Raw genomic sequence first — 230,686 nt, 5'->3', positions numbered from 1 at the left:
TTTGTGGCAGCAGGCTGCCTGACCGTGGGCAACTATATCCTGGGTGTCCAGTACACCCTGGTATTGGGCTTTCTGGCCATGATTACAGAAATGATTCCCTTGGTAGGGTCCGTGGTGGGAACAGTTTCGGCGGTGTTTATCGCCCTGCTGCAGAATCCCCAGCTGGCCCTTAAAGTATTGATCTTATATTTGGTTTATTATCAGGTAGATGCCCAGATTATCATGCCCAACATGATGGGGCACAGTATTACCCTGCACCCTGTACTGATTATCCTGGCTGTCATGGTAGGCGGCCAGCTGGGCGGCGTGGCCGGCTTGATTTTTGCCGTGCCGGTGCTGACCATCATCAAGGTACTGTACCAGTATTTCTGGCATGCAGGGGAAAAAAAGGCCGGGACAGCACTTCCCTCAGAAACAAAACAGGGATAAAAGTACAGAATTAGCCCCATGCCGTTGAAAAATTGGTCGAAATTGTGTTACACTTATAAAGTTCAAACAATGTGTGGACGGAGGGATTTTTATGTTAACAGGTGCACCGCGTGGTACCAAGGATATTTTGCCAGGCACAATCAATGGCTGGCGGTATGCAGAACAGATTATCCGGGAAGTTTGCCGGGAATTCAACTACCAAGAAATCAGAACCCCGATTTTTGAACATACGGAACTCTTCCAAAGAGGCATTGGCGACGGCACGGACGTAGTGGATAAGGAAATGTACACGTTCAGCGACCGGAGCGGCCGCAGCCTGACGCTGCGCCCGGAAAACACGGCCTCCGTGGTCCGTTCTTTTGTAGAAAACAAATTGTATGCGGAACCCATGCCGTTAAAGGTCTATTACATTGGACCCATGTTCCGGTATGACCGTCCTCAGGCTGGCCGGATGAGACAATTCCACCAGTTTGGGGTAGAAGCCCTGGGCTCCCAGTCCCCGGTGGTGGACGCAGAAGTGATTCTGCTGGCCCTGACCGTGCTGCAGCGCTTCGGCCTGAAGGATCTGAAACTGAAAATCAACTCCGTGGGCTGCCCCAAGTGCCGCCCTCAGCACAGACAATTGCTGCAGGACTACTTCCGTCCGCATCTGGACGAATTGTGCGAGGACTGCCAGCACCGCTTTGACAGAAGCCCCCTGCGGATTTTGGACTGCAAGGAAGATGCAGCCAAACCGTTTATGGCAGGCGCTCCCAAAATTACCGACCACCTGTGCGACGAATGCAAAGAGCATTTCGAAATGGTCAAGAAGCTCCTGACCGAAGCCGGTGTGGACTACGAAGTGGACAGCAACCTGGTGCGCGGCCTGGACTACTACACCAAGACTGCTTTCGAAATCCAATATTCCCCGCTGGGTGCCCAAAGTGCTGTGGGCGGCGGCGGCCGGTATGACGGCCTGGTAGAAGAACTGGGCGGTCCGTCCACTCCGGGCGTAGGCTTTGCCATGGGTCTGGAGAGAATCCTCCTGGCCCTGGAAAAACAGAACCTGCTGCCGGTGGGCAAAGAATCCATCGACGTATTTGCCGTTATTCCTGATGAAGGCGGCGTAGCCGATGCCTTCCGGGTAATGCAACAGCTGCGGGCTCAAGGCCTGTCCTGTGACATGAACCTGGTAGAACGCAGCCTGAAAGCCCAGATGAAGCAGGCCAACCGGGATCAGGCCAAATTTGCCCTGATCTTTGGGGAAGACGAACGGAGCCGGGGTGCTGTGACTGTCCGCAACATGGCAGACAGCAGCCAGACCGAAGTCAAAATGTCTGAGCTTGAAACATTTTTTAAATAAACCAGAGGTGTAAACGAATGAGTACAAAACGCAGCCATCATTGTGGTGACTTGAGAAAAACAGATGCCGGCAAACAGGTAACGTTGTGCGGCTGGGTAAGCAAACGCCGTGACCACGGCGGCATTATCTTCATTGATTTGCGGGATCGGTACGGTCTGGTCCAGGTCATCATTGACCCGGCCCATGACGAAAAGGACTTCCATGCTGCTGAAGCCGTCCGCAGCGAATACGTGCTGCAGGTTACCGGCGTAGTACGGGAACGTTCCGCCGAAACCGTCAATGCCAACCTGCCCACCGGCGAAGTAGAAGTAGTGGTCAAAGATCTGGAAGTATTGAACCCTTCCAAGACTCCTCCTTTCTACATCCAGGATGGGGTGGACGTGGACGAAAACGTACGGCTGCGCTACCGCTATCTGGACCTGCGCAGACCGGAAATGCAGAAGAACCTGATCCTGCGCCACAAAGTGACCAAGGCTGTCCGGGATTTCCTGGATAACCGTGATTTCCTGGAAATCGAAACTCCTATGCTGACCAAGAGCACGCCGGAAGGCGCCCGGGATTACCTGGTGCCCAGCCGTGTTAACCCTGGCAAATTCTACGCTCTGCCCCAGTCCCCTCAGCTGTTCAAACAGATTCTGATGATTGCCGGCATGGAACGGTATTTCCAGATTGCCCGCTGCTTCCGGGATGAAGACCTGCGTGCTGACCGCCAGCCGGAATTTACCCAGCTGGATATGGAAATGTCCTTCATTGATGAAGACGACATTATGACCCTGACGGAAAACCTGATTGCCTATGTCTTCAAGGAAACCCTGAACGTAGACCTGAAGGTTCCCTTTGGCCGGATGACCTGGGACGATGCCATGGACAAGTACGGCAGCGATAAGCCGGACCTGCGTTTTGATATGCCTCTGGTAAACATGAACCCTGCCCTGGAAGGCACCAGCTTTAAGGTCTTCAAGGATATCCTGGAAAAGGGCGGCCTGGTAAAAGCCATCAACGTCAAAGGCTACAGCGCCATTCCCAGACGTGAACTGGATGGTCTGGTAGACTTCGTAGGCATTTACGGTGCCAAGGGCCTGGCTTGGATTATCGTCAACGAAGATGGTTCCATCAAGTCTCCTATTGCCAAATTCTTCTCCGACGAAGAAATGAAGAAAATCCTGGAAGCCGGCAAAGCAGAAAACGGCGACGTGCTGCTGTTTGTGGCTGACCGGAAACCGCTGGTGGTTGCTGCTGCCCTGGGTGCCCTGCGTATCGAAATGGCCAAGAGACGCGGCCTGATTGATCCCAACAAGCTGGCCTTTACCTGGGTTGTGAAGTTCCCCATGTTCGAATACAGCGAAGAAGAACATCGCTATGTGGCTATGCACCATCCGTTCACCGCTCCCTGCGATGAAGACCTGGATAAGTTGCTTACCGATCCTGCCCACGTGTATGCCAAGGCCTACGATATGGTCCTGAACGGCGTGGAAATCGGCGGCGGTTCCATCCGTATCCACAGAGAAGATGTACAGAAGAAGGTCTTTGAAGCCATCGGCCTGACGGACGAACAAGCCCGTGAAAAATTTGGCTTCCTGATGACGGCCTTTGAATATGGTGCACCTCCCCATGGTGGTCTGGCCTTCGGTCTGGACCGGCTGGTGATGCTGATGGCCAAACGCCCGTCCATTCGTGACGTTATCGCCTTCCCCAAGACCCAGAGCGCTATGGACCTGATGTGTCAGGCACCTAACGTAGTTGAAGATAAGCAGATGCGTGAACTGCATATCCGCAGCACTGTGGTGAAAAAAGAAGAAGACAAGAAATAAAATTTTGAGACTGTGTACGCTTGTGTACAGTCTCATTTTGCATTCTCTGGGAAATCACAGCCCTTATAAAATTGGCTCTTCACGTTTTATTGTGGGATGGCAGATTTCTGCCATCCTTCTTTTATGTCTAGCAACATCCCACTGTCGCAATCTCTAGACAGTGCCGTTTCGTATAGATGGTAATGCTGAATATCGAATCAGAGTGAAAAAATATTCATCATTTTTGTATCCATACCCTATTCGTTTTGCAACCTTAATCTTGTTATTGAAGCCTTCAAGCTTTCCTGTGGTAATCGGATGGGCTGAGTGAGCAATCAAACCCTCTTTGCGTTTTCGCTTTAAGCGGGCAAACTTTTGCAGCTGCGGTATGTTGCTCTCCTCGGCTCCTTTAAACCATTTTTCCCATTCTACGGCAGCTAAATCGGGGTTTCTAAGCTCGAATAGATCACTTAGTTCCTCTTTCATTGTATGGCAAACTGTCAAATTTTCATGTTTTTTAAGGATTTCCTTGAGATTTTCTGCCTTTTTATCGCTTAGTGTTTCTTCCTTGCAAAGCAGCGTCCAGCGAGCTTGTTTTACTTCCTTGTAAAGCCGATTCTCCTCTTTAATTGAATCCTCTGCTTTTGTTGCCTGCTCTTCAGCAATATTCTCTGTAATCCCAAGCTTTAGGTTATCGGCTTTCTCTTTGTGCTGTCTTGCTTCCTCCAGCCTTACGGCTCCCAGCACATCTCGTCCATACTGGGCTTGCATATGGTAGCGGTCGTATACTATTGCCGCATGAGGCAGATACTTTTCTACCAGGGTGTTGAACGATGCGTTCATGTCCATTGCGACAGCTTCTACTTCAGACAAATACTCCAGGTCTGTCTCTTCAAAAAACTTTGTAAAGGCAGCTATAGAGCGTCCCGCACCAACCCAGAGGATGTCCCCCATATCAAGGTCCATAACACAGGTTGCGTAAGTATGGCCTTTGTGCATTGCAAACTCATCAACGGCAAGATGCTTAGGACGGTAGCCACTTTTGCGAAGTTCCTCGCTTCGCGTTTTGAGAGCCTCGTCCATAATTTCCTTATGGATTTTAGAAACTGTTCCCCAATGGATACCGGTCAAATCGCTGACTGCTTTAATCGTCATTTGATGCATAAGCAAAATCTTGATCCATAAAGCGGCACGAGAAGTGACTCTGGTTCCAGGATACTTAAAGGTTATGTTTTCATTGAAGGTATGCCCGCATTTTTGGCACCGGTAGCGGTGGAATCTCACACGAAGAATCCGTGGCTTTCCGGGTATCCAGGGCATGTCTTTAAGTGTAGTTACAGGGTTGTCATGGACATGGACCTTACCGCCGCAGCAAGGGCATACAACGTCGGCTGTAGGCCGGGTACTATTTACATCTATGATCTCTTCAAAAAGAGAAGCAATACTCGTAGGAATATTAAAATTGTCCTGTATGTTTTTGCATAAATTTGCTATACTTGAGGTTGAGAGCACGTGGATCATTCCTTTCGTAGTTTTGTCGCTATTACTTAGAATGGAGCATCCCGTGCTCTTTTTCAATACCTTTTTTCAGTTTTTAAATTCTGTCTTAGATTTCGTATCCCCCAATTTTCCGTGATGAGCCATAAAATTTCTTTGGGAAAAGAATACTTTACGGAAATTTTACATACAGGAAAAACAAGTAGTACAAAATAAAGAAATTTTGCTATAATCCCGGCGAATATGGTACACTATAGATTGAAAAAGTACAGGCAGAAGTACATAGGAATTCTTGTTCCGAGCACTTACCTGAAAACCTTTATAAGCAAGCTATAGCTTAGGGAGGGGAACCTTTCCCTTCCTAAAATCCTGGAAAAAAGCTGGTGAGACAGATGGCAGACACTCCTCTTGCAGTATTGACATTTTCCGTCCGTGCCTCCCATGTGCTGAAAGGCATGGGGATTGGCACCGTGGAGCAATTATTGGCCACACCCTCTAAAAGGATTGCGGTTCAAAAGAATGCCGGCCGTAAAACCCTGGAAGAAATTGAACGCATCCGGCAGGATATTCTGTCGGGTAAAATTGATTTGGCAGCCCTGGAACAAAAAGGCAGGGCTCCCGGGGCTGTTCCCAGGCAATTTTCCCAGGATCAGTTGTCCGAACTTTCCCGGCACTCCATTGGGGAGCTGGGGCTCTCGGCCCGGCCCTACCACGCCCTGATTCATCGGGAACTGGTGACCCTGGACCAGGTGGCGGTGCTGACTGTCGAAGAAATGGAAAAATGGACCGGCTTTGGTCATAAATCCCTGGTGGAGCTCCAGACCGTGCTGGGCCAGTGGCTTGCCAAGAACCTGGTACCCGCGGCTGCTGCCGAGGAGGAGCTGCCAGGGGAGGGGGAGATTTCTGAAGCCTGCCGGAGCTATTTTCAGAACCTGGCCCAGAACCTGAGACCCCTCCAGTGGGTGTCCTGGCACCAGTTAAAGGAGGCGGCGGACAAGGCCGGCCTAACCGAAGCTTTGGTGTATTATGGGGACCAGCTGCCCCGGCAGCTCCAAATGGATCTGCTGTCCATGCCCGTTTTGGCACCGGCGCTCAGAAAACTGTTTTTCCAGCTGGCACCGGAAGGGATTCTCAAAACGGAAGAACTGAAAAAAGAACTGGATCAGCTGGACCTGCCCATTGCCGGGGACGTGCTGTTTCAGGTATTTCTGCGCCGCCACGTGGGAGCCCTTTTGGGGAACGCCTGCTATTTTCCCCGGCCCAATCTCAGCCGGTACCTGCGGCGGCATGCCAAGGAGTGGGATGCCCGGGTGCTGTCCATGCTGCGGCTGCGGCTCCAGGGAGAAACCCTCCAGGCCATCGGCAACCGGTTTTCCGTAAGCCGGGAGCGGGTGCGGCAGATTACTTCCAAAATGGCTCGCAAATTCCCGCCCCTGTACGAAGACTACTATGAACGGCCCTTTACCTATTTCAAATTTACCAAGGAAGAATTCTGTCAGGCCTTTCCCCAGTGCGGCGGCCAGGGCTACGAGTTCCTGGCCCTTCGGTGGGAGCGGGGGACCCACAAGGTAAACCGGGAAAATATCGAGGCCTACCAGGATGTTTTCAGAGGCCAGCTGGTGCGCTGCCTGGTGGCCAAGGACAAGCAGAGCATTACCCGGACGGCCCTGGCTTACCGGGTGCTGCTCAGCAACAGTGAAAATGCCCTGACCATGGAAGAACTGGCCCAGGCCTACAACCGGTACCTGAAGGACAACGGCTACCCCAAGGAGCGGCTCCACCTGAACATCCATACCCTGACCAATACCCTGCGCAATTCTTCCCATGTGGTGTGGGACCAGAACAGCCGGGTGCGGTACTGCGAAGCGGACGGGGAGCGGCTGTGGGAGGAAATCGACTTCCAGCGGTACAAGGACAAGGTGATTTCCACAGAGCTCATCTACCGGGATTATCCGGACCTGATGGAAGCCCTGGACCTGCGGGATGGCTACGAGCTGTTCTATGCCCTAAAGACGTCCCAGCCCCAAGCTGCCCCAGGCGGCCTTTCCGTGGTATTTCGCCGGGTGCCGGTGGTGGTCATTGGGGACGGCCGGGAGGACCAGCAGGCCCTGGACCTGCTAAAGGAACTTTCCCCGGTAAGCTACCACGACTTTTACCAGGCCTACGAGGAGCGCTATGGGGTCAAGAAGGAAACGGCCCAGGGGAACGGGGAACTGAACCGGCCTCTGCTGCCCTATTATGCCCACGGGGAATATACCCTGGAAGTGCCCACCCTGGACCCCCGGGACCGGGAGCCCTTTCTCCATGCCCTGGGCCAGAAAAAGTTCTGGTTCTGGGATGATTTGAAGCGGGTGTTTGCCGCGGTCTGCATCCATTCGTCCCCGGATGCCTTAAACCGGGCAGCCTTTCAGCGGATTGGCTACGCTTTCCAGACCGGCTACGCCTACAAAAGCGAATACGGTACAGCCCTGCGGTTTTTCGACCAGGAAATCTTTAACGGCAAGGTGGTACAGCTCAGTCAGCTGGATCCCCGGCTTACTTCCCTGCCCACCTTCCAGTCCGCCCTGAACCATAAGCGGAACAAACTGGAATACATCGAAACCCGGCCCAAGGTCCTGGAACCGGCTGCCCAGGTGGAACGCAAGTACGGCATTAGCCGCCAGGAAATCAAGGCCTTCCAGAAATGGGTAAACAGCCAGTGCCGGGAACCCTATTTCAATGGCTACAGCCTGTGGTCCCAAATCCGGGACTACCCTTTGGTCCGGAAAATCCAGGGGAAAAAATGGCTGTACACGGCCCTGCTGCGGCAGCAGGCTGGGGTTTCCTCCCTGGTGGTTACCGGCGGCCTGGTGCTCAGCCGGGAAAACCAGACTCTCAATCTGAGAAAAATCTGCCTGTGGCTGGCGGACCGGTACGGCAAAAAGAGCCTGGAAGAAATGACCCGGTTGTTCAACAAACAATTCGGCACCCAGGTGCCTTCATACAAACTGGCGGAAAAACTGCGGGGCAAAGGGGTCTGGGAACAGGTGATTACCGATTCCCTGGAATCCTACCTGGATCAGCTGCTGCCGGAGTAAATTGTATAATTACGTAAAAATATACCGATATAGTGAATTAATATTCACAATAAGCGGGTTTTATGGTATAATGCGTGCATGCGCAGAAAGGTGGTTTTGTTGTGCATTGGAAGAAAATTCTCGGAATCTGTACGGCCGGCCTGCTGTCCCTGCCCGGGGCAGTGAGCGCTGGGGAAAAGCTGGTGTTTGTCCCCTTGGACAACCGGCCCGTTTCCCTGGCCTATACAGCGGACAGTTTCCGCAAAGCAGGGTATCAGGTGGTAACGCCTCCTGCAGAGCTTTTGGCCTCGGACCGGCAGCAGGGGAAACCGGAACAGCTGGAAAAATGGCTGGAGCAGGAAATTCCCGGGTCCATAGGGACCGTGGTTTCGGCAGATACCCTGATTTATGGGGGCCTTACCGGGTCCAGGACCCATGAGCTGCCGGCGGGGGTTCTGGCCAAACGGACCCAAAGCCTTTTGAACCTGAAAAAGAAATTTCCCTTGGTTCCGGTCTATGCTTTTGCAACCATTATGCGGTCTCCCCGCTACAGTGCAGCGCCGGCCGAACCGGCCTACTACGCCCAGTATGGGCCCCAGATTTTTCGCTGGGGGGAACTCCGGGACCGGCAGGAATTGCAGCTGCTGAACAAAAAGGAAACCCAGGAGCTGGAACAGTTGGAAAAGAGCCTGCCCCAGGAGGTTCAGACGGACGTTCTTTCCCGCAGAAGCAAGAACCTGCGGGTGCTGGAGCAGCTGGCCCAGGGGATTCCGGAAGGCCGGCTGGATTACCTGGTCATTGGCCGGGACGATTCGGCGCCTTTTTCGGAAGCCCACCGGGACGCCAGGGCCTTTTTCCTGACCACGGGAGATGTACCTTCCTATAAGCTGCGCTCCTTCTCCGGAACCGATGAACTTGGGATGCTGATGCTGAACCGGGCAGTGAACCGGAGCAAGGGGGTTACCCCCCTGGTGTACGCCTACTATACCGGCGGCACCGGCGGCAGGACCGTGCCCAGCTACGAGGACGGCACCATCCGCCAGAGCTATCGCCAGCACGTGCTGGCTGCCGGTGGGTACCCGGCCCTGCTGGATAAGAATGCGGACCTGGTGCTGGGGATTTACACCCCGGTCAACGGCATTACCGCCGGGGCCGATACGGACGCCAACACCAGTCGTTTGGATGACCGGCAGGAAAGTTTTTTGGCGAAAACCAGACGGTACGTGGACGCAGGCCGGAACGTGGGCCTGGCGGACATTAACGTCAGCAACGGGGGCAGCAATGGCCTGGTAAAGCATCTGCTTACCGCCCGCCAGGGCAAAACACCCCTGGGCTGGGAGCTGGGCTCCTACGCCGGCTGGAATACGGCCGGCAACTCCCTGGGCTATGCCCTGGGGCAGGGGCTGCTCCGCAAGCGCCTGTCCGACCAGAACCGGAAGGACCTGCTCACGGTCCGCTACCTGGACGACTGGCTGTACCAAAGCAAGGTGCGCCAGGAAGTGCGCCAGCAGCTGATCTACCCCAAAGGGTACCCGGATGGGGCCCTGACGGACCAGGAAACCCTGGAAGCACAGCAGTTTATTGCCAAAGCCATGCCAGAAGCTGGGAAAAAGTACTTTGTGCCCCAGGTCTGGCAGGCATATACCTTTACTTTGCCCTGGCACAGGACCTTTGAAGTCTATGTCAAGCCAGCGACAAAACCGGAAGCACGTAAGTAAAAGGAGGGAAAATCATGACATTATTGGAAGAAGCTATGGGACTGCGGGAGGAAATGGTAAAAAGACGACGGGACCTGCACGCCCACCCGGAAACAGCCTGGACGGAATTTCGCACCACCAGCATCATTGCCACGGAACTGAAGAAACTGGGGTATGAAGTGCTTATGGGAGCAGATATTATGAAAGCTTCCGAGAGAATGCTGGTACCTTCTGAAGCGGAGCTGGAAAAATGCGCCAAACGGGCCATTGCCGAAGGGGCGGACCCGGAGCTGGTGGCCAAAATGCAAGGCGGCATGACCGGCTGCGTGGGGGTCATGCATTTTGCCAAACCGGGTAATACCGTTGCCCTGCGCTTTGATATCGACTCGCTCTTTGTGGCAGAGGACCCGGACAAAAAGCACCGGCCCACTGCAGAGTGCTTTGCTTCCCAGCACCCCGGCCTGATGCACGCCTGCGGCCATGACGGTCACGCCACCATCGGCCTTGCGGTAGCCAAACTGGTGGCAGCCCACAAGGACGAAATGGCCGGCACCTTGAAAATCTGCTTCCAGCCCGGTGAAGAAGGGGTGGTAGGAGCCAAGGGCATGGTGGCCAGCGGTATCGTGGATGATGTGGACTACTTCCTCAGCGGCCATATCGGCCTGGGAGCTGAAAAGAACAACGCCCTGGTCTGCATGACTACGGGCTTTTTGGCCACGGATAAAATGGACGCGGTCTTTACCGGGGTTCCCGCCCATGCCGGCGCCGACCCGGAAAAAGGCCGCAATGCCTTGCTGGCAGCGGCCCAGGCGGCCATTTCCCTCCATACCATTGCCCGGCACAGCGAAGGGGTCTCCCGCATCAATGTGGGGGTCCTGGAAGCCGGTACCGGCCGGAACGTAATCCCGGCCAATGCCCGAATCAAATTTGAAACCCGGGGCTCCACGGCCAAAATCAACGATTATATGGCCAGCGAAGCCAAGCGCATGGTGAAGGCCGCTGCAGACCTGTACGGGGTCCAGGTGGAAATTCTCCCCATGGGCAGCGCCACTGCCTCCGGCTCCGACGCCGATATGGGCCAGGAAATCTATGACCTCATCAAACCTCTGAACGTTTACAAGGAACTCAAATTGGAAGACCAGGTAGGCGGCAGTGAAGATTGCTGCTACTTCATGAGCCGGGTACAAAGCCACGGCGGAAAAGCTGTCTACATGCTCTACGGAACGGAACTGGAAGCCGGACACCACCAAAGTGATTTTGACTTCAACGAAGATGTTTTGCCCCGCACAGCCTTTACCATTACCTATCTGGTCAAACACTTTGGCAATAAGGCGAAGTGAGCCGCGGTTTGACTTTTTAGGCCTCCCGTGGTAAACTTGTAGCAACTTCAAATGATTACCTTTAAATCTAGTCCTGTGAGACTAAGAAAGGGACTTTTATTTCAGGAGCTATTTAGAAGCCTTCTTGTCTTAGGACGAGAAGGCTTTATTTTGTTGATAAAAGCCTTTTTGGAAAGTTGAACAGTTGTGAAGCAGGATTGTGTAAAGCGTTTGCAGTCAATCAGTGAGGAGGCTATTCCATGACCAAAGCAGCAGTCAGCCTTTCCGGGCGGGATATTCTAGATCTGGCGTCCCTGTCCGTGGAGGAATATGAACTCATTATGCGCACCGCCGCAGAAATGAAAAAAATTATGAAGCGGGACATTAAAAAGGTTCCCTCCCTGCGAGGCAAGTCCATCATTAACCTGTTTTACGAAAACAGCACCCGTACCCGTTCGTCCTTTGAACTGGCCGGCAAGTACCTGGGAGCTGATGTCATCAACATTTCTACCGCAGGTTCCAGCGTGGCCAAGGGCGAATGCCTGAAGGACACCATCCTGACCGTACAGGCCATGGCCTGCGATGCCATCGTCATGCGGCACCCCATTGAAGGGGCTGCCAAATACGCAGCGGATATCGCAAGTCCCGTGGTCATCAACGCCGGGGACGGTGCCCATGCCCATCCCACCCAGGGCCTTTTGGATATGTTCACCATCCTGGAACACGGCAAAAAGTTTAAGGGCCTGAAGATGGCCATCATCGGCGATATCCTCTACAGCCGGGTAGCCCGCAGCAACATTGCGGCCTGGACCAAACTGGGCGCCGACGTCCATGTGGCCGGTCCCATGACCCTGATTCCCCATGACGCTGAGGCGCTGGGGGTCACCGTCCACAAACGGGTAGAAGACGCCATTGAGGGCGCCGACGTGGTGGACGTCCTGCGGATTCAGCTGGAACGCCAGGAAAAAGGCATGTTCCCCACACCCCGGGAATACGCCCGGATTTTTGGGGTAAACGAAGAAAAAATGAAACTGGCCAAACCCGACTGCCTGGTGATGCACCCGGGTCCCATGAACCGGGGACTGGAAATTTCCTGGGAAACCGGCTACTCTGACCAGGCCGTAATCCGGGAACAGGTAACCAACGGGGTTGCCGTACGGATGGCACTGTTATTCTTGACGCTGACGGGAGGTAAACAAGTTGAAAACGCTAATTAAGAATGGTCGCCTTGTAGATCCCAGCCAGAATCTGGATGCAGTGCTGGATCTGTTGATTGAAGACGGAAAAATCAAGGAAACGGCTCCCCACATTGATGTGGACGCCGACGAAGTCTACGATGCCACGGGCCTTGTGGTAGCCCCTGGCTTTATTGACCTGCACACCCATTTGCGGGAACCTGGCCTGGAAGCCAAGGAAGACCTGGTCACCGGGACCATGGCAGCCGCTGCCGGGGGCATTACCCGGGTAGCCTGTATGCCCAATACCAAACCGGTGATTGATTCCTCCATTATTGTCAGCGGCGTCAAAAAACGCGCGGAAGAAGAAGGTTATGTCCATGTGGAAGTCATTGGTGCCATCACCAAAGGCGAAAAGGGACAGGAAATCACCGAAATGGGGGATATGGCCATGCGGGGCGCTATGGCCTTCTCCGACGATGGTCACTATGTGGACAGTGCCCACATTATGCTGCTGGCTGCCAAATACGCCGGCATCTTTGATAAAGCACTCATCTGTCATGATATTGAAACGGAACTGAACCACGAAGGCTATATGCACGAAGGGGCTGTTTCCGCCCGCCTGGGGGTTCCTGGGGTACCGGCCATTGCAGAAGACATTGCCGTCGCCCGGGATGCCATCATCGCGGAATATACCGGCACCCACGTACACATTGCCCACATCGCCAGCAAGGGCGCCGTGGACATTGTACGCCAGGCCAAAAAGAAAGGCATTCCCATTACCTGCGAAGTGGCCGTCCATCACCTGACTTTGACGGACGAAATGTGCTCCTCCTACAGCACCGCCACCAGGGTATCTCCGCCTCTGCGGTCTTGGGACCATGTGGAAGCCCTGCGGGAAGCCCTGAAGGATGGCACCATCGATGCCATCGTTACCGACCATGCACCCCATGCGCCGGAAGAAAAGGATGTGGAATTCCGCTACGCCCCCAACGGCTTCTGCGGACTGGAAACGTCTGTTGGGGTGATTCTTACCGAGCTGTACCAAACCCATGAGTTCACCATCAACGAAATCGTGGACAAAATGAGCACCAGCCCGGCCAAGCTGTTCAACCTGGATGCAGGCACCTTGCAGGTGGGCAAAAATGCCGATATCACCCTGCTGGACCTGGACAAGGAATGGACTGTGGACAGCAATAAATTCTATACCCGGGGCAAAGTAACGCCCTTTAACGGGAAACATTGTAAAGGTAAAGCTGCGGCCACCATCGTAAATGGCCAATTCGTTATGAAAGACGGTGTAGTATGCAAAAAATGAAGGGTAAGTTAGTGTTGAAGGACGGCGGCGTCTACGAAGGCATCCTGTACGCCAATCGGAATGCTGTAGGCGAAGTAGTTTTCACTACCGGTATGAGCGGGTATCAAGAAACCCTCACCGATCCTTCTTTCTATGGACAAATTGTAGTCTTCACCTATCCGCTGATCGGAAACTATGGCTGCAATGACCTGTTTAAGCAATCCGAAGGCTGCTGCTATCAGGGCCTGATTGTGGATGAACTGTGCGACGAACCCAGCTCCTGGCGGGATGAAGGCACGGTACTGGATTTCCTGGACAAAAACGACATTCCGGTGCTTACCGGTGTGGATACCCGGGCCATTACCCGGAGAATCCGTTCCTACGGTACCCTCCAGGGAGTGCTGGTGCCCGCCGATATGCCGGACGCAGAAGTCCAGGCCCTGCTCGCCACCCCGGACCGGCACGACCAGGTAGCCCAGGTGACCACCAAAGAAGTGTACACCATGGGTGACGGTCCTTACCACGTAGCCGTTATGGACTACGGTATCAAGAGAAACATTCTGCTGTCCCTGGTACATTACGGCTGCCGTTTGACGGTATTCCCGGCAGAAACCCCTGCCGAAGACGTCCTGGCCATCAATCCCGACGGTATTTTCCTGTCCAACGGTCCTGGCGACCCGGCAGACCTGACGGTGGAAATCGAAAACCTGAAGAAAATGCTGGGCAAGAAACCCATTTTCGGCATCTGCATGGGACATCAGGTCATGGCCCTGGCCAACGGCGCCAAGACCAAAAAAATGCTCTTTGGCCACCGGGGCATCAACCAGCCCGTACGGGACCTGGTGGACCACAAAATTACCATTACCTCCCAAAACCATGGCTTCATGGTGGACGAGGATTCCTTAAAGGGCCTGCCTGTGGAAGTGACCAACCGCTCCCTGAATGACGGCACCATTGAAGGTCTCCGGTATCTGAATCATCCGACCTTCACCGTTCAGTATCACCCGGAAGCCTGCCCTGGACCCAGCGGCAACGCCTACTTGTTTGAACGGTTTATCAAAATGATGGGAGGGCATTGATATGCCAAAAAAAGAAAATATCAAGAAAGTCATGGTAATCGGTTCCGGTCCTATCATTATCGGCCAGGCTGCAGAGTTTGACTATGCAGGGACCCAGGCTTGCCGGGCCCTGAAAGAAGAAGGGCTGGAAGTGGTGCTGGTCAACAGCAACCCGGCCACCATTATGACCGACGTACACATTGCCGACCGGGTTTATGTAGAACCCCTGGATGTGGAATTTTTGGAAAGCGTTATTGCCAAGGAACGCCCGGATTCCCTGCTGGCCACCCTGGGCGGCCAAATGGGCCTGAACCTGGCCATTGAGCTGGATAAAAAAGGCATCCTGAAAAAATACAACGTGCAGCTGCTGGGCACCCAGATTGCCAGCATCATGAAAGCCGAGGACAGAGAACTGTTCAAGGAAACCATGGAAAAACTGCACCAGCCCATTCCTCCCAGCACCATTGTGGAAAGCGTGGCTGAGGCCAAGGAATTTGCCAAGACCGCAGGCTACCCCCTGATTGTGCGCCCGGCCTACACCCTGGGCGGCACCGGCGGCGGTATTGCCCACAACGACGAAGAACTGGACGATATCACCACCAAGGGTCTGATGTACTCCCTGATTGGCCAGGCCCTGATTGAACGCAGCGTGGCAGGCTGGAAAGAAATCGAATTCGAGGTTATCCGGGACAGCGCCGACAACTGCATCACCGTCTGCAACATGGAAAATATCGACCCGGTGGGCGTGCATACCGGCGACAGCATCGTGGTAGCGCCCTGCCAGACCCTGACGGATCGGGAAGTCCAGATGCTTCGTACCGCCGCCATCGACATCGTGCGGGAACTGGGCGTAGAAGGGGGCTGCAATGTGCAGTATGCCCTGAACCCGGAATCCGAAGAATACATTGTTATTGAAGTAAATCCCCGGGTCAGCCGTTCTTCTGCCCTGGCTTCCAAGGCAACGGGCTATCCCATTGCCAAAGTGGCCTCCAAGATTGCAGCCGGCTACACCCTGGACGAAATCGAAAATGCCGTTACCAAGAAGACCTCTGCCTGCTTCGAACCCACCCTGGACTATGTGGTCCTGAAGATTCCCCGCTGGCCCTTTGACAAGTTCGTTCATGCTGACCATACCCTGGGCACCCAGATGAAGGCCACCGGCGAAGTCATGGCCATTGAACGGAACATGGAAGCCGGCCTGCTGAAGTCAGTGCGGTCCCTGGAAATCGGCCTGATCCATATGGATATGCCCGAACTCCACAAGCTTACCGACGCCGAAGTGTTTGCAAAGGTAAAGAAAGTGGACGATGAGCGGCTGTTCACCATTGCTGAAGCGTTCCGCAGAGGCATGACCGTGGACCAAGCCCACGACATCACCAAGATTGACAAGTTCTTCCTGCGGAAGATTCGCCATATTACCGAAATCGAAAAGCAGCTGGCTGCCGGCCCCCTGACCCCGGAACTGCTCCGGGAAGCCAAGGTAAGAGGCTTTGCCGATGAGGCCATTGGCCACTTTACCGGCAAGAAGGGCCTGGAAATCCGCAGCCTGCGGAAAGAATGGAAGATCATTCCTACCTTCAAGATGGTAGATACCTGCGCCGCCGAGTTCGATGCGGAAACGCCCTACTACTATTCCACCTATGGGGTAGAGGACGAAGTGGAAGACACCGACAAGAAAAAGGTGGTTGTGCTGGGTTCCGGTCCTATCCGGATTGGCCAGGGCGTAGAATTCGACTACTGCTCCGTACACTCCGTGTGGGCCCTGAAGGACCTGGGCTACGAAACCATCATCATCAACAACAACCCAGAAACCGTCAGCACGGACTTTGATACCGCTGACCGGCTGTACTTTGAACCGCTGACCCTGGAAGACGTACTGAACGTGATCGACCGGGAGCAGCCGGAAGGGGTTATCGTCCAATTCGGCGGCCAGACCGCCATTAACCTGGCCGGCCCCCTGCACGAATGCGGCGTGAAGATTCTGGGTACCTCTGTAGACGATATTGACCGGGCAGAAGACCGGGAACGGTTTGAACAGCTGCTCACCGCCGTGAACATCGACCGTCCCAAAGGCTGCACCGTATTTGATATTGACGGCGCCCTGAAGGCTGCCGAAAAAGTCGGTTATCCTGTGATGGTGCGTCCTTCCTACGTACTGGGCGGCCGGGCCATGGAAATCGTCTACAACCCGGAAGAACTGCGCTACTATATGAACAACGCCGTTAAGGCTTCCCATGAACACCCTGTACTGGTGGACCATTACCTGATGGGCACCGAAGTGGAAGTGGACGCCATCTGCGACGGCAAGAACGTTCTGATTCCTGGGATTATGGAACACGTGGAAAGAGCCGGGGTCCACTCCGGGGACAGCATCGCGGTATATCCGCCCCGGACTCTCAGCCAGCACATCATTGACACCATCATTGACCATACCAACAAACTGGCCCTGGGCCTTTCTGTACACGGCCTGATCAATATCCAGTACATCGTCCGGGACGACCAGCTGTACGTCATTGAAGTGAACCCCAGATCCAGCCGTACCGTACCCTTCCTGAGCAAGGTTACCGGCATCTCCATGGTGGACGTGGCCACCAAATGCGCCATGGGCGTCAGCCTGCCGGAACAGGGCCTGAAGGCCGGCCTGAAACCTTTCCCGGATTACGTGGCGGTGAAGGCTCCGGTGTTCTCCTTCAACAAGATGACCGATGTGGACATCACCTTGGGACCTGAAATGAAATCCACCGGTGAAGTCATGTGCATCGATGACAAGTTCCCCAAAGCCCTGTACAAGGCCTGCATTGCTGCCGGCATCGAAGTACCGGAAAAAGGAACCATCCTCATTACCGTAGCCAACCAGGATAAGGAAGAAGTAGTACCCATTGCCAAGGGCTTTACAGACCTGGGCTATGACCTGGCTGCTACCAAGGGCACCGCAGAATACCTGAAGAGTCACGGGATTCCTGTAAGCCATGTGGAAAAAGCCAGCGCCGGCAAGCCCAACCTGCTGGACGATATCAAGGAAGGCCGCATCTGCATGGTAGTGAACACCTTCACCCATGGCCAGGATGCCACCCGGGATGGCTTCAAGATTCGTCGGTCCACGGTAGAACACGCCATTCCCTGCCTGACTTCCCTGGATACGGCCCGGGCTCTCCAGCACGCTATGGCGGCTATGGCCCACCAGCGGATCAACAGCGTCATTGCGCTGCAAGATCTGAAAACGGAGTAAGGTATGACTGCATATAAGGTTGAAGGGACCCTGCTGTTCAAGAAACAGCTGTCCCAGGATATACGCCTGATGGAAATCAAGGCACCGGAAATTGCCAAAACGGCACAGCCGGGACAATTTGTAACCCTCAAACTGAACCACCTTTCCGTTCCCCTGCTGCGCCGCCCCTTTGGGGTGGCCGGGGTGGACCGGGACCGGGGAACCCTGCAATTGATGTACCGGATTGTAGGGGAGACCACGGAACTGATGGACAAACTGGCCGTGGGCAGCCCCGTGGATCTTTTGGGGCCCCTGGGCCACGGCTTTGCTATGGAGGCCAAGCGGCCGCTATTAGTCGGCGGCGGCATGGGTCTTGCTCCCCTGCATTTTCTGGCAGCCGAGTACAAGGGCGCCAAGCCCGACGTGCTCATTGGCGGCCGGACCAAGGCGGAACTGTTCTGGGTGGACCTGTTCAAGGACAAGACGGGCCTCCAGTACGAAACCACCGATGACGGCTCCTGCGGCGTCATGGGTACGGTAAACGCTGTGCTGCCCCAGCTGCTGGCCAAGGGTCTGTATGACTGTGTGTACGTCTGCGGCCCCTCCAAAATGATGCGGGCAGTGGTGGCCGAAGTGGACAAGGCCGGCGTACCCTGCCAGATTTCCCTGGAAAAATACATGGGCTGCGGCTTGGGCGCCTGCCTGTCCTGCACCTGCAGCGGCATCGGCAAACGGGTAAAGGTCTGCAAGGACGGCCCGGTATTTTGGAGCGGGGAGGTGACAGAATGGTAAAACCCTGTGAGGATCCCAGAATGACGGTGAAAATCGCCGGCATGACTATGAAAACCCCGGTGACCACGGCTTCCGGCACCTTTGGCTTTGGCCTGGAATTTACGGATTTCCTGGACCTTGACCAGGTGGGGGCCATTACCGTAAAAGGCACCACCCTGGAACCCCGGGCGGGGAACAAGGGCCAGCGTATTGTGGAAACCCCTTCGGGTATCCTGAACTGCGTAGGCCTGGAAAACCCCGGCGTGGAAGTGTTCCTGAAGGAAACCCTGCCCCACCTGCGGCAGGTGACGAAAAGCCCCATCATCGTCAACATTGACGGCAATACCCCAGAAGAATACGGGGAGCTGGCGGCCATGCTGGACGTGGAAGGGGTAGATGCCATCGAACTGAACGTGTCCTGCCCCAACGTGGCCCAAGGCGGTCTGGCCTTTGGTACGGACTGCGGGGCTGCGGCCCAGGTGGTGAAAGCCGCCAAGGCCCGGACCAGCAAGGTGGTAATCACCAAACTGTCCCCCAATGTAACAGATATTACGGAAATTGCCCGGGCGGTGGAAGCTGCCGGTACCGATGCCATTTCTCTCATTAATACTTTGGTGGGAATGAAAATCGACATTACCACCCAAAAACCCGTTTTGGGCAATATTATGGGCGGGCTCTCGGGCCCGGCGGTGCGGCCGGTGGCCGTGCGGATGGTGTACCAGGTGGCCCAGGCTGTTAAGGTGCCTCTTATCGGCATGGGCGGCATTACCTGCTGGCAGGATGCAATAGAATTTATCCTGGCCGGCGCCACTGCGGTAGCTGTTGGTACGTCCAACTTTACGGATCCGGGCCTGGCCCAGCACATCAGTGAGGGGATTCAGGGCTATTTGGAAGCCCAGCAGCTTTCTTCCCTGGAAGAACTGAGGGGACGTGCCCTGCCCGGCAGAGGAGAAGCCTAATGGACCCTAAAGATCGCTTGATTACAGCTTTGGATTTCCCGTCCTTTGCTGAGGCCAAGGCCTTTGTGGAGGAACTGGGGGATTCCCTGAGCTTTTATAAAGTGGGTATGGAGCTGTTTTATGCAGCCGGCCCGGAAATCATTACCTATCTCAAAGAAAAGAACAAAAAGGTGTTCCTGGACCTGAAGCTCCAGGATATTCCCAATACGGTGGCCCATTCCTTGGCGGTACTTACCCGGCTGGGAGTGGACATCTTGAACGTCCACGCAGTGGGCGGCGCCAAAATGATGGCAGAGGGTGCCAAGGCGGTGCGGATTGCTGCGGCGGCCCTGCATAGACCCGCTCCCAAACTCATTGCCGTTACCGTGCTTACCAGCATGGATGACGCCCAGTGGGAGCAGCTCCATTATGCCCAGCCCATTGCCCAGCAGGTGCTGAGCCTGGCCCAGCTGGCCAAGGAAAGCGGCCTGGATGGGGTAGTGGCTTCTCCCCGGGAAGCTGGGGAAATCCGCAAGGCCTGCGGCAAGGATTTTCTCATTGTAACCCCGGGCGTTCGGCCGGCCTGGTCCGCAAAGAACGACCAAAGCCGGATTGCCACTCCTAAGGCAGCCCTGGAAAACGGTTCCACCCATTTGGTGGTGGGCCGGCCCATTACCCAGGCTGCGGATAAAAAGGCAGCGGCAGCAAAAATCTTGGAAGAAATGAAAGAGGCGGCAATATGAACGATAAGAATGTACTGCGTATGCTCGAAGAAACCCAGGCTGTCATGCACGGCCATTTCCTTTTGACCAGCGGCCTGCACAGCCCCATGTACGTGGAAAAATTTAACGTACTGCGGCAGCCCCGGTATACCGAAGCCCTGTGCAAGGAACTGGCCAGCCGCTTTATCAACGATAATGTGGAACTGGTGGTAGGCCCCATGACCGGCGGTATTCTCCTGGCCTATGAAGTGGCCAAGAACCTGGGCACCCAGTTCTTCTTTACGGAACGGGTCAACGGGAAAATGACCTTCAAACGGGGCTTCCACATTGAACCGGGCACCCGGGTGCTGATTGTGGAAGATATCGTAACCACCGGCGGCAGCGTCAAGGAAGTACTGGACGTGGTCAAGGGCGAAGGCGGCGTGCCGGTAGGCGTGGGCCTGTTGGTAGACCGGAGCGGCGGCAAGGTGGACTTTGGCGTGCGCACGGAACCCCTGCTGCAATTGGAAGTGGAAGCTTTCAAACCTGAGGACTGCCCCCTGTGCAAGGCCGGCGTACCGTTGACCCAACGGGGCCGTACCGGCAAATAAGCCGGCCCCTTCCTGGGAACGCTTCCCACGGGCGGCCTTATTGACAAATTATGGTATAATAGGGTTAGATAAATAGATTCTTGAGGAGGATTCCCATGGAAAAAGTTACTGCAGATTCCAGCATTATAGAAACGGTGCAGTTGCACCCCGAAATTATTGACATTTTCATGCAATATGGTTTGGGCTGCATCGGCTGCATGGCTGCCAACTTCGAAACCATCGGCCAAGGCGCCTCCGCCCATGGCATTGATGTAGAAGCCCTGATTGCAGACATCAACGACTGCATTGCCGCTGTGGAAGGCGGAGAAAACTAAGAGCTGGCTAGACTGGCTGCGTAAATCCCTTTACCGAGAGAAGTTCTTTCGGTAAAGGGATTTTTTTGCGTTTTGGGGGGAATAGAGCTGTACTGAAACTGATAACAGTTCGAAAACGGTACAGCCCAAATACCCTTGTAATGTACTAGCTATTGTTTATAGAACGTTTAAAACAAAGAAAATAAGTGAGTAAAAATAATTTTATGCATATTTTCGGCCATAAATGGCGAGAACACCGAAACTTCAGTTAAATTGTCACGATTCGGCGTGAATTCGTTGATTTTTTGCCGAAAAGGTTTTATAATGGTGAAAAATGGTGAAAAGTGGAGCGAAGGGGGTGAACAGATATGCTGATGGGAGAGTTCGAACATACCATTGATGCCAAAGGCCGTCTGTTCATGCCTGCAAAGCTTCGTGAAACCTTGGGCACACCGTTTGTAGTTACCAAAGGCGTGGATGGGTGTTTGGATGTGTATCCCATGGCAGCCTGGGAAAAACTGCAAGTTAGCTTTTCCCAAAAAATGATGCCCAAACATAAGGAAAGAGACGTTTCCCGTTTTATTTTCGGCGGCGCCGCAGAAGTGGAGCCGGACAAGCAGGGGAGAATCCTCCTGCCGTCCAACCTGCGTACCTATGCCAAAATCCAGGACCGGGTCCTGATTGTAGGGGTGGGGAGCAAGGCCGAAATATGGGATGCTGAGCGGTACGCCGCTTACACCAGTGCTGTAGAAGATGATGTAGCGCAATTGGTAGAAGAACTGGATTTTGAATCATTGTAAACGGGGACTGAATATGGAATTTGTACATAAAAGTGTGTTGTTAGAAGAAAGTGTCTCCTGGCTGGTTACCGACCCCCAGGGGATTTATGTGGACTGCACCCTGGGCGGGGCTGGCCATTCCAGCCGGATTGCCCAAAAGCTGGCTCCGGAAGGGCTGCTGATTGGCATCGACCAGGACGAGGACGCCATTGCCGCCGCCACTGAAAAGCTCAAGGGAACACCCTGCCAGGTCCGGATTGTGCACAACAATTTTCGGAATCTGGGAGACATTCTGGACCAACTGGGACTTGCCGCCGTGGACGGTATTTTTTTTGACCTGGGGGTATCCTCCTATCAGCTGGATACGCCGGAGCGGGGCTTTTCCTATATGCATGACGGGCCCTTGGATATGCGCATGGACCAGGAACGGTCCCTGACCGCTGCCAAGGTGGTCAATACCTATTCAGAAGAAGCCCTGGCAGAGCTGATCTACAAGTACGGGGAAGAACGCTGGAGCCGCCGGATTGCCCAGTTTATTGTGGCTGCCCGGAAAGAAAAGCCGCTTGCGACCACCTTTGACCTGGTGCATGTGATCAAGGCAGCCATTCCCAAGGGCGCCCGGCAGGATGGACCCCACCCTGCCAAACGGACCTTCCAGGCCATTCGGATTGAGGTCAACGATGAACTGAAAATCCTGGACAAAACCATGGAAACAGCCGTGGCCCATCTGAAAAGCGGGGGACGGATTGGGGTTATTACCTTCCATTCCCTGGAAGACCGGATCATCAAGCAGGCTTTCAAGCGCATGGCCAAGGGCTGCATCTGCCCGCCGGAACTGCCGGTGTGCGTCTGCGGCCATAAGCCGGAACTCAAGAAACTGAAAGACTTTACCCCCTCGGAAGCAGAACTGGCCGATAACCCCCGGGCCAGAAGCGCCCGGCTAAGAGGCGCCATTAAGATTTGACTTGAGGAGAGAAGCGATGTATACTCGGAAGAATTCGCGCCATGAACTATGGTCTAAAGATATCAGCTATAATTACGGATCTTCCGCTGTACAGGAAGAGCCGGAAACTACCGAAGAAGAACCTTCGGAAAAAAATAAACAAAGGGAGACGAAGATTTTGCGTCGCCAGGTTGTGTTTTTGTTCTTGTTGGGTGTATTATGTTACTTCGGGAACGTGGTGCTGAGCCAGCAGTACATTGTGAAAAGCAATGAGCTGGTCCAGCTGAAAAAAGTTGAGGCGGAATGCCTGGACGAGAACGAAACCCTGAAAATTGATGTGGAGCGGCTGAAAAGTCCGGAACGGATTACCAGCATCGCCAGCAAAGAGCTGGGGATGAGCACAGCCCGAAGCAATATTTACGTGCGGGTGGATGGAACTGATAACGCGCCCGGGAAAAAATAACACGGCAGGCGGAGTACCGGACTCCCCCTTGCCGCGGTACATTACACAGAAGCAGCCGGAAAGGCTGCTTTTCTTATAATTGGAGGAATTGAACATGGAAAAAAAGCTGGCAGCCGTGCTGCAGCAGCTGCCCCAGGCAGTGGTGACAGGAACAGTAGAAAATCAGGTAATCACGGATTTGACCATTGATTCCCGTACGGCAGGTCCTGGCGGCCTGTTCATCTGTTTAAAAGGCGTGCATACCAATGGCCACGCCTACATTGGCAAGGCTGCGGCCCAAGGGGCTGCTGCCATTTTGGTGGAGGAGGACGTGCCCACTGTGCCCGGCGTGGTGCTGATCCGGGTAAAGGATACCACGGCCGCCATGACGGCCCTGGCCCCCTGGTTCTACGATTATCCCGCAGAGAAAATGCGGGTCATCGGGGTAACCGGCACCAACGGCAAGACCACCACCACGACGATTCTGCGCAATCTGCTGACCCGCTGCGGTCATAAGGTGGGCCTGATTGGCACCATCTCCATTATGATCGGCGAGGAAAGTGAAGTCAGCCATAATACCACCCCCGATGTGGTGGATTTGCAGCGGACCCTGTACCGCATGGAGCAGGCCGGCTGCGACTACGTGGTGATGGAAGTGTCTTCCCACGCTCTGGCCCTTAATCGGGTGGCCGGCATCGAATACGATACGGCGGTGCTCACCAATATTACCCAGGACCACCTGGATTTCCATAAGACCATGGAAAACTACCGGGAGGCCAAGGCCCTCTTGTTTACCCGGCTGCACCTGGGGAAGAAACCTGGCAAAACGGCCATCTTCAATAGCGATGACCCCAGCTCCCCGCTGATTATGAACCGGGTGAAAACCAAAATCCTGACCTACGGCAAGGGCCCGGAGAACGCTGTATATCCCCTGTCCTTCCACGTAGGTGCCCGTCATATGGAACTGAACCTCCAGACCCCTGCTGGGGAAATGGACCTGCAGCTCCATATTACCGGGGAATTTAACGTATATAATGTAATGGCGGCGGTTTGCGCCGCCCTGGCCGAAGGTCTCAGCCGGGAAGAAGTCATTCAGGGCCTGGACCAGTTCGGCGGGGTGCCTGGCCGCTTCCAGCTCATTGACGCCGGCCAGGACGCTACCGTGGTGGTGGACTATGCCCATACCCCGGACGGCCTGGAAAACGTGCTCCATACCGCCCGCCAGATTACCCAGGGCAAGCTGTGGGTGGTCTTTGGCTGCGGTGGGGACCGGGATGCCAAAAAGCGCCCTATTATGGGCAAATTGGCCTTGGATTTGGCCGACCAGATTGTGGTTACCACCGACAATCCCCGGAGCGAGGATCCGGAAGCTATTATCCGGGATATTGAAGCCGGTATGCAGGGCGCTGCCCCCGGCAAGGAAATCCACAAGATTACCGACCGGAAGGACGCCATTGAATTTGCCGTAGGCCACGCCCAAAAAGGCGACGTGGTGCTCATTGCCGGCAAAGGCCATGAGAATTACCAGATTTTGAAGGACCGCACCATCCATTTCGATGATGGGGAAGTAGTAAGAGACTTTGTACAAAAGGGGAAACTCCATGATTGATATAGCTTTAGTGACCCGCGCCCTGCCGGTGGAAACCAGTCTGCCGGCGGACACCGTATTTACCGATGTAACCACCGATTCCCGACAGCTTGCGCCGGGAACTCTTTTTGTCGCCCTCCGGGGAGAAAAGTTTGACGGCCACGCCTTTGTCAGCAAGGCCCTTGCCGCCGGTGCAGCTGCCGCCGTGGTGGACCATGTGCCGGAAGGGGTGGACCCGGGCAAATGCCTGGTGGTCAAAGACACCCTGGACGCCTACCAGAAGCTGGCCTCTGCCTACCGGCTCAGCAAGCCAAAGGTAACGGTGATTGCCATTACGGGTTCCAACGGAAAAACCTCCACCAAGGACCTGATTAGCGCCTGCCTGTCCGCCAAGTACCGGGTCATCAAGACCCAGGCCAACTTCAACAACGAAATCGGCCTGCCCAAGACCCTGTTCACCATCCAGGACGACACGGAATTTGCCGTAGTGGAAATGGGAATGCGGGGCCTGGGCCAGATTCGGGCCATGAAAAAACTGGCCCTGCCCGACGCAGCAGTGATTACCAATGTGGGGGACACCCATTTGGAGCTGCTGGGCAGCCTGGAAAATATTGCCAAGGCCAAAAGTGAAATCCTGGAAGACTTTACCCCAGCCAATCACGCCTTCCTGAACGGAGATGACCCCCGGGTGTCCGTGATGCCCACCGGCGCTAAGGTAACCACCTACGGCATCGACGCAGACTGCGACGTGAAAGCCCTCTCCCTTACGCCTACCGGCCTGGGCACGGACTTTACCTACCGCAGCCGGGTTACCGGCCAGACCCAGGCGGTGCACCTGCCCCTGGCCGGCCGGCACAACGTAATGAATGCCCTGGCGGCCATTGCCGTGGCTGAAGTCTACGGGGTGGCCGATGGAGCCATTGCTGGGGCTCTGGAGCACCCTGCCATGACGGGGATGCGCCAGGAAGTCCTGCACTTTGGGGACATTACGGTTATCAACGACGCCTATAACGCCAGCCCTGCCTCTATGAAGGCGGGCCTGGAAACCCTACGAGACCTGGTCAAAAACCAGGGCCGGGGCCGGGCGGTTGCCGTTCTGGCCGATATGCTGGAACTGGGAGCCCACTCCCAAAGCGGCCATACCCAGGTAGGGGAATGGGCTGCGGACTGCGGCGTGAAAGAGTTGATTGTCTACGGCACCGAAGCTAAATATATAGGTGAGGCTGCCGCCAAACGGGGCGTCATCGTTACCTATGCGGCAAACAAGGAAGAAGCCGCCCGGCTGCTCCAAAAAATTCTTCAGCCGGGGGATGTGGTCCTGTGCAAGGGCTCCCATTCCATGGCAGTGGACCAGGTGATTCCCCTGGTCTTTGGGAAAGAAGGCGCTGACGCATGAGTGCTCTTGGCATGCTGGTAACCTCCTTTGTCCTTACCGTACTTTTTGGCCGGCTGCTGCTGCCGCTGCTGCACAAATGGCATTTTGGCCAAAGCATCCGGGAATGCGGCCCCAAGGAACATTTGAAGAAAAGCGGGACCCCCACCATGGGCGGTCTCATGATGATTGCAGCCCTTTTGGTTTCCACCCTGGTGTGGATTCCCCTGAGCGGCCGGGTCTTTTTGGCCCTGTGGCTGTTCTTGGGCTATGCGGTCATTGGTTTTATTGACGATGGTCTGAAGATTTTCTTCCATCGGAATTTGGGCCTGACCTCCAAGCAGAAAATGCTGCTCCAGATTCTGGTAGCCGCCGTGTATCTGCTGTATCCGGGAGCCGTCAGCGTCTACAGCACCAGCGTGTGGATTCCCCTGGTCAACACCACGGTTTCCCTGGGTGCCGGTTACTATGTTTTCCTGCTCCTGCTGCTGGTGGGAACCACCAACGCAGTGAATTTGACCGATGGTCTGGATGGCCTGGCAGCCAGTGTTACGGTGCCGGTCATGCTGGCCTTTGCTTACATTGGGTATCTCAGCCACCTGCCGGCGGAAATGCTGTTTGCGCTGGGCGTTTGCGGCTGCTGCCTGGGTTTTTTGGTGTACAACCACCATCCTGCCCGGGTGTTCATGGGTGATACCGGTTCCTTGGCCCTGGGCGGCGCTGTAGCGGCCTGTGCCATTGCAACCCATACGGAACTGCTCCTGGTCCTGATTGGCGGCATTTACGTGCTGGAAGCCCTGTCAGTGATTATGCAGGTCACGTATTTCAAGCTGACCCATGGCAAGAGAATCTTCCGGATGAGCCCCCTGCATCACCATTTTGAGCTGGGCGGCTGGCCTGAAGTGCAGGTGGTCAAGAGATTTTTCCTGATCAGTTGCGTTTTCTCCCTTTTGGGAGTACTATTATTTATCTGTCGATAAATGAGGGGGTAATGTAAAATGGCAGACAATCGGGCAATTTTTGTATACGGAGCAGGTATTAGCGGGCAAGGTGTGGCCGAAGTCCTGGCAGACCAGGGCGAGGAGGTCGTTTTATATAATGATACGGACGTGGATCTGGAACCGGAATGGTGCACTGCCTTTGGGGCAGTGGGCGGCCTGTTTATGACCGAAGTGGATCCCACCGATGAACTGAAAAGAAGTAAGCTGATGATCATCTCCCCGGGGATTCCCTTTACCACCGATACGGTGAAAAAAGCCAGGGAACTGGGCGTAGAAATCATCGGGGAAGCAGAAGAAGCCAGCCGGCTGTACAAAGGCAAATGGATTGGCATTACCGGTACCAACGGCAAGACCACAACCACCACGCTGGTGGGGGAAATGCTGGATACCCTGCCGGTAAAGACGGCGGTGGCCGGCAACATTGGCCGCTCTCTGTCCAAAGAGGTCATCAATCTGGACGCAGATTCCTACGTGGCTGCCGAACTGTCCAGCTTCCAGCTGGAAGGCGTCACCACCATGCGGGTGAACATTGCCCTGATTGTGAACATTACGCCGGACCATTTTGAACGCCATGGCAACATGGAAAACTACATTAACGCCAAGGCCAATATTTTTGCTCACCAACAGCCGGAGGACGTACTGATTTTGAACGCTGACGATGCCAACTGCGTGGCTCTGGCTCCCCGTGCCAAGGGCCGGGTGGTGTTCTTCAGCACCCAAAAACAGCTGGATGAAGGCGCCTATATTGAAGACGGCTGGTTCGTCCTGAACCTGGACGGCAAGAAGCAGCGGATTCTCCAGGTTTCCGACATGAAGATTTTCGGTTCCCACAACGAACAAAACGTGCTGGGAGCCCTGTGCTGCGCCTACTTTGCCGGCGTTACCCCGGAAAACATGGCCAAGGTCCTGAAGAACTTCCAAGGCGTGGAACACCGGCTGGAATACGTAACCACCATCAAGGGCGTACCCTACTACAACGATTCCAAGGCCACCAATACGGACTCCGCCGTGAAGGCCATGGAAGCCTTTAAGGACGGCCACGTAATCCTTTTGGCCGGCGGCCATGATAAGCTGACGGACCTGACCGAATTTATGCAGGTGGCAGCCCGCCAGACCGATGCCCTGATTCTTTTGGGCGAAGCCCGGCAGCGTTTCTACGAAGCCGCGGTGAAAAACGGCGTAAAGAACATCTATATGATTGACGGCAGTTTTGACGATGCCGTGAATAAAGCAGCCAGCCTGGCCCAGCCGCCGGAAGTGGTCCTCCTTTCTCCTGCCTGCTCGTCCTATGATATGTTTGACAACTATCCGCAGCGGGGGAGATATTTCAAGGAACTGGTCCGGAAACTGGAAAAACAGCAGGAAAACGCGTAGGAGGCTAGATTGTGAAAGTAATCCTTTCAGGCGGCGGCACGGGCGGTCATATCTACCCGGCGCTGACCATTGCTGATGCCATACGAGATTTGGAGCCCTCTGCGGAAATCACCTTCGTGGGAACCCGGAAGGGCCTGGAAAAAGATATCATTCCCCGGTACGGCTATCCCCTGGAATTTATTGAAGTGGCCGGGTTTGAGCGCCATTTGGGGCTAGGTACCCTGAAAAGCGCCGGAAAGTTGGTGGTGGGTCTCAGCGAGGCCTACCAGCTGCTGAACCGGATTAACCCCGACCTGGTCATCGGTACCGGCGGCTACGTGTGCGGCCCCATTTTGTTTTGGGCCGCCCTGAAGCGGGTACCCACGGCCATTCAGGAGCAGAATGCCATGCCCGGGGTAACCAACAAGATTCTCTCCCGGTTTGTGGATGAAGTCTTTTTGGGTTACAAGGAAGGGGCCCGGTACTTTGCGTCCCACGCCAAGAAAATCTTTACCGGCAACCCGGTGCGCAAGGAAATCCTTGTGGCCGAACGGTCTGCGGGAATTGCCAAATTTCAGCTGGACCCCAGCCGGAAAACCCTGCTGGTGTTTGGCGGCAGCCGGGGCGCCCGTTCCATCAACCAAAGCATGATTGCGGTGGAAAAGGCCCTAGCCGGCGACCGGCATATCCAGATTCTCCATGCCACCGGCCAGCAGGGGTACCAGAGCCATATTGAAGCCCTGGGAGAAAACCTGCTCAAGGCGGACAACCTGCACATTGTGCCCTACCTGCACGATATGCCCCTGGCCCTGGCGGCTGCGGACGTAGCCGTTTCCCGGGCCGGGGCCATTGGCCTGGCGGAACTGATGGTCAAGGGAATCCCGTCCATCTTGATTCCCTATCCCTACGCCACGGCCAACCATCAGGAATTTAACGCCCGTGCCCTGGCAGCCCTGGGGGCAGCCAAGGTGGTCCTGGACAAGGACCTTAGCGGAGAAATTTTGCTGCGGGAAGTAGAAAGTCTGCTGAAAGATGAAGAAGTCTTAGCCATGATGCATCGCAGCGCCTGCAAAGCAGGTATGCCTCAGGCAGCTGAAACCATTGCCCAGGAGGCGCTGGCTTTGGCAGAACGTGATAGGAGGAACGCATAGTGCTGGATTTGGATAAAATCAAAAATATACATTTTATCGGTATCGGCGGCGCCGGTATGAGTGCCCTGTCGTATGTTATGATCAAACGGGGCTACCAGGTTTCCGGCTCAGATGCCAAACCGGGCTACATGGCCACCAACCTGGCCAAAGAAGGGGCCCTGGTTTTCATCGGCCATTCTGCCTGCCAGATTGAACGGGCGGAAGTGGTGGTGGTTTCTACCGCCATCCATCCGGACAACCCTGAACTGGTGGAAGCCAAAAAAAGACAGGTACCGGTAATCCACAGAAGTGATGTGCTGGCCTATCTCATGAACAAACACAAGGGCGTGGCCGTAGCCGGCGCCCATGGCAAGACCACCACCAGCTCCATGCTCTCCTGCATTACCTGTGAAGGGGGCCTGGATCCCACCATCGTGGTAGGGGGCATCGTTAACAACCTGGGCAGCAATGCCGTCAACGGCAAAAGCGATTATGTGGTGGCAGAAGCCGACGAAAGCGACGGCTCCTTCCTGAAATTCCATCCCTACCTGGCGGTGATTACCAATATCGAAAATGACCACCTGGACCATTACGGCAGCGAAGAAAACATCCAGGCAGCCTTTGCCAAATTTGTGGAGCAGATTAAGGAAGACGGCAAGGCCATCTTGTGCTACGATAACGCCAAGGTCCGGGCCCTGGGAGAAAAGACCGGCAAGACCGTAATCTCCTACGGCATCGACAGCAAGGACGCCGATTACCGGGCAGAAAATATCGAATACGGCAAAAACGGCACCACCTATGATATCCTGTATAAGAACGAAGTCATCGGCAAGGGGCAGCTCATTGTCCCCGGCCGTCATAACGTATTAAACTCCCTGGGGGCCATTGCCGCCGCCCGGGAACTGGGTATCCCCCTGGAAAGCATTCTGGCCTCCCTGGCCCATTTCAGCGGTGCCAAGCGCCGTTTTGAAACCAAGGGCAAGGTTGGCGGCGTTTGGGTAGTGGACGACTACGCCCACCATCCCACGGAAATTGCCGTGACCTTAAAGGCTGCCCGGCAGACCCAGCCGGAACGACTGGTCTGCGTGTTCCAGCCCCACCGCTATACCCGGACCCAGCTTCTCCTGGACCAGTTTGCGGTGGCCTTCAAGGACTGTGATGAGCTGATCATCACCGACATCTACGCTGCCAGCGAAGACCCCATTCCCGGCGTCAGCGGGGAAATGCTGGCCCACAAGATTGCCGAAACCACCGGACAAAAGGTCCGTTATATTTCTGGGCAGGATAAAATCGAAGAAACCCTGGAACGGGAAGTTCGGCCAGGCGACCTGGTGATTACCATGGGCGCCGGGGACATCTACCGGCTGGGGGAGCAGTTAGTGCAAGCATTAGAACGGAGTGAAGCAAATGCGTAAAGAAGACAAAGTCGCAGTGGTTATGGGCGGTCCGTCCAAAGAAAGAGAAATTTCCTTTTTGACTGGCAACGCCATTTTGGCCGCTTTGCAGGAAAAGGGCTACAACGCCGTAGCCATCGACCTGGATCCGGCTCATTTTGTAGAGCAGCTGAAGGAAAGCGGCGCCAAGGTGGTCTTTAACGCCGTTCATGGACTGTACGGGGAAGACGGCCGGCTCCAGGGCGTCCTGGAAATGCTGGGCATTCCCTATACCGGTTCCGGGGTGCTGGCCAGCGCCCTGGCCATGGACAAGGCTTATACCAAGCACCTGTTTGAAAACAACCATGTGCCCACGGCCCGCTGCCTGTACCTGAACAAGCACGATGCCGTCAGCCCCAAGGAACAGATTCTCAAGGAACTGGGCCTGCCGGTAGTGGTAAAGCCGGTGGCCCAGGGCTCCAGCATTGGTGTAGTTATCGTTAAAAGCGAGGCTGAACTGGACAGCGCCCTGGAAGAAGCCTTCTCCTACGGTGACCGGGTACTGGCCGAAGCCTTCTTTAAAGGCAAGGAAGTGGCTGCCGGCGTCATGATGGGCGAGGATGGCAAGGCCATTCCCATGCCCCTGGTGCTCATTGAGCCCCACTCCGGCTCCTACGATTTCCATTCCAAGTACACCAAGGGCGCAACCACCTATACCTGCCCGGCACCTTTTTCCGAAGAAACCACGCAGAAGCTCCAGCAGGTGGCAGTGGCTGCCTATAACGCCCTGGGTTGCCACGGGGTTGCCCGGGTGGACCTGATGCTGGCTGACGATGGCAGCTGCATTGCCCTGGAAGTCAACTCCATTCCGGGGATGACCGCTACCAGCCTGATTCCCAAGGCTGCGGCTGCCATGGGGATTTCCTTCCCCGACCTGTGTGAAAAAATTCTGCTGACGGCTCATTAAAATGAACAAGCCAAAGGTTTTTCGCCCCCGGCTTCACACCAGAAAAAGCGGTCAGGAGGAAGCCCGGGAGAAACAACGAGAGCAGGCTCCCGTCCAGGAAGAACGGGCTTTCCAGCGGCAGCTGCGGGAAGCCCGGGAGGCACGGGAAGCCCGGGAACGCTGGCAGGAAGTAGAGCAGCGGGAGCGGGAAAAGAAGGCGGAGGAGGCAAACGCGCCTCGTAGCCGGACCACCTACCATGAACGGCGCCGCAATAAGCGCAGTACTCCTCCGGAGGAAAACCTGGAGCATTTGACCACCCGGCAGAGAATCCGGAAAAGACGCCGGCTGAACAAGGTGAAGCTCTTTCTCATGCTGGGCTCCATTCTGCTGCTAGTGGCCTCCTACGTGCTGCTGCACCAGCCCTGGCTGGCCTTTGGACGGCTGGACGTCCAGGGCAACAGCCGGGTGACCCGGGAAGAAATCAACCAGTGGGGGAATGTGCCCACGCCCCTGAACATCTTTAACGTGGACAAAAAAAGCCTGGCCAAAGCGCTGCAAAACGATTACCGGGTGGAATCCTCCTCCGTGTCCTACGGCTGGCCCAACGTGCTCCGGGTAGTAATCAAGGAGCGGCAGCCGGCCCTGTACGTAGCCTGCGAAGGAGGAGAATACGCCAAGCTAGACCGTACCGGCCACGTCATCGATTTGCAGCCCGGCATTCCTGACGACAGTGCGCCCTATGTATCCGGGTGCTATGTGGGCCAGGTGCAAAAGGGCGACGTAATCAAGAACCAGGACGTGCTGGGGCTTCTGGATTTTCTCAGCAAGCTGAAGCCCGACCTGAAGAAACGGATTACGGAAATTGCCATGGACGACCAGAAAAGCATCAAGATTTTCCTAGAAGGCGGTGTTCCCATTATTATCGGAACCTACCAGAACGGGGAAGAAAAAATGGATACGTTCATTGCCATCTGCCAGGAACTGGAGTCCAAAAAAATCAAAGCAAAATATATTGATCTGACCTACGACAAACCCTACGTGAAACTGCAATAAAGAATGGGGGACTTATGTTACTAAATGGAAAACGGGAAAAGTTCTTCTTATTTTTGGTCTGCCTGATTCTGGGCACCATGATTTCCACCCAATTCCGCAGTGCAGAAAATGCCAGGCACAACACCCTGAACCAGCAGCGGGCTGAGGATTTGGCCGAAAAGCTGCAAAATACGGAAAAAGAAAACAAGGTGCTGACGGAACGGCTGGAAAAACTGGAAGCCCAGGGCTCGGGAACCGACGCGAAAGTCCTGCAAAGCCTGAAGCTCAAGGCTGGGGAAACCCAGGTGCAGGGCCCCGGGGTCCTGGTAACCCTGGACGACAGTAAGGTGACCCCCAAAAACGGGGAAAACCCCAACCTGTACATTATCCATGACGACGACCTGCTGCGGCTCTTGAACGAGCTCAGGGCCGCTGGGGCAGAAGCACTGTCCATCAACGACGAGCGGCTCCTGGACGTTTCCGAGGTGCGCTGTGCCGGTCCTACGGTATCGGTGAACAACACCCGCTTTACCCCGCCCTACGTCATCCGAGCCATTGGGGACCCCAAGACCCTGGAAGGAGCGCTCCGGATGCGGGGCGGCGTGGTGGAAACCCTGAAATTCTGGGGCATCCAGGTGGACGTAGCCCAGAAGAAGGAAATCATCATTCCGGCCTTTAAGGGCACCCGGCATTTTGAATATGCCAAAGCGGTGGAAGGAGGCAAGTCATGATTTATGCAGTGGCTGGCCTGGCTCTGGGCATCGCCATCGGCGTGTACCTGCCGGTCTTTCCCCAAGCCTACGCCAAACTGGTGGCGGTGGCCTTTATGGCCTGCCTGGACGCAGCCTTCGGCGGTTTTCGTTCCGCCAAGGAAGGCCATTACAACAACAGCATCTTCATCAGCGGCTTTTTCGCCAACGGACTTTTTGCGGTTTTTCTCTGCTACTTTGGCATGAGATTGGGCATAGACCTGTATTATGTGGCGCTTATTGCCTTTGGCCTGAGGATTTTCAACAATATTGCGATCATTCGCCGGCTCTTCATGAAAAAGTAACGGAAAAAGTTGGCGTTTTGCATGAAAAGTGCGTGAAATATTACCTGTCAGATGATATACTATACAGTATAGTGTTATTTTAGAACTACTCAATCTTAGAAAGAAAATAGATTAGGAGGACCATGGTATGATGTTTGAGGCAGATAAGGATAAGCTGGATCAGCCCCTGGAAAAAATAAAGGTTATCGGTGTAGGCGGGGGCGGCAATAACGCCGTTGATCGTATGATCGAAGCCGGGTTGCAGGGGGTGGAATTTGTTGCTGTCAACTGCGACGCTCAGGCTCTGCAAAAATCCAGTGCGCCCACCAAGATTCAAATTGGTGAAGACGAAACGAGAGGCCTGGGAGCCGGTGCCAATCCTGAAGTAGGTGAAAAATCTGCCGAGGAATCCAAGGATGTACTGGCAGAAGTTGTAAAAGGTGCAGACATGGTCTTCATTACCGCTGGCATGGGCGGCGGTACCGGTACCGGTGCTGCTCATGTAGTGGCTGAAATGGCCAAAAATGCTGGTGCCCTGACCGTGGGCGTTGTAACGAAACCCTTCTCCTTCGAAGGCCGTCGTCGTTACAATGTAGCTGAACAAGGGATTGCCAACCTGAAAGCAAAAGTAGATGCGCTGATCACCATCCCCAACGACCGTTTGCTGCAGGTTGTAGACAAGAGAACTTCCATGAAAGATGCCTTCAAACTGGCCGATGACGTACTGCGTCAGGGCGTACAGGGCATCAGTGATTTGATTTCCGTTCCTGGCCTGATCAACGTTGACTTCAACGACGTAAAAGCCGTTATGAGCAACGCTGGCAGTGCTATGATGGGTATTGGTTCTTCCAAGGGTGACGAAGGCGCTGCTGCCGCTGCAGAAGCTGCTGTAAAGAGCCCGCTGCTGGACAGCACTATCGAAGGCGCCAAGGGCGTACTGCTGAACATCACCGGCGGCCCTAACCTGTCCCTGATGGACGTGAACGAAGCCAGCAAGATTATTACCGACGTGGTAGACCAAGATGCCATCATCATCTTCGGTGCCAACATTGACGAAAGCATGGAAGACGAAATCCGGGTAACCGTGATTGCCACCGGTATTGACGAAGGCAAAGGCTCCACCTCTGCCAGACCCCAAAGCTTTGTAAAACCGGAAACCCAGCAAAGCCGTTTCACCCAAAAAGCTGAATCTGCGGCTTCTGCTAAGGTAAGCTCCTTCACTTCTCCTTCTTCGGAGATTCCACCCTGGATTCGCAACAAATAAGCAGTAGAAGGGGGTGTAAGTTATGAAATGTCCATTCTGTTCTTACGGCGACAGCCGGGTAGTCGATTCCCGTTCTATTGATAATGGGGCATCCATCAGACGCAGAAGAGAATGTCCCAAATGTGGACGGCGTTTCACCACTTACGAAAAGTATGAACAAGTTCCCCTGCTGGTCATCAAAAAGGACGGCCGCCGGGAAATGTTCGACAACAAGAAACTTCTGGCCGGATTATTGCGGGCCTTTGAAAAGAGACCCTTCTCCTATGAGCAGATCCAGTCCCTGGCTTCCCAAATCGAAGGGGAACTGCGGGCCAGCGGAGAAAACGAAATCAAGTCCACCCAGATTGGCGAAACTGTCATGAAGTATCTGGAAAAGATTGACCAGATTGCCTACGTACGGTTTGCCTCTGTTTACCGGCAGTTTGCCGATGTGAACAGCTTCATGCAGGAAATTCAAAACATGCTGAAAAAGGGCGGTCCCGATACGGACAAGAAATAATCCGCCGGCAGTGCGGACAACCTGACTGCAAAAAGGCACAGCGCTTAGCGCTGTGCCTTTTTCTCATATGCAGTTTGGAATTAGTACAGTCCGGTTTTCACGTGGGGCACATAGGGTGCCTCCAAAGCTTTGATTTCTTCTTCGTCCAGGTGGATGGACAGGGCGCTTACCGCTTCTTCCACGTGCTGTACCGTGGTGCAGCCCACAATGGGAGCTGTAATAGAGGGCTTGGACAGAAGCCAGGCCAGGGCTTCCTGGGCCATGGAGCGTCCGTGTTTTTGGGCGACGGCAGCCAGGTTATCCACCACTTTTTTATCCTGCTCCTTGGTGGCATCCCACACCAGAGGGGAGACCGTATCCACCTTGGTCCTGGGGGTTATGGTGCCCCAGGGATGGGCACAGCGGCCGCCGGCCAGGGGACTCCAGGGCACCACGGCCATTTTCCGGTCTTGGCACAGGGGCAGGATTTCCCGTTCTTCTTCCCGGTAGATTAAATTGTACTGGGGCTGCAAGGATACAAACTGGGTCCAGCCGTGCTGGGCGGCCAGGTTTTGCAGCCGTTCCAGCTGCCAGGCAAAAATGGTGGAAGCACCAAGGTACCGGGCCTTGCCGCTTTTTACCACGTCGTGGAGGGCTTCCTGGGTCTCCTCCATGGGGGTATTGGGGTCCAGCCGGTGAATCTGGTACACATCCACGTAATCCAGCCCCAGACGTTCCAGACTGTGGTCGATTTCTGCCAGAATGTTCTTCCGGGACAGGCCGCCGCCATTGGGACGGCCGGGCCGCATGGCAAAATTCACCTTGGTGGCCACCACGATTTCATCCCGGTTCAGGCCAAATTCCCGAATGTAGCGGCCGGTATTTTCTTCGCTGCTGCCCATTTGGTACACATTCGCGGTATCAAAGTAATTGATGCCCAGTTCAAGGGCCCGGTGGAACAGGGGCTTGCCGGCTTCGTAGTCCAGCGCCCAGGGAAACAAACCATTTTCCGCACCGGGCTTTCCGAAGCTCATCATACCTAGACAAATCCGGGAAACCTCCATGCCGGTATTGCCAAACTTAACGTAGTCCATAACCGATTCTCCTTTTTATAGTGCCTGCATTTTTGCAGGACTTTTTCTTTTTTGACTTGTTCCGGAGCGATGCCCCAGGTACAATAAAAGCAATAACAATCAATGAATTGACAGGGAGGGACGTGTGTGAATACCAAACAGATGGAATATATTCTGGAGCTGGCCCGAACCGGCAACTTTAACCGGGCGGCGGAAAACCTTTATATTTCCCAGCCCACCCTGACCTACCAGATTAAATTGGCAGAGCAAGAAATCCGTTTCCGGCTGTTTGACCGTTCCGGCCGAGGGGCAGCTCTGACCCCAGCCGGGGAGCAGTTTGTCACTACCTTGCAGAATGTGATGACAGAACTGCGGATTGCCGTAGAGCAGGGACAGAACTTTGCGGCCCGATTCCAGGAGAATCTCCGGCTGGTAATGCCCATCCGTTCGGCGCTGTACTTTTTGCCCCAGGCCCTGGAGCGTTTCGAACAGGAGCATCCGGGGATTTCTGTAACCCCTGGCTTTGATTGGCATCGGGGCATCGAAGCATTTCTTAAAGGCGAGTACGATATCTGCTTTGCCTACCAGGGGGATGTGCGCCATCTGCCAGATGTGCAGCTGCATCCTCTGTTTGACAGCAAGATTTATCTGGTGACCCGGCAGGATGACCCACTGGCCCAAAAAACGCGAATTACGGAGCAGGACCTGGCAGATCGGACCCTGATGGTGGGCGGCCCTTCCCAGGACCCCCTGCGTCAGGTCCAGCGCCGGGTGGTGGAGCATACCGGCTGCCAATATTTCAACAGTGAAAGCCACGACATGTCCCTGACCTATGTGGCCTCCCAGCGGGGAATCGTGCTGTCCCCAGGGTTTCTCAACGACCATACTGGGGCCTTTGCCTGGATACCCTTTGACTGTCCGGAAACCCTGCCCTGCGTGCTGTGTACCCACAAGGAGGACCGCCGCACCAGTGTCTGGCAGTTTGTTGCCCTGCTCCAGGAGCTGTACGCCGGGCAGCCGGATTTTCCCTGCTAAGCCTGTTTTAGGCCGCAGGCCCTGGCCCAGTCCAGCAGCTGCTTTTCTGAAGCATCTACGGCGGCTCCCTGAATAGCCAGGCTCTGGCCCAGACGGGCGCCCTTGCAGGCCTTTAGCAGATCCTTTGCGGCGTGGCCCAGGCCAGAGCCCTCGTGGGTCAGCAGGGGATAAATGGTTTTTCCGGTAAAGTCCAGCATTTCCACCTGGGTAAAGATTGCCATAGGGTAGGTGCCCCACCAGCAGGGCCCCGCAATTACCACCTTGTCGTAGGCGGAAATATCCGTCAGGGGCTGTAAAATCGCCGGCCGGGCGCCAGTGTGCAGCTCCTCCAGGGCCTGTTGGGTGCAGGTGTGATAATCCGTACTGTAGGGTTTCACCGTTTCCACCTGAAAGGTGTCGGCGCCGGTGGCCTTTGCCAGGTATTGGATGGCCTTTTTGGTCTGCCCAACCGGCAGGGAAACAATCCGGCCGTTCACGTAGTTTTCCCCTGACCGGGAATAGTAGAGAAGCAAGGTTTTACTCATAGGAATCATCCTTTCTTGGAACCGGCTAAGGGGCCGGGAATGGTTGGTTGTTTTTTGGATTACTTGTATTGTAGGCTAGTAGATACTTATAAATCAAATTGAAATATTGGATAATCAATTTAAAAATTTAATCGTAGTGTGGAAAATCATTTCTGCTGCACTGTCTAAGGAGGATATTATGCTGCTTCAGTTTTCCAAATCCGAGGAACGGGTTTTTTCAGCTATGAATGGGGGTACAGGAGAAGTGGCTGCCCAGCTATTGCCCTATCCGGGCGGCAAGGTCATTGCCTCCCGGCTGCTGCCGGGAGCGTCCATTGGGCTCCACCGCCACGAAACCAGTACGGATATCAACTTTGTCCTGTCCGGCACGGGCACCGCCCTGTGTGATGGAGTGGAGGAGCCCCTGACTCCGGGCTGCTGCCATATCTGCCCTAAGGGTTCTTCCCACAGCCTGACCAATACAGGGAGCCAGGACCTGGTGCTGCTGACAGTTGTTGTAGAAGGGTAAGAGAAGTACAGCCTGTATAGGCGCACCCGGTCATGCCCCTGCCAATTGAACCCCACGGCCTACCTCCCAAAGTACCCGGTTTTTCTTTTTCTTTCTTTTATATTGTTATGATATAATATACATAATAGGAAGTTGTCCTTGTTTTTTGTAAAGCGAGGTGATGGGTATGGGGAAGTTGTTCCGGGCTTTGGCGAGCTTCGTGTTTGTTCTAGGACTCATTGGCGGGGCTTTGATGGACCTCCTTTGTCTGCTGCCGCTGCTGCTTTTGGCGCTGGGGGTTGAATTAGTGGCGATGTATATTCTCGCCTCGATTTTTGTGTCTCCCGAGCATGCTGGGACAGTGGCCGTCGTCCTTACGGTACTCATGGTGGTTTTTGCACTCATCTACGCCTGGGCGGAGGACCATCAAGACCAGTTGTTTTGATAGCTGCTGTTGTTCCAACAGGTGCACTCTAAAACAAAACACCCCTGAAGAAATGCCAGGCATTTCTTCAGGGGTGTTTTGTTTTATTTTAACTTTGCGGTTCAAATTTTTCAAAAGCCTGGTTGGCTTCCAGCCAGTTCTTGGCCAGGGGCAGCAGCCGGCGGCCATTGTCCGTTAGATCCGCCCGGCGGATTCCCTTGCTGCGCAGCACCAGTTCTGCACCCACCTGCCGTTCCAGGGCTTTCAGCCGATAGCTCACCGTGGCTTGGGATACGTATAAAAGCTTGGAGGCCTTGCTGATATTCCGTACGGTTGCTACAGTCAAAAACGTTTCTACCAATTCCTTATCCATAAGGTGCGCCTTCTAGTATACTTTGTACCCGGTTGGAAGGAAGCCTTCTCCTGGCCCCAGATCAGCAACTGGAGATGCTTTGTGTGATTTGAACAGGACCAGGAAGTGCGCTTCATTCAAAAAACAGAGGGTAAAATGGATTTCAATTCCCCCTAATTTGGGGGATTGGGAACTATTATAGCGAAACGGCAATTTTTCTGCAAAAGGCTGTAGGAATCAACAGCTTTCTTTGGAAATAATGTTAGTATAATGCGTACAGAAAGCAGCGCTTATTGCCTGGCAACAGGGGGCGTGAAGCGGCTATTTTGGGTTGGAAACGATTTGTTGTTTATCATTTGATGCGGAAGAGAAGAAAGAAATTTGGTATACCTATAGGGAAGCCTGGGGCAGGGTTTCCCCGGAGCAGAGCTGCATCAGGCGCTCCGGCTCCAGGATGGTGATGGTCTTTCGTTTGGTTTCGATAATGCCCAGGCGGCGCAGCTGGGTCAGCCCCCGGCTCACGTTGATCAGGCTGACGCCCAGGGTATCCGCCAGTTCTTCCTGGGTCAGGTCCTGGAGCATATTCCGCCGGCCCACTTCGCTGAGCTTTAGCAGGTACAGCAGGTTGCACAGCCGGACAAAGGAGCTGTTGTATTCCTGGTGGGCGCCATCGTAGATTAACAGGTTGGTGTAGGAGGAGAACCAGTCGATGACCCGGCGCACCAGGGCCGGATTGGCTTCAAACAGCTGGGCGAACTGGGCCTGGGTAAATTCGTAGGCCTGGACATGGGTCATGGCCCGGCTCAGCAGGGATTCTTCAATCTTGTAGTGCAGGTAATGGAAGCCGGGGAAAATAGTTCCCCCTGCATGAAAGGAGAGAATCTTCCGGTGGCCGTTTTCGTGGATCAGGTAGTTTTCCACTACGCCGCTTCTGATGTAGTGAATCCGGTCAAACGGTTCGCCCGGTTCCCACAGGTAGTCCCCTTTGCGAAAGGAAACATCCTTGTGGGGCGCTGCGGCAAAATACCCTTCCAGGCTGCGAAAGTCATCAGCAAAAATGTATTTGGGAGTCCATTCCATCGTTGTTCACCTCAGTATATACTGAGATTTATTTTACCATTTTTGGAGGCGAAAAAATGAACGAAATTTTGGCGTGCATCAAGCAGCGCCGGAGCATCCGGAAATTTAAACCGGACCTGATTCCCTGCGAGGACATGGATGCCATCATCGAGGCCGGCCTGTACGCCGCCAGCGGCATGGGCAAGCAGGCCACCAAGATTATTGCGGTCACCAATAAAAAGGTCCGGGATGAACTTAGCGACCTGAACCGGCAAATCGGAGGCTGGAAGCCGGGCTTTGATCCTTTCTACGGAGCCCCGGTGGTGCTTATTGTCCTGGGGGACAAAAGCTGGGTGAACCATGTGTACGACGGCAGCTTGGTAATGGGCAACCTGATGCTGGCTGCCCAGGCCCTGGGCATTGGCAGCTGCTGGATTCACCGGGCCAAGGAAGAATTTGAGCTGCCCTACGGCCAGGAGCTTCTGCAAAAACTGGGTATCCAGGGGGAATGGGAAGGCATCGGCCACTGCGTGCTGGGCTATCCGGAAGGCCCCTTGCCTGAGGCCCCGGCCCGGAAACCGGACCGGGTGTATTATATTGAATAGGAGGCATTACGCATGAAGGTACTGGTGATTACCGGCAGCCCCCATCGGCAGGGCTGCTCGAATTGTCTGGCTGAGCAGGCCATGGCCGGCGCTCAGGCAGCAGGGCACAGCCTGGAACGGGTGGATGCGGCTTTTGCCAATATACATCCCTGTATTGGCTGCAATCATTGCGAAAGCGGCAAGCATCCCTGCATCTACCAAGATGACATGACGGCGATTTATCCCAAAATTGAAAGGGCGGAGGCTCTGATTTATGCTACACCCTTATATTACCATGCTGCATCGGCCCAGTTTCTCACCCTTATCGACCGTTACCATGGCATTGATGAACATATTCGCGGAACCCACAAAAAATGCATTCTTCTGGTAACCGGTTCCAATCCGGACCCTTCCTATATGGATGGTATGCGTATCTGGTTCCAGACGGATATGCGCTATTTGGGGTGGCAGGCAGCCGGCGCTGTCTATGCCCACGGCTGCACAACTGCGGCCCAGCTGAAGGAAACGGCTTTTGCTCAGGAAGCCTATCGGTTAGGTTATACTTTATAAAAACGTTTTTTAGGGAAGCACAACGCAAGAGGAGGAATTTTCCATGCAGTACAAAGTAAAAGTTACGGTAATCGACAAGAAGCTGTACCCGGAGCTCCAGGAGGCCTATTGCGCAGACCCCCAGTCTGGGGCTTGTCCCTGCTACAATGTGGGGGATACCTTCGTATTTGAGCGGTATGGCCTTCAGGACGATTTCTGGCATATGGGGCTGAATACCCTGAAGGAAACCCAGGGGACGGCAGCCGGGGTGGCCGGCGGTCCGGCCATGCCCCATTGCTCCGAGGCCTGGGATGCCATCAGCCGGTATATCTACACCGGCCTGCAAGGAGGCTCCATTATGCGGGGCTGGATGCGGGACGAGCACCAGATGATTGCCTGCTGCTCCGATGGCACCCGTCCGGTTATCTTTAAAATCGAGCGTCTGGACTACAAGCTGGTGAAGCTGCTCCAGGGGGACCTGGCAAAGGCAGCGGCTGCCCTGGGAAGCGTGCCCGGGGTACAGCAAGCCACGGTGCGGGAAGACCTGGGAGCTGTGGAAGTGTATATGGACCGGAACCAGGAAGTGAGCGATGAAGCCCTGCGTCAGGCTCTGGAGGGCAGATCCGTTACCATTGAATAACCTGCAAAAGAAAAACGACCTATTCTGCACTTGGCAGAACAGGCCGTTTTTCTTTTTGGCGGACAATTTAGCACTGCTTTTTTTAGTGGCGATTTCCCCGATTTTGCACCTTGAAAGTACTCCGTCAGTCCCTGCACTTGGCAGAACAGGCTGTTTTTCCTTCTGGTGGACAATTTAGCACTACTTTCTTTTTGGCGTTTCCCCCGGTTCTGCACCCTGGAAGTACTCCGTCAGTTCCTTCAGGAGAATCTTCAGGGCGTAGGACTGGGTTTTGTGTTTTTTGGTCAGACAGCAGATTTCACTGTCAAAATGGGGAATCTGCACCAGGGTAATGGGGGGCTGTTCCTTTTGCAGGGCCTGGTATTCCCGGTTCATCTGGGCGGCAAACTGGGCAAAGGAGAAGGAATAGCCCAGCCCCCGCAGGGTCAGCTTGGTGACGGTTTCTAGGTCGTGGATGGAGTACAGGGGCCGGGGGTTAATGCCCAGCTGATAAAAGAAAGAATCCCCGTTGTTTTTGATGGCCGAATGGATCATCTGGAGAAAGGGTTCCTGGACCAACAGGTCCATAAGCCGGCCCGGGTCCAGCTGCTCCACGGACAGTACGGCGGGCTTTTTGCCGGCGAGCTGCGGGAAGTAGCCTGTGAGCAGCTTTTGGGGCAGCAATAGGCAGAAGGGGTCCCGGTACAGCAGCTGCCGCTCTATATGGCTGGCGGCCGTCCGGGAGGTGGCTACCAGCACATCCAGGGTATCGTCCTGGAGCTGTTCTTCCAGCTGCCGGTAGCCGTCCACCAGGAGGGTCAGGTCAATATGGGGATACTTCTGGTAGAACTGGGGCAGAAAGTCCGGGAGAATCAGCCGGGAGCGGATGGGGGTGATGCCCAGGGTAATATGCCCCCCGCAGGTTCTGGGCCACCTCATCCAGGGTATCGGTGAGCTTGTTTTCCAGGGCCAGCATTTCCCGGGCGTAGGTGACCATGCAGTGACCTGCATCTGTCAGCTGGAGATGGGGACCCCGGAGGAAAAACTGGGTATGGTATTCCTTTTCCAGCCGCTGGATGGCCGAGCTCAAGGTCTGCTGGGAAATAAACAGCTTTTTGGCGGCCTGGGTCATGTTCCGTTCTTCCGCCGTGGTCAAAAAATAAAGCAAACTCCGCTGGTTCATGGGTCCTCCTATCCACAGAATTTTATCTGTGATAATTGACTATAATTAACTGTTTTACACTGTAGCTTGCAAACAGTATACTAAATATATAGAAAAATCGCAAGACTTTCCACAAGAAGGAGCAGAACCATGGAATTACAAGAAAAGAATGGACAGGTAGGGTTTCGCTACCGGACTTGCAGCGGCACGTGCAGCAGCAAGGCACTGAAGGCCCTGGAACCCTACGGCGTATGCAATCTGGCAGACGGCACCCACGGTTTTTATGTGCTGACCCCGGCCATCCACAGCCTGGGGGTGTACCGGAAGGTCATTGGACCCGCAGTGACGGTGGAAATTCCCCCGGGAGATAACCTGATGGTCCACAAGGCCATGGCCCTGATTCAGCCGGGAGCGGTGCTGGTCATCAAGATTACCGGCGAGGGCTGTGCGTCCGCCTGCGGCGGCATTATGCTCCGGCGGATGCAGCGGCTGGGCATTCAGGCCGTCATTGTGGACGGCTACGTAAGAGACCTGGACGAGCTGCTGCAAACGGATATGCCGGTATTTGCCCGGGGGCTGATGCCTGCCGGCTGCAAAAAGAACGGCCTGGGGCAGATCAATTACCCCATTGCCTGCGGGGGCGTGGTTGTCCGGCCCGGGGATATCATCGTAGCAGACCGGGACGGAGTGATTTGCCTGCCGGAAGAAGATGTGCAGGAAGTGGCCCAACGGGCCGCCGAGAAGCTCCAGAAGGAAGCCCGGGCCCTGAAGAACATTGCAGAAGGGCACCTGGTTATGGAGAACGTGGACGAAATCCTGGCCCAGCGGGGATTAAAACAGCTGGGAGGCAAGGAGGGGTAAGCATGGGCGTACTGGCGAACGAAAAACAAGGAAAACCTTCTTTTGGCCTGAACCTGGCCCTGACGGACCCGGTGGTGCTGGAATATGCCAAGCTGGCCGGTTACGATTTTGTCCGGCTGGACTGTGAGCATATCCTCTACGACTACAGTACTATAGGAGAAATGCTCCGGCTGGGCAGAGCCTTGAATATTGACGTGCAGCTGCGGCTGGCGGACCCGGCACAGGCGGGGCCTCTGCTGGATATGGGGGCCACAGCCCTGATGTTTCCCCATGTGAGCAGCGCCCTGGAGGCCAAACGGATTGTGGAGCTGACCAAGTTCCCGCCCCTGGGGGACCGGGGCCTTACCGGGGCCAGCCGGGTGGTGCAGCTCAGCGGGCTTACCACCAGCGCCTACCAGGCCCAGGCCAACACCCAGGTGTACAATATCATCCAAATTGAAAGCAAGGAAGCCCTGGAACGGATCGACGAAATCCTGTCCGTGCCGGGCATTGATTTGGTGGCCACCGGTTGCAACGACCTGTCCCAGTCCCTGGGGGTACCGGGGCAGAAGAACCATCCCAAGGTTTTGGACGCAGAAAACACCATCATTCGCAAGACCTTGGACTACGGCAAGACGCCCACCATTTTGTGCAAAAGCCAGAAGCGGTATGCAGAACTGCTGGAGCAGGGCGTGCGCTGCTTTTCCGTAGGCAGGGATGACAGCCTGCTGAAAACAGCCCTGGAAACCCAACTGCAAAAATTCACGCAGTCCTGTCAGGAATAACGGAGGAATCAATTATGGAAATTGGGATTGGCATCTGGGCCTTCTTGGCCTACATTGGATTTATCCTTATTTGGAACCTGGTGGTGAAACGGAAATTGGCGGAAGCCATGATGATTTCCTGGATCATCGTCTGCCTGCTCCACGGCCTGGACAAGGCACCGGCGGCCCTTTGGAGTTCCTTCCTGAGAGGCACCCGTACTTCTTCCTGCCTGTCGCCTATTTTGTTTGTAGGCATGGCGGCCCTGATGGAAGAAACCAATATCATCGGTCGGCTTATTGATATTTTGAACTCCCTTATTGGACGCCTGCGGGGCGGCCCGGCGTACATTTCCGTACTGGCCAGCGCCCTCATGGGGCTGATTTCCGGCTCCACCGCAGCCAACGCCGCCACCGTAGGGAGCATTACCATTCCCTGGATGATGGAAACCGGCTGGAGCGCCGACATGGCCGCCATCATGAACTCCGGCAACGCTGGCCTGGGGGTATCCCTGCCGCCCAGCACGTCCATGTTCCTGATGCTGGGCTTTGCGGATGTGGCGGCCTATACCACCACCGGGGACGTGTACATTGCCGTTCTCTGCACCGGCCTTTACGGGGTGCTGTACCGGCTGCTGTTGACCTCGTACTTCATCCGCCGGTACCACATTGAAGCCCTGAAAGAAGAAGACGTGCCCAACTTCTGGACCACCATCAAGGAAAAATGGGGCTCCCTGATTATCTTCGTAGGGGTTATGATTCCCCTGCTGCTGACCACCGGCCCCATTTCCCAAATGCTGCGGCACAGCCATTTTGGCGCCAAGGGCGTCAAAGCCATCGACATCATCATCTGGGTGCCGGTGCTGATCATCCTGGGGGTGCTGTTTGAAGGCAGAAAACACCTGCCCCACGACGCCGCCGGCTGGAAGGGCTTCTTTAAGCCCCTGGCCAAAAAGTTTTTCAACGTGGCCCCCATTATCATGTTCGCCATGTGCGGCTCCGAAGCCCTGAGCTCCATCGGCTTCGGCCACGACGTATCCGTTTTCATGAACGCTTTGGGCCTGAGCAAGGTACTGACCATTCTCCTGCTGGTAGTGGTGGTAGAATGCGTGGTAGGCCCCCTGAATGCCTCCGCCGCTACCATGGCTCTGGGCCCCATGTGCTTCCTGTGCCTGAAGGATGCAGGCGTAGCCCCGGCCACCGCCGTAGCCGTCTTCCTGATGCTGGTGTCCAACCAGGGCGCCATTCCTCCCAGCTCCTCGGCCATCTACATTTCCTGCGGCATTTCCGGCAGTGACGTCACCCGGACCTTCAGCAAGCTCATGTGTAACTACGCCATACCCATTGCCTGCATCGCTGCCCTGATCGCCCTGGGCATTCTGCCCGTTATCAGTTAGGAGGCTGCCATGAAAACCTTGAACCCGCTTTTACTCACCATATTTTATATCTTCCTGGCCCTGACCTTCGGCTGCGCCATCTTCATCGTAATGGGCCAAGCCGTGGCCATCGTTACCAGTAACCCTGGCCTGGCCGTCTGGTGCAAAAAACTCATTGCCTTGAACGCCCGCTTCGGTGCCGGCCTGTCCATTACTACCCTGATTATGGGGTATCTGAACGGCTGGATGAAGGGGAAGAAGGAAGGGTAAGGGAAAAAAGTAAATAGCAAGGACCTGTGGAAAAGAGGTAATCCTCTTCGCCACAGGTCCTTTTTTGTGTAGCGCATTACCGATGATGCAGCAAAAATTACCGATGGTTTGTCGGCAGCAGGATTCGGGAACATTACGGTTAAGTAGGATAGAAGTATTCCTGTCAAAGGAGGTGAATTCATGCAAAAATTTCGCTGGAAAACCTTGAACCAGGAAGGGCAGACGATAACCGGAGAAATGTATGCCGGCAGCCAGGCAGAAGCAGGGCAGAAATTGCTTTTGACCTATCCCTATGTACTGGAACTGAAGCCCGTTTTCCAATGGAAACTGGGGTTGGGCAGGCGGAGAAACCTTACCGACCTGGAACGGGAAACCCTGTACAGGCAATTGGCCATCCTTCTGGAAGGGGGTATTCCAATTCTGAGAGCGGTCCACGTACTGGGCCTGGGCAAAAGCCAGAAACTCCAGGATTTGTGCCAGGCCCTGGAACAGGATCTTCAGGCGGGCTTTTCCCTTTCCCAGACTTTGCAGAAACATTGGCAGCAGGCGGGAAGCTTGGCACCCAAGTTGGTGGCAGCGGGGGAAGAAAGTGGCAAGGTGCCGGAAACGCTTCAGGGTTTGGCAGATTTCTATGGGGAACAGCGGGAAAACAAGAAAGCGGTGATTCAGGCCTGTATGTATCCAGGACTGGTTTTTCTGCTTTCCTTATGCATTGCCCTGTATTTTGCCTGGGCTATATTGCCCATTTTTATGGACGTGTACCAGCTGATGCGGCTGGAACCAACACCGCTTCTTGTGGGAGTCCTGAACCTGCGGAATCTGGCGGCAGAGTATCCTCCCCTGGTTTTCCTCTTTCTAGCAGGACTGGGCTGGTGCGGCACCCAATTGCTGCAGGGAAAAGGCGGTTTTTGGCACAAACTGCCCATTTTGGCTTCCCTCTACCATGATCTGTGGGAAGTTCGCTACAGCCGGCTGCTTTCCCTGCTTTTGGCTAGCGGCTTGACGTTGGATAAGGCCCTTACCGCCGCAGGAGCTATCCTGCCGGAGGAGAAACTGCGCACTGTAAGCCGACAGCTGGAGCAGGAGGTCATTGCAGGTATGTCCCTTCATGGTGCCAGCGAAAATCATCCCCAATTTTTTGGGTCGTTGACCCGGGAATTTATTGCCATTGGGGAAGAAAGCGGCAAATTGCCGGAAATGCTGGGAGAGGCGGCAGCCCTTATGGAAAAAGAACTGCGGAGCCGGCTGAAGAACCTGAAGACATTGCTGGAACCCTGCTTGCTACTGCTGCTTGCAGGGGGGAGTGCCGCACTTTTGTATCTTGTACTGTCCCCCATGTACACCATTATGAATCGCTTGCCCGCTCAATTTTGAAAGGAGATTAAGAAACTTATGCTGCAGAACCAATTCGATTCCAAAGAAACCCAAAATTTTCAACAGACTACACTTGTAAATACACCCAAAAAGAAAAGAAAGAAATCTCCCGGTTTCACCCTGATTGAAGTCATTGCTGTAATGGCCATTATCGGGGTCATGGCGGCTGCCCTGATGCCCAGTGTAGAATCTGCCATGAACAAGTCCAAGGATACCCAGTTGGTGAGCAATCTGTCGCTGCTGGACAGCGGCGCCAAAATCTACACCATTGAGAACGGCAAGGCTCCCACTAGCCTTCAGGAATTGGTGGATAAAAAATATGTGCCCGACAAGAACTATGAAGGAATAACGTATTCCGCAGGTACAGAAGGTGGCAGTGCTTCCTTTACGGGCACGTTAAGCAGCGGGGAAAAGGTCAGCAGTACGGACCTGGGCCTGCGTACCCCCAGTGGCAATTCCCTATGAGCTGCGGTGCCCGGAAAAGCCCGGGCTTTGTGATGCTGGACCTGCTTTTGGGGCTAAGCCTGTACCTTACCCTGGCCTTTTTCTGCCTGCCTCTGTTTTCCAGCATCAGTGAATTGAGTAAGGCTGTCAAACTGAACTTGGCTTCTCAAGCTATGAGTACCTTTGCCTCTACTGCCCAGCAAAAGGTCATGTACCAGCACGAGGGAATTCTCTGGCTAAAGCGGAATTGGCAGAACCCGAAGGAGCTTCAAATTGGCCAGCAGTACCAGGTCCAGCGGCAGATTTCCATGGCAGAATTGGGGCTGGGAGACTTCGAAGCCAAGTCCTTTAACACGAGCTTTATCCGCAGCGGCAATGCCACTGGCTATATACATGTTGCCCACCGGACGGACCCGGGGTACAGCCGGATGCTGATTTTTCAGCCTGTAACAGGACGGATGGTTTATGCAGATCCATGAAAAAGCCGCAGGCTTTATCCTTTTGGATGTATTGTGGGCTACTGTGCTGGCAGGGCTTTTGGCTGTGCTGGGCCTGGAAACCTGGGCGGTAACTGCCAAAATGCTGGAGCGGTATCAGCGTCTCCAGGCGGCTGCCCGTTTGGCCCGGGAAGCGGTCTGGAATGTGGAAGACGGACTGCCGGTTCCGGCAGAACGGGAGGGCCTGACGCTGCAGGTGACCCAGCGCGCAATGGCGGGTTTTGACCAGCCCCAGGTGCTGTATCAGATTGACGTGCTGGAGCAGGACGGAAGGAGGTACTTCACCTATTATGCGTTTGGGAAAAAGTAGGGGCAGTCTCCTTTTGGAAAGCTATATTGCCCTGGGATTTTTTATGCTTATTACGGCGGGAATTCTTCAATTTGGCGGCCGGCTGGTGCAGCTGTTTGCTGCTCAATACGGTCAGTGGGAACTGGAACGGGCAGCCCAGGACCTGGAAGCACGAGTGGGTAGCCATTTGGAGTTTGCTGTGGACCGGGTGGAAATCCACCCTTCCTTGACTGGCTCTAGAAATGGGATTGCTACGTATGGCCATTTGCAGCCCCTGAAACGCAGCTATTACCTGAACCACCCCATGAAGAATCCCCAACAGCAGCTGCTGTATATGGCCTCCTGGGTGAATTCCACCCGGCCGGGGGCGAATCCGCTCTTGGCTCCTCAGCTGGAAATAGAAGACCTGAAGGTGGAAAAGACGGGGCCTAACCGGCTGCGGTGGCGTCTGTTGCTCAGCTATCCTGCCACCGGGCAGAAAAAGCAGGTGGAGGAGGTCTTTCGCTATGGCAATTACTAATGGAAAAAGTACCGGCATGGTGTCCCTGCTGTTCCTGTATCTGTTTGCGGCCTTTGCCGGCATTCTGTATGCCCTAAAGCAGGTTACCTTCCAGGAGGTGGATGCCCTGGTCTACCGGGAGCAAAGCCGGCAGTGGGCGGAGTTGCTCAGCAGTTTCTGCCGCAGCAGGAATGGACTTCCTCTGAATCGGGAGAACAGCATTAAGGAACTGCCGCCTATGGGGTTTCCGGGGTCTCCGGACCAATTCCAAATCCGGGTAAAAACCTGGCAGAGGGGCGTGCAGCTGCGTATGGAATATGCTAGCCTGCACCGGCTCAACCGGGGCCTTCTGATGGATGGAGCCCGGTATGAAATCCGGCCGGTGGGGAAAAACCTGGAGGTGGAGTATCCTGTGGGCCAGATTCGGGACAAAAATTCCGGGCTGGGTCTTTTGGGAATGTCTGCAGTGGATTTTGCCCACGCCATTACCAGTCCTATGCCGCCCCAGGCTAGGCTGGAACAGCCGCTGGAACCCTATCTGTACCAAACGCCCAGCCGTAAGCCCATTACGTATACCAAGGCGGTGCTGCGGGGCAGCGGGGTGCTGGTACCCCAGGGAGCTCTGACCTTTAGCAACGGCTTTCGGGTGGAAGGGGATTTTCGGATCTATTGCGGCGGCTCTCTGACTCTGGGTGAAGGAGTCTATATGGACAAGGTGCTGCTGTATTCGGCCGGGGCCATGAAAATCGGAAAAAATTCACATATCAATGGTATAATAGTCTCTGACGGCATTGTGGAGCTGGGGGAAAACGTCACCTACACGGAGGACCGCAGTGTTTTGCAGCCGTTTCTCACGAGATATTTATTATAACAGGAGGATTTTCATGAAAAAACTGTTGACGCTGTTTGCTGCTTTCTTATTCTGTCTGCCGGAAACAGTGCTGGCCTTTGGGCACACCACGGTGCTCCAGGAGCATTATGCCGACGGCAATGCAGAGGGTGTGGTTCCCTATGTGGATGGCCTGAAGGAGCAATATCTGGAAAACAATCTGAATCATGTCATTAAGGAAAAGGCCAATGCCCTGGGCAAGGAAGCCGGGGGCAAGGCGGTGCTGTCCTACCAGATTACGGTGAACCGGCCTACGCTGTTTAGTGTAATCCTGAAGGCGGAAGGGGACAAGACGGTCTACGACGGCCTGAATCTGGACACCACCAGCGGCAAGGAGGTGGAACCTCGGGATCTGCTCTATACCAATACGGCGGAGTATACGGAAAAGCTCCTGGGCAAGGATTTTGTCTTTGGGGAAAACGGGATTCTGCTGCCGGCGGCTCCGGGGGGCGCGTATACCACCAGTGTACCCTATGCGTCCCTGGTAAAATCCATCAATGTGGCGGAGGGGGCCCGGCTCCTGACCAGCTACAAGCTGACCCAGGACGCTGCGGACAAGACCCTGGTACTGCACCCGGGGGAACTGGTGGCGCTGTACCTGGATGCCAATCCTACCACGGGCAATACCTGGCAGCTCCTTGACCAAAGCAGCCAGGGGGGCTTTGCCAATCTGGGCCATTCCTTCTACCTGCCCATGGTGAACGAATCCGGCCAAAATGGTTCTCCCGGCAGCACCATTTTGTTCCTGAGCTTTACCCAGGCCGGGGACTACAAGATAAAGGCTGAGTATGCCAAAACGTTAAACCTGCCGTTGAAAGATATTGTATTCAATTTTAAGGTAATTTAAGAGCAATATAAGCAAAAGCTGTCCAGCCAATTGAAAATAGTTTACCAAGGCGCGTCTGCGGACGCGTCTTTTTGTATAAGGGGGATATTTCAGCATTGAACTTAATAAAAATACAAGAAACGGGGAAATATGTCCCAAACCGGGGTAAAATGAAAGATTCTGAAAAAATGAACTTCGTCAACCGTAATTGACAAAGGCACAGTTATAGGATAAAATTATACACATATTAATATATTTAATATTAAAATAACATGAAACTGTTGAATATCTGAAAATTCAGTGCTATACTAATGTTGTCGCTAAGAGATATAGCGAAGCATATTCGAAAATAAGCGTACATTAATTAAACGAAATCCATAGCCTACTGGGGTGACTGAATCCAAGGCTTACGGGGAGAAGCCTCCAGGGGATCCATGGACTCAGATTGAGGGAGGAATGATTTTATGACAAAAGCAGATATCCAAGAAACCTACGGTTTGTTTATTAACGGCGAATTTGTTCCTGCGTCCGACGGCGCTACTTTTGATGCCCATAACCCGGCCAACGGGGAGCATTTGGCTTACTTTGCCGAAGCTACTAAAGAAGACGTGGACAAGGCCGTCAAGGCTGCCAGAGCTGCCCTGCCTGCCTGGGGCAGAACTTCCCCCATTGAACGGCAGAACGTGCTGCTGAAGATTGCTGATATTATCGATGCCAACCTGGACCATCTGGCCCTGGTAGAAACCCTGGATAACGGCAAACCCATTCGGGAAACCAAGGCTGCCGATATTCCTCTGGGCTCCGACCACTTCCGGTATTTCGCCGGCTGCCTGAGAGCCTGGGAAGGTTCCGCCAATATGCTGGATGACAACACCATGTCCCTGATTCTCCACGAACCGGTAGGCGTGGTAGGCCAGGTCATTCCCTGGAACTTCCCGTTCACCATGGCCTGCTGGAAATTGGCTCCTGCCCTGGCCGCTGGTGACACGGTGGTCATCAAACCGTCCTCCCATACCTCTCTATCCCTGATGGAACTGGTACGGCTGATCAAGGACGTAGTACCCAAAGGCGTTATCAACGTTATCACCGGCAAGGGTTCCAAATCCGGCCAATGGATTCTGGACCACCCGGATCTGGACAAACTGGCCTTCACCGGTTCTACCGAAGTGGGCCGGGGCGTATACCAGGCTGCCTGCGACAAATTGATTCCGGCTACCCTGGAATTGGGCGGCAAATCCGCCAACATCGTCTTTGATGATGCGGATATGACCCAAGCCATTGACGGCGCCTGCAAGGGCATTCTGTTCAACCAAGGCCAGGTTTGCTGCGCTGGTTCCCGGCTGTTTGTACAGGAAGGCATTTTCGATGAATTCCTGAAACATTTGAAAGCCACCTTCGAAGCGGTGAAGATTGGCGATCCTACGGATCCTACCACCCAATTGGGTGCCCAAATCTATAAAGCCCAGCAGGATAAGGTCCTGAACTACGTAAAATTGGGCGTAGAAGAAGGCTGCCAGCTGATTACCGGCGGTGAAAAATACACCGAAAACGGCTGCGATAAGGGCTTCTTCATGAAACCCACCATCCTGGTGGCCAACTCCAACGCTGACCGGGTATGCCAGGAAGAAATCTTTGGACCTGTGGTTGTGGTACAAAAATTCAAGACCGTGGACGAAGTTATCAAACTGGCCAACGACAGCGATTATGGCCTGGGCGGCGCCGTATTCAGCAGCAACATCAATACGGCTTTGAAAGTAGCCCGCAGCGTACGCACCGGCCGTATGTGGGTCAACACCTACAATGACCTGCCTGCCGGCGCTCCCTTCGGCGGCTACAAACTGTCCGGTATCGGCAGAGAAACCCATAAGGTGATTTTGAACCACTACAGCCAGATCAAGAACATCCTGATCAACCTGCGGCCTGGCCCCAGCGGGATGTATGATGTGAAATAAAAGCCTTTAACAAACTGGTAAAGAACCCCATAAGAGCAGCACAGCCGTCCTTGGTTGTGCTGCCCCTTTTGTTTTGGGACAGGAACTGCTTCTCCGCCTTTAGATTGACACTGGCCTGTGGAAAGTTTATAATTTTTGTAGCAGGTCATGTAACTGACGGAAGTGGGTAAACCACAGGGAGCATGGCCCAAGACCGCCGACCGTCTGGGCAGAAAAGCTGACCCGGGATAGGTCGGTTTTTTCGTAAAAAAGGAGGAAAAGCATCTATGAAAGAATTGAAATTAAAGTACGGCTGCAACCCCAATCAGATTCCTGCCAGAATCTATATGGCTGGCGGTGAAGATCTGCCGATTACGGTGTTAAACGGCAACCCTGGCTATATCAACTTCCTGGATGCCTTCAACAGCTGGCAGCTGGTGCGGGAACTGAAAAAGGCCACGGGCCTGCCTTCTGCCGCTTCCTTTAAGCATGTGAGCCCGGCCGGTGCGGCTGTGGCCAGCCCGCTGAACGCAACCATGGAAAAGGTGTATGGGGTGGAGGGTTTGGAGCTGTCGCCTTTGGCTTCGGCCTATGTGCGGGCCAGAGGTGCTGACCGCATGTCCTCCTTTGGGGATTTTGTGGCGCTGTCCGACGTGTGCGACGTGGCTACGGCACGGGTGCTGAAGCACGAAGTGTCCGACGGGGTCATTGCCCCGGGCTACGAACCGGAAGCCCTGGAAATCCTGAAAAGCAAGAAAAAGGGCCGCTACAATGTAATTGAAATCGACCCGGATTATGAACCGGAAGAACTGGAAACCAAGCAGGTGTTTGGTATTACCTTTGAACAAAAACGCAACAATGACCAGATTACGGAAGCGCTGCTGCAAAACCGGCCGACCAAGAACAAGGAACTGCCGGAGGAAGCGGTCCGGGATCTGCTGATTGCCATGATTGCCCTGAAATACACCCAGTCCAACTCTGTGTGCTACGTCAAAGACGGCCAGACCATCGGCGTAGGCGCCGGCCAGCAGTCCCGGGTACACTGCACCCGGCTGGCAGGGGACAAGGCCGACAAATGGTGGCTGCGCCAAAGCCCCAAGGTCCTGGCGCTGCCCTTCAAACCGGGCCTCAGCCGTCCGGAAACGGACAACACCATTGACGTCTACACCTCTGACGAAGCGGAAGACGTGCTGGCCGACGGCAAGTGGCAACAATACTTTACGGAAAAACCGGAACCTATGACCCGGGAAGAACGGGCTGCCTGGATTGCCCAAAATACCGGGGTGTCCCTGGGTTCTGATGCCTTCTTCCCCTTCGGCGACAACATCGAACGGGCCTATAAGAGCGGCGTGGCCTATATTGCCCAAACTGGCGGCTCCATCCGGGACGACCTGGTGATTGCAGCCTGCGATGCCCACAACATCACCATGTGCATGACCGGCGTCCGTCTGTTCCATCATTAACACTTTTCGCCCGGCGTGGAGGTTTTTTAGGGAATTTGTTGACATCTGTTACTAAAAACCGTATAATTACCACCATAAACTATAAAGCTTGTAAACAATGACTATGACGGAAGAAAAGATGCGCAGTGAGATTTTCAGAGAGTCGGCGGCTGCTGTGAGCCGATAATCTGCTGGGCATGGATAACTGGTTCCTGAGTCGTCCGGGTGATACGTAGTCCGGAACGGGAGGTCCCGTTACAGACCTTAGCCTTAGCAGAGGTGAAAGGGTCAGCAGCGCTGACTGAAACAAGGGTGGTACCGCGTGGAAATTTTTCCCCGCCCCTAGACAATACCTGGGGGGCGGGGATTTTTGTTGCCCCCGGAAAACAAGGAGGAAACAAAAATGCAAAAACCCATTAAAAAATACATTCCTTTTCAGGGGGTATCCCTGCCGGACCGGACCTGGCCGGACAAAACCATTACCCAGCCGCCTATCTGGTGCAGCGTGGATCTGCGGGACGGGAACCAGGCCCTGGTAACCCCCATGCAGCTGGAAGAAAAGCTGCTGCTGTTTACCACCCTGGTGAAAATCGGCTTTAAGGAAATCGAGGTGGGATTTCCCTCAGCCTCCGAAACGGAATACGAAATCCTGCGCACCCTGATCGAGGACCACTATATCCCTGACGATGTAACCATCCAGGTGCTGGTCCAGGCCCGGCCGGAGCTGATTGAAAAGACCTTTGAGGCCGTAAGGGGCGCCAAGAACGTGATTATCCACTTCTACAATTCCACCTCCACCCTCCAGCGGAAAGTGGTGTTTGACAAGGAAATGGACGGCATCACCAAGATTGCCGTGGACGGGGCCAAGTTGATCCGGGAGCTGACGGAGAAGGAAGTGGCCAAAAGCGGCATGAACATCCGCTACGAGTACTCCCCGGAAAGCTTTACCGGCACGGAAACGGACTACGCTGTGGAAATCTGCGAAGCGGTGCTGGATACCCTGGGGGCCACGGCGGAAAAGCCGGTCATCATCAACCTGCCCTCCACGGTGGAAATGTCCACCCCCAATACGTATGCGGACCAGATTGAGTACTTCTGCCGGAAGCTGAAGGACCGCAGCCGGGCCATTATCAGTCTCCACCCCCACAACGACCGGGGCGAAGGGGTAGCCGCGGCAGAGCTGGCCCTGATGGCCGGCGGGGAACGGGTAGAGGGGACCCTGTTTGGCAACGGGGAACGGACCGGGAACGTGGATATTGTCACCCTGGCCCTGAATATGTACACCCACAATGTGGACCCCAAGCTGGACTTCTCCCATATCAACCGGATCAAGCGCATCTGCGAAAGTGTCACCAAAATGAAGGTCCACGAAAGACATCCCTACGCCGGGGAGCTGGTGTTCACCGCTTTCTCCGGGTCCCACCAGGACGCCATCCGCAAGGGCTTCAAGTACATGGCGGACACCAACAGCCGGTATTGGGAAGTGCCGTACCTGCCCATCAACCCGGCGGATATCCACCGGGAGTACGAACCGGTGATCCGCATCAACAGCCAGTCCGGCAAGGGGGGTGCCGCCTTTGTGATGCAGCAGGCGGTGGGCTACTACCTGCCCAAGGAAATGCACCCGGAATTTGGCCATATTGTTAAGGAAGCCGCCGACCAGTACGGGGACGAGCTGTCCGCCAGCCAGATTGTGGAGCTGTTCAACAAGGAATACGTGGATTTCCAGGGCAATTATCAGCTGGGCAAGCATCGGGTCTACGACAACCAGGAAGCCGCTGAGGACTCCAATACGGTGTTTGAGGGAGATGTGAAGGCCGGGGGCACCGACGTGCATATTATCGGCTCCGGCAACGGCCCCATCGATGCCTTCTTCAGCGCCCTCCACAAGATTGGGGTGGACGGCTACAGCTTCATCAACTACCACGAACACGCCATTTCCCAGGGCTCCAATTCCAAGGCCATTTCCTATATTGAGCTGGCCAAACCGGACGGCAAGCACATTTTTGGGGTAGGCATTCACCCCAATATCAACACCGCTTCCCTGTTAGGAATCATCAATGCCATCAACCGTTCAGAAAAATCTCTTGAGAAATGACTTGCACATTATGCCCAACCATGGTAGAATACTTTGGTAAAGCTTATTGGTGGAGGTGAAAACATGCCGAATATTAAGTCTTCCATTCGTAGTGTCAAGACTGATGCCGAACGACGCGCTGCCAATGGCCCGGTTAAAGCTGAAATCCGCAGCACCGCACGCAAGGTTGAAGCTTTTGCTGCTGCAGGATCCAAAGATGAGGCCCAGGCCACTTTGAAGGTAGCAACGAGCTTATTAGATAAAGCTGCTCGCAGAGGTACGGTGAATAAAAAAGCCGCAGCTCGCAAAAAGTCTCGTTTAGCAAAGAAAGTAAATGCAGTAAAATAAGATTGGCCAGGAAGGCTGACAACTCTTTACAGTTGCCGGCCTTTTTTGTCGTATAAAACAGGCAAAAGGCGCAGCCTTAGACAAGATGCGGCTTTTCATGATATAATAAACTATTCGATTGTAAATTCCAAAGCTTGAATTACCTTTTAGGGAGAGAAATAAGAATGGCCAAAAGCGATCATATCAGAAATTTTTCCATTATTGCCCATATTGACCATGGCAAGTCAACCTTGGCAGACCGGCTGATCGAGAAAACCGGAACCCTTTCCAAACGGGAAATGGAAGACCAGGTACTGGACTCCATGTCACTGGAAAGAGAACGGGGCATCACCATCAAGGATCAGGCTGTTCAGCTGCATTACCAGGCCAAAGACGGACAGGAGTATATGCTGAACTTGATCGACACCCCGGGGCATGTGGACTTTACCTACGAAGTATCCCGGGCCCTGGCTGCCTGCGAAGGGGCGCTGCTGGTGATTGACGCCACCCAGGGCATCGAAGCCCAAACCCTGGCCAATGTGTACCTGGCCATGGAGCACGACCTGGAAATCATTCCCGTCATCAACAAGGTGGACCTGCCCAGCGCAGATCCCCAGCGGGTGGAAAAGGAAGTAGAAGACGTGTTGGGTATTGACGCCAGCGACGCCGTCCTGTGCAGTGCCAAAACCGGCCTGGGCGTGGACGAAGTACTGGAAGCTGTGGTAAAGCGGGTACCGCCTCCCAAGGGCGACCCGGAAGCCCCTCTCCAGGCCCTGATTTTCGACTCCAAGTTTGATGCCTACAAGGGCGTTATCCTCTACGTCCGGGTAATGAACGGGGTCCTGAAAACCGGTATGTCCATCCGGCTTATGGCTACCGGCAAGGTGTACGAGGTCACCGAGGTGGGCGTCTTCCGGCCGGCCATGGTGAACGTGGACCAGCTGGGCGAAGGCCAGGTAGGGTACCTGGCAGCCGCCATCAAGACCGTCAAGGACGCCCGGGTGGGCGACACGGTAACGGACAACAAACGGCCCGCCAAGGAGCCCCTGCCCGGCTACCGGAAAGCTACCCCCATGGTGTACTGCGGCCTGTACCCGGTGGACAACTCCGACTACGATAACCTGCGGGATGCCCTGGAAAAACTCCAGCTCAACGATGCGTCCCTGCTGTTTGAACCGGAAACCTCCTCGGCCCTGGGCTTTGGCTTCCGCTGCGGCTTTTTGGGCCTGCTGCACATGGACGTTATCAAGGAACGGCTGGAACGGGAGTACAATCTGACCCTCATTACCACCGCCCCCAACGTAATCTACGAAGTGGTGAAGACCAACGGGGACGTGGAAATGGTGGACAATCCGTCCCAGTTCCCCAATCCTACGGTGATTGAACACGTGGAAGAACCCTTTGTGAACGCCACCATCATTGTGCCCAAGGACTATGTGGGCGCAGTCATGGAACTGTCCCAGGAAAAACGGGGCGAATACGAGAATATGACCTACCTGGACGAAAACCGGGTGATGATCCATTACGCCCTGCCGCTTAGTGAAATCATTTTCGACTATTTTGACCGGCTGAAATCCGTATCCCGGGGCTACGCTTCCCTGGACTACGAACTCAGCGGCTACCGGCCTTCCGACATGGTGAAGGTGGATATTCTCCTGAACGGGGAAGGGGTGGACGCCCTGTCCGCCATTGTCCATCGGGACCGGGCCCAGGTCTGGGGCCGTGCCTTGGTAGAAAAGCTGCGGAAACTGATTCCCCGCCAGCTGTTTGAAATTCCCATCCAGGCAGCCATCGGCAGCAAGATTATCGCCCGGGAAAACGTCAGCGCCATGCGTAAGGACGTATTGGCCAAGTGCTACGGCGGCGATATTACCCGGAAACGGAAACTGCTGGAAAAACAGAAGGCTGGTAAGAAACGCATGAAGCAGGTGGGCTCTGTGGAACTGCCCCAGGAAGCCTTTATGGCCATCCTGAAGATGGATAAATAACCCAAAGCAGGAAAGCTCCTTGACCTGTGAACTACACTAGGAAATGCACCAAGGAAGAAGCTGCGAGATTGATACAGGCCCAAGGGGGCCGCGGGAGATGAGCAAACCAATGGAAATGTATAAACCCACCCAAGAGGTGATTTACGAATCCATCAGGAACCAGATTTGCAAGGGGGAGCTGCAGCCTGGTACGGAATTAAAACAAGTGGAATTGGCCCAGCAGTTTGGGGTATCTAGAATGCCCATCCGGGAGGCGCTGCAGAACCTGCTGGCCTCCGGGCTGGCTACCCGGCTGCAAAACCGGCACGTGGTCATTGCGGACGATGCCCGCAAGCTGGCCCTGGAGGAGCAGGGCACGGAAACGGGGGAAGTGGACCGGCCCCGGGTGAAGGCGGAACAGACGGCGAAAACCCAGGTTCCCATGAACAAGATTCATTTACTGCCTGCCCGGGAGCAGGTGGCTGCCTATTTGCGCAAAGCCATTCTGCGCCAGGAAATCCGGGAAGGCACCATCTTGAACCTGGCGGATACGGCCAGACAGATGGGGGTGTCCGTGACCCCCGTGCGGGAAGCCTTGCAGCTGCTGGCGGCCCAGGGACTGGTCCGGCTGCGGCCCAATAAGGGCGCCGTGGTCATGGGCATCAACGAAAAGGCCATTCGGGATCATTTTGCCGTCCGTACCCTTTTGGAAGGGGAGGCGGCCGCCCTGGCGGCCCGGCCGGGCAGCGATATTTCCGAGGTGGAGGAAGTGTACGCCGCCATGAAAAAGTGCATGGAAGAACAGCGCTACAGCGAGTACACCCACTACAACGAAAGCTTCCACATGGCCATTTGGCAGGCCTCGGACAATCCCAAGCTGGCCCAGATTCTGGCCAGCCTGTGGAACGGGCTGTCCCTGGGCTTTTTGGTCAGCGAAAACGAATACTCCCAGATTTCCTTTGCGGAGCATACCAAATTCATGGCTGCCCTTAGGGCCCACGATGCGGCAAAGGCTCGGAAGCTCATGCGGGCCCATATGGAACGGAGCATGGAAAACCTCCTGACCAACTACCGGAATACGGCTAATAAAGGATAAATGGATTTTTTTGGCTGCACAGGAAATGGGGAATGTCCTTGTGCGGTAGAATAATAGGAATAACAGGCACTGTTCTAGTTTGCAAGACTAGGGCGGTGCCTTTATTTGTACCCAATTATGAGAAAATTCAAATGTGCGTGTTGACAGGAGAAAAAATTAGCGGTATATTATGGCTACGAAATGGATACATTATCACATATCACATATGTATCCAAAACAAACAACGGAAATCAACACCCTGAAGGAGGAATTGCCATGACCCCGATTTCCATCACCTTGCTTCTCTTGCTTTTTGTCATCATCCTATTCGTTACCGAGAAACTCCCCCTGGCCGTAACATCTATGATTGCCCTGATCACCCTGGTGCTCACCGGCGTGCTTTCCCCCAAGGATGCTTTTGCCGGCTTTGTGGACAATAACCTGATCCTGTTCGTCGCCATGTTCATCATCGGCGGTGCCTTCTTTGAAACCGGTATGGCCAACAAGACCGGCGGCATTGTTACCAAGTTTGCCCATTCCGAACGGGAACTGATTGTAGCCGTGATGACCGTTACCGGTCTCATGAGCGGGTTCCTGTCCAACACCGGTACCGCTGCGGTATTGATTCCCGTGGTTATCGGTATTGCCGCCAAATCCGGTTTTGCCCGTTCCCGTCTGCTCCTGCCGTTAATCTTCGCAGCAGCCATGGGCGGCAACCTGAGCCTTATCGGCGCTCCCGGCAACCTGTTGGGCAAATCCGCCCTGCAAGCCATCGGCGCTGACATCGGCTTCTTCGAATACGGGTATGTAGGCCTGCCCATCCTGGTGGTTGGCATTGCCTTCTTCGCCACTGTAGGCTACAAATTCCTGCCCAACAAGAAACCTGGTTCTGAAGGCGAAAGCGTGTACGACGAAGCCCAAGACTTCTCCTCCGTACCGGCCTGGAAGCAAAAAGCTTCCCTGATCATCATGGTACTCACCATCATCGCCATGATTTTCGAAAAACAAATCGGCATCAAATTCTATCTGTCCGGCTGCATCGGCGCCATCATCCTGGTAGCCACCGGCGTTATCTCTGAAAAACAAGCCTACAAATCCATCGACCTGCAAACCCTGTTCGTGTACGGCGGCACCCTGGCTCTGGCCAAGGCCCTGGAAAAAACCGGCGCCGGCGCCTACATTGCAGACTCCGTAATCGGCCTGTTGGGCTCCAACGCTTCTCCCTTCATGCTGCTGGCTGTAGTGCTGCTGCTGTCCTGCGTCATGACCAACTTCATGAGCAACTTTGCTACCGCAGCCCTCTTGATTCCCATCAGCCTGAACATCTCCGCTGCTATGGGCGCTGACCCCAAAGCTGTTATCGTAGCTACGGTTATCGGCAGTTCCCTGGCCTTTGCCACTCCTATCGGCATGCCGGCCAACATGATGGTCTTTGCCCCCGGCGGGTACACCTTTAACGACTACGTGAAGGCGGGCTTGCCCATGGTAATCGTAGGCTATATCGTCTCCCTGATTCTGCTTCCCATCTTGTTCCCCTTCTACCATTAAGGAACAAGTACCTGAAATAGAGTATCCCAACCCATTTTGATTGTCCCAATAAGGAGGAAATGAACATGTCCAAAGAAGAACAAGTAAAACAGATGACCGACATTATGGCCAAATTTGTAGGCTATACGGCCAAGGTGCTGCCCGATGATGTAGCAGCCAAATTAAAGGAATTGGCATCCAAGGAAACGGTGCCCATTGCCAAGCTGCTGTATGAAACCTACGCCAAGAACCAGGAACTGGCCAAAAAGCTGGATCGTCCGTCCTGCCAGGATACCGGCGTGCTGCAATACTTTGTAAAATGCGGCCAGAACTTCCCCCTGATCGGCCAGCTGGAAGGCCTGCTGAAAGAAGCTACCGTACAGGCTACCTTTGCTACCCCGCTGCGCCACAATAGCGTAGAAACCTTTGACGAATACAACACCGGCAAGAACGTGGGCAAAGGCACTCCTACCGTATTCTGGGAAATCGTTCCGGACTCCGACACCTGCGAAATCGACACCTATATGGCTGGCGGCGGCTGCACCCTGCCGGGCCATGCCATGGTACTGATGCCGGGCGAAGGCTATGAAGGCGTTACCAAGTTCGTGCTGGAAAGAATGTACACCTATGGCCCCAATGCCTGCCCTCCTTTCCTGGTTGGCGTAGGCGTAGCCACCTCCGTGGAAACCGCTGCCCTGCTGTCCAAGAAAGCCCTGATGCGTCCTTTGGGCACCCACAACCCCAACCCCAGAGCTGCTGAAATGGAAGACCTGCTGGTGGACGGCATCAACAAGATTGGCCTGGGACCCCAAGGCATGACCGGTTCCGCTTCCGTATTGGGCGTGCACATCGAAAACACCGCCCGTCACCCGTCCGCTATCGGCGTAGCCATCAACATCGGCTGCTGGAACCATCGCCGCGGCCACATTATTTTCGATAAAGACCTGAACTACACCATCACTTCTCACAAGGGGGTACAATTATAATGGCTAATAAAATCGTTCTGCATACACCTATTAAATCCGAAGACCTGGTTGACCTGAAGATTGGCGATATCGTCTACCTGACCGGCAAGATTACCACCTGCCGGGATGTAGCCCACCGCCGGCTGATTGAAGAAAAGAGAGCCCTGCCCGTAAACCTGGAAGGCGGCGCTATTTTCCACGCAGGCCCCATCGTTCGCCCCATCCCTGGCAGCGAAGACCAATACGAAATGGTATCCATTGGACCTACCACTTCCATGCGTATGGAAAAGTTCGAAAAAGCCTTCATTGAACAAACTGGCGTAAAGCTGATTGTGGGCAAGGGTGGCATGGGCCAAGACACCATGGAAGCCTGCAAAGAACACAAAACCATTTTCTGCGTATTCCCTGCTGGCTGTGCTGTAGTTTCCGCTGTGCATTTCAAGAAAATCATTGATGCCCAATGGAAAGACCTGGGTATGCCGGAAACCCTGTGGACCAGCGAAGTAGAAGAATTGGGACCCTTGATCGTGGCTGTAGATACCCACGGCGGCAACCTGTTTGAAGAAAACAAGAAGCAATTCAAGGCCACCGCTGAGAAAGTCTATGAAGACATCAGCAAACACGTAGGTTTCATTAAATAAAGTAAGATGGGTACAAAAAAGTCATGCTGCGGCATGGCTTTTTTGTTTTACTGCCGCCGTTTTCTCCCCGGTCCCATTTGTGCTACAATAGGTAGGAACTTGCGAAATGTACAGAAAGAGGGGAGAACTCCATGCGGCCACGCTGGCAATTGTACCAAGGTATCTACATTCATATTCCTTTTTGCGTCCATAAATGCTGCTATTGTGATTTTGCTTCCTATCAGATCCAGTCTCCCCAGGTAATGGAAGCGTATACCCGGCGGCTGGTGGAGGAAATTCGCGCCTATGAGCCGGACCTGCCGCTGAGCCCTACGGCTACCATCTACTTTGGCGGTGGTACGCCCAGCGTCCTGCCCCCGGAGCTGCTGGCCCAAATTGTCCAGGCCCTGAAGGACCGGAGGTTCTGGCAGCACCCGGCAGAGGCTACCCTGGAAGCCAATCCGGGCACGGTAACCCTGGAAAGTCTCCGGGCCTATCGCCAGCTGGGCTTTGACCGGCTGAGTATGGGAATCCAATCCTTCCAGCCCGGGGAGCTGGCCCTGATGGGCCGTATCCACACGGCAGAGGAGGCGGCGGAGGCTGTGCAGCTGGCCCGGGAGGCCGGTTTTGCCCGGATTAGCGGGGACTTAATCTACGGGTATCCCACCCAGACCCTGGCGGGAGTCCAGGATTCCCTACAGAAGCTGATTGCCACCGGCGTGGACCATATTTCCGTCTACGGCCTGACTGTAGAGGAGGGGACCCAGCTGGAGCGGCAGCTGGCCAAGGGGCAGCTGAGCCTGCCCCCTGACGAGGCGGTGGACGCCATGTACGACTACCTGATGGACGCCCTGCCCCAGGCCGGGTACCAGCGCTACGAAATCGCCAACTTCGCCCGGCCCGGCCAGGAGTCCCTCCACAACCAGGTATACTGGCATTACCTGCCCTATATGGCCTTTGGCTGCGGGGCCTGCCGGTTTAATGGTAAGCGTCGGGAAACCAATCCTGCGGGTATCCGGGAATATATTGAAGGAAAACCCCTGGAAGTGGAAACCCTCACCCCGGAAATCCGTCGGGAGGAGCTGGTCTTTATGAGCCTGAGAACCCGGCAGGGGCTGAACCTGATGGAGTTTCAGGAGCGCACGGGAACGGCCTTCTTTCCCTTTTATGAAACAGCCTGGGAGGAGTGCCAATCCCGGGGCTGGCTGGAGCAGGAGGGGGACAATATCCACCTGACGCCCCAGGGCATGCGCTTTGGGAATCTGGCCTTTGAGACTTTTCTCACGGTGCCGCCGGAGGCTAAAAAAGAAAAAAATATTTAGTCAAAAGTATTGACAATTTGACTAAATAGGTGTATCTTTACCATTAGATGTTAGCACTCCAATGGTTTGAGTGCTAACAATCTAGAAAAGAGATGATTACAGTGCTAAGTGACCGCAAGAAAAAAATACTTCAACTCATCATTGAAGATTATATCGAAACGGCTGAGCCTGTAGGATCTCGCACCATCGCCAGAAAATACAACCTGGGAATCAGCCCCGCTACCATCAGGAACGAAATGTCCGACCTGGAGCTTTTGGGCTATTTGGAGCAGCCGCACACTTCGGCTGGCCGGATTCCCTCCGCAGCAGCCTACCGCTACTACGTGGATTCTCTGGTGAAACCGGACACCCTCTCACCCAATGATGTGGCGCTGATCAACAGCTGGTACCGGGAACGGGTACACAGCATCGACGACATTTTTCAGTCCACCGCCAAGATATTATCCAGGATGAGCAAGAACGTGTCCGTGGTGCTGGCCAACAAGGACCGGGAAAGTGCTTTTTCCTATATCCGGTTCCTGCCCCTGAATGAGCATCAAGCCATTTTGTGCATCGTAGAAGATGACGGGCAGATGGATAATGGTGTAATCCAAATCCCTGCCGGCATGAGCAAGATGGAAATGGATGCCCTGGCAGAACGGGTGACCAACAGACTTCATGGGATGAAGCTGAACGATATCACCGATGCGGTTCTGCAAGAAGTGCGCGACACCCTCCAAGGGGACAAAGCCCTGTACGTTTCCCTGATCAAGGGAATCCGGCAAATGCAGTCCGGACAAAGTGAGGACAAGATGTTCCTGGGAGGCACCAAGCAGCTGCTGAGCCAGCCGGAATTTCGGGATCCAGAACGGATCAAGGAGCTGCTCAGCGTCCTGGAAGAGGAGCAGATGCTCAAGGATATGCTGAAAGCGGACAGTGCCCATTCGGGCATGCGCGTGACCATTGGCAGCGAAAACAAATTCTCCGGCATTCAAGATTGCAGCATGATTCAGGCCACCTACCGGCTGAACGGACAGGTGATTGGAACCCTGGCCGTACTGGGGCCAACCCGCATGGAGTACAAGAAAGTAATTTCCGTTATGGATTACCTGCATGATTACCTACGGGTGGTTATGAGTAAAATAGACGAAAAGTAGGGAGGAACTATGGTAGAAGAACAGCAGAAGGTAAAAGAAGAAACTACTGCCGCAGCTGAAACTGAAGCACAGGCACAAGCCGCCGCACAGGCTGCTGAAAAGGCAGATGCCAAGGCCCAGACTGAGGACGGCAAAGCAGAAGCCGTGGATCCCAAGGATGCCAAGCTTGACGCACAGGCCAAGGAAATCCAGGACCTGCAAAACCGTCTTTTAAGATTGCAGGCAGATTTCGATAACTTCAGAAAGCGCAACAATGAAGAACGGGAACAGCTGAGCCAGTTTGTTACGGCCCAGGTTTCCAAGGAGTTTTTGAAGGTGCTGGACAACTTCGAACGGGCGGAAGAAAGCCTGAAGAACTCCACTGATACCAGCGCCATCCAAGTGGGGATGGAAAAAATCCACAAGCAGTTTGAAAAAGCCCTCAAGAATCTGTCCATCGAGGAAATTCCTGCGGAAGGAAAACCCTTCGATCCCAACATTCATGAGGCCGTTATGCAGGGCGGGAACCCTGACCTGCCGGATGAAAGCGTGGATCTGGTCCTGGAAAAGGGCTACAAGATCGGCGACAAGGTCATCCGCCATTCCAAGGTTCGTGTTGTGCGTAACTCTTAATCAATAGATAACCTTTGCGTAAAGCGTAAGAAGCGAGATTTGACAGGAGGAATTCATTATGTCTAAGATTATAGGTATTGACTTAGGTACCACCAACTCCGTTGTAGCCGTTATGGAAGGCGGCGAACCTACGGTAATCACCACCCAGGAAGGCGGCCGTCTGACTCCTTCCGTTGTAGGCTTCACCAAAAATGGTGAAAGACTGGTAGGCCAGCTGGCCAAACGCCAGGCTGTGTCCAACCCGGAACGGACCATCAGCTCCATCAAACGGCACATGGGCACCAAATACACCGTGACCATTGATGGCAAGGACTACACCCCGGAACAGATTTCTGCCATGATTCTGGAAAAGATGAAGGGCGATGCAGAACGCTACCTGGGCGAAAAAGTAACGGAAGCCGTTATTACGGTTCCTGCCTACTTCAACGACAGCCAACGGCAGGCCACCAAGGACGCTGGCCGGATTGCCGGTTTGGAAGTAAAACGGATTATCAACGAACCTACCGCAGCTGCACTGGCTTACGGCATTGATAAGACCGATGACCATACCATCCTGGTTTATGACCTGGGCGGCGGCACCTTCGATGTGTCCATTTTGGAACTGGGCGACGGCGTATTCGAAGTAAAATCCACCAACGGTGATACCCACCTGGGCGGCGATGACTTCGACCAGCGCATCATGAACTGGATGACCGACGAATTCAAGAAAGACACCGGCATTGACCTGACCGGCGACAAGATGGCTATGCAGCGGATTCGTGAAGCTGCTGAAAAGGCCAAGATTGAACTGTCCAACATGCTGACCACCAACATCAACCTGCCGTTCATTACCGCAGGCGCCAATGGCCCGCAGCATCTGGATATGGACCTGACCAGAGCCAAATTTGACGAAATGACCAGCGACCTGGTTGACCGGACCATCGACTGCACCCACAGAGCCCTGTCCGATGCTAACCTGAGCCCCAAAGACATCAACAAGATTCTGCTGGTAGGCGGTTCTTCCCGTATTCCTGCTGTTCAGGAAGCCATCAAGAGAACCCTGGGCCAGGATCCTGCTCACGGCGTAAACCCTGATGAATGCGTTGCTATGGGCGCTGCCATTCAGGCCGGCGTACTGGCAGGCGATGTAAAAGACGTTCTGCTGCTGGATGTTACTCCTCTGTCCCTGGGTATTGAAACCATGGGCGGCGTAATGACCAAGATCATTGACCGGAACACCACCATTCCTACCTCCAAGAAACAGGTATTCTCCACCGCTGCTGATAACCAGCCGGCTGTAGATATCCATGTACTGCAAGGCGAACGGGAAATGGCTGCCGACAACAAGACCCTGGGTCGTTTCGAACTGGGTGGCATTCCTGCTGCTCCCCGGGGAGTACCTCAAATCGAAGTTGCTTTCGATATCGATGCCAACGGTATCGTTAACGTAAGCGCCAAGGATTTGGGCACCGGCAAGGAACAAAAGATTACCATTACGTCTTCTGGCAGCCTGAGCAAGGAAGAAGTGGACAAGATGGTGAAGGAAGCTGCTGCCAACGAAGCAGCCGATAAGAAACGCAAGGAAGCCGTTGAAGCCAAGAACCAGGCTGATACCCTGATCTACCAGGCTGAAAAGACGGTAAAAGATATGAACGGCAAGGGTCATGACGACCTGGTGAAGAAGGTAGAAGACGCCATCGCTTCCCTGAAGGAAACCCTGAAGTCCGACGATACCGACAAAATTAAAGCTGGTACCGAAGCCCTGCAAAAACCGCTGTATGACCTGTCCGCAGAACTGTACAAACAAAACCAGAACACCGGTGCTGGTGCCGGCGCAGGCGCTAATGCTGGCGCAGGTGCAGGTGCCCAAGGCAGCGAAAGCAAGAAAGCCGACGACGATGTAGTTGACGCTGAAGTTGTGGACGACGACAAGAAATAAGCTTTCCTAGAGGGAGATACTGATGGCAGACAAGAGAGATTATTATGAAGTGCTGGGTGTGTCCAAAAACGCAACCGCAGATGAGCTGAAGAAGGCTTATCACAAACTGGCACGTAAGTATCATCCTGATCTGAACAAAGACAACCCCGAGGCAGCGGAGAAGTTCAAGGAAGCCAACGAAGCCTACAGCGTACTCAGCGATCCCCAAAAGAGAGCCGCCTATGACCAATACGGCCATGCGGCTTTCCAGAACGGGGGAGGCGCCGGGGCTGCTGGCGGGAACCCCTTCCAGGGTTTCCAGGGCTTTGGCGGCGGCTTTGGCGGCGAAGGCATGGACGACATCTTCAATATGTTCTTTGGCGGAGCAGGCGGCCGCAGCCGGAGTCAGGCTGACCGGGGCCCGCGCCAGGGTTCGGATTTGCGGATGGATATGCAGATTACCTTTGAGGAAGCTGCCTTTGGCACCGAAAAGAAGGTTCGCCTGAACCGGGAGGAGGAGTGCTCGGACTGTCATGGTACGGGTGCTGCTCCCGGCAGCGAGCCGGAGGTCTGCCCTCAATGCCATGGTACAGGGGAGATTCGGGTTACCCAGAATTCTCTCTTTGGCCAGGTGGTCAACGTGCATACCTGCCCCAAATGTAATGGTACGGGCAAGATTGTCACCAACCCCTGCAAGTCCTGCCATGGTACTGGCCGGGTAAAGAAGAAGAGAGAACTGAAGGTCAAGATTCCTGCGGGCGTGGATAATGGATCCCGGCTGCGGGTTGGCGGCGAAGGGGAAGCAGGCTTCCGGGGCGGACGCCCTGGGGATCTGTACGTATACCTGTACGTGAAACCCCACAAGTTCTTTGAACGAGATGGTACTACGGTCACTTGTGAAGTGCCTATCAGCATTGTCCAGGCAGCCCTGGGCGATGAAATCAAGGTACCGACCCTGTATGGCCAGGTTACGGTGAAGATTCCGGAAGGGACCCAGCCCAATAAGGTGCTGCGCCTGAAAGGAAAAGGGATTCCCAGCCTGCGTACAGGACAAAAAGGCGACCAGCTGGTACGGGTAAAGGTGGTTGTGCCTACGGGCCTCAGCGATGGACAAAAAGATGCACTGAAGAAGTTCGCAGAAGCCGGCGGCAGCAACATCAACCCGGAAGAAAAAAGCTTTATGAACAAAATAAGAGATTTGTTCAAATAGGATTGAAACAGGACCGTTCCTTGAGGAGCGGCCCTGTTTTTTTCTGGGTGCAAATGGAAAATGGGTAGCCAAACAAAACACAAAGCAATTAATTATAAAAACACTAAGAAGAATATTATGTGTTTGGACCGCAGAAATACAAGGAGTTTGACATATCGAGCGTTTTGTTATATTTATTTCACAATTAATTCAAAAAATAGGGGTTTATTTTTTGCGGCTAATGCGTTATACTTTAACTGTAACAGGGATTACCCCTCCTTGTTACATCTTCCCCATCAAATCATCATAAACAACTTCCTTTCGAAAAAGAGCTTTCTGCTTCCCCAGGCAGAAGGCTCTTTTTCTGTCCGGAGTTTGTCCGGGTGAGGTGTAGTGCAATCCGCGGACATTTTTGGGGGGATTTGAAAGGAAAAAATTAAACTTCCTTAGTGGTTCGCAGCTAGCTGTTCATCTGCACTCAAAGAGCTTGATTCACAGACTGCTATCACATGGTTCACATTAACCAAGAATCCCTTTGAAAAATTGTTGGACTCTTAGATGTGAGCGCAACGCTTTAAAGGGGGGGTGCCCAAACGGTTTTCAGTTCTTCTCAATACTAATACTACAGTTCAGTTAGCAGCTGATCAGTAGTGGCTTGAATGCCTTCTGCAAGCGTGGTGTGCTCCCCGTCAAGTAGACAGTTCCTAATAATATAAACCTCTACGCCGCCATTTGGTAGCTATTATGTTTTTGCATAGGGGTCAAACGGCCCAAATTCCGCTGCAAACGGCCACTGTTGTAATACTCCATGTAGTTATTAATCATCGTTACCAAAGCTTTACGGCTGTCGAAGTCACGAGTATAGTACCGTTCTCTTTTCAGCATGCCCCAGAAGCCTTCCATCGGGCCATTATCAATGCATTTTCCTATCCGTGACATACTCTGCGTCATACCAGCATCTAGAATCATCTTGCGGAAATCCCTGCAGGTGTATTGGAATCCCCGGTCAGAGTGAAACAGGGGATGCGCGCCAGGGTTTTTCAACAATGCCTTATTGAAGGTATTGAATACCAAATTTTTATCGTTCCGGTTGCTTATCACATAGGAAACAATTCGTCTGTCATACAGGTCAATAATCGCGCTCAGATATACCTTATGCACAACTACCCCCTCATAGTAGTGAAATTCTGAGACGTCAGTACACCATTTCTGGTTAGGGGCATCGGCTTTAAATTCCCTATTCAAGATATTTTCTGCAATGTATGCAGGATCTATTGCACGCTGGGTGCAGCCCTTAGGGGCATATTTAATCGTAGACTTTATATTTATCACTCGACAAAGATGAAGAACGCGACCGTCACCAATTGCTATTGGTTTCGTGTCAGGATAGATCTTCTTATTTGGGGCTCGTAAGTCATCAGCTATTCGTCTGTACCCTTTAGCTGGGTCAGCCTTGTATATCTCTTCTATTCTTTTAGCAATTTCCTTGTCGTCAATTTCGCGTGCTGAAGGCTCTCTATGAAGCCATTTGTAGTAGCCGGCCCGGGACACTTTTCCCAATTTGCACAGGCCAAGAATAGGGTAATTCTTTTCAGCGTGCAGTTCTTTAATGGCTTCATAAATGGCTCCATATCTTATTTGTGTGAATCCCGCCTCCTTTCCACAATATCGAGTTTTTTTAGGAAATCAATCTCCATATCCTTGGCTTTGAGTTTTGCATTAGCCAGTTTGAGTTCAGCTTTCATACACTCATATTCTGTAGGGGCTTCTTCAGGGACTTCTACTGGCTTCCTGTGTCCGCGCCCATCTATGAGTCCTTCGGTATTGTACTTATTATATTTTAAGACGTAATTTCTGACTTGCTGGTAGGAAACCTTAAACTTTTCAGCGGTTTCATGGTAAGCATTCCCGTTTTCAATGCAGTATTTTACGATTTCAACGCGCTCGTCAAAGGTCGTTTGTCTAGCTTTAGTCATGATCTTGGCACCTCCAGTACCCGAACTTTTTAGTTCCTCATGACTATTATACTTCTTTAACCAGTCTCTGATTTGACGAGAACTTTTTAATCCGTATTTTTGTACCAGCTGGGACATAGTCGTTTCGCCCTTAAGATATTCCTCTACGCATTGGATCTTAAGATCAGCAGAATAACTTTTAACCTGTCTTTTGTTAAATACCTCAGGACCATTTCCTATATATTCATCTACCCAATACTGTACTGCTTTCCAGTGAACCCCTAACCTTTTTGCAGAAACCATTGGTGATTCTTCATGAGCAAGAACAGCTTTGACAGCCTTTAATTTATCCTCTGCACTGACTTTCGATATAGACATTTTACATACTCTCCTTTCAACGAATCCAGGAGGTTTAACTATATGCCAGTCTACTTTATTCATAGCATACCAGCGTGGAGAAGGTGTCGCCGGGAGGCGACGGATGAGGTTTAAACCCCATATTTATGGCTACATTTTAACAAACTTCCTCAGTCAGTCCTACGGACTGCCAGCCCCTACAACGTTTTGCGGCCGCATCCAAACAGCCCGACAAATTCTGCAAGTGGCTGTTTGGTCAATAAGGCCCATGCGATAGCTGCCTGCAAAGCAAGTCCTTAGGACGCAGCTGCGCAGCTAGCAGCAAACCGCTCAGGGGCCAGTCTTAGGCCATACTGGCCATGTGTAGAACGGGTATTGAGAAAGCATCATAGTACGTAGATGATTGCAATATCCATTTTTTACCCCTCACAGGTTGCCGTGGAACTCCCTGACCAATTATGGTAAAATAATAAGTCAGAGTCTAATTTGAGGAAACCTGTCATATAGGAGAATATTCATGGAAAGAAATGATATAGAATTACTGGCCCCGGCTGGCACCTGGGAAGCCTTGGAAGCTGCCGTTAACGCTGGCGCCAACGCCGTCTACCTGGGAGGCAGCAGCTTTGGTGCCCGGGCCTACGCCGACAACTTCGGTCCCGACGAACTGAAGCGGGCCATGGAGTTTGCCCATCTGCACGGGGTGCGGATTTTTGTTACGGTAAATACCCTGGTGGACGACGAGGAAATGCCCGCCCTGGGGGATTACCTGACCTTTTTGAGCAATATCGGTACCGACGGCATCATCGTCCAGGATATGGGCGTTATCCGGCTGGCCCGGAAAGTGGTGCCGGAGCTGCTCCTTCACGCCAGCACCCAGATGACCGTTACCAATTCGGCCGGTGCTATTTTCACCTGCCACGCTGGCATGGTCCGGGCGGTGCCTGCCCGGGAAACCACCCTGAAGGACCTGAAGACCATCTGCGAAAAGACCCCGGGAGAGATTGAGACCTTTATGCACGGCGCCCTGTGCATCTGCTACTCCGGCCAGTGCCTGATGAGCAGCCTGATCGGGGGCCGCAGCGGCAACCGGGGCCGGTGTGCCCAGCCCTGCCGGCTGCCCTATACCCTGGTGGACAAACAGGGGGAGGACCTGCTGAGCCACGTAGATGCAGGCCATTACCTTTTGAGTCCCAAGGACCTGAATACCCTGGACGTGCTGCCCCAGCTCATTGAGGCAGGGGTGCGCTCCTTTAAGATTGAAGGCCGGATGAAGCGGCCGGAATACGTGGCAGTGGTTACGGATATTTACCGCCGGGCCATTGACAGCTACTTTGCCGGCAACTACCACGTGCCCGAGGAAGATCGGAAGAACATCGAACAGATTTTCAACCGGGACTTTACCACGGCCTACCTGGAAAAGAAGCCGGGCCGCACCATGATCAGCGACCGCCGGCCCAACAACCGGGGCGTGCTTATTGGCCGGGTGGCTTCCCTGTCCAAGGACTTTGCTACGGGAACCATCAAGCTGGACAAGGACCTGCACCTGGGCGACGGCCTGGAGTTCTGGGTCAGCGTAGGGGGCCGGGTAGGGACCACGGTGGAAAAAATGAAATGCGGAGGCAAGGAAACGGCGGCGGCCCGGGCCGGCAGCCAGGTGACCATCGCCGTACCCCGGGGCATCCGGTTAAACGACCGGGTGTTTCGGACCTATGATAACGAACTGATGCAGTACGCTGCCCAGTTCTTTGGCCCTGAGCACAAGCACCGGCTGCCGGTAAGCGTACTGGTCACCGCCCATTTGGGCCAGCCCATGATCGTGACCATGACCGATGAGGACGGCAACCAGGGCTATGGCCAAACGGAATTTATTGTGGAAAAGGCCCGGAAACACGCCCTGGACGAAGCCGCAGTCCGGAAACAGATTGACCGGTTGGGAACCACCGAGTTCTCCCTGGGCGAGCTGATTCTGGAAGTGGATGACGGGGTCATGGTGCCCATGAGTGAAATCAACGAAGCCCGGCGCCTGGCGGCAGAGCAGCTGACCCACAACCGGCTGGAGGCCTTCCTGCCCAGCCGGAAGAAGGTCACCTGGCAGAACGCCTGGCTGAAGGAGCGGGAAAACCATACCCTGCGCAAGCACAGCGAACTGGCGGTCCATGTGGATACCCTGGAAAAGGCCAAGATTGCCCTGGATGCCGGCGCCGATGTGCTGATTCTGGGCGGGGACAGCTACAGCCTGCCCCTGCTCCGGGCCCAGGACTACCAGACCGTGGCCGGCTGGGCCAAAACCAGGGGCAAGCAGTGGGTGGCCGCCACCTCCCGGATTGTCAGCGAAGGCCAGCTGGGCTACTTTGCCCATGCGTTTAAGGAATGGAAAGAGTGGGGCGCGGACGGGTTCCTCCTGGCCAATAATGGTCTGGTGGAAATGGCCCGGGAAACCGGCGTTCCCCTGTGGGCCGATTACGGCCTGAATATCTTTAACAGCCAGAGCATCTTGTTCTGGCTGGAACAGGGCTTTGCCGGCGTCACCCTGTCACCGGAACTGACCCTTGCCCAGGTAGGGGGCCTGGTGCGGAAATCCCCGCTGCCGGTGGCCTGCCTGGCGGAAGGGGCCCTGGAAATGATGGTGTCCGAATACTGCGTCACCGGCAGTTTCCTGGGGCACCTGGACAAGGGCAGCTGCAGCTATCAGTGCAAGCAGCCCACCTACCTGGAAGACCGGAAGAAGGAACACTTCCCCCTGAAGCAGGACCAATACGGCCGGATGCACGTGCTGAACGGCCATTTCCTGTCCATGCAGGCCCATGTAAAGGATATGGAAAAACTGGGCATTGCCCAACTGCGCCTGGACCTCCGGAGCTACACCCCGGAAGAAGTAGGAGTGACGGTAGCTACCTACCGGGGGCTTCTGGACGGGGAAAGCCGGGTGGAGGAGAATCCGCCCCATACCACCCGGGGACATTATTTTAGAGGAGTCTTATAATGGCCAGATTTGCCGTAAATACACTGGAATTTGATAAAGTCAAAGAAATGCTGGCAAAGGAGGCCGGTACGTCCCTGGGACGGAAACTGGCCCTGGAGCTCCAAAGCTCCTCCAGCTTTGAAAAAGTGAAACTGGCCCAGGAAGAAACCGCCGAAGCCCTGCGGCTTTTGGAGGAAGGCCAGCGCCTGCCCCTAGGCGGCATGAGCGATATTACCGCCATGGTAAAGCGCACCCGGGTGGGGAGCATCCTGGAGCCGGAAGAATTCAAGGCCATTAACGATACCATTGAAGGGCTCCAGCACCTGAAAAAGTTTCTGGTGGAACTGGAGGACGACTACGCAGCCCTTCGGACCTACGGCCCGGAGCTGGGGGATTTCTCCCGGCTGATGAAGCAGTTAAACTCCGCTTTGGACGAAAAAGGGGATATCAAGGACAACGCCTCCGTGAAGCTGGCCGGCCTGCGCACCGGCATTCTGGTGGCCAAAAACCGGGTGAAGGATAAGTTAAATGCCATCCTCCACGACCCCAACAACCAGAAGTACTTCCAGGACGCCCTGGTTACCATGAGAGAGGAACGGTACGTTATTCCCATCAAGCAGGAATACCGGCTGAACTTCCCCGGGGTGGTCCACGACCAGTCTTCCACCGGGGCCACCCTGTTCATCGAGCCTATGGCGGTGGTGAACCTGAACAACGACATCAAGAAGTACCACCTGGAGGAGCAGGCGGAAGTGGAACGGATTCTGCGGAACCTGACCAGCCACGTGGGGGCTGAGGCGGACAATATTCTGAGCTCCCTGGACGTAGCTGCCAAGGTGGACCTGATTTCCGCCAAGGCCAATATGGCCCAGCACCTCCACTGCTGCCGGCCTATGATGGGTACGGCCCAGCGGGTGCGCATTACCAAGGGCTGCCATCCCCTTTTGGATCCCCAAAAGGTGGTGCCCCTGGACATTACTCTGGGGGACGGCTTTACCACGCTTCTCATTACCGGCCCCAATACCGGCGGTAAGACGGTAGCCCTTAAAACCGTGGGGCTTTTTGCTCTGATGGCCCAAGCGGGGCTCTTTGTACCTGCTCAGGAAGCGGTGCTGCCGGTCTTTGGCGGGGTCTATGCGGACATTGGCGACGAGCAGAGCATCGAGCAGAGCCTGTCCACCTTCTCCGGCCATATGAAGAACATGATCAGTATCCTGGACGAGGTCCGGGAAGGGGACCTGGTGCTGGTGGACGAAGTGTGCGTGGGGACCGACCCCACCGAAGGTGCGGCCCTTGCCATGAGCATGATCCAGTACCTGTACGACAAGCACGTGCTCACCATTATGACCACCCACTACAGCGAACTGAAGACCTTTGCCTACGAACACGAGGGCATGGAAAATGCCAGCGTGGAATTTGACCCGGAAACCCTGCGGCCTACCTACAAGCTGCTGATGGGCGTGCCGGGCAGCAGCAACGCCTTCTACATCAGCCAGCGGCTTGGCCTGCCCCAGGAAATCCTGGACCGGGCCAAAACCTTCATCGGGGAAGGGCACAGCAATATGGAACGGGTGCTCCAGAACCTGGAAGGGGAACGCCGGGAATACGAAAGCCGGAAGGAAGAAATCGAAACCCTCCGCCGGGAAACGGAATACCTGCGCAACGAGCTGGTCCACCAGAAAAACGAGCTGGATAAGAGCAAGAACGCCATCCTGCGCAAGGCCCGGGAACAGGCCGACGAACTATACCGGAACGCCCGGAAGGAAAGCACGGCCATTCTGAAGGAACTCCGGGCCAACCAGAATATCGTGGAAACCACCAAGGTGGAAGAACTGGCGGAACTGTCCCGGAAAATCCTGAACAAGAACTTCTCCATTGACGGCAAACCGGTGCCGGAAGGTCAGGGGCTCACCAGCGGAAACGCCGCCGTGGGCAAGCACGTGTACGTGAAGAAGCTGGGCCAAAGCGGGGTCATCGCTGCCATTAACGGCAATGAGGTCACCGTCCGCATTGGCATTATGAAAATGAACGCCCGGATGAAGGACTGCCTGCTGCTGAAGGAAGAAAACCAGCCGGCCAAAACCTCCACCCATAAGACCCTGCGCCGGACCACCAGCCAGAGCCATAACCTGTTTGTGAAGAAGGCCCAGGACGCCACGGTCCAGATTGATGTCCGGGGCAAAACCGTGGACGAGGCCATTCCCTATGTGGATAAGGCCATCGACGATGCGCTTCTGGCCGGCATGGAACGGTTCCGGCTGGTCCATGGCAAGGGCACGGGCATGCTGCGCAAGGGGCTTACTGAGTACCTGAACCAGCATCCCAACGTGAAGAAAACGGAAATCGCTCCCCAAAGCGAAGGCGGCTTCGGTGCCACCATTGTGTACGTGAAATAGGGAGCTGTACAGAAACCAAAGAAATATTGCGGTTCCTGCCCCGTCATGTTATAATATAGGGCATGAACGAATTTCATACTTGTGCGATGAACAAGAGAGTAGCTTGCAGTGGAAAGGCACAGAGAGTGCGGAACAGGTGAAAGCCGCACCCGGACCGGCAGGTGAAGTTCACTTGGGAGCATTCGGGCTGAACGGAGTAGGCCCGGCGCTGGCCCCGTTACCGGCTAAAGAGTACAAAATAGGGTGGTACCGCGAACCTTCGCCCCTAACCAGGGGTGGAGGTTTATTTTTTTAGGAGGCGTTGCTATGAGTGACAAGCTGCAGGAATTGCGGGAAAAGATCCAAAAGGATCTGAGTGAAGTAAAGAGCGTAGAAGACCTGAAAAATATCCGTGTGCAATACCTGGGCAAGAAGGGGGCCTTGACCTCCATTCTTCGTACCCTGGGGGACGTGGCTGCGGAAGAACGGCCGAAAATCGGCAAAATGGTCAACGAAGTCCGGGCCAAGATGGAGGAACGGATCAACGAACAAATGAAGGTGCTGGAAGCCCGTCAAATGGAAGAAAAACTGGCTGCCGAAACCTTGGATATTACCCTGCCCGGCCGTCAGCCGGCTTTGGGGCACCTGCATCCGGTAACCCAAACCCTGCGGGAAATCAAGAAAGTCTTTATGCATATGGGGTTTGAGGTGGAAGAAGGCCCGGAAGTGGAAACCGACTATTTCAACTTTGAAGCCCTGAACCTGCCCAAGGACCATCCGGCCCGGGATATGCAGGACACCTTCTACATCACCGAAGATATTCTGATGCGTACCCAGACCTCCGGCGTCCAGGCCCGGACCATGCAGCAAAGACCGGGGAACACCCCCATCCGCATGATCTGCCCCGGCACGGTATACCGGAACGACTACGACGCCACCCATTCTCCCATGTTCCATCAGGTGGAAGGCCTGGTGGTGGACAAGAACATCAGCCTGGCTGACCTGAAGGGCACCCTGGAACTGTTCTGCAAGGAAATGTTCGGCTCTTCGGTAAAAATCCGCCTGCGCCCCAGCTTCTTCCCCTTTACGGAACCTTCCTGCGAAGTGGATATCAGCTGCGTGATCTGCGGCGGCTCCGGCTGCCGGGTCTGCAAGAACTCCGGCTGGCTGGAAATTCTGGGCGCCGGCATGGTGCATCCCAACGTGCTGCGCATGAGCGGCTATGACCCGGACAAGGTCAGCGGCTTTGCCTTTGGTATGGGCGTAGAACGGATTGCCATGCTGCGCTACGGCATCGATGACCTGCGTCTGTTCTTTGAAAATGACCTGCGGTTCATCCGCCAGTTTTAAATAGGAGGCAAAGCGAATATGTTAGCATCGATCAATTGGTTAAAACAATATGTAGATATTACCCTCTCTCCTGAAGACCTGGCGGAGAAACTGACCCGGGCCGGCCTGGAAGTGGAGCAGGTCATTCACCTGGGCAAGGGCCTGGAAGGCGTTATTACCGGTAAGGTGGCCCAAATCGAGCGCCACCCCAACTCCGACCATTTGTGGGTGTGCCAGATGGATCTGGGCCAGGGAGAACTGGTACAGATTCTCACTGGTGCCCAGAACGTGAAGCAGGGGAACCTGGTGCCGGTGGCGGTGGTAGGCTCCACGCTGCCCAAAGGCATGACACTCAAGAAAGCCAAAATGCGCGGCTTGGATTCTAACGGCATGCTGTGCAGCGCCGAGGAACTGGGCATTGATGCCAAACTCCTGCTGCCTGAACAGCGGGAAGGCATTTTCATTCTGCCGGATACCACTCCCATCGGCGTGGACGTCAAGGACCTGCTGGGCCTTAACGACGTGGTGCTGGATATTGACCTGACCGCCAACCGGGGCGACTGCTTCAATATGCTGGGCCTGGCCCGGGAAATTGGGGCACTCACCAAGGTACCCGTGCGGCTGCCCGAACTGTCCACCTTGGACGCTGCCGGCGGCAACGTGGCAGACCTGGGCAAGGTTTCCATCGAATGCCCGGACCTGTGCTCCCGGTTTGCCCTGCGTATGGTAAAGAACATCAAGGTTACCGAATCTCCGGAATGGATGCAGAAGGTGCTGCGGGCTGTGGGCATCCGTCCCATCAGCAATGTGGTGGACGTGACCAACTACGTGATGATGGAACTGGGCCAGCCCATGCATGCCTATGACTACGACCAGGTGAAGGACCATACCTGGATTGTCCGCCGGGCCAAGGAAGGGGAAACCCTGGTGACCTTGGACAGCCAGAAACGGGACCTGACCCCGGATATGATTGTTATCGCTGACCCGGAAAAGGCCATTGGCCTGGGCGGCGTAATGGGCGGTCTGGCTACGGAAGTGACGGACAAGACCGTGAACGTCATGCTGGAATCCGCCACCTTCCATGGTCCCACCATCCGCCGCACCTCCAAAGCCCTGGGCCTGCGCAGTGAAGCCTCCCAGCGGTTTGAACGGGGCGTGGATACCATTACCGACCACGATGCCCTGAACCGGGCGGTGCACCTGTTGGAAGAAATGGGTGCCTGCCAGTCCGTGGCCGGCATTGTGGAAGCCTACCCGGTGGAAGTAAAACCGGTGGAAATCAAGGCTGTGCCCGCTGCCCTCCGGGGACGCATTGGCATGGACATTTCCGATGCCGAAATGGAAGAAATCCTCACCAACCTGAACTTTACCGTCAACAAGGAAGCTGACGGCTCCTGGCGGGTAATCGTGCCCACCTGGCGTAAGGACTGCACCTGTGATGCGGACCTGAGCGAAGAAGTGGCCCGGATGTACGGCTACGACCGGCTGCCCTCCACGCTGCCCCAGCTGGATATGGCAGGCGGCGGCCAGGCTCCTGTAGAAGACGTGAAGGACACCATGCGGGATTACCTCACCGACTGCGGCTTGAACGAAATCATGAGCTACACCTTTATCAACGCAAACTGCTTTGACAAGCTGGGCCTTCAGGCAGACGACGCCCGGCGCCAGGCAGTGCAGATTATGAACCCCATCAGCGATGACTTTAAGACCATGCGCACTACCATGGTGCCCAGCCTGCTGAACACCGCTGCCTACAACCAGGCCCGGCAGAACGACCGGATTGCCCTGTTTGAAGTGGGCCGGGTATTTATCCCCAAGGGCCTGCCCATTACGGAGCAACCGGAAGAAAAGACCCGCCTGTGCATTGCCCTGAGCGGCCGCCGGAACGAACTGAACTGGACGGAAAGCAAGGACAGCTTCGACTTCTTTGATCTGAAGGGCGTTTTTGAAGGCCTGATGGAAAAACTCCAGGTCACCGGCCTGACCTACCGGGCTGCCGATGAACCCTTCCTGCATCCTGGCAAGAGTGCCTACATTGTCTATAACGACAACGTCATCGGCTTTTTGGGTGCTGTCCATCCCCAGGTCCAGGAACGCTTTGGCCTCAGCAGCGAAACCTACGTACTGGAATGCGACGTCAACTGCCTGACCGAAGCCGCCAAACGGGTGCCCCAGTTCACCCATATTCCCCAGTTCCCCAACACCTCCCGGGATATTGCCGTAGTGGTGCCCCAGGAAGTATCCGCTGCCGACCTTCAGGAAGAAATCCGCAGCCAGGCAGGGCCGCTGCTCACCAGCGTCAAACTGTTTGACGTGTACACCGGTAAACAGGTGAAGGAAGGGTGCAAGTCCGTAGCCTTTAGCCTGACCTTCCAGGACCTGAATAAGACCCTCCAGGACCAGGAAATCGATCCTATCATCAAGAAGGTAGTGGACCATGTCCAAACCACCTTCCAGGGCATTTTGAGAGACTAGGGTACAGCAAAACTCAATTGAAAAAGTGGCAGAAAAAAGGCAAGAAAAAAACTAAAAAAAATTTAATTTTTCTCTTGCCAAACCTGCCCAACTATGATAATATATACACCTGTCAGGGAACTGACAAAAAACAAATGGCCCAGTAGTTCAGTTGGTTAGAATGCCGCCCTGTCACGGCGGAGATCGTCGGTTCGAGTCCGTCCTGGGTCGCCAATGCGGAAGTAGCTCAGTGGTAGAGCACCACCTTGCCAAGGTGGGGGTCGCGAGTTCGAATCTCGTTTTCCGCTCCACAGGAGTATAGTTCAATGGTAGAGCTACGGTCTCCAAAACCGTCGATCTGGGTTCGAATCCTAGTACTCCTGCCATTAGAATTGAACGATTTGGCAGCTGGCCAAATCAAAGATATAGTGCTTTAGAAAAAAGCGAAACCCCATCTGCTTGCAGATGGGGTTGTTTTTTGCGTGTGGGGAATGGGGGGGATTAAGGAGCTGCACAAGGTGCCATGCTTTTTGCGGCGCTGGCGCCGCAATTGCCTTCTCCTTAACAGTGTGCTGCTTGGCGCGCACTGTTAAGGGGAAGGAAAAGACCCGCTCTGGCCGCAGAGCGGGTCTAGGATGGGGCTCACCCGGGACTGTTGGCAGACTGAGTCCGCACTGCCAGCAAATGGAAAAATAGAAAAAGCCCTTCAGATAGCGGCGAATGTAATTACAATCTTGACCGGATTAATTACGATAATCGCTTATCTGAAAGGCTAACACAGAGCAAGGGACAGGGCACTGCCCTTCCCCTTCTTCATTTTCATTATAGTATTAGGAACGAAAAAAGCTACCTGTTTTTTTAGGTAGTGCTGGCTGGTCCTTAGCGAGGAATTTCCTGCGCAGGCTGAACTAGCACAGTTGATGCAGATCTACTGAGAAAATGTTGACATATACAGAATTGGTTAATAAGTACCAATGAACCGGGGAAATAATGTATAATAAAAGTGGAAAATGGAATTATTCTGAAAGAATTATAGGAAATAAGGTAGTTGGCCGGTTGCGTGACAGAAGAACAGAGAAAGAATCAGATACTACGGGCTTTACAATCCATTATCCAAAGAAAGGAACTCCTATCTTGCCAAGGTGGGTGAACGAGAATGAAAAAACTATATGATTATTTAAATCAAAATGTAGAACTAACTGATGTAAATGGAAAAATTTGGAAGGGGTATGTAGCTGATTATTATCCAGCTGGTGAAATTGAAGACGAGGAAGATGAATCTATTATTTTGGAATTTCCCGGAGTAAAGGATAGGTGCTATAGGTTCTATATAGAGGATATCAAATCAATAGAGAAAATTAATTAGGTCCCCTGCTTCGGCAACAGGCTTTTCTTATGCCTGATTGGACGTATGAAAGAGGCGCTAACAGTAATGTTAATAGGGGACAGGAGCGAACTATTGTATGTATTGATGCGCAGACTGAAATAGTACAACCAAAATGGGCCGCTGATTTACTGCTAGAAAAGTTGACCGCTATGGCAAAAAAACAAGTCGAAAGAAGGGAATGCCGTTAAGCATTCATTGTTTGTTTTATAACATTGTTTTCTTTGGTGAGCAATTGATAATTTTCCACTGTATTTTCATTGTAATACTATTTATTTGTAATAATTTAGCCGTGAGGCAGAAATCCCAATGGACCACTGCTTGCCATGTATTTGCAATCGCCCCCTTTATAGGTAACAACATGTCAAAGTTCATTATGCGGTAGATAAGTTTGGCAAGATATGGTCAGCAGAGTATAATGGGTAAAAATGATAGAACCTCACTAGGCTAAGTGCTTATGAGGAGAAATTGATTTGGCATATATTTGTGATGATCCTATATGTGACCCAGTATGCGATTTTTGCTGGTTTTGTGAGCACGATGAAAACGGAGTTCCTGTTTTTTGCAAAAAGGGCAAGGAGGACAATTTTGGTGAAGGCCTGGGGTATTGCGATGAATTTCGATGTGCATTACACGAGTCGAACCCTTTTAGCAAAGATGCCTCTAAAACAAAATAAGCGTATGTATTTTCCATCTTTTTGCTTCCTGCAACTCCCTCTTGAGAAATTCTCCTTAACGGTCTAGACTGTAATTGACGACGGGGCTGGGGTTTATGCTGCTCGGGAGGTGAATTGCAAGTGAAGCTGAAGTTCACGGATCTGTGTATGGTGGTTCTGGCGGTGGGGGTGTACTACGCTGAGGTGGAGCAATATCTGCGGTACGGGGTATGGTTCCTGTGCGGGTTTTATATTCTCGGCCGGCTGCTGGAGCTGGTACGGAAAACGAAATAACGGGTTTAGGGCAGGAGTCAGGGCAGCAGTCAGGCTGCGTTTTGGCTCCTGCTTTTTTATGGGAATTTCTTTCTTGACAAAATAGACCGATTGGTTTATTTTATAACAAGCGAGGAGGGATACTATGAAAAAAGGGGAAGCAAGCAAGGAGCATCTCATTGTCTGCGCTGGGGATTTGTTTTGGCGCAATGGTTATGAGGCAACGGGTTTAAGCGATATTTTGAAGGCCTCGGGGCTGACCAAGGGGTCCTTTTATTTTTATTTCAAATCCAAAGAGGAACTGGCGGCAGCGGTGGTGGGCTATTACCACCGGGTGGTTTTTGAGTGGCTCCAGGGCTTTGCAAAGGCTGCGGCTTGGGAGACTTTTGTTCCCCGGTTTATGAAGCCCATGCAGGAGGGGGCGGCTGCCGGCAGGCATTATGGCTGTCCTATTGCGGTGGTGGGCATGGAGGTGGCCTTTTCCCATCCGGAACTGGGAAAGACCTATATGGCCGCGATGGAGGAGCTGCAAAGGCTTTTTCAACAGGTTCTCCTGCAATCGGGGCTGACCCAGGAGCAGGCAGGGCCTTTGGCCGCCCGGCTCTTTGCCCTTTACGAAGGGGAACTGCTGCTGTTTCGGCTGAGCAGGGACCCGGAGCGTCTGGTGGAAATGGAACAGCAGCTGCTGGCTGTGTACCGGGAATATAGAAAGCAGTATTGCTAGAAGGGTGGAACAATGGAAAAGAACATAACGGGAGCTGCCATTCATGCAGCGGCTCTGGAATATGGCTATGACAACTGCGGGGTGATTCCCCTTTCTGCACTAGAGGGCTACGGCGAGAGGCTGCGGGAACGGGAAGCCAAGATTCCGGAGAGCAAGGCGGTGTATCAGGGACTTAGCGGGTTTACCCGGTTGCAGGAGGATTATCCCTGGGCCAAAAGCGTGCTGGTCTGCACCAACTGGCTGGGCAAGTACCGTTTTCCCAAGGAGCTCCAGGGCAAATACGCCAAGTCCTTTCTGCTTTCGGCGGATTCCCTGCCGGACAGCCCCCAGCGCCAGCAGAAGCTGGCTTTTGAAGCCTGGCTGACGGAGCAGGGAGTGCGGTTTTTGGGTGGGGAAACCCACCTGCCGGCTCGGATCCTGCCCTTGCGGTATGCGGCGGTGGCAGCGGGGCTGGGGATTTTTCGCAAGAACAATTTTTTCTACGGGGAAAAGGGCTCCTATTATGAACTGGAAGGGTACCTGCTTGACGTTTCCTGCGAGTACCGGGAAAGCCACAATCTCAGGCCCTGCGCCGATACCTGCAAGGCCTGCCAGAACGCCTGCAAAACCCACGCCCTGTGCGGGCCCTACACCATGAATCCCCTGTCCTGTGTGTCCTTTTGGACCACCTTTGGCGGGGGCCAGGTGCCGCCCCATTTGACGGCGGAGCAGTTTGGCTCCTGGATTTGCGGCTGTGATGCCTGTCAGGACGCCTGTCCCTACAACTGCCGGCAGGATTGGCAGCAGGGGGAACCGGTGCCGGAGGTGGAGGCGGCAAAAGAGCTGCTGCTGCCGGAAAACCTGCTCCAGGCGTCGCCTGAGGCTCTGGTGGAACAAGTGGTGCCCCTGATGGCAGACCATATCCGGCCGGAGGAAACAGGAACTCTGCGCACCTGTGCCGCCCGCTGCCTGGAAAACGAGGCAAGAGCCTAGAATACTTTATAAGAAACACCACCTGAGGGGCTGCTGTCCTTTGGGTGGTGTTTTTTCGTGGGCCGATTCCGGGGCACAGCTTCTTTACTCTCACCAAAGCTGTGGAAACAATTCACGCAAATTTGTGCAAAAGGGTAACTTTTTGGCCGAAACATTTGCAAAATGTCAAAAAGTCAAATATAATAGAGTACAAAGGAGGTCCTACTATGCGGAATATAGCAGATGTTATCGAACAATTCATTATCAGCGAACTTTTCGCCAATGAACAAGACGCCGTAAACGTCAAAAGAAGCCAGCTGGCCGAGAAACTTTCCTGTGCCCCGTCGCAGATTACCTATACACTGACCACCCGCTTTACCCCAGAGCGGGGGTTCGAAGTTGAATCCAAACGGGGAAATGGCGGTTTTATCCGGATTATCCGGCTGCCCCAGCAGGAGCCAACCCAGGCGCTGCTGCCGCCGGCAGAAACCCAGACGGCCCGGCAGATGGTCAACGCCCTGGCGGCCCACAAATTCATTACCAACCGGGAAGCCAGCCTGCTGGAATACTTTTTGGCCGTATTGGGTGACCATATGTCCGAAAAGGATAAGCAGCATATGGTGAAGACGGCCTACAAACTACTGAGTCGGGAGGACGAATAACTGTGGCTAAAACCCAAACCCGCTATGTGTGCCAAAACTGCGGCTATTCTTCGGTAAAATGGCTGGGCAAGTGTCCGGAATGCGGCACCTGGGATTCCCTGGTGGAGGAGGTGGACAGCGCGCCTACCAAGCAGCGGCCCTCCTACCTCCAGACCGCGGAACGGCCCGTGCCCAAAACCATCAGCCAGGTGGCCAAGGTCCACGTGGAACGGCTGACCACCGGCATCCAGGAATTTGACCGGGTGTTGGGGGGCGGCATTGTTCCCGGCTCCCTGATTCTTCTGGGGGGCGCTCCGGGCATCGGCAAATCCACCATTGTGCTGGACGTGTCCATGAAGGCGGCGGCCCGGCACAAGAAGGTCCTGTATGTGTCCGGGGAGGAGTCCGAAGCCCAAACGGCCATGCGGGCCGAACGGCTGGGCAAGGCCACGGACAGTCTGCAAATCATGACGGCCACCGAGCTGGGCACCATTCTGGTCCAGGCCCGGCAGAGCCAGCCGGAACTATTGGTCATCGACTCCATCCAGACCATGTACAACCAGGAGCTGGAAACGGCTGCGGGCAGTGTGGGGCAGGTGCGGGAGTGCACCGCCAAGCTGCTGACCTTTGCCAAGGAAACGGGCATTGCAGTGGTGATCATCGGTCACGTAACCAAGGAAGGCAACATCGCCGGTCCCCGGCTGCTGGAACACATGGTGGACGTGGTGCTCCAGTTTGAAGGGGACCGTTCCTATACCTACCGGGTGCTCCGGGCCCTGAAGAACCGTTTTGGCTCCACCAGCGAGTGCGGTATCTTCTCCATGGAGGAGGATGGGCTCCAGGAAGTGTCCAATCCTTCCGGGCTGTTTCTGGAAACCAAGGAGCAGCCGGTGCCGGGCTCGGTGATTACCGCCGTTATGGAGGGCAATCGGCCCATCCTGGCAGAAATCCAGGCTCTGGTCAGCCATACGCCCTTTGGCCTGCCCCGCCGGACGGTGGTAGGGGTGGACTTTAATCGGGTGAATATGCTGCTGGCGGTGCTGGAAAAGCGCTGTGGCATGAATTTCGGCGACCAGGACGCCTACGCCAGCTGCCTGGGAGGCATGAAAATCAAGGAGCCGGCGGCGGACCTGGCCATTTTGGGTGCTTTGGTGTCCAGCTACCGGAACCGGGCCATTCCCACAGGGGTACTGGCCATTGGAGAAGTGGGCCTGACCGGGGAGCTGCGCCGGGTGGGCATGGTGGACCGGAGAATCCGGGAAGCGGCCCAGCTGGGCTTCCGCAAGTTCATTGTGCCCCGGGGAAGCTTCCCCAAAGGGAAGAAGCTGCCGGCAGCCGGCATCGTGGAAGCAGGTTCCGTAGAGGAAGCCATTCAAGCTTTCTATAGCGACTGAGAAATTTGGCCGTTTTCTTTGGAATAACGTGTTGACATATGTATTGCTATAGTGCTATAATCTAAAATTTGACTTAAACTGGGGTTTTGTGGTAAACTATAAGAGCTGAAGTTTTATTTTTTTTTAATCCTGTAGGTAAGGAGGCAGGCTCGATGTTTACTGTAGGAGACAAAGTACTGTACCCCATGCATGGTGCAGCCGTGATTAAAGATGTAGAAAAGCGCCAAGTCAATGGTCGGCCCGTGAATTATTTTATTTTAGATATGTTGCTTAGTGATATGAAAGTCATGATCCCAGAAGTGAATGTTAACAAAATTGGCTTGCGGCCTATAGTGAACAAACAGGTTATGCCGGAAGTGGAAGATGTGCTGAAAGCCCGTCCGGAAAATGTCATGAAGAAGATTACCTGGAATCGCCGCTACAATTTATATGTAGACAAAATGAAAACCGGGGATATTTTCCAGGTGGCCGATGTGGTCCGGACCCTGTCCGTCCAGGAAAATGACAAGAAATTGTCCACCGGGGAGCGGCGCCTGCTCACCACCGCCAAACAGATTCTGCTCAGCGAAGTGATGCTGGTAGAATCCGTAGATGAGCAAAAGAGCGAAGCCTGGCTGGAACAATTTATATAATGTGCAAAACGTTACAAATTTAAAAAGGGAGATTGTTTGAGAAAAGGTTTTTCTTTGACAATCTCCCTTTTTCTGTTTTCTTTCAGTGGGGCTTATAGTACAATAAAAGGATAAAGTCAAATAAAGGAGGTGAGAATAATGATTGAAAAAATTACAAAATGTCTCATCATTTTGGTTTTTGCCGTCATCGGTGTATTGCTGTCGGAATTTGTTTCCAGCATCTTGGTGGATTATATTGGCGTTGAAGTCCTGAAAGTGGGATTTTTGGGCGTCACCGTCCTGGATCTGGTCATGGGTGTGGCAGGTGTCCTGATTTTTGCCTATATTGGCAAGCTGGCCGCTCCTACCATCAACCGGAATATCCTGCATTTTTCGGAAGCCATGGCTACGTATTTGGGAGATTTGCCCACCAGCGATATTTTTGTGCTGTCCATCGGCGTGATTTTGGGCCTGGTGGTTGCCGCACTTTTGGGAACGTCGTTTTCCCGGCTGCCCATTGTGGGGCCGTACATTTCCCTGATTTTCAGCATACTGGGTGCACTGGTAGGGGCCAAAGTGGCGCTTAACAAACGCGCAGATATCATTTCATTTTTTAACCGGCTGTGGTTTTCCCGGAACAAGGACAACGCCAAGAAAGCCAATAACCGGAACGTTTCCCGCACTTATAAATTTCTTGATACCAGCGTTTTGATTGACGGCAGAATTTTGGAGGTAATCCGTCTGGGCTTCCTGGAGGGCGTGGTGGTCATTCCCAAGTTCGTCCTGGAGGAGCTGCAGAAAATTGCGGATTCCGGGGATACGCTCAAGCGGAACCGGGGCCGGAGAGGATTGGATATCGTCCGGGAAATTCAAGCCAACAAAGCGGTGGAAGTGGAAATCAGCGATCGGGATTATGATGATATCACCGAGGTGGACACCAAGCTGGTCCGGCTGGCCCGGGAGAAAAACGGCATTGTGGCCACCAATGATTTCAACCTGGCCAAGGTAGCAGAGATTCAGGGGGTCAAAGTCCTGAACATCAACGACCTGGCCAATGCCCTGAAGCAGACCCTGCTGCCGGGGGAAGAAATCCAGCTGTATCTGGCCAAGGACGGGAAGGAACCCGGCCAGGCCATCGGGTACCTGGAAGACGGCACCATGGTGGTGGTGGAAGGCGGCCGGAAAGCCGTGAACTCCACCCTGCCGGTGATTGTTACCTCCGTGCTGCAAACCTCTGCAGGCCGGATGGTCTTTGCCAAACTGAAATAAGGACGGGTGCATATGAACCAACTCTATATCATCGTGGCTGCGGCGGGGATGGGCAAACGGCTGGGATTGGGGTATAATAAAAATTATGCCCATTTGGCCGGGATTCCCATCTTGGTCCGCAACCTGCACCAGCTGAGCCAGGTGCCTGGGGTGGCCCAGGTCCTGGTCACGGTGGCCGCAGGGGAGGAAGCCCAGGCAAAGGAGCTGCTGGATCACTATGCGGCGGCTCAGTACCCCGGCCTGTCCTACACTGTGGTAACTGGCGGCAAGGAGCGGCAGGATTCCGTTTCCCACGCCGTGGACCAGCTGCCTGATGCTCCAGCCTGGGTGGCCGTCCACGATGGGGCACGGCCCTTTGCGGACGCCCAGCTGTTTAGCCGGGTGTGGGAAGCTGCCAGGGAAAGCGGGGCGGCCATTGCGGCGGTGCCCTGCAAGGACACCATCAAGCAGGAGGCTGGGGGACAGGTGGAGAAAACCCTGGACCGCAGCAAGCTGTGGGCCGTGCAGACACCCCAGATTTTTTCCCTGCCCCTGCTGAAGGAATGCTACGCCTACGCCAAAACCCATCCGGTGGCGGTGACGGACGATGCGTCCCTGGCAGAAGCCCTGGGACACCCGGTGACGCTGGTGCTGGGCTCCTACAACAACCAAAAAATCACCACGCCTTCCGACCTTGCCTGGGCGGAGGGGCTGGTGCAGGGAAAGGGTGCTGAGAACATGAAGTTTCACGTGGGTTCCGGGTACGACGTGCACCGGCTGGTGCCCGGACGGAAATTGATTTTGTGCGGGGTAACCATTCCCTATGAACTGGGGCTGGACGGCCATTCCGATGCGGATGTGGCACTCCATGCCCTGATGGATGCTCTTTTGGGGGCAGCGGGCCTGGGAGACATTGGCCGGCTGTACCCGGACCAGGATCCTGCGTTTTTGGGCGCCGACAGCCGCAAATTGCTGGCGGACGTGGTGGCCCGGGTGAAGGAGAGGGGCTGGCAGATCAGCAACGCCGACATCACCATCATTGCCCAAAAGCCCAAGCTGGCTTCCTACGAGCCGGCCATGCTGGCCAACGTGGCAGCTGACCTGGGGTTAGCTCCAGAAGACGTGAACGTCAAGGCAACCACAACTGAAAAACTCGGTTTTACCGGCAGAGGGGAAGGTATCGCTGCCGAAGCCGTGGTCAGTTTGATTCAATAATCTATTACATACTTGGGAGGAAGAATTCATGGATAACAATTTGAAAGTTCGCTTTGCACCAAGCCCTACCGGGCCGTTCCATATTGGGGGCGCTCGTTCTGCCCTGTTCAACTGGTTGGTAGCCCGGAAAAACCACGGCACCATGCTGCTGAGAATTGAAGACACCGACCAGGACCGTTCCAAACCGGAATGGGAAGAAAATATCAAAAACGCCCTGAAATGGCTGGGCATTGACTGGGATGAGGGCGTAGATGTAGGCGGCCCCAACGGTCCGTACCGCCAAATGGAACGGCTGGACATCTACAAGAAATACACCGATAAACTGCTGGCGGAAGGCAAAGCCTACTATTGTTACTGTACCCCGGAAGAACTGGAAGCAGAACGGGAAGAACTGAAAGCCCAAGGCAAAATGCCCCGCTATATGGGCAAATGCCGGAACCTGACTCCGGAACAGCGGGCCCAGTACGAAGCCGAAGGCCGGAAACCCACCGTGCGGTTCCGGGTACCGGAAGGCCAGGACATTGTGGTCCATGATATGGTGCGCGGCGACGTGCATTTCGAATCCGACGGCATTGGCGACTTTATCATCGTCAAGGAAGATGGGATTCCCACCTACAACTATGCGGTGGTCATCGATGATGCCCTGATGAAAGTCAATATGGTTATCCGGGCTGAGGAACATCTGTCTAATACCCCGCGGCAGCTGCTGCTGTACGATGCCCTGGGCTTTGAAAAACCCAAGTTTGGCCACATTTCCCTGATTTTGGGCAAGGACAAGAAGAAAATGTCCAAGCGCCATGGGGCTACTTCCGTGGACCAATACAGACAGCTGGGCTACCTGCCCGATGCCATTGTGAACTTCCTGGCCCTGTTGGGCTGGGCTCCCAATTCCGAACAGGAAATCTTCAGCCGGGAAGAACTGATTGCCCAATTCGATATGGCCCATGTTGCCAAGAATCCGGCTGTGTTCGATATTGAAAAGCTGAACTGGCTGAACGCCCACTATATGCGCCAGATGACCGATGAAGAATACATTGCCTTTGCCAAACCTTTCATGATCCAGGCTGGCTATATGACCGGGGAAGAAACCGGTGACAAGGCTGAATGGTTGAATAAGGTCATCCTCACTGCCAAGGACCAGGCTGAATACGGTGCCCAGATTCCTGGCTGCGTAGAAATGTACTTCAACGATGAATTTGACTTTGAAGTGGACGAAGAAAAGGGCGTTCATGCAGTAGATGCCCTGAAGGCCGAAACCGTTCCTACGGTTATCGCTTCCTTCCTGGCCAAACTCCAGGCTGCAGAAACCCTGGACCACGCCAGCGTAAAGGCCATGTTCAAAGCGGTACAGAAAGAAACCAAGCTGGGCGGCAAATTCGTGTTCATGCCTGTGCGGGTAGCCCTGACCGGCAACCAGCATGGTCCGGAACTAGCCGAAATGATTCCGCTTTTGGGCGCTGAACGGGTGACCAAGCGCATCCAGGCCAGCCTGAAAAAAGCCGGCATCAGCCTGTAACGAAAGGAGAAACTATGAGCACTCTGCGTGTTTATAATGATATGACCCGGAAAAAGGAGGAATTCGTTCCTCTGGAACCGGGCAAGGTAAAGATTTACGTCTGCGGCGTAACTCCCTACAACCATCCCCATATTGGCAACGCCCGCCCCTTTGTGGTGTGGGACGTGATTCGCCGCTTCCTGGAGCATGAGGGCTACGATGTGACCCATGTGCAGAACTTCACGGATATTGACGATAAGATTATCTGGGAAGCCAACAAGGAAGGGGTTACCTGGGATACCATCTGCAACCGGTACATCAAAGCCTATTTTGAAGTCATGGACAAGCTCCATGTGAAACGGGCCCACATTTACCCCCGGGTTTCCGAACACATTCCTGACATCATCAAGACGGTGGAAGCCCTGATTGCCAACGGCTACGGCTATGTGGTGGACGGGGACGTGTACTACCGGGTAGAAAAGTTCGAACACTACGGCGAACTCAGCGGCCGGAATCTGGAAGATATGCTGGCCGGCGCCCGGGTGGACGTGGACGAACGGAAAGAAAATCCCATGGACTTTGCCCTGTGGAAAGCCGCCAAACCCGGCGAACCCTCCTGGGACAGCCCCTGGGGCAAAGGCCGGCCGGGCTGGCACATTGAATGCTCTACCATGAGCACCAAGTACCTGGGCAACACCCTGGACTTCCATGGGGGCGGCAGCGACCTGATTTTCCCGCACCATGAAAACGAAATCGCTCAATCCGAAGGGGCCACCGGCGTCCATCCTTTTGTCCGCTACTGGGTCCATAACGGCTTTATTACCATCAACTCCGAAAAAATGTCCAAGTCCCTGGGCAACTTTATGACCGTGCTGGATATTCTGAAGGAATACGAACCGGAAGTGGTCCGTTACTTCATCCTGAATACCCATTACCGCAGTCCACTGGACTTCAGCGATGAACGGCTGGAAGAAGCCAAACGGAGCCTGGAACGGCTGCGCACGGCCCAAAACAACCTGAAGGAAATCGAAGCCCAGATTAACGCTGGTCCTGACGCCGAGAGCCTGGCCCTGGGCCAAAAGGTGGCAGAAATCCGCCAGGGCTTTATGGACGCCATGAACGACGACTTCAATACTTCCCTGGCCATCAGCTACCAGTTTGCCCTGGCCAAGGAAATCAACGTCTACCACAACGCCATCCTGGCCGGCACCAAGAAGCCGGACGGCAAATTGGTGGACCAGATTCACAAGGTCTGGAGAGAAATGGCCGATATCATCGGGATTCTGGAAGATGTACCGGCAGCAGGGCAGGAAGGCGGCGCCGTCACTAACGAAGAAGCTGCCATTGCTGCCAAGATTGAGGAAAGACAAGCTGCCCGGAAAGCCCGGGATTTCGCCAAAGCCGATGCCATCCGTGACGAACTGGCTGCCCAGGGAATCATTTTGGAAGATACGCCCCAAGGCGTGCGGTGGAAGAGAAAGTGAAATTTGAACAATACCAGAAAATGAAAGATCATGTCCTGACCGTCTGCTCGGAGGAGCTGGCGGTTCAGGACCCTAAATTATTGCACCCGGTGGTCCTGGCCTACATCGGGGACGCTGTGTTCTCCCTGTACGTGCGGCTGCGGCTGACGCCGGCTTCGTCCCATGTGCAGGTGCTCCACGAACTGGCTTCCCGCATGGTATCGGCTGTGATGCAGGCCAAAGCCATGGATGCTCTGGAGGGGGATCTTTCGGACGAGGAAGAACAGATTGCCCGGCGGGGGAGAAATACCAAATCCACCGTGCCCAAAAGCGCCAGTGTCCGGGAATACCGGCAGGGTACTGCTTTTGAGGCCCTTTTGGGGTATCTGTATCTGACCCAGCAGAAGGAACGGCTGGATGACATCATGCACCGTTCTTTTCTTTTGATTCAGGAAGCCATGCTGGACGAAAGAAAAGCAAAGAAAGGAAAATAAAATGATCAGCTGTAAATTAATCCGCTATACGCCGGAACCGGATCGGACCGTTGCCATGAGCGCCCATTTGTGCTATTCGCCCATTGGGGCTCAGGAACTGGAAGAAACCATGACCGACAAGCAGGTGGCGGGACTGATTAAGCGGCTGCGGGAAATGGGGCATACCTCTACCTTTGAGCACGTAAGCTTTACCTTTGCCATCGAAGGGGTATCCCGGGTACTGACCCACCAATTGGTGCGCCACCGCCTGGCTTCCTATTCCCAGCAGTCCCAGCGCTATGTTAAGGAACATGATTTTGAAACCATTTTGCCTCCTTCCCTGGCGGCAAAACCGAAATATAAAAAACAATTTGATGACCTGTGCCAACGGATTCAGGATTTGTACAACGAATGGACGGAAGCCGGCATTCCTGCGGAAGACGCCCGGTACATTCTGCCCAACGCCACGGAAACCAAGATTGTGGTCACCATGAATGCCCGCAGCCTGCTGCATTTCTTTGAGCTGCGCTGCTGCAACCGGGCCCAGTGGGAAATCCGGGCACTGGCCAATCTTATGCTGGCTGAAGCACGTCAGGCGGCACCCCTGCTCTTTGCTGTGGCCGGTCCTACCTGCGTGACCCAGCGGGTTTGCCATGAAGGCAAAATGAGCTGCGGCCGCCTGGAAAAACTTATGGCCGAAGACGCCAAGGAACAGCAGCATGGGGTATAAAGCCATTACCGAAATCCAGGAAGAAGTGCGGCAGTGGGACCTGATTCTGGACCTGCCGGACCAGATCGGTGCCTTTACCAAGAAGCTCACGGACTATATTGACGGCCAGGTGCTGTATATTTGCCGTTATGAGGCCCCTGAGCTCCGGGCTACCCTGGATATTACCTATACCACGGAAACCTTTGATTACATCCTGGTACGCACCATGGGCATGAATACCTATCGGGATATCCGGTTCATCTACAAGGAACGGGATATCTTTGCCCAAAAGGTGAAAAAGTACCTGCCCTCGGTGCTGCAAAGCATGGAGGACCTTACCAGCGTCAACCTGGGGGAGATGGTGGAGGCCAAACACCTGCCGGAATGGGAATACGGCAAACAGCTGCCGAAGCAAATCGGCTCCTTTGAACTGTATATCCGTCCGGACAAGGCCATTGACCATATCAACGGTTCCATTATCCTGATTGACTATACGGACTTTGCCCGCAAGGACCAGCTGATCATCATGTACAATCGGCTGCGCAACCAATTTTTTGGAGAAGTGAAGATCGGCGGGGTATTCCACGCCACCTCGGACTTTGACAGCTATAGCCTGAAAGGGCTCCAGGAGGCTCTGGAGGCCCATCTGGAGCCAACCTTGCAGTGGGTGACAGAGGCCGATCACACCCTCTGAAAAAAATTCCCCCAAAAAAATAAAAAAAGTTTGGAAGAATGCTTGACAGATTTGGCAAAATACCGTATACTAACAAAGTCGGCAACGCACGATAACAAATGCAAAGCCGCAACGGCCCAGTAGTTCAGTTGGTTAGAATGCCGCCCTGTCACGGCGGAGATCGTCGGTTCGAGTCCGTCCTGGGTCGCCAACATGCCTCGGTAGCTCAGTTGGTAGAGCAAGGGACTGAAAATCCCTGTGTCCGCAGTTCGATTCTGCGCTGAGGCACCATTTTTAAGCGGAAGTAGCTCAGTGGTAGAGCACCACCTTGCCAAGGTGGGGGTCGCGAGTTCGAATCTCGTTTTCCGCTCCATTTTTTAAGGCGACATAGCCAAGCGGTAAGGCAGAGGTCTGCAAAACCTTTATCCCCAGTTCGATTCTGGGTGTCGCCTCCAATTTTGTATTTTCGCCGAGGTGGCGGAACTGGCAGACGCAAGGGACTTAAAATCCCTCGGAGAGTGATCTCCGTACCGGTTCGATTCCGGTCCCCGGCACCATTATTATATAAACACTGAAACAGACTTCCAAGGTGGGAGCCTGTTTTTTGTTATAGGTACAATTTTGGAAAATGCGTGTTTTTGGACAATGTTTTCTTAGAGTAGGCAGCAACTTTGTTTTACGTGACAATTTCTGGTAATTTTCCCTGGAAACTGTGCATTTTATTTCCGGCCCGGTCATTGTACAATGGAATCATTCCAAGCTTAGAGGAGATTGATATCCATGACCATAAAACGTGTACTTGCCATCCATGACCTGTGTTCCTTTGGCCGCTGTTCTTTGACTGCTGCCATGCCTGTGATTTCTGCCCTGGGCTCCCAGGTGAATCCGTTCCCTACGGCCCTCTACAGCAACAACCTGACCTATGGGGAGTTCTATAATACGGATCTGACCAATCATATGAACCCCATGATGGACCAATGGGAAAAGCTGAACCTGCATTTTGACGCCATCTACAGCGGGTTCTTGGCCAATGCCGCCCAGACCGCTCTGGTCCGGGACGCCATCCGCCGCTTTGCCAAGGACGGCCAGCTGGTAGTGGTGGACCCTGCTATGGCTGATGACGGCAAGCTGTACGTGGTCTTTGACCAGACCATGGTGGAAGAAATGCGCAAGCTGGTGGCAGAAGCTACCTTGATTACCCCCAACTATACGGAAGCCTGTCTGCTGACCGGCACCACCTGGCTGGACCGGACGCCAACGGAACGGGAAATCCAGGACCTGTGCCAGAAGCTGCTGGATCTGGGACCCAAACAGGTGATTATCACCTCCGTGCCGGGCAAGCCGGACGAAATCCAGGTGGTCAGCCAAAGCGCCGGGGAAGTGGGGTACCACTCCTATGTGGTGAAACGGATTCCCTTTGGCACCTGCGGCACCGGGGACGTATTCACCAGCGTGGTTACCGGCTGCATCCTGAAGGGCAAGTCCCTGGAAGAAAGCGCCAAGATTGCCGCTGACTTCCTGGAAGTGGTCATCCAAAGCACCCTGGATTCTGGCAAGGATCCCCGGGAAGGTGTCCAACTGGAAGACAAGCTGCCCCTGCTGCTGAAACTCTAAAGCAAAACTCCAAATGCATCTGTATTTTCCACGGGAAACCTTTGCGGTCCCGTGGAATTTTTGTTATGTGGAAAGTTCCAGGCCCTTGGAGAGGGGCCAAAAACACTACTATGTCAAAATGTGAGGAGCAGACTGTATGGTAAAGACTTTGCTGAAATGTACGGCAGCCCTGGTGGCTGCAGTGGGCGTCTTTGGCTACTGGTTTGTGAACCAGCCCCAAATGGATCCCCTGATGACCCCGGAGCGGAAGGCCCGGATAGAGGCTTCGCCCCATTATGTGAACGGCCAGTTTGTGCCGGAGACGCCCCATACCCCGGTGACGCCCTCCTGGTCCTTCTGGAAGGAGTTTTTGTTCCCCACCCCGGGTAAGACTATACCCCCAGGGCCCATGGTCACCCAGAAGACGGATTTGAAGGCCCTGGACCCTAAGGAAGATGCGGTGGTCTGGCTGGGGCACTCCTCCTTCTATATGCAGCTGGGGGGCAAAAAAATCCTCATTGACCCCATTGCTGCCACCTATGCCTCGCCCGTACCCTTTGTGGATAAAGCCTTTGACGGCAGCAATGTGTACGGTCCGGAGGATATCCCGGACGGCATTGACGTGATGGTGCTGTCCCACGACCATTGGGACCACCTGGACTACGATTTTGTCCGGGCTATTGAGCCCAAGGTAAAGCACGTGGTTACCGGCCTGGGCAACGGGGGCTACTACGAAAAGTGGGGGTATCCCCTTGCCAAGATTTCTGAGGAAGACTGGAACACCCCGGTGAAAATTGATGAAGGACTCACCGTTTGGGTGCTGCCTGCCCGGCATTTCTCCGGCCGGCTGCTCCACAAGAACCAGACCCTGTTTGCGGGCTTTGCCTTTATCACCCCTGGGAAGAAGGTCTTCTACAGCGGGGATGGGGGCTACGACGGCCGCTTCAAGCGGATTGGGCAGCAGTTCGGGGGCTTTGACCTGGCCATTTTGGAAGACGGCCAGTACAACGAGAACTGGGCCTCCGTGCACATGATGCCGGAAGAAACGGCTCAGGCCGGGGTGGACCTGGGCGCCCGGGAAGTGCTGCCCTGCCACAACGGCAAATACCCCCTGTCCATGCATAGCTGGGACGAACCCTACAAGCGGATTACCGCAGCTGCCAAAGGAAAGCCCTACTACCTGGCCACCCCGGAAATTGGGGAGCTGGTCCGGGTAGGGGTACGGGACAGAAATTCACCCGCTGGTGGGAAAATATGAAGTGATGCGGTAATTTTGAACTTTTCTATTCTCCTCTTGCTTTTTGTTACCGGCCGCTCTATGATAAAGAACGTTATCATATCGAAACACAGGGCTGTGAAAAAATTAAACTTCCTCAGTCATCCCTTTGGGCTGACAGCCCCTTCACCCTTGAAGGGGCCATTCATATCCATCAGGGTTCCAGTATTTATCAATACTAGCGCTATAAGTTCAGAACATTAGTTGACCAGTAGATGTTTAGTATGCCGCCTTCAAGCGTTGCGGCCGCATCCAAACATCCCCAAAGGTATCTAGGATGTTTGGTTCATAAGGCCCATGCGATAGCCGTCCAGGAGTCAAGCCTGAAAGGCAACGACGACTGGAACACGGCGAACCGCTCAGGAGGTGAGACCCGTAGGGTCTCGGAGGAAGTTTTAATTTGAGTTCGCAAAGCATTTTTTCACAGCTTCTGTGGGCAGCCCAATACGGCTGCAGGGGAGCGGACAAAGCGTGGACTATTACATCAATATGTTTTCTCGGGAGCTGAAGCATGGCGGCCCCCATGTGCATCTGATTGCCTTTTTTATTTTTATTGCCATCGGGATTTTTATCCTCCACTGGGTGTTCCGGGGGCTCATTGAGGTGCTGACCCGATTTACCCGGGTCAAGCGGGAAAGCTGGCGGACCACCTTCCGGTTCATGCCCACCCTTTTGGGGATTCTTACGGGCATCCAGCTGACCAAGGGCATCCTGAACCTGCCGCCCTTTGTGAAAAGCATGCTGGAGAGGCATTACCACAGCCTGGTGATTATCACCGTCACCTTTTTCTTTGCCCATCTGCTGTCCTCGTATCTCAAGAGCAAGCTGTCCAAAAGCGGCAACGAATCGGCCTCTACGTCCATTCTTACCACCATTGTGGACTTGGGCGTGTATATGGTGGGCATCATCTTTATCCTGGGTTCCTACGGCATTTCCATTTCGCCGCTGCTGACCGCACTGGGCGCCGGGAGCTTGGCTTCCGCCCTGGCCCTCCAGGATACCCTGGCCAACCTGTTTTCCGGGATTACCACCCTGCTGTCCAAGCAGGTCCATATGGGGGACTATATCCGCCTGGCCAGCGGGGAATCCGGCCGGGTCACGGACATGAACTGGCGCAACACCACCATCCGTACCAGCACCGGCAATACGGTGATTGTCCCCAATAAGAGCATCGCCTCGGCCACCCTGACCAACTACGAGCAGCCCCTGGCGGAATGCACCATTTTCATTCCCCTGACCATCACCTACGACAATGACCTGCAAAAGGTGGAGGACGTGTCCTTGGCCGTGGCCCGGGAGATTCTGGCCGGCAGCGAAAGCGGCGTCAAAGGCTTTCAGCCCCTGGTGCGCTACACCAATATGGGGGACTACGGCATTACCTTCAATGTGGTGCTGCGGATCCGCAATATTGTGGATGAAGCCGTCATCAAGCACGAATTTATCAAAAAAATCTATACGGTGTTCAAAAAAGAGAATATTCACCTGCTGGTCCGGAAGGACTAGCGGAAGCAGAAAGGATGCGGGACTAACCGTGTCCTTTTTTTGTTGCTGCGAAAAAGGCAGAAGACAATTTTAAATACAATATAAAACAGAAAGTATGTATCGTAAAAAGTAAACGTAAATATTGTAATAATTCGGAATACAAGAAAGAGGGATTGTGGTATAATAAAAGTAATAAAATGGCAGAAAAATATATTCTGTAATTGATATTTTTGTAAATGTGATGATATGGGGCAATCAAAAAGGTCAATGCGGTCTTAGGCTTTCCAAGGGGGTGGGAAGAATGAGAAGCAGAAAACAACTACATATGGCCGTACTGCTCACCATCCTTGGCTCCTTCCTGTGGGGACCGGGGAAAGTGCAGGCGGAAACGACCATTACCAGTGTGGGGGATTTAGCGACAACTTCAAAGGTTCAGGTGATGGGGAGTAAGGGGTATAGTGTATATGCCCCTGCACAGACGGATAACAAACTGACTATCAATATCGGTTCCTTTACGCCCGCGAACCCTGGGAAGACGGCTTTGTTCGGCTTTTATATGGATACAGAAGCAGAACCGGTAATCGGTAAGGACGTATCCATTACCAGCACCGGGACCTCGCAGCAGCTGGCATATGTTGCCGGGATGTACTCGGATGCTGGCACCATCGGTACCTACACAGAAGGCGGCACGACGCCCAGCAATACCGTTACCGTGACGGGCGGCAGTGCTTCTGAACTTGCTGCGGCCATGAGCAATACCGGTACGGTGACCAATAATCAACTCAATATAAGCGATGCCGTGCAATTTACAAGAGCCTATGGGGGCTATAGCCAAACTGGCAATGCCACATATAATGTGCTCCATATGAACGGTGTCAAAAAAGCCGGCTCTGCCTTAGAATTTAGCCTTTACGGCGGCAAGTCCAACAGCAATACCAGCGTCGTTTCCCATAATACTGTAGAAGTCTGGGACTCCACAGGCGGAGACATCTTTGGGGGCAGATCGGCAAACGACGGCAAGATAGACTACGGCGCCCGCTCAGATGCGAATACCGTGATTGTGCATAATAGCAATTTCAGGTATATCTATGGTGGCTATGAAGGCTACACGGCGGATGGAAATACGGTCCAAATAGAAGACAGCACTATTGACAATGTCCACACAGCTTATATTCAAGGCGGTACCAGTGCCAGCGGGAATCAGACAACCATCAAAAACAGCACCGTAAGCGGCGAAATCGTAGGCGGCTGGGCTGATGACTCCAATTATGGCAACGCTACGGGCAGCAAGGCCGATGAGAATACCATTACGCTGACGGATGTGACACTGAATGAACCCAATTTGGGCATTGTCGGCGGCAAAAACGACATGTATGGCGAAGCCAATGGCAACACCGTCCATTTGACCAGCGGCACGCTGACCAATTTTAAACAATTAAATGGTGGCTTTTCTTCCGGAACAGCTAACAATAACCATCTACTTATCGACCAGGGAGCCACCGTATCTAACGTGGCCTCCACAGTGATTAGCGGCCGCGGGGCTACGGAAGCCAAAGGAAATACCGTGAAAATTGATGGCACGCTGGGAGCACAGACCAGTACCACTGCCGGCTCGGCAGAAGAACCTGGCAGCGTCGTTAGCGGCAATAGCCTTACCGTAGGCAAAACAGGGAGTGTGGGCTATGGCACTATCCTGGCAGCTGGCAGCACGGATGGAGCCAGAGCAACGGTCAACGAAAATACCGTGACTATCGAAGGCTATGTAGGTGAGGGCGCTCTGGTTGTGGGAGCCTGGAATTATGGAGGAGATAATATAGGTGATAAAAATACGGTGAACATATCCGGCACCTTGGATGCAGGCGTTCTCGTCTGTGGCTCTTCTGACTCTGTCTACGCCTATTATTATGGCCCCTTGAATAAAGAAGCCAATGAAAATACCATTAACCTGCAAAAAGGCGCCAACCTGGGCGTCGGCACCGTCTTTTACGGCGGCCAAGGCACCGTAGCCGATGGCAATACAGTGAACATCGAAGACGGCGTTACCTTTGCCGCAGGCACTTCTGATGGCGATGACATCGATATCGTGGCCGGCGTCGGCCGTACGGAAGCCAAGGATAATACCATCAATCTGCTAGGTACGGTTTCCGCCTCAGGCCTTCACCTCAGCGGTGGCCTCGTAAGCCAGGAATACGACAGCGGTACGTATATCGTCAATGGCGTGAGCGGTACGAACAACACCCTCAACGTCTACACCTTGAATAACAATGTAAAAGAAATCACCGCTTTCCAAAACCTGAACTTCTACATCCCCAAGGAAGCAGTGAACGAAGACACCATGCTGACCATTAGCGGCGGAGAGGCTACGGACCTTACAGGGGCCACCATCAAGGCCGGCGCCAGTGACGCCACCATTCTGAACGTAGGGGACAAGATTAACCTACTGGTCAACGAAGCTGGTGTGACGACGGACGAAGACCCGTCGAGCGCTACGGCAACGCAATATGGCATCATCGAAGATGCGGGTTTTGCCCAGGCTGGGGTGGAAGTGAAGAAGGATGGGGATAAAAAGATTATTGCCACCATTACCAAACTGCCGCCTAAGCCGGAACCGGAGCCCGAACCGGAACCGGAGCCTGAACCGGAACCCGAGCCAGAACCTGAGCCCGAACCTGAACCGGAACCAGAGCCGAAGTCTGAATCCAAACCGGATCCGGCGGCGCAGCTGGCGGACGGAACCAAGACGTTGGTGGATGCCCATATGGGTGGCCTGGACCTGGTGAAAACCAGCGCCCAGTTTGCTGCTACCGCAGGGCTGGATGGGGCGTTGGCAGCCTCCATGGCCTCTGCCTACCAGAGCGGTCCCTACACCCCGGGCGGTGTGGGAGTCAAGGAAGCTCCCGAAGACCAGAAGGACTTTATGATCAATGCAGAAGCCCAGGCCAAGTTTACTCCGTACATTGTGGTGGGCGGGGAGGCCCTCCGCTACGACACCGGCTCCCAGGTGAAAACCCATGGGATGAACGGGAACCTGGGCCTGGTGCGCCGGCTCCAGGAAGAAACGTATATTGACACGGTGATGCTCTTTGGGGAATATGGCCGGGACAACTATACCACCTTTATGGACAGCGGCAGCCGGGGCGACGGGGACCACAGCTATTACGGCGGCGGGGTCCTCCTGCGCCGGGACAATACCAATGGGTTCTACTACGAAGGCAGTCTGCACGGAGGCTATGTGAAGGGCAGCTATTCCGGTATCGTTAACGGCGGCCGGGGCGCCTACAGCTCCGGTTCAGCCTACCTGGCCATGCACGGGGGCTTGGGCAAGATTTATACCCTGCCCCATGACTCCAACCTGGATGTATACGGCAAGCTATTCTGGACCCATACGGCCGGGGATTCGGTAACCCTGCACACCGTCAATGGCGACGCGTCCTACAACTTTGATGCCCTGAACTCCGTGGCCTCTCGACTGGGCGTACGCTACGGCTACGGCATTGCGCCCCACCAGAAGCTGTACGTGGGCGCAGGCTGGGAATACGAATGGAACGCGGCAGGCGGCGCCACCTACGAGGCAGCCCGGCCCCTGCGGACTGAGAGCCCCAGCCGGAAAGGCTCCAGCGGCCTGTTGGAACTGGGCTGGAGCAAGGAAGCGACCCAGAAGGATCCTTATGACCTGACAGTACGGGTTACGGGCTGGGCCGGAAGACAGAAGGGCTTTACCTTTAATACCCGACTGAACTTCCACATCTGACGAACTTTTCGCCAGCTCCGGACAATTGCATACGGAGCGGGAACTGCAAGCAAATGCAGTTGCTCGTTTCTGCAAGTCAGGATCTCCGCAGGGGAGTAGGCGGCGGTCAGGCTGAGCAGGAACTGGAACTATACAGCCGGTGAGCAGGAGAAGTCCTTTAGGGCGAATCTCTCCTGTACACCGGCTCTGTATGTAAAAAGGGGAATGTGGGAAAGAAAACAGCGGGCAGAAAGAAAAAACACGAACGTTTACGAAAAAATGTCTCCCATAGTATGCTTTTTTATGGTAATATATGTCTAGTGTGTTATGAACTGAACAAAACAAAGGAGAGAAATTAATGGAAGAACGACGTATCATCCATGTAGAGGAAAAACTACCTATCCTTGAAACCATCCCCCTGAGCCTGCAGCATTTGTTTGCCATGTTTGGCTCTACGGTTTTGGTGCCCTTCCTGCTGCACGTGGATCCGTCCACGGCCCTGTTTATGAACGGGGTAGGAACCCTGTTGTACCTGACCATCTGCAAATGGCGCTTGCCGGCGTACCTGGGGTCCAGCTTTGCGTTTATTTCCCCGGTGCTGGCGGTGTGTTCCACTGCGGGCATGACCTACGGAGATGCCCAGGGCGGGTTCATTGCCTTTGGTTTGTGCTTTATCCTGATCGGCCTTTTGGTTCGGAAAATCGGTACGGACTGGATTGACGTGCTGTTCCCGCCGGCTGCCATGGGTTCCATTGTAGCCATCATCGGTCTGGAACTGGCGCCGCTGGCCATGAGCATGAGCGGTTTTGGCGACCCGGTGCAGGGAATGACCAACGCCCAGGCCATTACCATTTCCATGTTCACCCTGGTGGTAACGGTGCTGGCTACCATTTTGGGCCGGGGCTTTATCGGCATTATCCCTATTTTGATTGGCGTAGTGGCCGGCTATGTGCTCAGCTACGTGATGGGTGTGGTGAACTTCTCCCCAGTGGCTTCCGCTGCCTGGTTCTCTTTCCCCACATTCTACCAGCCCCACTTTAACCTGAACGCCATTTTGATGATTCTGCCCGCCCTGTTTGTGGTACTGGCAGAACATCTGGGCCACCTGTTTGTCACCAGCGACATTGTAGGCCGCGACCTGATCAAGGATCCGGGCCTGCACCGTTCCCTGATTGCCGATGGTATTTCCAACGTGCTGTCCGGGCTCCTGGGCTCCACCCCCAACACCACCTACGGGGAAAACATGGGGGTTATGGCCATTACCGGCGTGTACAGCACCTGGGTTATCGGCGGCGCAGCCATCTTCGCCATCCTGTTTTCCTTCATTGGTAAGATTGCCGCTGTCATCCACGGCATTCCTACCCCGGTTATGGGCGGCGTCTGCATCCTGTTGTTTGGCTTTATTGCAGCCTCCGGCCTGCGTATGATGGTGGAACGGAAGGTGGACTTCACCAAATCCAAGAACCTGATTCTGACTGCTGTAACCATGGTTTCCGGCCTGAGCGGCGCTGCCGTTCACGTTGGTCCTGTGCAGCTCAAGGGCATGGGTCTTGCTACGGTGGTGGCCATTATTGCCAGCCTGTGCTTCCTGGTTTTTGAGAAACTGGGCTGGAGCCGCGAAGCGTAAGCAAGAGAATTGAAAGATTGTTGGAAGTATGATATATTGTTAAAACTAGAACAATGAGAAGGAGAATGGGTATGGAAAATTTACAGCATGAGGTTGTCCTGGTCGTTGACTTTGGCGCCCAATACAGCCAGCTGATTGCCAGACGGGTGCGGGAATGCAATGTGTATTGCGAAATCATTCCTTATACGTACACCCTGGAACAAATCGAAGCAAAGAAACCGAAAGCCATTATTTTATCCGGCGGCCCCAACAGTGTATATGCCGAAAATACCCCTGCCGTTGATGCAGGCGTGTTCAAAATGGGGATTCCTGTTCTGGGTATCTGCTACGGCCATCAGTTCATGGCCAAGACCCTGGGCGGCGTAGTGACTCACGCAGGCAGCGGCGAATACGGGAAAACGGCCATCGTGCTGGATAACGAAACCCGTTTGTTCTCCGGACTGGAAAAGAACAATATCTGCTGGATGAGCCACCAGGACTATGTGGAAAAGGTGCCGGAAGGCTTTACCGTCATCGCCCATACCACCGAATGCCCGGTAGCTGCCATGATGAACGAGGACAAGAAACTGTACGGCGTGCAGCTCCACCCGGAAGTTATGCACACTCCCTTTGGCAAGCAAATGTTCAGCAACTTCCTGTTCAACATCTGTGACCTGAAGGGTGACTGGACCATGTCTTCCTTTGCCCAGACCCAGATTGCGGAAATCCGGGAAAAGGTAGGGGACAAGAACGTACTGTGCGCCATGAGCGGCGGCGTGGATTCCTCCGTAGCTGCTGTACTGGTCCACAAGGCTGTGGGCAAGCAGCTGACCTGCGTATTCGTAGACCACGGTCTGCTGCGTAAGGACGAAGGCGACCAGGTAGAACAAATCTTCAAGAGAGATTTCGACATGAACCTGATTCGGGTCAACGCCCAGGAACGGTTCCTGAGCAAGCTGAAAGGCGTCAGCGATCCGGAAACCAAACGGAAAATCATCGGCGAAGAATTCATTCGCGTATTTGAAGAAGAATCCAAGAAAATCGGCCACGTGGATTATCTGGTACAGGGCACCATTTATCCGGACGTAGTAGAATCCGGCGGCACCGGTACCTCTGCCACCATTAAGAGCCATCATAACGTAGGCGGCCTGCCCAAGGACATGAACCTGGGCCTGATCGAACCTCTGCGGGCACTGTTCAAGGACGAAGTGCGCGCCGTAGGCGAAGAACTGGGCATTCCTTCTGAACTGGTATGGCGCCAGCCCTTCCCGGGTCCTGGCCTGGCCATCCGGGTACTGGGTGAAGTGACCGAAGAAAAGCTGAAGATTGTACGGGAAGCCGATGCCATTTTCCGTGAGGAAATTGCCAACGCAGGCCTGGACCGTTCCATCTGGCAGTATTTCGCCTGCCTGCCCAACATCCGCAGCGTAGGGGTTATGGGTGACTTCCGGACCTACAGCAACACCATTGCCCTCCGTGCCGTAAACAGCACCGATGGCATGACCAGCGACTGGTCCCATATTCCGTACCATGTACTGGATCTGGTATCCCGCCGCATTGTCAACGAAGTACCGGGCGTAAACCGGGTGGTCTATGATATCACCAGCAAACCGCCTGCAACCATCGAGTGGGAATAAGTAAAAAGTGGATATGAGGGCCCGCAAACCCGCATAAACACTAGGTTTTTGATTTTCAAATTCCCCATTTGATAGCAGATTGATAGCACTCGTCAAATCCCGATTTATTGAGTTTGAAAAGAAAAATCGGGTGGCTTGCGAGTAGCCTAAAAATCCTCATCTTTTTATTCATAAGTAAAAGGTCTAACTGATTTTTGTTGATCAGTTAGACCTTTTTTGTTTTGCTCTCATTTATCTGAATTATCTGTTTTTGTGCAACAAATGACCTTTCCCGTGGCCTACAAGTGAGGGGGTTAGATTAGGCCCTCCGGCGGCATCTTGGCGCGGACTTGGCTGCTGTCGTACTCCGGGTAGTGGTAGCGCCAGCTGTCGTACTCCTCCTGAGAGATTTCTCCGGCCTCCAACTTGGCGACCTGTTCCCGCCAGGTCCAAAGCATTTCGTGCAGTCGGGCGGCATCCTTGTTTTTGCGAAAATCCACCTGCAAGGCAAGCTCACCGTCCTGCTCCGTGACTTTCAGCCCGTAGTTGTCCTCCAGGGTAAACAGCGTATGCATCAGCCCTACATAGGAGTCTATGTCTGGGACGGAAAGTGCATGAGGCGAGACATCCAGTACCTCAGCCAAGGCAACGGTCAGGTCTGCCTTTGGGGTTCTTGATCCTGTTTCGTACTGTGCAAGGCGTACATCAGCAGACTTCTCCGGGAAGCCCAGTGACATGCCGAGATATTTTTGTGTCATCCCCCGCAGGAGACGGAAAAAGTGAATTCGTTCACCAATCGCCATATCATCAACTCCAATCTATGATTGTTCTTATTTGGAACATAGCATATTTGTTTAGTTTTGTCAAGATAATCTAAGCAAATTTATTTAATAATATTTCTTTCAAAACACTTGAACTAAGCTTATATGTATAGTATCATAAGAACACTAAGCAAATAAGTTTGGATAACGAAGCACAAAAAATATTACGCCAGCTTTTTAGTTATACAACTGAGAAAAAAGTGGCAGTAGAGAGTAAGGAGGTCTTTATGAAAAGCAAAATTAGCAGGCAGTTACCAACAACAAAGAAAGGAAGGTATTTACTATGGCTAATCAGATTTTTATGCGAGTCAACGAAGTGGCAGAGGAGTTGGGGATCTCCATTCCCTTTGCCTATAGGATCATTCGACAGATGAATGAGGAACTGGCTAAAACCGGCTGCATCACCATTGCCGGGCGAATTGACCGAAAGTTTTTCCACGAGAAATTCTATGGTACAAGATCTGAGACAGAAAGGAAGGAGAAATAATTATGGCAGCGTTCAAAAATAAGGACAATGGCACCTGGTATGTTCAATTCCGCTACACCGATTGGAAGGGCGAACGCCAGCAGAAGCTCAAGCGTGGCTTTGCCACCAAGCGAGAAGCGTTGGAATGGGAACGGGAGTTCCTGATGGAAAAACAGGCTGATGTGAACATGACCTTTGAGAGCTTCGTTGCTCTCTATGAGAAGGACATTAAACCCAAGCTGAAACTCAATACCTGGCTTACCAAGGAGAGTATCATTAAGAAAAAGATCCTCCCCTATTTTGCGAATCGAAAACTCTCGGAGATCACGGCAAAGGACATTATCCGTTGGCAAAATGAAATTCGGGAGTTGAGGGACTGCCACGGCAAACCTCTTTCGAAAACTTACCTGAAGACAGTTCACAATCAACTCAGTGCCATTTTCAACCATGCTGCCCGGTTTTACGGCCTGAACCTCAACCCAGCCCGACAGGCTGGCAACATGGGGGCGGAGGAACGAAAGGAGATGTTGTTCTGGACTCGAGAGGAGTACACCAGATTTTCCGAAGCTATGATGGACAAACCATTGTCCTTCTATGCCTTTGAGGTATTGTATTGGTGCGGTGTTCGTGAGGGAGAGCTGCTGGCTCTGACCCCGGCAGATTTTGACTTTGAAAAGCGCACCGTTTCCATCAATAAGTCTTACCAGCGGCTCAATAAGCAGGATGTGGTCACTACGCCTAAAACACCCAAGAGTAACCGCGTGATCCAGATGCCGCAGTTCCTCTGTGATGAGTTGCAGGACTACCTCAAACAGCTCTACGGCGTGGAAACCGGACAGCCGGATGTTCCCCATCAGCAAAAGCTATCTCCACCGAGAAATGGACCGTGGCTGCAAGCAAACGGGGGTGAAAAGGATTCGCATACACGATTTGAGGCACAGCCACATCAGTTTGTTGATCGACATGGGCTTTACTGCCCTGGCTATTGCAGAGCGTGTGGGGCATGAGAGTATCGACATCACCTACCGCTATGCCCATCTGTTCCCCACCCGACAGGTGGAAATGGCTGACAAGCTGGATTTACTGAAAAATGAGAAAGGAGTGTAAGAAGATGTCCAAGAAGAACTATGACAACCATAATCGCTGGAGAAACAAGACGGTGGCTTTCCGAGTGTCAGCGGAAGAGGATCTCCAACTGGAAACCCTGGTGAAACTCACCGGCCTGACCAAGCAGGATTACATTATCCGACGGCTATTGGAGCGAGATGTGGTGGTGCAGGGCAACCCAAAGGTTTATAAAGCCCTGCGGGATCAGTTGTCTGCCGTGCTGGACGAGCTGCGCCGGATCGAAGCCGGGCAAGGCGTGAACGACGAGCTGCTGGACACGATCCGAATGATCACAACCATTATGAACGGGATGCAGGAGGAATTCGCCTATGACCGATGAGAAAAAGAAAATGACCGCCCAGGGCTCATCTGTTGGCGCAGATGATGGGCAGTCAATCTCTCAAATCACTGAAAATAGTATACCCACTTCCGGGCAAAAAAGCAACGATGAAATTGTAAACTCCCAGGACAGTCTGGAAGAAATGTACCGCAGGATACAGCGCATGACAGACCCCCGATACCTGCATACACTCACGATGACAGAGCTGTTCCAAACCACCTATAAGAGTAGGCCTCCGGTGGTGGAAGGTCTGCTTTACGCAGGGGCATATATCCTTGCTGGAGCGCCCAAAATCGGCAAGTCCTTCCTGGTGGCTCAGATTGCCTACCATGTCAGTACCGGGCAGGATTTGTGGGGATATACAGTCCATCAGGGGACGGTACTTTACCTTGCGCTGGAAGATGATTTTCAGCGTATCCAGAGCCGGATGTTTATGATGTACGGCGTGAACGATACCCCCAACCTCCACTTCGCCACCGCCGCCGGAAAGATTGGGAATGGGTTGGATGAACAGTTGAAGAACTTCGTGCAGGAGCACCCGGACACCAATCTCATCATCATTGATACTATGCAGAAAATCCGTGATGTAGGCGGCGAAGCGTACAGTTATGCCAGCGACTATGAGATCATCGGCAGAATCAAGCAGTTTGCTGATCAGCACGGTATCTGTGTTCTGACCGTCCATCACACCCGAAAACAGCAGGCAGACGATTCCTTTGAGACGATTTCCGGCACCACTGGGCTGCTGGGCTGTGCGGATGGTTCTCTGCTGATGCAGAAGAAAAAACGCACGGAGCTGGACGCTACCATCAAAGTTGTGGGGCGGGATCAGCCGGATCAGATTCTCTACTTGAAGAAGGACCCGCAGACCCAGATCTGGAATCTGGAACGCATGGAAAACGAACTGTACAAAGAACCGCCGGACCCAGTGCTAGATGCGGTTGCAAAGTTGGTTTCCTTTGAGTGCCGGGAGTGGATCGGCTCTCCGTCTGAACTGGCTGAAGCTCTCCAAACGGGAATGGCCTCCAATGCCCTCACCAAGTACCTGAATGTCAAGGCAGGCAGGCTGCTGGAGGAATACCATGTTGGATATGAAAATAAGGCCAAACATTCCGGTCGGCAAGTGAAATTGACCTATATGCTGGTAGAGCCAACTGCCTGTGAAGTAATCGAAGAATAAGGGGCGCGACGATAGCGACGGTCGCGACGGTGAAAATGATACCGTCAAAAACACCGTCGCTATCGTCGCAACCGTCGCGGAAAGGAAATGAATATGAAAAGTGTACAAATCCCCTATGACCTTTTTGTAGCTTTGGTGGAGTATCATCTGGCCTATGACGATGATTATGCGGAGGAAATTCATCAGGGGTTGGAGCAAAAGTTGGATGCGATGGTGCGGCATGAACTGTATGCAAAATATAAGACTGCGCCCACCGAAGAAGAGCGGGAGCAGGCTCGGCAGGAGTATCTGGACAAGCATGGAGTGTTCCCGGATTTTCGGTGGTAAGATAAGTTTCCGTTTAGACTAATTTCATTGATGAGATTAGCATAAAAGTTTTCTCTATGTTTGTAAGGACAGGAGCGTGTCACGCTCCTGTTTTTTTCTGGCAAAAGGAATGGCTGACGGCAGTTTGGGCAAAGAAATTCCGCTAAAAAGTATCTCGGATGAGGTGGTGTTTTGCCACCCCATTATCCCAAAGGGTGCCCCATTTTAGGGTACCCCAAAATCACCATAGGATGTCGTGTTTCACGACACACCATGCAAAAAAACAGAACACAGGATGCGGAGTAAAAGAGAACGATAGGTAGGCATTTTGCCCACACATCAAGCGAGGGCTACTGTGTTTTACGGAGCCATCAGGCAATAAGGGTGGAACGATTTGTTCCAGGGCATCTGAAAGGGAACGGCGCTTTGGCGTACCCTTTGAAAGCGTTCGCAGAACGCGCAGCCACAGAATGAAATTCTGTGTTCAAGGGGGCTTGGGGGCGCTGCCCTCAACAAGCAGACGGCAGGAAATGTGAGTGTGTATTAACACTCGCATTGCTTGCCGGATTTGTGTGTGGATAGCCACACGCATTGCTTGCCAGATTCTAAAATTAACGAAACAGTCCTTGTGCCGCTGCGGAAAATCAACCGAAATTTAAGCATTAGGAGGTAACGACTATGAGAAAGATTTTGTCCTGTGAGTTCAACCCGGACACAGCCTGTGTGGAGCTGCGCCTGGATGATGAGACACTGATTTCCATCGACTGCACCGTAGGGAAATCAACACTGTGAACTATATAGATTTTCATGTGTATCGGAGCAATAAGCAAACTTATCATTAGATGAGCCGAGTTTGGTCAGGGGAAATTTATTTTTGAATACGCAGTCACTTTTTCGAATTATATTACAGCGATAACAAACACAATGTTTGAGTTTTTGACAAAACAATGCTATACTGTGAGTAGTTGTGATTTTCCTTGAATGGAGGCATAGGAATGAAGGTAAGCTACAAAAAGCTTTGGAAAATACTGATTGATCAAGATATGAAAAAAAGAGATTTAGAAAAGGCCGCCGGGATTAGTCATTATACCATCAATAAATTAAATCATGGCGACAATGTAACTACGGATGTCTTAGGAAAAATCTGCATGGCATTAAATTGCACAATAGATGACATCATGGAATTTGTTGACGAATAAGTCTGAAAATAAAAAACGGGCTTTCTTAAAAAGCAATCTTTTTTATAAAAAATCCTCAAGTATAGGAGATGAAGATATGGCATACCAAAGTGAAGCAGCCCTTGAACAGCAGTTCATAGAACAGCTCAATAAGCAGGGCTACACCAGCGTCTCTATACCAGACTATGACGCACTGGTAGAAAACTTCAAAGCTCAATTTGAAACCTTTAATTCAGCGAAGCTTGACCGCCCCTTGACCGACAAAGAATGGGAGCGTGTAATGAATATCATGCTCGGAAAATCTGTTTTCCAGAGCGCAAAGATCCTTCGAGATAAGTTCGTGTTGGAACGTGAGGACGGGACGAAGGTGTACCTCTCTTTCTTCGATGCCGACCACACAAAGAACATTTTTCAGGTGACAAATCAGACAACTGTTGTCGGCAAGTATGTCAATCGCTATGATGTGACAATACTCGTCAATGGTCTTCCTCTCATTCAAGTGGAGTTGAAGCGGCGTGGCATAGATATTCGAGAAGCCGTCAACCAAGTGATGCGCTATAAAAAACATTCCTACAACGGACTGTACCACTTCATTCAGCTTTTCGTTGTGTCCAATGGCGTTGATACAAAATACTTTGCCAACTCCGACAGAGATATGCTTCACAGTCTTGCCTTCTTCTGGACGGACTTCAACAATGTGCGTATCACCAATCTGAAAGAGTTTTCTATCTCCTTCCTTGCCAGAGATCATATCATCAAAATGCTGACGAGATACACCATTTTGAATGACACAGACAAGCTGCTCATGGTGATGCGTCCCTATCAGGTGTATGCGGTAGAGGCTCTTGTGCGGCAAGCAACCCTCACAAATCGCAACGCCTATGTTTGGCATACAACCGGCGCAGGAAAGACGCTGACTTCCTTTAAGACAGCACAAATCCTCGCAGCCAACCCCAATATCAAAAAGGTCATCTTTCTTGTAGACCGGAAGGACTTGGACTCCCAAACTACAGAAGAGTTCAACAAATTTGAAGCCGGTTCTGTTGATGCTACTGATAGAACTGATGTCCTTGTAAAACAGATGCAGGACAAAAACCGACAGCTCATCGTCACAACGATGCAGAAGATGGCGAACGCTGTGAAGCGTCCTCAATATGCAAAGGTTATGGATGCCTATAAGGACGAGAAAGTTGTCTTCATTATTGACGAGTGTCACCGTAGTCAGTTTGGTGATATGCACAAGGACATTGTTCGGCATTTCCAGAAGGCACAATTCTTCGGATTTACCGGCACACCTCGTTTTGAGGTCAACGGAAAGACGGAGGGAAAAATCACACAGACCACAGAAATGCTCTTTGGAGAATGCGTACATAACTATCTCATCAAGGATGCTATCTTCGACAACAATGTTCTTGGCTTCCATATTGAGTACATCAAGACGATGGAGGGTGATTTCGACTGGGACGATCCCACAATGGCAGATGGGATTGATGTAGGCGAACTCTATATGTCCGAGGAACGGATGTCGATGATCGCAAACCACATTGTCCAAAACCATAAAGCGAAGACAAGAAATGGTCAATACACAGCCATCTTTGCTGTCTCTTCGATTGAAGCTCTGGTCAAATACTATGACATCTTCAAGAAGATCAATCATGACCTGAACATCAGCGGTATCTTCTCCTATGGTCAGAACGAAGAAGCAGAAGGTAAAGATGAGCATAGTCGGGACGCTCTGGAACGGATCATCAAAGACTATAACGAGATGTACAGCACCAATTTCTCGACGGACACCTTCTCAGCCTATCACAAGGATATTTCAGACCGTGTAAAGGGAAAGAAAACCAAGTCCCTTGACATCCTTCTTGTAGTAAATATGTTCCTGACCGGCTTTGACAGCAAGCAGTTGTCCGTCCTCTATGTGGACAAAGATTTGAAATATCACGACCTACTGCAAGCCTACTCACGAACCAACCGTGTTGAAAAGGAAACGAAACCCTTTGGTATTATCATCTGCTACCGTAATCTGAAAAAGAGGACAGATGACGCTCTTACCCTATTTTCTCAGAGCCATGATACTTCTGGTATTGTTGTTCCCGACTATCCCTATTTCGTCGAGAAGTACAATGAAATGGTTACCCGTTTAAAAGAAATAGCGAAGACTCCAGAGGATATTGACACCATGCAGAACGAGGATGACCAGAAGCTTTTCGTTGAGACATTCCGTGAGCTGACCAAGTATTTGCAATCACTTCAAACCTTTATTGAGTTCAGCTTCGACCAAGACTCTCTCATCATGAACGAGCAGGAATATCAGGACTATAAGAGCAAGTATCTGATGCTTTACGCAAAGCAAAAGAAAGATCGTGAAGTTGTTTCCGTCCTGAACGATGTGGATTTCTGCATTGAGCTGATGGAAAGTGACCGAATCAATGTTGCTTATATCATGAACCTTATCCGCAACATTCACTTCGATGATGCCAAACAGAAGGATTATGATATTAAGCATATCAAGGAAGAACTGGGAAGAACTGATAATCCGCAGTTGCTCCGCAAGGTGGAGATTCTGCAAGCCTTTTTGGAGCGTGTTGTTGTGGGGCTGGAAAGCGCAGATGAAATTGACGCTGCCTACAATGACTTTGAAAATGAGGCAAAGCGTGAAGAAATTGTCGCCTTTGCTCATACAGAAGAAATTGATCCTACCATGCTGACCGACTTCATCTCAGAATATGAGTTTTCCGGCACAATGGATGCCGGTAACATCCGTGACCGTATCGAAAAACCAATGCCGCTGCTGAAAAAACGCTCTTTGGTGAACAGAATTGTAGACTTTATCCGGCAGCACACCGAAAAATTTCAATAAGGAGAATGTAAAATGGACAACAGTATTCAGGCGCACCAGAAAGAGCTTTGCAATAAGCTTTGGGCGATGGCAAACGCACTCCGGGGTAATATGGAGGCGTATGAGTTTAAGAACTACATCTTGGGCATGATTTTCTACTACTATCTGTCTGACCGTACAGAAAAGTACATGGCGAATCTTCTGAAAGACGATGGCATCAGCTATGAAGATGCATGGGCTGATGAGGAATACAAGGAAGCCGTTGTAGAAGAGGCTCTGCGTGATCTGGGCTTTATCATTGAACCGCAATTCCTGTTCCGCAAGATGGTCAAGATGGTTGAAAACCGTTCCTTCGACATTGAGTTTTTGCAGAAAGCAATTAACGCCCTTATGGAGTCTACTCTTGGCAACGATTCTCAAGAGGACTTCGACGGGCTGTTCTCTGATATGCAACTCGACTCTACGAAACTGGGGCATACCGTCAAAGATAGAAGTGCTGTCATGGCAAAAATCATTGCCTCTCTGGACGAAATCAACTTCGGAGTAGAAGACACAAAGATTGATGTTCTTGGCAATGCCTATGAGTATCTGATCGGTCAATTCGCTGCAACAGCCGGTAAGAAGGCTGGCGAGTTCTACACTCCTTCAGGTCCTGCCGAGCTGCTGTGCCGTCTGGCTTGTCTTGGACTAACGGATGTCAAGGACGCAGCCGATCCCACTTGCGGCTCTGGCTCTCTTCTGCTGCGCCTCAAAAACTATGCAAATGTGCGCAACTACTATGGTCAGGAGCTTACTTCCACCACCTATAACCTTGCCCGAATGAATATGATCCTTCGTGGCATTCCTTACCGCAATTTCAATATCTACAACGGGGACACTTTGGAGCATGACTACTTCGGTGACATGAAGTTCCGTGTACAGGTTGCCAATCCTCCGTATTCCGCAAAGTGGTCTGGCGATTTGAGTTTCATGGAAGATCCCCGGTTCAACGAATACGGCAAGCTTGCCCCGAAGAGCAAGGCTGACTTTGCTTTTGTGCAGCACATGGTACATCACATGGATGAGGACGGACGAGCTGTTGTGCTGCTTCCTCATGGCGTTCTGTTCCGTGGTGCAGCGGAAGAAGTGATCCGTAAACACCTTATCCAGAAGTTGAATGTGCTGGATGCCGTGATTGGTCTCCCTGCCAATCTCTTCTTCGGCACAGGCATTCCGGTGTGTGTCCTTGTCCTCAAGAGAGAACGCAACGGCAATTCCGACAACATTCTGTTCATTGATGCTTCCAATGATTTTGAAGCTGGCAAGAACCAGAATATTCTCCGTGAGTGCGATATTGATAAGATCGTCGAGACCTATGAGCGCCGTGAAGATGTGGACAAGTATGCTCATGTTGCAACCATGCAGGAGATTGAAGAGAACGGTTTCAACCTCAATATTCCCCGATATGTTGATACCTTTGAGCCGGAAGAAGAAATTGACCTGAACGAAGTAGCTGCGGAAATCCGCAAGCTGCAAAGTGAAATTAAGGAGATTGATGCAGAGCTGAAACCGTTTTTTGACGAACTGGGACTTGATTTCCCGTTTGAAGTGGAGGGCAAATAATTATGGCAAATGTATCCTCAAGTAACGGTCTCGAAAAGCGCCCAAAGCTACGCTTCCCGGACTTTGACGAGCCGTGGAGAGCTGAAAGGTTATCCGACTTTGTTGACCGTGTAACACGAAAGAATAGCCAGAATCAAACTGACCTGCCGCTTACAATCTCATCAAAAGACGGCTTAGTAGATCAGGTGAGTTATTTTAATAAGACAGTGGCCAGCAAAGATATGAGCGGGTACTACCTGCTTCTTAATGGGGAGTACGCATACAACAAAAGCTACTCCGTGGGATATGACTTCGGCTCTATTAAGCGCTTGGATCGCTACCCGATGGGTGCTTTATCGACACTCTACATTTGTTTTGCCCTTAAAAAGCATGATAGCGATTTTATCAAGGCTTATTTTGATTCACTCAAATGGTACAGGGAAATCTATATGATTTCAGCGGAAGGTGCCCGAAATCACGGCTTACTCAATATTCCAACAGACGAGTTCTTTGAGACCAAACACTATCTGCCGCAGAACCTTAATGAGCAGCGGAAAATTGCCGATTTCATAATTGCTTTAGAGCGCAGGATCGACGCACAGCAGTCGTTAGTAGACAACCTCAAGAAGTATAAAAGAGGATTGCTTAGAACTGTGTTTTCTGAAAAATGCAGCCACTCACTTTTGCGTGATACAGTAAATCGAAGAATAGATGAAGTATGCGATGTTCTGAGCGGAAAGCGCATTCCAAAAGGAGAGACTTTTGCTCCCTATCCCACAGAATACCGGTATATAACGGTATCGGATATGGGCGAAAAATATGTGTGCTTAGACACCTTACAGTACATTGCAGGCCACACCGAAAAGCAAATTTCTCGATATAAAGTCAGAAATGGCGACATTATTATTTCTGTTGCTGGTACTCTTGGAAAGCTAAACATCATTACTCCTGACTTAGATGGAGTAAATTTGACTGAAAACTGTGACCGCTTCACAAATTTTAGAGGGATCATTCCTGAATACCTTTACTATGTACTTTCGTCTGATCTAATTCAATCGCAGATTGAAGCCTCGAAAACTAAAAACGGACAGCCGAAGTTGGCACTCGAACGCATTAGAAACTTTGTGATTCCCGTACCTCATCAAGTAAGGCAAGAGCAGTTTGTCGGCGTAATGAGCAGCATTGATAAGTACATTACCTCACAACAAGCGATTCTCAATAGTTATTGCAAAGTAAGAATAGGTTTACTACAACAGCTCTTTATATAAAGAGCTGTTGCAAGAAAATTTTTTTAGCATCCTCAAGATAGTCCAATAGTGTCTGCTCACTCTTGATTCTGTATTCTATTCCTGAAAAGATTGTGCCAATTTGTTTTTGGGTTTCGAGATCAGGTACTCGGATTGGAACCTCAAGAAAATCATCTGCATATATCCGATACTGTCCATAGAGGCATCCTTGGCGATATTTTAGTATTCTATGTAGTACAGATTTCTGTTGAATTGCTTCACTTATAAACCACGGATCAGCACCGGAAATCGAGAAAATCTCATATACATCGGAAATAACCGCAGATCCGTACAAATTAAGCCCAATAGAGCCTACATCAAGATTGTTTGAGCTATATATAAAATCGTTAAGATCGGTGCGCTTATACAACTTTGTGCTTGCATCTTTTACAAGAAATGCCCTATCATAGCGTTCTCCCTTATCACACACCCCGCCTGTTGCAGTGAAAGCCATAAGCGGAGCATCGGGAGTCGGAAGTTGTTTAATGTTTTTCGGGCTTAGATAATCGCCAATTTTATGAATATCCCAAGCTGATTTCGTAACCTTAATCTTTTCGCATAATATCTCGTGAAGCAGTCCTCTTTTATACTTCTTGAGAGCATTCACAATTTGCTCCTGCGTTTCAATCCTGCGGTTTAGCATATCAAATAATGCCGAAATCTTTTCCTGTTCAGCAGCCGCACAGTAGGGTATTCCAAGCCACTTGAAAGCATCATAACTTATCTGCCTCCCATCACGAATCCCTTCAACCGCCTTTGAGAGGACATGGTTAATAAACTCATCAGTGTGGAAATATGCTTCGTAAAACAGGCTCGAATGTGGCTTGCTGCAACGCAGAATAGTATAAGCGGGACTTACAATTCCGGTCTCATGCGCCATTTCAAGTCCGCCCTCAAAGGAACGAAGATGAATTATATAGTCGCCTTTTTCTACCCTCTTATAGTTTGAGAGAGACGCATTATCATAGTGAATATTCCGCCCCGACTTGTCTCTTGGTAAAGTGCCTTTTCCTTGAACGATGGTCAAAACGGTGTCATCAGGGTGATTTTTGTCGGTAATATTCTTGAACAGGCTCTCTGCCTTACATATTTCCCACGGCTCGTCAAAGCCCGGGAAGCGCAGCCTCGGGCGCTTTTCGAGACCGTTACTTGAGGGTTATTCAGACTGTCAAAATCAATACCGCATCATAGAAAAATCCCTTGCAGTAGCAGAGGTAAATCCGCTATTGCAAGGGATTTTGGCGTTAATCAAGCGTTTCTGCGTACTTGAACAGAAGTATAAAAGAGGATTACAAAACCGATTTTTCTTTAAGCGATCACATCTGTCAAGAACAATTTCTGGAATCAGCTCGCATGAAGTCAAGCCGTTAGGGAGCAAAGTTCAGATCAATCCAAAAACAGAATCGCTTCCAGAAGCGTTCATATATATTGACTTAGAGTGTGTAGAGGCGGGGGTTTTGCATAGCAAAAAGCTTATTTCTCGTAACTCTGCACCAAGTCGAGCACAAAGGCTTTTGAAGGAAGGCGATTTAATCTATCAAATGGTTCGACCTTACCAAAAGAACAATTACTATTTCCAAAAGGCTTTTGAATATCCAACAGTTGCATCTACCGGATATGCACAAATCCGATGCTCAGAGGTGGACACTCAATTCATATACGAGCAACTTTCGTCAGACTATTTTGCCCGTGAAGCGATGCTTCGCAGTACAGGTACAGGGTATCCAGCTATCAATGCAGATGATCTTGCGGAAATTCCCATTTGGATTCCTCCACTTGACCAGCAGGAGAAAGTTGGTGCGACTTTATCCTTTATCGGGGCAAAGATAGAAGTACATCAAAAAATGCTTTATGCTTTATGCAGAGTTAAATCCTCTTTGCTGCAACAGCTCTTTATATAAAGAGCTGTTGCAATAGCGATGCCTTCAATTTGTTCAAGCACAAGAGCACTGAGTCCGCAAAGGTAATCTTTTGATCCAGCCCCGCAAGAAGAGAGACCGCCTTACGCTGAGCAGAAAAATCAGGGATAAAAAACTCGGCTTTTTCAATATTAGACCACTCTGCTCTCGGCATCTTTGTACCTGAGCTGATGTTGGCAACTCGAAGGAACTGCTCAGTTTGAACAAGGTAGAACAAGAACTTCGGCAAAACGACATCTGTCGGAATAAGCGCCCATATCTCCGATGAGCAAACCATCGTCTGTTGAGCAAAAGCATATTTACGAAGATAAGGGCGCAGCTTGCCAAAAAGTGTGTCACCGGACAGTGCTATATTTTTTATGCTGCTTTGCGTTGTTGATGGAACTGTGGCAAGGATTTTTCCTGTTTCCGGTTCGATGTTCTCCAACTCCACACAGGGATATTCGATGTCAGAAGAGGGATCATATTTCTCGCTTCTCCTTTGGGCGATTTCTGAAAAAAAGTGTTTTGTGGTTGTCCATCCAGGAGTTGACTTTTCACCGAGCAAGCATGAAAGCAATCCTCTTTTATACTTCTTGAGCTGTTCGACAAGCGTTGCCTGTGCTGCGATTCTTTTATCGAGGGTAACAAGTAATGAGGCAACTTTTTCCTGCTCTGTAACTCTCGGCAAATACACCTTGATCGTCTTTATCTGTGGATATTTCAAATTCCATGTGTCGGAGGTCATACCCTGTGAGTTCTTTCTGAACTCGTTGATTAGTTTATAGTTCTTAAAAAGTGCTGCAAAATACTCATTGCAGATAGGGAGCTTTGCTGTGAGAACAGTATAGGCAGGACTGACAATGCCGTCATAAGGAGACACACCATTTGCGCCTTGCCACATCCTCATTGAGTTATAAACCATATCACCCTTGCAAACGACCTTGTAATTGCTTTTATCTTCGCTTGAGTTGTCTTTCCCCTCAATTTCGGAACGCTGCATAACTCCACCATTCATTGTGACAGAAAGCAACTCCATATCAGCCGCCCCACGCTCACTGCGTTCAGCGTAGATGTCTCCTATACGATACAGCACATACGGCTCGTCAAAGCCCGGAAAGCGGAGTTTCGGACGCTTTTCGAGACCGTTACTTGAGGATTGAACCGCACATCCTCGTCCTCCACAGGATAATAGTCGTGGAGGTGGTCAATATGACTAACAATACACAATTTAAGACGCTGTTGAACACTTGGCTAAATCAGAAGAAGCCAATGATCACACCGTCAACTCATGCCAGTTTCACGCTAATTGCCGAAAACCACTTAATACCCTACTTCGGCAAGCGAAAGATCGGCAGCATCACCGAGACGGATATTCAGAGCTACATATCGTATCTCTACGAATCCGGGCGGTTGGACAAGTCCGGTGGTCTCACTGTGAAGACCATACGAGATGTGATTCTCGTACTGCGACTTGCTATGGAGTTTGCCTACAAGGAAAGGGCAATACCGCTGCTCAACTGGGACTTGATAGAGTACCCAAAAGAGCTGGGTGTCAAGAAAGTGGTATCGCTATCCAAAGATCAGGAGCAAGCTCTTATTCAGTGCATCTACATGAACCTGAATAGGAAGACCGCTGGCATTCTCATTGCACTGTTTACCGGGGTGCGGATCGGTGAACTTTGCGGCTTGCAAATGAAGGACATCTCGCTGACGGATAAAACCATCAGCATCAACAAAACCGTCCAGCGCATCTATGACAAGAAAAAGGGCGAGTCCTATCTGCACATAGGACCGCCAAAGACCAAAACATCAGCTCGGACAATTCCCGTACCGTCGTTGCTGATGAATATTATCAAGAAGTTCTACACAGAAAACCCCAACCATTACTTCTTGACTGGCAAGACGAAGCCAACAGAACCTCGCACATACCGACAGTTCTTTTCCCGTTTTTTGAAGCGAAATGGGCTGCAAAAGGTAAAGTTCCACGAGATCCGGCACACTTTCGCAGTACGGGCAATCGAGATACCGGAGTTTGACATTAAATCGCTTTCGGAGATTTTAGGGCATAAAAATGTCTCCTTCACGCTGAATGTCTATGGCAGCGCAAATCTCCAGCAGAAAGTCAAGTGCATGAATCTTCTGAACGATCTGCTGTAAAAAAAAGAGCCTCAGCCGACACCCCACAAAGGGCATCGGCTGTGGCTCTTTGTGTTTTATGATATTCTAATGACGGCGCAAAACGACCTTTGTCCTGACATTCTTTCGGTGAAACTTGTGCAGACAATAAAAAAGGAAAATTAGGATAGAATTTTTTATGGAATCGTGTTATAATACTTCCAAGCCACCAATTCATCAGGCTCAAGCAAAACCCATGATAGGATGGCCCAGATAGATTTTTGATAGCAAAAGTCCGAATAGACCTTAGGATAAGGATAATCTGTATCAAATAAAACCACGACGAATCAAATCCGCTATACAAAAAAGTTTAGAAATGGATTTAACTCGGCGAGTGGGAATAAAACAAAACGTAAAACCTCTGCAAGGGCCTGAAAGGGCTTTTGCAGGGGTTTCTTTTTGGTTGGAATGGGTGATGAATGTCCACTCTATACGCACGGAAGGGTGGAACTTATTTCCTAGAAATTTGCTCTAATAATGACACTCCAGGACATAGTCAACCGCTGCCGTACATAATGTTACTTATAAAATTGCACTATTTCCGGAAAACGCTTATAATAACAATAGAGGATAGTAGAATTTTCAGCAATTTCTTTATACCTGTAGGGGAGTTTTCCTCTACAGTTTGGATAGAGGGGGGATTCTTATGAAAGGAAAAGAAAGAATCGTACAGGTTCTGCTGGCGCTTCTTTTGGCAGGTTTGCTGCCAGGCGGTCAAGTTCAGGCCGTCGGACCCTGCGTAAGAATGGGCCCCGTGTTCCCCCAAGCAGCCCTTAAATCTGAGGCTATGCCCGTTTTGGATATTGGCATTACCAAGGTGCCCCTGGAGGATGAGCTGCTGCCCGTTCCCATTATTACCCATACGAACAAGCTGAGCATTTGCGGCGGAGAGAAGTCCCCGGACGAGCCCAAGCCCCAGGTGCAGCCTATTAGCACCACGGCCAGCAGCAGTAACGACAGCGGCATCAATCTCAAGGGCGGGCATCCGTGGGTGGATTCCAATGCCAAAAGTAATGTGACGGCGAACACGCCTGCTTCCCCTGGGGAAGACTACAGCATTTACGCCAACAAGCAATGGATTCTCACCAGCGAAATCAAGCCCGACAAAGTAGAAAAGGGCGCTTTTGATGATGCGGAAGAAGTGATGAACCAGAAGCTCCACGGCCTTTTGCAGGATTCGTCCCTGACCGGGCACAATGCGGAGCTGGTCCAGGCTTTGTATCATAAATATTTGGACTGGGACGCCCGGAACAAACTGGGGGTGCAGCCCCTGAAACAGGAAATGGCAGCCATTCAGAACGTCAAGACCCTGGGCGAACTGTCCAAACTGCTCAGCAGCCGGGAAGGGCTGCTTTATCCCAACTACATTATCAGCTACGTCATGCCCCAATGGGAGGATACCTCTGTCTATGGGGTAGGGATTCAGGATGGGTTTGACACGCTGCTGGGCTTTACCACCGAGTTTACCGTGCGGACGGACGTGGGCCGGCGCCGGAATGAGGCCAACCAGCTGGCTTTTGGCAAGATGATGGAGCGGCTGGGGTATACCCAAAAGGACGCCGTTGCCATGTACAAGGATGCCCTGGAGCTGGAAGCTGAGCTGGCGGAATATGTCTATACCAGCGAGGACAAGCTTTCCCAGAACTTTATCGCCATGAACCGGAACCCCATGACCCCAGCTCAGGTGGAAGCCCTGGTGCCCAATTATCCGCTCCATGCGTATTTTGTCACCCGGAGAATGGATAAGGCCAAGGTCATCAATGTGGAGCATCCGGCGTATTTGAGAGGTTTTAACCAGCTGTATACGCAAAGAAACCTGAATCGGTTCAAAAATGATATGCTGGTGCGGCTGGTACTGAGCCGGCTGCAATCCCTGGACCGGGCAGCAGATGATGTAGGCTGGGAATTCAACAAGATGAACTTTGGCTTTGGCCGGCCTTCGGACGAACGGCTGGCCCTGCGGGAAGTGAAGCGGGATCTGCTGGAGCCCCTGGAACAGGTGTACCTGGCCAGCTATGCGTCGCCCCAAATGAAAGCGGATATTACGAATCTGTGCAAAAAGATTATTTCCTACTACCGGACCATGCTCCAGGAGGAAACCTGGTTGTCTGACGCAACCCGGCAGATGGCCCTGCGAAAGCTGGACCACATGGTAATCCACGCGGCTTACCCTAATAAGTTCTACGACTACGGGTCCCTGGACATTTCCCAGGATTCCTTCTGGGAGGCTCAGCGCAAGTGCAAGCTGTTTGCCCTGGAACGGGCCTTTGACCGGGTGGATACCAAGGTGGATCCGGATGACTGGAACCAGAACATCCTCCAGTGCAACGCTTCCTATTATCCTTTGGACAATTCCATCAACATCATGGTGGGTATCCTGAATCCGCCGTTCTATGTGCCGGGTATGGCGGACGAGGAGCTGTACGGGGGTATTGGCGCCGTAATTGGGCACGAAATCACCCACGCCTTTGATACCAACGGGGCCCAGTTTGATGAGAAGGGGAACCTGAGAAATTGGTGGACCAAGGTGGACTACGAAAAGTTCCAGGATCGGGCTAAGAGGGTACGGGAGTATTATGACAACATTGTGCCCTTTGACGGGATTCATCTGAACGGGGCTTTTATTCAGACGGAAGCCATTGCGGATATGACGGGACTGAAGGCTATGCTGTCCATTCTGGCCCAGAAACCCAATGCGGACTACGACCGGTTCTTCCGGGCCTACGCCAAAATCTGGGCCTATCTGGCCACGCCCCAGGCCATCAAGTACATCCTGTATCACGATGTGCACCCGCTGTCGTACCTGCGGATTAATGTGACCTTGCAGCAGTTCGATGAATTCTATCGGACGTATCACGTGAAGAAAGGCGATACCATGTACCTGGATCCGGAGGACCGGATTCTGGTGTGGTAGAAATGCTTTGCTTATCAGCTAAAGACCAGCCCGGGGAGCAGTGCTTCCCGGGCTGACTTGGTTGTGGGGAGAAGGGGAAACTTCCTTGGTTAAGCTCGTGACGCTTGAAGAAGGCATTCAAACCGCTATCGGTCAATCACCAGCTGGAATGTAGCATTAGCATCGGTAAGAAACAGAAACCTGTTGGATAGGAGCGGCCCCTACAAGCGTTGCGCTCATATCCAATAGTCCATCAGCTTTTTAAGGGACTATTGGTTAATATGAGCCATGTGATAGCATTCCAAGAAGCGAGCTCGGAGAGCGAAGCTGATTGGCATAATGCGAACCACTCAGGGGCTGGCATCCCGAAGGGATGACTGAGGAAGTTTAATCTTTTTACAGCCCCAAAGGAAGTTTCTTCACTTGTCTGCTTAACGGTTCGCCGTGCTCTGCGAGCAGCCGCGCACTGCCGTGCTTGCTCCTTGGAAGGCTATCACAGGGGCCAATTAAGAAGAATTGACACTATTCTTATTTTCGAAAGCTGAAAATGATAATCTGTGGCAGGCTGTCCGTGCTTGCGTACTCCTGTGCCGCCCATAAAAACAGTGGCAAGGCTGAAGGGATATGATATAATAGAGGCGGAGCAATGTGACTTTATTTTTTTCAGTGAAGGTGGGACGTAAAAAGTACCACGGGGGACAGATATGAAACCAATGAGCTTGGATCAAGTAATCAATCTACAAAACAAACTGGTTCCGGAAATGGTCCAGCTGCTGATTGAGCGCTACAAGGTACTGCGCCAGATCAGCCACGACCAGCCCGTAGGGCGGCGTACTTTGGCCAAGACCCTGGGAATCAGCGAACGGATCCTGCGCTCCCATGTGGATTTTCTCAAGGAGGCAGGTCTTTTGGACTTCTCCCTGACGGGGATGAGCATTACAGAAGAAGGCGCTGCCCTGCTGCAGGAATTGCAGGACTATGTGAACCGTCTGCAAAAATTGTCGTCCCTGGCCCAGCTCCTGGAAGAAAAGCTCCATTTGCAGAAAGCAGTGGTGATTCCAGGAGATGCAGACCTGGATCCGGTGGGCACCCGGGAAATTGGCCGGGTGGCAGCGGGCATCCTGCTGCGGCTGCTGGGGGACCACAAAGCCCATATTGTGGCGGTTACCGGGGGTACCACCATGGCGGCTCTTGCCGAAAACATCTACGGCAATGAACCCCATTGCACGGTAGTGCCTGCCCGGGGCGGACTGGGGGACAAAATGGAACTCCAGGCCAATACCATTGCCACGGTGCTGGCAGGCCGGTTGAAAACCAAGTACCTGCAGCTGTACGTTCCCGACAGCGTCAGTGAGGACGTGCTGGACAAGATTCTGGAAGAAGACGCAGGGGTGAAGCAGGTGGTGGAAACCATCAAAAGTGCTGACATCCTGGTCCATGGCATGGGACAAGCCCAGGTCATGGCCGAAAAGCGGGGCGTAGATCCCTGCATCATTGCCCGCCTGAAAGAGGAGGGGGCCGTAGGGGAAGCCCTGGGCCAATATTTTAGTTTGGATGGCAGGGTGGTCTATAGTACGGATACCCTGGGCCTGATGGTCAACGATCTGGAAAAGATTCATACGGTCATGGGCATTGCCGGGGGCCATTCCAAGGGACCGGCCATCCTTTCCGTGCTGCGCAGCGGCAAACAGGATATCCTGGTAACCGACGAGGCAGCAGCCCGGGAAATCATCAATTGTTTACAGATGGAAAACAATCATAAGCTGGATAACATTTAGGAGGAATGAAAAATGGTAAAAGTTGGTATTAACGGTTTTGGTCGTATTGGTCGCTGCGCTCTGCGCATTGCTGTAAAGAACCCGGAAGTAGAAGTGGTTGCAGTCAACGCCCGTTCTGGGATTGACACCTATGCCCATCTGCTGAAATACGATTCCGTCCATGGTACCTTTGATCTGGACGTACGGGTTGACGGCGACATCATGCACGTTGGCGACAAAGCCATCAAATTCACCCATTACACCGACCCCAAAGAAATTCCCTGGGGCGAACTGGGCGTAGATGTTGTACTGGAAACCACCGGCAAATTCAAGAGCCGTGAACAGGTACAACCCCATCTGGACAACGGCGCCAAGAAAGTCCTGATTGCCGCTCCGGCCAAAAACGAAGACATCACCATCGTACTGGGCGTTAACGAAGACCAATACGATCCGGCAAAACATAACATCATTTCCAATGCTTCCTGCACCACCAACTGCCTGGCTCCTTTCACCAAAGTACTGCTGGACAACTTCGGCATTGAAAACGGCATGATGACCACCGTTCACTCCTACACCAACGACCAGAAGATTCTGGACGCTGCCCATAAGGACCTGAGACGTGCCCGTGCCGGCGCCTGCTCCATCATTCCTACCACCACCGGCGCTGCCAAAGCCATCGCCCTGGTACTGCCTGAACTGAAAGGCAAACTGAACGGTATGGCCATCCGCGTCCCGACTCCGGACGTTTCCCTGACCGACCTGGTAGTGAACCTGAAGAAAGAAACCACCAAAGAAGAAATCAACGAAGCCATGAGAGTTGCTTCCGAAACCACCATGAAGGGCATTCTGGGCTACAACGAACTGCCCCTGGTTTCCAAAGACTACAGCGGCTGCCCGCTGAGCTCCATTGTTGACGGCCTGTCCACCATGATGGTTGGTCCCAAGACCGCCAAAGTAGTTTCCTGGTACGACAACGAATGGGGTTATTCCAACCGTTTGGTTGAACTGGCCATCTTCGTAGCCAAAAAAGGTCTGTAAGAGAAAGGCGGGTACAACCATCCATGGAAAAAAAGACGGTCAAAGATATTGATCTGAAAGGGAAAAAGGCACTGGTGCGGGTGGACTATAACGTCCCCATGAACGACCAGGGGGAGATTACGGATGTGATTCGTATCGAAGCTTCCCTGCCTACCCTGTACTACCTGCTGGACCAGGGCGCTGCAGTCATTCTGCTGGCGCATCTGGGACGGCCCAAAGGCAAGGTAAACCCCAAATACAGCCTGAAGCCTGTGGCAGAATGCCTGTCCAACATGATCCATCGGCCGGTGAAATTTGCCGAGGACTGCATTGGACCTGTTGCCCAAAAGGCTGCTGAAGTGCTGCAGCCCGGGGATATCCTGCTTTTGGAAAACCTGCGCTTCCATCCGGAAGAAGAAAAAGATGATCTGGGCTTTGCCCAGGAACTGGCTTCCCTGGGGGATGTGTACGTCAACGACGGCTTTGGCGTATCCCACCGGGCCCACGCTTCCGTAGAAGGCATCACCCATTATCTGCCGGCTGTAGCTGGCTTCCTGCTGGAAAAGGAAATTGCCTACCTGGGCAACGCTGTGGATAAACCCCAGCGTCCCTTTGCTGCCATCATCGGCGGCGCCAAGGTAGCCGACAAAATCGGGGTTATCCGCAGCCTGATCAAAAAGGCTGACGTAATCCTCATTGGCGGCGGCATGGCCAACACCTTCCTGGCTGCCCAAGGCTATAACCTGGGCAAATCCCTGGTGGAAAAAGAAAGCCTGGGTATTGCCAAGGACCTTTTGGCCGAAGCAGCAGCCCAAAACACCAAAATGCTCCTGCCGGTGGACCTGATTATGGCCGAGAAATTTGACAATAACGCAGAACACGAAGCAGAAGACCTGGATAAACTGAATCCGGAATACATGGCCCTGGATATCGGCCCCAAAACGGCTGAGCTGTACGCCAAGACCCTGGCCGGCATGAAGACCATTGTGTGGAACGGTCCTATGGGCGTATTCGAAATGCCCAACTACGCGGAAGGCACCCGCCGGGTGGCCGAAGCTATGGCTGCTTCCGAAGGGATTACCATTGTAGGCGGCGGCGATAGTGCTGCAGCCGTAAAACAAATGGGCCTGGACGACAAGATGAGCCACGTTTCCACGGGCGGCGGTGCTTCCCTGGAATACCTGGAAGGCAAGGTCCTGCCGGGCCTGGCTTCCCTGGATGACCTGAGAACCCCCATTGTGGCTGGCAACTGGAAATGCAACAAGACCGTGGACGAAGCCCTGCAACTGGCACACGAAGTGCTCCACAGCACGGAAGAAGCCAGATGTGAAGTGGTGCTGTTCCCGCCCTTTACGGCGCTGGAATCCGTAGCCGCAGTAGTGGACGACGCAGGCCTGGGCTACGGCGCCCAAGACCTGTTCTACGAAGACGAAGGTGCCTACACCGGTGCCGTTTCCGGCAAGATGATTGCCGAAATCGGTTCCCAGTACGTTATCGTAGGCCATTCCGAACGGAGAAAATTCTTCGGGGAAACCAACGACCTGATTGTGAAAAAAGTGCTGGCTGCCTATCGCAACGACCTGGATCCCATCCTGTGCGTAGGGGAAGACGCTGACGAACACGAAAAAGGCTCCACCAAGGACAAGATTTTGTCCCAGCTGCTGCCCGTGCTCCAGGTACTCACCGACGAACAGGCCAAGCGCCTGCTGGTTGCCTACGAACCGGTTTGGGCCATTGGCACCGGCAAGAGCGCCGAAGTGCGTGATGCCGTAGCGGCTGCCGAACTGATCCGCAGCGAAGTGGCCAAGAAGTTTGGCAAGGACGTAGCCCGCTACACCCGTATTCTGTACGGCGGCAGCGTGACCAGCGAAAATGCCCATGCCTTCCATGAAGACGGCATCGATGGGGTTCTGGTAGGCGGCGCCAGCCTGTCTGCCAAAGACTTCTCCGCCATTGCCAACACGTTTTGAGGCGGCTTATGAGTAGTAAACTTGCTGTACTGATGATTCTGGACGGGTGGGGCATTGCTCCGCCCGGTCCAACCAATGCGGCTTTCTGTGCCCGGACGCCCCATTTGGATTTTTATTTCAACCGGTATCCCCATAGTGAGCTTCTGTGCTCCGGGGAAGCGGTGGGGCTCCCTGACGGCCAGATGGGCAACTCCGAAGTGGGCCATCTGAGTATCGGCTCCGGCCGGATTGTGTACCAGAGCCTGACCCGGATTACCCGGGCGGTGAAAGACGGCTCCCTGGAAAAGAACCCGGTGCTGCTCCAGGCTATGGAGCAGGCCAAGGCACCTGGGAAGACCCTGCATCTCATGGGGCTCCTCAGTGACGGCGGTGTCCACAGCCATATTGACCACCTGCTGGGACTTTTGACCATGGCCAAAAAGCAGGGAGTGGAGCAGGTATGCATCCACGCTTTCCTGGACGGCCGGGATACGCCGCCCCAAAGTGCTGGGGTGTACCTGGAACAACTGGAAAAAGCCTGCCAGGAACTGGGTCTGGGCCGTATTGCCACCGTTTCCGGTCGGTACTACGCCATGGACCGGGATAAACGCTGGGAACGGGTGGAAAAGGTGTACGCTGCTATGACGGGAACGGAAGCTCCCAGCTATGACAGTGCCGCCGCAGGTCTCAAGGCTTCCTACGAAGCCGGCAAGACCGATGAATTTGTGGTGCCCTTCCAGGTGAAGGGAGCCTTTGCTCCGGTGAAAGCCGGGGACAGCGTGATTTTCTTCAACTTCCGCCCGGACCGGGCCCGGGAACTGACCCATGCCTTTACAGATGCGGACTTTACGGCCTTTGCCCGGCCTCAGGAAGCCTATCCGGTGCATTTTGTCTGTATGACGGAATACGAAAAGGGCATTGCTGCGCCGGTGGCTTTCCCGCCGGAAGAAATCAACGATACCCTGGCAGAAACCGTTTCCAAGGCGGGCCTGAAGCAGCTGCACATAGCCGAAACCGAGAAGTACGCCCACGTGACCTTCTTCTTTAACGGCGGCCGGGAACAGCCCTTCGCTGGCGAAGACCGGATTCTCGTGCCCTCTCCCAAGGTGGCAACCTACGATTTGCAGCCGGAAATGAGTGCCTATCTGGTTACGGAAAAGCTCAAGGAAGCCCTGGAAAGCGAAAAGTACCAGCTGGTGATTTTGAACTTTGCCAACCCGGATATGGTGGGCCATACCGGCTCCTTTAAGGCTGCGGTAGCCGCAGTGGAAGCCGTGGACGAATGTGTAGGCGGTCTGGTAGAAGAAATCCTGCGCCAGCACGGCACAGTGTGCATTACGGCTGACCATGGCAACGTGGAAGAAATGGAAGACCCCATTACCCACGCCCCCATGACGGCCCATACCACCAACCCGGTGCCCTTCCTGGTAGTGGGACAAGGCCCCGAGGTGAAGGTGGAAAACGGCGGGCTGGCGGATATTGCGCCCACCCTGCTGGATATTTTAGGTTTGGACAAACCGGCAGCAATGACCGGCCACAGTTTGTTAGTACATAAATAGAGGTGGAAAATATGCCAATTATTGAAAATGTATGCGCAAGAGAAATCCTGGACTCCCGGGGCAATCCTACGGTTGAAGTAGACGTACTGCTGGACGACGGTACGGTGGGCCGCGCTGCGGTTCCTTCCGGCGCTTCTACCGGCGTGCACGAAGCTGTAGAACTGCGGGATGGAGATGCCAAACGCTTCGGCGGCAAAGGCGTCAACAAGGCTGTGGAAAACGTCAATGAGACCATTGCCGATGCCTTGATTGGCCTGGATCCTACCCGTCAGGTAGAAATCGACGAAATGCTGATCCGGCTGGACGGCACCCCCAACAAGGGCCGTCTGGGTGCCAACGCCATCCTGGGCGCTTCCCTGGCTGTGGCCAAGGCTGCTGCCGAGTCCCTGGGTCTACCTCTGTACCAATACCTGGGCGGCGTTAACGCCAAGGAACTGCCGGTGCCCATGATGAACATCCTGAACGGCGGTGCCCATGCAGACAACAACGTGGACATCCAGGAATTTATGGTTATGCCCGTTGGCGCTGACAGCTTCGCAGAAGCCCTGCGCATCAACGCGGAAATTTACCAAGCCCTGAAGAAAGTGCTGAAGGGCCGGGGCCTGGCTACCGCTGTAGGCGACGAAGGCGGCTTTGCTCCTAACCTGGAATCCAACGAAGAAGCCTTGCAGGTCATTGTAGAAGCCATTGAAAAGGCTGGCTACAAACCCGGTGAAGAAGTGATGCTGGCCATCGATACCGCTGCCAGCGAACTGTACACCGATGGCAAATACGACCTGAAGGGCGAAGGCGTGGTAAAGACCTCTGCCGAAATGGTGGACTGGTACGCCGACCTGGCTGACCGGTATCCCATTATCTCCATCGAAGATGGTCTGGCAGAAGACGATTGGGACGGTTGGAAGCTGCTCACCGACAAGCTGGGCAAGAAGGTCCAGATTGTGGGCGACGACCTGTTCGTGACCAACGTAGAACGGTTGGCCAAAGGCATCGAACTGGGCGTAGCCAATGCCATTCTGATCAAATTGAACCAGATTGGTACCCTGACCGAAACCCTGTCTGCCATTGAAATGGCCAAACGGGCTGGCTACACCGCCATCGTTTCCCACAGAAGCGGTGAAACGGAAGACACCACCATTGCTGACGTGGTAGTAGGCGTCAACGCCGGCCAAATCAAATCCGGTGCACCCTGCCGGACCGACCGGGTGGCCAAGTACAACCAGCTGCTGCGGATCGAAGAAGATCTGGGTGCTGCTGCCCAATACAACGGCCTGAAGGTATTCTACAATTTGAAGAAATAATCCTTCGGGATAGAAAAATCCCCTGCTTTGGAAAGTTCCAAGGCAGGGGATTTTTACGTTCTAGTTACAGGGTGTAGCGTTTGCACAGACCGGCCAGGTGCAGGTTCATGCCTTCGGTGGGCAGGCTGGCGTATTCCAGGACCAGCCGGGCCTGGGGAGCGAACTTCTTCACGCCGCTAAAGAAGCCGGGCCAGCTGATGGTGCCGGAGCCCACAGGCAGGTGCTGGTCGCCCTGGCCATCGTTGTCGTGGACGTGGCAGCCCAAGAGCCGGGGGCCAAACTCCCGCAGCACCTCCGTCAGGTTCCAGCCGTTGACATGGGCGTGGCCCGTGTCCAGCAGGAAGAAGGCTTCCGGGAAAATTTCCTTTAGGGCGGAGAAGTGTTCCCAGTCAAACAGTACGTTGTTATAGGGCCGCAGGCCTACGTTCTCGATGACCAGGGGAATCCCCGCTTCCTCGCTGATTTTCAGCAGGGTGGACAGCTTCCGCCAAACCCGGAGCCGCAGGGTTTCCAGGGTTTCTTCCTGGGGCAGGGCCTCGTTGGTGTGGATCACCACAAACTCCGCCTGGATTTTGGCAGCGTAGCGGAAGGTGTCCAGAAACACGTTCAGGTAATGGGTTTCGTCCGGGGCCGCCAGATTCACCTGGACGCAGGGGCCGTGGACGCTGATGCCGTTATGGCGCTGGTCGGTCATTTGGGGCAGCACCGCATCCCAGTAGGCCGGGGTGCCAAACTCGTAGAAGAATTCCAGCCCGTAGGCCTTGTCCAATTTACAGAAGTCGTGGAAGCGGAAGCCGGCGTAGGCCAGGTCGCTGACGGACAGTTTCATAGTAGAACCTCGCTTTCTGCATCAAAGAAACAGGTATCTTCCCAGGCAAAGCTGATGCCGGGGGCATTTTCCGGCATGGGGGCGGCGGTGCTTAGCCGCAGGTCCGTACCGTCCGGCAGGGTCAGATACGTAATCCAGTGGCTGCCCAGGTTTTCGGCGTAGCTGCGGACGGCGGGGAGCATGGCGTCCGGGGCAAAATGGCATTTTTCCGGTCGGATGCCCAGGATAATTTCGTCCCGGGCGTGGAGCTTCTCCGCATAGGGGGCCGGTACCTGGAGCCGGTGCTTGCCCCAGATCAGCACATCGGTGCTGACCTTGGCCCGAATCAGGTTCATGGCCGGGGTGCCGATGAACTGGGCCACAAAGGTGTTGGCCGGCCGGTGGTACACGTCCTCTGGAGTGCCAATCTGCTGCAAGATGCCCTGGTTGATAATGGCAATCCGCTGGGCCACGGTCATGGCTTCCACCTGGTCATGGGTTACGTAGATCATGGTGGGGTGGTAGATTTCGTGGAGCTTTACCAGCTGGGTCCGGGCCTGCTGCCGGAGCTTGGCGTCCAGGTTGGACAGGGGTTCATCCAAGAGAAAGTAGGGGGACTGCTTTACCAGGGCCCGGCACAGGGCCACCCGCTGCTTCTGGCCCCCGGACAGCTCCTTGGGGTAACGCTGGGTCAGGCCCTCCAGGTCCAGCAGCTCGATAACCTGCTGGGTGCGGTTTCGGATTTCTTCTTCCGGCAGCTTTTGCAGGTGCAGGCCAAAGGTGATGTTGTCCCACACGGTCATGTGGGGGAACAGGGCGTAGCTCTGGAACACCATGGCAATATTCCGCTTGCCGGGGGCCACGTCGTTGACCCGCTGGTCGCCCATATAAAGGTCACCGCTGGTAATGGATTCCAGACCGGCAATCATGCGCAGGGTAGTGGTTTTGCCGCAGCCGGAGGGGCCCAAAAGAATCAGCCGCTCCCCCTGGCGGATGGACAGGTTCAGGTCCCGGACCACCTGGACTTTCCCGTAGACTTTGGATACGTGCTTAAAGGTCAAACTGTATTGGGGCTCAGACATGGAGTACCTTCCTTTCAGCCCTTCATGCCGGACTGCATGAAGGTATTGAGAATAAATTTTTGGCAGAACAGATACAGGATCAGGGGCGGCACGCTGGTCAGCATGGCTACGGCCATGGCGATGCCCCATTCACTGCCCCCTTCGGCGCTGATGAACATCTGGAGGGCCAGGGGCAGGGTGTAGTTGTCCCGGTCCTGGAGAATCTAGAGGGGCCAGAAGTATTCGTTCCAGGAGTTGATGAAGAAGAAAATCCCAATGGCCAGGGCGGAGGGCTTTACCAGGGGGAAGACAATCTTCCGCAAAATGGTCAGGGCCCCGGCGTTTTCCAGCACCGCCGCTTCCAACAGTGCCTTGGGAATGCCCCGCATGGTCTGGCGCAGGAGGAAAATCCCCATGCCGTCTGCCAGGCTGGGCAGAATGACGCCCCAGGGGGTATTTAACAGCCCCAGCTGGCTCATGAGCAGGTAGTTGGGCATAATCAGCACGGTGGTGGGAATGAAAAAGGTCAGCAGCATGGCATTAAACAGGGTTTCCCGGCCCTTAAAGTCGTAGTACACAAAGACAAAGGACGCCAGGGTACTGGTTACCAACTTGCCCACGGTGACGATGCAGGCAATGAAGAAGGTGTTTCCCAGGAAAATGAAGAAGGGAAAACGGTCCAGCACCACCTCGTAGTTGTCCCAGGTGGGGGGCCAGGCAAAGGGGTTCAGGGATGCTGCAAAAATCTGGTTCATGCTTTTAAAGGACGTGGTAAACATGAACAGCAGGGGGTACAGGGTCAGCAGTACGGCAAAAAGCAGCAGCAGGTTCCAAAGGGGGCTTGTACCCGCAGATGGTTTTTTCATGGCAGCCTCCTTTTAGTTTTCGTAGTGGACACGTTTGTCCAGGAACCGGGTCTTCAGCGCCAGGAAAATCAAATACACTGCCATACACAGCATGGCAAAGGCTGCGGATTTGCCTGTCTGGAAAAACACCAGGGCGTATTGGTAAACGATATAGACAATATTGGAACTTCCCTGGTCCGGACCGCCCTGGGTCAGCATATTCACCGGCACCAGCATATACTGGAGCCCAAAGATAATGGTAATGGTGAACACGTAGAGGGCGGTGGGGGAGGTCATGGGAACGATAATCTTCCGGAAGATGGTCCAGTTGGAAGCATCTTCCAGCCGGGCGGCTTCAATCAGCTCCCGGGGTACGGCCACCATGGCGGCCAAAAGGACAATCAGGTTGTAGCCAAAGGCCTTCCAGCCGATGATGGTGGCAATGGCAAAAATTACCAGGCCGTCTTCCTTGAACCAGCGGGGGGATTCTACGCCAAAGTAGTGGAGAATCAGGGACACCGGGCCGGCCAGGGGATTGTACATCCACAGGAAGATAATGCTGGCTACAGCCAGGGAAATGGTGCTGGGCAGGAACAGGGCGGAGCGGTAGAAGGTCTTTAACTTTTCGTTCTGCACCAGGTAGGCCAGGACGAAGGAAAAAACATAGGGCAGCAGGAAGTTGAAAATCAGGAGGAAGCCGGCCAGGGTAAAGGTATTGCCCAAAATCTTGGCAAATTCCGTGCTGGCAAAAATCTCCTGGTAGTTTTGCCCACCTACATATTTCATATCGGGACTGATCATATTCCACTGGAAGAAGCTCAGGTACGCATTCTGCACCAGGGGCTTGTAGTAGAACAGCCCGAAAATCACCAGGGCTGGCAGCATAAACAGCAGCGCCCGGCCCAGCTGGCTTTTGGAGGATTTTACCGGAGTGTTCATAGGAACCTTCTTTCTTTGCTTAGAGATAAGGGAAAGGACCGGGAAGCCAGCATCCCTAGCTCCCGGTCCTCAAGAGTCCTGCTACAGCAGGGCGTTCACTTTTTCAGCGGTTTCTTTCAAAGCATCTGCAGCGGATTCCTTACCGCTCAAGATTACATCTCGCACGTCGATCAGCAGCTGTTCCGCTTTCAGACCGTTGGCACCAGGGAAGCTGGCCCATTTAACCAGGTCAGGCATAGTGGACAGGGCGTTTTGGATGTTCTTGTTGCCGTCAATGACTTTCTTGAAGGCGGAACCTTCAGCATCCATGCCTTTGCGGGGCGGCAGGTAGCCGGTACCGGTGCTCCATTTGGTCAGGGCTTCCTTGGATTCCAGGAATTTGATGAATTCCCAGGCTGCTTTTTGCTTGGCAGGATCCTTGGAGAAGCACATCAGGAAGTTGCCGCCGGCAGGTACCTTGCGGGCTTTGCCGTCAAATACGGGGAAGGGTTCGGCAATGACCTTGAAGTTGGCGCTCTTTTCAAAGTTGGCCCGTTTGCCGATGGTGGTGCAGACCATGCCCACCTTGCCACTGATAAAGGCCTGGAAGCCTTCTTCGTTGGTGGCGTGGAGGCCGCTGCCGTTTTTCACCATATCTGCCAGCAGCTGGTAGGCTTGGGCAGCTTCGGGGCTGTCAAAGGCAGCGCGGACTTTGCCGTTTTCCTTCTTCAGCATTTGGCCGCCGTTGGATTCGATGAGCGCCTGCTGGGCCCAGTTGTCGGCGTATTCCTGCATGAAGAAGCCAGGGTCGCCGGTCTTTTCTTTAATGATGGCGGCGTCTTTGGCCACTTCCGACCAGGTCTTGGGCGGGTTGTTGGGGTCAAGGCCGGCTTTTTGGAACAGATCCGGGTTGATGTAGAGCACGGGCACGGATACGGAGTAGGGCAGACCAATCTGTTTGCCGCTTTCCGTTTGGGCCAGGGCCAGCACGTTGGGCAGGAAGTTTTCCTGGAGGTAGCCCTTGTCGTACTTGTTGGCCAGTTCGTTGATATCCGTGTACTTCAGGTTATCGTTGGCGTAGTTCAAATAGCTGTAGCCCATTTGGACCACGTCCGGGTTTTTGCCGGAAGCCAGGGCTGCCTGGAGATTCTGGGTCAGGCCCTTGTACATATCCGGATTGTATTTTTCGGTGACTTCAATATCCGGGTGGGATTTGTTGAATTCTTCCACCAGCTGTTTCACGGTTTGTCCGCCGAAGTTTTCGGCAGCCACATGCCAGTATTCAATTTTGACTTTCTTGTCAGCCGAGCCGCCGGTGCCTGCTTGGGAGCCGCAGCCCATAATGCCCAGGGACAGTACCCCTGCCAGGGCCAAGGCCAACGTTTTGGATAATTTCATAGTGTTCCTCCTGTGAAATGGTTTTTGTTTTGTCACAAAGCCAGTATAAAAAGTTCATGTATGAAACCTGTGCACAGGGGGTAAAATTCCCGTAAAATTTCACTAGATTGAAAATTCCAAAGCGTCATGCTATAATAAATAAAAATATGAGATAATTTTTAGCGGCATATAACGGAAACTGTTGGGAGGTTAGTCATATGAAACAACATAAATTTTGGGCTTGGGCCACCTGTTTTGCCTTTGTGATGACCATGGTAACGGGAATGAAAAGAAAATAATGCAGCAAAGGACTGACGCAGGCTAGCACCCAGCGCAGTCCTTTTGTTTCTGAAAGGAGTCTTAACCATGCCTTGTACAACCTTACTGGTAGGAAAGAATGTAAGCTATGACGGGTCCACCCTGATGGCCCGGAACGAGGATTCCCCCAGCGGGCAATTTACCCCCAAAAAATTCATTACGGTGCTGCCCGAGGAGCAGCCCAAGGAATACCATGCCGTACTGTCCAAAGTGGTGATTCCCCTGCCGGATAACCCCCTGCGCTATACGGCCATGCCCAATGCCCAGAATAACGAAGGGATTTGGGGCGAAGCCGGCATCAACGCCTGCAACGTGGCCATGAGCGAAACGGAAACCATTACTTCCAATCCCCGGGTGCTGGGAGCGGACCCCCTGGTCAAGGACGGCATCGGGGAAGAAGACCTGCTGACACTTGTCCTGCCCTATATCCGCACGGCCCGGGAAGGGGTGTTGCGGCTGGGGAAGCTGCTGGAAACCTACGGCACCTATGAAATGAACGGCATTGGCTTCCAGGACGTGAACGAAATCTGGTGGCTGGAAAGCATCGGCGGCCATCATTGGATTGCCAAACGGGTACCCGATGATGAGGTGGTAGTCATGCCAAACCAGCAGGGCATCGACTATTTTGACCTGTGCGACGCCTTTGGGGAGCAGAAGGAACACCTGTGTTCCCAGGATCTGCTGAGCTTTATTACGGAAAACCACCTGGACCTGACCCTGAACGAGGAACGGGACGTGCCACTGGCTAAGGATACGGTGTTTGATTGCCGGCTGGCCTTTGGCAGCCACGATGATGCGGACCATACCTACAATACCCCCAGAGCCTGGTTCATGCTCCGGTATCTGGCCCCCTTCAGCTACAAATGGGAAGGGCCCGACGCCATTTTCCGCCCGGAAGATGACGACCTGCCCTGGTCCCTGGTCCCCGACCGGAAAGTGACCGTGGAAGACGTAAAATACCTGCTCAGCAGCCATTACCAGGGCACCCCTTACGACCCCTATGGCCGGGGCAGCGAAGCCCAGAAGGGCAAATACCGGCCTATCGGCATCAACCGCACCAACTTTGTGGCCCTGACCCAGCTGCGGCCCTATATGCCGCCGGAAAAAATGGCCGTGGAATGGATTGCCGAAGGCTGCAACGTGTACAATGCCTTCGTGCCCTTCTACGCCAATGTGGACCGGACCCCGGAATACCTGTCCCAAACCGGCGAGCTGCCCGATACCCACGAGTTTTATTGGGCCAACCGGCTGATCGGCGCCCTGGCAGATAGCCACCATGCGGCCACCGCCAGCGCCATTGAACGCTACCAGAACGCCGTAGCGGCCAAGGGCCGTGCCCTGCTCCAGGAAGGGGATAAGGCGGACCTGCCGGCGGACGGCGTCAGCGAAGCCCTGGCCCAGTGGAACGACAAAATTGCCTCCATGGCCCAGGAAGAAACCCAGAAAGCCCTGGGCAAGGTCCTGTACGAAGCCAGTAACGGCATGAAAAACAGCTTTGCCCGTTCCGACGCCTAAGCAAACAGCAAAATAGACGCAAAAAAGCCTTCAAGTTCCAGCCCGGTGCTGGAGCCTGAAGGCTTTTTCATTAATCCAGGTCGTCGTCCTTATTTTCTTTCTGTTTTTCTACCTTGGGACAGGTAATGTCAATCAGTAGTTCAATCATATGGTGGAGCAGCCGGACTTCTTCGGTATTGGCTGCCTTGTAGTAGGTTTCCTTGCCCGAACGGCGGCTGACAATCAGGCCGTTTTCCCGGAGCTGCCGCAAATGGTGGGACAGGGCAGGACTGCTCATGTGCATCAGGGCCGACAGATTGATGACGCATTCCTCAAAATGGCACAGGAACCAGAATAACTTGATGCGATTGTTGTCGGATAAACAGCCAAACAGTGTGGAGACAGCAGAAAAATTGGTTTGGTCCGGCAGGTCCTTCAAAACGTAATTGAGATTTTCACCGTGATCATGAGGCAGAGCTTCCATGCATATCTTCATCCCTTCGCTTTGATAATGGATTTGTCAGTATTCATTATACCATAATATCGTATGTTTTCTGAAAATAGCTAAAAAGAATTTTTTTCGCCGGAAGGGAAGTGCTAACAAACATTATCTTGGGTTTTTTCATCCTAACTGTGGACAGGTCCCCAGGTTCGTCCTATAATGGAAACAATGCGGAGATTCTTTATTTACACAGGGGGACTGTACATGCTGTTAAAAGATTTACAGATTGGAGAATCTGGAATCGTACGAAAAATAAATCTTCCCTTTCAGGTGGAACGGCGGCTGCAAGCCTTGGGCATGACCCCGGGCACCCAGATCAGCGTCATCAACCGGAAGGGCAAGGGCATTATGATTATCCTGCTGCGGGGCACCCGGTTTGCCCTGGGCTACAATATGACCCGGAACATTACCGTGGAAAAGGGGGCTGCACCCCATGTCTAAACACGAAAACCTGACCATTGGGTTCATCGGCAACCCCAACTGCGGCAAAACCACCCTGTTCAACGCCTATACCGGCGCCAATCTAAAGGTGGCCAACTGGCCCGGGGTAACCGTAGAGAAGGTGGAGGGCGCCATCCGCCACCACAACATGAACATCCGGCTGGTGGACCTGCCTGGGACCTACAGCCTGACCTCCTATACCATGGAAGAAATCGTTTCCCGGGACTTTATCCTCAGCGATGAAGTGGACGTGGTCATCAATGTGGTGGATGCCTCTGCCCTGGAGCGGAGCCTGTACCTGACCCTTCAGCTGCTGGAACTGGGCAAGCCCGTGGTGATGGCCCTGAATATGATGGATATTGTAGAAAAGCGGGGCATGGAAATCGACCTGCACCGGTTGCCGGAAATGCTGGGCATTCCGGTAATTCCCGTTTCGGCCCGGAAGCGTCGGGGCCTGGACGTACTGCTGCACGCAGCGGCCCACCATAAGGACGCCAAGTCCACGGACCCCTTGATCCACAACCACAAGGCCATGGGCAGCCATGTGCTGAACCACAAGGAATACGCCATGGTGTATTCGGATTCCATCGAGGATCGGATTGACCAGGTGGAAGCGGCCCTGGAGGCCCGCTATCCCGAACTGGTGAACAAGCGGTGGCACGCTATTAAGCTTCTGGAGCGGGACAAGGAAATCTGGAAGCGCTGTCCGGTGGACCTGCCGGAGGTGCTGGACAAGAACTACGAAACCCAGATTATCAAGGAAAAATACGATTTCTTTGAAGAAATCATTCGGGAAGTGCTGCTCCATAAGGAGGAGCGGGACAAGCTCACCGACCGGCTGGACAAGGTGCTCACGGACAATATCTGGGGCATTCCCGTGTTTCTGCTGATTATGGGGCTGGTGTTCTTCCTGACCTTTACGGTGGGCGACTGGCTGAAGGGGTATCTGGAAGCCGCCATTGGCTGGTTCAGCGACGGCCTGGCCGCCCAACTGGCTGCCTGGCAGGTCAACGCAGCCCTGACCAGCCTGATTATCGACGGGGCCCTGGGAGGCGTGGGCATCATCGTTACCTTCCTGCCCAACATCCTGATTTTGTTCCTGACCCTGGGCTTTTTGGAAGACAGCGGCTACATGGCCCGGGTAGCCTACGTGATGGAAGGCATCATGAGCAAGGTGGGGCTGTCCGGCAAGGCCTTTATCCCCATGCTGCTGGGCTTTGGCTGCACCGTGCCGGCGGTCATGGCCTCCCGGAGTCTGGAACACAAGCGGGACCGGTTGAAGGTTATCCTGGTAACGCCTTTTATGAGCTGCAACGCCCGGCTCACCATCTATATCCTGTTTTCCGAAATGTTCTTCGGGAACCGGGCCATGCTGGTGGCCTATTCCATGTATATGATTGGCCTTTTGGTGGCCATTCTGGTATCCCTGGTTATCCACTGGACGGATAAGGCCCGGCACAAGGACAAGGACGACTACCTGCTCATCGAGCTGCCGGAGTACAAGATGCCGGACCTGCGTACCGTGTGCATCTACGTGGAAGATAAGGTGAAAAGCTACCTGGAAAAGGCCGGCACCACCATCTTCCTGGCTACGCTGCTTATCTGGTTTGTGCTGAACTTTGGCCCCAGCGGCTATACCACCGACGCGGCCCAAAGCTACGGCGCCGTCCTAGGCCACTGGCTGGTACCGGTGTTCCGGCCCATCGGCCTGGGCTTCTGGCAGATTACCCTAGCACTGCTGGCCGGGATTTCCGCCAAGGAAGTGGTGGTTTCCAGCTGTGCCGTGCTTTTTGGCATTACCAATACGGGCTCCGGGGAAGGGCTGGGAGCCTTTGCTCAGGCCCTGGGGGGCATCGGCTTTACCTCCATCAACGCCCTGTGCCTGATGGTGTTCTGCCTTTTGTACGTGCCCTGTGCGGCGGCCCTGGCTACCATCCAGAAAGAAACCGGCAGCTGGAAATGGACCGCAGAAGAAGCCCTGTTCCAGCTGGCTGTGGCCTGGGGGTTCACCTTCCTGTGCTACCATTTGCTGCTGTTATTCTAGCTTTTGTTAAAAACTAAACAGTTTATTCTAAAAGAGGGATTTGGGACAACTTGTTCCAAGTCCCTCTTGACTATTCTCTGAAAATGGCGTATAAAGTAGGTAGAAACAATTAAAGAAATTTTTAATCGTTATTTCGGAGGAGGAACCCATTATGAAAAAGACTTATGCAATCAAAGCGGACTGCGCCAACTGTGCAGCCAAAATGGAAGAAACCGTTAAGCAAACTGCTGGTGTGACCGATGCTGTGGTGAATTATATGCTGCTGAAACTGAAGGTTACTTTTGCCGAAGGGGCAGACCCAAAAGCAGTAATGGCCCAAGCTCGAACCAATGTTCGGAAGATTGATGACGAGCTGGATATTGATTGTTAACAGCGTTACGATTAAATAAAACATTAATGGTAGGTGAGAATTATGGAGAAGGAGCACCAGGTGATGGTGGCCCGGATTGGGGCAGCCGCTCTGCTTACTGCGGTGGGCAGTTTCTTCCTGGGGGATTTGTCCGGACCCGGTCTGGACACAGGTTCTCGGGTGCTGCACGCGCTGCCCTATGTGCTGGGTTACATCATCATTTCCTATGATATTTTGCGCAAGGCCTGGCGAAACATCCGCAAGGGGCAGGTCTTTGACGAAAACTTTTTGATGGCTATAGCCAGTTTGGGGGCCTTGGGCCTGGCCATTTATGAAAACGGGGACTACGCGGAAGCCGTGGCCGTTATGCTGTTTTATCAAATTGGAGAAACCTTTGAAGATTATGCCGTGGACAAAAGCCGGCGCAATATCAGCGAGCTGATGGATATCCGGCCGGATTACGCCAATATTGAAAAGGACGGCAAGCTGGTTCAGGTGGACCCCGAGGACGTGGCCCCGGGTACCCGGATTGTTGTTCAGCCCGGGGAAAAGGTGCCCATTGACGGCGTGGTAGAGGCCGGTACTTCCTCCCTGGATACCGCAGCCCTTACCGGTGAAAGCCTGCCCCGTCAGGTGGCCCCCGGGGACGAAGTGGTCAGCGGCTGCATCAACCTGAATGGGGTGCTGACGGTAACCACCAGCAAGGACTTTGGCGAATCCACCGTCAGCAAGATTTTGGAATTGGTGGAAGACGCCGGTTCCCGGAAGGCCAAGTCGGAGGTCTTTATTTCCAAATTCGCCCGGGTCTACACCCCGGTGGTCTGCGGCAGTGCCCTGGCACTGTTCCTTTTGCCGCCTCTGGTACGGGTGGCGTTTTTGGGCCTGCCTCCTTCCTGGGAAACTTGGCTGTACCGGTCCCTGCTGTTCTTGGTTATCAGCTGCCCCTGCGCCCTGGTACTGAGCATTCCGCTAAGCTTCTTTGCCGGAATTGGGGGCGCCAGCCGGCAGGGCATTCTAATTAAGGGTGCCAACTACATGGAAACCCTGGCCAATACGGCCTATGTGGTTATGGATAAGACCGGGACCCTGACGGAAGGGGTCTTTGAAGTCTGCGGCATCCACCATACACCCCTGGAAAAGAAACAGGTGGTGGAACTGGCCGCCCTGGCCGAAAGCGCCTCCTCCCATCCCATCAGCAAAAGCCTTCAGAAGGCCTACGGACGGGAACTGGACCGGAGCCGGGTGAAAAACATCCAGGAGCTCAGCGGCAAAGGGGTCCTGGCAGAAGTGGACGGACACCAGATTGCAGCCGGCAACGGCAAGCTCATGGAACAATTGGGAGTTTCCTATATGGATTGCCATATGGTGGGCACCCTGGTGCATCTGGCTGTGGACGGCAAGTACGCCGGTCATATCCTCATTGCAGACAAGATTAAACCCCACGCGGCGCTGGCCATCGACAAGCTGAAGGAAGCTGGGGTGAAGGCGGTCATCATGCTCACCGGGGATTCCCGCAAGATTGCCGACGCTGTGGCTCAGCAACTGGGCATCCAAAAGGTGTACAGCGAGCTGCTTCCTGCCGGCAAGGTGGAAAAGGTGGAAGAACTGATTCAAAAGAAGAACCCCAAGGACAAGGTAGCCTTTGTGGGGGACGGCATCAACGACGCTCCGGTGCTTTCCCTGGCGGATATTGGCATTGCCATGGGGGCCCTGGGCTCCGATGCAGCCATTGAGGCTGCAGATGTGGTGCTGATGGACGACGATCCCTTGAAAATCAGCAAAGCCATTCGGATTGCCCGGAAGTGCGTGAGCATTGTGTACCAGAACATCGTACTTGCCATCGGCATCAAGGTTGTGGCCCTGATTTTGGGCGCCTTGGGGGTTATCAATATGTGGGTGGCCATTTTCGCCGATACCGGCGTTTTGATTTTGGCCGTGCTGAACGCCATGCGGTGTTTATTCGTAAAAGAAGCATAAAAATACAGTGGATGGGTTAATGCCTGTCCACTGTATTTTTTTGCCCTAAATGGTAAAAAACGGTGAAAAAGTGTGAATAAACGGGGATAATTTCCCTTTGTTAAGAAATTTTTTTTCGGAATTGAGAGAGCTTTTTGAGAGAAAACGGAAAAATAATTTTGCAAAAATATACCATTTTAGGAAATTTGTGCTATAATAGGGCTACTTTCATTTCAATAAAGAAATTACAGAGGCAAGGGGTGTGTACCATGTTTAAAGTATTTATCGACGGACAAGAAGGAACTACAGGCCTGCGCCTGGCTGAGCGCCTGGCCCGCCGCAGCGATATCAAACTGCTGTCCATTGACAGCGCCCTGCGGAAGAATACCCAGGCACGGCTGGAAAAAATCAGCCAGGCGGACGTGGCCTTCCTGTGCCTGCCCGATGCGGCTTCCAAGGAAATTGTGGAGGCTGCCAAGGACTGCCCCACCAAAATCATTGATACCTCTACGGCCTTCCGCTGCAGCGACGGCTGGGCCTATGGTTTCCCGGAATTGGGCCATGCCTACGCCAGTGCCGTTGCCAATAGTTCCCGCATTGCCAATCCGGGCTGCCACGCCACTGGCTCCATTGCCGTTTTGGCGCCCCTGGTGGCTGCTGGGCTGATTCCCGCTGACGGGCTGTATACCCTGACTTCCCTTACCGGGTATTCCGGCGGGGGCAAAAAGATGATTGCCGAGTACGAAAATCTCCACGATCCGGAACTGGACGCTCCCCGGCTGTACGGGCTGAACCAGAAGCACAAGCACCTGCCGGAAATTGCCAAATACGCCAAACTCACCACGGCACCCATTTTCCTGCCCATTGTGGCACCCTACTACAGCGGCATGCTGGTTACCGCCGGCTTTGCCAACACCCAGGGCCTGCCCCTGGCCGCCCTGCGGAAGCTGTTTGCTGACTTTTACGGCAAGCAGCCTTTCATTCAGGTGCAGACCAGTGAAGAACTGCCCAAGATGCTGGGTTCCAACAACCTGGCCGGTAAGGATTCCCTGAAAATCTACATTGCCGGCAATGAAGAGCGGTTCACTGTGTCCGCCCAGTTTGACAACCTGGGGAAGGGGGCCAGCGGCGCCGCCATTGAAAACATGAATATTGCTCTGGGGCTTGCCCCGGAAGAAGGCCTGGATTTATAAGCGCCAAGCCGTGAGCAGGACCGTTTCCTTTGCAGCAGCAGGGAAATGGTCCTGTTTTTGTTCCAGTTGCAACATAATTGCTGAATTTTATAATAATTATATGTATTGTTAAAATGGTAAGAGAAAAAATAGAAAAAAATTCTAAAAAAACCTCTTGCATTCGGCAGAAAAACTGCTATAATAAAGGTCGTAAAGGATAATAAATATCAAAAACGATTCCTTTCAAATCTATGTATAGTGTTGAAGGTCTATGTATAGAGCTGAAGGGAACCAAAAAATTAGGGGAGGCTTATATTATGAAAAAATTCATTTGTAGAGTGTGCGGTTACATTTATGAAGGTGAAGAAGCTCCGGAAAAGTGCCCTCAATGCGGCGCTCCTAAAGACAAATTCGATGAAATGAAAGACGGCGTTAAGGAATACGCTGACGAACATAAAGTTGGCGTAGCCAAAGGCGTTGATGAAAGAGTTCTGGAAGGCCTGCGTCAAAACTTCACTGGTGAATGCTCCGAAGTTGGTATGTACCTGGCTATGTCCCGTGTAGCCGATCGTGAAGGCTATCCGGAAGTTGCAGAAGCTTATAAACGCATCGCTTTTGAAGAAGCAGAACACGCTTCCAAGTTCGCTGAACTGTTGGGCGAAGTCGTTACCGACAGCACCAAGAAGAACCTGGAAATGAGAGCTGCTGCAGAACAAGGCGCTTGCGCTGGCAAGAAAGAAATCGCTACCTTGGCTAAACAACTGGGCTACGATGCCATCCATGATACGGTTCATGAAATGTGCAAAGACGAAGCTCGCCATGGTCGTGTATTCGATGGCCTGCTGGCTCGTTACTTCAGCAAATAAGCCTTCCCGGCTTTGCAAAAAAGTCTCTGTCCTCCTGAGTGGGGACAGGGATTTTTTTTGCCTTATTGGGACCTGAGGAAGTTTCCTCCCTTTTCCTTCAAGCGATTTCCGCCCCCATGCAGGGATTTGGACCTGTGTGCCGTAAAAGAATAGAAGAAGGCTTTTATGCGTTACAGGTCACAGCGGGAAGAAGGGAAGGGTATGGGAAACTTTGGCATCGCATTTAACGCAGTAGCGCCTCTTTTGCTTTTTATGCTGGCGGGACTGTTTGCCCGGCACCAGCTGCACTTGGGGGACCGGGCCGTGTCGGAACTGAACCGGCTGCTGTTTGGGGTGTTCCTGCCGGCCAATATGTTTGCGTCCGTGTACTTTACCCAGGCTTCCCAGCTGATTACCCCCAGCTTTATCCTGTACGGGGTCCTGTCCCTTTTGGCCGTCTACTGTCTGGGCTACTTTCTGGTGGTCCGTTTTGTAAAAAGCAACCGGAAACGGGGTGCCATGATCCAGGCCATCTACCGGAGCAATTTTATCCTTTTGGGGGTGCCCCTGATTGAGAATATCTACGGGGCCTACGCCGTGCCCGTACCCATGATGCTGGCAGCCTTTGTGGTGCCCATCTACAACGTGCTGGCCATCTTTACCCTGGAGCGTTTTCGCAGCGATACCCCGGACATCCGGCCGGGACACATCTTGGCCGGAGTCCTGCACAATCCCATGGTTATCGGGGCCATTCTGGGCCTTTGCTGCAAGCTGCTGCCTTTTGACCTGCCGGCCCTGGTGGAAAAATGCATTCACCAGCTGGCGTCCGTGACCACGCCTTTCGCCCTGGTGGTGCTGGGGGCTTCCTTTACCCTCCAGGGAGCCTACAGCGAGCTGAAGGAAGTGACCATCAGTGTGGTGGCCCGGCTGGTGCTGGCGCCGCTTTTGGTGGTAGGCGCGGGGCTTGCCCTGGGCTTTCGGGGCATTGAACTGGCCAGCCTTCTGGCCATGTCCGGGACGCCCGTTGCTGTGGCTTCCTTTGCCATGGCCCAGCAGATGGGCAGCGATGGGGAACTGGCTGGGGATACGGTGATCTTTTCCTGCGCCTTTTCCTTTATTACCCTGTTTTTGTGGATTTATGGCCTTCAGGCCCTGGGCGCACTCTAGGACTCCTGGAGGGGGGCAATAGGCTGGCTTTTCTCCCTGGCAGGTTTTGGCAAAATCCGGACTCATCAGTCAGAAAACTGACTCTATAGTTCCTTTGTTGAACAAAATGAGAAGGAAAAGTCAGAAAACTGTCAAATATTGTCCCAAAATCCCTATGGAAAGCCGGGGATTATTTACCTTTTTCGGAATTTGTGATAATCTTAAAAATTGAAGTGTATACCAATTGCCAAGGAGGCTTAACGTATGGGAAATTTTGTGGTTGCCTTAAATGCCGTAGCCCCCTTGCTGCTTTTCATGCTGGTGGGACTCTTTGCCCGGCACGCTTTTCATTTTACGGACAAATCCGTATCCACGTTTAACAAGCTTTTATTTGGACTGTTCCTGCCCTCCACCATGTTTTCCTCGGTGTATTTTACCAAGGCGGAAACCATGGCGGCCCCGGCCTTTATCGCTTATGGGTTCTGCTCCGTGTTGGCGGTGGCTTTTCTGGCCTATCTGGTAGTAACCCATTTCGTCAAGGATGACAAGAAACGGGGAGCCATGATCCAGGCCATCTACCGGAGCAATTTTATCCTTTTGGGGGTTCCTCTGGTAGAAAATATCTATGGGCCAGAAGCCGTAGCCGTACCCATGCTGCTGGCGGCCTTTGTGGTGCCCCTGTACAATGTACTGGCAGTCATTATCCTGGAGACCTTCCGGGGCGGCAAAAGCACCCTGACCTTCAAAAAGCTGGTCAAGGGGGTCCTGACCAATCCCATGATTGTAGGCGCTCTCCTGGGCCTTTTCTGCCGACTTTTGCCCTTTCCCCTGCCGGCCATGGTGGTGAAATGCGTCAAACAGATGGCAGCTACTACCACGCCCCTGGCCCTGGTGATTCTGGGAATTTCCTTTACGGTCCAGGCGGTGTTGGGAGAACTCCGCTATTTGGTCATTACCATTTTTAGCAGACTGGTACTGGCGCCCCTTTTGGTGGTGGGCGTAGCCATTGCCCTGGGCCTTAGAGGCGTGGAACTGGCAACCCTGATCGGCATGGCGGCTACCCCCTGTGCGGTGGCGTCCTTTGCCATGGCCCAGCAGATGGACAGTGATGGGCAGCTGGCAGGAAACTGCGTAATCTTTTCTACAGCAATTTCATTTGTTACCATGTTCTTCTGGATTTTGGCGGTCCAGAGCATGGGACTCCTGTAAGCAGGAATATTTTGTATGATGAAGTGAACGGTATGGTCAAAATCAATCAATCCCTTTCCAAGGAAAAACGCATCTTGAAGGCGGCGGAAACGGTCTTTTCCAAAAAAGGCTATTCCCAGGCCACCCTGGATGAAGTCATCAAAATAGCCGACACGGGCAAGGGAACTGTATACAAGTATTACCAAAACAAGGAAAACCTGTTCTATACCCTGATTAGTGAAAAAAGCAGACGATTTTCCGCTTCTTTGGAAAAAGCCTACAAGGACAATGCTTCCTTTAAAGACCAGATGACCCAGTACGCTTATACCTGCATCAAATTCTTTACCAAGCAGGAAGTGCTGTGGTCCGTGCTGCTGTTTGAAGTGCTCAACGAGCAGGGGGGCTGGCGCCTGTTGTGGGATGATACTCTCCAGGATTACAAAGTGGAAATCCGTTGGGGCAAGGGCCCTTCAGAGCAGGAAGTAGCCGTGAAAAAGCGCTACGCCGAGCTGCTGCGAGCAGAAATCATGCCCCTGCGCCAAATCCTTCATGATGCCATTGCGGCAGGCTTTATCAAACCCATTGCCAATCTGCCCATGATGACGGAAAACTTCTTCTTCTCTCTGGTGATGCTGGTGTTCCAGCATACTGTGAACCCCGAAAATATGGAAAAATCCGTGGACGAGATGCTCAATCGTTTCCTCTACGGCCATTGGCTTGGCAGCACTGCCCCTGAAGAAACGGGGACAGGAAAGACCAGCAAATAGACTGGTAAAATGTAAGCAATCCCAAAAGAAAAGCAGTCCAGCTACAGGAAAATCTGTAGCTAGACTGCTTTTTTGCGTATAGGAAAACTTTTTGTTTAGACCTGGGTACCTTTTTTCCGCAGGGCATCCATGGACGCTTCCAGACCCTTGATGGTCATGGGGAACATATCCACCCGCTTGCGGATTTGGGCCAGGGTGTAGTAGTACCGCCAGTTCACTTCTCGCATGGGATTTAGCCAAATGGAGGCGGGGTACAGCTGCAGCAGTTCCTCCAGCCAGGAAATCCCCGGGCGGTTGTTGCCCTGGATGTAGTCGATATTGCCGTTCACATCCATGAGTTCTTCTTCCCCCATCCGGGCGTCGCCTACGATGATTACCTGGTAGCCATTTTTGTACTGGTGGAAAACCCATTCGGTGTCAATCCGGTTTTCCCAGGCGCAGTCGGGCTTGGTGAACAGGTAGTCGTAGAAGATGTTGTGGAAGTAGAAAATCTTCAGGTCCTTGAACTGGTTGTTCTTGGTTACGGCCTGAAACAGCCGCCGGCACAAATCCGCAAACCCCCACATGGAACCGCCGCTGTCCATGAGCAGCAGCAGCCGGGTCTGGTTTTTTCGGGGCCGTTTGTAGATTACGTCCAGCAGCCCGCCCCGGTTGGAGGTGGCCTTAATGGTTTCGTCAATATCCAGCTCGTCCTTGGGCTGTTCATTTTGGCTGGAAAGCCGGCGCAGCTTGCGCAGGGCTACCTGGAACTGCCGGATGTCCAGCACCGTATCATCCCGGAAATCCCGGAAATGCCGCTCCTGGGCAATGGAAAAGGCGCTGTGCCAGGTGCCCTTGCCCATAATCCGGATGCCCTTGGGAGCGTAGCCTGAATGGCCAAAGGCCGTCTGGCCCCCGGTACCCACCCAGGTGGTGCCGCCATTGTGCTGCTCCTTTTGCAGCTTGAACCGCTCCTCCAATAGGTCATTGATTTCCTCTTTGGTAAATTGGTTCCAGATCCGGTCCACTTCTTCCTTGTTGTAGGGCGTGGCGGGGGCAGCTTTTTCCAGCCACTTTTCAAAAGCCTCCGGGATAATGCCCAAATCCACCAGATTTTGGAAATACGCCGTAAAAGCCTGGTCAAAGCGGTCGTAATCTGTTTCCTTTTTGATTAAGGTGGTGCGGGCCAGATAATAGAACTCGGTAAAGCTGTTCTGGTGCAGTCCCAGGCGCAAAGCCTCCAAAAACGTATCCCATTCAATCAGACTTACTTTGACACCATAAGACCGCAGCTGGTAAAAGAAGTCCGTAAACATATCAGTACCCCGCCCTTTGAAGGTCCTCGGTTTTCTTCAGCAGTACGCCAATGTAGGGCAGCTTCTCATTCAGTTTGTCTGCCGGCACGCCGCCGATGAGCAGGGCCTGGATCCAGTCCAGCAGCTCCGCCGTGCTGGGCTTTTTGTTGATGTCCGGCAGTTTGCGCAGCTTGTAGAAGGCAGCGGTGGCGCTCTCCAGCAGATCTTCTGCCAGGGTGGGGAACTTGGCTAGGACAATTTCCCGCATGGTGTCCGGCTCCGGGAAGGCAATGTAATGGAAAATGCAGCGGCGCAGGAATGCGTCGGGCAGCTCTTTTTCCGCATTGGAGGTAATGATGACAATGGGCTTATGAATGGCTTTCACCGTTTCCTTGGTTTCCGGAATGTAAAATTCCATTTTATCCAGTTCCCAGAGCAGGTCGTTGGGGAACTCCAGGTCCGCCTTGTCAATTTCGTCAATGAGCAGCACCGCCTGTTTCTGGGATTGGAAAGCTTCCCCCAGTTTGCCCAAATGAATGTAGCGGCTGATATCGTCCACGCCGGCTGTGCCAAATTGGCTGTCGTACAGCCGCTGTACCGCATCGTACAGGTACAGGCCGTCCTGGGCCTTGGTGGTGGATTTGATGCTCCAAATGTACAGGGGCAGCTCCAGGGCCTTGGCCACTTCTTCGGCCAGAACAGTTTTTCCGGTGCCGGGTTCCCCCTTGACCAGCAGCGGTTTCCCCAGGGCAGCTGCAATATTCACACTGCGCAGCAAATCTTCCGACGCAATATAGGTAAAGGTTCCTTTAAATTCCTTCATAACTAAACTCCTTTGAAATATACAGAATTATCTCCATTATAGCATGGAGCGCCGGTGATTTACAGATGGGCAACGGAGAACCTTTGCGGGCGAGGCTTGCATGGGCAGTTTAACCAGGTAAAATACAGCCGCCTCTGAAAGTTTTAGCATTTACACCTTCTGGCAGAAATATCCTCAAGTCCTTGAAAATTTATGCTCCTGACCCAAAGAAAATTTGCCTCAATTGCATTTAACAGGAACTAGTTTTTACGAAATTTGCATATTGAAAGAACATATGTTCGTTTGTTATACTATAGGCAATGGGCGTGGTGGTGCAGAACGCTTCCAGCTACACAATGTATCCTTTTTCAGGCTGGGGAACCTACGCCCTTCTTCCAACAGCCGGGAAACCGCATTTTCCTGCTGACCCCGGAATCCCACGCTGCCAGGCACGGCATAGGTCAACCAAGGCAAAATTACCTATATTGACTATCATATATTGGAATGATTTGTTATAATAAAGGGATTAGAAATGTATAAACTTGCGTTTGAGGAGAAGGTCCTATGAACGAAGAAAATGAAAATCTAACGCCCCCCATTGATGGGGATCCGGACCAGGAGGATATGGGTGCCATCAAGGTAGCCGACGAGGTTCTGAGCATTGTGGCAGGACTGGCGGCTTCCGAGGTCACCGGAGTCTACGGCATGAGCGGCGGTATCCGGGAAGGGCTTACGGATATGCTGGGCAAGCAGAACTTTTCCAAGGGCATCAAGGTCTATACGGAAGGGCATACCGTCCGGGTGGAAGTCCATGTGATCATTACCTATGGCTACAACATTCCCGATGTGGCCATTAAGCTTCAGGAAAAGGTCAAAGAGGCCGTGGAAAACATGACCGGCTATGAAGTCACCGGCGTGGACGTCCATGTGGAAGGGGTCCGCAAGAAAGAAGAAAAGCCGTTCTCCGACAAGGATTATACAGATGAACTGGTAAAGAAGTGGGAAGAACCTCCTGCTGAGCCGGCAGCCCTGCCGGAGTCCGCAGAAGGGGCAGCCAAAGAAAATAGTACTGAGGCACCGGCTCCCCAGCAGGAAGCCCCAGCGCCCCAGGCAGCTGCCACTCCCGAAACAGAAAAGGCCAAAACTGCTGAAGGCGGGACTCCGGAGGTAGAACCATGAGCATACTGGATCGGATTATCTTAACCCTTTATACCTGCATTATGGCCGTAGTGGCCGTTTTGGTGGTGGTGGTCAGCGTCAACGGGATTCCCGTGGCGGACCTGATGGATTTTGCCGCCCAGGTGCCGGGCCGCATTGAGTATACGGTGGGCGGCCTGGTGCTGTTTTTGGTGAGCATCCGCCTGATTGTGGCCAGCTGGAGCCCCGGCGGCAGCAACGACCTGACCTTTGAAAACGACCGGGAAGGGGTCATCCATGTGAGCCAAGGAGCCATGGAAGACTACATTGCCGGCTTTACCAATGATGTGTACGGGGTGTTCGGCGCCAAGGTCCGGGTCAAGATGGCCAAGGATAACCAGCTGAATGTGCGGATCAACGCTTCCATTGAGCCGGGCATCAACATTCCCGATACCACCGACGAAGTGAAGCGCACCGTCAAAAAGAACATCAAGAATGTAATCGGCGTGGATGTGGCCGATGTAGCACTCTATTTTAAGCATATCAAGGCGAAGGAATAGGGGGTTCACTATGTGGCAGGAAATCCTGAAAAAATTGTTTGAAACCTCCCGCTGGCGGATTATTTGCGCTTTCACCGGACTGGTGGTAGGCGTATTATTCATCCTGTTGGGATTTTTCCGGGCGGTATTTTTATTGTTTTGTATCGGCCTGGGATTTTATATTGGAAACAAAATGGACGAAGGCGAGGATCTGGTGGATTTGCTGGATAACCTGCTGCCGCCCTATCGCAAATAGAATAGAAAAGAACCGGAGAGAAAGAAATGAGCAGAAGAGACGCACGTACCATTGCCTTAAAGAGTTTATTTGCCCTGGATTTTGACCAGGAGAAGACAGAACAAACCGCAGCCGAAACCGTGGCTTCCTTGGCCACTGAAGAAGAATTTGCCAAGGTAGGCAAGAAGGACAGAGCCTATGCCCTGGCCCTGGTGGAAGGCACGGAAAAAAATCAGGCTGCCATTGATGCAGAGCTGGAATCCCTGTCCGGGAACTGGAAAGTGGAGCGCATGAGCGCCATTGACCGGAACCTGCTGCGGATTGCCGCTTATGAAATCCTCTATGCTCCGGAGCCCGTACCGGCCGCAGTGGCCATCAACGAGGCTGTGGAACTGGCCAAAGCCTACGGCGGAGATGATTCCCCGTCCTTTATCAACGGCCTGTTGGGACACCTGGTGAAAAAACATGGTGCCTGAGGAAGCCGTGCTGGGTATAGATACCAGCTGTTATACCACTTCTGTGGCTGTTCTCAGCCTGGAAGGAAAGCTGCTTGCCGATGAGCGCCGGCTGCTGAAGGTAAAACCCGGCAGACGGGGGCTCGCCCAATCGGAAATGGTCTTTCAGCATACCCGCAACCTTCCTGAATTAATTGAAAAAATCAATCTGGCCGGCATATCTCTTAAAGCGATCGGAGTCTCGGAAAGACCCCGGCCGCTGGAAGAATCCTATATGCCGGCCTTTCTGGCAGGCTTGGGAACCGCCAGAAGCCTGGCCCATCTGCTGGGACTGCCCCTTTATACCACTACCCACCAGCATAACCATATGTATGCCGGCCTGTGGTCCGTGGGGCAGGAGGCTCCGGAACGGTTCCTGCTGGTGCATATTTCCGGGGGAACCACGGATATGCTCCTGGCCGAAAAGACCCCGGAAGGGGAAGTGCGGCTGACCCCGGAGGGCACCAGCATTGACCTGCACGCCGGTCAGTTCATTGACCGGGTGGGGGTGGCCCTGGGCCTTGCCTTTCCCGCCGGTGCTGCCCTGGAAAAGCTGGCCGAAACGGCGGCTAAGGCCTATCCGCTGCCCGTTTGGACCAAGGAGTCCCAGCTGAGCCTGTCCGGTCCCTGCACCAAGGCCCTTAGGGCTGCCCAGCAGGGGGCAGACCCGGCGGAGCTGGCCCTGGGAGTGGAAACGGCCATTGGCCAGGGCCTTGGCAAGGTGCTGGGCTATTTGTGCGGGAAGTACAACGTAACCAAGGTACTTCTGGCCGGCGGGGTCAGCGCCAACGGGGAAATCCGCCGGCAGGTGGGCAGCGCCTTGACCAAACAAGGCTGCCAGCTGTGGGCGCCGGAGCCCCGCTATAGTGTGGACGGTGCCGTGGGCACCGCTTGGTATACGGCCCAAAAGGAGGGACGGAAGCCATGATTTTTGGCAAAATCTATACAGTTACGGAAGTCAACAAGATTGTCAAAGGTCTGATCCATGAGGAACCGGAATTTGCCAATCTCCAGATTCAGGGGGAAGTGTCCAACTTCCGCCAGTATCCTTCCGGCCACTGTTATTTCAATTTAAAAGACGACCGGGGCCTTTTAAAGGCCGTGATGTTTGCCGGGGCTGCCCGGCGTCTGAAGGCCCTGCCCAAAAACGGGGATCAGGTCATGGGCGTTGGCCGCATTGACCTATACGAACGGGACGGGGTCTACCAATTTTACGTAGATATGCTGATGCCCCTGGGGGCTGGCAATCTGATGGCAGCCTTTGAGGAATTAAAGCAGAAGCTTTCCGCCGAAGGTCTGTTTGACCCGGAGAAAAAGCGCCCCCTGCCGGCCCATCCGGAAGTGGTGGGGGTCATTACCTCCTCTGCTGGAGCAGCGGTCCGGGATATTATCAACGTAGCCGGCCGCCGGGACCCGGGGGTCAAAATCCGGCTTTACCCGGTAAAGGTCCAGGGTACGGAAGCCCCCGAAGAAATTGTCCGGGGCATCCGCTTCATGAACCGGCACAAACTGGCCGACGTATTGATTGTGGGCCGGGGCGGCGGGTCCATGGAAGACCTGTGGGCCTTTAACGACGAGCGGGTGGTCCGGGCCATTGCGGCCTCCCAGATTCCTGTGGTTTCCGCAGTGGGCCACGAAATTGACTTTACCCTCAGTGACTTTGCCGCGGACCTTAGGGCGCCCACCCCGTCTGCAGCAGCAGAGCTGGCGGTGCCGGAACGCACCGGGGACCGGGAAAAGCTCCAGAACCTGACCAGACGTCTGGAACGCCAGGTCACCAGTGCCCTGGACCAGTGGGAAAACAGATTTCTGCGGGCTGCCCAGTCCCGGGTGCTGCGCCATCCGGAGGGACTGCTGAAAGACCAGCAGGAGCGGCTGGAACGGGCCGTTGCTTCCTGGGTGTTTACCCGGCCGGAACGGCTGTGGGAAAACAAAAGCCGGCAGCTGGAACGGCTGCAAAGCTCCTGGACCTTGCGGGAACCGGAGCGGCTGTGGGAAGACCAGAGCCAGCAGCTTGATATGCTGCTCCAGCGGCTCCAGGCTTCGGCCAAACAAGCCCTGGAAATCCGGCAGCACCGGTGGGAAGTGGTAAGTTCCAAGCTGGAAGCCCTGAGCCCTTATGCGGTGCTCCAGCGGGGCTACTCGTTAACTGAAACTGACAAGGGCCAGGTTATCCGGTCCATCTCCCAGGTAGAGCCGGGCAGCCGGCTGGTTACCCATGTGGCAGATGGTACCGTGGTATCCACGGCTCAGGAGATACAGGAGAAAAAGGAAGGACAATAAACCATGGTGAGAAAAAAAGCAGAAACCCCGTCCTTTGAAGAGGGACTGAAACGGCTGGAAACCATTGTAGAACAACTGGAAAGCGGCGAACTGCCCCTGGAAGAAACCCTGGCCCTGTTCAAGGAAGGCATGGGGCTCAGCAAGCAGTGTGCAGGCCAGCTGCAGCAGGCCCAGCAGGATGTGAAGAAAATCGTGGAAGACGGCAAGGACGACTTTTCCTTAGCCCTTTTCCCGGAGGAGAAAGAATAATGGAACTGAAAAGTTATTTGGCAGAGCGGGGCAAACTGGTAGGGGACTACCTGCACCAGCGTCTGGGCCAGGGGAGCATCTCCCCGGTAGATGAAGCCATGGAATATTCCGTGGAAGCAGGCGGCAAGCGGCTGCGGCCTATTTTGATGATGGCAGCGGCCGATGCAGCAGGCGCCGACGGCACCAAGTTTTTGCCGGTGGCCTCCGCCCTGGAAATGATTCATACCTATTCCCTGATCCACGATGACCTGCCCTCCATGGACAACGACGACTACCGCCGGGGCCGGCTCACCAACCACAAGGTGTACGGGGACGCCATGGCGCTGCTGGCCGGGGACGGCCTTTTGACCCAGGCCTTTGAAGTCATGCTGGAACAGCCAGGCGTAGACCCTGCGGTCCTTTTGAAAGTTGTCCGGCTGGTGGCCCACTGCGCTGGCCCTGTAGGCATGGTAGGGGGGCAAGCTTTGGATATTACCTCCGAAGACAAGCACCTGTCCGCCGCCGAAATGAAACAGCTCCATGAAGCCAAAACCGGTGCCCTGTTTGTGGCAGCGGTCCGGGGCGGGGCCCTGCTGGCCGGAGCTGATGCCAAGACCCTGGAAGACCTGACCCATTTTGCCAAACTCTTTGGCCTGGCCTTCCAGATTACCGACGATATCCTGGATGTGGTAGGGGACGCAGCCGTTATGGGCAAGCCCAAGGGCTCCGATGAGAAGCTGCATAAATCCACCTACGTATCCTTGTATTCCTTAGAAAAAGCCCGGGAAATGGCTGCAGAAACCCTGCGCGAAGCCGAAGCAGTACTGGCTCCCTACGGGGAAAAGGCCGAAGTACTGTTAGAAATCACCCGGTATCTATACAATCGCAAGAAGTAAGTGAGAGAGGACAGGTGTTAATGAGCTTACTAGAAACCATTCACACACCGTCAGACCTAAAAAAAGTACCTGTGAACAAACTACCCCAGCTGTGCCAGGAAATCCGTGACCTGCTGATCCAGGTGACCTCCAAAAACGGCGGCCATCTGGCCCCCAACCTGGGGGTGGTGGAGCTTACCGTAGCCCTGCACCGGGTGTTTTCCATGCCCCGGGACAAGCTTGTCTGGGACGTAGGCCACCAATCCTACGTCCACAAGATTCTCACCGGGCGTCAGGACGCGTTTTCCACCCTGCGCCAGTACGGGGGCCTCTGCGGCTTTCCCAAGCGCACGGAGAGCGAATATGACTGCTTTGGCACCGGCCACTCCAGCACCTCCATTTCGGCGGCTCTGGGGATTGCCTGTGCCAGGGATCTGGCAGGGGACGACTACAACGTGATTGCCGTCATTGGCGACGGCGCCCTTACCGGCGGCGAAGCCATGGAAGGGCTGAACAATGTAGGGGATATGCACAAAAAGCTGATTGTCATCTTAAATGACAACGAAATGTCCATTTCCAAAAACGTAGGGGCGCTGTCCACCTATCTTATCGAGCTGCGCACGGACCCCAAATATTCCCGAGTGAAAGAAGACATCGAAGGGGTGCTGAAAAGCATACCCTCCATCGGGGATTCGGTGGCCCGGCTGGCAGCCCGGCTGAAGGACAGTTTCAAATACTTTTTTGTGCCCGGTATGCTGTTTGAGGACCTGGGCTTCAAGTACCTGGGTCCGGTGGACGGCCACGACCTGGCAGCCCTGACAGAAACCCTTGAAAAAGCCAAAAATCTGGATGAACCGGTGCTCATCCATGTAATTACCACCAAAGGAAAAGGGTACAAACCGGCGGAGCAGGAACCCAACCGGTTCCACGGCACCGGCCCCTTTGACATTGCCACCGGCAAGAAAATCGCCAAGGCGGGCACCCCCATTACCTATACCAAAGCCTTCAGCAACACCCTGGTGGAGCTGGGGGAAAAGGACAAGAAGCTGGTGGCCATTACGGCGGCCATGCCGGAAGGCACGGGCCTGGACGTGTTTGGCAAGTACTACCCGGACCGGTTCTTTGACGTGGGCATTGCCGAGCAGCACGCCGTCACCATGGCAGCAGGGCTGGCGGCCAATGGCTACCACCCGGTAACCGCTCTGTACTCCACCTTTGCCCAGCGGGCCTTTGACCAGCTGCTCCACGATGTGGCCATGCAGAACCTGCCCTTTATCCTATGCCTGGACCGGGCGGGACTGGTAGGGGACGACGGCGCCACCCACCACGGCAACTACGACCTTTCCTTTGTGTCCCTGCTGCCCAACTTTACGGTGATGGTACCCAAGGACGAAAACGAACTGCGGCATATGGTGAAAACCGCCGCGGCCATGAAAACCCCGGTGATGCTCCGGTATCCCAGGGGCGCCGGGCTGGGGGTGGATATTTCGGAACCCCTGCACACCCTGCCCCTTGGCAAAAGTGAGCGGCTGGCAGAAGGTACGGATCTGGATATCTGGGCCGTGGGCACCATGGTGGAAACTGCCCGGGAGGCCGCAGCAGAACTGGCCAAGCAGGGCATTTCCGCCGGGGTGGTGAACGCCCGGTTTGTGAAGCCCCTGGACCAGGAAGCACTGGTGAAAGCAGCCCAGCGGGTACCCCTTCTGGTTACCCTGGAAGAAAATGCCCTCCGGGGCGGCTTTGGCGCCGGAGTCCTGGACCTGCTGAACCGGCAGCAGCTGCTGAAGCGCTGCCAGGTGCTGAACCTGGGGATTCCCGACGTTTTTGTCACCCATGGCAAACGGGACCTGCTGCTCCGGGATTTGGGCCTGGATGTTCAAGGCGTTACCCAAACCCTGACAGAAGCCTGGGCAAATCTGAGAAAAGAGAAAGAGAAGCAATGAGTAAAGAACGACTGGATGTATTTTTGACCCGGGAAGGGTATTTTGAAACCCGCAGCAAGGCCCAGGCCGTAATCATGGCCGGCGAGGTCCTGGTCGACGACCAAAAGGTGGACAAGCCGGGAACCATGGTAAAGCCAGATGTGAAGATTACCCTTTTGGGCAAGAAAATGCCCTATGTAAGCCGGGGCGGCTACAAGCTGGCCAAGTCCCTGGAAGTATTTCCCATCGATTTGACGGACAAGGTTATCGCAGACCTGGGAGCTTCCACTGGGGGGTTTACAGACTGCGCCCTGCAAAACGGCGCCCGGAAGGTATTTGCCATTGACGTGGGCTACGGCCAATTGGCCTGGAAACTGCGCCAGGACCCCCGGGTGGTCAATCTGGAACGGACCAATGTCCGCTTTTTGGAAGAAGATTCCCTGGGAGAAAAGGTGGACGGCATTACCATAGATGTGGCCTTTATCTCCCTGGACAAGGTACTGCCCAGTGCCTATAAAATTTTAAAAGACGATGGCTTTCTCATTGCCCTGATCAAACCCCAGTTTGAAGCTGGCCGGGAGAAGGTGGGCAAGAAAGGGGTGGTCCGGGACCGGGCCGTCCACTTGGAGGTCATCGAAAAGGTGCTGGCCACCGCCCGGGAAATCGGGTTTGTGCCTTTGGGCCTGGATTTTTCACCCATCCGGGGACCGGAAGGCAATATAGAATATCTATTATATGCAGGAAAACAGGGGGAAGATGCTGTTACGGAAGACCGGATTCAGGCCGTGGTTGCAGCGTCCCATGACACCCTGGAAAAATGAGGGGGTAAAACTATGGACGAGATGCAGATTGGTGTTTTTCCCAATTTACCCAAAGAAAAAGTACGGGATATATTGCCCAAATTGGTGGAGTTCTGCCGGAAAAACCAGATTCAGGTGATTTTTCCCCAGGAAATTGCGGACTCCTTCGGGGTGCCCGGCTATGACCAGGACGACCCGGCCAGCCTAAGCAAGCTGGACGTGGCCCTGACCCTGGGCGGCGATGGAACCATTCTTCGGGCCGCCCGGCACGTGACGCCGCTCAATATTCCCCTTTTGGGCATTAATCTGGGAAAACTGGGCTTTTTGACCGAAGGGGAGCTGGCGGACCTGTACCCTTGCCTTTTGAAGGTGCGGGACCGGCGCTATACCATTGAAAAGCGCTCCATGCTCCAGGTCACCGTGTGGGAAGGCAAGCACCTGGTGACCAAGGCCCACTGCCTGAACGATATGGTGCTGGAAAGCGCCGACCGTTCCCGGCTCACCCGGCTGGGGGTAAAAATCGGCGGAGAACCTACCGCCAATGCGCCTTCCGACGGCCTAATCGTGGCCACCGCTACTGGCTCCACGGCCTATTCCCTGTCCGCAGGGGGCCCGGTGGTCCATCCCAGCCTGAAGGTAGCCATTTTGACACCCATCTGCCCTCACGCCCTCCATGCCAGACCCCTGGTGATTCCCATCAAGGATCCCATTGAAATTGAACCCCGGCCGCCCTACGAAACCATCTTGATTTCCGCAGACGGCATGACGGTCAGCCACCTGGAGCCCAACCAGAAGGCTGTCATTGAAAAATGTCCCTTTGATGCCCGTTTTATCCGGACCAGCCCCTTGTCCTACTACGAAACCTGGCAGGAACGGATGCTGAAGAACGAGGGACAAACCATCAAGTAGGAGGTTTCCAGACCATGAAACTATCAAGACAAGAAGCCATTAAAAACATTATCGCTACCCAGCATATTGAAACCCAAACGGACCTGGCCGAGGCTCTGCGGGACGCCGGCTTTAACGTGACCCAGGCCACCGTGTCCCGGGACATCAAGGACATGATGCTCATCAAGGTCCCAGATGACAATGGCCACTACAAGTACGGGTTCCCCACGGACAACGGCGAGATTCTGACCCGGGAACGGCTGGAGGATACCCTCCGGCGCTACATCCTCACCATCAACTCCTCGGAAAACCTGATTGTGATCCACACCCAGCCCGGTACGGCCCAGGCCGTAGCCTATTCCCTGGACCACCTGAACTGGGGGGACCTGCTGGGTACCGTAGGCGGGGACGATACCGTCCTTTTGATTGTGGACGGCAAAGAAAATGTGGAAGCCGTGAAAAGACGGCTGATGCTGAAAAAGGTCTGATACCATGCTGACCTCACTGGAAGTACATAATTTTGCCCTGATTGACCACCTGCGGGTGGATTTCACCCCGGGCTTCAATGTGTTTACCGGGGAAACCGGTGCCGGCAAATCCATTCTCATTGATGCCTTCAGCATTGTGCTGGGCAGCCGGGCTTCCGTGGATTATTTGCGCCAGGGGGCCGATGCCTACTGGATCCAGGCCGTTTTCGATATTGAAGATCAGCCCGGGGTGCAGGCTATTTTGAAAGAACTGGACATGGACGCCGAGGACGGCATGCTGTTCCTGCGCCGGAAAGTCACGGCCCAGGGCAAGAGCCAGGCCTTTGTCAACGAACGCCAGGTGCCCGTCCACGTACTGTCCCGGCTGGCTTCCCAGCTGGCGGATATCCATGGCCAGCACGAAAACCAGACCCTTTTGGCTGCGGGCGCTGCCCTAAACATCTTGGACAGCTACGACCCGGGCATTGGGCCCCTGCTGAAGGACTACCAGGACAGCTACCGCCAGTGGCAGCAGGCTGACCAGGAGCTCCAGCGCTGGCTGAAGAAGGATTCCCGGCAGACCGAGGACCTGGAACGGCTGGAGGGGGAAATCAAGGAAATTGAGGACGCCCATATCCAGCTGGGCGAGGACGAAACCCTCCGGACCCAGGTGAAGAAGCTGCTGAACCAGGAAAAAATCCTGGAAGCAGTGGGGGAAGCCTATCACTACCTGAACGGCTCGGAAGAAGAAAGCAGCAGCGTCCTGGACAGCCTGAACGCTGCCCTGGGCTCCCTGGATCGGGTGCTGGAATACGCCCCGGAGCTCAGCCGTTACCGGGAGGCCATGGATTCCTCCTGGCAGGTGCTGGAGGACGTGCGCCAGTCCCTGGGGGACCTGCTCAGCAGCGACCCGGAGGACCGGGAGCAGCTGGCCCAGGCCCAGGAACGGCTGGACCTGCTGTACCGCCTGAAACAAAAATATGGGGGCTCCCTGGAAAAGGTACTGGCCTACCAGGAAGCCGCCCAGACCGAATACCAGGGCCTCCTTTCCCTGGAATCCACCATCCGGAACTGCCGGAAAAAGGCCGATGCCCTGCGCCAGGAACTGGAGCGGAAGGCGGAGGCCCTGACGGTGGAACGGAAAAAGGCAGGGGAGTCCCTGTGCAAGGCCCTGCTGCCCCATATCCACGATTTGGCCATGCCCCAGGGGCGGGTGGAAATCGGCTTTACCAAACTGTCCCACTGCGGCCTGAAAGGCCAGGACGAAGCCGTTTTCCTGTTCTCGGCCAATGCTGGGATGCCTGTAAAGCCCCTGGCCCGGATTGCTTCCGGCGGCGAATTGTCCCGGTTTGCTTTGGCGCTGAAGACCGTCATGCTGCGGAATTTTGGGGTTCCCACCATGATCTTTGACGAAATTGATACCGGGGTGGGCGGGGTGACCGCCCAGAAAATGGCCGAAAAGATGGCCCTGATTGCCGGCGAGCGCCAGGTGCTGTGCATTACCCACCTGGCCCAGATTGCCTGCTTTGCGGACCACCACCTGTATATTCACAAATCCACCGCCGGCAGCAGCACCACCAGCCAGGTGGAAGCCCTGGACCAGGAAGGCCGGATTCAGGAAATCATGAGAATGACCGGCGGCACCAACCAATCCCAGTCGGCCCGGGAAAACGCCCGGGAGCTGCTTGCTATGGCGGCTGCCGTGAAAAAACAGAATAAGGAGCCGAAGAAAAAATGAAAATCATGCATGATCAGCGCCTGGACGAAGAAAAGCTGTCCAGTGAGCGCGGGTTTGACGGACGCCTGCTGCACGTGGATATTGACCGGGTCAAACTGCCCAGCGGACGGATTACCACCCGGGAGACCATCAAGCACCCTGGAGCAGTAGGTATACTTCCCGTGCATACCGACGGACGGATTACCTTAGTGAAACAGTATAGATACCCTGTGCACTCCGTTTTGTACGAAATTCCCGCAGGAAAATTGGAAAACTGCGAGAATATCATCGACTGTGCCAAGCGGGAACTGTCTGAAGAAACAGGTTTGACCGCAGACGAGTGGACTTACCTGACTTCTATTGTCACTACACCTGGCTTTACCGATGAGGTAATACATTTGTACGTAGCAAAAGGACTGCATGAAGGGGCTCAGCACCCGGATCCTGACGAATTTCTGGATGTGGAAACCTTTACCCCGGACCAAGTTCGGGAAATGGTCCTGAAAGAAGAGCTTTTTGACGCAAAATCCCTGTCCGCCCTGCTGTTATATCTGATAAAAGGGGAACATTGTTAAAGGAATACGAAATTTCTATAGCCAAAATAAAAGATAATGTAATGCTTTTTGGGAAAATGTGTTATAATAACAATAAATTTATTTTTAAATTTATTGTTCATTATTGAAAAAACGAGGGGGATACACAACATGGATGTACTAAAAGTTTCTACAAAATCAAATCCGAATTCTGTAGCTGGCGCATTGGCCGGAGTTCTGCGGGAAAATGGCAAAGCAGAAATCCAAGCCATCGGTGCTGGTGCCCTGAACCAAGCTGTTAAAGCAGTGGCCATTGCCCGTGGCTTTGTGGCTCCCCACGGCATGGACCTGGTGTGTGTTCCCGCTTTCATCGACATTAATATTGATGGGGAAGAAAGAACGGCAATCAAATTGCTGGTTGAACCGCGCTGAGTAAAATCGCTAAAAATGCAAAAAAATAAGGAATGGAAAACAATTGTTTTCCATTCCTTATTTTTATTTTAAACGCTTACTGCACGAACAGCGCGTCCACATCGACTTTCTTCTCCATCATGCCGGATTGTACCAGGAAGTCCTGGGTCTTTTTCAGGGATTCCTTGGCTTCAGGAGTGATGGTCATGCTGAAGTCATACAGAGGGAACATTTCCTTGACGGCTTCGGGGCTCAGGTCCGTGGCTTTGGCTGTCAGGGACAGGGCTTCGTCAGGGTTCTTCTTCATGAAGTCCAGGGTTTCTTTCTGGACGGCCAGGAAGGTGTCTACCAGGTCCTTGTGGTCCTTGTAGAACTTGCCGCTGACGGCAGTAACGGTCAGGCCGGAAACCAGACCGTCGCCGGTGGTAACCACGTTCAGGCCTTCTTTTTCGGCGTTGTAGGCCAGAGGGCCAGCCAGCAGGGCGCAGTCAGCGCTGCCGTTTTCCAGGGCGGAGTGGGCAGCGGGCAGGCCCATGGAAACGAATTTCACATCATTCATGGTGAGCCCGGCCTTTTGCAGGTAGGCTGCCAGCAGTTCGTGAAGGATGGTGCCCTTAGGTCCGGCAATGGTTTTGCCTTTCAGGTCAGCAGCGGTCTTGATGGAGCCGTCCTTGCTGAACAGCTTGAAGGCTTTGGGAGCCTGGGAGTATAGGCTGATAATCTTGATGTCGTTGCCGTTGGCAGCGGACAGCAGGACGGAGGAGCCGCCTACACAGTTCAGGAACTGAATGTCCCCGGAAGCCAGGGCAGCAGTTTGGTCAGCCCCGGAAGTAATGGTGGAGTAGGAGGCGGTGATGCCTTTTTCCTTGAATTTCTTTTCAAAGCTCTGCTGGGCCTTTTCCACAATGGAAGGCACGTTCAGGGGAGCCTGTACATAGGTAATGCTGACTTTGTCCACAGAGGGGGCTGAGGGCTTTTGGCTGGTGGTGCTGCTGCCGCAGCCGCCCAGAAGTGCTGCCGCAGCCAGACAGCAAACGGCGAGAAACAGGGAATGGAGTTTCTTCAAGTGAATCAAATCCTTTCTAAAGTAGAAATTTATGCGAAAGCAGCCAAAATGCTGCGTTTGGCCTCAATAAAAGCAGGCGAGAGCAGGTCCCGGGGGGCTTCCTGCCGGGGGAAGGTTTCTTCGTGGGCCAGGCACCCGTCCTGGAGCACCAGGATCCGGTCCCCCAAGAGCAGGGCCTCGTCCACGTTGTGGGTGACCAGCACGTAGCCGATCCCCAGCTGCCGCTGCATCCGCAGGAGCTCCAGCTGGAGCTGGCCCCGGGTGAAATAGTCCAGGGCGGCAAAGGGCTCGTCCATGAGAATCAGGTCGGCCTGTAGGGCCAGGGTCCGGGCCAGGGCCGTGCGCTGCTGCATGCCCCCGGATAATTCGCTGGGGTAGAGCTTAGCGGCTTCCGTGAGCCCCGTCAGCTTCAGCAGCTGGTCCACCTGGCCGGGCTTTTCCCCTTTTGGGAGCCCCAGGGCGATGTTTTCCCGGCAGGTGAGCCAGGGCATCAGCCGGGCCTCCTGGAACATCATGCCCAGCTTCAGCCCTTCCGGCAGGGTAATTTGGCCGGAGGTGGGGCGCTCCAACCCTGCCAGGAGCCGCAGAAAGGTGGTCTTCCCGCAGCCGCTTTTCCCCAAAAGCACCGTACAGGCGCTGGGGTCAAGGGTCAGCGTCAGGTCCCTTAGGACCGTCTTGGACCCAAAGGCTTTGGTCAAATTTTTAATGACCAGCGGTTTCATAGGCGCCTCCTTTCCCAGGGCAGGCAGAGCCAGGTCAGCAGGGTAAAGGCCCCGTCCAGCACCAGCCCCAGGGCTCCAATGGTGAGAATGCCGATAATGACCTTGTCGCTGCGGCTCATGGCTTGGGCGTCCAGAATCAGATACCCCAGCCCGCTGTCGGCGGCAATCATTTCCGCCCCGATAATGGCCCGGAGACTGTAACCCATGCCCACTTTCATGCCTGTGAGAATCCCCGGCAGAGCAGCCGGCAGACGGATTTTCCGCAGCTGGGTCCAGCGGTTCATGCCCAAAATCCGGCCTACCTCTAACAGCTTGGGGTCGCAGCGCCGGAACCCGTCATCCATATTCAGATAGATGGGGAAAAAAGACGCCAGGATAATGACGATGGCCTTGGGCACCTCCCCGATGCCAAACCAGAGAATCAGGAGCGGAATCAGGGATAGAGGGGGTACATGGCGAAACACTTCCAAAAGCCCGCTGTAGGCCGCCCGGAGCCGGGGGAAAAGCAGCCCTACCGCACTAAACAGGCAGGACAGCCCAAAGGCGCAGACAAAGCCCAAAAGAATTCGGCGCAGGCTGATGGCCGTATGCTTTGCCAGCTCCCCGGATTGGAGCAGTTTCTGGGCCGTGGCGCATACCCGCTCCGGAGAGGGGAGAATGTAGCTGCTCCACAGACCCAGCTGGGTCACCAGCTGCCACAGGGCCAGTACCACCAAAAAAGGCAGCAGGTAGGAAATTGCCTTCTTCATTTCTTTTCCGCCTTGGCATAGGCGGTTTTAGCGGATACTCCGTCTAGTTTGCCAATCCGGCCGGACAGGGTGCTGATTGCGTCCTGGGGCGCGTCCACCACTACGCTGATGATGTTCATGTTCCGGGCGTGGTAGGGAATGCCCATCCGGCCGATAATATAGGGGCTGAACTGATGGAGCAGTTGGTTCAGCGCCTGGATGGAATCCGGATTTTCTACAATAATGCCGATAATGGCCACACGGGTTTCCATGGGAACCTCCTTGTATCATAAAAAAAGCCGCACCTGGGACAGATGCGGCGCAAAAAGACTATGCGAAAAACGTGGCATCTTCCATCGCAAGAAACTTTTGATGTGAGAGCAGGGCTTGGGCGGCCAGGGGATACCTTTTGCAGGAAGCACTTCCTGCGGCAGGACAATCCGCAGCCTTTAATGAGTATACGCCCGGACCGATGCTTTGTAAAGACTTTGACACTTTTCCAAGAGGACTCGGAAGAATCTGACAACAGTTTTCCGTAGAGAAAAAATAATATTAACTGCCTCTATATTTATAGTAAACTGCTATGTATCCATGCTATAATAAGAAAGCAAAAATGTGATTTTTTATACAATATATATGTGAGGCGGGATTTCTACGGACAGTTCAACGCGTAAAGAAAAAGAGAATGCGAAACTCCACAAGATGCTGGAAACGCCGGTACGCAAGCTCATTGCTTCCCTGGCCCTTCCTTCCATCGTCAGTATGCTTTGTACCAGCTTTTACAATACGGCTGATACGTACTTTGTCAGTAAGATTGATACCAGTTCCACCGCAGCGGTAGGGGTTACCTTTGCCAGCATGGCCATTATCCAGGCCATTGCCTTCTTCTTCGGCATCGGTTCCGGCAACTCCATTTCCCGGCTGCTGGGGGCCAAGGAGCGGGAAAAGGCCCATGTGATGGCTTCTACCAGCTTTTTTTATGCCTTTATCTGCGGCTGCCTGGTGGCCCTTGTGGGGAATCTGTTTGTGTCCCAGATTGCCACGGCCATCGGCTCCACACCCACCATTTTGCCCTACGCCATTGCGTACCTCAGCGTTATCCTGTGGGGGGCGCCCATAATGATGTGCTCCCTGGTGATGAACAACCACCTGCGGTTCCAGGGCAGCGCTGCCTTTGCCATGGTAGGCATTACCGCCGGGGGCTTTCTGAACGTGTTCCTGGACCCAATCTTTATCTTCAAATTCCACCTGGGGGTGGCCGGGGCGGCCTACGCCACCATCCTCAGCCAGTTTGTCAGCTTCTGCATCCTGTTTAAGATGACCCGGACCGGGGGCAACATTCCCATCCGGCTGAAGGATATCCATCCTTCTCGGCGGCTTTTCCAGGAAATCGCCGCCGGGGGCGCACCTTCCCTGGTGCGGCAGGGTACCACCAGCGCTGCCACCATTTTCCTGAACGTGGCCGCCGGCGCCTTTGGGGACGCCGCCATTGCCGCCATGTCCATTGTGACCCGGCTGAACTTCTTTGCTGCCGCCGTGATCATCGGCTTTGGCCAGGGCTTCCAGCCCGTGTGCGGCTTCAGCTATGGGGCTCGGAAATTTGCCCGGCTGCGGAAGGGCTTTACCTTTGCCCTGGAGTTCACCACCTGTTTTGGCATTGTGGTTTCCATTGTAGGGGCCATCTTTGCCCGGGAAATCATGGTGCTGTTCCGGGATGACCCAGCGGTAATCACCACCGGTATTTGGGCCCTGCGGGCCCAGTGCCTGACCTTCCCCCTGTCGGCCCTGGTGGTCATGACCAATATGACCCTCCAGACCACCAGGCATACCCTGGGCGCCATGATGGTGGCGGCCGGCCGCAGCGGGGTCTTCCTGATTCCACCCCTTTTGGTGCTGCCCCGGCTGTTCGGCCTGGGTGGACTGGTATGGTGTCAGGCTATATCGGACGTGCTGTCCTTTATTCTTGCTGTAGCCTGGATTCGGGCGTTTTTCCGGGAAATTCCCAAGCAAAACCTGGTATTAAACACCGATTCCACCATAAAATAAAACCATTTGACAGTCCACGCCAAAATGACTATACTAAGTATGCAATTGAATAGCTCCGGTAGGTAAGGCTACTACAGGGATATGGGCTGCTGCCGCAACAGGATGGAGACATCCCGCGTAGGTCTGAACAGGCTGCATCAAATCGAAGGTGCAGCATAATGCAGTTACACCGCCCTGCAGAGTTAAAGCTCGTACGGCGGCAGAGTTAAATCGTTTTTCTGTGTTTTCGCCGTTCGGGTTTTCCCGGACGGCTTTTTTATTGTATTGACAAGGAGGTGCACCATGAACAAGAACACTATGGAAAAGAAAAATCAGGCAGCCGCTGCTGCTACCCAGGCTGCCCTGCAAAAGGAAGCAGCCCTGACCGCAGAAGCCCTGCTCCAGCAGTTGGGAAGCTCAGCCCAGGGCCTCACCGCCGACCAGGTGGAAAAGAACCGGGAAACCTATGGAGAAAACAAGGTTACCCAGGAAAAGAAAAAGTCCGTGGGGGTGCGCCTGGCCGAAGCCTTTATCAACCCCTTTACGGTAATCCTGTTTGTGCTGGCCGGGGTATCGGCGGTCACCGATATTATACTGCCTCTCATGCAGAACCGGCTGGACGACTACAACCCGGCCACCGTTATCATCATTACCGTGCTGGTGCTCCTGTCCGGGTCCCTGCGCTTTATCCAGGAAACCCGCAGCGGGGACGCCGCCGCCAAGCTCCTGGAACTGATTACCACCACCTGCACGGTCATCCGCCAGCCGGAGGGCCAGACGGAAATCCCCCTGGAAGACGTGGTGGTAGGGGACCTGGTATTCCTGTCCGCCGGGGACATGGTTCCTGCGGACCTGAGAATTTTGGAAGCCAAGGACCTGTTCGTCAGCCAGGCCTCCCTTACCGGGGAAAGCGCGCCCCAGGAAAAGGTGCCGGCAGTGGCTGCCACTTCTGACAAAGCCGTGACCGAGCTCAGCAACCTAGCCTTTATGGGCACCAACGTCATCAGCGGTTCTGCCACCGGCCTGGTGCTCCGCAGCGGGGACCACACCCTGTTTGGCAGTCTGGCCAGCTCCATGGCCCAGGAAGCTCCGGAAACCAACTTTACCAAGGGCGTCAACGCCGTATCCTGGATTCTGATCCGCTTTATGATGGCCATGGTGCCCATCGTCTTTGTAGTCAACGGCCTGACCAAAGGGGACTGGCTCAACGCCTTCCTGTTTGGGATTTCCGTAGCCGTGGGCCTGACCCCGGAAATGCTGCCCATGATTGTTACCACCTGCCTGGCCAAGGGCGCCGTTTCCATGAGCGAGAAAAAGACCGTGGTGAAAAGCCTGAACTCCATCCAGAGCTTTGGAGCCATGGACGTGCTGTGTACGGATAAGACAGGGACCCTGACCCAGGACCGGGTAGCCCTGGAATACCACCTGGATGCCTTTGGCAAGCCCAGCCAGCGGGTGCTGCGTTATGCGTACCTGAACAGCTACTTCCAGACCGGCTACAAGAACTTTATGGACCGGGCCATCATCGCCCGGACGGAGCGGGAAGAAACCGAAGACCCCAAGCTCCAGGACCTGTCCGAAACCTACACCAAGGTGGACGAGATTCCCTTTGACTTCTCCCGCCGGCGCCTGTCGGTGCTGGTAATGGGCCACGACCACAGCACCCGGATGATTACCAAAGGGGCCGTGGAAGAAATGCTTTCCATCTGCAAATATACCGAGCAGGGCGCGGAAGACGTGCCCATGACCGACGAATTGCGCAAAACCATCCTGGCCGTGGCTGACCGGCTCAACGACGAAGGCATGCGGGTTATCGGCCTGGCCCGGAAGAACGACCCCTCTCCGGTAGGCGCCTTTGGGGCCAAGGACGAAACGGACATGATCTTCATGGGCTACCTGGCCTTCCTGGATCCGCCTAAGGATACCGCCATGGCCGCCATCAAGGCCCTGAAGGACCACGGGGTTTCCACCAAGGTGCTCACCGGGGATAACGAAAAGACCACCCGGTGCATCTGCCGCCAGGTGGGCCTGCCGGTGGACCACATCCTCCTGGGCAGTGACCTGGAACACATGGACGACGCCACCCTCCAGAAGGAAGCCGAAACCACCACCGTCTTTGCCAAACTGTCCCCGGACCAGAAAGCCCGGGTAGTGGAAGCCCTCCAGGCCGCCGGTCATACCGTGGGCTTTATGGGGGACGGCATCAACGACGCCCCGGCTCTGAAGATTGCCGATATTGGCATTTCCGTGGACAGCGCCGTGGATATTGCCAAGGAATCCGCCGACATCATCCTGCTGGAAAAGAGCCTTATGGTGCTGGAGCAGGGGATTGTGGAAGGCCGGAAGACCTACGCCAACATGATCAAGTACATCAAGATGACCGCCTCCTCCAACTTCGGGAACATGTTCTCCGTCCTGGCAGCCAGTGCCCTTTTGCCCTTCCTGCCCATGATGAGTCTGCAATTAATCATCTTGAACCTGATGTACGAAATCTCCTGCATCGCCATTCCCTGGGACAACGTGGACGAGGAATTCCTCAAGGTGCCCCGGAACTGGGACGCTTCCACCATTGGCAGCTTCATGATCTGGATGGGGCCCACCAGTTCGGTGTTCGACTGGATTACCTATCTGGTGCTGTACTTTGTGATTTGTCCCCAGTTTGTGTCCGGCGGCCTGACCTACAACCAGATTCCCACTACGGCGATGCTTACCTCCGGCCCCATGGCCGGCCTCACCGTCCGGGACGCCTACGAAGCCATGTTCCAGGCCGGCTGGTTTGTGGAATCCATGTGGACCCAGACCCTGGTTATCCACATGATCCGCACCCCCAAGATTCCCTTCCTGCAAAGTCATGCGTCGGCTACCCTGACCACGCTCACCTGCGCCGACATTGCCGTGCTGACGGCTCTGCCCTTTACGGGAATCGCCCGGGACCTGGGTTTCGTGCCCCTGCCGGGAAAGTACTTCTACTTCCTGGCCCTGGTGGTCATTGCCTATATGCTGCTGGCCACCAGCGTAAAGAAAGCGTATATCCGGCATTACGGCACCCTGCTGTAGTGCTTAGCCTATAGACAGCCTGGAAGAAGGGAGGGGAGCGCCATGCTGCATATTGAACCGATTTTTTGGCTGGGCATGGGAGCCATTGCGGTGGTCGTCTGCGTTATGCAGATTGTCTGCTGGAACCTGACTCCGAAAGCGCCGCGTCATGACTGACCGATCGTGCCTGAAAAAACAAGAAGACCCCCCTCCTGGTGAGCGGGGCCGCGTGGGCTGGAAATAGCCAGCCTGAAAAAAATGCCTTGTGAGCGGTAATTGCGTTCACAAGGCATTTTTGCGTTAAGAAGACTGGTGGTCAGCGGTTTTCTGACGGAAAAGTTTTATCGTAGGCCGTCAGGCGAATATAAAATACCTTGTCCGAGATGGACGCGGGACCGTGGGAAATGACCAGGTTGCGCTGCGCCCAATGGTTCCAGACCGCCACCTCAAAGGGCACCCGGCGGGCCTTCAGGTACCCCATGAGCCTCTTGGCCTTGGTGTCTTCGATACCCACTACGCCCAATAGGGCATATTCCGCAGCGTAGGCGTCCTGAAGCGCTTCCCCATTGCTGACAGGGACCGCAAGGGCCACCTTGGAAACATACCCGGCCTTGTTGGCATAGGCTGTGATGAAGACCCCGTGCTGGCCGGGAACTCCCTTCCGCACAGCCCCAAAAACATAGGCGTCGTACAGCTTCCCCGGAATGGGCTCAGCAGGCGGTTTGTCAAATGTAAGCCCCGTACCCTTTGCCGCACTGTGAGCCTCTAGCAGCTGAAAAAACTCAGGAAAAGACATATCCGTCAGCTGCACCAATTCCGGCGCAGCAGCCCCGGCAGCAGAACAAACCGGCAGGGGAACAAACCCCAGACTCACGGTACAGAGTAGGAACAAAATCGCTAAAAATTTGCGCATGAAAAACCTCCTTTACTTGGGAGCACTTGCGTAGCCTAGAGAGCGCCAGCAGCCTAAAACAGAGGAGCCAGCGAAAGTCGTATGCTTATGGTATTCAACAAAGGAGAGAAAATTCCTTTATTGGGAAAAAGGAGAGTGGGGAGTGAAGGCTGGGGTTCACAGCCAAGCAGACCCCGAGAGCCCACAACCCAGCCGTCCCCACACAAAAAGCCTTGCCGACGTTTTTGCGTCCGCAAGGCTTTTTCACACCGCTTTTCAGCGCTTCTTCAATTGGGAAACTGCAAAGTAAACAGCTTGATATCAATCAGCTTGGTCTGGGGATTCCGTACGTAGGCCAGGATACCCAGGGTTTTGCTGTCCATGGCAGTAAGCTTGGCGCAGTTCAGGTTGTTATCCAGCAGCTTGGAACTGTTGAACGCCCCCAAATAATGGCCGTCACGGTTCCAAATCTTCAGTGTGAAGCCGTCAATGACCACCACGTAATGGTCCAGTACCGCCAGGTCCACCAGGTTGTAGATGGAATCCTTGTCCGTCTGGATGTAGCTGCCGTAGGTTTGCAGCTGCTTGCCCTGGGGGGAGAAGGAGGCCACGATATTAAAGTCGTTGGTCTTGATCCGGCCGCCCCCAAACACCGTGCCGTCCGGGGCAATCCGCACCAGGGTCAGGCCCCCGGCAAAGGGCTTCGCCCGGTTGTGGAGGAAGGCCGGGTGGTTGTTGTCAAAGGACCCGTCATGGATATCCGCCAGGGTAAAGTTGTCGTTGCCGTACAGGTAGGCCTGCTGGTCTCCGGGGAGCAGGGCCACCCGGGTGGCAGTGGTGCTGCCCTTCAGGCTGATGATGTCGTTGCCGTCCTTCAGGGTATGGATGCCATTGCGCACGTAGTAGACTTCCCCTTTGCTGCCCACGTTGACGCTGAGAATCATCTTTTCGTGGATGGTGAACACCCCGTCTTCCCCGAAGGAACGGTGGGCGAACAAGCTGCCGTTTTTCACGTCAAAGGCGTCAATATGGGTGCTTTCCCCGTCCTGGCTGCGCAGGGCCAGGTAGAATACCTCGTCCCGGTAGTGGAAGCTGAGAATCTTGTCCACATCGTAGCTGGTCAGCTCCGGCGTGTTGATTTCCTGGAGGTTCAGATTGGTGTTGGCAATGGTTACCGTCTTCACCGGCTGGGGCTTGTAGTGCATAATGTGCATCTTGATGTCCGCCCGGTAGTTGTAGGCCATGACCCCCAGAATCACCAGGGCCGTCAGCAGCAGAAAATACAGGGTGGAATGATTTTTCTTGGGAGGCTTCCGCCGGGCCTGCCCAAAAGCAACGGGCTGGGGCCGGGTAGGCCGTTTTCTATGGAATAGCGCCAAGGGTTTGCGCTCCTTTCATTATGGTCAAAACCTAGTATAGCATGAAAAAAAGCGTTTTACCAAGAGATTTGGCAAAACGCTTTGTCCCGGCCTTACGCTCCGGGGAAATTCTTGCTGAAATACATATTGTAGGCTTTGTGGAAAATCAGGTTTCCCACGTAGTAGCCCTGACTGTAGGGCAGAATGTCCAGGGCCGTGCCGTCCACCTTGCCAGGGGCCTGGTTTAACAGTTTGCCTTCCTCATCGCAGGGCAGGGCAGCCTTGAAGGTCAGCTTCATGGTCTGGTCCTTGTAATTGTAGGTGTACAGCTGGGTGTATTGGAAGCCGCTGTGGTTTACATAGTCCAAAGTGTAGGTGACCACCGAAAGCTGGTAGGCCGGGGGAGCGTACTGGACCACCTGTACCGAATCCAGGTCCACATACCGTCTGCCCTTTTGGGACGTATCCACGCAGACAAAGCGCTGGGGCTGCTGGTCAAAGGAATTGGCAAAGCCCGGCACTGCAAACGAGCACAGCAGCATCAGCACCAAAAAGAATTTCTTCATAAGTCTCGCCTCCTCAAATGTGAATAAGGTGTATTTTTATTATAGCATAGAATTGCAAGAAAATTCCTGGGATTTATCGCTGCCAAAAGGGAGCAGGGGGAACACAAAAAAATGCACCAGCCGCAGCTGGTGCACCAAAAATCCCTACTTACAATCCTTATTTAATTTTATTCTTGTTCAGCTTGCTGGAGAACCGGTTGCCGCAGGACTGCACCAACTGCACCAGGGCAATCAGCACGATAACCGTGGCCAGCATGGTGTCGGCCTGGAACCGCTGATACCCGTAGCGGATGGCCAGGTCCCCCAGACCGCCGCCGCCCAGGGCGCCGGCCATAGCCGAGCTGCCGATCAGGCTGATGATGGCCAGGGTAATCCCCAGCACGATGGAGTGCATGGCTTCCGGCAGCAGCACCTTCCAGATGATTTGCAGGGGAGAGGCCCCTACAGACAGGGCTGCTTCAATAACCCCGTGGTCCACTTCCAAAAGGGAGGACTCAATAATCCGGGAAATAAACGGAGTGCAGGAAATGGTCAGGGGCACAATGGCTGCGGTGGTCCCGATAGAAGACCCGACAATAATACGGGTCAGGGGAATAATGGCAACCATCAAAATGATAAAAGGCGTGGAACGGGTGGCGTTGACAATGGCGCCCAAAATCCGGTTCACCACTTTGTTTTCCATAATATGGCCCTTGCCGGTCACCGTCAGGATAACCCCCAAAGGAATCCCAAACAACGTAGCCAGAGCGGCGGAAACCACCACCATGTAGCAGGTTTCCCCCAGAGCCTTGATTAGCAGATTCATCATATTAGGAGACATAGCCAATTACCTCCACCTTCAATTGCTGCTTGGCCTGGAGATAATCCAGGGCCTCCTTCATATGCACCTCGTCGCCTTCCAGCTCTACCAGCAGCGTCCCGTAGGGGGTGTTCTGGAGGCTTTCAATGTTGGCGGTGAGGATGTTCACGTCAATATCAAACTGCTTGATCAGCACGGAAATCACCGGTTCTCCGGCGCTTTCCCCAATAAAGGACAAGCTGACCAGCGCCTTGTTTCCCGGCTGGTAGACCTTTTGGATGTTCATCTGTTTTACGAAATCCGGCAGGTCGTTGTGCTGGATGCTGGCCACAAATTCCTTGGTGGTGGCCTTCTGGGGATTGGTGAACAGGTCGAACATGGTGCCTTCTTCAATGATTTCCCCGTTTTCAATAACGGCAACCCGGTCGCAGATTTCCTTCACCACATTCATCTGGTGGGTAATCATCACGATGGTAATGTGCAGCCGCTTGTTGATGTTCCGGAGCAGGTCCAGAATGGATTCCGTGGTTTGGGGGTCCAGGGCGGAGGTGGCTTCATCGCACAGCAGCACCGTAGGGTCGGAAGACAGGGCCCGGGCAATGCCTACCCGCTGCTTCTGGCCGCCGGACAGCTGGGACGGATAATGGTCCGCCCGGTCGGTGAGGCCCACCAGTTCCAGCAGGGGATCCACCTTCTTTTTGATGGCAGCCTTGTCCAGCCCTTGGATTTCCAGGGGGAAGGCAATGTTGCCGTAAACGGTCCGGCTGCTCAGCAGGTTAAAATGCTGGAAAATCATGCCGATGTTCTGCCGGGCTTTCCGCAGTTCCACCGGGCTCATGGCCGTAATGTCCTGGCCGTCCACAATCACCTTGCCGCTGGTGGGTTCCTCCAGCCGGTTGATGCAGCGGACCAGGGTGCTTTTGCCGGCCCCGGACAAACCGATGATGCCGAAAATTTCACCTTCATTAATAGACAAGTTGATATCTTTCAGGGCGTGCAGGTCCCCGGAGCTCGTGTGATAGATCTTGTCAATGTGCTGCAGCTCTATCATAAAATATGTCCACCTCCATACAATAAAAAAACCTCTTCACTCAATATGAAGAGGAATGCGTTTGGCTTAATCATCTTCATCTTTCAGGCTGCACCTGATGGACTTAGCACCGTTCACAAAGTGATGGTTGCCGTAACATCATCGGGCCAGTCCCTCCGTTACTCTTGATGAATCCGTGTGGATAAATGATACTCTGTTATGTACAGTTTGTCAATGTGTTTTGGCAAAAAAAGCCTCCAAAGTGGAAAAATGTCAAAGTTTGGTAAAAACTAGAAAAAATACTTGACTTTATTACTTCATCGGAGTAAAGTACTAAATCAGTAAAGAGGTAAAGCGAGATCGGCATTCGGTCCATTTCATAAACCAAACCTGGAAACACCTAGAAAGGGGTACCAACATGATTATTCAAGCAGGTTACAACAAAAAAGAACTTCTGCAGCTGGCTGACGCGTTCCTCACCCTGGAGAACAAGGAAATGTGCCTGGCCTTCCTGGAAGACATCTGCACCCCCAACGAGCTCAAGGCCCTGGGCCAGCGGCTGGAAGTGGCGGTGCGTCTTCATCGCGGCGAAAATTATGCCAAGATTGTCAAGGATACGGGCGCCAGCAGCACCACCGTTTCCCGGGTTAATCGCTGTTTAAACTATGGGGCAGGCGGCTACCAAACCGTCATTCCCCGTATTACCAAAGGAGAAGAAAACGCATGAGTACTAACATTTTGAGAATTCCCTATGGAACCAAAGATATCCTGCCGGGAGAAGCCCGGCTGAAGCGGAAAATGGAGGACCAGATTGCAGACAATTTTCTGTCCTGGGGCTATGACGAAGCCATTACCCCCACCTTTGAATACGCAGACACCTTTGCCCTAAGCGGCGCCGGCATTACGGAAGAAAGCATGAAGTTCATGGACCGGGAAAGCCGCACCATGATCCTGCGCACGGAAATGACCACCCCGCTGGCCCGGATGGTAGCCACCCGGCTCAAGGCTGACAAGGGCATCAAACGGCTGTTCTACATTGCCAACGTGTTCCGCCACGAACAGACCCAGGCCGGCCGCCAATGCGAATTCAGCCAGGCAGGCATCGAGCTCATCGGGGCAGCGGCTCCCATGGCGGACGCCGAAGTCCTGGCCCTGGCCGTCAGCAGCCTGAGGGCCGCCGGCCTGACGGATTTTCTCCTGAGCGTCGGCCACAGCGGCTTTTTGGCAGGGCTCATGGAAGAAGCGGAGCTTACCGGCACCCGGGCCGAATTTGTCAAGCACATGGTGCTGAGCCACAACGCCGTGGGCCTGAAGGAAGCTGCGGATTCCTACATCCGCAAGCCCGTGAAGGAACTGTTCCGGGAGCTGCTCTACCTCCAGGGCGGCGTGGACCTTTTGGACCAGCTGGAACGCCAGGTTTCCAATGAAAAGAGCAAGGAAGCCCTGCGGAACCTGAAAGCCATCTACCAACTGGCTTCCGCCTACGGCGTAGGGGACTACCTGTCCTTTGACCTGTCCCTGATTCGTGACTTTGATTACTATACCGGCATGGTGTTTGAGGCTTATGCGCCCCATATCGGTTTCAATATCTGCGGCGGCGGCCGCTACGACAAGATGATGGAGAACTTCGGGGCTCCGGCACCGGCCACGGGCTTTGCCATGGGCATCGACCGGATCATCCTCAGCCTCCAGCGGGAAGGCAAGTTCAACCAGGAATCCAAATGGGATATTTACGTAGCCTGGGCCCCCGGTCATCAGCAGCAGGCCATTGCCAAAGCCATGTCCCTGCGCGCAGACGGCAAGAACGTGAAGGTTGCCACCGACGCCCTGACCCCGGAAGAAGCGGACAAGGCCTGTGCAGCTAACCGCTGCGAAGCTGTAGCATACGTACGATAGGAGAGCTGTGAAATGGACTATTTAACGATTGCATTGCCCAAGGGCAAACTGTTTGCCAAATCCGTGGACTTGCTGGCCAAGGTAGGCTACGCCGCCGAAAACGTGGTGGAAAATTCCCGGAAACTGGTGATTACCAATGAAGAAACCAAAGTAAAATTCATCATCGTGAAAACCGTGGACTTGCCCACCTACGTGGAATACGGGGCCGCCGATATCGGCATCATCGGCAAGGACGTGCTGCGGGAAGAACAAAAAGATATCTACGAACTGCTGGATATGGGCTACGGCGCCTGCCATTTGATGATGGCCGTGCCCGAAGCCAAGCAGCTGCCCAACCTGACCGACTACGCCCATATGCGGGTGGCCACCAAATACCCCCATTCTGCCTCCGAGTTTTTCGAAAAGCTGGGCATGCAGATGGAAATCGTCAAGCTCAACGGCTCCATCGAGCTGGCCCCCATTGTGGGCCTTAGCGAACTGATTGTGGATATTGTCGAAACCGGCCGCACCCTCCGGGAAAACAAACTGAAGGAAATTGCTACCGTGTACCCCAGCTCCGCCCGGCTCATTGCCAATAAGGTCAGCTTCAAAATGCAGTATGACCGGATCAAGAAACTGGTGGAAGACCTGGAAACCGTACTCAAGGAGGAAGAATAAATGAAAGTATTGGATGAAAGAAAAAGCACTGCGGCCGAGATCAGCCGTTTACTGGAAAAGAAATCCTTTGATGAAGTAGAACTGTCCCCGAAAGTCAAGGCTGCCGTAGAAAAACTCTTTGGCCGGCCTCTTACGGCGGCAGAAGAAGTGGATATGATCGTAAACGACATCCGCAAGGAAGGGGACGCCAAGCTGTTCGCCTACACCAAAATGCTGGATGGGGCGGACTTGAATCCTGAGACAATCAAGGTCAGCGAAGCCGAATTTGCCGAAGCCGAAAAGGCCGTGGACCCCAAGACCATGGGTGCCATCAACCGGGCCATTGCCAACGTGCGCAAGTTCCACGAAGAACAGCTGCCCAAAACCTGGCTGACCCCCCGGGCCTATGGCTCCTTCCTGGGCCAGAAAATGACCCCGGTGGACTCCGTGGGCATCTACGTGCCCGGCGGCACCGCAGCCTATCCTTCCTCCGTGATTATGAACGCCGTTCCTGCCAAGGTAGCCGGCGTGCCCCGGATTGTCATGGCAGCCCCGGCTGGCCGGGATGGGAAAATGAACCCCTACGTACTGGCCACCGCCAAAGCCATCGGCATCACCGAAATCTACAAAATGGGCGGCGCCCAGGCAGTAGCGGCCCTGGCCTTTGGGACGGAAACCGTGCCCAAGGTGGAAAAAATTACCGGCCCTGGGAACATCTTCGTGACCCTGGCCAAGAAAGCCGTCTACGGCCACGTGGATATCGACATGCTGGCTGGCCCCAGTGAAATCCTGATTGTAGCCGACAAAACCGCCGACTACCAATACCTGGCTGCGGACCTGCTGAGCCAGGCCGAACACGACCCCCTGGCCTGCGCCATCCTGATTACCGACGATGAAAAGCTGGCTAATCAGGTAGCCGAAGAAGTGGAAGTCCAGCTGGCCCGGCTGCCCCGGCGGGAAATTGCCGCCCAGTCCCTGGCCGCCCAAGGCAAGATCATCCTGGCCAAGGATATGGAAACCGTGGTGGAAATGGCTAACCTGTCCGCCCCGGAACACATGGAAATCAACACCAAGGAACCCTTTGCCCTGGTACCCTATATCCGCAACGCCGGCGCCATCTTCCTGGGAGCCTACTCTCCGGAACCCCTGGGCGACTACTATGCCGGCCCCAACCACATTCTGCCCACCGGCGGCACTGCCAGATTCTATTCGGTACTGAATGTGGAAACCTTCATGAAAAAGACCAGCATCATTTCCTATACCAAGGAAGCGCTTTCTGAAGCCGCCGATGACATTATTGCCATGGCCGAAGCCGAAGGGCTCCAGGCACACGCCAATGCCATCCGCATCAGAAAGGAAAAACAACTGTAAGAACCTGGCTCAAAAAGTTTAGAAATATTGGGAGGAAGTATTATGACGGAAATCAAGGCACGGGCATGCTTGTCCAAATTTGAAGATTATCAGGTAGAAACGGTACCTGATGCAGATATTATCGTAAACGCCAACGAAACCAACTGGGACCTGACCCCGGAGCTCCGGGTAGAGCTCCAGACCCGGATCAGCGAAAACGCCTTTAACCGGTACCCTACCATGCACGGGGAAGAATTGTCTGAGCAGATTGCCAAGGCCCTGGGCGTAGACCCGGCCACGGTGGTCATTGGCAACGGTTCCAGCGAACTGTTGGAAAAAGCCTGCTTTGCCTTTGGCGGTGCCGGCACGAAAATTGCCTATCCGTCCCCGTCCTTTTCCATGTACGAAACCTACGCCGTACTGGGGGACGCAGAGCCCATCGCCTTTGCCCTGACCCCGGAAGGCTTCATTGACCCGGACGCGGTCATCGCCTTCTGCCAAAAGGAAAAGCCCAATGCGCTGATCATCTGCAACCCCAATAACCCCACCGGGAACTTTAACCCCCGCAGCGACATGGAAAAAATCATCCGCAATGTGGACTGCCTGGTGATTATGGACGAAGCCTACCTGGAATTTTCCAAGGAAGACGGCCAGGTGCTGGCCAACTCCACCTTGGAGCTCACCAAGGAAGTGGACAACCTGCTGGTGCTGCGCACCTTCTCCAAAGCCTACGGCCTGGCCAACCTGCGGATTGGCTACGGCATTGGGAGCCCGGCAGTGATGCGGGTACTCAAGAAAGTGCTGCTGCCCTATACGGTAAACGGCGTGTCCATCCTGACCGCCGGCCTGGTCTATGCCAAGCCGGAAGTGCTGGCCCAGCGGGTGCGGGCCGTGGTCAAGGGCCGGGAATACCTGCGGGAGCAGTTTACCGCCCTGGGCTTTAAGGTCCTGCCCTCTGCCACCAACTTCATTCTGGTGCTGCCCCAGGGCAAGGTACTGGACAACCTGGCTGCCCAGGCTGGCAAAAGCGGTGCAGAACCCGCTGCCAAAGCCAAGGCCGCTGGCTCCTACCTGTTCAAGCAGTTATTGAAACGGAAAATCCTCATCCGGGACTTCTCCCAAAAGGACCAGCTGCCGGGAGGCCTGCGGATTTCCATTGGCACCGCCCAGGAAAATCCGGAAATTATTGCAGGCGTCAAAGCCATTTTGGCCCAAGGGGAGGCATAAATCATGCGGGAAGGTTTGGTGGAACGCAGTACCAAAGAAACCCAGGTGAAGGTCCAGGTGAACCTGGACGGCTCCGGGAAAGCAGATATTTCTACAGGCATTGGCTTTTTTGACCATATGCTGACCCTTTTGGCGGTCCATTCCTTTATGGACCTGCGCATTGAGGCCCACGGGGACCTGGAAGTAGATTCCCACCACACCGTGGAGGACGTAGGCCTCTCCCTGGGCAAGGCCCTGCGCCAGGCCCTGGGGGACAAGGCGGGCATCCACCGCTACGGCAGCTGCCTGCTGCCCATGGACGAAACCCTGGCCCAGGTAGCCCTGGACTTCAGCGGCCGCCCGTTCCTGGTGTGGAACGCCGAGATTCCCCGGGTCAAGCTGGGCAATTTCGATACCGAAATGGGAGAGGAGTTCTTCCGGGCCGTAGCCGTGGAAAGCGGCCTGACCCTCCACGTGAACGTGCCCTACGGCAAGAACACCCACCATATGCTGGAAGCCATTTTTAAAGGATTTGCTCGGGCCGTGGCAGAAGCCGTGGCCAAGGATCCCCGGGTCCACGGGGTCATGAGCAGCAAGGGGGCATTATGAGCGAGCAAGTGGTCATCATCGATTACGGCAGGGGCAACCTGCACTCAGTATATAACGGCCTGGTAAAGGTCGGCGCAAAACCCGTGATTTCTTCGGACCCCAAGGTCATTGCGGACGCCCAGCGGGTAATCCTCCCGGGCGTAGGCTCCTTTGGGGACTGCATGCACACCCTGGAAAACCGGGGTCTGGTGCCGGTGATCCAGGAAGCCCTCCACAGCGGCAAGCCCTTTTTGGGCATCTGCCTGGGCGAGCAGCTGCTGTTTGAAGGCAGCGAGGAAGCCCCCGGCGTCAAGGGCCTGGGCTTTTTCAAGGGCCAGGTGAAGAAAATCGTCACCCCCTTTAAGATTCCCCACATGGGCTGGAACCAGATTCAGGTAGTGAATCCTTCTCCTCTCCTGACGGAAGCAGACGGCCAGTACGTGTACTTCGTCCACAGCTACCATGCAGTGCCCGAGGACCCCAGCATCATTACCGCCGTGTGCGATTACGGCGCCCAGATTACGGCTTCTGTAGGGAAGGGCAGTGTCCAGGCCTTCCAGTTCCACCCGGAAAAATCTTCTTTTGCGGGTCTTGCCATGCTGAAAGCCTTTAAGGAGTGGAAATTATGAACATTTATCCTGCCATCGACCTAAGGGGCGGCAACTGCGTCCGCCTGGTAAAGGGCGATTTTTCCAAGGAAACCATCTACAGCAATAACCCCGGTGAAATGGCCGCCAAATGGGCCAAGCTGGGAGCCTCCTGCATCCACGTGGTGGATCTGGACGGCGCCCTGGCCGGAGAAAGCAAGAACCTGGCCTCCATCGACGCCATTATCGCCCAGGGGAAGATTCCCATTGAGGTGGGCGGCGGCATCCGCACCCTGGAACATATTGACCGACTGCTCTCCCGGGGCGTTCACCAGGTGATCCTGGGCTCCGTGGCCGTCAAGAACCCGGCCCTTGTAAAGGAAGCCTGCGCCAAGTATCCCGGCCGGATTGTGGCCGGTATTGACGCCAAGGCCGGCATCGTAGCCGTGGAAGGCTGGGAAGCCAGCGGCCATATGCGGGCCGAAGACCTGGCCAAGGCCATGGCAGACGCCGGCGTCAGCCGCATCATCTTTACGGACATTGCCCGGGACGGCATGCTTACCGGCGTCAACGTGGAAGCCACCGTGCAGATTGCTAAGGCATCCGGCCTGCCTGTTACCGCTTCCGGCGGGGTGGGCAGCCTGGAAGATTTGCGGGAACTAAAAAAAAGAGAAGCAGCAGGCATAGAAGGGTGTATTATAGGTAAGGCGTTATATACTGGCGCCATTGACCTTCGCCAGGCTGTGGCAATCGCAAAGGAGGCCTGAGCATGCATACGAAACGGATCATTCCCTGCCTGGACGTAAAAGACGGCAGGGTGGTAAAGGGCACAAATTTTGTTAGTCTCAGAGACGCAGGGGACCCGGTGGAACTGGCTTCCCTGTACGAAAAGGAACAGGCGGACGAGCTGGTATTTTTGGATATCACCGCCTCCCTGGAAAAACGCAAATCCATGGTGGACGTCATCGAGCGCACTGCCCGGGAAGTGTTCATGCCCCTGACCGTTGGCGGCGGCATTACCTCTATTGAGGATATGCGGGCCGTACTCATGGCCGGTGCGGACAAAACTTCCCTGAACAGCGCTGCGGTCAAAAATCCGGACCTAATCCGGCAGGGGGCCGAAGCCTTCGGCAACCAATGCGTGGTACTGGCCGTAGATGCCAAAAAACGCGGCGAAAACTCCTGGGAAGTCTACATCCATGGGGGCCATACCCCTACGGGCCTGGACGTGCTGGAATGGGTGAAACGGGCAGTGGACCTGGGCGCTGGGGAGATACTTCTCACCAGCATGGACGCCGACGGCACCAAGGACGGCTTTGATATCCCCCTGACCCGGGCCGTGGCCGACGCCGTTCCCGTCCCGGTAATTGCTTCCGGCGGGGCCGGCTCCCTGGACGACTTTTACAAGGTGCTCACTGCCGGCGGTGCTGACGCTGCCCTGGCTGCCTCCGTGTTCCATTACGGGACCTTTACGGTGCGGCAGGTGAAGGAATATTTGCGCAGCAAAGGAGTGGAAGTTAGACTATGAAAATTGATGTAAGTCATTTGAAGTTTGACGACCGGGGACTGATTCCTGCCATTGTTCAGGACTACAAGACCAACCAGGTGCTGATGCTGGCCTATATGAACGGAGAATCCCTGGCCCGGACCGTAGAAACCGGCTATACCTGGTTCTGGAGCCGCAGCCGGCAGGAACTGTGGAACAAGGGCGCCACTAGCGGTCATACACAGCGGGTGCTCAGCATTACCTACGACTGCGACGGGGATACCCTGCTGGTGAAGGTGGAGCAAAAGGGCGCCGCCTGCCATACCGGCAGCTACTCCTGCTTCTTTAACCCCCTGTGGAACAGCGGCTCCGGCGAAAGCCTGCCGGTCACCGAAAAGAACCTGCCCCAGGTGCTGGACCAGATGTATGCCCTGATTCAGCAAAAACAACTGGCCCGGACCCCGGACAAACCGGCCCAGGGCCAGCAGGACTGGATTCTGAAGAAACTGGGTGAAGAATGCACCCGGACCCTCCTAGCCTCCAAAAACGACAGCCGTGACCAGGTTGTTTACGAGATGGGCGATTTATGGTATCATTGCTTAGTGCTGTTGGCCTTCCACAACATTACCTCGGAACAAATGCTGGCGGAAATGGGCGGGAAAAAGGAATAACAGCAAATCTCTAGGCTGGAGGCTGTTAAATGGCTAGATTGTTTGGTACGGACGGCGTCCGCGGCGTTGCCAATGGCAAGGTCCTGAACGCAGAACTGGCATATAAATTAGGACGTGCAGCTGCACAATATTTCGGGCGGGAAGTAAAAAGCCCCAAAATTATCATCGGACGAGATACCCGCCTGTCCGGCACCATGCTGGAAGCTGCCCTGGCAGCAGGCATCTGCTCCGCAGGGGGCAACGTCCACCTTTTGGGCGTGATTCCCACCCCGGCTGTTTCCTTCCTGACGGAACCCCTGGGGGCCAACGCAGGCGTAGTCATCTCCGCCTCCCACAACCCCTTTGAGGACAACGGCATCAAATTCTTTGCCCACAGCGGCTTCAAGCTGCCCGATGCAGTAGAAGATGAAATCGAAGCCATTGTCAACCGTCCCATCGACTACGACAATACCCTGACCGGGTCCTCCCTGGGCAGAGTGTACACCGAAGAAGACAAGAGTAACCTGTACGTGCAGCACGTGGTAAAAAGCGCCGACTGCAAGCTCAACGGCCTGAAAGTGGTCATGGACTGCGCCAACGGCGCCAACAGCGAAATCGCTCCTATGATCCTGCGCCTGTTGGGCGCCCAGGTTATTCCCATCTTCAATAACCCCAACGGCATCAACATCAATAACGGCTGCGGCTCCACCCATCTGGAAGCCCTCCAGCAAAAAGTCTTGGAAGAAGGCGCCGACGTGGGCATTGCCAACGACGGTGACGCAGATCGCTGCCTGGCAGTGGACGAAAACGGCCAGGTACTGGACGGCGACCAGATTATGCTGATCTGTGCCCTGGACCTGCTCAAGCGCGGCAAACTCAAGGACAACGTCCTGGTAACCACCGTCATGAGCAACGTAGGCCTGCAAAAAGCCATGAAAGAACATGGCGGCAGCACCGTGAAAACCGGAGTAGGCGACCGCTACGTCCTGGAAGAAATGCTGAAACACGACTACAAACTGGGCGGCGAACAATCCGGCCACATCATCTTTGGCGACCTGGCCCGGACCGGCGACGGCATGATGACCGCCGTGAAGCTTCTGAGCTCCCTGGTCCGCCATAACCAGACCCTGTCCCAGCTGGGCAGCCTGATGGTCAAGTATCCCCAGACCCTGCTGAACGTCCGCGTCAAGGACAAAAACGGCTGGGAAGAAAACCAGGCCATCGCCGAAGTAGTCAAGAAATATACTGAGGAACTGGGTGACGATGGCCAAGTACTGGTCCGCGCCTCCGGTACCGAACCCCTGATCCGCATCATGGCCCAGGGCCCCAACCAGGCCGAACTGGACGCCATCACCGACGCCATTGCCGAAGTGGTACGCAAAGAACTGGCGTAAGCGCAGGGTGTAGGGGAATCAAGGTAAGCTAAAAATGACTTGTGAACGAGAACGCTCACAAGTCATTTTTTTCATATATCCTATGCCTTCCCCGCTTTCTGCGCCCCCTCTGTGCCTCCAGTAGATTTGGAATAGGCGCATTTTCCCCATTTCAGTTGGGTTTACGGCAAAATGGAGATGACGAGGGGAGGAGAAGGCAAGCGGCAGTTGGTCGCAGAATACCTAGTTGAGAATCGTATAACCCGGCCCACAGACCGTATGCCTTCTTCTTACCAGTGCACTGCTTGGCATGCACTGGTAAGGGGAAGGAATGTTCCGCCCTTTTTCCTTATTTACCTTCATCAAGCGTGAGGAAGGTGGCCTGCCGTAAGGCAGGACGGAAAGAGTTTCCATTCAGCGGAACAAGGATGGGGGTTCAAATCCAGGATGTTCGCGGACCGCACCGACAAACTACCACCCCCTCTCCCTGGGACAAAAACGTCTCCAGCCCCCTTCGTAGTTGACCAACCTGCCAAAAAATAGTATGATAGACACGCTACAAAAACATGCCGCCCGGGTATACCGGTCTGGCCGGTCAGCAAAGGGCTTGAGGGGGACCTTTGCAAAGAGATTTGCGTAGTGGATCAGCGCACGTGCCGGGATTCCCGGCAGACGAGGAAGAGGTTTATCGAAACGTCAGCGGATGCCTCTCGGTAAGCTGCAAACCGTAAGCAGACCTACAAACCCCTTTGGTAACAAAGGAACACAGAAGGGCCTGCGGCAGACGGTAAGTACAAATTCAGGAGGGCACAACTATGTGCGGAATCGTAGGATATATCGGCAGAAAACAGGCAACCCCATTTTTGATGGAGGGCCTGAGCAAACTGGAATACAGAGGCTATGACTCTGCCGGCATCGCAGTATACAATGACGGAAAAATTACCGTAGAAAAATGCGTGGGCCGTTTGGACGCCCTGCGTCAAAAAATCGTAGGCAAAGAACCCGTGGGTACCCTGGGCATTGGCCATACCCGCTGGGCTACCCATGGGAAACCCAGTGACGTAAACGCCCATCCCCATACGGATGAAAAGAACGAATTTGCCGTGGTCCATAACGGCATCATCGAAAACTACATGCCCTTAAAGCAAAGCCTGCTGAAAAAGGGCTACCACTTCCGTTCCGATACGGATACCGAAGTGGTGGCACATTTGATGGCCGACCTGTACACCGGGGACTTTGAAGAAACCGTGCGCAAAGTGCTGCACGTAATCCAAGGCTCCTATTCCCTGGTATTCATGACCACCAAGGACCCCAGCAAGCTCATCTGCGCCAAGAAGAACAATCCCCTGGTCATCGGTCTGGGCAAAGGCGAAAACTACATCGCCTCCGATATCCCCGCCATCATCAGCAAGACCCGGGATACCTATATTTTAAGTGACGGCGAAATGGCCGTCATCACCCCGGATTCCGTAGCAGTCAAGGATCTGGAAGGCAACCCCATCGACAAGAAAGTCTTCCGGGTAACCTGGGATGCCGAAGCAGCCGAAAAAGGCGGCTTTGAACACTTCATGCTGAAGGAAATCTACGAACAGCCCAAAGCCGTCCGGGATACCCTCCGCAGCCGGGTCAGCAAGGACAGCGACACCGTTACCTTTAACGAACTCCAATGGACCCCAGAAACCCTGAAGGACATCAACAAGATCTTTATCGTAGCCTGCGGCACCGCCTATCACGCCGGCATTGTGGGCAAGTACTATATTGAAAAAATGGCCCGGATTCCCGTAGAAGTCGATATTGCCAGCGAATTCCGCTACCGGAACCCCATCATCGATGAACACTGCCTGTGCATCGTGGTCAGCCAGTCCGGCGAAACCAGCGATACCCTGGAAGCCCTGAAAGAAGCCAAACGCCGCGGCGCCAAAACCCTGGCCGTTACCAACGTGGTGGGCTCCTCCATTTCCCGGGAAGCCGAGCAGACCGTGTACACCTACGCTGGCCCCGAAATCGCCGTAGCCTCCACCAAAGCCTACACCACCCAGCTGATTGTTATGCTGCTGCTGGCCATGTACATCTCCTCCCTGAAGGGGACCCTGGACCAGGAACGGCTCCACCAGCTGATTCAAGGCGTTCTGGCCGTGCCGGAACAAATGCATGATATCCTGGACCATGTGGACCAGATTAAAGCCTTTGCCGCCAATTACGGCGATTGTGAAGACGCCTTCTTCCTGGGTCGCTCCCTGGACTACGCCGTAGCCCTGGAAGGCGCCCTGAAACTGAAGGAAATCTCCTACATCCACGCAGAAGCCTATGCTGCCGGCGAACTGAAACACGGCACCCTGGCCCTGATTGAGGAAGGCGTACCCGTCATCGTACTTGCCACCCAGTCCTCCATCTATGACAAAACCATCAGCAACTTGCAGGAAGTCAAGACCCGCGGCGCCATCGTTATCGGCATCGGCATGGAAGGCGATACCGAGCTGGCCAAACACGCCAACTCCGTTATCATCATTCCCAAAGCCGATGAAGACCTGGCACCCATCTTGGCCGTCATTCCCCTCCAGCTGCTGGCCTATTACGCCGCCCTGGTTCGCGGCTGCGACGTAGATAAACCCCGCAACCTGGCCAAATCCGTAACCGTAGAATAAAATGGGAAAGAAGTACCGTAAGGAGGCTGCCTTGGCAGCCTCCTTTAACCTTATTAGGGCGGCCCGCACTACACCCCGCAGACCGCACCAACAAAATCACCATTGGGAAAATACCGCAAGGCGGCAATAGGGGAAAATGGCAAAACTACCAAACTCCTTGTACTAGCCTTTATTTAGCATATGACCAGCAGCGGTTGGAATGCCCCCAACAAACGTGTGGGGGGTGTCGCCGAAAGGCGACGGAGGGCGCTCAAACCACGCCGCCCCACACTACACCCCGTAGACCGCACCAACTAATACGAGTTTTCTCCAGCTAAAAGTTGCCCTTGGGCAACTTTTCCGTCGTTGAGCTACCGTCCTTCCTGCACTAGCCCCAAATGGAGACAGGCCTTTCCCCTTGGGGGAAGCGGCACCGTAGGTGCCGATGGGGGCAATATGGTCCTGCCCGCTTTGCGGGCCCGGCCTCCTCCCATTCCCGTGGATCGCACGAACCATTATAACCTCTCGCCTCTAGGGGAGAGGAAAGCATCACTACCTTTGCATAAGGTAGTGATGCAGGAGAGTGGATTCCCGGCACCACATCACTTCAGGTTCGCTGACCGCACCAACCTACGTTGAGCTACCGTCCTTCTTGCACTAGCCCCAAAAGGGGACAGACCTTTCCCCTTGGGGAAAGCGGCACCGTAGGTGCCGATAGGGGCAATATGGTTCCCGCCCGCTTTGCGGGCCCGGCCTCCTCCCATTCCCGTGGATCGCACGAACCATTATAACCTCTCGCCTCTAGCATTCTGGTAATATGTCAAGCATATTTTTTTTAAGATATTCTATGTATTAATCAAAAAAAGGGCGCACTTCACCTGCACCCGATGTTGCTTCAAAAAAAACGGGTGCTATTTGAAATCGTTATTCTGTTCGGCGTTCAACTTTCCGCCGGCGTACAGTTGGTTTTTGACCAGCAAACCAAAAACGAGTCGTACTAATTTACGAGATGCAAGCGCGAGTGCTCTTTTATGCTGATGCTTTGGCACTTCAGCATATTTCTTGGCGTAATACTCTGCGTATTCAGGGATGTATCTTCGGACACTGTTTGCAGCCTCTCCAATATAATTACGGAGATATGTGTTACCCGTTCTGAAAACGGGTGTTTCCTCGGCCACGAAGTCGCCTGAATCGCTCTTGCGCCAAGTAAGTCCAACGTATTTAGCTAGCGAATCAGCTGAGCGAAAAGCGGAAATATCACCAATCTCAGCGAGAATGCCAGCAGCCAAGACTGGTCCAATACCAGGAATGGACCGTAGAATCATGTAGGCGTTAGGATTAACGCCCTTGACCGTCTTTTCTATAGCATGATCAATTGCCTTAATTTCCTTCTTGTAAGACTCAATACAGTTGAACGAACTGGCCAGAGCGATTGTCAGGGGTTCAGCTGCACGCTTATCAAGACGATAGGAATCCTGGGCGGCCTTTTTTAGCAATTTAGAGGTTTCAGCTAAGTTTGTAATGCGATTCCGGCTTTTTTTTGCCAGAAATTGTAGGAGCTCTTCTTCGCTGGCATCCACAATATCCTGTACAGAAAAGAATTCTGTCAAAACGGCAGCTGAAGTGGTCCCAAAAATGTTACTAAAGGGCTGTGATTCCTGATCCAAAATCTCCAGTTCACTAAATTTAAGAAACAGATTGGAAATCATGTAGGTCTTTTCTCTTGTGATGCATTCAGCGAGGTGCAGTCGGTGCCGTGTCAGACGCTTGAGTGCAAGAAACTGACTGCCTCTCCAGGGAGAACTCTTGATTTTGCCAACCCGAGCTAAATCAGAAATGATATATGCGTCCGTTGAATCAGTTTTGGAAAGGCCAATAAAAGTTTTTCGGTAATTCGCTGTGATTTTTGGATTGAGACAATAAACATACGGATGAAAAGGCATGAGAATTTCGCTGGCTGACAGGAAATTGGCAATATGAATACTGTACATGGAGGTGGATTCTAATGCGAAAACGATAGTATTTAGATTTCGATGAGAAAGCATACATTTACAGATAGCATTCGCCAATTTTTCAGCGCCAGGCTGATTATTAGGGAAAGAATCAGAAAGAAGCTTATTCTGTTCAAAGTCCATGGCATAGACAACATTGGATTTTGAACTTACATCAATACCGACGTATAAAGTTGACAAAGTGTTGATCTTAATCATGATATCATCCTCCTTCCCAGATCAGATTTGTGAAGCCTGAGCAAAAGGTTTATCCCAGGCATCATGAAGTAACCGCAACCTCGCGCAATTAGCATTCATCCTGTCAGCCTTTTTGCTGGTGCTAAGGCAGGAGATGCAACTTCTGTGTTAGCGGAGTAATGCTTCATGAGCTGGGCCGCATGCTAAAGGGAGCAGACACAGACGAACTGGCTGCAAGGGGAGATAGCAGTGCCTCCGGACATCAGACTCTACTGATATCGTACCATGGGAAAACCTTTTGTTACAGAGCTTCAGATTGTATAGACGGGAAACCGGAAGAGGAAAATTCTCCGAATGGTTCTTACCGCTATACGCACAAAAAATATGTATGTGAGCTGTTTTTAATAACTCACATACATATCATACGAGGGGAGAGGAAAGCATCACTACCTTTGCATAAGGTAGTGATGCAGGAGAGTGGATTCCCGGCACCACATCACTTCAGGTTCGCTGACCGCACCAACAGGCATCCTCCCCAAACCTTACTTAGAAAGGACAATCCCCATGCACAAAAAATCACTTCCTGCCCTAATCCTGGCCGGCCTCCTCCTAACCACCACTGCCTTTGCTGCCCGGCTGACCCAAATCGCCAGCTCGGACAAACAGTGGACCGGCGTCGCAGTGTCCCAATCCGGGCGGATCTTCGTCAATTACCCCACCTGGAACGACTACCCTCGGGACTACCGGGTCGCCGAACTGGTGGACGGCAAACTCCAGGCTTATCCCAGCCCTGAAGCCAACCGGGACTTCGTCTGCGTCCAAAGCGTCATAGCCGATGGCGAGAACCACCTGTGGATCCTGGACCCGGCCAAACTCCGGGACAAACCCGTAGCCAAAACCGGCGCCCGGCTGTATGAAGTGGACCTGTCCACCAACCGGATTACCCGGATCTTTGTCTTTCCAGAAACTGTGGCCCGGCCCGGCAGCTACCTGAACGACGTCCGCTTGGACCTGAACCGCAAGGTGGCCTATCTCACAGACTCCGGGGAAGGGGGTATTGTGGTCCTGGACCTGTCCACTGGGGACGCCTGGCGGGCCCTGACCGATATACCCCAGGTCAAAGCCAACCTCCAGCAGATAGACTTTGTTTCCACCGGCCCCGATACCCATGTGAGCCAAAGCGATGGTCTGGAACTCTCCGCTGACGGCAATACCCTGTATTTCACCGCCCTGGGCGGGGACAAACTCTACGCCGTACCCACCGCCGTGCTGAGAAACCGAAAACTCACCGTACCCCAGCGCCAGCGCTCCATCCAGGTGGAGAACCCCCAGAACGTCCCCACCGACGGCCTGATACTAGACGGCCATACCCTGTATATGGCCGACCTGCCCAAAGAAACCCTGTGGACCTATGACCTGAAAAAACACCAGGGCAAAGACCTAGACCTGGGCCAGCCCCTCCGCTGGGCCGATAGCTTCGCCAAAGGCCCAGACGGCACCCTGTACTTCACCACCTCCCAAATCAACTACCCCAAGAACCAGCGCACCAAATATGGCCTGTATAAACTGGAACCCTAAAAGAAGAACAAAAGGCATTCCCCCTGAAGTCAATGGGGGAGTGCCTTTTGTTCTGTCCAGCAGACCCTTCGAACAATTGCGGCCGCAGGCCGCAGAAGGAGCACTTCCCGTCACTACCATAGGAGAGTGCTCAGCTTCTAAAGGGAATTTGCAATAAAAATACACTTTATTCTTCTTCACTGTACGCACGTTGTGTTTAGAAGAATGTACTTTAAGAAACGTAGTAATACATTTTTGCTGACCGAATTTAAGCATTTGCGGCCCCCGGCCGCCTGCCTTCCCCTTAACAGTGCGCTGCTTGGCGTGCACTGTTAAGGGGAAGGAAAGCTCCGCCCCTAATTGCAAAGCGGAGCAAGGATGGGGTTCCCAGCCGTGATGCCCGGAGGGATCAACTTGCACACGACAACTGCATATCACCTTCTCCTTGCATAAATCCATGAAAAAAGCTACAATAGGGACAATGTATTACCAACAGATTGACAACTGTCTTGACAGTAAATCAGCCCCGCGCTGAACCCTAAGGAGATTCAATCATGGAAGATATTTTTGATGCCATTGCCCGTCTCAAAAAAGAACGCAACACCATTATTCTGGCCCACGTGTACCAGCCGGAAGAAATCCAGGAAGTAGCCGATTTCTGCGGGGATTCCTTTGCCCTGGCCCAGCAGGCCGCCAAAACCGACGCCGACGTCATCGTGTTCTGCGGCGTCCGCTTCATGGCCGAAACCGCCAATATCCTGTCCCCGGACAAAATCACCCTGCTGCCCAATATGGAAGCTGGCTGCCGGATGTTTGACGATACTCTGGACGCCAAGGTCCGGGCCGTGCTCCAGGAGCACCCGGAATACACCGTGGTGTCCTATGTAAATACCCCGGCCTCGGTGAAGGCGCTGAGCACTATCTGCTGCACCTCCTCCAACGCCGTAGCCGTGGTGGATTCCCTGCCTAAGGACGCCGAAATCCTCTTTGTCCCCGACCAGAACCTGGGCTCCTTTACCGCCGCCAAAACCCAGCACAAGATCCACGGCTGGGCCAGCTGCTGCCCCACCCATGCAGCGCTAACCGTCGAAGAACTCCAGGCCGCCAAAGCCGAGCATCCCGGCGCCAAGGTCCTGATGCACCCGGAATGCCGGCCGGAAGTCCGTGCCCTGGCCGACTACGTAGGCAGCACCATGGGCATTATCCACTACGCAGAGGACAGCACGGACCAGGAATTCATCATTGCCACCGAATGCGGCGTCTTCGCTCCCCTGGAGCAGCGCTGCCCCGGCAAGAAGTTCTATCCCGCCGGTCGACTGATGCTGTGCCCCAATATGAAAATGATTACCCTGGATATGGTGAAGCAGTCCCTGGAAACCCTGGAACCCCGGATGGTGGTCCCCGAGGATATCCGGAACAAAGCCCGCCAGTCCCTGGAACGAATGCTGGCCATTTCCGGCGGAAAAAAGGCCTGAGCCATGGAATATTGGACCGCGTTTGATACGGAGCAGTTGACTCCCGTGGAAACCCAGGTGCTGGTCATCGGCTCCGGCGCCGCCGGGCTCACCACCGCCCTGGACTGCGCCCGGGCCGGAAAGCAGGTGCTGGTGGTGGTCCGGGATACCTTGGAGGACTGCAACACCGCCAAAGCCCAGGGCGGCATTGCTGCCGTTATGGGGGAGGGGGACTCCACCGCCCTGCATCTGGAAGATACCCTCATTGCCGGTGCCGGCCTTACCGACGAAGCCATGGCCAAAATCCTGGTGGAGGAGGGGCCGGCGTCCGTCCGGGACCTGATCCAGGACGGCGCCCTGTTTGACCGGACTGCCGACGGCACCCTGGCCCTGGGCCGGGAAGGTTGCCACAGCCGGAACCGGATTGTTCATGCCAACGGAGACAGCACCGGCGCCGAAGTAGCCCGGGCCCTCCGGGCCGCAGCCGCCAAGGAACCCAATATTACCGTTCTGGAGCACTGCTACGTTGCGGACCTTCTGGTGGAGGAGGGCACCTGCTATGGCGCCATAGCTCTCTACCAGGGCGGCCCCCTGTACCTGCGGGCCGCTGCCACCGTCCTGGCCACCGGCGGCCTGGGCCGCCTGTTTGCCTACACCACCAACCCCCACGGCGCCCTGGGTGCCGGCGCTGCCCTGGCCTACCGGGCGGGAGCCGAGCTCATGGATATGGAATTTGTCCAGTTCCATCCCACCGCCCTGGCCAAACTAGGCTGTCCCAGCTTCCTGGTATCGGAAGCCGTCCGGGGCGCCGGTGGCAAATTGTACAATACCCAGGGCGAACGCTTCATGCCCAAGCACCACCCCATGGCCGAGCTGGCCCCCCGGGACGTGGTGGCCCGGGCCATCGCCTGGGAAATGAAAAAATGCCAGAGCGACCACGTACTCCTGGACACCACCGGCATTGACCACTTTGCGGACAAGTTCCCCATGATTACCCGGACCCTGCGCTCCTATGGCGTGGACCCCGTAAAGGAGCAGATTCCCATTGCCCCGGCAGCCCACTACATGATGGGCGGCGTGCGCACCGATGCCCAGGGCCGGACCAATATCGCCCGCCTGTACGCCTGCGGGGAAGCCGCCTGCACCGGAGTCCAGGGCGCCAACCGTCTGGCCAGCAACTCCCTTTTGGAAGGCCTGGTGTTCGGCCACCGGACCGCAGAAGCCCTGGAAGGGGAAAGCGGCGTGGACTGCACAGCTAGGCACTGGGCCAGCCACCTGGTACCCGTGACCCAAAGCGAAAGCGAACTCCAGCAGCTCCAGGAAACCCTCCGCCAGCTGCTGAGCCGGCAGTTGGGCATTGCCCGGGACCGGGAAGGCATGGCTGAAGCCCTGCGGCAGCTGAAAGCCTGGGCCGCCCTCTTTGCCGGCACCGCCTGCACCACCGTTACCCAGCTGGACCTGCGCTGCCAGCTGCTGGTGTCCCAGCTGATCACCCAAGCCGCCCTTGCCCGGGAAGAAAGCCGGGGCGCCCATTACCGGACGGATTACCCCCTGTCCCGGGTGGGGTGGCAGCATCACAGCATTGAAAAACTACAGAAATCCCAGGAGGCTAACCTATGAACCCCTTACTGTTGGACCAGGACCTGAAAGCCTGGCTGGAAGAAGATATTGGTTTTGGCGATATTACCACAGAAGCCATCGTACCGCCGGACGCCGTGGCCACCGGCCTCATTCATACTAAAGAAGCTGGCCTTGTGTGCGGCCTGCCCCTGGCCCAGCGGGTCTTTGCCCTGCTGGACCCCACCCTGACCTTTGTGCCCATGGTGACGGAAGGCACCGCCGCAGGAGACCGGACTGTACTGTCTAAAGTTTCCGGCAGCGCCCGTTCCTTGCTTACCGGCGAGCGCCTGGCCCTGAACCTGCTCCAGCACCTGTCTGGCATAGCCACCTATACCCATAAACTGGCCCAACTGGCCGCCCCCTACGGTGCCGTAGTGGTGGATACCCGGAAAACCACCCCGGGCCTGCGCCAGCTGGAAAAATACGCCGTCCGGGTGGGCGGCGGCCGGAACCACCGCCAGGGTCTGTTTGACGCCGTCCTGATTAAAGACAACCACATTCAGGTAGCCGGCGGCATAACCCAGGCCTTGGAATTGGCCAAAAAGCACACCAGCCATATGACCAAAATCGAAATCGAAGTAGAAACGTTAGAAGGCGCCAGAGAAGCCCTCCAGGCCGGCGCCGACGTCATCATGCTGGACAACATGGCCCCCGAGCAAATGAAAGCCTGCGTCAAAGAACTCAAAGGCAAAGTGATTATAGAAGCCTCCGGCGGCATCAATGAGAACACCCTGGCCCAAGTGGCCGCCACCGGCGTAGACGTCATCTCCGTCGGCGCCCTGACCCATTCTGTTAAGGCATTGGATATCAGCATGGATATTGGGAAAATAAAATAAGGCAATGAAAAACGCTCTGGAAAACCCCAGAGCGTTTTTCATTGCATCAGCACCAAACCGATAGCTTGCAGACCGCACGACCAAAAAACGGTACAGAGTTTTCTACAGCTAAAATTTGCCTACGGGCAAATTTTCTGTAGTTGAGCTACCGTCCTTCTTGCACTAGCCCCAAATGGGGACAGACGTTTCCCTTCCAGGGGAAATGCCGCAAAGCGGCATTGGGGAAAAACTTCCTTCGTCAGCCTACGGCTGACACCTACCACAACGCTTTGCGGTCACATCCAAATATCCATATACTTCTTATAAAGGATATTTGGAATATGTGACCTATGTGATAGCAGCCCAAGAAGCAAGCCCAAAATGGGCGTAGCTGATTGGCTAGCTGTGAACCACTGTGGTAGGCTTCCAAGCCATCAATGGTCAAGTAAAATCTAAAATATAGTGCTGGTATGAAGATGACCAGTAGCTTCCTAGAATGCTTCCTGCAAACGTTGCGGCCGCATCCAAACATCCCACAAGTATACCCATGGATGTTTGGTCAATAAGGCCCATGCGATAGCTGCCCAGGAATTAAGCCTGCAAGGCGAAAATGACTGGCTAGCAGCGAACCGCTCAGGAAGTGTCGTCGCAGACGACGATAGAAGTTCATCAAAGCTTTTTTTTGCGGCGCTAGCGCCGCATCTGCCTTCTCCTTACCTGTTCGCTATGCGAACAGGAGAAGGGGAAGGAACGTTCCGCCCCTAGTGCTAAAGCGGAACAAGGATGGGGTTCGAAACTGGAATGTCTGCACTACACCCGTTGAGAACATTGACCAAAAATCCGGTATAGAGTTTTCTACAGCAAAAATTTGCCCGTGGGCAAATTTTCTGTAGTTGAGCTACCTAACGGTCCACACTAGCCCCAGCGGGGAAAGATGTTTCCCACTCGGGGGAGTCGTATCCATTTCTCAAGGCCTTGGCAGTAGAGAAATGGAATATACGACCCCTGCGACAGCCGTCCAGGAAGTGAGCTCAAAGAGCGAAGCTGACTGGTGAACGGCGAACCGCTAAATGCCGCAAAGCGGCAATAGGGGAATGCGTGCCGAGCCATATTCTCTTAAAATATAAATATATTGATATTTATCATTTTTTATTGTTTGCCTCTCGATTTATGGCAACCAACTGACAACCAACTGACAACCAACTGACAACCAAGTGGCAACCATTTGACAACCAAGTGGCAACCCAATATAAGTTAAGTCAAGTTAAGCTAAGTTAAGTCAAGTCAAAGCTTTAAAACCTAGTTGGGCGATGGATCGTGGTACTACACTACTAGTTACAGAGTGATAGTTCTTGATAGGTGATTGTAAACCTACCTAGGCGATGATAACTTACTAGGGGGTGACAACACGTTCTGTGGATAACTCGATTTTGTAACAGGATGCTGCCAATGGGGTAAGGGTCATTTCTTGAATGGCTCAAAAATCGTTTTTAACGGTTTGCATACCTGCCATGCATAGTCGGATATGCATTTTATATAAAATGTCGCTCAGAGGCCAAATTTGGACGTAATAGGGCTATTTGTATTTTGGGGATATACCCCGCTTATTTGCCTGAATAGGTGTATTCGGGTAAAAACGGCCTGTTTTGGGTATCGGTTTACCAGTGCTTCTGCTGCTGCAGTAAAGGCCTCTGCCGCAGTCTGCGGCCGCTTCACCAGGGCTTTTTACCTGGGCTAAGGGAAAATATCCCCTGGGAAAAACAAAAGCTTCACAGGAGAAATAAACCGCCGCAGAACGGGCTTTGCTCTTGAAACAGGCCCTGAAACCCAGGGAGAAAATACCCTAAGCCAGCCCGGACCGTGTATAGCAGACTTGGCCAAAAAACGACCCGGCAGGATCCAAAATTCACTCAGTGAACATTTGTAAGCGAAAGTCTGAAAATTATGTAAATATATGCGCTCAAAAGCAAAAACGAAGTTTTTAAGAAAAGAACTCAGCAAGTAAATAATATAAATATATTGAGAAAATAAGTAATACGTGGAAAATACAGCTGATAGAGATCCGCTTACCCATTACAAAAAGCGGGGCCGGGGAGTGAGAACTTTAAAAGAAAATTCTTTCCCGCCAGCGTATCGCTCTTACTGGGCACTAGCCCAGGCGGGGACAGGCTTTCCCTTTGGGGGAAATGCCGCAACGCGGCAATAGGGGATAATAGCAGTAAATCCCAGTATTTAGCGGCCGTAGGCCACCTGCCTTCCCCTTACCAGTGCAGTGCTTGGCATGCACTGGAGAAGGGGAAGGTGCCGGCGAACTCGCCGGCGGATGGAGTTCAAACCCAAGTTGTCCGCACAATACCCGTTGAGAACATCGACCAAAAATCCGGTACAGAGTTTTCTGTAGTTCAGCTACCGTCCTTCTTGCACTAGCCCCAGCGGGGACTAACCTTTTCCTTCCGCTAAATGCCGCAAAGTGGCAATAGGGGGAAAAAGCAGCTGCCTCAAAACCATTGTTCACCACTCACAGCCCTATCGTTTACCAAAAGTTCTTACCTTCTTATCTTTCAAAAAAGCAAGGTAAGAACCGGAAGCCCGCACCAGTCCTTGCTCTCCGGGATTTTTCTTACCTTCTTACCTTTTCCCGTACAGCCCTATATATATTATATAATTAACGGGAGACGGGTATTTTATTTTTTTATTTCTCTCTTTATATATCTATATGTAGGTAAGAAAGGTAAGAAGGTAAGAACGGAGGCCGCAAACCCAGTAGCCATGCGGGTTCCGGGATTTCATTTTTTCTTACCTTGTTCTTACCTTTTTTTGCAAGGTAAGAACTTTTTAGGGTGCAGGAGCGCACAGCGCCGCGAACCACTGCGGGGATACCCGGCACCAGCACCAGGAAGTCTGCCGACCGCACTATTATTCAAACCACAAGGGAGTTTTTTTGTACAAGGTTTATGCTACAATAAAACTGCAATCGGAAAGCTGATAAAAATACAATTGGGGGTACGGGTTTTTACTTACGTTTTAACTTTAGTATGGGAAGAAATTTAGGATTGATGAAAATGGAGGTATGACAATGAGCTACACACTAAAAGAGATGGTAGATTTTGGCACGGTGATGACCACAGAGTATTTTTATTTGAATATGGCTCAAGGCCCGGACTTTTACAAGTTTAAACTGCCGGTTGATCAGGCAAAGCCCTTTGTGGAACTGATTGATAAGGCCGAGAAACTTTTGGCACCTGCTTTTAAGGAAATTGATCCAGAGTCCTATGAAATAACACAAGGCTGCTATGAACCAGATACCAAAGAAGAAGGCTATGTGGAATTTTGTGCATTTATTCTTGGCCCGGTATGGATTAATGGCAAAGAGTATGATGAAAGCGGAGCCATCAATACAATGGATGAAATAGAAGCGGACACGGTTCAAGTAAAATGCAGTTTGGTTTGTGGTGATGAAGTGTTTGATACCAATGGCCTGCTGTTGGAGCTGAAAGCTGTTGATTTTGATAATGGCCAAAAGAAGTAGTTTTTGTGCGTGGCGGTGATACTGAAAACTTCGTAGCTTTTGGCCGCAGGAAAATGTTGATGGACGTCAGTGATAAAAAGTATAAGCCCAGACACCGGATTCGTGGGGGATTCGGTTTCTGGGCTTTTATTTTGTTGGGAGGAATTTTGCTCATTTTGAATTCATGATATAATACTTATATACATGCTAGAGCAAGAAGAATGGTTCCGGCAATGAACGGAAAAACTTAGAAGCGATGGTTTGGCTTAATGTGGAAGCCTAAAGTCCTGCAAAAAAATTAAATATTTGTATATGGGGAAGTACTGATAAAAGGGGGATAGTTATGGGAACTATACTAAATAAAAAGCAGATGACAGAAGAAGATATAAAACTGCAATACATTACCCCGGCCATTGTATCGAAGTGGGACATCAAAAAAGTTACGATGGAAACCCAGATTACAGATGGCAAAGTAAATATTAAGGGGAATATCACTTGCCGTGAAAAGCCTAAAAGAGCAGATTACATTTTGTATCTGAATACAAATAATCCGATTGCGATAGTGGAGGCAAAAGATAATAAACATACTATTTCTCATGGATTGCAGCAAGCCATAACTTATGCGCAAATGCTTGACCTTCCATTTGCTTATTCTTCTAATGGTGATGGATTTGTGGAACATGATTTTTTAACAGGTAAAGAGCGGCAATTTAGTCTTGAAAATTTTCCCACGGAAAAGGAATTGATTGAGAGATATTGTAACGAAGCAAACGATGGAGCAGGCTTAAACACCTCCGAAGAAACCATAATAGAACAGCCATATTATTCTGGACAAAATACGTATGCCCCTAGATATTACCAACGTATTGCTGTAAACAGAACACTGGATGCAATTGCCAAAGGTCAAAATAGAATCCTTTTGGTTATGGCGACCGGAACAGGTAAAACGTATACTGCGTTCCAGATTGTTTACCGTTTGCTGAAAAGTGGATTGAAAAAGAAAATCCTCTATTTGGCTGATAGGAATATTTTAGTTGATCAATCCATTCAACAAGACTTTTCTCCATTGGAAAAGGTAATACATAAAGTCAACTATGCAAAAGATGATCCTAGTACTATCTCTTCTTATGAAGTTTATTTTTCCCTGTATCATCAACTGGCTGGAGATGACAAAGACGAAGAAACTGATGATGGGGATGCTGTTTCTAAATTAAGCTCCTTGTTTGACAACGATTTTTTCGATTTGATTATTGTAGATGAGTGCCATAGAGGAAGTGCTAAAAAAGATAGCAATTGGAGAAAAATACTCGATTATTTTGCGTCAGCTACGCAAATTGGTATGACCGCCACACCAAAAGAAACCAAGTACGTTTCCAATATAGATTATTTTGGAGAACCTGTTTATAAGTATAGCTTGCGGGAAGGCATTGAAGATGGTTTCCTTGCGCCCTTTAAGGTCATTAATATTACAACTGACATTAGTGAGGGCTGGAGACCAAAAAAAGGCCAGCGGGATATATATGGTAACGAAATCGAAGATAGAATTTATACTAACAGCGATTTTGACTATTCCATTATTCTTGAGGACCGCATTCAACAGGTGGCTGCTGAAATCACCAAGTACCTTAAAAGTACGGACCGGATGGCCAAAACCATCGTGTTCTGTGCTACGGAAGATGCTGCTGAACGTATGAGAATGGCTCTTTCCAATCTCAATGCAGATATGGTGAAGCAGAACCCGGATTATGTGGTACGTATTACCGGAAGTGATGCTTACGGGAAAAGCAAACTAAGTTATTTTATTTCTGTAGGTTCTAAATATCCAGTTATTGCAACAACGTCTAAACTGCTTTCTACTGGCGCAGACTGTAAAATGACTAAACTCATTGTTTTGGATGAGATGATTGGTTCTATGACAGAATTCAAACAAATTATTGGTCGTGGAACAAGACTGCGTGAAAAAGATGGCAAGATGAGTTTTGTGGTTATGGATTTCCGTGGTGTAACCCGGTTATTTGCTGACCCTGACTGGGATGGTCCGATATACATTGATCCTGGTTATAATCCCAATAGTAATGGAGTTGGGGGAGACCAGCCAGGAGGTGGCCCACCGCCTCCGCCCAAAGAAATGACTCCTTATGTAAATACAGAAGGATGTCCGGTTCAGGTTATTCGAGAAACTGTCTCCATTTATGATGCGGGAGGTAAGCTGCTTCGTCAGGAAAATATCATTGATTATACGAAAGAAAATATTCAAGGAGAGTATGCCTCCTTGGAAAATTTTATTCGGAATTGGTCGGCTGAAGATAAAAAAGAAAAGATAAAAGATTTATTACTGGAACGTGGGATTGACTTAGACACGCTTAAAAAAGCCCAACATATGGAAGATGTAGATGATTTTGATTTTATTTGTCATGTGGCTTTTAAAAAAAAACCGCTTACAAGAAAAGAGCGGGCAAATAATGTCAAAAAGCGTGATTTTCTGAGTAAATACAACGGTGTTGCACGAGAAGTTCTGGAAGCCCTTCTCGATAAATATATGAATACTGGTATATACGAAATTGAAAAGACTGAAGTACTGAAACTAGATCCTTTTCAAAAATTGGGTAAACCGTCTAAGATAGCATCTTATTTTGGTGGCAAAGAGGGTTACCGTAAAGCAATTCAGGATTTGGAATATTTACTATACACAGATGAGGCGGTATAAGATTTATGAGTAATGTATCCAGTTTTGTAAAAAGAGTACGTGACATTATGAGAAACGATGCAGGCATTAATGGTGATGCTCAGCGCATTGAACAGATAGCCTGGATGCTCTTTCTAAAAGTATATGATACTAAAGAACAGGATTGGGAATTTGACGATGAGAACTATGAGTCTATTATTCCAGAGGAATGCAGATGGAGTAATTGGGCCCATGATGAGTCAGGCAAAGGATTGACTGGGGACAAGCTGCTGGATTTTGTGAATAATTCTTTATTTCCCACTCTGAAAGCATTGCCAGTCGATGCTAATACTCCTATTAAGAAAGCTATAGTACAAACTACTTTTTCTGATGCTAATCAATACATGAAAGATGGTGTACTGCTGCGGCAAGTAATTAATGTAATTGATGAACTGCAATTGGATGACTATAAGGAAAGCCATGCATTTGGTGAAATTTACGAGAATATTTTAAAAGAATTGCAAAGTGCTGGTTCGGCAGGTGAATTTTATACTCCACGTGCGGTAACCGATTTTATGGCGCAGATGATTCATCCAAAAATTGGGGAACATATGGCGGATTTTGCCTGTGGTACAGGTGGTTTTATTACCAGTTGGCTGAAAGAATTAAAAAAAGAAGTTAAAACGACCGATGATGAAGAAGCTTATAGCAACTCCATTTACGGTATTGAGAAAAAAAGTTTCCTTATATGTTGTGTATTACCAATATGCTTTTACATGACTTGGATGTTCCTAGAGTGTTCCATGACAACTCCTTATTAAGAGATGTTTTGGATTATACGGAGAAAGACCAATTTGATGTAATCCTGATGAATCCCCCGTATGGTGGTTCTGAAAAGAATGAAGTGAAAAATCATTTCCCGGCAGATTTGGCCAGCAGCGAGACAGCAGATTTATTTATGTCGGTTATTATGTATCGGCTAAAGAAAGGCGGAAGAGCTGCTGTTATTCTGCCGGATGGATTCTTATTTGGTACTGATAATGCCAAAATAGCTATCAAAAAGAAACTAGTTTCTGAATTTAATCTACATACGATAATCCGGATGCCTGGCAGTGTTTTTGCTCCATATACTTCAATAACCACAAATATTTTATTTTTTGATAATACTGGGGCTACTGAAAGAACTTGGTTCTATCGGTTGGATATGCCAGAAGGCTACAAGCATTTTAGCAAGACAAAGCCCATGAAATTGGAGCATTTTGCACCAGCGGTGGAGTGGTGGAATAATCGCCAAGAATTGACAGAAGAAGGGTTTGATAAAGCAAAATGTTATACGGCTGAGGAGTTAGCAGACAGGAATTATAACATTGATCTCTGTGGATACCCTCATGAAGAAGAAGAAATATTGCCTCCCAAAGAATTGATTCAACAATATCTAGAAAAGAGAAATAGTTTGAATGCAGATATTGACCGAACCCTGAAACAGATTACTGATATTCTGGGTATTGATTTGACAGAGGAGGGCTGATTGTGACCGGAGACCAACTAAGAAATTCTATTTTGCAAATGGCAGTGCAAGGAAAATTAGTTCCCCAAGATCCTAACGATGAACCTGCTTCTGTGCTTTTAGACCATATTTATGCAGAAAAAGAAAAACTCATAAAAGAAGGAAAAATAAAGAAGGAAAAAAATCCTTCTCGCATTTTCCGTGGTGCTGATAATTTGCCTTATGAGAAGATTGGCAAGAACGAACCTGTATGTATTGCTGAAGAAATACCGTTTGAAATCCCGGATAGCTGGGAGTGGGTAAGATTAGGTAATGTCTTTCAACATAACACAGGAAAAGCACTTAATTCAACAAATCGAACTGGACATTTGCTTAAATATATTACTACATCTAATTTATACTGGAATCGTTTTGAATTAGATAATCTAAAGTCTATGTACTTTACTGATTCTGAAATCGAAAAGTGTACGGTTCAAAAAGGTGATTTACTAGTTTGTGAAGGTGGAGATTTTGGAAGATCTGCTATATGGCCATATGAAACTAAAATTTGTATTCAAAACCACATTCATAAGCTTAGGGCTTATTTTCCAATACAAAAAAAATATTATTATTTCTTATTTTATTTGTATAAAAAAACTAATAGAATAGGCGGAAAAGGTATTGGTATACAAGGTCTTTCTTCGAATGCACTACATTCCCTTTTATTCCCACTACCGCCCTTAGCTGAACAGGAAAGAATAGTTAATCGGATTGAAGAAATAACGCCTTATACAGATAATTTCTTTACTTTATCAGAAAGATTAAATAACCTAGATGCACTATTTCCAGAGCTGCTTAAAAAGTCTGTTCTTCAAGAGGCTATAAAAGGTGCTCTTGTTCCTCAAAATACTACTGATGAGCCTGCTTCTATCCTGATAGAGCGCATTCGTAACGAGAAGCAGAAACTGATAAAAAAAGGTGAGCTAAAAAAAGAGAAACATGAATCCGTGATTATCAGAAGGGATAATTCCTATTATGAAATGTCGAATAAGATAGAACACGGTATTGATGAAGAATTACCATTTGAAATTCCTGAAACATGGGCGTGGGCACGGTTACGTGATATTTGTTTTGATTTACGCTACGGAACTTCTAATAAGTCCAGCCTTACAGGTGATATTATTGTTCTTCGCATGGGGAATATTCAAAATGGTGAGATTGACTATTCAGATTTAGTATTTAGTTCAAACCAAAAAGACAATGAAAAGTATAGGTTAGAGCCTATGGATATTCTTTTCAATCGTACAAATAGTCGAGAGCATGTAGGAAAGACAGGAATCTATCGGGGAGAATATCCTGCAATTTTTGCAGGATATCTTGTACAAATAAAGCCAATTCATATTAATCCAGAGTACTTGAATATTGTAATGAATTCTGAATATGAGAGGAATTACTGCAAAGATGTAAAGTATGATGGCATTAATCAATCGAATGTAAACGCAACAAAGATAGGGCATTTCTTGATTCCGGTTCCCCCTATCAATGAGCAAAAACGCATTGTGGAGAGCATAAATAGAATCCTTCCTGTTATGGCTGCATTTAAAGAAAAAATGTGAATTTAAACACAGGGAGCACTGTTACCGTAGGAGACTATACATCTTCTTTTGAAAGATGGTAGTTTGGATGGAAAAATTAGGTGTGTTTTCCAATTGAACAAGTGCTGTAAGCAAGATAACGTGGATAAAACTGGATAACTGCAAGAACCCCATAAGCCTGAATCAGCGAAGATAAATTTTCTTCTTGGTTCTATTAATTGGTGTGGTGAGAAATATAATGATTTTATAGAAGAATAGATGTTTAGGATTTAGCAAAACAGTAGCCATATCTATTAATACCAAAATTGTTTAGAATGGAGTCGGTTATTATATACCGTCTATAAGGTTTGCAATATTTAAAAGAAAATCCAAAACGTGCTAGATACGCTTAGTGTCGACTTATTACATAAAATTTGAGTATAGATTGAATATTTATTAACGTGTGATATCTGCTCTATGCTTACCAATCAATTACATCATCAACGATTGTACGTTGTTCTGTTGCTGTTTTCCTTAAATAAATCCTTGTCGTTTCAATGCTTTCGTGGCCCATTAAATCAGCTAAAAACGCAATATCATTGCAGCGGCTCAGGAAATTTTTAGCAAATAGATGTCTAAAAGAATGGGGATAAACAACGACTGGTTCTAAATTATAATGAATTGCGAGCTTTTTTAACTGTCCTGAAATACCTCTGGTAGTCATTCTGTTACCAAACCGATTTAAAAAGATAAAGCCACTTTTTTGTTTCTTTGCTTTAAGCCAGGCAAGAGCTTCTGATTGCAATGTTCTTGGTATATAAATTCGCCTTAATTTTCCTCCCTTGGAATACAGATCCAGATGGCCTAATTCAATATGTTCCACTTTAATTTTTATTAATTCACTCACTCGGGCTCCGGTGGCAGCCATAAAGCGAATGACAAAATACCAAAGCATATTTTTATCACGCTTTAGGGATTCTTTAAAATACGTGTAATCAGCATTGCTGATTACATTTTCAAGGAAGGTTTTTTGTTGAATTTTAATTGAAGATAATGCCCACGAATTTTTCCCGAGATATTCCAAGTAGCAATTGATAGCTCTGATGCGGAGATTAACAGTTTTTGGTTTATATTGTTCGATTAGCCAAGCTTTGTGTTCCTTTATGTTTTTCTTTGTAACTGACTCATGTCGTTTGTAATATTGTTTTACAGCGAACAAATATGATGTTACAGTATTTTCAGCAAGGTTGCTTTCTTTCAAATGTCTTTCAAATTGTAGAATCATAGTGAAAGACCTCCTTTCACTATGATTCTACCTAAAGATGAATATAATTTTCCAATGTATAATTCAATTCCATATTACAATTTAGAAACGATTAAATTTGATTATACAATCACCCATTTTCTTTACTATCCTCTTTTGTTCTAAATAAGGTGGAACTGGAACTAAATACTTGGACATAAAATTCTTTCCAATGCGCTGCTGCCCCGCAGTTCCAGTAAATTCTTTAGTTCCAGATTGAATAAAGTAACAGGATTTAAAAATAAGTAAAAAAAATGGCATATAAAGAAGGTTTGTACAATCCCTTAATACGTGGAGTTCTGTAGTACCAGCACCATACCCACTAGGTAAATTATGTACTATTGCCGATTTTCTATTTTGAAAACAAGGAGAAATTTTGGCGATAATTATATCGTTATCCGCAAAATGTGTAAATCCACTTTTAACATCTTTCCACAGTTTTTCTTCATACTCAAAAGAATTAGTAAATCCAGCTTTGATATGCGACATTGGCATAAAACCAACAATTGTTTCATCTGGGATGTTATTACGAGGATTTATTTGAAATAACGATTCTATTCGTGCCCAAGACCATGAATAAGGAATTTCAAATGGTATTTCTTCATCAATACAGCGTTCTTTCTTATTCGAGATTTCATAATAGGAATTATCCCGTCTAAAAATGAAAGATTCATGCTTATCACATTTAATTTTTTTCTGCTTAACAAGCTCACACTTTTCTTTGTGAATGCGCTCTAAAAGGATAGATGCAGGCTCATCAGCAGGGTTTTGTGGAACAAGTTTGCCACTTATTGCTTGTTGTAGTATGGATTTTCTTAATTGAACAGGAAATTCTTCTTGTACTTCTATCAGTTTTTCGTGAATCGAATTATATTTATTTACGATGACCAATAATGAGGCTAATCTAGAAATTATTCTATTTTGCTCATTTAGTGGGGGTAATGGTACAAGATAGGATTTGATTGTCTTGGTAGAAAGTTCCTTCTGTTTAGTAGAACCATCGGACTGTTTTTCAATTACATTTTGCACTGTGGGATTAGCAAAATAATAATATAGATATTCAGCTTTTACATACGTTTTTAATGGCCGAATCACGGTTACATGACTATCTGCTACAGCCAATTCATATGGATTAGCTTCGGTTTTATATATTGCCATTCTGCCTAACGTTCCGAGACCGGTAGAATTCCACATTAAATCATAATCTTGTAATATTCGTTCCGGACCATATGTACTAATAGATTCCGGGTCAATAAATTGTGCTTTCTCAATGGAGAAACCACTCCACTGGTTACATTTTTGAGCAATTACTGGGTACTTTTTAATTGGAGAATATTTTGGCGACCTTCCTCTTTGAATATATTCGCATATTTCATTTAATCTTACCCACTCCCAGCTATCCGGGATTTCAAACGGTATTTCTTCAGCAATACATACAGGTTCGTTCTTGCCAATCTTCTCATAAGGCAAATTATCGGAACTGACAAAATTGTTTAACCCGGAATAGTTAGTTCTGGCGCACGGACCTTTTTGGGCCATGCTTCCGGATTTTTTAGGCCGTCTTATCGGTTCAAGTAGCCCAGGTGAAATTTAATGAATTTGATGGAATCGGTAGGAACGACAGACTGTAAGTGAGAAAATCTCCAATTATTGGTCGTGCGCCTGCCGGGGCTAGTGCGGACCGTTAGGTAGCTCAACTACGGAAAAGTCAGCGGGGCTGACTTTTAGCTGTAGAAAACTCTGTACCGGATTTTTTGGTCGTGCGGTCCGCAAACTATTGGCGTAGTACGGGATATCCCTCGCGTTTTAACCTTCGTGCGGTTGTTTGGACCGTAGCGGTGGTGTAGGAATCCTTATTTTGGGCAATATGCACTTCATTTAGAATAGTATATTTTCCACTGAATCAATTAGGCTGGTAAATTTGTATATTCCGGCTCTCGGGAAGCATGAGTCCGGACAACTGGAAATCACCAGTCCGGAATATCGGGAATCACTGCATAAATCGGTGTAAGTTTACCGTCTGCACGGACTTTTTTTACCACCTTCTCGGAATTCTTTTACCACCCCACCGCACTAGTAGGCCATTAAGAGATTCAGCCAAAAGCTCTGCCGGATGGTTGAGCCGGCAGAGCTGGTTATTTAGTTTTCTTTAAAGTATAGATAAGCTTTAGCTTTGAGTTGCTTTCAGGCCATACCGTTCTCTCATTGAGATACGGCCTTCAACCATAATTACGTATGAGTTATGGATAATGCGGTCCATAATAGCATCAGACACAGGGCTTGCAGATTCGGGGTTCGAATCAATCCTGGTATACCAGCCATCTGTGCTGTACTGGGTGCAGAAAATCATAGAACGTTGGCAACGAGTTTCTACAATTTCTAATAGATCATAACTTTCCTGCGGTGTTAGGGGGCGTATAAGCCATTCATCCAAAATGAGCAAATCAACTTTTTTGTAATTGGACAGGCATTTCTTTAATTCACCGCCGCTTCGGGCAATATTCAACTCATCCAGCAATTCTGGCATACGAATATATCGTACTTTCTTGAATCGTCGGCAGGCAGCGTTACCAAGAGCACAGGCAATGTAGGTTTTACCATTGCCAGAAGCTCCTTCCAGAATAATATGGTGTCCCTCGTCTACAAATTTGCAGCTGGATAGGCGTAAAATCTGTGCTTTATCCAACTCTCTATCTTCGTAGTACTCAATTTCTTCTACTGCGGCAGCTGGGGCAGAAAAATTTGCATTCTTAATGAGGCGCTGTACTGTATTCGTTTGGCGTCGGTTCCATTCGGCAGTCACCATCAGTCCTAATCGTTCCTCAAAGCCAAGCTCATTAAAGGTTGAGTCTTGTAATTGGTGGGATAATTCATCCGCCATAGCGGTCATTCTCATCTTCCTAAGCATCTCTACGGTTTCCTGGTCTATCATTGGCGGCCACCTCTATCCTTACTGAAATACGAGGCACCGCGTGTAATTCCGTAGTTGTTTGCTGCGGCTGGCTTTTTCTGCGGAGCGTTTTTAACAGGTTTATCTTGGTCATTTTTTAAAATACTGCTGACGTTACGGACGGACGGAGTGGCCTTGTAGGCGAAAATACGTCCACAAGCGTTTTCAAGCCGTACTTTCCCGTAACGTTCTTCCAATTTCCTAAGGCTGGAGCAGGCTTTATAGCCCTGTTCTGGGGCCTTTCCGCTGGTAAGGAAATACTGCACAGTCTTTTCTGTCATGGGACCAACAGTCGTTGCCCAACGAGTGAAATCATCCGCATTGTAGGTCAGGTACCTTTGGTGTGCAAGGGGCATGTGCTCTAGGTTTACCAGCGGATCTCTCTGGACGGTCCGCAAACGACGGTGGCTGGCAACATGGCTGCCGTGGAAGAATACTTCTACAGTAGTCTTTGTCACCCGAATGTCTACCTTTTCGCCAATCAAGTTGTAAGGGACTGAATATTTGTTCTTGCCATCTGAAATAAGATAATCATTGGGAACTTTGGCTACCGACCAAACAGCAGCCTCAAAATCTGTAGGTGGCAGAGGAAGCATATATTGCTTTTCTTCTTCCATATAGGCACTGTAGCGGGAGCCTGCCATCTGCTTAAAGGGGCGGTTGTTCATTTCTTTAAGTTTTTCCGCAATAGCCTCATTCATTTCATGAAGGGAAAAGAATTTCCTTGAACGTAAGGCAGCAAGAATCCAGGTTTCAGCAAAACGCACAGAAGCTTCTGCGGAGCTTTTATCCTTAGGCCTGCGCACACGGGCTGGTACAATTGCCGTACCATAATGTTCAGCCAATTCCTGGTAACTGCGGTTTAGGATTGTTTCATACTTAGTATTAGACGTGGTTGCAGTTTTGCAATTGTCAGGAATTAGAAGCCGAGGAACACCACCATAAAACTTGAAGGCGTGGATATGGCAGTTCAGCCAGTTCTCAGTTTTCATATCGTCGCAGGCTTCTGCATAGGTATAATAACTGCACGGCAAGGTGGCAATAAAGAGATACGCTGGGCTTGTACTGCCGGTTACCGGGTCATATATGGGAAGAGTATCCCCAGCCCAGTCGACCTGCATGGCATCGCCAGGTTTATGCTGAATACGCATGGTGGCTTTGGTCACCCGGGCCCATTTTCGGTATTTCTCTGCAAATTGTGTACTCATATAAGGCGTTTTGCCAGTCTCGTAGCACTGTCTGCAATATTCTTCCCATAGAAGCGTCATCGTTACACCAGATTTTGCTAGTTCCCGATGGATGTAGGGATAGTCTGGTTCAACATAAAAAACTTTGGTCATGCTCTTTCTTGGGAATAATATTGTTTCCAATTCAGCATTAGTGATGCTGGAATCCAGCGGCCAGCTAATGCCTTGTTGGTCTGCAGCCTTGTAGACTGCACTGATGGTTGGGCGAGAAGCAACTTTGGTTAAAGCTATCCCGCGTTGAGTGCACCCCTTGCTTCGCAGCATAAGAATCTTTCGGTAATCCGTCATATGAGGACCCCCTTATACTAAAGTCACACGAGAACCGTGTGCTATCTTCAGTATGAGAGTTATTGAGCAGGGTGGCAAATACTTCCGGAAGGATGGTCAAATAACTGCGGCAGAGTGGTAAAAAAAGTCCGTGCACATGGCAAAATCGTATCGGTATATTCAAATCACTTTCCGGCGTTTTGGAAATCACTTTCCGGAGTTTTCGAAATCACTTATAAAAAAGCGATTCTGATTGCAGGTTGAAAACTTGATAGGGTTCAAATTTCTTTTGAAAATTCTTAGAAACGCACAACCGCTTAACCAGAATTGATCCAGCTTGTCCATTTCACGTCAAGGGTGCCCAGCACAACGCTTGTCCTTGGCGGGAAATGGACAGGCTGGTAGAATCCGTCAAGCGGGGTGCGCTTCCAAGTTGAATTATGCATGGTAGCGCAGCAAAGTCATAGCCTTGATTAAGTGATTTCCATTTTACCGGAATCTGCTTTCCAAATTTCCGGATTCATGATTTCCAACCACCGGATTGGTGATGTATTTTGACCCGGAATATTCAAGGTATGTATCTTTTTATAGAAATAGTTTGATTGAAAATATAAATACTAGTAATATATTAATAAATATGACTGTGTCAAGTATTTTGTGTAAATAGCAATCTTAGTAACTTTTATCGTAATTTGTCATCAAGGCTGACATCCGTTCATACATCAATAACTGGCTCCGCAAGACGGCCCAATTGGGCATATGCCGGTCTCCCCATTTCTTGTATAGTTCCTGAATCCGCAGATAGAATATCTTGAACACGGCATCTTCGTTAGGGAAGTACAACCTGCCGAATTAGAAGGTAAATGAATTGGCAAATTGCCGTACAGGAATATAGAGGGTAGCGTTTGATGCTGAACTCAATCCTTAGCGATAAAGAAATAGACCGAATGGGATACATAACCCTGTTGGCCTATTATGAGCAAGTATGTGAAAACTAGAGAGCAGAGAAATGGTTGGATGCGTTTGCAAAAAAATGAATTAAAGACAGGAGTCGATACTAATATGGCAAAAAAATTGTTTTTAATGATAACCCTTTTACTGTTACCGCTTGTTTCATGTGAGGCGGCGTATCATCCCTATCCGGAATATTTGAACAATAATCATAATTTTCCAATTGTTTATGCGCACATGGGCGTTGCTTATTATTTGGATGTGAGTTCGATTGTCGTAAAACAGCGGACAGAGGATGGTTCTTTATTGGTAGCGGCCAATGAAATCACATATGACAATGAAAAACAGCAGGTTGTATGGGGGCAGGAACCGCAGACTGTGTGGTATTATTATACGTCTAACCCAAACGACGTTGGATACCGTTTTTATAAAGACTATGATCGTAAGGTAGCCTTGCCTGTCTATCAGGGTCGAAATATAGTTTTTGATTCATGGAATCATGGGTTTACCTGGCATGCATTTGATTTAAATAATCCCAATGGATATATGCAAAGAACTATTAGAGGATTTAAGAGAATTCTGGAGCATATCTAAACCCTGCCAGAAAAGAGGTGTTACTGTTCATGCTGAAGAAGGTTTTCCTTGTATTAGCGTTGGCAATTATTCCGTTGACAGCCAGCGCTTATCCAAGTGAATATATGAATGGAGATCATAATTTTCGACTCGTGGGAAATGTAGAAAAAACGGCGCATTTTTTGTATTTAGATACAACTTCTGTCACCGTTAAGCGAAATGATGCAGGTACATTGCTAGCAGCAGGCAACTTCTTTTACTGGGATGATATAACTGACAAAGAATATTATGGGCCGGTGACATTTTGGTTTTATTACACGACAAATCCTTTAGAAGTTGGCTATCGAACCATCAAATTTGGCGACCGAAAAGTAGCATTACCGGAATATCAGGGTGAAAAGACAGCCTATACATCTACAGATGATGGATTTACTTGGTACAAAATCGATTTAAATTATGAGTACTTAGACAGCCAGGCATTTAGACGAATTCGGGAATACGTTTAGGGCATAGAAATAAGCAAGAGTTTATACTAGGATATTCCTAGCGCATTACGGATTGCATTATCCAATTCTATAGCCGTTGGTAAATTGGGGCCAGAAACAAATCTGTCGGAAAAATCCTTCATTCTAAATCGTAATTTTCTAATGGGCGCTATAGAACGTATTTGTTGAATATACCGGAGCTAATATCCCCACCTGTCCGGTAAATGGAAACCGCCATTCCGGAAAATAAGAAACCACAGATTCCGGACTTAGGAAACCGATTGGACCTATAATGTAGCTATGCACCGTTGGTGCATAGCTACTTACAGGGAGGTTGTCCCATGTCCAGAGTCAAACCTAATTATCGCGAAATCCTGCGGCTGGGTTCTAAGGGGCTAAGTCAGGAGGATATCGCAGCCAGCGTTGGTTCCTCGAAGAAGACTGCATAAACCGGAGCAACTAGGCCATCTGCACGGACTTTTTAGGCCACCCTTCCGGACTATTAGTCCAGGTGCTTTTTAAAAGCTCTGCCGGATCTGTAGAACCGGCAGAGTGAATCTAGCAGCTTTCAACCGATATATATTGTTTTAAATCTCTTTCAGTGTGCCAATGAAGGTATGGGCACGCATGAACAGGGTGGCAAGTATCGACGGCAAGACAGCCTAAATTCTGCGGTAGGGTGGAAGAAAAACACCGTGCAGGTGGCCTAAGAACGGAATATGCTTTAAACAAGAGAAAAATGTTTTTAGGTCGTGCGGTCAGCAAACTTTTGGTGTGGTGCGGGTATCCCCCATTGCCGCTATGCGGCATTTCCCCAAAGGGAAACGCTTGTCCCCTTTTGGGGCTAGTACATGAAGGACGGTAGCTCAACCACGGAAAAGTCAGCGGGGCTGACTTTTAGCTGTAGAAAACTCTGTACCGGATTTTTTGGTCGAGTGGTCAGCGGACTTTTGGCGTGGTGCGGGGGATTTCGGATTTTTGGTCGTGCGGTCCGCAAACTTTTGGCGAAGTAGGGGATATCCCTCGCATTTTTAACCTTTGTACGGTTGGCCGGGGCCAGTACTGGCCTGGGGGTAGCTCAACCACGAAAAAGTTAGCAGAACTGGCATTTTTCTCGCCAATCAGTTATAATGCTACTAACAAATCCCGGTGGAGTAATTACGTTTTGCTTTGCAGTTTCACACCCTGGCAAAGGGATTGCTCGGCGAGAGCTATTGCAGTTTGAGGGCAGGTGAAGGGCAATGCTAAGCGCCACTGGGGAAATAAAGCAATTGTAAATGACGAGGCGCATGGGCTTCACGCGCACTTTCAATCCAGGAAGTGCTGCGAAATTCACATTGCTCTCAAACGTTTGAGCGTATGTAAATTTCTCATGGTATTTTGGCAGCGATTTTCTTTGCTGCTGCTCTCAAAAGGCTTGTCTACTCCTATAGGGGCAGGCAGGTCTTTTCTCCTTATTTACCGCTTTTTAACTGCCGTCTGGGGGCCGCAATTCCTCTTTTACCTCCAAATTGTATCATTTATACAAAAAAGTTTTAAAAACCTATTGACGGTGTGGGGGAGTTATGCTATTATAAATAAGCTTTCTCACGGGGAAGTAATGGCAAACCAGAACAGCTGCTTGTTTGAGAAATTAGCTTCAAAAAAAAGTAGTTGACAAAATCTTCTGAGTTTGCTAAACTATCAAAGTCGTTGATGAACAAGAAGCGATGGAAGAACTTTGAAAACTGAATATTGATTGACAGATGTGCGGGTCAAGTCACCTTTATGGTGATGAGATCGAGTCACTTCGAGACAACGAAGTAAAAAAATCAAAGCTAGTATTTTCAAGAGCCAAGCGGCTTTTCAAAATAATTCTATTTTGGAGAGTTTGATCCTGGCTCAGGACGAACGCTGGCGGCGTGCTTAACACATGCAAGTCGAACGGAGAATTTATTTCGGTAAATTCTTAGTGGCGAACGGGTGAGTAACGCGTAGGCAACCTGCCCTCCAGTTGGGGACAACATTCCGAAAGGAATGCTAATACCGAATGTGATCCTTCTTCCGCATGGAGGAAGGATGAAAGATGGCCTCTATTTATAAGCTATCGCTGGAAGATGGGCCTGCGTCTGATTAGCTAGTTGGTGGGGTAACGGCTCACCAAGGCGATGATCAGTAGCCGGTCTGAGAGGATGAACGGCCACATTGGGACTGAGACACGGCCCAAACTCCTACGGGAGGCAGCAGTGGGGAATCTTCCGCAATGGACGAAAGTCTGACGGAGCAACGCCGCGTGAGTGATGAAGGTCTTCGGATTGTAAAACTCTGTTGTCAGGGACGAATGTGCGAACGTTGAATAAGCGTTTGTATTGACGGTACCTGACGAGGAAGCCACGGCTAACTACGTGCCAGCAGCCGCGGTAATACGTAGGTGGCAAGCGTTGTCCGGAATTATTGGGCGTAAAGAGCATGTAGGCGGGCTTTTAAGTCCGACGTGAAAATGCGGGGCTTAACCCCGTATGGCGTTGGATACTGGAAGTCTTGAGTGCAGGAGAGGAAAGGGGAATTCCCAGTGTAGCGGTGAAATGCGTAGATATTGGGAGGAACACCAGTGGCGAAGGCGCCTTTCTGGACTGTGTCTGACGCTGAGATGCGAAAGCCAGGGTAGCAAACGGGATTAGATACCCCGGTAGTCCTGGCCGTAAACGATGGGTACTAGGTGTAGGAGGTATCGACCCCTTCTGTGCCGGAGTTAACGCAATAAGTACCCCGCCTGGGGACTACGATCGCAAGATTGAAACTCAAAGGAATTGACGGGGGCCCGCACAAGCGGTGGAGTATGTGGTTTAATTCGACGCAACGCGAAGAACCTTACCAAGGCTTGACATTGAGTGAAAGACCTAGAGATAGGTCCCTCTCTTCGGAGACACGAAAACAGGTGGTGCATGGCTGTCGTCAGCTCGTGTCGTGAGATGTTGGGTTAAGTCCCGCAACGAGCGCAACCCTTATCCTATGTTACCAGCGCGTAATGGCGGGGACTCATAGGAGACTGCCAGGGATAACCTGGAGGAAGGCGGGGATGACGTCAAGTCATCATGCCCCTTATGTCTTGGGCTACACACGTACTACAATGGTCGGCAACAAAGGGCAGCAAAGCCGCGAGGCAGAGCAAATCCCAGAAACCCGACCCCAGTTCGGATCGCAGGCTGCAACCCGCCTGCGTGAAGTTGGAATCGCTAGTAATCGCAGGTCAGCATACTGCGGTGAATACGTTCCCGGGCCTTGTACACACCGCCCGTCACACCACGAAAGTTGGTAACACCCGAAGCCGGTGAGATAACCGTAAGGAGTCAGCTGTCTAAGGTGGGGCCGATGATTGGGGTGAAGTCGTAACAAGGTAGCCGTTCGAGAACGAGCGGCTGGATCACCTCCTTTCTATGGAGAACCGTTGGATGCCAAGGCATTTCAACTATTCTCGTCGACGCACATCTGTCAATATCAATATTCTGTTTTGAGGGTTCTGCCCTCAAGATGGTAAGGAAATGGGCCCATAGCTCAGCTGGTTAGAGCGCACGCCTGATAAGCGTGAGGTCAGTGGTTCGAGTCCACTTGGGCCCACCATATTTTCCTAAAGGAATGTATGCTGGGGGCGTAGCTCAGCTGGGAGAGCACCTGCCTTGCAAGCAGGGGGTCAGGAGTTCGATTCTCCTCGTCTCCACCAATTACTTACTATCGTATGAACCTTGAAAACTTCATAGAAGAGACAAAAAACAGTTTTGATGAAAATCAAAATTAAATCTACTATGTATTGTGATGAATATGTAGTAGATACCTCTAATCTAAATGCGAATTTAGAGACGAGTAACGAGAAAACTAGGAACACGTAAGTGTGACTTAGTAGAACTAGTTGTTTTCGTCAAGAATCGATTTTATTCAAGGAACGAGGAGCGTTTTGCCGCAGATAATACTACAAGGTATATCGAGGACAAAACACGACAAGTGACGCAGAAGAAAACGATTATCGGCGAAAACAGAAAGACTCCAACAAGATTCGGGATAGTTCGCGAAGCGAGGAAGCAAATTTCCGGAGATAATACTAAAGTATATCGAGGAAAATTTGCGACGAGCGACAAAGAAATGGCCGAATATTGCTAGGAGATAAGTCAAGCTACTAAGGGCATACGGCGGATGCCTAGGCACTAAGAGCCGATGAAGGACGCGGTAAGCTGCGAAAAGCTACGGGGAACCGCAAGCAGGTTTTGATCCGTAGATGTCCGAATGGGGAAACCCACCAGCCGTAATGGGCTGGTATCCTTAGGGAAGGGAACCCGGTGAACTGAAACATCTAAGTAGCCGGAGGAAGAGAAATCAAACGAGATGCCCACAGTAGCGGCGAGCGAAGAGGGCAGAGCCTAAACCGGGAAGCTTCGGCTTTCCGGGGTTACGGACTCACATAATTCAAGTTTATCCTAGCCGAATTACCTGGAAAGGTAAGCCACAGAGCATAAAAGCTGCGTAGGTTAAAGGACGAGCGAGAAGGTGAGTATCCAGAGTACCACGAAGCACGAGGAATTTTGTGGGAAGTCGGGGGGACCACCCTCCAAGGCTAAACACTACTTAGTGACCGATAGCGCATAGTACCGTGAGGGAAAGGTGAAAAGAACCGCGGGAGCGGAGTGAAAGAGAACCTGAAACCGTATGTCTACAAGCAGTCGGAGCGCAAGCGACGGCGTGCCTATTGAAGAATGAGCCAACGAGTTGCGGGCACTAGCGAGGTTAAGCAGGAAATGCGGAGCCGTAGGGAAACCGAGTCTGAAAAGGGCGATGAGTTAGTGTTCGCAGACCCGAAACTGTAGTGATCTACCCATGATCAGGTTGAAGCACAGGTAAAATTGTGTGGAGGACCGAACCGGTGAGTGTTGAAAAACTTTCGGATGAATCGTGGGTAGCGGTGAAATTCCAATCGAACGCAGAGATAGCTGGTTCTCCTCGAAATAGCTTTAGGGCTAGCCTCAAGCAGTAAGCATAGGCGGTAGAGCACTGATCGGGATAGGGACTGTAATGGTTACCGAACCCTGTCAAACTACGAATGGTTATGCTGCAAAGCTTGGGAGTCAGACTACGAGAGATAAGTCCCGTTGTCAAAAGGGAAACAGCCCAGACCATCAGCTAAGGTCCCCAATGCCATACTAAGTGGAAAAGGATGTGGGGTCTCATAAACAACCAGGATGTTGGCTCAGAAGCAGCCACCATTTAAAGAGTGCGTAATAGCTCACTGGTCGAGAGGCCCTGCGCCGAAGATTCCCGGGGCTAAAGTATGGAACCGAAGCTATGGATGCAAGCTTAGGCTTGCGTGGTAGAGGAGCGTTCCCATCGGGTTGAAGTCGTACTGTAAGGTACGGTGGACTGGTGGGAAGTGAGAATGTTGGCATGAGTAGCGAAAAGAAAGGTGAGAATCCTTTCCACCGAAAGCATAAGGATTCCTGAGCAACGATCGTCGTCTCAGGGTAAGTCGGGACCTAATCCGAGGCAAAGAGCGTAGGAGATGGACAACTGGTTGATATTCCAGTACCGGCAGCAATCGTTTGAACAATGGAGTGACGCAGGAAGGCAGGTCCGCACGAGATTGGTAGTTCGTGTGCAAGCATGCAGGCTGGTGTACAGGCAAATCCGTACACTGAGGCTGAGGTGTGACGCGGAGGGAACTTGTTCCCGAAGGGATTGAGCCTACGCTGCCGAGAAAAGCTTCTAGTGAGCAAGCTGCCGCCCGTACCGTAAACCGACACAGGTATGCGGGGAGAGAATCCTAAGGTGCGCGGGAGAACCCTCGTTAAGGAACTCGGCAAAATGTACCCGTAACTTCGGGATAAGGGTAGCCATCGTGGTGAAGGGACTTGCTCCTGGAGCCTAGGATGGTCGCAGAGAAGAGGCCCAAGCGACTGTTAACCAGAAACACAGGTGCCTGCGAAAGAGAAATCTGATGTATAGGTGCTGACACCTGCCCAGTGCTGGAAGGTTAAAGAAGGATGTCCGGGTTCGACCCAAAGCATTCGACTGAAGCCCCAGTGAACGGCGGCCGTAACTATAACGGTCCTAAGGTAGCGAAATTCCTTGTCGGGTAAGTTCCGACCCGCACGAAAGGTGTAACGATTTGGGCACTGTCTCAACGAGGGACCCGGTGAAATTGAAATACCTGTGAAGATGCAGGTTACCCGCGACTGGACAGAAAGACCCCATGGAGCTTTACTGTAACCTAATATTGGGTTCTGATATTTGATGCACAGGATAGGTGGGAGGCTGAGATGATAGTCCTTTGGGATTATCGGAGCCGCCGTTGGGATACCACCCTTCAACTATCGGGATTCTAACCGAGCGAGTAACGATCGCCGGGACATTGTTAGGCGGGCAGTTTGACTGGGGCGGTCGCCTCCTAAAGAGTAACGGAGGCGCCCAAAGGTTCCCTCAGCGCGGACGGAAACCGCGCGCGGAGTGTAAAGGCAGAAGGGAGCTTGACTGCGAGCCAAACACGGCGAGCAGGTACGAAAGTAGGGCTTAGTGATCCGGTGGCATCCAAGTGGAAGGGCCATCGCTCAACGGATAAAAGCTACCCTGGGGATAACAGGCTAATCTCTCCCAAGAGTCCATATCGACGGGGAGGTTTGGCACCTCGATGTCGGCTCATCACATCCTGGGGCTGAAGTCGGTCCCAAGGGCTGGGCTGTTCGCCCATTAAAGTGGTACGTGAGCTGGGTTCAGAACGTCGTGAGACAGTTCGGTCCCTATCCATCGCGGGCGTAAGAGATTTGAAGGGGGCTGCTCCTAGTACGAGAGGACCGGAGTGGACAGACCGCTGGTGTACCAATTATCCTGCCAAGGGTATAGTTGGGTAGCTACGTCTGGAACGGATAAACGCTGAAAGCATCTAAGCGTGAAGCCATCCTTAAGATGAGATCTCTCACGGAGTAATCCGGTAAGACACCTTGAAGAACACAAGGTTGATAGGCAGGATGTGTAAGCACAGCAATGTGTTCAGCTGACCTGTACTAATATGTCGAGGGCTTGACTTAAACCGCAAGTCCAAGAAGTAAAGAACGTCTCTTCATGAAGTTTTGAAGGCTCATGCCTTCTAATTGATAATCCGGTGGTTATGGCTGAAGGGATCCACCTGTTCCCATGCCGAACACAGTAGTTAAGCCTTCATACGCCGAAAGTACTCGACTGGAAACGGTCCGGGAGGATAGGAAGCTGCCGGTTAGGCAAGACCCGAGTGATGACTCACTCGGGTCTTTTCTTATTTGAAAAACAATAACCCAGCCCTTCCCGGGGAGATCCCGGGGATTGGGCTGGGTTGTCTATTATCTGGGGGCAGCGGTTAAACGCACTGCTAGCGATTCACTGGAGGTGCGGGCCAAATGGGATGTTGCGGCCGGAGGCCGCTGTGCCTTATCCGCACAACTTCTGGAGGTCCTGGCTTTGAACCCCAACCTGGCCACGCTTTGTTCTTGGGGCGTGGCCTTTCCTTCCCCTTCTCCTGTTCGCGCAACGCAGCGAACAGGTAAGTGGAAGGTAGCGGCCTTTGGCCGAAATGCTGGGAAAGGTCCGCTGGATGCCGGGTATTGCAGTTTTCATCCAGGTATTAGCGGCCACCGGCCGCTTGCCTTCTCCACCCAACAGTGGTCCAAGGTGGGGAAGGTGCCGGTGGAATCACCGGCGGTTGGGGCAATCCAGGTGTTATGGTTTTTCTTGGAGTGTATCTGCATTAGCCTTCCGAACATCTTGGTGTTGAACCCCATCCTTGTTCCGCTTTAATGTTGGGGGCGGAACGTTCCTTCCCCTTCTCCTGTTCGAGCGGAGCTGCGAACAGGTAAGTGGAAGGCAGCGGCCTGAGGCCGCAAAATGCTGAGGTAAACTTCCTCCGTCAGCCCTTGGCTGACACCTACCACACGCTTTGCGCTCACATCCAAGAGCATGTCAGTTTATCAAAATGCTCTTGGCTAATGTGAGCCATGTGATAGCAGCCCCAGAAGCAAGCCCGCAGGGCGCGGCTGATTGGCTAGCTGCGAACCACTGTGGTAGGCTTCCGTGACACTACTGGTCAAGTATAATCCAAAATATAGTACTGATAAGAAGTTGAACCGTGGTGGTTATGCAAGCTTCCTTCAAACGTGAAGGAAGTGTCGCCGGAAGGCGACGATAGAAGTTCATCTAGGCATTGGCGGCCGGAAGCCGCTTGCCTTCTCCACCCAACAGTGGTCCAAGGTGGGGAAGGTGCCGGTGGAATCACCGGCGGTTGGGGCAATCCAAGTGTTATGGTTTTTCTTGGAGTGTATCTGCATTAGCCTTCCGAACATCTTGGTGTTGAACCCCATCCTTGTTCCGCTTTAATGCTGGGGGCGGAACGTTCCTTCCCCTTCTCCTGTTCGAGCGGAGCTGCGAACAGGTAAGTGGAAGGCAGCGGCCTGCGGCCGCAAAACGCTGAGATAAACTTCCTCCGTCAGCCCTTGGCTGACACCTACCACACGCTTGTGGTAGGCTTCCATGAAACCACTGGTCAAGTTAAATCTAAAATATAGTACTGATAAGAAGTTGAATCGTGGTGGTTACGCAAGCTTCCTGCAAGCGTGCAGGAAGTGGCGCCGGTAGGCGCCGATAGAAGTTTAACCAGGTATTAACGGCCTACGGCCGAAATGCCGGAATAAACTTCCTCCGTCAGCCCTTGGCTGACACCTACACACGCTTGTGGCAGGCTTCCATGAAACCATTGGTCAAGTTAAATCTAAAATATAGTACTGATAAGAAATTGAACCATGGTGGTTACGCAAGCTTCCTGCAAGCGTGTAGGAAGTGGCGCCGGTGGGCGCCGATAGAAGTTTAACTCAACCATTTGCGGCCACCGGCGGCGGGGGTCTTCCGGGTATCTTTTTTTTGAACTCCAGCTTTATTCCCTTTTAGCACTGGGCGTGGACTGTTCCTCCGCCAGCATCATTATCTACCCCTTATTTCCCCAGATCCCGTTTGGCAAGCTCAATTCTGCGGCTGACCAAATCGGGGACGGTGTCGGACAGACTGGCGCCTTTGGAGCGGTTGCAGTGTTTGCAGATGCACTGGAGGTTGCCTCTGGTGTTGTTGCCGCCGTATTTTTGGGGGATAATATGGTCGATGTCCATATCTCCTTTTCTAAAATGTCTGCCGCATTTTTTGCACACGTACCAGCCGTGATTGGAGTCCACGTCTTCGAAGGCTCTGTCCCGATAGCGGCGATCGTTGTTGGTTTCTTTGCTCACGGCTTCTTTGAATGAATCAAAAAATCCCATTTTTTTCTCCTTTCAAATTTCCCCTACAACTGGAATTTTTATAATACTTTTGTTACTATTATAGATAACGAAATCTGAATGTTCAAGAGGTGTCCTGTCAGGGGCAGGGCGGTAATACCTGCTTGAACGGAAATGGGAGGAAATGACAGATGGGCTTTTGGAGTGCAGTAGGTTCTGTGGCCGGTACAGTAGTGCGGGAAGCAGCGGATAGTCTGGAAAGAAAGCAGCAGCGGATTCAGGACTATATGGACCGGTACGACTATTATGATGATGAGCGACTAATCCAGATTTACCGGGACGAGCATGCCGGCTACGAAAGACGGACCGCAGCCGCACGTCTGCTGAAGCAGCGGGGCTACGGCCGGCAGGGGTAAGGGACTTGCTGGCCGGGGAAGTGCATTGCTGCGCGGGCATTCAAAAAAGCAAATATGATGACATCGACAATTCGCAAAGCTCGGAGGCTTAGGATATGCACGCAAAAGGCTGGGACCTATGGGTCCTGGTCTTTTTTTATAGGCCGGCGGTTTTTCTCTTGTTTTAGGCTTGTATTTGCTTTTGTAGGTTGGTCAGGAAGGCTTGGTTCAATCTTGTCAGGGTTTGGCCTGTTTTCCAGATGAGTTTTACGCCAAGGGTTTTTAGGGCTTTCAGAGGGACAAAGGCAAATTCTGCTAATTCCTGGTATTCGGCTTTATCCAGGGTGATGGCGATGCCGATGCCGGAGCGTACCATGGCCAGCATATTATAGTTCATATCGTAATAACCGGCCACACGTATGCCTGGGACGTAGTGGTTCAGGTATTTGCTTAAATCGGATATAACGTCAAGCTGCTGGGGCAGCAGGACGCGGCGGTGCCTCAGGTCCGCGGCAACCAATTCGGGTTTGGCGGCCAGGGGGTCTTTTGCGGGGACTACGGCGCCCCAGTGATTGGTATAGGGCAATTCCAGTGATTCGTAGGGGGACAGGTTGTCGTTGGTCCAGACTACGCCAAAATCCAACAGGCCCAGATCGATGTCACGGAAAATCTTGTCGGAAGCCAGGGTCTGGTAGTCCAGTTTGACGCCCGAATGGTGTTCAATCAAGGGGAGGAGGGCGGAGAGAATCAAGGCATTGACGGCGCCTTCGCCGATGCCGATTCTCAGGGTGCCTGACAGGGATTGGCCTGCCAGGATTTTTTGCTGGGTGTCTTGGGTGAGCCGCAGGATTTCCTGTGCCCGCCGGTAGAGAAAATTGCCATCTTCGGTCAGGGAGATTTCTCTGCGCCCGCGCTGGAACAGGGTGACGCCCAGTTCTTGCTCCAGGTCCATAATCTGCCGGGAGAGGGTGGACTGGGAGATATGCAGCAGCTGGGCTGCTCTGGTAATGCTTTTCTGCTGGACAATGGCAATATAGTATTCTAAAACTCTGATTTCCATAGGAAGGTCCTTTCTACCGTTTTTCTTTAGTGTACCATGACTATTATACATGGTAAAGCATCGAATATAACTGTTTTACATTCTATCGGTCAGCTAATACAATGGAACCATAGAACGTGAAAGAAAATGGTACTGTCCGAAAGGAGTTTGCAATGAATTTAAACACCAAGTATAAAGCAAAATTAACGGAGCAGCTGATGCTGACCCAGGAGTGGGACAAGACTTTCCCCAAAAGCGAACAGGTGGACCAGGCAAAGGTGCAATTCGTGAATCGTTTTGGGATTACTTTGGCGGGGGATTTGTATATGCCCAAGGGGGCTGCGGCAGGGCTGCCGGCGCTGGCGGTGGTGGGCCCCTACGGCGCCGTCAAGGAACAGTCCGGCGGGTATTATGCCCAGAAACTGGCGGAGCGGGGGTTTGTTACCCTGGTTTTTGATCCGTCGTTTACCGGGGAATCCGGCGGCAAGGTGAGAAATATTTCAGCGCCGGATATCAATCTGGAGGATTTTGCCTCTGCCATTGATTATCTGGAAGCCTTGGAGGTGGTGGATAGCAGCCGCATTGGCGTGCTGGGAGTCTGCGGCTGGGGCTGCTATACTTTTCCCCTGGCTGCCATAGATACCCGGGTGAAGGCCGTTGTCAGCGCCACTATGGGGGTATTTGATACGTTCACTAGCGGCAAGGAGCGGCTGGCAGGCCGTCGGGCCTTAAATGAAATTCGCAGCAGACAGGCCCAGGGGGAGGCGGTACCGGTACTGATTACGGTGCCTGACATTACGGTGGATTCCCCAGATTATATGAAAGACTATTATGGTTATTACCGCACGGCTCGGGGTTATCACAAGCGCTCGGTAAATTCTGGTTGCGGTTGGAATCCTACGACTTTCCTGAGCCACTATACCAACGACATTTACGCCTACGCTGACGAAGTGACCCAGCCCTGTCTTTTGGTCCATGGGGACCAGGCCTGGTCCTATCAGCAGTCGGTGAAGATGCTGAAACGACTGACCCAGGCGGCCAGCAAGGAGCTGGTTACCGTAAAGGGGGCCACCCACTGTGACCTTTATGACGGCGGGGACAATGACTATATTCCCTTTGACCGGATTGAAGAATTCCTGAAGCAGAATTTATAGCGGGGAGAGGAGAGCGTATGGAATATAAAGTATTGGCCAACGGCGTGAAGCTGCCCATGGTGGGTTTTTGGGTTTTTCAGGTGGATGAACAGGTTTGTGAACAGGCAGTACTCGATGCCCTGGAAACCGGGTATCGCCATATCGATACGGCCGCAACGTATCTGAACGAGGCGGCTGTAGGCCGGGCCATTGCCAGCAGCGGTATCAAACGGGAAGACCTTTTTATCACCACCAAACTCTGGGTGCAGGACCACGGGTACGAGAATACCAAACGGGTCTTTGCCAAGAGCTTGCAGAAATTAGGGCTGGAGTATTTGGATTTATATCTGATTCACAAGCCCTATGGGGATTATTACGGCGCCTGGCGAGCGCTGGAAGACCTGTACAAGGAAGGCTTAATCCGGGCAATTGGGGTCACCAGTTTCTCCAGTGAGCGCCTGCAGGACCTGTTCCTGCACAATGAGATTAAGCCCATGGTCAATCAGATTGAAACAAATGTCTGGTTCCAAAGAAAGGCGGAAGAAGCGTTTCTGAAGAAGGAAGGCATTGCCCAGGAAGCTTGGGCACCTTTTGCAGAAGGAAAGAACCAGGTATTCCAACAGCCGGTACTCAAGGCAATCGGCAGCAAGTATAACAAAACCGTGGGGCAGGTGATGCTCCGCTGGCTGCTGCAGAGAGGAGTGTCCGTAATTCCGAAAACGGTGAAGAAGGAACGGATGCGGGAGAATCTGGACGTATTCGATTTTGCACTTTCTGACGAAGACCTGCGTGCCATTGCGGCGCTGGATACTGGAAAAAGCACGATTCTTGATGACCAGGATCTGGAAACGGCCAAATGGGTGGGTACTGTCACCTATGATTTATAAAAGGAGGGCAATCATATGCCGTATATTGCAGTGAAAGCATTTCCCAAAGACGAAGAAACCAAGAGAAAAGTAGTGGAACAGATCAATGAGATTTTCCTGAAGACCTGGGGCTGCCCCCAGGAAGCCATCACCATTTCCCTGGAGGAGGTTGCACCGGCGGAATGGAATGAGAAAGTGCGGGAGCCGGAAATACTGCCCAAGCAAAAACATATGCTGATTTTGGATGGGGAAAAGAAGTATTGAGAAGGCTGCGGGGAGAGAATGTCGTATTCCAGAGAACCCCCTGAGAAATAGCTTAGCATTCCAGCTGCGGCCAACTGATTTTAGTCCTATAGGGAAAACTCCCTGAGCGAAAATGCTCAGGGAGTTTTTTTTATGCCAGATTTGAAAATCCCACGCTATACATAGGGTTCTGGTAAGCTTTTACTATACTAAAAAATCCTCCTTCAGTAAAATGAAGATGGCTACCAACCACTTCATTTCGGAAGGAGGATGTCCTAAATGGATATTTCAAGTTTAGCACATACAACATAGCGGTATAAATATCATATTTTTTTGCACCTAAATACAGACGCCTGGTGATTAGGCCAAATCTGTAAGGGGCCGCAGCGGTATTGGCGCTGACTGCGGAGTGTAGTACTGTGGGAACCCCATCCTGGCCGCGCTTTACTCTTGGGGCGCGGCCTTTCCTTCCCCTTCTACAGTGCGCGATGCGGCGCACTGTTAAGGGGAAGGCAAATGGCCGGGGGCCGAAATGATAGGGCTGAACTTCAACCCTCACAAAAAAACGACTTGCGAACTGTTGGGCTCGCAAGTCGTTTTGGATGTTCTTTATAACCGTATCTTAATAAACTTCCTCAGTCAGTCCTGCGGACTGACGGCCCCTACACGCTTGCAGGGGCCAGTCTTAGGCCTATACGAGTCATGTGCATAACGGGTATAGCAAGGCAACATAATTCGTAAATACCGGCACTATCCTGGTCTCTCACTTGACCAGTAGCGGTATAGAATGCTTCCTGAGTGGTTCGCCGTGCTCCGTTCTCCTTCGTCCTGCGGGTTCGGCTCACGGACGGCTATCACATAGGTCGCATATACCAAATGTCCTCGGGAAAATGCATTGACATTTGGATGCGACCGTAAAGCGTGTAGGAAGTGGCACCGGTAGGTGCCGATAGAAGTTTTATTATTTCACATACAGTGCGCGGAGCGGCGCACTGTTAAGGGGAAGGCAAATGGCCGGGGGGCCGAAATGATAGGGTTGAACCTCAACCCTCACAAAAAACGACTTGCGAACTGTTGGGCTCGCAAGTCGTTTTGGGTTTTTCTTATATTTATTCGTCGTCTTCGTCTATATCTGCGTTTGGTAGGGTATTTTCTCCCGTAATGGTCAGGTGTTCTTTTTCGGCGCTGTGGACGCCTTCCAAGAAGACCAGGATGGCCAGGTTGTAGCTTTCTTCGATATCTACGGTAAAGTAGGTGAAGTAGCCTGCGCGTTCTTGGTTGATGAAGCCGTGCAGGATGGCCCGGAATACTCTCTGGAGGTGTTTCATGCGGTTTTCTTCCAGGGAGAAGGTCTTCAATACTTTGACCACGGGTTCGGTGACCATGGAAACGGCGGTTTGGAGGATTTCGTTTTCCGAGGTGGGGATTTCCATAATCAGGGCATACAGGGCATGGTGCTTTTTGGCAAATTTCCGGTAGGCCTGGGCCAGGGCTATGACGGCTTCGTCCCGTTCTTTCCGGCCGATGGCCTGCATCATTTTGGTATGCTGGGTGTTCAGGGCATACAGTCCTACCTCGGTGATCAGGGCATCCAGGTTATCATAATGCTTGTACAGGGAGGCGGTTTTCACGCCCAGGGTGTCCGCCAGCAGTTTCATGGTGAATCCTTTGATTCCGGTGTCTTCAATAATCTTAATGGCGTTTTGCAGGATAATTCCTTTTGTCAGGCCTTTATGATACATGATGCTCCCCTCCTTAGGCAGGCTTTTTCTTTTATTCTAATGCTAAGAGGGATAACTTGTCAAATTTTCTCAAAATTGCAGTTTTGTCTTCCTAAAATTGTTCCATACGCTATATAATATGGTTATAATTATTATTGTCAGGAGGCGCTCCTATGGAACTACGCACTCTTCAATATTTTTTGGCCATTGCCCAGGAAGAAAATATGACCCGGGCGGCGGCTCAGCTGCACGTTTCTCAGCCGTCCTTGTCCCGGCAGCTGGCTCAGTTGGAACGGCAGTACAAGGTGCAGCTATTTATACGGGATAAGCATCGGCTGATTCTTACGGATGCTGGGCGGCTGCTGCGGCGGCGGGCCCAGGAGATGCTGCTTCTGGCGGACAAGGCGGAGCAGGAGCTATTGGGGAATCATTTGGTAGCGGGAAATATCAGTTTTGGCTGCGGGGAAACCAAGAATGTGGCGGTGCTGTCCCAGCATATGGCGGCGTTTGGCCGGATACATCCAGAGGTGACGTTTTCGCTATTTACCTTGATTGCTGACGAGGTAAAAGACCGGCTGGCCAATGGGACCTTGGATTTTGGCCTGGTGCTGGAGCCGGTGGATATCAGCACCTACAATTATCTTCAGTATCCTATTCCGGAGTCCTGGTGCGTGCTGGTGCGGAAGGATTGCCCGCTGGCGGCCAAAGAGGTGGTAACGCCGGAGGATCTGATAGGGTATCCTCTGATTATGGCTCAGCGCCGTTCGGTGCGCAACGAACTGGAGCATTGGTTCGGCCCTGCTTTTCCTCAGGTGCATATTTGGGTCACCAGCAATCTGTCCTACAGCAATCGGTCCCTGATGGTGAAAAATGGCCTGGGGGTGGCACTGGCCCACGAATTTGAGGGCATGGATCCGGAGCTGCGGCAGATTCCGCTCTCTCCGGGGTTGATAGACCAGACGTACCTGGTGTGGAACAAGTACCAGGAATTGTCTCCGGCGGTGGGGGCTTTTGTGGATTATGCCCGGCAGCAGTTGGAAGGGACGGGAGATGAATAGGGGCGGTAGCCCTAAAGCTTTTAGGCGTATAAGCAAAGGTGCGGTGAGAAAGGAAACTTTTTGAGTTAGAGTTGCACTATGCTTGGTAAAACTTCCTCAGTCATCCCTGCGGGCTGACAGCCCCTTAGTGGTTCGCCGTATTCCAGTCATTTTCGTCTTTCAGACTCAATTCCTGGACGGCTATCGCATGGCTCGCGTGTACCAAACAGCTTCTAGAATATCTGTGACGCTGTTTGGACGCGACCGCAACGCTTGAAGGGGCCGGTCTTAGGCCCATACTGGTCATGTGCTAAATGGGGTTAGTGCAGGAATGTAGGTGGTTGCCCCATCCTGCAATGCCTGCGGCATTGCTTCCTTCCCCGCCTTGGAATGTTGTTGGGCGGAGAAGGCAGGCGGCCGGGGGCCGCTAATACCATGGGTGGGCCCTTCGGCGGTTGGTGCGGTCTGCAAACTTCCTGGTGATGGTGCGGAGAATCCTCGCTCAGTCCTTTTTTAATATCTGTGCGGTCGGCAGGGGCTAGTACTGATGCAGGGTTTTGAGAAGCAATCACAGAAAATTTGCCCGTGGGCAAATTTTTGCTGGAGAAAACTCGGTACCGGATTTTTGGTCGTGCGGTCGGCGGAGTGTAGTGCGGGGCCGAATTATAAACTTCCTCAGTCATCCCTGCGGGCTGACAGCCCCTTCACGTTTGAAGGGGCCGGTCTTAGGCCCATACTGGTCATGTGCGAAACGAGTATAGGAAAAGAAGTCATAGTACGTAGAGAAGTGCAATAACCCTCTTTGTCATTTGACCAGTAGGTGAATGGAATGCTTTCTGAGTGGTTCGCCGTGCTCCGTCCTCCTTCACCCTGGGGGCTTGCTTCTTGGGCTGCTATCACATGGCTCGCGTGTACCAAACAGCTTCTAGAATATCTGTGACGCTGTTTGGACGCGACCGCAACGCTTGAAGGAGGCATACAAGGCCTCAACTGGTCAACTATTGGTTGAATTGTAGCATTAGTATCGATAAGCTGTGAAACTATGATTGGTTTGAAGGGACCTAATAAGGAAGAAACGGATGGTTTTGGCTCTGCAATTGGCAGGGTCAGAATCATCCGTTTTTGTTTAGGTTTGCTTTATTCTTTTTTGCTGTTTTCCTGCTGGCACAGGGCTTTCAGGCTGTCCAAGAACAGCTGGCTGGTTTTGGACAGGAGGCGGTATTTTTTCCAGACGACTACGGCGTGGATTTCCATGGGGGGATCCAGGGGGATGAATTTCATTCCGGGGTCGTACTGGGAGGGGAGGTCGCCTACGCAAAAGGCGTTGGCGACCTGGGCTTTTACCAGGTGGGAGGCGTTGCCCAGCAGCTCATTGCGGCCTACAATATTCAGGTCATCGGCGCTGAGCTGGCCTCTAGCCCAGCGGACCAGGTCGAAATTCCGGGTTTTGTACCGGGCGGGGTAGAGCAGGGGCATATTCTTCAGGTCCTCGGGGGTGATTTTATCCAACTTGGACCAGGGGCTGCCCTGCCAGGTAAAGATGCCCATACGGTCGCAGCCTGGCAGCCGGAGGGATTCGTATTTGGTAATATTGATGGGTTCCAGGAGCACGCCAAAATCAAACAGGCCGTGTTCCAGTTTTTCTTCGATGGTATCGGCATTGCC

The 230,686-nt window shown here is 52.7% G+C and carries 192 protein-coding genes, 10 tRNA genes, 3 rRNA genes, 6 pseudogenes, 3 riboswitches and 2 other annotated features (2 of these 216 only partly in view); of the genes and pseudogenes, 172 read left to right on the top strand and 39 right to left on the bottom strand.

Annotated elements, in window-relative coordinates; translation table 11 throughout:
- The 3 genes from LKE88_RS04660 to aspS all read left to right on the top strand — a co-directional run.
- Positions 1 to 429: the 3' portion of an AI-2E family transporter gene (locus LKE88_RS04660; protein ID WP_105327212.1), read on the top strand. The gene continues 654 nt to the left of window position 1, outside the view; only the last 429 of its 1,083 coding nucleotides appear in the window; its start codon lies beyond the left edge, outside the window; it ends in the stop codon at positions 427 to 429.
- A 91-nt stretch (positions 430 to 520) separates the two neighbouring features.
- Positions 521 to 1,771, top strand: coding sequence for a histidine--tRNA ligase (gene hisS, locus LKE88_RS04655; RefSeq protein ID WP_105327213.1), 1,251 nt, complete (start codon positions 521 to 523; stop codon positions 1,769 to 1,771).
- Positions 1,772 to 1,788: 17 nt separating this feature from the next.
- Positions 1,789 to 3,582: an aspartate--tRNA ligase gene (gene aspS, locus LKE88_RS04650; protein WP_105327214.1), complete on the top strand. Its 1,794-nt coding sequence runs from the start codon at positions 1,789 to 1,791 to the stop codon at positions 3,580 to 3,582.
- Positions 3,583 to 3,735: 153 nt separating this feature from the next.
- Here aspS and LKE88_RS04645 read toward each other — a convergent pair whose 3' ends face one another.
- Positions 3,736 to 5,082, bottom strand: a complete 1,347-nt coding sequence (locus LKE88_RS04645; RefSeq protein WP_146109029.1) for an ISL3 family transposase — start codon at positions 5,080 to 5,082, stop codon at positions 3,736 to 3,738.
- A gap of 368 nt (positions 5,083 to 5,450) precedes the next feature.
- Between LKE88_RS04645 and LKE88_RS04640 the strand changes: the two genes are divergently transcribed.
- The 27 genes from LKE88_RS04640 to nrdR all read left to right on the top strand — a co-directional run bounded on the left by LKE88_RS04640 (position 5,451) and on the right by nrdR (position 35,938).
- Positions 5,451 to 8,135 carry a DNA-directed RNA polymerase subunit alpha C-terminal domain-containing protein gene (locus LKE88_RS04640; RefSeq protein WP_105327217.1) on the top strand — a complete coding sequence of 895 codons (2,685 nt, stop codon included), beginning with the start codon at positions 5,451 to 5,453 and terminating at the stop codon, positions 8,133 to 8,135.
- A gap of 101 nt (positions 8,136 to 8,236) precedes the next feature.
- The gene (locus LKE88_RS04635) at positions 8,237 to 9,832 is read left to right on the top strand and encodes a DUF4127 family protein (protein ID WP_105327218.1); all 1,596 of its coding nucleotides are present in this window, start codon (positions 8,237 to 8,239) and stop codon (positions 9,830 to 9,832) included.
- A gap of 14 nt (positions 9,833 to 9,846) precedes the next feature.
- On the top strand, positions 9,847 to 11,151 hold the full coding sequence (locus LKE88_RS04630) for an amidohydrolase (protein ID WP_105327219.1): 1,305 nt from the start codon (positions 9,847 to 9,849) through the stop codon (positions 11,149 to 11,151).
- A gap of 239 nt (positions 11,152 to 11,390) precedes the next feature.
- Positions 11,391 to 12,347 carry an aspartate carbamoyltransferase catalytic subunit gene (locus LKE88_RS04625; RefSeq protein ID WP_118286855.1) on the top strand — a complete coding sequence of 319 codons (957 nt, stop codon included), beginning with the start codon at positions 11,391 to 11,393 and terminating at the stop codon, positions 12,345 to 12,347.
- Positions 12,331 to 13,623 carry a dihydroorotase gene (locus LKE88_RS04620; RefSeq protein ID WP_105327221.1) on the top strand — a complete coding sequence of 431 codons (1,293 nt, stop codon included), beginning with the start codon at positions 12,331 to 12,333 and terminating at the stop codon, positions 13,621 to 13,623. Before LKE88_RS04625 ends, LKE88_RS04620 begins: the two co-directional genes overlap by 17 nt.
- Entirely contained in the window at positions 13,620 to 14,681 is a 1,062-nt protein-coding gene (locus LKE88_RS04615) for a carbamoyl phosphate synthase small subunit (RefSeq protein WP_233547551.1), read from the top strand. Before LKE88_RS04620 ends, LKE88_RS04615 begins: the two co-directional genes overlap by 4 nt.
- A gap of 1 nt (position 14,682) precedes the next feature.
- Positions 14,683 to 17,889, top strand: coding sequence for a carbamoyl-phosphate synthase large subunit (gene carB / locus LKE88_RS04610; protein ID WP_276802863.1), 3,207 nt, complete (start codon positions 14,683 to 14,685; stop codon positions 17,887 to 17,889).
- 3 nt (positions 17,890 to 17,892) lie between these two features.
- Positions 17,893 to 18,660 carry a dihydroorotate dehydrogenase electron transfer subunit gene (locus tag LKE88_RS04605; RefSeq protein WP_105327224.1) on the top strand — a complete coding sequence of 256 codons (768 nt, stop codon included), beginning with the start codon at positions 17,893 to 17,895 and terminating at the stop codon, positions 18,658 to 18,660.
- The gene (locus LKE88_RS04600; RefSeq protein WP_118286857.1) at positions 18,654 to 19,598 is read left to right on the top strand and encodes a dihydroorotate dehydrogenase; all 945 of its coding nucleotides are present in this window, start codon (positions 18,654 to 18,656) and stop codon (positions 19,596 to 19,598) included. Before LKE88_RS04605 ends, LKE88_RS04600 begins: the two co-directional genes overlap by 7 nt.
- Positions 19,598 to 20,320, top strand: coding sequence for an orotidine-5'-phosphate decarboxylase (pyrF, locus tag LKE88_RS04595; RefSeq protein ID WP_105327226.1), 723 nt, complete (start codon positions 19,598 to 19,600; stop codon positions 20,318 to 20,320). Before LKE88_RS04600 ends, pyrF begins: the two co-directional genes overlap by 1 nt.
- On the top strand, positions 20,317 to 20,889 hold the full coding sequence (gene pyrE / locus LKE88_RS04590) for an orotate phosphoribosyltransferase (RefSeq protein ID WP_105327227.1): 573 nt from the start codon (positions 20,317 to 20,319) through the stop codon (positions 20,887 to 20,889). The genes pyrF and pyrE overlap by 4 nt, the downstream gene beginning before the upstream one ends.
- Positions 20,890 to 20,984: 95 nt before the next feature.
- The gene (locus LKE88_RS04585; RefSeq protein WP_105327228.1) at positions 20,985 to 21,203 is read left to right on the top strand and encodes a DUF1858 domain-containing protein; all 219 of its coding nucleotides are present in this window, start codon (positions 20,985 to 20,987) and stop codon (positions 21,201 to 21,203) included.
- Between the two features lie 347 nt (positions 21,204 to 21,550).
- Positions 21,551 to 21,982 (top strand): division/cell wall cluster transcriptional repressor MraZ, encoded by a 432-nt coding sequence (gene mraZ / locus LKE88_RS04580; protein ID WP_105327229.1) that lies wholly within the window; start codon positions 21,551 to 21,553, stop codon positions 21,980 to 21,982.
- Between the two features lie 13 nt (positions 21,983 to 21,995).
- Complete coding sequence (rsmH, locus tag LKE88_RS04575; protein WP_276802860.1) at positions 21,996 to 22,925, top strand: 16S rRNA (cytosine(1402)-N(4))-methyltransferase RsmH; 930 nt, start codon at positions 21,996 to 21,998, stop codon at positions 22,923 to 22,925.
- Between the two features lie 157 nt (positions 22,926 to 23,082).
- Positions 23,083 to 23,367 carry a septum formation initiator family protein gene (locus LKE88_RS04570; protein ID WP_231085874.1) on the top strand — a complete coding sequence of 95 codons (285 nt, stop codon included), beginning with the start codon at positions 23,083 to 23,085 and terminating at the stop codon, positions 23,365 to 23,367.
- 94 nt (positions 23,368 to 23,461) lie between these two features.
- Positions 23,462 to 24,955, top strand: a complete 1,494-nt coding sequence (locus tag LKE88_RS04565; RefSeq protein ID WP_105327231.1) for a UDP-N-acetylmuramoyl-L-alanyl-D-glutamate--2,6-diaminopimelate ligase — start codon at positions 23,462 to 23,464, stop codon at positions 24,953 to 24,955.
- Complete coding sequence (locus LKE88_RS04560) at positions 24,948 to 26,330, top strand: UDP-N-acetylmuramoyl-tripeptide--D-alanyl-D-alanine ligase (RefSeq protein WP_105327232.1); 1,383 nt, start codon at positions 24,948 to 24,950, stop codon at positions 26,328 to 26,330. The genes LKE88_RS04565 and LKE88_RS04560 overlap by 8 nt, the downstream gene beginning before the upstream one ends.
- Complete coding sequence (gene mraY, locus LKE88_RS04555) at positions 26,327 to 27,286, top strand: phospho-N-acetylmuramoyl-pentapeptide-transferase (RefSeq protein WP_105327233.1); 960 nt, start codon at positions 26,327 to 26,329, stop codon at positions 27,284 to 27,286. Before LKE88_RS04560 ends, mraY begins: the two co-directional genes overlap by 4 nt.
- Positions 27,287 to 27,304: 18 nt before the next feature.
- The gene (gene murD, locus LKE88_RS04550) at positions 27,305 to 28,681 is read left to right on the top strand and encodes a UDP-N-acetylmuramoyl-L-alanine--D-glutamate ligase (protein ID WP_231085868.1); all 1,377 of its coding nucleotides are present in this window, start codon (positions 27,305 to 27,307) and stop codon (positions 28,679 to 28,681) included.
- An 11-nt stretch (positions 28,682 to 28,692) separates the two neighbouring features.
- Complete coding sequence (gene murG, locus LKE88_RS04545) at positions 28,693 to 29,811, top strand: undecaprenyldiphospho-muramoylpentapeptide beta-N-acetylglucosaminyltransferase (protein WP_118286860.1); 1,119 nt, start codon at positions 28,693 to 28,695, stop codon at positions 29,809 to 29,811.
- The gene (gene murC / locus LKE88_RS04540) at positions 29,811 to 31,205 is read left to right on the top strand and encodes a UDP-N-acetylmuramate--L-alanine ligase (protein WP_105327236.1); all 1,395 of its coding nucleotides are present in this window, start codon (positions 29,811 to 29,813) and stop codon (positions 31,203 to 31,205) included. The genes murG and murC overlap by 1 nt, the downstream gene beginning before the upstream one ends.
- Positions 31,198 to 32,130: a D-alanine--D-alanine ligase family protein gene (locus LKE88_RS04535; protein WP_105327237.1), complete on the top strand. Its 933-nt coding sequence runs from the start codon at positions 31,198 to 31,200 to the stop codon at positions 32,128 to 32,130. Before murC ends, LKE88_RS04535 begins: the two co-directional genes overlap by 8 nt.
- 1 nt (position 32,131) lies before the next feature.
- Positions 32,132 to 33,163: a cell division protein FtsQ/DivIB gene (locus tag LKE88_RS04530; protein WP_105327238.1), complete on the top strand. Its 1,032-nt coding sequence runs from the start codon at positions 32,132 to 32,134 to the stop codon at positions 33,161 to 33,163.
- A gap of 14 nt (positions 33,164 to 33,177) precedes the next feature.
- Positions 33,178 to 33,873 carry a DUF881 domain-containing protein gene (locus LKE88_RS04525; protein WP_105327239.1) on the top strand — a complete coding sequence of 232 codons (696 nt, stop codon included), beginning with the start codon at positions 33,178 to 33,180 and terminating at the stop codon, positions 33,871 to 33,873.
- On the top strand, positions 33,870 to 34,196 hold the full coding sequence (locus tag LKE88_RS04520; protein WP_105327240.1) for a small basic family protein: 327 nt from the start codon (positions 33,870 to 33,872) through the stop codon (positions 34,194 to 34,196). The genes LKE88_RS04525 and LKE88_RS04520 overlap by 4 nt, the downstream gene beginning before the upstream one ends.
- A gap of 130 nt (positions 34,197 to 34,326) precedes the next feature.
- Complete coding sequence (ftsZ, locus tag LKE88_RS04515; RefSeq protein WP_105327452.1) at positions 34,327 to 35,439, top strand: cell division protein FtsZ; 1,113 nt, start codon at positions 34,327 to 34,329, stop codon at positions 35,437 to 35,439.
- Positions 35,440 to 35,461: 22 nt separating this feature from the next.
- A complete protein-coding gene (gene nrdR, locus LKE88_RS04510; RefSeq protein ID WP_105327241.1) occupies positions 35,462 to 35,938 on the top strand; it encodes a transcriptional regulator NrdR in 477 nt (158 codons plus the stop codon).
- 80 nt (positions 35,939 to 36,018) lie between these two features.
- On the opposite strand, the gene LKE88_RS04505 is transcribed toward nrdR, so the two are convergent.
- Complete coding sequence (locus tag LKE88_RS04505) at positions 36,019 to 37,011, bottom strand: aldo/keto reductase (protein WP_105327242.1); 993 nt, start codon at positions 37,009 to 37,011, stop codon at positions 36,019 to 36,021.
- Between the two features lie 126 nt (positions 37,012 to 37,137).
- Here LKE88_RS04505 and LKE88_RS04500 point away from each other — a divergent pair, with 126 nt between their 5' ends.
- Complete coding sequence (locus LKE88_RS04500) at positions 37,138 to 38,025, top strand: LysR family transcriptional regulator (protein ID WP_118286861.1); 888 nt, start codon at positions 37,138 to 37,140, stop codon at positions 38,023 to 38,025.
- On the opposite strand, the gene LKE88_RS04495 is transcribed toward LKE88_RS04500, so the two are convergent.
- A complete protein-coding gene (locus LKE88_RS04495; RefSeq protein ID WP_105327244.1) occupies positions 38,022 to 38,549 on the bottom strand; it encodes a flavodoxin in 528 nt (175 codons plus the stop codon). The genes LKE88_RS04500 and LKE88_RS04495 overlap by 4 nt on opposite strands.
- Before the next feature lie 178 nt (positions 38,550 to 38,727).
- Between LKE88_RS04495 and LKE88_RS04490 the strand changes: the two genes are divergently transcribed.
- Positions 38,728 to 39,057 carry a cupin domain-containing protein gene (locus tag LKE88_RS04490; protein WP_105327245.1) on the top strand — a complete coding sequence of 110 codons (330 nt, stop codon included), beginning with the start codon at positions 38,728 to 38,730 and terminating at the stop codon, positions 39,055 to 39,057.
- A gap of 166 nt (positions 39,058 to 39,223) precedes the next feature.
- Positions 39,224 to 39,481: a hypothetical protein gene (locus LKE88_RS04485; RefSeq protein ID WP_118286862.1), complete on the top strand. Its 258-nt coding sequence runs from the start codon at positions 39,224 to 39,226 to the stop codon at positions 39,479 to 39,481.
- A gap of 88 nt (positions 39,482 to 39,569) precedes the next feature.
- Here LKE88_RS04485 and LKE88_RS04480 read toward each other — a convergent pair whose 3' ends face one another.
- Positions 39,570 to 39,833, bottom strand: a complete 264-nt coding sequence (locus LKE88_RS04480) for a LysR family transcriptional regulator (RefSeq protein ID WP_105327247.1) — start codon at positions 39,831 to 39,833, stop codon at positions 39,570 to 39,572.
- 369 nt (positions 39,834 to 40,202) lie between these two features.
- A complete protein-coding gene (locus tag LKE88_RS04475) occupies positions 40,203 to 40,892 on the bottom strand; it encodes a Crp/Fnr family transcriptional regulator (RefSeq protein WP_105327248.1) in 690 nt (229 codons plus the stop codon).
- 56 nt (positions 40,893 to 40,948) lie between these two features.
- Between LKE88_RS04475 and LKE88_RS04470 the strand changes: the two genes are divergently transcribed.
- From LKE88_RS04470 to LKE88_RS04460, 3 genes and pseudogenes are all read left to right on the top strand, one after another.
- Positions 40,949 to 41,476, top strand: coding sequence for a nitroreductase (locus LKE88_RS04470; RefSeq protein ID WP_105327453.1), 528 nt, complete (start codon positions 40,949 to 40,951; stop codon positions 41,474 to 41,476).
- 12 nt (positions 41,477 to 41,488) lie between these two features.
- On the top strand, positions 41,489 to 42,025 hold the full coding sequence (locus LKE88_RS04465; RefSeq protein WP_105327249.1) for a flavodoxin family protein: 537 nt from the start codon (positions 41,489 to 41,491) through the stop codon (positions 42,023 to 42,025).
- Positions 42,026 to 42,068: 43 nt separating this feature from the next.
- A pseudogene (locus tag LKE88_RS04460) lies at positions 42,069 to 42,458 on the top strand (TIGR04076 family protein); the annotation flags it as partial.
- 366 nt (positions 42,459 to 42,824) lie between these two features.
- On the opposite strand, the gene LKE88_RS04455 reads toward LKE88_RS04460, so the two are convergent.
- Entirely contained in the window at positions 42,825 to 43,562 is a 738-nt protein-coding gene (locus LKE88_RS04455) for a LysR family transcriptional regulator substrate-binding protein (protein WP_276802854.1), read from the bottom strand.
- A complete protein-coding gene (locus LKE88_RS04450) occupies positions 43,447 to 43,806 on the bottom strand; it encodes a LysR family transcriptional regulator (protein WP_276802852.1) in 360 nt (119 codons plus the stop codon). Before LKE88_RS04450 ends, LKE88_RS04455 begins: the two co-directional genes overlap by 116 nt.
- Before the next feature lie 129 nt (positions 43,807 to 43,935).
- Between LKE88_RS04450 and LKE88_RS04445 the strand changes: the two genes are divergently transcribed.
- The 26 genes and pseudogenes from LKE88_RS04445 (at position 43,936) to dnaJ (ending at position 69,958) form a co-directional block, all read left to right on the top strand.
- On the top strand, positions 43,936 to 44,646 hold the full coding sequence (locus tag LKE88_RS04445) for an RraA family protein (protein WP_105327252.1): 711 nt from the start codon (positions 43,936 to 43,938) through the stop codon (positions 44,644 to 44,646).
- Between the two features lie 2 nt (positions 44,647 to 44,648).
- Positions 44,649 to 45,410 carry an HpcH/HpaI aldolase family protein gene (locus LKE88_RS04440; RefSeq protein ID WP_276802850.1) on the top strand — a complete coding sequence of 254 codons (762 nt, stop codon included), beginning with the start codon at positions 44,649 to 44,651 and terminating at the stop codon, positions 45,408 to 45,410.
- Between the two features lie 14 nt (positions 45,411 to 45,424).
- On the top strand, positions 45,425 to 46,783 hold the full coding sequence (locus LKE88_RS04435) for a TRAP transporter large permease subunit (protein WP_118286867.1): 1,359 nt from the start codon (positions 45,425 to 45,427) through the stop codon (positions 46,781 to 46,783).
- A 9-nt stretch (positions 46,784 to 46,792) separates the two neighbouring features.
- Positions 46,793 to 47,032: a hypothetical protein gene (locus LKE88_RS04430; protein ID WP_105327255.1), complete on the top strand. Its 240-nt coding sequence runs from the start codon at positions 46,793 to 46,795 to the stop codon at positions 47,030 to 47,032.
- Positions 47,033 to 47,212: 180 nt separating this feature from the next.
- Entirely contained in the window at positions 47,213 to 48,406 is a 1,194-nt protein-coding gene (locus LKE88_RS04425; protein WP_105327256.1) for a type II secretion system F family protein, read from the top strand.
- An 18-nt stretch (positions 48,407 to 48,424) separates the two neighbouring features.
- Positions 48,425 to 48,871, top strand: coding sequence for a type II secretion system protein (locus tag LKE88_RS04420; RefSeq protein ID WP_105327257.1), 447 nt, complete (start codon positions 48,425 to 48,427; stop codon positions 48,869 to 48,871).
- A 29-nt stretch (positions 48,872 to 48,900) separates the two neighbouring features.
- Entirely contained in the window at positions 48,901 to 49,329 is a 429-nt protein-coding gene (locus LKE88_RS04415) for a hypothetical protein (RefSeq protein WP_276802847.1), read from the top strand.
- Positions 49,316 to 49,657 (top strand): hypothetical protein, encoded by a 342-nt coding sequence (locus tag LKE88_RS04410; RefSeq protein WP_105327259.1) that lies wholly within the window; start codon positions 49,316 to 49,318, stop codon positions 49,655 to 49,657. The genes LKE88_RS04415 and LKE88_RS04410 overlap by 14 nt, the downstream gene beginning before the upstream one ends.
- A complete protein-coding gene (locus LKE88_RS04405) occupies positions 49,638 to 50,156 on the top strand; it encodes a hypothetical protein (protein WP_105327260.1) in 519 nt (172 codons plus the stop codon). Before LKE88_RS04410 ends, LKE88_RS04405 begins: the two co-directional genes overlap by 20 nt.
- Positions 50,143 to 51,006, top strand: a complete 864-nt coding sequence (locus LKE88_RS04400) for an LbetaH domain-containing protein (protein WP_105327261.1) — start codon at positions 50,143 to 50,145, stop codon at positions 51,004 to 51,006. The genes LKE88_RS04405 and LKE88_RS04400 overlap by 14 nt, the downstream gene beginning before the upstream one ends.
- A 13-nt stretch (positions 51,007 to 51,019) precedes the next feature.
- Complete coding sequence (locus tag LKE88_RS04395) at positions 51,020 to 51,871, top strand: protease inhibitor I42 family protein (RefSeq protein ID WP_105327262.1); 852 nt, start codon at positions 51,020 to 51,022, stop codon at positions 51,869 to 51,871.
- Positions 51,872 to 52,314: 443 nt separating this feature from the next.
- On the top strand, positions 52,315 to 53,802 hold the full coding sequence (locus LKE88_RS04390) for an aldehyde dehydrogenase family protein (RefSeq protein WP_118286869.1): 1,488 nt from the start codon (positions 52,315 to 52,317) through the stop codon (positions 53,800 to 53,802).
- A gap of 139 nt (positions 53,803 to 53,941) precedes the next feature.
- A riboswitch (ZMP/ZTP riboswitch) is annotated at positions 53,942 to 54,019 on the top strand.
- 49 nt (positions 54,020 to 54,068) lie between these two features.
- The gene (locus LKE88_RS04385; protein WP_105327264.1) at positions 54,069 to 55,244 is read left to right on the top strand and encodes a phosphoribosylaminoimidazolecarboxamide formyltransferase; all 1,176 of its coding nucleotides are present in this window, start codon (positions 54,069 to 54,071) and stop codon (positions 55,242 to 55,244) included.
- Positions 55,245 to 55,338: 94 nt separating this feature from the next.
- Positions 55,339 to 55,570 (top strand) — a binding site (T-box leader).
- A gap of 56 nt (positions 55,571 to 55,626) precedes the next feature.
- On the top strand, positions 55,627 to 57,321 hold the full coding sequence (gene leuA / locus LKE88_RS04380; protein ID WP_105327265.1) for a 2-isopropylmalate synthase: 1,695 nt from the start codon (positions 55,627 to 55,629) through the stop codon (positions 57,319 to 57,321).
- A 63-nt stretch (positions 57,322 to 57,384) separates the two neighbouring features.
- Positions 57,385 to 57,648 carry a 30S ribosomal protein S20 gene (gene rpsT, locus LKE88_RS04375; RefSeq protein WP_105327266.1) on the top strand — a complete coding sequence of 88 codons (264 nt, stop codon included), beginning with the start codon at positions 57,385 to 57,387 and terminating at the stop codon, positions 57,646 to 57,648.
- A gap of 164 nt (positions 57,649 to 57,812) precedes the next feature.
- Positions 57,813 to 59,615 carry a translation elongation factor 4 gene (gene lepA / locus LKE88_RS04370; RefSeq protein WP_105327267.1) on the top strand — a complete coding sequence of 601 codons (1,803 nt, stop codon included), beginning with the start codon at positions 57,813 to 57,815 and terminating at the stop codon, positions 59,613 to 59,615.
- 43 nt (positions 59,616 to 59,658) lie between these two features.
- Positions 59,659 to 59,862 (top strand): annotated as a pseudogene (locus LKE88_RS13175) (GntR family transcriptional regulator); the annotation flags it as partial.
- Between the two features lie 174 nt (positions 59,863 to 60,036).
- Complete coding sequence (locus LKE88_RS04365; protein ID WP_353937255.1) at positions 60,037 to 60,690, top strand: GntR family transcriptional regulator; 654 nt, start codon at positions 60,037 to 60,039, stop codon at positions 60,688 to 60,690.
- A gap of 255 nt (positions 60,691 to 60,945) precedes the next feature.
- Complete coding sequence (locus tag LKE88_RS04360; RefSeq protein ID WP_105327269.1) at positions 60,946 to 62,217, top strand: SLC13 family permease; 1,272 nt, start codon at positions 60,946 to 60,948, stop codon at positions 62,215 to 62,217.
- Positions 62,218 to 62,282: 65 nt separating this feature from the next.
- A complete protein-coding gene (gene ttdA / locus LKE88_RS04355) occupies positions 62,283 to 63,182 on the top strand; it encodes a L(+)-tartrate dehydratase subunit alpha (RefSeq protein WP_105327270.1) in 900 nt (299 codons plus the stop codon).
- Positions 63,182 to 63,802: a L(+)-tartrate dehydratase subunit beta gene (gene ttdB / locus LKE88_RS04350; protein ID WP_105327271.1), complete on the top strand. Its 621-nt coding sequence runs from the start codon at positions 63,182 to 63,184 to the stop codon at positions 63,800 to 63,802. Before ttdA ends, ttdB begins: the two co-directional genes overlap by 1 nt.
- Positions 63,803 to 63,933: 131 nt before the next feature.
- Entirely contained in the window at positions 63,934 to 65,103 is a 1,170-nt protein-coding gene (gene hemW, locus LKE88_RS04345; protein ID WP_118286874.1) for a radical SAM family heme chaperone HemW, read from the top strand.
- Positions 65,104 to 65,195: 92 nt separating this feature from the next.
- Positions 65,196 to 66,239 carry a heat-inducible transcriptional repressor HrcA gene (gene hrcA / locus LKE88_RS04340; protein WP_105327273.1) on the top strand — a complete coding sequence of 348 codons (1,044 nt, stop codon included), beginning with the start codon at positions 65,196 to 65,198 and terminating at the stop codon, positions 66,237 to 66,239.
- A 9-nt stretch (positions 66,240 to 66,248) separates the two neighbouring features.
- Complete coding sequence (grpE, locus tag LKE88_RS04335; RefSeq protein ID WP_118286875.1) at positions 66,249 to 66,851, top strand: nucleotide exchange factor GrpE; 603 nt, start codon at positions 66,249 to 66,251, stop codon at positions 66,849 to 66,851.
- A 58-nt stretch (positions 66,852 to 66,909) separates the two neighbouring features.
- The gene (gene dnaK / locus LKE88_RS04330) at positions 66,910 to 68,769 is read left to right on the top strand and encodes a molecular chaperone DnaK (protein WP_105327275.1); all 1,860 of its coding nucleotides are present in this window, start codon (positions 66,910 to 66,912) and stop codon (positions 68,767 to 68,769) included.
- 22 nt (positions 68,770 to 68,791) lie between these two features.
- Complete coding sequence (gene dnaJ / locus LKE88_RS04325; protein WP_105327276.1) at positions 68,792 to 69,958, top strand: molecular chaperone DnaJ; 1,167 nt, start codon at positions 68,792 to 68,794, stop codon at positions 69,956 to 69,958.
- 699 nt (positions 69,959 to 70,657) lie between these two features.
- Here the strand turns inward: dnaJ and LKE88_RS04320 are convergent.
- Complete coding sequence (locus tag LKE88_RS04320; protein ID WP_255419934.1) at positions 70,658 to 71,548, bottom strand: IS3 family transposase; 891 nt, start codon at positions 71,546 to 71,548, stop codon at positions 70,658 to 70,660.
- 23 nt (positions 71,549 to 71,571) lie between these two features.
- Positions 71,572 to 72,333 carry a helix-turn-helix domain-containing protein gene (locus tag LKE88_RS04315; protein ID WP_105325742.1) on the bottom strand — a complete coding sequence of 254 codons (762 nt, stop codon included), beginning with the start codon at positions 72,331 to 72,333 and terminating at the stop codon, positions 71,572 to 71,574.
- 433 nt (positions 72,334 to 72,766) lie between these two features.
- On the opposite strand from LKE88_RS04315, the gene LKE88_RS04310 reads away from it, so the two are divergent.
- The 33 genes from LKE88_RS04310 (at position 72,767) to guaA (ending at position 106,603) form a co-directional block, all read left to right on the top strand.
- Positions 72,767 to 75,232, top strand: coding sequence for a U32 family peptidase (locus LKE88_RS04310; protein ID WP_270441780.1), 2,466 nt, complete (start codon positions 72,767 to 72,769; stop codon positions 75,230 to 75,232).
- Positions 75,232 to 77,607 (top strand): endonuclease MutS2, encoded by a 2,376-nt coding sequence (locus tag LKE88_RS04305; protein WP_105327278.1) that lies wholly within the window; start codon positions 75,232 to 75,234, stop codon positions 77,605 to 77,607. Before LKE88_RS04310 ends, LKE88_RS04305 begins: the two co-directional genes overlap by 1 nt.
- 77 nt (positions 77,608 to 77,684) lie before the next feature.
- Positions 77,685 to 77,877, top strand: a binding site (T-box leader).
- Between the two features lie 36 nt (positions 77,878 to 77,913).
- A complete protein-coding gene (gene pheS, locus LKE88_RS04300) occupies positions 77,914 to 78,936 on the top strand; it encodes a phenylalanine--tRNA ligase subunit alpha (RefSeq protein WP_105327279.1) in 1,023 nt (340 codons plus the stop codon).
- Positions 78,937 to 78,954: 18 nt separating this feature from the next.
- Positions 78,955 to 81,390, top strand: a complete 2,436-nt coding sequence (gene pheT / locus LKE88_RS04295; RefSeq protein ID WP_118286928.1) for a phenylalanine--tRNA ligase subunit beta — start codon at positions 78,955 to 78,957, stop codon at positions 81,388 to 81,390.
- A gap of 136 nt (positions 81,391 to 81,526) precedes the next feature.
- A tRNA-Asp gene (locus LKE88_RS04290) sits at positions 81,527 to 81,603 on the top strand.
- A 2-nt stretch (positions 81,604 to 81,605) separates the two neighbouring features.
- Positions 81,606 to 81,680 (top strand) — tRNA-Gly (locus tag LKE88_RS04285).
- A gap of 1 nt (position 81,681) precedes the next feature.
- Positions 81,682 to 81,755 (top strand) — tRNA-Trp (locus tag LKE88_RS04280).
- Between the two features lie 604 nt (positions 81,756 to 82,359).
- The gene (locus LKE88_RS13170) at positions 82,360 to 82,542 is read left to right on the top strand and encodes a polymorphic toxin type 50 domain-containing protein (RefSeq protein ID WP_118286927.1); all 183 of its coding nucleotides are present in this window, start codon (positions 82,360 to 82,362) and stop codon (positions 82,540 to 82,542) included.
- On the top strand, positions 82,526 to 82,735 hold the full coding sequence (locus tag LKE88_RS04275; protein WP_105327534.1) for a hypothetical protein: 210 nt from the start codon (positions 82,526 to 82,528) through the stop codon (positions 82,733 to 82,735). The genes LKE88_RS13170 and LKE88_RS04275 overlap by 17 nt, the downstream gene beginning before the upstream one ends.
- Positions 82,736 to 83,550: 815 nt before the next feature.
- Positions 83,551 to 83,703, top strand: a complete 153-nt coding sequence (locus LKE88_RS04270) for a hypothetical protein (protein ID WP_158572327.1) — start codon at positions 83,551 to 83,553, stop codon at positions 83,701 to 83,703.
- Positions 83,704 to 83,827: 124 nt separating this feature from the next.
- Complete coding sequence (locus LKE88_RS04265; protein WP_105327325.1) at positions 83,828 to 84,406, top strand: TetR/AcrR family transcriptional regulator; 579 nt, start codon at positions 83,828 to 83,830, stop codon at positions 84,404 to 84,406.
- A gap of 12 nt (positions 84,407 to 84,418) precedes the next feature.
- Positions 84,419 to 85,378, top strand: a complete 960-nt coding sequence (locus LKE88_RS04260; RefSeq protein ID WP_105327326.1) for an epoxyqueuosine reductase — start codon at positions 84,419 to 84,421, stop codon at positions 85,376 to 85,378.
- A 206-nt stretch (positions 85,379 to 85,584) separates the two neighbouring features.
- On the top strand, positions 85,585 to 86,019 hold the full coding sequence (locus tag LKE88_RS04255; RefSeq protein WP_105327327.1) for a CtsR family transcriptional regulator: 435 nt from the start codon (positions 85,585 to 85,587) through the stop codon (positions 86,017 to 86,019).
- Between the two features lie 2 nt (positions 86,020 to 86,021).
- Positions 86,022 to 87,392, top strand: a complete 1,371-nt coding sequence (radA, locus tag LKE88_RS04250; RefSeq protein WP_105327328.1) for a DNA repair protein RadA — start codon at positions 86,022 to 86,024, stop codon at positions 87,390 to 87,392.
- A 152-nt stretch (positions 87,393 to 87,544) separates the two neighbouring features.
- Positions 87,545 to 88,024, top strand: coding sequence for a CarD family transcriptional regulator (locus LKE88_RS04245; RefSeq protein WP_105327329.1), 480 nt, complete (start codon positions 87,545 to 87,547; stop codon positions 88,022 to 88,024).
- A gap of 138 nt (positions 88,025 to 88,162) precedes the next feature.
- Positions 88,163 to 89,272 carry a PIN/TRAM domain-containing protein gene (locus LKE88_RS04240; RefSeq protein ID WP_118286925.1) on the top strand — a complete coding sequence of 370 codons (1,110 nt, stop codon included), beginning with the start codon at positions 88,163 to 88,165 and terminating at the stop codon, positions 89,270 to 89,272.
- A gap of 12 nt (positions 89,273 to 89,284) precedes the next feature.
- Complete coding sequence (gene ispD / locus LKE88_RS04235) at positions 89,285 to 90,466, top strand: 2-C-methyl-D-erythritol 4-phosphate cytidylyltransferase (protein ID WP_118286924.1); 1,182 nt, start codon at positions 89,285 to 89,287, stop codon at positions 90,464 to 90,466.
- Between the two features lie 28 nt (positions 90,467 to 90,494).
- A complete protein-coding gene (gene gltX, locus LKE88_RS04230) occupies positions 90,495 to 91,982 on the top strand; it encodes a glutamate--tRNA ligase (RefSeq protein WP_118286923.1) in 1,488 nt (495 codons plus the stop codon).
- 14 nt (positions 91,983 to 91,996) lie between these two features.
- Complete coding sequence (gene cysS, locus LKE88_RS04225; RefSeq protein ID WP_105327333.1) at positions 91,997 to 93,445, top strand: cysteine--tRNA ligase; 1,449 nt, start codon at positions 91,997 to 91,999, stop codon at positions 93,443 to 93,445.
- 20 nt (positions 93,446 to 93,465) lie between these two features.
- Positions 93,466 to 93,918: a Mini-ribonuclease 3 gene (locus LKE88_RS04220; RefSeq protein WP_233547568.1), complete on the top strand. Its 453-nt coding sequence runs from the start codon at positions 93,466 to 93,468 to the stop codon at positions 93,916 to 93,918.
- Between the two features lies 1 nt (position 93,919).
- Positions 93,920 to 94,627 carry an FAD-dependent thymidylate synthase gene (gene thyX / locus LKE88_RS04215; RefSeq protein ID WP_231086579.1) on the top strand — a complete coding sequence of 236 codons (708 nt, stop codon included), beginning with the start codon at positions 93,920 to 93,922 and terminating at the stop codon, positions 94,625 to 94,627.
- Positions 94,617 to 95,300, top strand: a complete 684-nt coding sequence (locus tag LKE88_RS04210; protein WP_231086580.1) for a hypothetical protein — start codon at positions 94,617 to 94,619, stop codon at positions 95,298 to 95,300. The genes thyX and LKE88_RS04210 overlap by 11 nt, the downstream gene beginning before the upstream one ends.
- Positions 95,301 to 95,413: 113 nt before the next feature.
- Positions 95,414 to 95,490 (top strand) — tRNA-Asp (locus LKE88_RS04205).
- Between the two features lie 4 nt (positions 95,491 to 95,494).
- Positions 95,495 to 95,570, top strand: a tRNA-Phe gene (locus LKE88_RS04200).
- Between the two features lie 7 nt (positions 95,571 to 95,577).
- Positions 95,578 to 95,652, top strand: a tRNA-Gly gene (locus tag LKE88_RS04195).
- 8 nt (positions 95,653 to 95,660) lie between these two features.
- Positions 95,661 to 95,734: transfer RNA gene (locus tag LKE88_RS04190), tRNA-Cys, on the top strand.
- A 13-nt stretch (positions 95,735 to 95,747) separates the two neighbouring features.
- Positions 95,748 to 95,836 (top strand) — tRNA-Leu (locus tag LKE88_RS04185).
- A 223-nt stretch (positions 95,837 to 96,059) separates the two neighbouring features.
- A complete protein-coding gene (locus tag LKE88_RS04180; protein WP_231086581.1) occupies positions 96,060 to 96,893 on the top strand; it encodes a pyridoxamine kinase in 834 nt (277 codons plus the stop codon).
- Positions 96,894 to 97,029: 136 nt separating this feature from the next.
- On the top strand, positions 97,030 to 98,130 hold the full coding sequence (locus LKE88_RS04175; RefSeq protein ID WP_276802834.1) for an MBL fold metallo-hydrolase: 1,101 nt from the start codon (positions 97,030 to 97,032) through the stop codon (positions 98,128 to 98,130).
- A 489-nt stretch (positions 98,131 to 98,619) separates the two neighbouring features.
- On the top strand, positions 98,620 to 99,651 hold the full coding sequence (locus LKE88_RS04170; protein ID WP_231086586.1) for a mechanosensitive ion channel family protein: 1,032 nt from the start codon (positions 98,620 to 98,622) through the stop codon (positions 99,649 to 99,651).
- A gap of 280 nt (positions 99,652 to 99,931) precedes the next feature.
- On the top strand, positions 99,932 to 103,381 hold the full coding sequence (locus LKE88_RS04165; protein ID WP_276802832.1) for a hypothetical protein: 3,450 nt from the start codon (positions 99,932 to 99,934) through the stop codon (positions 103,379 to 103,381).
- 337 nt (positions 103,382 to 103,718) lie between these two features.
- Positions 103,719 to 104,987 (top strand): uracil permease, encoded by a 1,269-nt coding sequence (gene uraA, locus LKE88_RS04160; protein ID WP_231086592.1) that lies wholly within the window; start codon positions 103,719 to 103,721, stop codon positions 104,985 to 104,987.
- A gap of 71 nt (positions 104,988 to 105,058) precedes the next feature.
- Positions 105,059 to 106,603 (top strand): glutamine-hydrolyzing GMP synthase, encoded by a 1,545-nt coding sequence (gene guaA / locus LKE88_RS04155; protein WP_105327340.1) that lies wholly within the window; start codon positions 105,059 to 105,061, stop codon positions 106,601 to 106,603.
- 293 nt (positions 106,604 to 106,896) lie between these two features.
- On the opposite strand, the gene LKE88_RS04150 is transcribed toward guaA, so the two are convergent.
- The gene (locus tag LKE88_RS04150) at positions 106,897 to 107,385 is read right to left on the bottom strand and encodes a helix-turn-helix domain-containing protein (protein WP_231086595.1); all 489 of its coding nucleotides are present in this window, start codon (positions 107,383 to 107,385) and stop codon (positions 106,897 to 106,899) included.
- Positions 107,386 to 107,686: 301 nt separating this feature from the next.
- Here LKE88_RS04150 and LKE88_RS04145 point away from each other — a divergent pair, with 301 nt between their 5' ends.
- The 10 genes and pseudogenes from LKE88_RS04145 to LKE88_RS04095 all read left to right on the top strand — a co-directional run bounded on the left by LKE88_RS04145 (position 107,687) and on the right by LKE88_RS04095 (position 117,671).
- Positions 107,687 to 107,890 (top strand): hypothetical protein, encoded by a 204-nt coding sequence (locus tag LKE88_RS04145; RefSeq protein WP_002566189.1) that lies wholly within the window; start codon positions 107,687 to 107,689, stop codon positions 107,888 to 107,890.
- A gap of 2 nt (positions 107,891 to 107,892) precedes the next feature.
- Positions 107,893 to 108,976 (top strand): annotated as a pseudogene (locus LKE88_RS13130) (site-specific integrase).
- Between the two features lie 4 nt (positions 108,977 to 108,980).
- A complete protein-coding gene (locus tag LKE88_RS04130; protein ID WP_161911037.1) occupies positions 108,981 to 109,316 on the top strand; it encodes a plasmid mobilization protein in 336 nt (111 codons plus the stop codon).
- Positions 109,306 to 110,496 carry an AAA family ATPase gene (locus LKE88_RS04125; protein ID WP_231086598.1) on the top strand — a complete coding sequence of 397 codons (1,191 nt, stop codon included), beginning with the start codon at positions 109,306 to 109,308 and terminating at the stop codon, positions 110,494 to 110,496. The genes LKE88_RS04130 and LKE88_RS04125 overlap by 11 nt, the downstream gene beginning before the upstream one ends.
- 93 nt (positions 110,497 to 110,589) lie before the next feature.
- A complete protein-coding gene (locus LKE88_RS04120; protein WP_231086600.1) occupies positions 110,590 to 110,823 on the top strand; it encodes a complexin-2 in 234 nt (77 codons plus the stop codon).
- A gap of 657 nt (positions 110,824 to 111,480) precedes the next feature.
- The gene (locus tag LKE88_RS04115; RefSeq protein ID WP_231086601.1) at positions 111,481 to 111,594 is read left to right on the top strand and encodes a DUF6061 family protein; all 114 of its coding nucleotides are present in this window, start codon (positions 111,481 to 111,483) and stop codon (positions 111,592 to 111,594) included.
- Between the two features lie 203 nt (positions 111,595 to 111,797).
- Positions 111,798 to 112,001 carry a helix-turn-helix domain-containing protein gene (locus LKE88_RS04110; protein ID WP_007490746.1) on the top strand — a complete coding sequence of 68 codons (204 nt, stop codon included), beginning with the start codon at positions 111,798 to 111,800 and terminating at the stop codon, positions 111,999 to 112,001.
- Positions 112,002 to 112,077: 76 nt separating this feature from the next.
- Positions 112,078 to 114,843: a type I restriction endonuclease subunit R gene (locus tag LKE88_RS04105; protein ID WP_231086603.1), complete on the top strand. Its 2,766-nt coding sequence runs from the start codon at positions 112,078 to 112,080 to the stop codon at positions 114,841 to 114,843.
- Positions 114,844 to 114,855: 12 nt separating this feature from the next.
- Entirely contained in the window at positions 114,856 to 116,424 is a 1,569-nt protein-coding gene (locus LKE88_RS04100) for a type I restriction-modification system subunit M (protein ID WP_231086604.1), read from the top strand.
- 2 nt (positions 116,425 to 116,426) lie between these two features.
- A complete protein-coding gene (locus LKE88_RS04095) occupies positions 116,427 to 117,671 on the top strand; it encodes a restriction endonuclease subunit S (protein ID WP_276802821.1) in 1,245 nt (414 codons plus the stop codon).
- Here the strand turns inward: LKE88_RS04095 and LKE88_RS04090 are convergent.
- Positions 117,664 to 118,716, bottom strand: coding sequence for a restriction endonuclease subunit S domain-containing protein (locus LKE88_RS04090; protein ID WP_231086184.1), 1,053 nt, complete (start codon positions 118,714 to 118,716; stop codon positions 117,664 to 117,666). The two genes, LKE88_RS04095 and LKE88_RS04090, sit on opposite strands and share 8 nt — an antisense overlap.
- Before the next feature lie 211 nt (positions 118,717 to 118,927).
- Between LKE88_RS04090 and LKE88_RS04085 the strand changes: the two genes are divergently transcribed.
- Entirely contained in the window at positions 118,928 to 119,590 is a 663-nt protein-coding gene (locus LKE88_RS04085; RefSeq protein WP_276802820.1) for a restriction endonuclease subunit S, read from the top strand.
- Here the strand turns inward: LKE88_RS04085 and LKE88_RS04080 are convergent.
- Positions 119,583 to 120,683, bottom strand: a complete 1,101-nt coding sequence (locus LKE88_RS04080; protein ID WP_276802819.1) for a restriction endonuclease subunit S — start codon at positions 120,681 to 120,683, stop codon at positions 119,583 to 119,585. The genes LKE88_RS04085 and LKE88_RS04080 overlap by 8 nt on opposite strands.
- A 116-nt stretch (positions 120,684 to 120,799) precedes the next feature.
- On the opposite strand from LKE88_RS04080, the gene LKE88_RS04075 reads away from it, so the two are divergent.
- The 7 genes from LKE88_RS04075 (at position 120,800) to eno (ending at position 132,238) form a co-directional block, all read left to right on the top strand.
- A complete protein-coding gene (locus LKE88_RS04075; protein ID WP_231086172.1) occupies positions 120,800 to 121,747 on the top strand; it encodes a tyrosine-type recombinase/integrase in 948 nt (315 codons plus the stop codon).
- A 664-nt stretch (positions 121,748 to 122,411) separates the two neighbouring features.
- Positions 122,412 to 124,679 carry a M13 family metallopeptidase gene (locus tag LKE88_RS04070; RefSeq protein WP_118286921.1) on the top strand — a complete coding sequence of 756 codons (2,268 nt, stop codon included), beginning with the start codon at positions 122,412 to 122,414 and terminating at the stop codon, positions 124,677 to 124,679.
- A 683-nt stretch (positions 124,680 to 125,362) separates the two neighbouring features.
- Complete coding sequence (locus LKE88_RS04065) at positions 125,363 to 126,436, top strand: sugar-binding transcriptional regulator (protein WP_105327343.1); 1,074 nt, start codon at positions 125,363 to 125,365, stop codon at positions 126,434 to 126,436.
- Positions 126,437 to 126,448: 12 nt separating this feature from the next.
- On the top strand, positions 126,449 to 127,453 hold the full coding sequence (gene gap, locus LKE88_RS04060; protein WP_105327344.1) for a type I glyceraldehyde-3-phosphate dehydrogenase: 1,005 nt from the start codon (positions 126,449 to 126,451) through the stop codon (positions 127,451 to 127,453).
- Between the two features lie 23 nt (positions 127,454 to 127,476).
- Positions 127,477 to 129,402 (top strand): triose-phosphate isomerase, encoded by a 1,926-nt coding sequence (tpiA, locus tag LKE88_RS04055; RefSeq protein ID WP_231086170.1) that lies wholly within the window; start codon positions 127,477 to 127,479, stop codon positions 129,400 to 129,402.
- Positions 129,403 to 129,410: 8 nt separating this feature from the next.
- Positions 129,411 to 130,940, top strand: a complete 1,530-nt coding sequence (gene gpmI, locus LKE88_RS04050; protein ID WP_105327346.1) for a 2,3-bisphosphoglycerate-independent phosphoglycerate mutase — start codon at positions 129,411 to 129,413, stop codon at positions 130,938 to 130,940.
- 11 nt (positions 130,941 to 130,951) lie between these two features.
- Positions 130,952 to 132,238: a phosphopyruvate hydratase gene (eno, locus tag LKE88_RS04045; protein ID WP_105327347.1), complete on the top strand. Its 1,287-nt coding sequence runs from the start codon at positions 130,952 to 130,954 to the stop codon at positions 132,236 to 132,238.
- Between the two features lie 64 nt (positions 132,239 to 132,302).
- Here the strand turns inward: eno and LKE88_RS04040 are convergent, their stop codons facing one another.
- The 5 genes and pseudogenes from LKE88_RS04040 to LKE88_RS04015 form a co-directional block, all read right to left on the bottom strand.
- Positions 132,303 to 133,067, bottom strand: a complete 765-nt coding sequence (locus LKE88_RS04040; protein WP_105327348.1) for a sugar phosphate isomerase/epimerase family protein — start codon at positions 133,065 to 133,067, stop codon at positions 132,303 to 132,305.
- On the bottom strand, positions 133,064 to 134,128 hold the full coding sequence (locus tag LKE88_RS04035; protein ID WP_105327349.1) for an ABC transporter ATP-binding protein: 1,065 nt from the start codon (positions 134,126 to 134,128) through the stop codon (positions 133,064 to 133,066). Before LKE88_RS04035 ends, LKE88_RS04040 begins: the two co-directional genes overlap by 4 nt.
- Positions 134,129 to 134,142: 14 nt before the next feature.
- Positions 134,143 to 134,973: pseudogene (locus LKE88_RS04025) on the bottom strand (carbohydrate ABC transporter permease).
- A gap of 12 nt (positions 134,974 to 134,985) precedes the next feature.
- Positions 134,986 to 135,891: a carbohydrate ABC transporter permease gene (locus LKE88_RS04020; protein WP_105327351.1), complete on the bottom strand. Its 906-nt coding sequence runs from the start codon at positions 135,889 to 135,891 to the stop codon at positions 134,986 to 134,988.
- Positions 135,892 to 135,972: 81 nt separating this feature from the next.
- The gene (locus tag LKE88_RS04015) at positions 135,973 to 137,268 is read right to left on the bottom strand and encodes an ABC transporter substrate-binding protein (RefSeq protein ID WP_105327352.1); all 1,296 of its coding nucleotides are present in this window, start codon (positions 137,266 to 137,268) and stop codon (positions 135,973 to 135,975) included.
- Positions 137,269 to 137,613: 345 nt separating this feature from the next.
- Here LKE88_RS04015 and LKE88_RS04010 point away from each other — a divergent pair, with 345 nt between their 5' ends.
- Positions 137,614 to 139,080 carry a C69 family dipeptidase gene (locus tag LKE88_RS04010; RefSeq protein ID WP_105327353.1) on the top strand — a complete coding sequence of 489 codons (1,467 nt, stop codon included), beginning with the start codon at positions 137,614 to 137,616 and terminating at the stop codon, positions 139,078 to 139,080.
- A 70-nt stretch (positions 139,081 to 139,150) separates the two neighbouring features.
- Here the strand turns inward: LKE88_RS04010 and LKE88_RS04005 are convergent, their stop codons facing one another.
- Complete coding sequence (locus tag LKE88_RS04005) at positions 139,151 to 139,555, bottom strand: ArsR/SmtB family transcription factor (protein ID WP_276802815.1); 405 nt, start codon at positions 139,553 to 139,555, stop codon at positions 139,151 to 139,153.
- A gap of 210 nt (positions 139,556 to 139,765) precedes the next feature.
- Between LKE88_RS04005 and LKE88_RS04000 the strand changes: the two genes are divergently transcribed.
- The 9 genes from LKE88_RS04000 (at position 139,766) to LKE88_RS03960 (ending at position 149,469) form a co-directional block, all read left to right on the top strand.
- A complete protein-coding gene (locus LKE88_RS04000; protein ID WP_105327355.1) occupies positions 139,766 to 140,002 on the top strand; it encodes a FeoA family protein in 237 nt (78 codons plus the stop codon).
- The gene (gene feoB, locus LKE88_RS03995) at positions 139,995 to 142,046 is read left to right on the top strand and encodes a ferrous iron transport protein B (RefSeq protein ID WP_105327356.1); all 2,052 of its coding nucleotides are present in this window, start codon (positions 139,995 to 139,997) and stop codon (positions 142,044 to 142,046) included. The genes LKE88_RS04000 and feoB overlap by 8 nt, the downstream gene beginning before the upstream one ends.
- Positions 142,047 to 142,197: 151 nt before the next feature.
- Positions 142,198 to 142,416, top strand: coding sequence for a cation transporter (locus tag LKE88_RS03990; RefSeq protein WP_105327357.1), 219 nt, complete (start codon positions 142,198 to 142,200; stop codon positions 142,414 to 142,416).
- 42 nt (positions 142,417 to 142,458) lie between these two features.
- Entirely contained in the window at positions 142,459 to 144,372 is a 1,914-nt protein-coding gene (locus LKE88_RS03985; RefSeq protein ID WP_105327358.1) for a heavy metal translocating P-type ATPase, read from the top strand.
- Between the two features lie 248 nt (positions 144,373 to 144,620).
- Positions 144,621 to 145,544, top strand: coding sequence for an N-acetyl-gamma-glutamyl-phosphate reductase (gene argC / locus LKE88_RS03980; protein WP_105327359.1), 924 nt, complete (start codon positions 144,621 to 144,623; stop codon positions 145,542 to 145,544).
- 296 nt (positions 145,545 to 145,840) lie between these two features.
- Positions 145,841 to 146,389, top strand: coding sequence for an NADH peroxidase (locus tag LKE88_RS03975; RefSeq protein ID WP_105327360.1), 549 nt, complete (start codon positions 145,841 to 145,843; stop codon positions 146,387 to 146,389).
- Positions 146,390 to 146,590: 201 nt separating this feature from the next.
- Positions 146,591 to 147,535, top strand: a complete 945-nt coding sequence (locus LKE88_RS03970; protein WP_105327361.1) for an AEC family transporter — start codon at positions 146,591 to 146,593, stop codon at positions 147,533 to 147,535.
- Between the two features lie 243 nt (positions 147,536 to 147,778).
- Positions 147,779 to 148,723: an AEC family transporter gene (locus LKE88_RS03965; protein WP_105327362.1), complete on the top strand. Its 945-nt coding sequence runs from the start codon at positions 147,779 to 147,781 to the stop codon at positions 148,721 to 148,723.
- Between the two features lie 32 nt (positions 148,724 to 148,755).
- Positions 148,756 to 149,469: a TetR/AcrR family transcriptional regulator gene (locus LKE88_RS03960; protein ID WP_276802813.1), complete on the top strand. Its 714-nt coding sequence runs from the start codon at positions 148,756 to 148,758 to the stop codon at positions 149,467 to 149,469.
- 95 nt (positions 149,470 to 149,564) lie between these two features.
- Here LKE88_RS03960 and LKE88_RS03955 read toward each other — a convergent pair whose 3' ends face one another.
- The gene (locus tag LKE88_RS03955) at positions 149,565 to 150,764 is read right to left on the bottom strand and encodes a VWA domain-containing protein (RefSeq protein WP_105327364.1); all 1,200 of its coding nucleotides are present in this window, start codon (positions 150,762 to 150,764) and stop codon (positions 149,565 to 149,567) included.
- Position 150,765: 1 nt separating this feature from the next.
- Entirely contained in the window at positions 150,766 to 151,566 is an 801-nt protein-coding gene (locus LKE88_RS03950) for an AAA family ATPase (RefSeq protein WP_276802811.1), read from the bottom strand.
- 543 nt (positions 151,567 to 152,109) lie between these two features.
- Here LKE88_RS03950 and LKE88_RS03945 point away from each other — a divergent pair.
- The 15 genes from LKE88_RS03945 (at position 152,110) to LKE88_RS03875 (ending at position 164,095) form a co-directional block, all read left to right on the top strand.
- Positions 152,110 to 152,724, top strand: a complete 615-nt coding sequence (locus tag LKE88_RS03945) for an Asp23/Gls24 family envelope stress response protein (protein WP_105327366.1) — start codon at positions 152,110 to 152,112, stop codon at positions 152,722 to 152,724.
- Complete coding sequence (amaP, locus tag LKE88_RS03940) at positions 152,721 to 153,242, top strand: alkaline shock response membrane anchor protein AmaP (RefSeq protein ID WP_105327367.1); 522 nt, start codon at positions 152,721 to 152,723, stop codon at positions 153,240 to 153,242. The genes LKE88_RS03945 and amaP overlap by 4 nt, the downstream gene beginning before the upstream one ends.
- Before the next feature lie 10 nt (positions 153,243 to 153,252).
- Entirely contained in the window at positions 153,253 to 153,477 is a 225-nt protein-coding gene (locus LKE88_RS03935; RefSeq protein WP_105327368.1) for a DUF2273 domain-containing protein, read from the top strand.
- Between the two features lie 26 nt (positions 153,478 to 153,503).
- A complete protein-coding gene (gene nusB, locus LKE88_RS03930) occupies positions 153,504 to 153,932 on the top strand; it encodes a transcription antitermination factor NusB (protein WP_105327369.1) in 429 nt (142 codons plus the stop codon).
- Entirely contained in the window at positions 153,922 to 154,878 is a 957-nt protein-coding gene (locus LKE88_RS03925; protein WP_105327370.1) for a Kae1-like domain-containing protein, read from the top strand. The genes nusB and LKE88_RS03925 overlap by 11 nt, the downstream gene beginning before the upstream one ends.
- Complete coding sequence (gene xseA, locus LKE88_RS03920; RefSeq protein WP_231086163.1) at positions 154,875 to 156,233, top strand: exodeoxyribonuclease VII large subunit; 1,359 nt, start codon at positions 154,875 to 154,877, stop codon at positions 156,231 to 156,233. The genes LKE88_RS03925 and xseA overlap by 4 nt, the downstream gene beginning before the upstream one ends.
- A gap of 3 nt (positions 156,234 to 156,236) precedes the next feature.
- On the top strand, positions 156,237 to 156,482 hold the full coding sequence (gene xseB / locus LKE88_RS03915) for an exodeoxyribonuclease VII small subunit (RefSeq protein WP_105327372.1): 246 nt from the start codon (positions 156,237 to 156,239) through the stop codon (positions 156,480 to 156,482).
- A complete protein-coding gene (locus tag LKE88_RS03910; RefSeq protein ID WP_105327373.1) occupies positions 156,482 to 157,357 on the top strand; it encodes a polyprenyl synthetase family protein in 876 nt (291 codons plus the stop codon). Before xseB ends, LKE88_RS03910 begins: the two co-directional genes overlap by 1 nt.
- Positions 157,358 to 157,377: 20 nt before the next feature.
- The gene (dxs, locus tag LKE88_RS03905; protein WP_105327374.1) at positions 157,378 to 159,279 is read left to right on the top strand and encodes a 1-deoxy-D-xylulose-5-phosphate synthase; all 1,902 of its coding nucleotides are present in this window, start codon (positions 157,378 to 157,380) and stop codon (positions 159,277 to 159,279) included.
- The gene (locus tag LKE88_RS03900) at positions 159,276 to 160,079 is read left to right on the top strand and encodes a TlyA family RNA methyltransferase (protein WP_105327375.1); all 804 of its coding nucleotides are present in this window, start codon (positions 159,276 to 159,278) and stop codon (positions 160,077 to 160,079) included. The genes dxs and LKE88_RS03900 overlap by 4 nt, the downstream gene beginning before the upstream one ends.
- A 12-nt stretch (positions 160,080 to 160,091) precedes the next feature.
- Positions 160,092 to 160,967: an NAD(+)/NADH kinase gene (locus LKE88_RS03895; RefSeq protein WP_105327376.1), complete on the top strand. Its 876-nt coding sequence runs from the start codon at positions 160,092 to 160,094 to the stop codon at positions 160,965 to 160,967.
- A gap of 14 nt (positions 160,968 to 160,981) precedes the next feature.
- A complete protein-coding gene (gene argR, locus LKE88_RS03890; RefSeq protein WP_276802810.1) occupies positions 160,982 to 161,434 on the top strand; it encodes an arginine repressor in 453 nt (150 codons plus the stop codon).
- Between the two features lie 4 nt (positions 161,435 to 161,438).
- Complete coding sequence (recN, locus tag LKE88_RS03885; protein ID WP_118286915.1) at positions 161,439 to 163,151, top strand: DNA repair protein RecN; 1,713 nt, start codon at positions 161,439 to 161,441, stop codon at positions 163,149 to 163,151.
- Entirely contained in the window at positions 163,148 to 163,705 is a 558-nt protein-coding gene (locus tag LKE88_RS03880; protein WP_199614613.1) for an NUDIX domain-containing protein, read from the top strand. Before recN ends, LKE88_RS03880 begins: the two co-directional genes overlap by 4 nt.
- A gap of 129 nt (positions 163,706 to 163,834) precedes the next feature.
- Positions 163,835 to 164,095, top strand: coding sequence for a stage V sporulation protein S (locus tag LKE88_RS03875; protein WP_071142732.1), 261 nt, complete (start codon positions 163,835 to 163,837; stop codon positions 164,093 to 164,095).
- A gap of 76 nt (positions 164,096 to 164,171) precedes the next feature.
- Here LKE88_RS03875 and LKE88_RS03870 read toward each other — a convergent pair whose 3' ends face one another.
- The 4 genes from LKE88_RS03870 to LKE88_RS03855 all read right to left on the bottom strand — a co-directional run bounded on the left by LKE88_RS03870 (position 164,172) and on the right by LKE88_RS03855 (position 166,862).
- On the bottom strand, positions 164,172 to 165,083 hold the full coding sequence (locus LKE88_RS03870) for an ABC transporter substrate-binding protein (RefSeq protein ID WP_370450905.1): 912 nt from the start codon (positions 165,081 to 165,083) through the stop codon (positions 164,172 to 164,174).
- Positions 165,084 to 165,169: 86 nt separating this feature from the next.
- Complete coding sequence (locus LKE88_RS03865) at positions 165,170 to 165,862, bottom strand: ABC transporter ATP-binding protein (RefSeq protein WP_118286914.1); 693 nt, start codon at positions 165,860 to 165,862, stop codon at positions 165,170 to 165,172.
- Positions 165,859 to 166,611, bottom strand: coding sequence for an ABC transporter permease (locus LKE88_RS03860; RefSeq protein ID WP_105327380.1), 753 nt, complete (start codon positions 166,609 to 166,611; stop codon positions 165,859 to 165,861). The genes LKE88_RS03865 and LKE88_RS03860 overlap by 4 nt, the downstream gene beginning before the upstream one ends.
- Positions 166,608 to 166,862, bottom strand: coding sequence for a TM1266 family iron-only hydrogenase system putative regulator (locus tag LKE88_RS03855; RefSeq protein WP_105327381.1), 255 nt, complete (start codon positions 166,860 to 166,862; stop codon positions 166,608 to 166,610). The genes LKE88_RS03860 and LKE88_RS03855 overlap by 4 nt, the downstream gene beginning before the upstream one ends.
- A gap of 430 nt (positions 166,863 to 167,292) precedes the next feature.
- Here LKE88_RS03855 and LKE88_RS03850 point away from each other — a divergent pair, with 430 nt between their 5' ends.
- Both LKE88_RS03850 and mgtA read left to right on the top strand, forming a co-directional pair.
- Positions 167,293 to 168,636, top strand: coding sequence for an MATE family efflux transporter (locus tag LKE88_RS03850; RefSeq protein WP_105327382.1), 1,344 nt, complete (start codon positions 167,293 to 167,295; stop codon positions 168,634 to 168,636).
- A 47-nt stretch (positions 168,637 to 168,683) separates the two neighbouring features.
- Positions 168,684 to 168,845, top strand: a riboswitch (M-box (ykoK) riboswitch).
- A 73-nt stretch (positions 168,846 to 168,918) separates the two neighbouring features.
- Entirely contained in the window at positions 168,919 to 171,672 is a 2,754-nt protein-coding gene (gene mgtA / locus LKE88_RS03845; RefSeq protein ID WP_276802805.1) for a magnesium-translocating P-type ATPase, read from the top strand.
- Positions 171,673 to 171,967: 295 nt separating this feature from the next.
- Here mgtA and LKE88_RS03840 read toward each other — a convergent pair whose 3' ends face one another.
- From LKE88_RS03840 to LKE88_RS03820, 5 genes are all read right to left on the bottom strand, one after another.
- Positions 171,968 to 172,564, bottom strand: a complete 597-nt coding sequence (locus tag LKE88_RS03840; protein ID WP_105327384.1) for a hypothetical protein — start codon at positions 172,562 to 172,564, stop codon at positions 171,968 to 171,970.
- Positions 172,565 to 172,830: 266 nt separating this feature from the next.
- Positions 172,831 to 173,922: a hypothetical protein gene (locus LKE88_RS03835; RefSeq protein WP_231086155.1), complete on the bottom strand. Its 1,092-nt coding sequence runs from the start codon at positions 173,920 to 173,922 to the stop codon at positions 172,831 to 172,833.
- Between the two features lie 92 nt (positions 173,923 to 174,014).
- On the bottom strand, positions 174,015 to 174,467 hold the full coding sequence (locus LKE88_RS03830; protein ID WP_105327385.1) for a hypothetical protein: 453 nt from the start codon (positions 174,465 to 174,467) through the stop codon (positions 174,015 to 174,017).
- Positions 174,468 to 174,624: 157 nt separating this feature from the next.
- Positions 174,625 to 175,287, bottom strand: coding sequence for a methionine ABC transporter permease (locus LKE88_RS03825; protein ID WP_105327386.1), 663 nt, complete (start codon positions 175,285 to 175,287; stop codon positions 174,625 to 174,627).
- The gene (locus LKE88_RS03820; RefSeq protein WP_105327387.1) at positions 175,277 to 176,317 is read right to left on the bottom strand and encodes a methionine ABC transporter ATP-binding protein; all 1,041 of its coding nucleotides are present in this window, start codon (positions 176,315 to 176,317) and stop codon (positions 175,277 to 175,279) included. Before LKE88_RS03820 ends, LKE88_RS03825 begins: the two co-directional genes overlap by 11 nt.
- 73 nt (positions 176,318 to 176,390) lie before the next feature.
- Positions 176,391 to 176,491: riboswitch (SAM riboswitch) on the bottom strand.
- A 223-nt stretch (positions 176,492 to 176,714) separates the two neighbouring features.
- Here LKE88_RS03820 and LKE88_RS03815 point away from each other — a divergent pair.
- The 12 genes from LKE88_RS03815 (at position 176,715) to glmS (ending at position 188,713) form a co-directional block, all read left to right on the top strand.
- Positions 176,715 to 177,023 (top strand): YerC/YecD family TrpR-related protein, encoded by a 309-nt coding sequence (locus LKE88_RS03815; RefSeq protein ID WP_255668088.1) that lies wholly within the window; start codon positions 176,715 to 176,717, stop codon positions 177,021 to 177,023.
- A complete protein-coding gene (hisZ, locus tag LKE88_RS03810) occupies positions 177,020 to 178,192 on the top strand; it encodes an ATP phosphoribosyltransferase regulatory subunit (RefSeq protein WP_105327388.1) in 1,173 nt (390 codons plus the stop codon). The genes LKE88_RS03815 and hisZ overlap by 4 nt, the downstream gene beginning before the upstream one ends.
- Before the next feature lie 12 nt (positions 178,193 to 178,204).
- Positions 178,205 to 178,849, top strand: coding sequence for an ATP phosphoribosyltransferase (gene hisG / locus LKE88_RS03805; protein WP_105327389.1), 645 nt, complete (start codon positions 178,205 to 178,207; stop codon positions 178,847 to 178,849).
- Positions 178,850 to 180,199, top strand: coding sequence for a histidinol dehydrogenase (gene hisD, locus LKE88_RS03800; RefSeq protein WP_105327390.1), 1,350 nt, complete (start codon positions 178,850 to 178,852; stop codon positions 180,197 to 180,199).
- 42 nt (positions 180,200 to 180,241) lie between these two features.
- Positions 180,242 to 181,405 carry a pyridoxal phosphate-dependent aminotransferase gene (locus tag LKE88_RS03795; protein ID WP_105327391.1) on the top strand — a complete coding sequence of 388 codons (1,164 nt, stop codon included), beginning with the start codon at positions 180,242 to 180,244 and terminating at the stop codon, positions 181,403 to 181,405.
- Positions 181,406 to 181,993 carry an imidazoleglycerol-phosphate dehydratase HisB gene (gene hisB / locus LKE88_RS03790; protein ID WP_353937266.1) on the top strand — a complete coding sequence of 196 codons (588 nt, stop codon included), beginning with the start codon at positions 181,406 to 181,408 and terminating at the stop codon, positions 181,991 to 181,993.
- Positions 181,990 to 182,601, top strand: coding sequence for an imidazole glycerol phosphate synthase subunit HisH (hisH, locus tag LKE88_RS03785; RefSeq protein ID WP_231086151.1), 612 nt, complete (start codon positions 181,990 to 181,992; stop codon positions 182,599 to 182,601). The genes hisB and hisH overlap by 4 nt, the downstream gene beginning before the upstream one ends.
- Entirely contained in the window at positions 182,598 to 183,326 is a 729-nt protein-coding gene (gene hisA / locus LKE88_RS03780) for a 1-(5-phosphoribosyl)-5-[(5-phosphoribosylamino)methylideneamino]imidazole-4-carboxamide isomerase (protein ID WP_105327394.1), read from the top strand. Before hisH ends, hisA begins: the two co-directional genes overlap by 4 nt.
- Positions 183,327 to 183,328: 2 nt before the next feature.
- Positions 183,329 to 184,087: an imidazole glycerol phosphate synthase subunit HisF gene (hisF, locus tag LKE88_RS03775; protein ID WP_105327395.1), complete on the top strand. Its 759-nt coding sequence runs from the start codon at positions 183,329 to 183,331 to the stop codon at positions 184,085 to 184,087.
- Positions 184,084 to 184,716: a bifunctional phosphoribosyl-AMP cyclohydrolase/phosphoribosyl-ATP diphosphatase HisIE gene (gene hisIE / locus LKE88_RS03770; protein WP_105327396.1), complete on the top strand. Its 633-nt coding sequence runs from the start codon at positions 184,084 to 184,086 to the stop codon at positions 184,714 to 184,716. Before hisF ends, hisIE begins: the two co-directional genes overlap by 4 nt.
- 29 nt (positions 184,717 to 184,745) lie before the next feature.
- Complete coding sequence (gene glmM / locus LKE88_RS03765) at positions 184,746 to 186,089, top strand: phosphoglucosamine mutase (protein WP_276802796.1); 1,344 nt, start codon at positions 184,746 to 184,748, stop codon at positions 186,087 to 186,089.
- 794 nt (positions 186,090 to 186,883) lie between these two features.
- A complete protein-coding gene (gene glmS, locus LKE88_RS03760) occupies positions 186,884 to 188,713 on the top strand; it encodes a glutamine--fructose-6-phosphate transaminase (isomerizing) (protein WP_105327398.1) in 1,830 nt (609 codons plus the stop codon).
- 890 nt (positions 188,714 to 189,603) lie between these two features.
- Here glmS and LKE88_RS03755 read toward each other — a convergent pair.
- Positions 189,604 to 190,902, bottom strand: a complete 1,299-nt coding sequence (locus LKE88_RS03755) for an IS110 family RNA-guided transposase (RefSeq protein WP_105325814.1) — start codon at positions 190,900 to 190,902, stop codon at positions 189,604 to 189,606.
- Positions 190,903 to 191,445: 543 nt separating this feature from the next.
- On the opposite strand from LKE88_RS03755, the gene LKE88_RS03750 reads away from it, so the two are divergent.
- The 8 genes and pseudogenes from LKE88_RS03750 to LKE88_RS03715 all read left to right on the top strand — a co-directional run bounded on the left by LKE88_RS03750 (position 191,446) and on the right by LKE88_RS03715 (position 205,602).
- A complete protein-coding gene (locus LKE88_RS03750; protein WP_105327399.1) occupies positions 191,446 to 192,459 on the top strand; it encodes an L-dopachrome tautomerase-related protein in 1,014 nt (337 codons plus the stop codon).
- A 533-nt stretch (positions 192,460 to 192,992) separates the two neighbouring features.
- Positions 192,993 to 193,913: a quinolinate synthase NadA gene (gene nadA / locus LKE88_RS03745; protein WP_276802792.1), complete on the top strand. Its 921-nt coding sequence runs from the start codon at positions 192,993 to 192,995 to the stop codon at positions 193,911 to 193,913.
- Between the two features lie 3 nt (positions 193,914 to 193,916).
- Positions 193,917 to 195,512, top strand: a complete 1,596-nt coding sequence (locus LKE88_RS03740; protein ID WP_276802790.1) for an L-aspartate oxidase — start codon at positions 193,917 to 193,919, stop codon at positions 195,510 to 195,512.
- Positions 195,509 to 196,348, top strand: coding sequence for a carboxylating nicotinate-nucleotide diphosphorylase (gene nadC, locus LKE88_RS03735; protein WP_276802788.1), 840 nt, complete (start codon positions 195,509 to 195,511; stop codon positions 196,346 to 196,348). Before LKE88_RS03740 ends, nadC begins: the two co-directional genes overlap by 4 nt.
- A 3,055-nt stretch (positions 196,349 to 199,403) precedes the next feature.
- Positions 199,404 to 199,856: a hypothetical protein gene (locus LKE88_RS03730; RefSeq protein ID WP_105327403.1), complete on the top strand. Its 453-nt coding sequence runs from the start codon at positions 199,404 to 199,406 to the stop codon at positions 199,854 to 199,856.
- Positions 199,857 to 200,178: 322 nt separating this feature from the next.
- A complete protein-coding gene (gene hsdR / locus LKE88_RS03725) occupies positions 200,179 to 202,542 on the top strand; it encodes an EcoAI/FtnUII family type I restriction enzme subunit R (RefSeq protein WP_276802786.1) in 2,364 nt (787 codons plus the stop codon).
- A gap of 5 nt (positions 202,543 to 202,547) precedes the next feature.
- Positions 202,548 to 204,028, top strand: a pseudogene (locus LKE88_RS13165) (type I restriction-modification system subunit M).
- A gap of 2 nt (positions 204,029 to 204,030) precedes the next feature.
- Positions 204,031 to 205,602, top strand: a complete 1,572-nt coding sequence (locus LKE88_RS03715; protein WP_276802785.1) for a restriction endonuclease subunit S — start codon at positions 204,031 to 204,033, stop codon at positions 205,600 to 205,602.
- 439 nt (positions 205,603 to 206,041) lie between these two features.
- Here the strand turns inward: LKE88_RS03715 and LKE88_RS03710 are convergent, their stop codons facing one another.
- The 5 genes and pseudogenes from LKE88_RS03710 to LKE88_RS13160 all read right to left on the bottom strand — a co-directional run.
- Positions 206,042 to 206,845 (bottom strand): tyrosine-type recombinase/integrase, encoded by an 804-nt coding sequence (locus LKE88_RS03710; RefSeq protein ID WP_231086142.1) that lies wholly within the window; start codon positions 206,843 to 206,845, stop codon positions 206,042 to 206,044.
- An 81-nt stretch (positions 206,846 to 206,926) separates the two neighbouring features.
- Positions 206,927 to 208,402 (bottom strand): restriction endonuclease subunit S, encoded by a 1,476-nt coding sequence (locus tag LKE88_RS03705; RefSeq protein ID WP_231086140.1) that lies wholly within the window; start codon positions 208,400 to 208,402, stop codon positions 206,927 to 206,929.
- Positions 208,403 to 209,030: 628 nt separating this feature from the next.
- Entirely contained in the window at positions 209,031 to 209,795 is a 765-nt protein-coding gene (locus LKE88_RS03700) for an ATP-binding protein (RefSeq protein ID WP_276802268.1), read from the bottom strand.
- Positions 209,792 to 211,348 (bottom strand): IS21 family transposase, encoded by a 1,557-nt coding sequence (gene istA, locus LKE88_RS03695; protein WP_276802783.1) that lies wholly within the window; start codon positions 211,346 to 211,348, stop codon positions 209,792 to 209,794. The genes LKE88_RS03700 and istA overlap by 4 nt, the downstream gene beginning before the upstream one ends.
- A gap of 651 nt (positions 211,349 to 211,999) precedes the next feature.
- Positions 212,000 to 212,164, bottom strand: a pseudogene (locus tag LKE88_RS13160) (IS256 family transposase); the annotation flags it as partial.
- A gap of 138 nt (positions 212,165 to 212,302) precedes the next feature.
- Between LKE88_RS13160 and LKE88_RS03690 the strand changes: the two are divergent.
- The 7 genes from LKE88_RS03690 to rrf all read left to right on the top strand — a co-directional run bounded on the left by LKE88_RS03690 (position 212,303) and on the right by rrf (position 220,569).
- The gene (locus LKE88_RS03690; RefSeq protein ID WP_276802781.1) at positions 212,303 to 212,872 is read left to right on the top strand and encodes a hypothetical protein; all 570 of its coding nucleotides are present in this window, start codon (positions 212,303 to 212,305) and stop codon (positions 212,870 to 212,872) included.
- A gap of 29 nt (positions 212,873 to 212,901) precedes the next feature.
- Positions 212,902 to 213,357, top strand: coding sequence for a hypothetical protein (locus tag LKE88_RS03685; RefSeq protein WP_276802780.1), 456 nt, complete (start codon positions 212,902 to 212,904; stop codon positions 213,355 to 213,357).
- Between the two features lie 1,837 nt (positions 213,358 to 215,194).
- A 16S ribosomal RNA gene (locus LKE88_RS03680) occupies positions 215,195 to 216,750 on the top strand.
- 109 nt (positions 216,751 to 216,859) lie between these two features.
- Positions 216,860 to 216,936, top strand: a tRNA-Ile gene (locus tag LKE88_RS03675).
- A 24-nt stretch (positions 216,937 to 216,960) separates the two neighbouring features.
- A tRNA-Ala gene (locus LKE88_RS03670) sits at positions 216,961 to 217,036 on the top strand.
- Between the two features lie 440 nt (positions 217,037 to 217,476).
- A 23S ribosomal RNA gene (locus tag LKE88_RS03665) occupies positions 217,477 to 220,382 on the top strand.
- A 70-nt stretch (positions 220,383 to 220,452) separates the two neighbouring features.
- Positions 220,453 to 220,569 (top strand): 5S ribosomal RNA (gene rrf, locus LKE88_RS03660).
- Together the 16S, 23S and 5S rRNA genes with 2 tRNA genes alongside form the textbook arrangement of a ribosomal RNA operon.
- 1,742 nt (positions 220,570 to 222,311) lie before the next feature.
- Here the strand turns inward: rrf and LKE88_RS03655 are convergent.
- Positions 222,312 to 222,629 (bottom strand): HNH endonuclease, encoded by a 318-nt coding sequence (locus tag LKE88_RS03655; RefSeq protein ID WP_105325350.1) that lies wholly within the window; start codon positions 222,627 to 222,629, stop codon positions 222,312 to 222,314.
- A gap of 149 nt (positions 222,630 to 222,778) precedes the next feature.
- Here LKE88_RS03655 and LKE88_RS03650 point away from each other — a divergent pair, with 149 nt between their 5' ends.
- Entirely contained in the window at positions 222,779 to 223,003 is a 225-nt protein-coding gene (locus tag LKE88_RS03650; RefSeq protein ID WP_105325351.1) for a hypothetical protein, read from the top strand.
- Positions 223,004 to 223,166: 163 nt separating this feature from the next.
- Here LKE88_RS03650 and LKE88_RS03645 read toward each other — a convergent pair whose 3' ends face one another.
- Positions 223,167 to 224,042 carry a LysR family transcriptional regulator gene (locus LKE88_RS03645; RefSeq protein ID WP_158572368.1) on the bottom strand — a complete coding sequence of 292 codons (876 nt, stop codon included), beginning with the start codon at positions 224,040 to 224,042 and terminating at the stop codon, positions 223,167 to 223,169.
- Positions 224,043 to 224,194: 152 nt separating this feature from the next.
- Between LKE88_RS03645 and LKE88_RS03640 the strand changes: the two genes are divergently transcribed.
- Genes LKE88_RS03640 through LKE88_RS03630 form a run of 3 tightly spaced genes read left to right on the top strand, consistent with a single transcriptional unit; the run spans position 224,195 to position 226,284 of the window.
- Positions 224,195 to 225,175, top strand: a complete 981-nt coding sequence (locus LKE88_RS03640) for an alpha/beta hydrolase (RefSeq protein WP_105325353.1) — start codon at positions 224,195 to 224,197, stop codon at positions 225,173 to 225,175.
- Positions 225,176 to 225,192: 17 nt separating this feature from the next.
- A complete protein-coding gene (locus LKE88_RS03635; protein WP_276802778.1) occupies positions 225,193 to 226,041 on the top strand; it encodes an aldo/keto reductase in 849 nt (282 codons plus the stop codon).
- 15 nt (positions 226,042 to 226,056) lie between these two features.
- Positions 226,057 to 226,284, top strand: coding sequence for a tautomerase family protein (locus LKE88_RS03630; protein ID WP_105325355.1), 228 nt, complete (start codon positions 226,057 to 226,059; stop codon positions 226,282 to 226,284).
- 1,088 nt (positions 226,285 to 227,372) lie between these two features.
- Here the strand turns inward: LKE88_RS03630 and LKE88_RS03625 are convergent.
- Positions 227,373 to 228,005, bottom strand: a complete 633-nt coding sequence (locus tag LKE88_RS03625) for a TetR/AcrR family transcriptional regulator (protein WP_105325356.1) — start codon at positions 228,003 to 228,005, stop codon at positions 227,373 to 227,375.
- Between the two features lie 152 nt (positions 228,006 to 228,157).
- Between LKE88_RS03625 and LKE88_RS03620 the strand changes: the two genes are divergently transcribed.
- On the top strand, positions 228,158 to 229,042 hold the full coding sequence (locus LKE88_RS03620; protein ID WP_105325357.1) for a LysR family transcriptional regulator: 885 nt from the start codon (positions 228,158 to 228,160) through the stop codon (positions 229,040 to 229,042).
- Positions 229,043 to 230,158: 1,116 nt separating this feature from the next.
- Here the strand turns inward: LKE88_RS03620 and LKE88_RS03615 are convergent.
- Positions 230,159 to 230,686, bottom strand: the 3' portion of a protein-coding gene (locus LKE88_RS03615) for a LysR family transcriptional regulator (RefSeq protein ID WP_276802776.1). Its footprint extends 378 nt past the window's final position; the window shows 528 of its 906 coding nt (coding positions 379–906); its start codon lies off the right edge, out of view; its stop codon occupies positions 230,159 to 230,161.

Origin of the sequence: Acidaminococcus hominis, from assembly GCF_022484025.1 — a bacterium.
Taxonomy (GTDB): domain Bacteria; phylum Bacillota; class Negativicutes; order Acidaminococcales; family Acidaminococcaceae; genus Acidaminococcus; species Acidaminococcus hominis.
This window is presented reverse-complemented; position numbering and strand designations above follow the sequence as displayed.

Coding starts and splice junctions, on each gene's coding strand:
- LKE88_RS04395 (WP_105327262.1), top strand. CDS start 51,020: ATGAAAAAACTGTTGACGCTGTTTGCTGCTTTCTTATTCTGTCTGCCG.
- LKE88_RS04455 (WP_276802854.1), bottom strand. CDS start 43,562: ATGAGGTGGCCCAGAACCTGCGGGGGGCATATTACCCTGGGCATCACC.
- LKE88_RS04525 (WP_105327239.1), top strand. CDS start 33,178: ATGTTACTAAATGGAAAACGGGAAAAGTTCTTCTTATTTTTGGTCTGC.
- pheS (WP_105327279.1), top strand. CDS start 77,914: ATGAGTGACAAGCTGCAGGAATTGCGGGAAAAGATCCAAAAGGATCTG.
- LKE88_RS13170 (WP_118286927.1), top strand. CDS start 82,360: ATGTATAATAAAAGTGGAAAATGGAATTATTCTGAAAGAATTATAGGA.
- gap (WP_105327344.1), top strand. CDS start 126,449: ATGGTAAAAGTTGGTATTAACGGTTTTGGTCGTATTGGTCGCTGCGCT.
- gltX (WP_118286923.1), top strand. CDS start 90,495: ATGGATAACAATTTGAAAGTTCGCTTTGCACCAAGCCCTACCGGGCCG.
- LKE88_RS04125 (WP_231086598.1), top strand. CDS start 109,306: ATGACCGATGAGAAAAAGAAAATGACCGCCCAGGGCTCATCTGTTGGC.
- LKE88_RS04490 (WP_105327245.1), top strand. CDS start 38,728: ATGCTGCTTCAGTTTTCCAAATCCGAGGAACGGGTTTTTTCAGCTATG.
- xseB (WP_105327372.1), top strand. CDS start 156,237: ATGGTGAGAAAAAAAGCAGAAACCCCGTCCTTTGAAGAGGGACTGAAA.
- LKE88_RS04560 (WP_105327232.1), top strand. CDS start 24,948: ATGATTGATATAGCTTTAGTGACCCGCGCCCTGCCGGTGGAAACCAGT.
- dnaK (WP_105327275.1), top strand. CDS start 66,910: ATGTCTAAGATTATAGGTATTGACTTAGGTACCACCAACTCCGTTGTA.
- uraA (WP_231086592.1), top strand. CDS start 103,719: ATGGAAGAACGACGTATCATCCATGTAGAGGAAAAACTACCTATCCTT.
- LKE88_RS04165 (WP_276802832.1), top strand. CDS start 99,932: ATGAGAAGCAGAAAACAACTACATATGGCCGTACTGCTCACCATCCTT.
- LKE88_RS04535 (WP_105327237.1), top strand. CDS start 31,198: ATGCGTAAAGAAGACAAAGTCGCAGTGGTTATGGGCGGTCCGTCCAAA.
- LKE88_RS03970 (WP_105327361.1), top strand. CDS start 146,591: ATGGGAAACTTTGGCATCGCATTTAACGCAGTAGCGCCTCTTTTGCTT.
- LKE88_RS03975 (WP_105327360.1), top strand. CDS start 145,841: ATGAAAAAATTCATTTGTAGAGTGTGCGGTTACATTTATGAAGGTGAA.
- LKE88_RS04565 (WP_105327231.1), top strand. CDS start 23,462: ATGGAAAAAAAGCTGGCAGCCGTGCTGCAGCAGCTGCCCCAGGCAGTG.
- LKE88_RS03965 (WP_105327362.1), top strand. CDS start 147,779: ATGGGAAATTTTGTGGTTGCCTTAAATGCCGTAGCCCCCTTGCTGCTT.
- LKE88_RS04480 (WP_105327247.1), bottom strand. CDS start 39,833: ATGGATAAGGAATTGGTAGAAACGTTTTTGACTGTAGCAACCGTACGG.
- LKE88_RS03620 (WP_105325357.1), top strand. CDS start 228,158: ATGGAACTACGCACTCTTCAATATTTTTTGGCCATTGCCCAGGAAGAA.
- LKE88_RS04485 (WP_118286862.1), top strand. CDS start 39,224: ATGGGGAAGTTGTTCCGGGCTTTGGCGAGCTTCGTGTTTGTTCTAGGA.
- LKE88_RS04430 (WP_105327255.1), top strand. CDS start 46,793: ATGAAAACCTTGAACCCGCTTTTACTCACCATATTTTATATCTTCCTG.
- LKE88_RS04390 (WP_118286869.1), top strand. CDS start 52,315: ATGACAAAAGCAGATATCCAAGAAACCTACGGTTTGTTTATTAACGGC.
- nrdR (WP_105327241.1), top strand. CDS start 35,462: ATGAAATGTCCATTCTGTTCTTACGGCGACAGCCGGGTAGTCGATTCC.
- LKE88_RS03690 (WP_276802781.1), top strand. CDS start 212,303: ATGAGCAAGTATGTGAAAACTAGAGAGCAGAGAAATGGTTGGATGCGT.
- LKE88_RS03945 (WP_105327366.1), top strand. CDS start 152,110: ATGAACGAAGAAAATGAAAATCTAACGCCCCCCATTGATGGGGATCCG.
- hisF (WP_105327395.1), top strand. CDS start 183,329: ATGCATACGAAACGGATCATTCCCTGCCTGGACGTAAAAGACGGCAGG.
- LKE88_RS04145 (WP_002566189.1), top strand. CDS start 107,687: ATGGCTAATCAGATTTTTATGCGAGTCAACGAAGTGGCAGAGGAGTTG.
- LKE88_RS03935 (WP_105327368.1), top strand. CDS start 153,253: ATGTGGCAGGAAATCCTGAAAAAATTGTTTGAAACCTCCCGCTGGCGG.
- LKE88_RS04255 (WP_105327327.1), top strand. CDS start 85,585: ATGCGGAATATAGCAGATGTTATCGAACAATTCATTATCAGCGAACTT.
- LKE88_RS03955 (WP_105327364.1), bottom strand. CDS start 150,764: ATGTTTACGGACTTCTTTTACCAGCTGCGGTCTTATGGTGTCAAAGTA.
- nadC (WP_276802788.1), top strand. CDS start 195,509: ATGAACCCCTTACTGTTGGACCAGGACCTGAAAGCCTGGCTGGAAGAA.
- hsdR (WP_276802786.1), top strand. CDS start 200,179: ATGGGAACTATACTAAATAAAAAGCAGATGACAGAAGAAGATATAAAA.
- LKE88_RS04435 (WP_118286867.1), top strand. CDS start 45,425: ATGGAAATTGGGATTGGCATCTGGGCCTTCTTGGCCTACATTGGATTT.
- LKE88_RS04120 (WP_231086600.1), top strand. CDS start 110,590: ATGAAAAGTGTACAAATCCCCTATGACCTTTTTGTAGCTTTGGTGGAG.
- hisA (WP_105327394.1), top strand. CDS start 182,598: ATGAACATTTATCCTGCCATCGACCTAAGGGGCGGCAACTGCGTCCGC.
- LKE88_RS03910 (WP_105327373.1), top strand. CDS start 156,482: ATGGAACTGAAAAGTTATTTGGCAGAGCGGGGCAAACTGGTAGGGGAC.
- LKE88_RS04150 (WP_231086595.1), bottom strand. CDS start 107,385: ATGGCGATTGGTGAACGAATTCACTTTTTCCGTCTCCTGCGGGGGATG.
- LKE88_RS03880 (WP_199614613.1), top strand. CDS start 163,148: ATGAAAATCATGCATGATCAGCGCCTGGACGAAGAAAAGCTGTCCAGT.
- LKE88_RS04420 (WP_105327257.1), top strand. CDS start 48,425: ATGCTGCAGAACCAATTCGATTCCAAAGAAACCCAAAATTTTCAACAG.
- ttdB (WP_105327271.1), top strand. CDS start 63,182: ATGGCTAATAAAATCGTTCTGCATACACCTATTAAATCCGAAGACCTG.
- LKE88_RS03820 (WP_105327387.1), bottom strand. CDS start 176,317: ATGATAGAGCTGCAGCACATTGACAAGATCTATCACACGAGCTCCGGG.
- dxs (WP_105327374.1), top strand. CDS start 157,378: ATGAGCTTACTAGAAACCATTCACACACCGTCAGACCTAAAAAAAGTA.
- hisH (WP_231086151.1), top strand. CDS start 181,990: ATGAGCGAGCAAGTGGTCATCATCGATTACGGCAGGGGCAACCTGCAC.
- LKE88_RS03750 (WP_105327399.1), top strand. CDS start 191,446: ATGCACAAAAAATCACTTCCTGCCCTAATCCTGGCCGGCCTCCTCCTA.
- rsmH (WP_276802860.1), top strand. CDS start 21,996: ATGGAATTTGTACATAAAAGTGTGTTGTTAGAAGAAAGTGTCTCCTGG.
- pyrE (WP_105327227.1), top strand. CDS start 20,317: ATGAACGATAAGAATGTACTGCGTATGCTCGAAGAAACCCAGGCTGTC.
- recN (WP_118286915.1), top strand. CDS start 161,439: ATGCTGACCTCACTGGAAGTACATAATTTTGCCCTGATTGACCACCTG.
- hisZ (WP_105327388.1), top strand. CDS start 177,020: ATGAGTACTAACATTTTGAGAATTCCCTATGGAACCAAAGATATCCTG.
- LKE88_RS03685 (WP_276802780.1), top strand. CDS start 212,902: ATGCTGAAGAAGGTTTTCCTTGTATTAGCGTTGGCAATTATTCCGTTG.
- LKE88_RS04010 (WP_105327353.1), top strand. CDS start 137,614: ATGCCTTGTACAACCTTACTGGTAGGAAAGAATGTAAGCTATGACGGG.
- LKE88_RS03740 (WP_276802790.1), top strand. CDS start 193,917: ATGGAATATTGGACCGCGTTTGATACGGAGCAGTTGACTCCCGTGGAA.
- LKE88_RS03730 (WP_105327403.1), top strand. CDS start 199,404: ATGAGCTACACACTAAAAGAGATGGTAGATTTTGGCACGGTGATGACC.
- LKE88_RS04310 (WP_270441780.1), top strand. CDS start 72,767: ATGGAAAGAAATGATATAGAATTACTGGCCCCGGCTGGCACCTGGGAA.
- nusB (WP_105327369.1), top strand. CDS start 153,504: ATGAGCAGAAGAGACGCACGTACCATTGCCTTAAAGAGTTTATTTGCC.
- LKE88_RS04445 (WP_105327252.1), top strand. CDS start 43,936: ATGGAATTACAAGAAAAGAATGGACAGGTAGGGTTTCGCTACCGGACT.
- LKE88_RS04625 (WP_118286855.1), top strand. CDS start 11,391: ATGACCAAAGCAGCAGTCAGCCTTTCCGGGCGGGATATTCTAGATCTG.
- xseA (WP_231086163.1), top strand. CDS start 154,875: ATGATTTTTGGCAAAATCTATACAGTTACGGAAGTCAACAAGATTGTC.
- mraY (WP_105327233.1), top strand. CDS start 26,327: ATGAGTGCTCTTGGCATGCTGGTAACCTCCTTTGTCCTTACCGTACTT.
- LKE88_RS04640 (WP_105327217.1), top strand. CDS start 5,451: ATGGCAGACACTCCTCTTGCAGTATTGACATTTTCCGTCCGTGCCTCC.
- hisD (WP_105327390.1), top strand. CDS start 178,850: ATGAAAGTATTGGATGAAAGAAAAAGCACTGCGGCCGAGATCAGCCGT.
- LKE88_RS04615 (WP_233547551.1), top strand. CDS start 13,620: ATGAAGGGTAAGTTAGTGTTGAAGGACGGCGGCGTCTACGAAGGCATC.
- LKE88_RS03625 (WP_105325356.1), bottom strand. CDS start 228,005: ATGTATCATAAAGGCCTGACAAAAGGAATTATCCTGCAAAACGCCATT.
- LKE88_RS04100 (WP_231086604.1), top strand. CDS start 114,856: ATGGACAACAGTATTCAGGCGCACCAGAAAGAGCTTTGCAATAAGCTT.
- pyrF (WP_105327226.1), top strand. CDS start 19,598: ATGGACCCTAAAGATCGCTTGATTACAGCTTTGGATTTCCCGTCCTTT.
- hisG (WP_105327389.1), top strand. CDS start 178,205: ATGGACTATTTAACGATTGCATTGCCCAAGGGCAAACTGTTTGCCAAA.
- feoB (WP_105327356.1), top strand. CDS start 139,995: ATGTCTAAACACGAAAACCTGACCATTGGGTTCATCGGCAACCCCAAC.
- LKE88_RS04305 (WP_105327278.1), top strand. CDS start 75,232: ATGGCCAGATTTGCCGTAAATACACTGGAATTTGATAAAGTCAAAGAA.
- LKE88_RS04115 (WP_231086601.1), top strand. CDS start 111,481: ATGAGAAAGATTTTGTCCTGTGAGTTCAACCCGGACACAGCCTGTGTG.
- LKE88_RS04105 (WP_231086603.1), top strand. CDS start 112,078: ATGGCATACCAAAGTGAAGCAGCCCTTGAACAGCAGTTCATAGAACAG.
- LKE88_RS04385 (WP_105327264.1), top strand. CDS start 54,069: ATGAAAGAATTGAAATTAAAGTACGGCTGCAACCCCAATCAGATTCCT.
- LKE88_RS03850 (WP_105327382.1), top strand. CDS start 167,293: ATGCTGGAAACGCCGGTACGCAAGCTCATTGCTTCCCTGGCCCTTCCT.
- LKE88_RS03985 (WP_105327358.1), top strand. CDS start 142,459: ATGGAGAAGGAGCACCAGGTGATGGTGGCCCGGATTGGGGCAGCCGCT.
- LKE88_RS04180 (WP_231086581.1), top strand. CDS start 96,060: ATGACCATAAAACGTGTACTTGCCATCCATGACCTGTGTTCCTTTGGC.
- LKE88_RS04495 (WP_105327244.1), bottom strand. CDS start 38,549: ATGAGTAAAACCTTGCTTCTCTACTATTCCCGGTCAGGGGAAAACTAC.
- LKE88_RS03895 (WP_105327376.1), top strand. CDS start 160,092: ATGGACGAGATGCAGATTGGTGTTTTTCCCAATTTACCCAAAGAAAAA.
- LKE88_RS03655 (WP_105325350.1), bottom strand. CDS start 222,629: ATGGGATTTTTTGATTCATTCAAAGAAGCCGTGAGCAAAGAAACCAAC.
- LKE88_RS04210 (WP_231086580.1), top strand. CDS start 94,617: ATGGGGTATAAAGCCATTACCGAAATCCAGGAAGAAGTGCGGCAGTGG.
- LKE88_RS04405 (WP_105327260.1), top strand. CDS start 49,638: ATGCGTTTGGGAAAAAGTAGGGGCAGTCTCCTTTTGGAAAGCTATATT.
- leuA (WP_105327265.1), top strand. CDS start 55,627: ATGCAAAAACCCATTAAAAAATACATTCCTTTTCAGGGGGTATCCCTG.
- gpmI (WP_105327346.1), top strand. CDS start 129,411: ATGAGTAGTAAACTTGCTGTACTGATGATTCTGGACGGGTGGGGCATT.
- LKE88_RS04505 (WP_105327242.1), bottom strand. CDS start 37,011: ATGGACTACGTTAAGTTTGGCAATACCGGCATGGAGGTTTCCCGGATT.
- mgtA (WP_276802805.1), top strand. CDS start 168,919: ATGAACAAGAACACTATGGAAAAGAAAAATCAGGCAGCCGCTGCTGCT.
- LKE88_RS04040 (WP_105327348.1), bottom strand. CDS start 133,067: ATGAAACTGTCCGTCAGCGACCTGGCCTACGCCGGCTTCCGCTTCCAC.
- LKE88_RS04315 (WP_105325742.1), bottom strand. CDS start 72,333: ATGAATAAAGTAGACTGGCATATAGTTAAACCTCCTGGATTCGTTGAA.
- LKE88_RS04400 (WP_105327261.1), top strand. CDS start 50,143: ATGGCAATTACTAATGGAAAAAGTACCGGCATGGTGTCCCTGCTGTTC.
- LKE88_RS03630 (WP_105325355.1), top strand. CDS start 226,057: ATGCCGTATATTGCAGTGAAAGCATTTCCCAAAGACGAAGAAACCAAG.
- LKE88_RS04600 (WP_118286857.1), top strand. CDS start 18,654: ATGGTAAAACCCTGTGAGGATCCCAGAATGACGGTGAAAATCGCCGGC.
- LKE88_RS04275 (WP_105327534.1), top strand. CDS start 82,526: ATGAAAAAACTATATGATTATTTAAATCAAAATGTAGAACTAACTGAT.
- LKE88_RS04260 (WP_105327326.1), top strand. CDS start 84,419: ATGGAAAAGAACATAACGGGAGCTGCCATTCATGCAGCGGCTCTGGAA.
- LKE88_RS04070 (WP_118286921.1), top strand. CDS start 122,412: ATGAAAGGAAAAGAAAGAATCGTACAGGTTCTGCTGGCGCTTCTTTTG.
- LKE88_RS04410 (WP_105327259.1), top strand. CDS start 49,316: ATGCAGATCCATGAAAAAGCCGCAGGCTTTATCCTTTTGGATGTATTG.
- LKE88_RS04440 (WP_276802850.1), top strand. CDS start 44,649: ATGGGCGTACTGGCGAACGAAAAACAAGGAAAACCTTCTTTTGGCCTG.
- nadA (WP_276802792.1), top strand. CDS start 192,993: ATGGAAGATATTTTTGATGCCATTGCCCGTCTCAAAAAAGAACGCAAC.
- rpsT (WP_105327266.1), top strand. CDS start 57,385: ATGCCGAATATTAAGTCTTCCATTCGTAGTGTCAAGACTGATGCCGAA.
- LKE88_RS03650 (WP_105325351.1), top strand. CDS start 222,779: ATGGGCTTTTGGAGTGCAGTAGGTTCTGTGGCCGGTACAGTAGTGCGG.
- tpiA (WP_231086170.1), top strand. CDS start 127,477: ATGGAAAAAAAGACGGTCAAAGATATTGATCTGAAAGGGAAAAAGGCA.
- LKE88_RS03635 (WP_276802778.1), top strand. CDS start 225,193: ATGGAATATAAAGTATTGGCCAACGGCGTGAAGCTGCCCATGGTGGGT.
- LKE88_RS04095 (WP_276802821.1), top strand. CDS start 116,427: ATGGCAAATGTATCCTCAAGTAACGGTCTCGAAAAGCGCCCAAAGCTA.
- LKE88_RS04425 (WP_105327256.1), top strand. CDS start 47,213: ATGCAAAAATTTCGCTGGAAAACCTTGAACCAGGAAGGGCAGACGATA.
- LKE88_RS04450 (WP_276802852.1), bottom strand. CDS start 43,806: ATGAACCAGCGGAGTTTGCTTTATTTTTTGACCACGGCGGAAGAACGG.
- LKE88_RS04035 (WP_105327349.1), bottom strand. CDS start 134,128: ATGTCTGAGCCCCAATACAGTTTGACCTTTAAGCACGTATCCAAAGTC.
- LKE88_RS04265 (WP_105327325.1), top strand. CDS start 83,828: ATGAAAAAAGGGGAAGCAAGCAAGGAGCATCTCATTGTCTGCGCTGGG.
- eno (WP_105327347.1), top strand. CDS start 130,952: ATGCCAATTATTGAAAATGTATGCGCAAGAGAAATCCTGGACTCCCGG.
- LKE88_RS04365 (WP_353937255.1), top strand. CDS start 60,037: ATGAACAAGATTCATTTACTGCCTGCCCGGGAGCAGGTGGCTGCCTAT.
- LKE88_RS03875 (WP_071142732.1), top strand. CDS start 163,835: ATGGATGTACTAAAAGTTTCTACAAAATCAAATCCGAATTCTGTAGCT.
- mraZ (WP_105327229.1), top strand. CDS start 21,551: ATGCTGATGGGAGAGTTCGAACATACCATTGATGCCAAAGGCCGTCTG.
- LKE88_RS03860 (WP_105327380.1), bottom strand. CDS start 166,611: ATGAAGAAGGCAATTTCCTACCTGCTGCCTTTTTTGGTGGTACTGGCC.
- LKE88_RS04000 (WP_105327355.1), top strand. CDS start 139,766: ATGCTGTTAAAAGATTTACAGATTGGAGAATCTGGAATCGTACGAAAA.
- LKE88_RS04110 (WP_007490746.1), top strand. CDS start 111,798: ATGAAGGTAAGCTACAAAAAGCTTTGGAAAATACTGATTGATCAAGAT.
- guaA (WP_105327340.1), top strand. CDS start 105,059: ATGGAAAATTTACAGCATGAGGTTGTCCTGGTCGTTGACTTTGGCGCC.
- amaP (WP_105327367.1), top strand. CDS start 152,721: ATGAGCATACTGGATCGGATTATCTTAACCCTTTATACCTGCATTATG.
- LKE88_RS04465 (WP_105327249.1), top strand. CDS start 41,489: ATGAAGGTACTGGTGATTACCGGCAGCCCCCATCGGCAGGGCTGCTCG.
- LKE88_RS04605 (WP_105327224.1), top strand. CDS start 17,893: ATGACTGCATATAAGGTTGAAGGGACCCTGCTGTTCAAGAAACAGCTG.
- LKE88_RS03950 (WP_276802811.1), bottom strand. CDS start 151,566: ATGAAGGAATTTAAAGGAACCTTTACCTATATTGCGTCGGAAGATTTG.
- LKE88_RS04645 (WP_146109029.1), bottom strand. CDS start 5,082: ATGATCCACGTGCTCTCAACCTCAAGTATAGCAAATTTATGCAAAAAC.
- hrcA (WP_105327273.1), top strand. CDS start 65,196: ATGATTACAGTGCTAAGTGACCGCAAGAAAAAAATACTTCAACTCATC.
- LKE88_RS03815 (WP_255668088.1), top strand. CDS start 176,715: ATGATTATTCAAGCAGGTTACAACAAAAAAGAACTTCTGCAGCTGGCT.
- ftsZ (WP_105327452.1), top strand. CDS start 34,327: ATGTTTGAGGCAGATAAGGATAAGCTGGATCAGCCCCTGGAAAAAATA.
- LKE88_RS04530 (WP_105327238.1), top strand. CDS start 32,132: ATGAACAAGCCAAAGGTTTTTCGCCCCCGGCTTCACACCAGAAAAAGC.
- hisS (WP_105327213.1), top strand. CDS start 521: ATGTTAACAGGTGCACCGCGTGGTACCAAGGATATTTTGCCAGGCACA.
- pheT (WP_118286928.1), top strand. CDS start 78,955: ATGTTAGCATCGATCAATTGGTTAAAACAATATGTAGATATTACCCTC.
- argR (WP_276802810.1), top strand. CDS start 160,982: ATGAAACTATCAAGACAAGAAGCCATTAAAAACATTATCGCTACCCAG.
- LKE88_RS03925 (WP_105327370.1), top strand. CDS start 153,922: ATGGTGCCTGAGGAAGCCGTGCTGGGTATAGATACCAGCTGTTATACC.
- lepA (WP_105327267.1), top strand. CDS start 57,813: ATGGCCAAAAGCGATCATATCAGAAATTTTTCCATTATTGCCCATATT.
- hisIE (WP_105327396.1), top strand. CDS start 184,084: ATGAAAATTGATGTAAGTCATTTGAAGTTTGACGACCGGGGACTGATT.
- LKE88_RS03755 (WP_105325814.1), bottom strand. CDS start 190,902: ATGATTAAGATCAACACTTTGTCAACTTTATACGTCGGTATTGATGTA.
- LKE88_RS03840 (WP_105327384.1), bottom strand. CDS start 172,564: ATGCGCAAATTTTTAGCGATTTTGTTCCTACTCTGTACCGTGAGTCTG.
- glmS (WP_105327398.1), top strand. CDS start 186,884: ATGTGCGGAATCGTAGGATATATCGGCAGAAAACAGGCAACCCCATTT.
- LKE88_RS04220 (WP_233547568.1), top strand. CDS start 93,466: ATGAAAGATCATGTCCTGACCGTCTGCTCGGAGGAGCTGGCGGTTCAG.
- LKE88_RS03865 (WP_118286914.1), bottom strand. CDS start 165,862: ATGAAACCGCTGGTCATTAAAAATTTGACCAAAGCCTTTGGGTCCAAG.
- cysS (WP_105327333.1), top strand. CDS start 91,997: ATGAGCACTCTGCGTGTTTATAATGATATGACCCGGAAAAAGGAGGAA.
- LKE88_RS04065 (WP_105327343.1), top strand. CDS start 125,363: ATGAAACCAATGAGCTTGGATCAAGTAATCAATCTACAAAACAAACTG.
- LKE88_RS03705 (WP_231086140.1), bottom strand. CDS start 208,402: ATGGCCCAAAAAGGTCCGTGCGCCAGAACTAACTATTCCGGGTTAAAC.
- LKE88_RS04630 (WP_105327219.1), top strand. CDS start 9,847: ATGACATTATTGGAAGAAGCTATGGGACTGCGGGAGGAAATGGTAAAA.
- LKE88_RS03830 (WP_105327385.1), bottom strand. CDS start 174,467: ATGAAGAAATTCTTTTTGGTGCTGATGCTGCTGTGCTCGTTTGCAGTG.
- LKE88_RS03825 (WP_105327386.1), bottom strand. CDS start 175,287: ATGTCTCCTAATATGATGAATCTGCTAATCAAGGCTCTGGGGGAAACC.
- aspS (WP_105327214.1), top strand. CDS start 1,789: ATGAGTACAAAACGCAGCCATCATTGTGGTGACTTGAGAAAAACAGAT.
- LKE88_RS04020 (WP_105327351.1), bottom strand. CDS start 135,891: ATGAACACTCCGGTAAAATCCTCCAAAAGCCAGCTGGGCCGGGCGCTG.
- ispD (WP_118286924.1), top strand. CDS start 89,285: ATGAACCAACTCTATATCATCGTGGCTGCGGCGGGGATGGGCAAACGG.
- LKE88_RS03645 (WP_158572368.1), bottom strand. CDS start 224,042: ATGGAAATCAGAGTTTTAGAATACTATATTGCCATTGTCCAGCAGAAA.
- LKE88_RS03700 (WP_276802268.1), bottom strand. CDS start 209,795: ATGATAGACCAGGAAACCGTAGAGATGCTTAGGAAGATGAGAATGACC.
- ttdA (WP_105327270.1), top strand. CDS start 62,283: ATGTCCAAAGAAGAACAAGTAAAACAGATGACCGACATTATGGCCAAA.
- LKE88_RS04015 (WP_105327352.1), bottom strand. CDS start 137,268: ATGAAATTATCCAAAACGTTGGCCTTGGCCCTGGCAGGGGTACTGTCC.
- LKE88_RS03900 (WP_105327375.1), top strand. CDS start 159,276: ATGAGTAAAGAACGACTGGATGTATTTTTGACCCGGGAAGGGTATTTT.
- LKE88_RS03710 (WP_231086142.1), bottom strand. CDS start 206,845: ATGATTCTACAATTTGAAAGACATTTGAAAGAAAGCAACCTTGCTGAA.
- LKE88_RS04470 (WP_105327453.1), top strand. CDS start 40,949: ATGAACGAAATTTTGGCGTGCATCAAGCAGCGCCGGAGCATCCGGAAA.
- dnaJ (WP_105327276.1), top strand. CDS start 68,792: ATGGCAGACAAGAGAGATTATTATGAAGTGCTGGGTGTGTCCAAAAAC.
- thyX (WP_231086579.1), top strand. CDS start 93,920: ATGATCAGCTGTAAATTAATCCGCTATACGCCGGAACCGGATCGGACC.
- LKE88_RS03855 (WP_105327381.1), bottom strand. CDS start 166,862: ATGGAAACCCGTGTGGCCATTATCGGCATTATTGTAGAAAATCCGGAT.
- glmM (WP_276802796.1), top strand. CDS start 184,746: ATGGCTAGATTGTTTGGTACGGACGGCGTCCGCGGCGTTGCCAATGGC.
- LKE88_RS04360 (WP_105327269.1), top strand. CDS start 60,946: ATGACCCCGATTTCCATCACCTTGCTTCTCTTGCTTTTTGTCATCATC.
- LKE88_RS03795 (WP_105327391.1), top strand. CDS start 180,242: ATGACGGAAATCAAGGCACGGGCATGCTTGTCCAAATTTGAAGATTAT.
- LKE88_RS04245 (WP_105327329.1), top strand. CDS start 87,545: ATGTTTACTGTAGGAGACAAAGTACTGTACCCCATGCATGGTGCAGCC.
- LKE88_RS04075 (WP_231086172.1), top strand. CDS start 120,800: ATGACTAACAATACACAATTTAAGACGCTGTTGAACACTTGGCTAAAT.
- hemW (WP_118286874.1), top strand. CDS start 63,934: ATGCGGCCACGCTGGCAATTGTACCAAGGTATCTACATTCATATTCCT.
- LKE88_RS04585 (WP_105327228.1), top strand. CDS start 20,985: ATGGAAAAAGTTACTGCAGATTCCAGCATTATAGAAACGGTGCAGTTG.
- LKE88_RS03960 (WP_276802813.1), top strand. CDS start 148,756: ATGGTCAAAATCAATCAATCCCTTTCCAAGGAAAAACGCATCTTGAAG.
- LKE88_RS04130 (WP_161911037.1), top strand. CDS start 108,981: ATGTCCAAGAAGAACTATGACAACCATAATCGCTGGAGAAACAAGACG.
- murD (WP_231085868.1), top strand. CDS start 27,305: ATGGCAGACAATCGGGCAATTTTTGTATACGGAGCAGGTATTAGCGGG.
- LKE88_RS03640 (WP_105325353.1), top strand. CDS start 224,195: ATGAATTTAAACACCAAGTATAAAGCAAAATTAACGGAGCAGCTGATG.
- LKE88_RS03990 (WP_105327357.1), top strand. CDS start 142,198: ATGAAAAAGACTTATGCAATCAAAGCGGACTGCGCCAACTGTGCAGCC.
- LKE88_RS04520 (WP_105327240.1), top strand. CDS start 33,870: ATGATTTATGCAGTGGCTGGCCTGGCTCTGGGCATCGCCATCGGCGTG.
- LKE88_RS04475 (WP_105327248.1), bottom strand. CDS start 40,892: ATGGAATGGACTCCCAAATACATTTTTGCTGATGACTTTCGCAGCCTG.
- carB (WP_276802863.1), top strand. CDS start 14,683: ATGCCAAAAAAAGAAAATATCAAGAAAGTCATGGTAATCGGTTCCGGT.
- LKE88_RS04005 (WP_276802815.1), bottom strand. CDS start 139,555: ATGAAGATATGCATGGAAGCTCTGCCTCATGATCACGGTGAAAATCTC.
- istA (WP_276802783.1), bottom strand. CDS start 211,348: ATGACGGATTACCGAAAGATTCTTATGCTGCGAAGCAAGGGGTGCACT.
- LKE88_RS04175 (WP_276802834.1), top strand. CDS start 97,030: ATGGTAAAGACTTTGCTGAAATGTACGGCAGCCCTGGTGGCTGCAGTG.
- LKE88_RS04240 (WP_118286925.1), top strand. CDS start 88,163: ATGATTGAAAAAATTACAAAATGTCTCATCATTTTGGTTTTTGCCGTC.
- argC (WP_105327359.1), top strand. CDS start 144,621: ATGTTTAAAGTATTTATCGACGGACAAGAAGGAACTACAGGCCTGCGC.
- grpE (WP_118286875.1), top strand. CDS start 66,249: ATGGTAGAAGAACAGCAGAAGGTAAAAGAAGAAACTACTGCCGCAGCT.